Annotated in this window: 166 protein-coding genes, 2 tRNA genes, 2 other RNA genes and 1 pseudogene; 82 read left to right on the top strand and 89 right to left on the bottom strand. The window is 59.3% G+C overall.

Annotated elements, in window-relative coordinates; all coding sequences use genetic code 11:
* Nucleotides 1–398: 398 nt before the first annotated feature.
* Nucleotides 399–1,742, bottom strand: coding sequence for a 2-hydroxycarboxylate transporter family protein (locus ACJ8HT_RS12270; protein WP_016928018.1), 1,344 nt, complete (start codon nucleotides 1,740–1,742; stop codon nucleotides 399–401).
* Nucleotides 1,743–2,174: 432 nt separating this feature from the next.
* Here ACJ8HT_RS12270 and pckA point away from each other — a divergent pair, with 432 nt between their 5' ends.
* Nucleotides 2,175–3,794 carry a phosphoenolpyruvate carboxykinase (ATP) gene (gene pckA, locus ACJ8HT_RS12265; RefSeq protein WP_038882150.1) on the top strand — a complete coding sequence of 540 codons (1,620 nt, stop codon included), beginning with the start codon at nucleotides 2,175–2,177 and terminating at the stop codon, nucleotides 3,792–3,794.
* 46 nt (nucleotides 3,795–3,840) lie between these two features.
* On the opposite strand, the gene ACJ8HT_RS12260 is transcribed toward pckA, so the two are convergent.
* Nucleotides 3,841–4,485 (bottom strand): TetR/AcrR family transcriptional regulator, encoded by a 645-nt coding sequence (locus tag ACJ8HT_RS12260; protein ID WP_197651932.1) that lies wholly within the window; start codon nucleotides 4,483–4,485, stop codon nucleotides 3,841–3,843.
* Between the two features lie 93 nt (nucleotides 4,486–4,578).
* Between ACJ8HT_RS12260 and ACJ8HT_RS12255 the strand changes: the two genes are divergently transcribed.
* From ACJ8HT_RS12255 to ACJ8HT_RS12235, 5 genes are all read left to right on the top strand, one after another.
* Nucleotides 4,579–5,277 (top strand): DAPG hydrolase family protein, encoded by a 699-nt coding sequence (locus tag ACJ8HT_RS12255; protein WP_049196250.1) that lies wholly within the window; start codon nucleotides 4,579–4,581, stop codon nucleotides 5,275–5,277.
* 83 nt (nucleotides 5,278–5,360) lie between these two features.
* Nucleotides 5,361–5,747 (top strand): GFA family protein, encoded by a 387-nt coding sequence (locus tag ACJ8HT_RS12250; RefSeq protein WP_084826349.1) that lies wholly within the window; start codon nucleotides 5,361–5,363, stop codon nucleotides 5,745–5,747.
* Nucleotides 5,748–5,837: 90 nt separating this feature from the next.
* Nucleotides 5,838–7,142 carry an MFS transporter gene (locus ACJ8HT_RS12245; protein ID WP_197651933.1) on the top strand — a complete coding sequence of 435 codons (1,305 nt, stop codon included), beginning with the start codon at nucleotides 5,838–5,840 and terminating at the stop codon, nucleotides 7,140–7,142.
* A gap of 168 nt (nucleotides 7,143–7,310) precedes the next feature.
* Nucleotides 7,311–8,570, top strand: a complete 1,260-nt coding sequence (locus ACJ8HT_RS12240) for an MFS transporter (protein WP_197651934.1) — start codon at nucleotides 7,311–7,313, stop codon at nucleotides 8,568–8,570.
* Nucleotides 8,567–10,009, top strand: a complete 1,443-nt coding sequence (locus ACJ8HT_RS12235; RefSeq protein ID WP_197651935.1) for a glycoside hydrolase family 32 protein — start codon at nucleotides 8,567–8,569, stop codon at nucleotides 10,007–10,009. Before ACJ8HT_RS12240 ends, ACJ8HT_RS12235 begins: the two co-directional genes overlap by 4 nt.
* A 41-nt stretch (nucleotides 10,010–10,050) precedes the next feature.
* Here the strand turns inward: ACJ8HT_RS12235 and ACJ8HT_RS12230 are convergent, their stop codons facing one another.
* The 3 genes from ACJ8HT_RS12230 to ACJ8HT_RS12220 all read right to left on the bottom strand — a co-directional run bounded on the left by ACJ8HT_RS12230 (nucleotide 10,051) and on the right by ACJ8HT_RS12220 (nucleotide 13,058).
* Nucleotides 10,051–11,052 carry a LacI family DNA-binding transcriptional regulator gene (locus ACJ8HT_RS12230; RefSeq protein WP_197651936.1) on the bottom strand — a complete coding sequence of 334 codons (1,002 nt, stop codon included), beginning with the start codon at nucleotides 11,050–11,052 and terminating at the stop codon, nucleotides 10,051–10,053.
* A gap of 72 nt (nucleotides 11,053–11,124) precedes the next feature.
* Nucleotides 11,125–11,688 (bottom strand): HutD/Ves family protein, encoded by a 564-nt coding sequence (locus tag ACJ8HT_RS12225; protein ID WP_197651937.1) that lies wholly within the window; start codon nucleotides 11,686–11,688, stop codon nucleotides 11,125–11,127.
* A complete protein-coding gene (locus ACJ8HT_RS12220; protein WP_197651938.1) occupies nucleotides 11,688–13,058 on the bottom strand; it encodes a formimidoylglutamate deiminase in 1,371 nt (456 codons plus the stop codon). Before ACJ8HT_RS12220 ends, ACJ8HT_RS12225 begins: the two co-directional genes overlap by 1 nt.
* A gap of 180 nt (nucleotides 13,059–13,238) precedes the next feature.
* Between ACJ8HT_RS12220 and hutC the strand changes: the two genes are divergently transcribed.
* From hutC to ACJ8HT_RS12200, 4 genes are all read left to right on the top strand, one after another.
* Nucleotides 13,239–13,994, top strand: a complete 756-nt coding sequence (gene hutC, locus ACJ8HT_RS12215) for a histidine utilization repressor (protein WP_033646346.1) — start codon at nucleotides 13,239–13,241, stop codon at nucleotides 13,992–13,994.
* A gap of 157 nt (nucleotides 13,995–14,151) precedes the next feature.
* On the top strand, nucleotides 14,152–15,375 hold the full coding sequence (gene hutI, locus ACJ8HT_RS12210; RefSeq protein ID WP_197651939.1) for an imidazolonepropionase: 1,224 nt from the start codon (nucleotides 14,152–14,154) through the stop codon (nucleotides 15,373–15,375).
* Nucleotides 15,372–16,175: an N-formylglutamate deformylase gene (gene hutG, locus ACJ8HT_RS12205; RefSeq protein ID WP_197651940.1), complete on the top strand. Its 804-nt coding sequence runs from the start codon at nucleotides 15,372–15,374 to the stop codon at nucleotides 16,173–16,175. The genes hutI and hutG overlap by 4 nt, the downstream gene beginning before the upstream one ends.
* 244 nt (nucleotides 16,176–16,419) lie before the next feature.
* Nucleotides 16,420–17,955, top strand: coding sequence for a serine hydrolase domain-containing protein (locus ACJ8HT_RS12200; protein WP_197651941.1), 1,536 nt, complete (start codon nucleotides 16,420–16,422; stop codon nucleotides 17,953–17,955).
* A 3-nt stretch (nucleotides 17,956–17,958) separates the two neighbouring features.
* On the opposite strand, the gene ACJ8HT_RS12195 is transcribed toward ACJ8HT_RS12200, so the two are convergent.
* Nucleotides 17,959–18,489 carry a chorismate mutase gene (locus ACJ8HT_RS12195; protein ID WP_197651942.1) on the bottom strand — a complete coding sequence of 177 codons (531 nt, stop codon included), beginning with the start codon at nucleotides 18,487–18,489 and terminating at the stop codon, nucleotides 17,959–17,961.
* A 114-nt stretch (nucleotides 18,490–18,603) separates the two neighbouring features.
* The gene (locus ACJ8HT_RS12190) at nucleotides 18,604–19,098 is read right to left on the bottom strand and encodes an anti-virulence regulator CigR family protein (RefSeq protein WP_049200367.1); all 495 of its coding nucleotides are present in this window, start codon (nucleotides 19,096–19,098) and stop codon (nucleotides 18,604–18,606) included.
* A gap of 441 nt (nucleotides 19,099–19,539) precedes the next feature.
* On the opposite strand from ACJ8HT_RS12190, the gene ACJ8HT_RS12185 reads away from it, so the two are divergent.
* Complete coding sequence (locus tag ACJ8HT_RS12185; RefSeq protein WP_025160261.1) at nucleotides 19,540–19,719, top strand: hypothetical protein; 180 nt, start codon at nucleotides 19,540–19,542, stop codon at nucleotides 19,717–19,719.
* A 54-nt stretch (nucleotides 19,720–19,773) separates the two neighbouring features.
* Here the strand turns inward: ACJ8HT_RS12185 and ACJ8HT_RS12180 are convergent, their stop codons facing one another.
* The 5 genes from ACJ8HT_RS12180 to ACJ8HT_RS12160 form a co-directional block, all read right to left on the bottom strand.
* Entirely contained in the window at nucleotides 19,774–20,655 is an 882-nt protein-coding gene (locus tag ACJ8HT_RS12180; RefSeq protein ID WP_025160262.1) for a nucleoside-specific channel-forming protein Tsx, read from the bottom strand.
* Between the two features lie 373 nt (nucleotides 20,656–21,028).
* Complete coding sequence (locus ACJ8HT_RS12175; RefSeq protein ID WP_049272745.1) at nucleotides 21,029–21,301, bottom strand: hypothetical protein; 273 nt, start codon at nucleotides 21,299–21,301, stop codon at nucleotides 21,029–21,031.
* Nucleotides 21,302–21,374: 73 nt separating this feature from the next.
* The gene (gene yddG / locus ACJ8HT_RS12170; RefSeq protein WP_049200366.1) at nucleotides 21,375–22,268 is read right to left on the bottom strand and encodes an aromatic amino acid DMT transporter YddG; all 894 of its coding nucleotides are present in this window, start codon (nucleotides 22,266–22,268) and stop codon (nucleotides 21,375–21,377) included.
* A 91-nt stretch (nucleotides 22,269–22,359) separates the two neighbouring features.
* On the bottom strand, nucleotides 22,360–23,730 hold the full coding sequence (locus tag ACJ8HT_RS12165; RefSeq protein ID WP_019454837.1) for an APC family permease: 1,371 nt from the start codon (nucleotides 23,728–23,730) through the stop codon (nucleotides 22,360–22,362).
* A gap of 308 nt (nucleotides 23,731–24,038) precedes the next feature.
* Nucleotides 24,039–25,457, bottom strand: a complete 1,419-nt coding sequence (locus tag ACJ8HT_RS12160) for a glutamine synthetase family protein (protein WP_197651943.1) — start codon at nucleotides 25,455–25,457, stop codon at nucleotides 24,039–24,041.
* A 219-nt stretch (nucleotides 25,458–25,676) separates the two neighbouring features.
* Here ACJ8HT_RS12160 and puuD point away from each other — a divergent pair, with 219 nt between their 5' ends.
* From puuD to ACJ8HT_RS12140, 4 genes are read left to right on the top strand one after another with little or no spacing between them, the layout of a single operon-like run.
* Complete coding sequence (puuD, locus tag ACJ8HT_RS12155; RefSeq protein WP_197651944.1) at nucleotides 25,677–26,438, top strand: gamma-glutamyl-gamma-aminobutyrate hydrolase; 762 nt, start codon at nucleotides 25,677–25,679, stop codon at nucleotides 26,436–26,438.
* Nucleotides 26,435–26,992 carry an HTH-type transcriptional regulator PuuR gene (gene puuR, locus ACJ8HT_RS12150; protein WP_197651945.1) on the top strand — a complete coding sequence of 186 codons (558 nt, stop codon included), beginning with the start codon at nucleotides 26,435–26,437 and terminating at the stop codon, nucleotides 26,990–26,992. The genes puuD and puuR overlap by 4 nt, the downstream gene beginning before the upstream one ends.
* 15 nt (nucleotides 26,993–27,007) lie before the next feature.
* The gene (gene puuC, locus ACJ8HT_RS12145) at nucleotides 27,008–28,504 is read left to right on the top strand and encodes an aldehyde dehydrogenase PuuC (RefSeq protein ID WP_060419310.1); all 1,497 of its coding nucleotides are present in this window, start codon (nucleotides 27,008–27,010) and stop codon (nucleotides 28,502–28,504) included.
* A gap of 11 nt (nucleotides 28,505–28,515) precedes the next feature.
* Nucleotides 28,516–29,796 (top strand): NAD(P)/FAD-dependent oxidoreductase, encoded by a 1,281-nt coding sequence (locus tag ACJ8HT_RS12140; protein WP_025302550.1) that lies wholly within the window; start codon nucleotides 28,516–28,518, stop codon nucleotides 29,794–29,796.
* A 43-nt stretch (nucleotides 29,797–29,839) separates the two neighbouring features.
* On the opposite strand, the gene ACJ8HT_RS12135 is transcribed toward ACJ8HT_RS12140, so the two are convergent.
* Nucleotides 29,840–30,595 (bottom strand): SDR family NAD(P)-dependent oxidoreductase, encoded by a 756-nt coding sequence (locus ACJ8HT_RS12135; protein ID WP_025302549.1) that lies wholly within the window; start codon nucleotides 30,593–30,595, stop codon nucleotides 29,840–29,842.
* Nucleotides 30,596–30,910: 315 nt separating this feature from the next.
* Nucleotides 30,911–31,339 carry a universal stress protein gene (locus ACJ8HT_RS12130; RefSeq protein ID WP_038877738.1) on the bottom strand — a complete coding sequence of 143 codons (429 nt, stop codon included), beginning with the start codon at nucleotides 31,337–31,339 and terminating at the stop codon, nucleotides 30,911–30,913.
* A 260-nt stretch (nucleotides 31,340–31,599) separates the two neighbouring features.
* Between ACJ8HT_RS12130 and ACJ8HT_RS12125 the strand changes: the two genes are divergently transcribed.
* A complete protein-coding gene (locus ACJ8HT_RS12125) occupies nucleotides 31,600–32,277 on the top strand; it encodes an isochorismatase family protein (protein ID WP_197651946.1) in 678 nt (225 codons plus the stop codon).
* A gap of 112 nt (nucleotides 32,278–32,389) precedes the next feature.
* The gene (locus tag ACJ8HT_RS12120) at nucleotides 32,390–33,007 is read left to right on the top strand and encodes a LysE family translocator (RefSeq protein ID WP_195873650.1); all 618 of its coding nucleotides are present in this window, start codon (nucleotides 32,390–32,392) and stop codon (nucleotides 33,005–33,007) included.
* Here the strand turns inward: ACJ8HT_RS12120 and ACJ8HT_RS12115 are convergent.
* The 3 genes from ACJ8HT_RS12115 to ACJ8HT_RS12105 form a co-directional block, all read right to left on the bottom strand.
* The gene (locus ACJ8HT_RS12115) at nucleotides 32,997–33,641 is read right to left on the bottom strand and encodes a Qnr family pentapeptide repeat protein (protein WP_004941261.1); all 645 of its coding nucleotides are present in this window, start codon (nucleotides 33,639–33,641) and stop codon (nucleotides 32,997–32,999) included. The two genes, ACJ8HT_RS12120 and ACJ8HT_RS12115, sit on opposite strands and share 11 nt — an antisense overlap.
* 44 nt (nucleotides 33,642–33,685) lie before the next feature.
* Nucleotides 33,686–34,780, bottom strand: coding sequence for an SMP-30/gluconolactonase/LRE family protein (locus ACJ8HT_RS12110; protein ID WP_244664453.1), 1,095 nt, complete (start codon nucleotides 34,778–34,780; stop codon nucleotides 33,686–33,688).
* Between the two features lie 152 nt (nucleotides 34,781–34,932).
* Nucleotides 34,933–35,142, bottom strand: a complete 210-nt coding sequence (locus ACJ8HT_RS12105) for a hypothetical protein (protein WP_004941260.1) — start codon at nucleotides 35,140–35,142, stop codon at nucleotides 34,933–34,935.
* A gap of 140 nt (nucleotides 35,143–35,282) precedes the next feature.
* On the opposite strand from ACJ8HT_RS12105, the gene ACJ8HT_RS12100 reads away from it, so the two are divergent.
* Entirely contained in the window at nucleotides 35,283–35,633 is a 351-nt protein-coding gene (locus tag ACJ8HT_RS12100) for a GFA family protein (RefSeq protein WP_049202725.1), read from the top strand.
* Nucleotides 35,634–35,645: 12 nt separating this feature from the next.
* On the opposite strand, the gene ACJ8HT_RS12095 is transcribed toward ACJ8HT_RS12100, so the two are convergent.
* Nucleotides 35,646–36,062 carry a DUF2000 domain-containing protein gene (locus ACJ8HT_RS12095; RefSeq protein WP_033638236.1) on the bottom strand — a complete coding sequence of 139 codons (417 nt, stop codon included), beginning with the start codon at nucleotides 36,060–36,062 and terminating at the stop codon, nucleotides 35,646–35,648.
* A 99-nt stretch (nucleotides 36,063–36,161) separates the two neighbouring features.
* Entirely contained in the window at nucleotides 36,162–36,620 is a 459-nt protein-coding gene (locus tag ACJ8HT_RS12090) for a hypothetical protein (protein ID WP_060660813.1), read from the bottom strand.
* A gap of 231 nt (nucleotides 36,621–36,851) precedes the next feature.
* Here ACJ8HT_RS12090 and ACJ8HT_RS12085 point away from each other — a divergent pair, with 231 nt between their 5' ends.
* On the top strand, nucleotides 36,852–38,060 hold the full coding sequence (locus ACJ8HT_RS12085) for an MFS transporter (protein ID WP_197651948.1): 1,209 nt from the start codon (nucleotides 36,852–36,854) through the stop codon (nucleotides 38,058–38,060).
* On the opposite strand, the gene ACJ8HT_RS12080 is transcribed toward ACJ8HT_RS12085, so the two are convergent.
* Nucleotides 38,035–38,937 (bottom strand): LysR family transcriptional regulator, encoded by a 903-nt coding sequence (locus ACJ8HT_RS12080; protein ID WP_197651949.1) that lies wholly within the window; start codon nucleotides 38,935–38,937, stop codon nucleotides 38,035–38,037. The genes ACJ8HT_RS12085 and ACJ8HT_RS12080 overlap by 26 nt on opposite strands.
* A gap of 122 nt (nucleotides 38,938–39,059) precedes the next feature.
* Here ACJ8HT_RS12080 and ACJ8HT_RS12075 point away from each other — a divergent pair, with 122 nt between their 5' ends.
* Both ACJ8HT_RS12075 and ACJ8HT_RS12070 read left to right on the top strand, forming a co-directional pair.
* The gene (locus tag ACJ8HT_RS12075) at nucleotides 39,060–39,800 is read left to right on the top strand and encodes an SDR family NAD(P)-dependent oxidoreductase (protein WP_197651950.1); all 741 of its coding nucleotides are present in this window, start codon (nucleotides 39,060–39,062) and stop codon (nucleotides 39,798–39,800) included.
* 17 nt (nucleotides 39,801–39,817) lie between these two features.
* Nucleotides 39,818–40,027 (top strand): tautomerase family protein, encoded by a 210-nt coding sequence (locus tag ACJ8HT_RS12070; RefSeq protein WP_060419326.1) that lies wholly within the window; start codon nucleotides 39,818–39,820, stop codon nucleotides 40,025–40,027.
* Nucleotides 40,028–40,111: 84 nt separating this feature from the next.
* Here ACJ8HT_RS12070 and ACJ8HT_RS12065 read toward each other — a convergent pair whose 3' ends face one another.
* Entirely contained in the window at nucleotides 40,112–40,249 is a 138-nt protein-coding gene (locus tag ACJ8HT_RS12065; RefSeq protein WP_175444106.1) for a hypothetical protein, read from the bottom strand.
* 294 nt (nucleotides 40,250–40,543) lie between these two features.
* Here ACJ8HT_RS12065 and ACJ8HT_RS12060 point away from each other — a divergent pair, with 294 nt between their 5' ends.
* Both ACJ8HT_RS12060 and ACJ8HT_RS12055 read left to right on the top strand, forming a co-directional pair.
* Entirely contained in the window at nucleotides 40,544–41,659 is a 1,116-nt protein-coding gene (locus ACJ8HT_RS12060; RefSeq protein WP_049202735.1) for an AI-2E family transporter, read from the top strand.
* A 92-nt stretch (nucleotides 41,660–41,751) separates the two neighbouring features.
* The gene (locus tag ACJ8HT_RS12055; RefSeq protein WP_033638232.1) at nucleotides 41,752–41,964 is read left to right on the top strand and encodes a hypothetical protein; all 213 of its coding nucleotides are present in this window, start codon (nucleotides 41,752–41,754) and stop codon (nucleotides 41,962–41,964) included.
* Here the strand turns inward: ACJ8HT_RS12055 and ACJ8HT_RS12050 are convergent.
* A complete protein-coding gene (locus ACJ8HT_RS12050; RefSeq protein WP_084826357.1) occupies nucleotides 41,961–42,380 on the bottom strand; it encodes a GNAT family N-acetyltransferase in 420 nt (139 codons plus the stop codon). The genes ACJ8HT_RS12055 and ACJ8HT_RS12050 overlap by 4 nt on opposite strands.
* A gap of 146 nt (nucleotides 42,381–42,526) precedes the next feature.
* Here ACJ8HT_RS12050 and ACJ8HT_RS12045 point away from each other — a divergent pair, with 146 nt between their 5' ends.
* Entirely contained in the window at nucleotides 42,527–42,817 is a 291-nt protein-coding gene (locus ACJ8HT_RS12045; RefSeq protein WP_195873648.1) for a hypothetical protein, read from the top strand.
* Nucleotides 42,818–42,846: 29 nt separating this feature from the next.
* Here the strand turns inward: ACJ8HT_RS12045 and ACJ8HT_RS12040 are convergent, their stop codons facing one another.
* Both ACJ8HT_RS12040 and tolA read right to left on the bottom strand, forming a co-directional pair.
* Nucleotides 42,847–43,749, bottom strand: a complete 903-nt coding sequence (locus tag ACJ8HT_RS12040; RefSeq protein ID WP_084826359.1) for an HNH endonuclease — start codon at nucleotides 43,747–43,749, stop codon at nucleotides 42,847–42,849.
* Between the two features lie 148 nt (nucleotides 43,750–43,897).
* Nucleotides 43,898–44,458: a cell envelope integrity protein TolA gene (gene tolA, locus ACJ8HT_RS12035; RefSeq protein ID WP_228286091.1), complete on the bottom strand. Its 561-nt coding sequence runs from the start codon at nucleotides 44,456–44,458 to the stop codon at nucleotides 43,898–43,900.
* Between the two features lie 243 nt (nucleotides 44,459–44,701).
* Here tolA and ACJ8HT_RS12030 point away from each other — a divergent pair, with 243 nt between their 5' ends.
* The 3 genes from ACJ8HT_RS12030 to uspF all read left to right on the top strand — a co-directional run bounded on the left by ACJ8HT_RS12030 (nucleotide 44,702) and on the right by uspF (nucleotide 45,847).
* Entirely contained in the window at nucleotides 44,702–44,935 is a 234-nt protein-coding gene (locus tag ACJ8HT_RS12030) for a YgdI/YgdR family lipoprotein (protein ID WP_038877765.1), read from the top strand.
* 12 nt (nucleotides 44,936–44,947) lie between these two features.
* A complete protein-coding gene (locus ACJ8HT_RS12025; protein WP_038877767.1) occupies nucleotides 44,948–45,175 on the top strand; it encodes a YgdI/YgdR family lipoprotein in 228 nt (75 codons plus the stop codon).
* Between the two features lie 216 nt (nucleotides 45,176–45,391).
* Nucleotides 45,392–45,847 (top strand): universal stress protein UspF, encoded by a 456-nt coding sequence (gene uspF, locus ACJ8HT_RS12020; RefSeq protein ID WP_060419331.1) that lies wholly within the window; start codon nucleotides 45,392–45,394, stop codon nucleotides 45,845–45,847.
* An 84-nt stretch (nucleotides 45,848–45,931) separates the two neighbouring features.
* Here the strand turns inward: uspF and icd are convergent, their stop codons facing one another.
* On the bottom strand, nucleotides 45,932–47,185 hold the full coding sequence (gene icd / locus ACJ8HT_RS12015; RefSeq protein ID WP_015377612.1) for an NADP-dependent isocitrate dehydrogenase: 1,254 nt from the start codon (nucleotides 47,183–47,185) through the stop codon (nucleotides 45,932–45,934).
* A 131-nt stretch (nucleotides 47,186–47,316) separates the two neighbouring features.
* On the opposite strand from icd, the gene rluE reads away from it, so the two are divergent.
* The 4 genes from rluE (at nucleotide 47,317) to mnmA (ending at nucleotide 49,972) form a co-directional block, all read left to right on the top strand.
* The gene (gene rluE, locus ACJ8HT_RS12010; protein WP_197651951.1) at nucleotides 47,317–47,943 is read left to right on the top strand and encodes a 23S rRNA pseudouridine(2457) synthase RluE; all 627 of its coding nucleotides are present in this window, start codon (nucleotides 47,317–47,319) and stop codon (nucleotides 47,941–47,943) included.
* A 22-nt stretch (nucleotides 47,944–47,965) separates the two neighbouring features.
* Nucleotides 47,966–48,304, top strand: coding sequence for a lysozyme inhibitor LprI family protein (locus ACJ8HT_RS12005; RefSeq protein WP_047727715.1), 339 nt, complete (start codon nucleotides 47,966–47,968; stop codon nucleotides 48,302–48,304).
* A 14-nt stretch (nucleotides 48,305–48,318) separates the two neighbouring features.
* Nucleotides 48,319–48,765 (top strand): NUDIX hydrolase, encoded by a 447-nt coding sequence (locus ACJ8HT_RS12000; RefSeq protein ID WP_025302526.1) that lies wholly within the window; start codon nucleotides 48,319–48,321, stop codon nucleotides 48,763–48,765.
* Nucleotides 48,766–48,871: 106 nt separating this feature from the next.
* Nucleotides 48,872–49,972: a tRNA 2-thiouridine(34) synthase MnmA gene (mnmA, locus tag ACJ8HT_RS11995; protein WP_197651952.1), complete on the top strand. Its 1,101-nt coding sequence runs from the start codon at nucleotides 48,872–48,874 to the stop codon at nucleotides 49,970–49,972.
* A 52-nt stretch (nucleotides 49,973–50,024) separates the two neighbouring features.
* Here mnmA and kup read toward each other — a convergent pair whose 3' ends face one another.
* A complete protein-coding gene (kup, locus tag ACJ8HT_RS11990) occupies nucleotides 50,025–51,893 on the bottom strand; it encodes a low affinity potassium transporter Kup (protein WP_049296670.1) in 1,869 nt (622 codons plus the stop codon).
* A 331-nt stretch (nucleotides 51,894–52,224) separates the two neighbouring features.
* Here kup and hflD point away from each other — a divergent pair, with 331 nt between their 5' ends.
* Nucleotides 52,225–52,851 carry a high frequency lysogenization protein HflD gene (hflD, locus tag ACJ8HT_RS11985; protein ID WP_100396293.1) on the top strand — a complete coding sequence of 209 codons (627 nt, stop codon included), beginning with the start codon at nucleotides 52,225–52,227 and terminating at the stop codon, nucleotides 52,849–52,851.
* A 22-nt stretch (nucleotides 52,852–52,873) separates the two neighbouring features.
* A complete protein-coding gene (gene purB / locus ACJ8HT_RS11980; RefSeq protein WP_033638215.1) occupies nucleotides 52,874–54,244 on the top strand; it encodes an adenylosuccinate lyase in 1,371 nt (456 codons plus the stop codon).
* 51 nt (nucleotides 54,245–54,295) lie between these two features.
* Here the strand turns inward: purB and ACJ8HT_RS11975 are convergent, their stop codons facing one another.
* From ACJ8HT_RS11975 to pdxR, 3 genes are all read right to left on the bottom strand, one after another.
* Nucleotides 54,296–55,000, bottom strand: a complete 705-nt coding sequence (locus ACJ8HT_RS11975) for a GNAT family N-acetyltransferase (protein WP_049273793.1) — start codon at nucleotides 54,998–55,000, stop codon at nucleotides 54,296–54,298.
* A 16-nt stretch (nucleotides 55,001–55,016) separates the two neighbouring features.
* Nucleotides 55,017–55,469, bottom strand: coding sequence for a GNAT family N-acetyltransferase (locus ACJ8HT_RS11970; protein WP_049202749.1), 453 nt, complete (start codon nucleotides 55,467–55,469; stop codon nucleotides 55,017–55,019).
* A 115-nt stretch (nucleotides 55,470–55,584) separates the two neighbouring features.
* Nucleotides 55,585–57,099, bottom strand: a complete 1,515-nt coding sequence (pdxR, locus tag ACJ8HT_RS11965) for a MocR-like pyridoxine biosynthesis transcription factor PdxR (RefSeq protein WP_197651953.1) — start codon at nucleotides 57,097–57,099, stop codon at nucleotides 55,585–55,587.
* Between the two features lie 135 nt (nucleotides 57,100–57,234).
* On the opposite strand from pdxR, the gene ACJ8HT_RS11960 reads away from it, so the two are divergent.
* Nucleotides 57,235–57,999 (top strand): GntR family transcriptional regulator, encoded by a 765-nt coding sequence (locus ACJ8HT_RS11960; RefSeq protein WP_194572122.1) that lies wholly within the window; start codon nucleotides 57,235–57,237, stop codon nucleotides 57,997–57,999.
* Between the two features lie 21 nt (nucleotides 58,000–58,020).
* On the opposite strand, the gene ACJ8HT_RS11955 is transcribed toward ACJ8HT_RS11960, so the two are convergent.
* The gene (locus ACJ8HT_RS11955; protein WP_197651954.1) at nucleotides 58,021–59,040 is read right to left on the bottom strand and encodes an ADP-ribosylglycohydrolase family protein; all 1,020 of its coding nucleotides are present in this window, start codon (nucleotides 59,038–59,040) and stop codon (nucleotides 58,021–58,023) included.
* A 377-nt stretch (nucleotides 59,041–59,417) separates the two neighbouring features.
* On the opposite strand from ACJ8HT_RS11955, the gene phoP reads away from it, so the two are divergent.
* From phoP to ACJ8HT_RS11940, 3 genes are all read left to right on the top strand, one after another.
* The gene (phoP, locus tag ACJ8HT_RS11950) at nucleotides 59,418–60,089 is read left to right on the top strand and encodes a two-component system response regulator PhoP (protein ID WP_025302513.1); all 672 of its coding nucleotides are present in this window, start codon (nucleotides 59,418–59,420) and stop codon (nucleotides 60,087–60,089) included.
* 5 nt (nucleotides 60,090–60,094) lie between these two features.
* The gene (gene phoQ, locus ACJ8HT_RS11945; protein ID WP_060440708.1) at nucleotides 60,095–61,552 is read left to right on the top strand and encodes a two-component system sensor histidine kinase PhoQ; all 1,458 of its coding nucleotides are present in this window, start codon (nucleotides 60,095–60,097) and stop codon (nucleotides 61,550–61,552) included.
* An 84-nt stretch (nucleotides 61,553–61,636) separates the two neighbouring features.
* Nucleotides 61,637–62,758, top strand: a complete 1,122-nt coding sequence (locus tag ACJ8HT_RS11940; protein ID WP_197651955.1) for a ribosomal protein uL16 3-hydroxylase — start codon at nucleotides 61,637–61,639, stop codon at nucleotides 62,756–62,758.
* 42 nt (nucleotides 62,759–62,800) lie between these two features.
* Here ACJ8HT_RS11940 and ACJ8HT_RS11935 read toward each other — a convergent pair whose 3' ends face one another.
* Together ACJ8HT_RS11935 and pepT are read right to left on the bottom strand one after the other, a co-directional pair.
* Entirely contained in the window at nucleotides 62,801–63,889 is a 1,089-nt protein-coding gene (locus ACJ8HT_RS11935; protein WP_197652340.1) for a malate/lactate/ureidoglycolate dehydrogenase, read from the bottom strand.
* A gap of 90 nt (nucleotides 63,890–63,979) precedes the next feature.
* Nucleotides 63,980–65,209, bottom strand: a complete 1,230-nt coding sequence (pepT, locus tag ACJ8HT_RS11930) for a peptidase T (RefSeq protein ID WP_004941154.1) — start codon at nucleotides 65,207–65,209, stop codon at nucleotides 63,980–63,982.
* A 57-nt stretch (nucleotides 65,210–65,266) separates the two neighbouring features.
* Here pepT and ACJ8HT_RS11925 point away from each other — a divergent pair, with 57 nt between their 5' ends.
* The 6 genes from ACJ8HT_RS11925 (at nucleotide 65,267) to ACJ8HT_RS11900 (ending at nucleotide 71,492) form a co-directional block, all read left to right on the top strand.
* Nucleotides 65,267–65,539: a hypothetical protein gene (locus ACJ8HT_RS11925; RefSeq protein ID WP_194572125.1), complete on the top strand. Its 273-nt coding sequence runs from the start codon at nucleotides 65,267–65,269 to the stop codon at nucleotides 65,537–65,539.
* Between the two features lie 25 nt (nucleotides 65,540–65,564).
* On the top strand, nucleotides 65,565–66,680 hold the full coding sequence (gene potA / locus ACJ8HT_RS11920; protein WP_060440168.1) for a spermidine/putrescine ABC transporter ATP-binding protein PotA: 1,116 nt from the start codon (nucleotides 65,565–65,567) through the stop codon (nucleotides 66,678–66,680).
* Nucleotides 66,664–67,524 carry a spermidine/putrescine ABC transporter permease PotB gene (gene potB, locus ACJ8HT_RS11915; RefSeq protein ID WP_197651956.1) on the top strand — a complete coding sequence of 287 codons (861 nt, stop codon included), beginning with the start codon at nucleotides 66,664–66,666 and terminating at the stop codon, nucleotides 67,522–67,524. Before potA ends, potB begins: the two co-directional genes overlap by 17 nt.
* The gene (gene potC, locus ACJ8HT_RS11910) at nucleotides 67,521–68,303 is read left to right on the top strand and encodes a spermidine/putrescine ABC transporter permease PotC (RefSeq protein ID WP_038877808.1); all 783 of its coding nucleotides are present in this window, start codon (nucleotides 67,521–67,523) and stop codon (nucleotides 68,301–68,303) included. Before potB ends, potC begins: the two co-directional genes overlap by 4 nt.
* A gap of 219 nt (nucleotides 68,304–68,522) precedes the next feature.
* Nucleotides 68,523–70,082, top strand: a complete 1,560-nt coding sequence (locus tag ACJ8HT_RS11905; RefSeq protein ID WP_195873646.1) for a PTS transporter subunit EIIC — start codon at nucleotides 68,523–68,525, stop codon at nucleotides 70,080–70,082.
* Between the two features lie 24 nt (nucleotides 70,083–70,106).
* On the top strand, nucleotides 70,107–71,492 hold the full coding sequence (locus ACJ8HT_RS11900) for a family 4 glycosyl hydrolase (RefSeq protein WP_197651957.1): 1,386 nt from the start codon (nucleotides 70,107–70,109) through the stop codon (nucleotides 71,490–71,492).
* A gap of 18 nt (nucleotides 71,493–71,510) precedes the next feature.
* Here the strand turns inward: ACJ8HT_RS11900 and ACJ8HT_RS11895 are convergent, their stop codons facing one another.
* A complete protein-coding gene (locus ACJ8HT_RS11895; protein ID WP_197651958.1) occupies nucleotides 71,511–72,221 on the bottom strand; it encodes a MurR/RpiR family transcriptional regulator in 711 nt (236 codons plus the stop codon).
* 238 nt (nucleotides 72,222–72,459) lie between these two features.
* Here ACJ8HT_RS11895 and potD point away from each other — a divergent pair, with 238 nt between their 5' ends.
* Complete coding sequence (gene potD, locus ACJ8HT_RS11890) at nucleotides 72,460–73,503, top strand: spermidine/putrescine ABC transporter substrate-binding protein PotD (protein WP_194571291.1); 1,044 nt, start codon at nucleotides 72,460–72,462, stop codon at nucleotides 73,501–73,503.
* A 48-nt stretch (nucleotides 73,504–73,551) separates the two neighbouring features.
* Here potD and cobB read toward each other — a convergent pair whose 3' ends face one another.
* The 6 genes from cobB to ACJ8HT_RS11860 form a co-directional block, all read right to left on the bottom strand.
* Entirely contained in the window at nucleotides 73,552–74,388 is an 837-nt protein-coding gene (gene cobB / locus ACJ8HT_RS11885; RefSeq protein WP_033633293.1) for a Sir2 family NAD+-dependent deacetylase, read from the bottom strand.
* A 91-nt stretch (nucleotides 74,389–74,479) separates the two neighbouring features.
* Nucleotides 74,480–75,397: an N-acetylglucosamine kinase gene (gene nagK / locus ACJ8HT_RS11880; protein ID WP_194571293.1), complete on the bottom strand. Its 918-nt coding sequence runs from the start codon at nucleotides 75,395–75,397 to the stop codon at nucleotides 74,480–74,482.
* Between the two features lie 53 nt (nucleotides 75,398–75,450).
* A complete protein-coding gene (lolE, locus tag ACJ8HT_RS11875; protein ID WP_025302503.1) occupies nucleotides 75,451–76,698 on the bottom strand; it encodes a lipoprotein-releasing ABC transporter permease subunit LolE in 1,248 nt (415 codons plus the stop codon).
* Nucleotides 76,698–77,402 (bottom strand): lipoprotein-releasing ABC transporter ATP-binding protein LolD, encoded by a 705-nt coding sequence (lolD, locus tag ACJ8HT_RS11870; protein ID WP_004941120.1) that lies wholly within the window; start codon nucleotides 77,400–77,402, stop codon nucleotides 76,698–76,700. Before lolD ends, lolE begins: the two co-directional genes overlap by 1 nt.
* Nucleotides 77,395–78,597 (bottom strand): lipoprotein-releasing ABC transporter permease subunit LolC, encoded by a 1,203-nt coding sequence (lolC, locus tag ACJ8HT_RS11865; protein WP_038877815.1) that lies wholly within the window; start codon nucleotides 78,595–78,597, stop codon nucleotides 77,395–77,397. Before lolC ends, lolD begins: the two co-directional genes overlap by 8 nt.
* Nucleotides 78,598–78,702: 105 nt before the next feature.
* Entirely contained in the window at nucleotides 78,703–79,344 is a 642-nt protein-coding gene (locus ACJ8HT_RS11860) for a helix-turn-helix transcriptional regulator (RefSeq protein ID WP_038877816.1), read from the bottom strand.
* 93 nt (nucleotides 79,345–79,437) lie between these two features.
* On the opposite strand from ACJ8HT_RS11860, the gene ACJ8HT_RS11855 reads away from it, so the two are divergent.
* Entirely contained in the window at nucleotides 79,438–80,421 is a 984-nt protein-coding gene (locus ACJ8HT_RS11855) for a threo-3-hydroxy-L-aspartate ammonia-lyase (protein ID WP_089185858.1), read from the top strand.
* A 152-nt stretch (nucleotides 80,422–80,573) separates the two neighbouring features.
* Nucleotides 80,574–84,047, top strand: coding sequence for a transcription-repair coupling factor (mfd, locus tag ACJ8HT_RS11850; RefSeq protein WP_197651959.1), 3,474 nt, complete (start codon nucleotides 80,574–80,576; stop codon nucleotides 84,045–84,047).
* Nucleotides 84,048–84,081: 34 nt separating this feature from the next.
* Here mfd and ACJ8HT_RS11845 read toward each other — a convergent pair whose 3' ends face one another.
* A complete protein-coding gene (locus ACJ8HT_RS11845; RefSeq protein ID WP_197651960.1) occupies nucleotides 84,082–85,182 on the bottom strand; it encodes a GGDEF domain-containing protein in 1,101 nt (366 codons plus the stop codon).
* 199 nt (nucleotides 85,183–85,381) lie between these two features.
* Between ACJ8HT_RS11845 and ACJ8HT_RS11840 the strand changes: the two genes are divergently transcribed.
* Together ACJ8HT_RS11840 and dauA are read left to right on the top strand one after the other, a co-directional pair.
* Nucleotides 85,382–85,867, top strand: coding sequence for a heme-degrading domain-containing protein (locus ACJ8HT_RS11840; RefSeq protein WP_047567963.1), 486 nt, complete (start codon nucleotides 85,382–85,384; stop codon nucleotides 85,865–85,867).
* A 232-nt stretch (nucleotides 85,868–86,099) separates the two neighbouring features.
* Nucleotides 86,100–87,788, top strand: a complete 1,689-nt coding sequence (dauA, locus tag ACJ8HT_RS11835; protein WP_060419372.1) for a C4-dicarboxylic acid transporter DauA — start codon at nucleotides 86,100–86,102, stop codon at nucleotides 87,786–87,788.
* A gap of 48 nt (nucleotides 87,789–87,836) precedes the next feature.
* Here the strand turns inward: dauA and kdsA are convergent, their stop codons facing one another.
* The 7 genes from kdsA to ACJ8HT_RS11800 form a co-directional block, all read right to left on the bottom strand.
* Nucleotides 87,837–88,691, bottom strand: coding sequence for a 3-deoxy-8-phosphooctulonate synthase (gene kdsA, locus ACJ8HT_RS11830; protein ID WP_038872048.1), 855 nt, complete (start codon nucleotides 88,689–88,691; stop codon nucleotides 87,837–87,839).
* A 58-nt stretch (nucleotides 88,692–88,749) separates the two neighbouring features.
* Nucleotides 88,750–89,559, bottom strand: a complete 810-nt coding sequence (gene sirB1 / locus ACJ8HT_RS11825) for an invasion regulator SirB1 (protein ID WP_004941083.1) — start codon at nucleotides 89,557–89,559, stop codon at nucleotides 88,750–88,752.
* On the bottom strand, nucleotides 89,556–89,954 hold the full coding sequence (locus ACJ8HT_RS11820) for a SirB2 family protein (protein ID WP_049274255.1): 399 nt from the start codon (nucleotides 89,952–89,954) through the stop codon (nucleotides 89,556–89,558). The genes sirB1 and ACJ8HT_RS11820 overlap by 4 nt, the downstream gene beginning before the upstream one ends.
* 44 nt (nucleotides 89,955–89,998) lie before the next feature.
* Nucleotides 89,999–90,832 carry a peptide chain release factor N(5)-glutamine methyltransferase gene (gene prmC, locus ACJ8HT_RS11815; protein WP_197651961.1) on the bottom strand — a complete coding sequence of 278 codons (834 nt, stop codon included), beginning with the start codon at nucleotides 90,830–90,832 and terminating at the stop codon, nucleotides 89,999–90,001.
* On the bottom strand, nucleotides 90,832–91,917 hold the full coding sequence (prfA, locus tag ACJ8HT_RS11810) for a peptide chain release factor 1 (RefSeq protein WP_033638166.1): 1,086 nt from the start codon (nucleotides 91,915–91,917) through the stop codon (nucleotides 90,832–90,834). Before prfA ends, prmC begins: the two co-directional genes overlap by 1 nt.
* A 31-nt stretch (nucleotides 91,918–91,948) precedes the next feature.
* Nucleotides 91,949–93,211, bottom strand: a complete 1,263-nt coding sequence (hemA, locus tag ACJ8HT_RS11805) for a glutamyl-tRNA reductase (protein ID WP_033638164.1) — start codon at nucleotides 93,209–93,211, stop codon at nucleotides 91,949–91,951.
* Nucleotides 93,212–93,537: 326 nt separating this feature from the next.
* A complete protein-coding gene (locus ACJ8HT_RS11800) occupies nucleotides 93,538–94,710 on the bottom strand; it encodes an acyltransferase family protein (RefSeq protein ID WP_197651962.1) in 1,173 nt (390 codons plus the stop codon).
* Between the two features lie 484 nt (nucleotides 94,711–95,194).
* Between ACJ8HT_RS11800 and lolB the strand changes: the two genes are divergently transcribed.
* The 3 genes from lolB to prs all read left to right on the top strand — a co-directional run bounded on the left by lolB (nucleotide 95,195) and on the right by prs (nucleotide 97,803).
* Entirely contained in the window at nucleotides 95,195–95,818 is a 624-nt protein-coding gene (gene lolB / locus ACJ8HT_RS11795) for a lipoprotein insertase outer membrane protein LolB (RefSeq protein ID WP_038872018.1), read from the top strand.
* Nucleotides 95,815–96,681 (top strand): 4-(cytidine 5'-diphospho)-2-C-methyl-D-erythritol kinase, encoded by an 867-nt coding sequence (ispE, locus tag ACJ8HT_RS11790; protein WP_197651963.1) that lies wholly within the window; start codon nucleotides 95,815–95,817, stop codon nucleotides 96,679–96,681. Before lolB ends, ispE begins: the two co-directional genes overlap by 4 nt.
* A gap of 174 nt (nucleotides 96,682–96,855) precedes the next feature.
* The gene (gene prs, locus ACJ8HT_RS11785) at nucleotides 96,856–97,803 is read left to right on the top strand and encodes a ribose-phosphate diphosphokinase (protein WP_004941061.1); all 948 of its coding nucleotides are present in this window, start codon (nucleotides 96,856–96,858) and stop codon (nucleotides 97,801–97,803) included.
* A 185-nt stretch (nucleotides 97,804–97,988) separates the two neighbouring features.
* Here prs and ychH read toward each other — a convergent pair whose 3' ends face one another.
* Nucleotides 97,989–98,267 (bottom strand): stress-induced protein YchH, encoded by a 279-nt coding sequence (gene ychH / locus ACJ8HT_RS11780; protein WP_004941056.1) that lies wholly within the window; start codon nucleotides 98,265–98,267, stop codon nucleotides 97,989–97,991.
* A 301-nt stretch (nucleotides 98,268–98,568) separates the two neighbouring features.
* Between ychH and pth the strand changes: the two genes are divergently transcribed.
* A complete protein-coding gene (gene pth, locus ACJ8HT_RS11775) occupies nucleotides 98,569–99,159 on the top strand; it encodes an aminoacyl-tRNA hydrolase (RefSeq protein WP_004941053.1) in 591 nt (196 codons plus the stop codon).
* Between the two features lie 37 nt (nucleotides 99,160–99,196).
* Here the strand turns inward: pth and ACJ8HT_RS11770 are convergent, their stop codons facing one another.
* A complete protein-coding gene (locus ACJ8HT_RS11770; RefSeq protein ID WP_197651964.1) occupies nucleotides 99,197–100,726 on the bottom strand; it encodes a SulP family inorganic anion transporter in 1,530 nt (509 codons plus the stop codon).
* Nucleotides 100,727–101,060: 334 nt separating this feature from the next.
* Between ACJ8HT_RS11770 and ychF the strand changes: the two genes are divergently transcribed.
* On the top strand, nucleotides 101,061–102,152 hold the full coding sequence (ychF, locus tag ACJ8HT_RS11765; protein ID WP_004941048.1) for a redox-regulated ATPase YchF: 1,092 nt from the start codon (nucleotides 101,061–101,063) through the stop codon (nucleotides 102,150–102,152).
* A gap of 128 nt (nucleotides 102,153–102,280) precedes the next feature.
* Here ychF and ACJ8HT_RS11760 read toward each other — a convergent pair whose 3' ends face one another.
* A complete protein-coding gene (locus ACJ8HT_RS11760; protein ID WP_197651965.1) occupies nucleotides 102,281–103,225 on the bottom strand; it encodes an amidohydrolase family protein in 945 nt (314 codons plus the stop codon).
* A gap of 181 nt (nucleotides 103,226–103,406) precedes the next feature.
* Here ACJ8HT_RS11760 and ACJ8HT_RS11755 point away from each other — a divergent pair, with 181 nt between their 5' ends.
* Nucleotides 103,407–104,288 (top strand): LysR family transcriptional regulator, encoded by an 882-nt coding sequence (locus tag ACJ8HT_RS11755; RefSeq protein ID WP_197651966.1) that lies wholly within the window; start codon nucleotides 103,407–103,409, stop codon nucleotides 104,286–104,288.
* A 114-nt stretch (nucleotides 104,289–104,402) separates the two neighbouring features.
* Here ACJ8HT_RS11755 and ACJ8HT_RS11750 read toward each other — a convergent pair whose 3' ends face one another.
* Complete coding sequence (locus ACJ8HT_RS11750) at nucleotides 104,403–104,828, bottom strand: tautomerase family protein (protein WP_107226940.1); 426 nt, start codon at nucleotides 104,826–104,828, stop codon at nucleotides 104,403–104,405.
* A 189-nt stretch (nucleotides 104,829–105,017) separates the two neighbouring features.
* On the opposite strand from ACJ8HT_RS11750, the gene ACJ8HT_RS11745 reads away from it, so the two are divergent.
* Nucleotides 105,018–105,488 (top strand): winged helix-turn-helix transcriptional regulator, encoded by a 471-nt coding sequence (locus ACJ8HT_RS11745; protein WP_350429766.1) that lies wholly within the window; start codon nucleotides 105,018–105,020, stop codon nucleotides 105,486–105,488.
* A gap of 6 nt (nucleotides 105,489–105,494) precedes the next feature.
* On the opposite strand, the gene ACJ8HT_RS11740 is transcribed toward ACJ8HT_RS11745, so the two are convergent.
* The gene (locus ACJ8HT_RS11740; RefSeq protein WP_350429765.1) at nucleotides 105,495–106,220 is read right to left on the bottom strand and encodes a helix-turn-helix transcriptional regulator; all 726 of its coding nucleotides are present in this window, start codon (nucleotides 106,218–106,220) and stop codon (nucleotides 105,495–105,497) included.
* Between the two features lie 333 nt (nucleotides 106,221–106,553).
* Here ACJ8HT_RS11740 and ACJ8HT_RS11735 point away from each other — a divergent pair, with 333 nt between their 5' ends.
* From ACJ8HT_RS11735 to ACJ8HT_RS11710, 6 genes are read left to right on the top strand one after another with little or no spacing between them, the layout of a single operon-like run.
* Complete coding sequence (locus ACJ8HT_RS11735) at nucleotides 106,554–107,087, top strand: fimbrial protein (protein WP_015377562.1); 534 nt, start codon at nucleotides 106,554–106,556, stop codon at nucleotides 107,085–107,087.
* A 59-nt stretch (nucleotides 107,088–107,146) separates the two neighbouring features.
* Entirely contained in the window at nucleotides 107,147–107,899 is a 753-nt protein-coding gene (locus ACJ8HT_RS11730) for a fimbrial biogenesis chaperone (protein ID WP_228286088.1), read from the top strand.
* 20 nt (nucleotides 107,900–107,919) lie between these two features.
* Complete coding sequence (locus tag ACJ8HT_RS11725; RefSeq protein WP_197651968.1) at nucleotides 107,920–110,460, top strand: fimbria/pilus outer membrane usher protein; 2,541 nt, start codon at nucleotides 107,920–107,922, stop codon at nucleotides 110,458–110,460.
* Nucleotides 110,461–110,488: 28 nt separating this feature from the next.
* Entirely contained in the window at nucleotides 110,489–111,829 is a 1,341-nt protein-coding gene (locus tag ACJ8HT_RS11720) for a fimbrial protein (protein WP_197651969.1), read from the top strand.
* Nucleotides 111,829–112,578, top strand: a complete 750-nt coding sequence (locus ACJ8HT_RS11715) for a fimbrial biogenesis chaperone (RefSeq protein ID WP_197651970.1) — start codon at nucleotides 111,829–111,831, stop codon at nucleotides 112,576–112,578. Before ACJ8HT_RS11720 ends, ACJ8HT_RS11715 begins: the two co-directional genes overlap by 1 nt.
* A 44-nt stretch (nucleotides 112,579–112,622) precedes the next feature.
* Nucleotides 112,623–113,489, top strand: a complete 867-nt coding sequence (locus ACJ8HT_RS11710) for a hypothetical protein (RefSeq protein WP_060419394.1) — start codon at nucleotides 112,623–112,625, stop codon at nucleotides 113,487–113,489.
* 6 nt (nucleotides 113,490–113,495) lie between these two features.
* Here the strand turns inward: ACJ8HT_RS11710 and ACJ8HT_RS11705 are convergent, their stop codons facing one another.
* From ACJ8HT_RS11705 to ACJ8HT_RS11695, 3 genes are read right to left on the bottom strand one after another with little or no spacing between them, the layout of a single operon-like run.
* Complete coding sequence (locus tag ACJ8HT_RS11705) at nucleotides 113,496–114,089, bottom strand: ATP-dependent Clp protease proteolytic subunit (RefSeq protein ID WP_197651971.1); 594 nt, start codon at nucleotides 114,087–114,089, stop codon at nucleotides 113,496–113,498.
* Between the two features lie 45 nt (nucleotides 114,090–114,134).
* A complete protein-coding gene (locus ACJ8HT_RS11700; protein ID WP_194570947.1) occupies nucleotides 114,135–114,464 on the bottom strand; it encodes an SRPBCC family protein in 330 nt (109 codons plus the stop codon).
* Nucleotides 114,461–114,775, bottom strand: coding sequence for an ArsR/SmtB family transcription factor (locus ACJ8HT_RS11695; RefSeq protein ID WP_047727753.1), 315 nt, complete (start codon nucleotides 114,773–114,775; stop codon nucleotides 114,461–114,463). Before ACJ8HT_RS11695 ends, ACJ8HT_RS11700 begins: the two co-directional genes overlap by 4 nt.
* Before the next feature lie 234 nt (nucleotides 114,776–115,009).
* On the opposite strand from ACJ8HT_RS11695, the gene ACJ8HT_RS11690 reads away from it, so the two are divergent.
* Entirely contained in the window at nucleotides 115,010–115,891 is an 882-nt protein-coding gene (locus ACJ8HT_RS11690; protein ID WP_195873635.1) for an MBL fold metallo-hydrolase, read from the top strand.
* Between the two features lie 42 nt (nucleotides 115,892–115,933).
* On the opposite strand, the gene ACJ8HT_RS11685 is transcribed toward ACJ8HT_RS11690, so the two are convergent.
* The 4 genes from ACJ8HT_RS11685 to ebgR form a co-directional block, all read right to left on the bottom strand.
* On the bottom strand, nucleotides 115,934–117,436 hold the full coding sequence (locus ACJ8HT_RS11685; protein WP_194572397.1) for an amino acid permease: 1,503 nt from the start codon (nucleotides 117,434–117,436) through the stop codon (nucleotides 115,934–115,936).
* A 58-nt stretch (nucleotides 117,437–117,494) separates the two neighbouring features.
* Nucleotides 117,495–117,947 (bottom strand): beta-galactosidase subunit beta, encoded by a 453-nt coding sequence (locus ACJ8HT_RS11680; RefSeq protein ID WP_049202531.1) that lies wholly within the window; start codon nucleotides 117,945–117,947, stop codon nucleotides 117,495–117,497.
* Complete coding sequence (gene ebgA, locus ACJ8HT_RS11675) at nucleotides 117,944–121,033, bottom strand: beta-galactosidase subunit alpha (RefSeq protein WP_197651972.1); 3,090 nt, start codon at nucleotides 121,031–121,033, stop codon at nucleotides 117,944–117,946. The genes ACJ8HT_RS11680 and ebgA overlap by 4 nt, the downstream gene beginning before the upstream one ends.
* Nucleotides 121,034–121,203: 170 nt before the next feature.
* Nucleotides 121,204–122,184, bottom strand: a complete 981-nt coding sequence (gene ebgR, locus ACJ8HT_RS11670) for a transcriptional regulator EbgR (RefSeq protein ID WP_049202529.1) — start codon at nucleotides 122,182–122,184, stop codon at nucleotides 121,204–121,206.
* A 336-nt stretch (nucleotides 122,185–122,520) separates the two neighbouring features.
* Here ebgR and ygjJ point away from each other — a divergent pair, with 336 nt between their 5' ends.
* Nucleotides 122,521–123,591 (top strand): protein YgjJ, encoded by a 1,071-nt coding sequence (ygjJ, locus tag ACJ8HT_RS11665; protein ID WP_197651973.1) that lies wholly within the window; start codon nucleotides 122,521–122,523, stop codon nucleotides 123,589–123,591.
* A gap of 17 nt (nucleotides 123,592–123,608) precedes the next feature.
* Nucleotides 123,609–125,984 (top strand): alpha-glucosidase, encoded by a 2,376-nt coding sequence (ygjK, locus tag ACJ8HT_RS11660; RefSeq protein ID WP_197651974.1) that lies wholly within the window; start codon nucleotides 123,609–123,611, stop codon nucleotides 125,982–125,984.
* Nucleotides 125,985–126,027: 43 nt separating this feature from the next.
* Here the strand turns inward: ygjK and ACJ8HT_RS11655 are convergent, their stop codons facing one another.
* Together ACJ8HT_RS11655 and ACJ8HT_RS11650 are read right to left on the bottom strand one after the other, a co-directional pair.
* Nucleotides 126,028–126,453 carry a universal stress protein gene (locus ACJ8HT_RS11655; RefSeq protein ID WP_197651975.1) on the bottom strand — a complete coding sequence of 142 codons (426 nt, stop codon included), beginning with the start codon at nucleotides 126,451–126,453 and terminating at the stop codon, nucleotides 126,028–126,030.
* 147 nt (nucleotides 126,454–126,600) lie between these two features.
* A complete protein-coding gene (locus tag ACJ8HT_RS11650; RefSeq protein ID WP_049202527.1) occupies nucleotides 126,601–127,119 on the bottom strand; it encodes a hypothetical protein in 519 nt (172 codons plus the stop codon).
* Nucleotides 127,120–127,355: 236 nt separating this feature from the next.
* Between ACJ8HT_RS11650 and metQ the strand changes: the two genes are divergently transcribed.
* Nucleotides 127,356–128,171, top strand: coding sequence for a methionine ABC transporter substrate-binding lipoprotein MetQ (gene metQ, locus ACJ8HT_RS11645; RefSeq protein WP_047727757.1), 816 nt, complete (start codon nucleotides 127,356–127,358; stop codon nucleotides 128,169–128,171).
* Between the two features lie 46 nt (nucleotides 128,172–128,217).
* Here metQ and ACJ8HT_RS11640 read toward each other — a convergent pair whose 3' ends face one another.
* From ACJ8HT_RS11640 to ACJ8HT_RS11620, 5 genes are all read right to left on the bottom strand, one after another.
* Nucleotides 128,218–128,982 carry an SDR family oxidoreductase gene (locus ACJ8HT_RS11640; RefSeq protein WP_049274233.1) on the bottom strand — a complete coding sequence of 255 codons (765 nt, stop codon included), beginning with the start codon at nucleotides 128,980–128,982 and terminating at the stop codon, nucleotides 128,218–128,220.
* 139 nt (nucleotides 128,983–129,121) lie between these two features.
* Nucleotides 129,122–130,042 (bottom strand): sugar ABC transporter substrate-binding protein, encoded by a 921-nt coding sequence (locus ACJ8HT_RS11635; protein ID WP_197651976.1) that lies wholly within the window; start codon nucleotides 130,040–130,042, stop codon nucleotides 129,122–129,124.
* A 63-nt stretch (nucleotides 130,043–130,105) separates the two neighbouring features.
* Nucleotides 130,106–131,146 carry an ABC transporter permease gene (locus ACJ8HT_RS11630; RefSeq protein ID WP_197651977.1) on the bottom strand — a complete coding sequence of 347 codons (1,041 nt, stop codon included), beginning with the start codon at nucleotides 131,144–131,146 and terminating at the stop codon, nucleotides 130,106–130,108.
* A gap of 15 nt (nucleotides 131,147–131,161) precedes the next feature.
* Nucleotides 131,162–132,646 carry a sugar ABC transporter ATP-binding protein gene (locus ACJ8HT_RS11625; protein ID WP_197651978.1) on the bottom strand — a complete coding sequence of 495 codons (1,485 nt, stop codon included), beginning with the start codon at nucleotides 132,644–132,646 and terminating at the stop codon, nucleotides 131,162–131,164.
* 75 nt (nucleotides 132,647–132,721) lie between these two features.
* The gene (locus ACJ8HT_RS11620) at nucleotides 132,722–133,651 is read right to left on the bottom strand and encodes a sugar ABC transporter substrate-binding protein (protein WP_197651979.1); all 930 of its coding nucleotides are present in this window, start codon (nucleotides 133,649–133,651) and stop codon (nucleotides 132,722–132,724) included.
* A 484-nt stretch (nucleotides 133,652–134,135) separates the two neighbouring features.
* On the opposite strand from ACJ8HT_RS11620, the gene ACJ8HT_RS11615 reads away from it, so the two are divergent.
* The 3 genes from ACJ8HT_RS11615 (at nucleotide 134,136) to dcuR (ending at nucleotide 137,429) form a co-directional block, all read left to right on the top strand.
* Nucleotides 134,136–134,978 carry a class I fructose-bisphosphate aldolase gene (locus tag ACJ8HT_RS11615; RefSeq protein ID WP_047727766.1) on the top strand — a complete coding sequence of 281 codons (843 nt, stop codon included), beginning with the start codon at nucleotides 134,136–134,138 and terminating at the stop codon, nucleotides 134,976–134,978.
* 125 nt (nucleotides 134,979–135,103) lie between these two features.
* On the top strand, nucleotides 135,104–136,717 hold the full coding sequence (locus ACJ8HT_RS11610) for a sensor histidine kinase (protein ID WP_164268211.1): 1,614 nt from the start codon (nucleotides 135,104–135,106) through the stop codon (nucleotides 136,715–136,717).
* The gene (gene dcuR, locus ACJ8HT_RS11605; protein ID WP_060419412.1) at nucleotides 136,710–137,429 is read left to right on the top strand and encodes a two-component system response regulator DcuR; all 720 of its coding nucleotides are present in this window, start codon (nucleotides 136,710–136,712) and stop codon (nucleotides 137,427–137,429) included. The genes ACJ8HT_RS11610 and dcuR overlap by 8 nt, the downstream gene beginning before the upstream one ends.
* 37 nt (nucleotides 137,430–137,466) lie before the next feature.
* Here dcuR and ACJ8HT_RS11600 read toward each other — a convergent pair whose 3' ends face one another.
* From ACJ8HT_RS11600 to fabV, 4 genes are all read right to left on the bottom strand, one after another.
* On the bottom strand, nucleotides 137,467–137,802 hold the full coding sequence (locus tag ACJ8HT_RS11600) for a hypothetical protein (RefSeq protein WP_060419415.1): 336 nt from the start codon (nucleotides 137,800–137,802) through the stop codon (nucleotides 137,467–137,469).
* Between the two features lie 43 nt (nucleotides 137,803–137,845).
* Nucleotides 137,846–138,151, bottom strand: a complete 306-nt coding sequence (locus tag ACJ8HT_RS11595; protein WP_197651980.1) for a hypothetical protein — start codon at nucleotides 138,149–138,151, stop codon at nucleotides 137,846–137,848.
* A gap of 171 nt (nucleotides 138,152–138,322) precedes the next feature.
* A complete protein-coding gene (locus tag ACJ8HT_RS11590; RefSeq protein WP_064291234.1) occupies nucleotides 138,323–138,541 on the bottom strand; it encodes a hypothetical protein in 219 nt (72 codons plus the stop codon).
* A gap of 226 nt (nucleotides 138,542–138,767) precedes the next feature.
* Complete coding sequence (fabV, locus tag ACJ8HT_RS11585; RefSeq protein WP_048322950.1) at nucleotides 138,768–139,967, bottom strand: enoyl-ACP reductase FabV; 1,200 nt, start codon at nucleotides 139,965–139,967, stop codon at nucleotides 138,768–138,770.
* A 286-nt stretch (nucleotides 139,968–140,253) separates the two neighbouring features.
* On the opposite strand from fabV, the gene ACJ8HT_RS11580 reads away from it, so the two are divergent.
* Nucleotides 140,254–140,556 (top strand): hypothetical protein, encoded by a 303-nt coding sequence (locus ACJ8HT_RS11580; protein WP_049202506.1) that lies wholly within the window; start codon nucleotides 140,254–140,256, stop codon nucleotides 140,554–140,556.
* A 50-nt stretch (nucleotides 140,557–140,606) separates the two neighbouring features.
* Here the strand turns inward: ACJ8HT_RS11580 and ACJ8HT_RS11575 are convergent, their stop codons facing one another.
* The 3 genes from ACJ8HT_RS11575 to ACJ8HT_RS11565 form a co-directional block, all read right to left on the bottom strand.
* Nucleotides 140,607–140,957 (bottom strand): DUF4377 domain-containing protein, encoded by a 351-nt coding sequence (locus tag ACJ8HT_RS11575; RefSeq protein ID WP_060419421.1) that lies wholly within the window; start codon nucleotides 140,955–140,957, stop codon nucleotides 140,607–140,609.
* Nucleotides 140,958–141,092: 135 nt separating this feature from the next.
* A complete protein-coding gene (locus ACJ8HT_RS11570; protein WP_197651981.1) occupies nucleotides 141,093–141,500 on the bottom strand; it encodes a hypothetical protein in 408 nt (135 codons plus the stop codon).
* Between the two features lie 412 nt (nucleotides 141,501–141,912).
* The gene (locus ACJ8HT_RS11565) at nucleotides 141,913–142,743 is read right to left on the bottom strand and encodes a GIY-YIG nuclease family protein (protein WP_197651982.1); all 831 of its coding nucleotides are present in this window, start codon (nucleotides 142,741–142,743) and stop codon (nucleotides 141,913–141,915) included.
* A gap of 1,195 nt (nucleotides 142,744–143,938) precedes the next feature.
* On the opposite strand from ACJ8HT_RS11565, the gene ACJ8HT_RS11560 reads away from it, so the two are divergent.
* The 4 genes and pseudogenes from ACJ8HT_RS11560 to ACJ8HT_RS11545 all read left to right on the top strand — a co-directional run.
* A complete protein-coding gene (locus tag ACJ8HT_RS11560; protein WP_197651983.1) occupies nucleotides 143,939–145,597 on the top strand; it encodes an AIPR family protein in 1,659 nt (552 codons plus the stop codon).
* Nucleotides 145,598–145,991: 394 nt separating this feature from the next.
* Nucleotides 145,992–146,228 (top strand): tyrosine-type recombinase/integrase, encoded by a 237-nt coding sequence (locus tag ACJ8HT_RS11555; RefSeq protein ID WP_350429763.1) that lies wholly within the window; start codon nucleotides 145,992–145,994, stop codon nucleotides 146,226–146,228.
* Between the two features lie 168 nt (nucleotides 146,229–146,396).
* Nucleotides 146,397–147,437 carry an IS481 family transposase gene (locus ACJ8HT_RS11550; RefSeq protein ID WP_197651984.1) on the top strand — a complete coding sequence of 347 codons (1,041 nt, stop codon included), beginning with the start codon at nucleotides 146,397–146,399 and terminating at the stop codon, nucleotides 147,435–147,437.
* Nucleotides 147,438–147,496: 59 nt separating this feature from the next.
* Nucleotides 147,497–147,667: pseudogene (locus ACJ8HT_RS11545) on the top strand (tyrosine-type recombinase/integrase); the annotation flags it as partial.
* Between the two features lie 234 nt (nucleotides 147,668–147,901).
* Here the strand turns inward: ACJ8HT_RS11545 and ACJ8HT_RS11540 are convergent.
* The 5 genes from ACJ8HT_RS11540 to ftnA all read right to left on the bottom strand — a co-directional run bounded on the left by ACJ8HT_RS11540 (nucleotide 147,902) and on the right by ftnA (nucleotide 152,315).
* Entirely contained in the window at nucleotides 147,902–149,221 is a 1,320-nt protein-coding gene (locus tag ACJ8HT_RS11540; protein ID WP_197651986.1) for a DUF6602 domain-containing protein, read from the bottom strand.
* Between the two features lie 571 nt (nucleotides 149,222–149,792).
* Nucleotides 149,793–150,134, bottom strand: coding sequence for a YebY family protein (locus ACJ8HT_RS11535; protein WP_025302452.1), 342 nt, complete (start codon nucleotides 150,132–150,134; stop codon nucleotides 149,793–149,795).
* A gap of 69 nt (nucleotides 150,135–150,203) precedes the next feature.
* A complete protein-coding gene (gene copD / locus ACJ8HT_RS11530) occupies nucleotides 150,204–151,085 on the bottom strand; it encodes a copper homeostasis membrane protein CopD (RefSeq protein ID WP_197651987.1) in 882 nt (293 codons plus the stop codon).
* Nucleotides 151,086–151,087: 2 nt separating this feature from the next.
* Nucleotides 151,088–151,504: a CopC domain-containing protein YobA gene (gene yobA, locus ACJ8HT_RS11525; protein WP_046686875.1), complete on the bottom strand. Its 417-nt coding sequence runs from the start codon at nucleotides 151,502–151,504 to the stop codon at nucleotides 151,088–151,090.
* A 292-nt stretch (nucleotides 151,505–151,796) separates the two neighbouring features.
* Nucleotides 151,797–152,315 carry a non-heme ferritin gene (gene ftnA / locus ACJ8HT_RS11520; protein ID WP_102984835.1) on the bottom strand — a complete coding sequence of 173 codons (519 nt, stop codon included), beginning with the start codon at nucleotides 152,313–152,315 and terminating at the stop codon, nucleotides 151,797–151,799.
* Nucleotides 152,316–152,659: 344 nt separating this feature from the next.
* On the opposite strand from ftnA, the gene ACJ8HT_RS11515 reads away from it, so the two are divergent.
* Nucleotides 152,660–152,890, top strand: coding sequence for a DNA polymerase III subunit theta (locus tag ACJ8HT_RS11515; protein WP_033638067.1), 231 nt, complete (start codon nucleotides 152,660–152,662; stop codon nucleotides 152,888–152,890).
* 33 nt (nucleotides 152,891–152,923) lie between these two features.
* Here the strand turns inward: ACJ8HT_RS11515 and pip are convergent, their stop codons facing one another.
* A complete protein-coding gene (gene pip / locus ACJ8HT_RS11510) occupies nucleotides 152,924–153,877 on the bottom strand; it encodes a prolyl aminopeptidase (RefSeq protein ID WP_197651988.1) in 954 nt (317 codons plus the stop codon).
* A gap of 194 nt (nucleotides 153,878–154,071) precedes the next feature.
* Entirely contained in the window at nucleotides 154,072–154,497 is a 426-nt protein-coding gene (dksA, locus tag ACJ8HT_RS11505) for an RNA polymerase-binding protein DksA (RefSeq protein ID WP_033653830.1), read from the bottom strand.
* 424 nt (nucleotides 154,498–154,921) lie between these two features.
* On the opposite strand from dksA, the gene exoX reads away from it, so the two are divergent.
* Nucleotides 154,922–155,590 (top strand): exodeoxyribonuclease X, encoded by a 669-nt coding sequence (exoX, locus tag ACJ8HT_RS11500; protein WP_004928833.1) that lies wholly within the window; start codon nucleotides 154,922–154,924, stop codon nucleotides 155,588–155,590.
* 37 nt (nucleotides 155,591–155,627) lie between these two features.
* Here the strand turns inward: exoX and ACJ8HT_RS11495 are convergent, their stop codons facing one another.
* From ACJ8HT_RS11495 to ACJ8HT_RS11470, 6 genes are all read right to left on the bottom strand, one after another.
* Nucleotides 155,628–157,661: a S9 family peptidase gene (locus ACJ8HT_RS11495; RefSeq protein WP_060419487.1), complete on the bottom strand. Its 2,034-nt coding sequence runs from the start codon at nucleotides 157,659–157,661 to the stop codon at nucleotides 155,628–155,630.
* 68 nt (nucleotides 157,662–157,729) lie between these two features.
* On the bottom strand, nucleotides 157,730–158,383 hold the full coding sequence (locus tag ACJ8HT_RS11490; protein WP_197651989.1) for a tellurite resistance TerB family protein: 654 nt from the start codon (nucleotides 158,381–158,383) through the stop codon (nucleotides 157,730–157,732).
* Nucleotides 158,384–158,541: 158 nt separating this feature from the next.
* On the bottom strand, nucleotides 158,542–159,120 hold the full coding sequence (locus ACJ8HT_RS11485; protein ID WP_038875853.1) for a TorD/DmsD family molecular chaperone: 579 nt from the start codon (nucleotides 159,118–159,120) through the stop codon (nucleotides 158,542–158,544).
* Between the two features lie 42 nt (nucleotides 159,121–159,162).
* The gene (locus ACJ8HT_RS11480; protein WP_049202798.1) at nucleotides 159,163–159,900 is read right to left on the bottom strand and encodes a phosphatase; all 738 of its coding nucleotides are present in this window, start codon (nucleotides 159,898–159,900) and stop codon (nucleotides 159,163–159,165) included.
* Between the two features lie 90 nt (nucleotides 159,901–159,990).
* Nucleotides 159,991–160,932, bottom strand: coding sequence for a glyoxylate/hydroxypyruvate reductase GhrA (ghrA, locus tag ACJ8HT_RS11475; protein WP_060419491.1), 942 nt, complete (start codon nucleotides 160,930–160,932; stop codon nucleotides 159,991–159,993).
* A 126-nt stretch (nucleotides 160,933–161,058) separates the two neighbouring features.
* Entirely contained in the window at nucleotides 161,059–162,525 is a 1,467-nt protein-coding gene (locus ACJ8HT_RS11470) for a peptide MFS transporter (RefSeq protein ID WP_084826394.1), read from the bottom strand.
* Nucleotides 162,526–162,972: 447 nt separating this feature from the next.
* On the opposite strand from ACJ8HT_RS11470, the gene ACJ8HT_RS11465 reads away from it, so the two are divergent.
* The 5 genes from ACJ8HT_RS11465 (at nucleotide 162,973) to ACJ8HT_RS11445 (ending at nucleotide 164,778) form a co-directional block, all read left to right on the top strand.
* Nucleotides 162,973–163,062: transfer RNA gene (locus ACJ8HT_RS11465), tRNA-Ser, on the top strand.
* Nucleotides 163,063–163,513: 451 nt separating this feature from the next.
* Nucleotides 163,514–163,603: transfer RNA gene (locus ACJ8HT_RS11460), tRNA-Ser, on the top strand.
* A gap of 47 nt (nucleotides 163,604–163,650) precedes the next feature.
* A non-coding RNA gene (locus tag ACJ8HT_RS11455) (RtT sRNA) lies at nucleotides 163,651–163,770 on the top strand.
* A 46-nt stretch (nucleotides 163,771–163,816) separates the two neighbouring features.
* Nucleotides 163,817–163,936: non-coding RNA, RtT sRNA (locus ACJ8HT_RS11450), on the top strand.
* A gap of 146 nt (nucleotides 163,937–164,082) precedes the next feature.
* A complete protein-coding gene (locus tag ACJ8HT_RS11445; RefSeq protein WP_197651990.1) occupies nucleotides 164,083–164,778 on the top strand; it encodes a hypothetical protein in 696 nt (231 codons plus the stop codon).
* Nucleotides 164,779–164,847: 69 nt separating this feature from the next.
* Here the strand turns inward: ACJ8HT_RS11445 and ACJ8HT_RS11440 are convergent, their stop codons facing one another.
* Nucleotides 164,848–165,204, bottom strand: coding sequence for a helix-turn-helix domain-containing protein (locus ACJ8HT_RS11440; RefSeq protein WP_004928813.1), 357 nt, complete (start codon nucleotides 165,202–165,204; stop codon nucleotides 164,848–164,850).
* Nucleotides 165,205–165,499: 295 nt separating this feature from the next.
* On the opposite strand from ACJ8HT_RS11440, the gene sdeA reads away from it, so the two are divergent.
* Nucleotides 165,500–166,687 carry a multidrug efflux RND transporter periplasmic adaptor subunit SdeA gene (gene sdeA / locus ACJ8HT_RS11435; RefSeq protein WP_197651991.1) on the top strand — a complete coding sequence of 396 codons (1,188 nt, stop codon included), beginning with the start codon at nucleotides 165,500–165,502 and terminating at the stop codon, nucleotides 166,685–166,687.
* A 24-nt stretch (nucleotides 166,688–166,711) separates the two neighbouring features.
* Nucleotides 166,712–169,855: a multidrug efflux RND transporter permease subunit SdeB gene (gene sdeB / locus ACJ8HT_RS11430; RefSeq protein ID WP_197651992.1), complete on the top strand. Its 3,144-nt coding sequence runs from the start codon at nucleotides 166,712–166,714 to the stop codon at nucleotides 169,853–169,855.
* Nucleotides 169,856–169,919: 64 nt separating this feature from the next.
* Here sdeB and ACJ8HT_RS11425 read toward each other — a convergent pair whose 3' ends face one another.
* Both ACJ8HT_RS11425 and ACJ8HT_RS11420 read right to left on the bottom strand, forming a co-directional pair.
* Nucleotides 169,920–170,399, bottom strand: a complete 480-nt coding sequence (locus ACJ8HT_RS11425) for an RrF2 family transcriptional regulator (RefSeq protein WP_015377469.1) — start codon at nucleotides 170,397–170,399, stop codon at nucleotides 169,920–169,922.
* A gap of 264 nt (nucleotides 170,400–170,663) precedes the next feature.
* A complete protein-coding gene (locus ACJ8HT_RS11420) occupies nucleotides 170,664–171,200 on the bottom strand; it encodes a glycine zipper 2TM domain-containing protein (RefSeq protein ID WP_168166356.1) in 537 nt (178 codons plus the stop codon).
* Nucleotides 171,201–171,336: the final 136 nt, after the last annotated feature.

Genomic DNA, 171,336 nt, shown 5'->3' with positions numbered 1-171,336 from the left:
ACAACCACGAAAGGACGCATTCATCATTAAATGACATGACTCCGGCTGAATTCATCCGAAGTCTCCGGAAAGACGAAGATCTCTGATTTAGCACTGCACTGATTTTGGGCCAAGGTCAATTGCCTGAACGGCAGCGGCCCGGTGTTGAATCAATACGGGGATATCGGTAATGCGGTGGCGCCTTCCCTCGGCACTCTGAATGAGAACGATAATCCCTTAAGAGAAAAGAATAGACACATTTTCGCCGAGTACAGAATTTTCTTAGATAAAGTACGACTATGCATTTGCGCCATACGAATGATTTTCAAGATAATCATCAGCATTATCACGATGAGCGGAAAAAACGCATAAAAAAACCGGGGCAATCCAACCCCGGCTATCCATAAGAAATTCTGGACTCAGACTAACCAACCGAGCAGCAGCGTCGCGCCAATGACCGTGGAAGCGCCGCCGATGCGCGTGGCGATTTGGGCGAATGGCATCAGCCCCATGCGGTTCGACGCCGACAGGATCGCCACGTCACCGGTGCCGCCCAGGCCGCTGTGACAACAGGTGACGATCGCCGCTTCCACCGGGAACATCTTCAGATAAGGCGCAATCAGGAAACTGACCAGTCCCATCGACAGCACCACCGAGCCGCAGACCACCACATAACCGACCGAGAACACCGCCACCACGCTTTCCAGCGGTACGTACAGCATGCCCAGACCGATCATCAGCGGCCACACCAGCGCCGTGGAGACGAACTTATAGAAACTGTGCGCGCCGGTTTCCATCGAGGCTGGGATCACCCGGCAGTACTTGCACAACACCGCGAACAGGATCATCAGCACCGGGCCGGGAATATGCACGATGTGTTCGAACAGGCCACCGACGATGAAGAAGGCGCAGATCACCAGCAGACCGCCGCCCATCAGTTGGAAATCGACGTTGCCGCTTTGCTCTTTGATGGCGAACATCGCGTTCTCCTGCGCCGAGCGGATCAGCATGCCGTCGCCGCTCAGGGCCTTGCGCTGCATGCCGATGCGAGCCAGCACCCCGGCGGTCACGATGGCGAAGATATTGCCCAGCACCGCCGCCGGCGCCAGCTGCGCGACGTAGACGTCCGGCGTCGAGCCCAGGATCGCCGAATAGGCCAACGACAGCGGTAAAATCCCCTCGCCGATGCCACCGCCGATGATCGGCACGATGATAAAGAAGAAGGTGTGATAGAAGGTAAAACCGAACAGCTTGCCCACCAGCAGCCCGGTGATCACCGCTGTGATCGTGCCCACTACCAACGGCACGAACATGCGAATCATCCCCTGGATCAGGATCACCCGATTCATGCCGAGAATGCTGCCGACTACCAGGCTGGCGATGACGAAATACAGCAGGTTGGCGTCTTTCATCAGCAAATGGACGGTGCCCATGACGTTAGGCTGGAAGACATTGAAATAGACCAGCACCGACGGCACCATCAAACACAGAATGGCCGGCCCGCCGATATCGCGCAGCACGGGAATGCTTTTTCCCAACTGCGCCAGCGCAAAGCCCAGCGTCATTATCACCGCCAGGCCGCCGATCATATTCTTCGGCAGGAAGTTGGCATAGGCGGAAATCGCCACGATCGCGCAAATCGTGATAAACAACGCGATCGGTACCGCACCGATATCTATTTGACGAAGTTGATTAATTAATCCTGAGGATTCGGACGATGCCGTATTTTTATCACAGGCCAGTTCTGCATTTATCTGTTTCATTATTCACCCTGCTGACAAGCGTACAGTACGGTTAGATTCACCTGGCGCAACGATCCTGCCATAGCCAAGCAAAAACAATTGATTACGAAAAATCCTATTGTGGATTTCGCTTTTTCTAATAAGAAATAAAACAGTAGACAGCTCTGACGATATGATAAAAAATAAAAATGCAAAACTAAATTACGCCGGCGGAATTCAATATTGTGACCCTCCGCCAAGGTTAGTTTTAATTAATTATCGTCAGCATTTTGTAATTAAAGTAATCGGGTTTAAATTCGCTGCTATGCTATAGGAGGGCGAAAAAGCCCCCTGCTTTATTAATAAAGAACCGGAAACGCATTAGCTGAATCCGGTCAGCTTGATCCGAACCTTAATCCTGCGCGCGGCACCGCACGGGAAAGAGGCATAATATGACTCATAAGGAAGTAGAATATGTCTTCACGCGCTGTTACCCCACAAACCCTCGCTCGCTACGGCATTCATCAGGCCGCCGACGTCGTCTATAACCCCAGCTATGAATTACTGTTCGCCGAAGAGACCCGCGCCGACCTGCCGCCGCTGGAACGCGGCACCCTCACCCAGCTGGGCGCGGTCAACGTCGCGACCGGTGAATTCACCGGCCGTTCGCCGAAGGACAAATACATCGTGCGCGACGACACCACGCGCGATACCGTCTGGTGGTCGGACAACGGCACCGGCAAGAACGACAACCAGCCGCTCTCCCCGGAAGTCTGGCAGCATCTGAAAACGCTGGTGGGCAACCAGCTCTCCGGCAAGCGTTTGTTCGTGGTGGACGCGTTCTGCGGCGCCAACGCCGACACGCGCCTGAAAGTGCGCTTCATCACCGAGGTGGCCTGGCAGGCGCACTTCGTGAAAAACATGTTTATTCGCCCGAGCGACGCCGAACTGGCAGACTTCGAGCCGGACTTCGTGGTGATGAACGGCGCCAAATGCACCAACCCGGACTGGCAGCAGCAAGGGCTGCATTCGGAGAACTTCGTCGCATTCAACCTGACGGAACGCATGCAGCTGATCGGCGGCACCTGGTACGGCGGCGAGATGAAGAAAGGCCTGTTCTCGATCATGAACTACCTGCTGCCGCTGAAGGGCATCGCCTCGATGCACTGCTCGGCCAACGTCGGCGAGCAAGGCGATGTGGCGGTGTTCTTCGGCCTGTCCGGCACCGGCAAAACCACCCTCTCCACCGATCCGAAGCGCCAGCTGATCGGCGATGACGAGCACGGCTGGGACGACGACGGCGTGTTCAACTTCGAAGGCGGCTGCTACGCCAAGACCATCAAGCTGTCGCCGCAGGCGGAGCCGGAAATCTATCAGGCGATCCGCCGCGATGCGCTGCTGGAAAACGTCACCGTGCTGGCCGACGGCAGCATCGACTTCGACGACGCCAGCAAAACCGAGAACACCCGCGTCTCCTATCCGATTTATCACATCGAGAACATCGTCAAACCGGTGTCCAAAGCCGGCCATGCGCGCAAGATCATCTTCCTGACCGCCGACGCCTTCGGCGTACTGCCGCCGGTATCGCGCCTGACGCCTGAGCAGACCCAGTACCACTTCCTGTCCGGCTTCACCGCCAAGCTGGCCGGCACCGAGCGCGGCATCACCGCGCCGACGCCGACCTTCTCCGCCTGCTTCGGCGCCGCGTTCCTGACGCTGCACCCAACGCAGTATGCCGAAGTGCTGGTGAAACGCATGGAGGCCGCCGGCGCCCAGGCTTACCTGGTCAACACCGGCTGGAACGGCAGCGGCAAACGTATCTCGATCAAAGACACGCGCGGCATCATCGACGCCATTCTAAATGGCGACATTGAGCAGGCCGAGACCTTCACGCTGCCGATCTTCGGGCTGGACGTGCCGACCGCGCTGCCGGGCGTCGATCCGTCGATTCTCGATCCACGCAAAACCTATGCCGACGAATCGCTGTGGCAGGAGAAGGCGCAGGATCTGGCGCAGCGCTTTATCGATAACTTCGCCAAATATACCGTCACCCCGGCGGGCGAAAAACTGGTGAACGCCGGGCCTAAACGGTAACGGCATTCCCCCGCTCAAGGGCCGATTCGTCGGCCCTTTTTTGTTTTCACACCTCTTCCAGCAAACCCGGCATCACCAGCGCCACCGCCGCCGCGATGCGCTCGTCGATCGCGCTGCCCGGCGGCAACAGCCCCAGCGTCATCTGCCGCAGCGGTTCGGCGATGGTCATCGCCAACAGCAGGTCGCTGGTTTGCGCCCAGTCGCGCTCACGCAGCCACCCGCACTGCTGCTGGCGCTGCAGCCAGTCCGCCACCGTCGCCCGGCCGCGCTGAATACCGTTGCGCTGGTAGCTGTCCAGCAGCCCCTCGCGCCCCGGAAATTCGCTTTGCAGCAGCCGGAACATGCCCACCGCTTCCGCACTCAGCACCTGCTGCGCGATGGCCTGCAGCCCTTTTTCCAACAGCGGCGCAACCGCCGCCCGCTGCCCGGCATCCTGGGCGAAGGCCGGCTGAAACGCCTCAGTCCAACCGCTTACCGCCTGCGCCACCAGTTCGTCGCGGTTGGCGGCAAAGCGATACAGGGTTTTTTTAGCCACCCCGGCGCGTTTCGCCACCGCATCCACCGTCGCCGCGGCATAGCCGCCGTCGATCAGCAGTGCCAACGTCGCCTGAACCAGCGCCGCGCGCAGCGCCGTTTCCGGCGTGGCCGGCCGGCCGCGAGCACGCAGCGGTTCTTCATTCGGGTTTGCCATATTTATTCCTCATAAGCGTTGACAGACTCAGCATAGCGGCATAGCCTTATTTTGGAAACACAATTCGTTTCCAAAATAAAAAAGGAACCCATTATGACACATCCTTCCCTGCTGGCGCCGTGGGGCGTTAACGATATCAACGAGTTGCTCAGGCCCGAACCGCTGCGGCTGGAGATGGGACTGAGCCGCAGCGCCGACGGCCTGCTGACCGTCGCGGTTCGCACCGACCTGCACGGCTGCAAAGGGCGCATGCTGGACTGGTGGTTCACCTTCTTCGAAACGACTCAGCATATCAACTGGTGGCACCCGCACGATCACGTCGAACACCGCGGCTGGGATCGCCACTGGAAAAAGGGGGAAAGCTACGTCGGCGCCAGTATCGAAGCGGTCGAGTGGCTGGCGGAGCTGCCGCCGGTCGCGGCGCGCCTCAAGTTTCACGCCGCCGAGGACTTCTTCTCGCCGCAGCCGCTGCGCCAGGCGCGCGACGCGCAGGCGCTCTCCGCCGCCGTTTGCGCGCGCATCGGCTTCGGTGACCAGGTGGCGCTGGATGACAACGGCGATCCCTGCGACGGCGAGATGCTGCACCTGGTGCGCGACACGCCCTATGGCTGCGTGCTGCGCAGCCGCTTCCTGCTGGGCAAAGCCTGCGCCAACGCCCACGACGAGCTGCCGGACGATATCGGCTTTAACCTGATGCGCCACTGCTACAACGAGTTCAGCTATCTGGCGCAGTTCCTGCCGTCGCTGTACTACGCCGAAAACGGCCGCGAACCGGCGCCGTTGCTCTGGTAATGCGTCAGCGGGGACCTGTTAATTTTTCGCGATGCCGCTATAGTGATTTTCATCGCCATTCCCGCGTTTATGACGGAGAACTCATGGAAAACCCCAGCTATAGCGGCGGCTGCCTGTGCGGGCATATTCGCTTTCAGGCACGCGGCCTGCCTGGCAATCCGCACAGCTGTTCCTGCGATTTTTGCCGCCGCCACTCCGGCGCGCCGACGCTCTGTTGGGTCGAATTTCCGCGTCAGGCCATCGAGTGGAACGGCCCGGGTGGCATGCCGGCCCTATACCGTTCTTCACCCTATTCCAGCCGCGCCTTTTGCCCACGCTGCGGCAGCACGCTGGGGGCGATCGACGACGAGCCGACGGTGGCACTGGCCACCGGCAGCTTCGATCGGGCCGATCTGCCGGAGCTGCGCCCGACCTCACATGCGTTCGCCGATGTTTGCCCCGAATGGTGGCGTATCGACGGCATGCGCTGAACGCCTCACAGTTCCCGCTAAAATCAATTGATTGTTTTGTCGTATAAATTTAGAACTGACGAACAATAATTCAAAAGTATGGGAACGGGGATGAATCAACAGACTCTCGACGCGCGCCGCTCGCGTCAGGCGTTGCTGGCCGGCTCGGTCGGCAACTTTATCGAATGGTATGAGTTCGGGGTGTACGGGTTCCTGGCCACCGTTATCGCCGCCAATTTTTTCACGCTGCAGGGTGAAAACGAAATCACCAGCCTGATCCTCACCTACGCCGCCTTCGCGCTGGCGTTTTTCTGTCGGCCGATCGGCGCGGTGATCTTCGGCCGCATCGGCGATCGCATCGGCCGTCGCCCGACGCTGATTGCGGTTCTGCTGTTGATGACGCTGGCCACCGCGCTGATCGGCGTCATGCCAACCTATACCTCGATCGGCGTCGCCGCCCCGCTGCTGCTGACGCTGCTGCGCATGTTTCAGGGGCTATTCGCCGGCGGCGAATTCGGCGGTGCCGTGTCGCTGATGACCGAGTTCGCCCCGAAGGGCAAGCGTGGGCTGTTCGGCGCCTGGCAGTCGCTGACCGTCGCGCTCGGCCTGCTGGCCGGCGCTGGGCTGGTGGCGCTGCTGGCCGCGCTGCTCAGCGTGCAGCAGCTGCATGACTGGGGCTGGCGCATTCCCTTCCTGCTGGCGCTGCCGATGGGCGCCGTGGCGCTGTGGCTGCGGCTCAAGCTCGAGGAAACGCCCACGTTCACCCAGGCGCAGCAACATGCGGAACACGCCGCCGCGCCGACGGAAGCGAAGCTGGGCGGCGTGGTGAAAACCATTCTGATCGGCATCGGCCGCATGATGGGCTGGTCGGCCGCCGGCTATACCTTCCTAGTGGTGATGCCTTCCTATTTGCAAACTTCATTGCACGCCACCTTCCAGCAGGCGCTGGTGGCGACGGTGCTGGCCAACGTCGGCTTCGCCCTGACCATTCTGCCGGCGGGCATCATCAGCGACAAACTGGGGCGTAAAACGGTGATGCTGACGGCGGTGGCGGCGGTGATCCTGTTCACCTTCCCGCTGCTGCACCTGTTGCAGGATGCGCAGAGTTCACTGTGGGCCAAAGGGCTGGCGGTCATGATCGCCGGCGCCGTGGTCGGCCTGCTGGCCGGCCCCGGCCCGGCGATGCTGGCGGAGATGTTCCCGACCCGGGTGCGCTATACCGGCTTGGGGCTGGCTTACTCGCTGTCCAATGCGGTGTTTTCCGGCTCGGCCGGGCTGATTATCACCGGCCTCATCAAACAGACCGGTAATATCGACATTCCCGCCTACTACGTGGTCGCCACCTCGGTGGTCAGCCTGTTTGCGCTGATGACGCTGCGCCGCGACGACCATCTGCGCTCGCTGAACGAACGTTAATCCTCCGGGGGCACATCGCCCCCTTGCCAACTCGTGACCTCGATCACAACGCCAAAGTGTTAACGTTAACTTTTGTGATTAACATCGCACGCGTGATATCTGCTGGCTTCATCCCTTTGCGAGTTAACGTTAACAATAGAGCTAACTTCACTCACCGGGGCCCTACCCATGAACCGCGAAACTAAAAAATATTACGTGCTGCTCAGCGGCCTGCTGTTCTTCTTTTTCTTCACCTGGTCTTCCAGCTTTTCGCTGATCTCACTGTGGCTGAATCAGAAGATCGGCCTGAAAGGCGCCGAGACCGGCCTGATCTTCTCCGCTATCTCGTTGGTGGCGCTGTGCGCACAGCCACTGTACGGGTTTATTCAGGACAAACTTGGGCTGCGCAAGCACCTGCTGCAGTTTCTCGGCGTGATGCTGCTGCTGACCGGCCCGTTCTTTATCTACGTTTACGCCCCGCTGCTGGCCAGCAGCCTGCCGCTCGGCGCGCTGGTCGGCGGGGTATTTATCGGCGCCACCTTCTTCGCCGGCATCGGCGCGCTGGAATCTTATACCGAGCGAGTCAGCCGCATCAGCGGTTTCGAATTCGGCCGCGCCCGCATGTGGGGATCGCTCGGCTGGGCCTGCGCCACCTTTTTGGCCGGTTTTATCTTCAATATCGATCCGAACATCAATTTCTGGCTGGCCTCCGCCGCCGCCGTGGTATTCCTGTTGCTACTCAGCCAGGTTCGCGAGCTGAAGCCGAACGCCATGGCCGGCCTGGCGTTCGGCAAACCGGAAAATCTGCGGCTGCAGGATGCGCTGGCGCTGCTGCGTATGCCGGGCTTCTGGGCGCTGGTGGTGTTTGTGCTCGGTATCAGCGTGTACAACGTTTTCGATCAGCAATTTTCGGTCTACTTCGCCTCGCAGTTCGCTTCTCGCGAACAGGGCAACGAGATGTACGGCTTCCTCAACTCGCTGCAGGTCTTCCTCGAAGCCGGCGGCATGTTCCTGGCGCCGCTGCTGGTGAACCGCATCGGCGCCAAACAGGGGCTGCTGCTGGCCGGTGGCGTGATGGCGCTGCGCATGTTCGGCTCAGGCTTGGTCAGCGGCGCATTGATGATCTCCGCCATGAAACTGCTGCACGCCGTAGAGTTGCCGATCCTGCTGATCGCTATCTTCAAATACATCGCCAGCCGCTTCGACAGTCGCCTCTCCTCAACGCTTTACCTGGTGGGCTTTCAGTTCATCACCCAGGTGATGGCCAGCTTCCTGTCGCCGCTGGCGGGCTACGGTTATGACCGCATCGGCTTTGCCGACACCTATCTGCTGATGGGGTGCGCGGTCGCCGCCACGACGCTTGTCTCCTGTTTCCTGCTGCGCGGCGAACGTTCCGCCAGCGCAGCCCCCTTTCAATCCGCCATTAAATCAAGTGAGTCTGTCCAATGAACACTGCCTTAGCTCAAGCCGACCATGCGGTCGAAGCCCTGCGCGCAGAACGCCGAGACGAATACTACCCGCAGTTCCATCTCGCGCCGCCCGCCGGCTGGATCAACGATCCCAACGGCCTGATCTGTATTGACGGCGTCTATCATGCCTTCTTCCAGCATCACCCCTATAGCGAGCACTGGGGCCCCATGCACTGGGGGCACGCGACCAGCCGCGATCTGATCCGCTGGCAGCACCAGCCTATCGCCCTGGCACCCGATGCGCCCTATGACAAAGACGGTTGCTTTTCCGGCTGTGCCGTGGATGACAACGGCGTGCTGACGCTGATTTACACCGGCCACGTGTGGCTGGGCGAGCCCGGCGACGACAGCCAGGTGCGGGAAGTGCAATGTCTCGCCACCAGCGAAGATGGCATACGCTTCGTCAAGCATGGGCCGGTGCTGGCCGCGCCGGACGGCATTCAGCATTTCCGCGATCCGAAAGTCTGGCGCGAGAGCGGCGAATGGTGGCTGGTGGTCGGTGCCAAAGAAAACGGCCTGGGCCAGGTGCGCCTGTACCGTTCTGCAGATCTGCGCGCCTGGCGCTTCGATCGGGTGCTGGCCGGCGCGCAGGCGGCGCATCAAGGGTATATGTGGGAATGCCCGGATTTCTTCCCGCTGGGGGAACAACACCTGTTGTTGTTCTCACCGCAGGGACTGGCGGCACAGGGCTACCGCTACCGCAATCGCTTCCAGAGCGGCTATCTGCTCGGCCACTGGCGGCCAGACAGCGACTTTAGGGTGACCCAACCCTTCTGCGAGCTGGATGCCGGCCACGATTTCTATGCACCGCAGACCTTCACCGCCGCCGACGGCCGTCGGCTGCTGTTTGCCTGGATGGATATGTGGGAATCCCCAATGCCCAGCAAAGCGCACCGTTGGGCCGGTGCCCTCACCCTACCGCGTGAGCTGACGCTGGCCGCCGACGGCAGCGTCCTCATGAACCCGGCGCGTGAACTGACGGCGCTGCGCCGAGAATCGCACACCTTTTTGGCACAGACGCTGACCAATCAGCATCTGCCGCTGGCGGACGACGTGCAGGAACTCACCCTGACGTTGAGACCGGCCGACAACGACGCCGAGCGTTACGGGCTGGTCATCGGGAGTGCGGCGCGGCTGTTCGTCGACAATCAGGCGCACCGGCTGGTGCTGGAACGTTTTCATGAAAACCCCGCCCTGTGCACCTGCCGCAGCGTGCCGCTGCCAGAAGGTGACAGCCTGTCGCTACGGATCTTCATTGACCGCTCATCGCTGGAGATCTTCGTCAATCAGGGGCAGGCCTGCCTGACCAGCCGAATTTATCCGACGGCGGGCGATCGCCGCCTCAGCCTGTTCGCCGAAGGCGGCCGGGCACAGTTTGAGCCCATCACGGGATGGCAGTTGGCAAGCCTCTGGGGATAATGGGAATGAGCACCGGGCGCGCAGCGACGCACCCGGTGCGCTTACAGCGAACCACGCTCCAACAGCGGGCAAGGCACTTTCACCGTCTCACACTGCTCCCGCTGCTCAATCACATGCAGCGCCGCAAGGCGGCCCAGCTCGTAATGCGGCAGCTGCACCGTCGTCAATGCCGGCAGGAACAGCTCGCCGGTGCCGACCATATTGTCGTAACCCAGCACCGCTACCTGTTGCGGTATCCGCCATCCTTGCGCCAGCAATACCTGATACACCAGAAAGGCTATCCGATCGTTCCCGCACACCACGACATCGCAATCGCGCCTTCCTGCAGAGAAATGCCGCTCCAGCAGCGCGACGCAGTCGCGATAGCTTTGGTCGCCGCCGCTCAGATCGAGATGATACTGCCGCAGCTGTTCAACATCGCGCCCCGCTTCGCGCCAGGCGCGTTCCAGACCGCGACGGCGCAGGCCCGCCGCCAGCGTATCCGCCGGTAAATGAATGCACAGTGGCGCGCGATAGCCTTTGGCGATCAGCGCGCGCGTGGCGTCATACTGCCCTTGCTCGTCATCAGGAATGTAGCTGGCGATCGAATGCGCCGGGCTGACGCAGTTAGCCAGCACCAGCTTTTTGTCCAGCAATTTGGCCGGCAATGTCACCTCGCGCAGCCCCATCGTGGTGAAGATCACCCCATCCGGACGATGCGCCAGCAGCAGATCGACGGTCTGTTCGGCGTTGTCGTCGGCAAACAGGTTGACGACGAAGCTGTTCCAGCCTCGCTCGCGCGCGGTTTTCTCAATCGACAGGATCATTTCCACCGAGAACGGCGTCGTGGCGGTGTCCAGCGCCAGCACGCCGAGCGTCTGCACGCGATTTCCGTCACCGCGAATACGCCGCGCCGACAGATCCGGCACGTAGTCCAACTGGTCGATAGCCTGTTTGACGCGGCGGTAGGTTTCCGGCCGCAGCTTGCCGGGTTCATTGATGGCGCGGGACACCGTCATCAACGAGACTCCGGCAAGTTTTGCGACGTCTTTCAGCGAAGCCATGCGCCCTTCTTTATGATGATTAATGGGAAAAAGTGAATAATCCCATAACCGGGCGCAGGACTCTACTCTGCGTTAGCAGGCTGTGATGTTCGCCCACAGGAGAGCGCCGTTGGCCGTCAGCGGCGCCACTTCACCGCCCGCCGCCTGCGCCGCCCACCAGACGCCCTCGCGCGCCCGCAGTTCGCCGCCCCCCGGCAGCGACCAGACCCCGCTCAGCACATACAGCACGCCCGCCTGGTGGGATGGCAGGGTGACGGGCGCCGTGCTGCGCCGCACCTCGGCCGCCTGTCGGCCACGGCGCGTCATGATGTTGAAATCCTGACTGGCGCCGCCCAGCAGCGTCGCTTCCAGCGCCACGTCGCCGGAGAACGCGAACGGTTCCCCGACGTGAGCCAATTGATGGTCGATATGCCCGGCGCTGAACAGCCGCACGCCGTCGCCTTCCAGCAAAGTGATCGAGCGGTCGATGCCCGTAAAGGCGGAAAACGGCCCGTCCTGCGCGATGGTAGCGATGCTGGCGCGCCAGTCAAAATCCTGCGCGCCCGGGGGCCAGCTGACGATTTCACGGGTTTCCCCACCGCCGTTGCGCCACGGGCTGACCGGCAGCGCGGCGAAGCTAAAACGGGTCAGGCTCATTACGCCTCCTGCTGAAAGGTTTTCAACACCTGCAGGAACTCGGCGCTGCTCTGCTGCTGCAGCGCGTGCCGCCCCTGCTCGATCACCTGCCGGCCGCCGACGAACACGTCGCGAATTTGCTCTTTGCCGCCGGCGAACAGCCAGCGGTTGAGGATCGAGGCGTCCAGCGCCGCCGCCAGATACGGGTCGTCGCCGTCCAGCACCAGCCAGTCGGCGCGATAGCCGCTCTGCAACCGGCCGATCGGCGCGCCGCACGCCTGCGCGCCGCCCTGCAGCGCCTGCAGGTACAGCACATCGCCCACCGCCGACTGTTCCGGCGTCGTCAGACGGTTGCGGCGCTGATCGCGCAGCCGCTGGCCGTATTCGAACCAGCGCAGCTCTTCCACCACGTTGAGCGAAACGTGGCTGTCGGAACCGATGCCCCAGCGCCCCTGCTGCTGCAGGTAAGCGTCGCCGGGGAAAATGCCGTCGCCGAGGTTGGCTTCGGTGGTCAGGCACAGGCCGGCCACCGCGCGGCTACGCACCAGCGCTTCCAGCTCATCGCGATCCAGATGGGTGGCATGCACCAGACACCAGCGCTGATCGACCGGCAGATGGTCATACAGCCAGGCCACCGGGCGCTGCCCGCTCCACGCCAGGCAGTCGTTCACCTCTTTTTGCTGCTCGGCGATATGAATATGCACCGGCAAAGTGCGATCCGACGCGGCCAAAATCTGCTGCATCTGGCCCAGCTCCACCGCACGCAGCGAATGGAAGCACAGCCCCTGATTCTGCAACGGACGATCCGCCAGCTGGCGGGCAATCACCTGCTGCTGGTGCAGATAGCTTTCGGTATCCTGGATAAAACGTTTCTGCCCCGGCTGCGCCGGTTGCGCGCCGAAACCGGCATAGCTGTACAGCACCGGCAGCATCGTCATGCCGATGCCGGCCTGATGCGCGGCCTCGCTGAGGCGGCCGGTCATTTCACCGCGATCGGCGTAAGGCTTACCGTCGGCGTCGTGATGCAGGTAGTGGAATTCGGCCACCTGGGTGTATCCGCCCTTGAGCATTTCGATATACAGTTGACGGGCGATCACCTCCACCTGCTCCGGCGTCAGGCGCTGCACCAGGCGGTACATCAGATCGCGCCAGGTCCAGAAGCTGTCCTGCGGGTTACCCGCCACTTCCGCCAGCCCGGCCATCGCGCGCTGGAAAGCGTGGGAGTGCAGGTTCGGCATGCCCGGCACCGCGTCGCCGTGCAGCCGGATGCAGCCTTGCGGTTCAGCGTCGGCGGTAACTTGAGTCAGATAACCTTGCGCATCGACGTCCAGCCGGACGTTATGCGCCCAGCCCTCAGGGAGCAAAGCGCGTGGGGCAAAATAAGCAGGCATGGCAGTATTCCACTGTTGGTGTAACGGCGAATGAGGCGCGGCGATGGCGCGCATTCAGGAATTTTTGGCGGTCACCGGCAAGTTTCTGGCGCGACGGCCACTAGTTGTATATACATATACATACGCCGACATCAACAGTAAACTGGTGTTATTATTTTTTTATTTGACGAGGTTAACGTCGTGGCTGAACAACAGACCGTGTTACAACTGGCGGCTGCAATGAGCGATGCCCCCGCCCCGATCTACCAACGGGTCAAACAGGCGATCGTGAATCAAATCCGTGCGGGGCATTGGCAACCGCACCAGCGCGTGCCCTCCGAAAGTGAACTGGTGGCGGAACTGGGCGTCAGCCGCATGACCATCAACCGCGCGCTGCGCGAGCTGACCAGCGAAGGTTTTTTGATTCGCATGCAGGGCGTCGGCACCTTCGTCGCCGAAGCCAAAGCGCATACCGCGCTGCTGGAAGTGCACAACATCGCCGATGAGATCGCCGCGCGCGGCCATCGCCACAGCAGCAAGATCCTCGAGCTGAAGGCCCGAGCGGCCAGCGAAGAAGAAGCGACGGCGCTGGGCATTCAACCCGGCCAACGGCTGTTCTACTCGCAGATCGTGCATTACGAAAACGATGTGCCGGTGCAGGTGGAAGACCGCTGCGTCAACCCGCTGGTGGCGCCGGATTACCTGAAGCAGGATTTCGACCGCGTCACGCCTTACACCTATCTGACGCAGGCCGCGCCGCTGACCGCCGGCGAACACATCGTCGAAGCGGTGATCCCCACCCGGCGCGAGCGCGAGCTGCTGCAGCTGGAAGACCACGAACCCGGCCTGCTGATTCATCGCCGCACCTGGTCCGGCAAAACCGTGGTGACCTCGGCCCGGCTGCTGTACCCCGGCAGCCGTTATCAACTGTTCGGCCGCTTCACCAGCGAAGTCTGATTCCCGGCGGGCGCCCCCTGCGCCCGCATCTCCGCTGTCGATCACATCCTGATAACAAAATCTCTTCCGCCTCTTGTGACATCCCGGTGAATGCGTTAGGTTGTTTTTAATTGTATATACAACCATGTGGGAGCTGCGGCTCCGGCGGAGGAAAGCAATGACGTCTGAGATTCACTGTGACAGCCTGTGGCACGGCGCCGATATCGTCACCATGCGCGACGGCAACTATCACACCCTGACCGACGGCGCGATCGCCGTACGCGACGGCAAGATCGTCTGGATTGGCGAACATGCGGCGCTGCCGCCCGGCCTGATCGCGGACGAAACGGTGAAATTCGACGGCGGCATCATTACCCCCGGCTTTGTTGACTGCCACACGCACCTGGTGTTCGGCGGCAACCGCAGCGGCGAGTTCGAACAGCGGTTGAACGGCGTGAGCTACGCCGACATTGCCGCGCAGGGCGGCGGCATCATTTCCACCGTGAAAGCCACCCGCGAGGCCGACGAGGCGCTGCTGCTGGAGCAGGCGCTGTTCCGCCTGCGGCCGCTGCTGGCGGAAGGCGTCACCTGCGTGGAGATCAAATCCGGTTACGGCCTCAGCCCGGAGAGCGAACTGAAGATGCTGCGGGTGGCGCGCAAGTTGGACGAGCTGCTGCCGGTCGAGGTGAAAACCACCTGTCTGGCGGCCCATGCGCTGCCGCCGGAATACGCCAACCGCGCCGACGACTACATCAATCTGGTCTGCGATACCATCATTCCGCAGGCGGCCGCCGCCGGGCTGGCGGATGCGGTTGACGCCTTCTGCGAACATCTGGCGTTCTCACCGGCGCAGGTGGAGCGAGTCTTCGCCGCCGCCGAGGCCGCCGGGCTGCCGGTCAAGCTGCACGCCGAGCAGCTCTCCGCCCTCGGAGGCAGCACGCTGGCGGCACGCCATCACGCGCTCTCCGCCGACCATCTCGAATACGCTACCGAACAAGATGCCCGCGCCATGGGCGATGCCGGCACCGTGGCGGTGCTGCTACCCGGCGCCTATTACCTGCTGCGCGAAACCCAGTGCCCGCCGGTAGAGCTGTTCCGCAAGCACCACGTGGCGATGGCGATCGCCAGCGACGCCAACCCCGGTACCTCGCCGGCGCTGTCGCTGCGCCTGATGATCAACATGGCCTGCACGCTGTTTCGCCTGACGCCGGAAGAAGCGCTGGCGGGCGTTACCACCCACGCCGCCAAAGCGCTGGGGCTGCAACACAGCCACGGCACGCTGGAAACCGGCAAGGTGGCGGACTTCGTTCACTGGCCGCTGTCGCGGCCGGCGGAACTGGCTTATTGGTTGGGCGGCCAGCTGCCCTGTACGGTGATTTTCCGAGGAGAAGTACGTCAATGACCATTCGCGATCCTTTTAGCTTCCAGAGCGGCAGCCTGCCGCTGCTGATCAGCATCCCACACGCCGGCACGCAACTGACGCCGGCGGTCGAGGCCGGACTGACCGACGACGCCCGCCCGCTGCCCGATACCGACTGGCACATTCCGCAGCTGTACGACTTTGCCCGGGCGATGGGCGCCAGCGTGCTGGTCGGCAACTATTCGCGCTTCGTCATCGATCTGAACCGCCCGGCGGACGACAAACCGCTGTACACCACCGCCACCACCGGCCTGTATCCCGACGTGCTGTTCGACGGCCGCCCAAGCTTCCTGCCGGGTAAAGCGCCAACGGACGCAGAACGCGCCGGCTATCTGCAGCAGATTTGGCAACCTTACCATCAGCAGCTGCAAGACGAACTGGCACGCCTCAAAGCGCGGCACGGCTATGCGCTGCTGTTCGACGCACACTCCATCGCCTCGGTGATCCCACGGCTGTTCGACGGCCAGCTGCCGGATCTCAATCTCGGCACCAACGGCGGTGAAAGTTGCGCCCAGGCGCTGAGCGATCGGCTGGTCGCCTGCTGCGAGCAGCAACAGCAGTACACCCACGTACTGAACGGCCGCTTCAAGGGCGGTTACATCACCCGCGCCTACGGGCAGCCGCAGCAGCAACAGCATGCGATCCAGCTCGAACTGGCGCAGGTGAACTACATGTCCGAACAGTATCCTTACGCGTTCGAACCGCAGCGCGCCGCCTCGCTGCAGCGCCTGCTCAAGCAGATGATTGAAGGCCTGTTGGACAGCGCCGCCAGACTGAACTGATCCCTTTGCAGGCGCCGCCGGGCGCCTGTTTCTCCCCCTGCCTTTAATCGCAACGTCAGCCGCAATCTGCGCGCTATATCAAAGTTTCGCGTGATTCCCCACTGACTGGTCTAAACAGCGCACAAAACAGCGGCCGACGAAAAACGCACTGCGCCACAATCAGCCGAAAAGCCCGCGCTCATCGTCAGCGCCGGGTGGCGTGTGGCCGAGCTGGCCCGTTTCGAACCATCACTCTGGAGGCCCTATGTCTGTAACACCGTTAAACTGGCGCGCTGCCGGCGCCCTCGCCGAACAATTGCTGGCCGGCTGGCAACGGCGTGGCGAACCCGGCGGCGCCATCACCCTGTTTGACGCCGAACAACTCCGCGCCACCGCCTGCGCCGGCCTGGCCGATCTGGCGCAGAATACCCCCTTCACCGCCGACAGCGTGGTGCGCTACGCCTCAGTGACCAAACATATCTTCGCCGCGCTGGCGCTGAACGCTACCGAACGCGCCATTCGGCTCGATCAACGCTTGGGCGAACTGCTGCCCGCCCTGCAGCCCGCGCTGGCGGACGTCACCGTCGGGCAGGCGCTGGACATGACCGGCGGCTTGCCCGACGTGCGCGAAACGCTCGGCTTGCTCGGCATCTCGCTGCACGCCGTCAGCGAGGCGCAGCCGGTCCTGCAGTTTGTCGAGGGGCTGGAGAAGCTGAACTACGAAGCCGGCAGCGAGATCGCCTACAGCAATACCGGCTATCGGCTGCTGGAGGCGGCGCTGCGCAGCAAAGGGTATGACTTCGACCAACTGGTGCAACAGCACATCGCTCGGCCGCTGCAGGTGCAAATGCGGGCACCGGAAAGCTGGTTCGACGTGGTACCGGGATTGGTGCCGGGTTACTGGCGTGCGCCGCAGGGCTGGCAACACGCCAGCGCCGGCCTGCACCTTTCCGCCTCCGGCAGCCTGACCGGCAGCCTCAACGCCCTTACCCGCTGGCTGCAGACGCTGCTGGCCGACGAGGGCCCCGGCCAGGGCGTGCTGGCGCAACTTGGCGCCCCGCGCCGCCTCAATCAGGGGCAGCTCAGCGCCTATGGCCTGGGGCTGGCGCAAACCCCGCTGGGCCTCCGCCGCTTGCTCGGCCACGGCGGTTCCCACGCCGGTTACAAAACCTACTTCCTGTTGGCGCCCGATCGCCAGGTCGGCGTCGCGTTGGTCGCCAACCGCGAAGACTGCGACAGTTTCGGTATGGCTTTGCAGGTGATGGCGGCGCTGCTGGGCGAACCTTTGCCGCAGCGCAGCGCGGCGATCCCCGACGGCCTTTACGCCACGCTGGCCGAGCCGCACTGGCTGGAGGTCAAAGACGGCAACCTGGCCTATCTGGGCAGCGGCGAACCGCTGTATCAGGGCGAGGACGGGTACGCGGTGTCGCTGTCCGCCCATATGCCAATCAAATTGAAGTGGACGGGCGAAGCGGTCGAGGGCGAAGTCGGGCATGTGGCGCGCCGTTTTCTGCCGGTCACGGCCAACGGCGACTGCCTGAAGCATGTGCAGGGGCTGTGGTATCACCCGCACTATCGCACCGCCTTTGAAATTCGTGGCGATCGGGTGCATATCGGCGTCGGTCCGGCGGCGCAGACCGGTACGCTCAGCCCGCTCGGCCAGGGGCGCATGCTGGTGGAGTGCCAGGACGGCCCGTGGTTAAAACGCTTTTGCCTCTATTTCCGCGGTTACAACGTGGATCTCATCGCCAACCGCAGCCGGATGCTGACCTTCCGCCGCAGCACCGTCGGCCGCGACTGACGCTCAGCCTGCGCTGCCGGTTTTGACCGCCAGCAGCGCATTCGCCAGCCGCCGTTTGTCGGCGGCGCTGAGATTCACCTGATCCACGGATGCCATAAACGCCGCCCGATCCGCCTCGCCAAGCGGGCCGGCGCGCAGCCGCTCCGCCAGCCGTTGCAATATCTGGCTGCTCAACCGCGCAATCTGCGGGCGCACCTGAGCCAACGGGCGCGGCTGCCAACCGGTTTCCGGGCTCGCCAGCCAGTCGGCACGATAGCGATACTGAATCGCCTTGGCGGCGTCCATCTGCGCGGCGATGAAAGGCCGCACCGACGCGGGCTCAAGCCCCAAACGCCCCGCTTCCGCCTGCGCGCTGGCCAATACCTTCGCCTCCTGCGCCAGGTCTTCGATCGGCAAATGTTGCTGCGCCTTGTAACCGGCAACGTCCTTCATCAACGACAGCCGTTGGTTCACCAGTTCGCCGATAGCGGCAGCGCCGTCCGCCAACGCCGGAAAACTGGTCAAACAACAGGCAATCAATAACGCCCTGAACATGGCACCTCCCTTATGATGCAGTGAAAACGTCAGGGCTAAAGTTCACCACGTCAGCCCCGCGCTGGCAAATAAAAAGGCCCCGCCGCAGCGGGGCCCGATAACGCTCGACAGGCGTTAGTCGAACACGCCATTGATAACGGAAGCCACAATCGCGGTGCTGAGTGCGACCAGCACCAGATCGTCGCCGGCGATACGCCACTCATACCCCGGGTACTGCGGCAGCTCACGCAGCATAGAGCGCGGCACCACTTTTTTGGCGATGCCCGGCGGCAGCGGTTTACCGCGCGCCAGATTCTTGGCGATGCCCGGCGGCAAAGAACGGTAGCCGGTCAGGCCATAGTTGTGCGCCAGCGAACGGGCGCGATCGCGCGAGAGATTGACGGTGATCAGATTGTCGTCGTTGCGATAAACGCCGTTATCATAATGGTCTTTATTGCCTTTGTTACCGTGATTGCCGTTATTGCCATGGTTACCGTTATTGCCGCTGTTGCCATGGCCATTACCGTTGCCGTTACCATTGCCGCCCTTATCGGCCAGAGCCGGAGCGGATGACAACCCCAGCGACGCGATCAGCGCCAACACCGTGAGGGTCGTACGACGTTTGTTCATGTTGTGTATTCCTGCGTGGGTGACTCTATTGACTATAGCGGGCCTTTCCCGGACGAAGTATAAGGAAAACTCCGAGATGATGGCGCGCGAGACGGCAGACGCGCCAGAATCTTGTTTTAACGCAAAACGCCTCGAAAATGCCGATACTTACCTCAGATTTTTCTTGAAGAAAAATAAGCCTTACGCTAGCGTGGGAAGGTAACAAAAAAGAGTTAGCGTGCTCTTTTTCGTCGCACCTCAAATCTTATTCTTATCATCCATAATGATAATAGCGAACACTTCCCGCCTCTCCGTGCGGGATTCTTTTTCCCGCCGCAGTCGCCCTGATAAGGTGCTTTATGTTGAGATTTAGTTGCCAATAATTTACATTCGCTGTCTGAGAAACCTCAACCTCCCGCGGTGGCCAGGCTGGCAACGGGTGGGCGTTCAGGAGCAAAAGACGTGCAAATGACCCTCATGGAATACATCACTCGACACTTTAACGGCGATCTTCATCGTTACGCGCAGTCGGAAGGCGTCAGCCGTGAACAAATCATTAGTTGGATAAATAATGAATGTCACGTGATCAAAGGCAGGCTGTTTATGCCGGTGAAGCATCTCCCGGTCGAACAAGCCCAGTGATGACGAAAAAAAACCCCGCCAAGCGGGGTTTTCTGTTTCTGATAACACGGAAAATCAGAAGTTATAGCCGACCACGAGGTAATAACCCCAACCGGTAGACTTGATCGGGCCCTGCGGCGTGCCGATATCCGCGCCATCCTGCCACTGGCCGCCGTTATGGAAATAACGCGCCACGAAAGAATAGTGCCAGTGATCGTAGTTCAGCGCCAAAATATGGCTGGAGGCGATCGAGTTGCCGGTGCGCACCTGTTTGCCGGTGCCGTCAACCCAATGGCTGTCCTTGCCCAGATCGGAACCGAAGTCGAAGTTGGTGAAGCCGATGTAGCTCAGGTTGCCACCCCACACCTGGGTCAATGGCACGAAGTATTTCACCTTGAAGCGGTAACCGTCCCAGCTGTTCTCGTTGGCAGCCTGGTAGTTTTCCCACTGGTATTTGGCATAGATGTTCATCGACAGGCTCATCGGCAGGCCGGTGTCGATATCGGTGCCCAGACCCATGTACCAGGTGTTTTGACGGCCGTCGGCGTTGTGGCCCAGATCATAGATGTAGTTGTTGGCGAAGTACCACTCTTTGAACGGCCCGAAGCTCAGATCGGTGCCGGTCAGCTTGTCGATGGAGAAGCGCGGTTCAATCTCCATAAACAGCGGGGAGCCTTTGTTCCAGATGCCGCGATCCGGGGTGTTGCCCACGCCGAAGAACTTCGGCACGTCAACGTAACCGTAGAAATCGAACCAGTCTTTCTTGGCGAAGGCTTCGTATTCGAGATACACGTCGTTATTCAGCTGCGGCCCGAAGCGAGTGTGGTAGCTGCCCACCACGTTGACGCTCTGGTGCCACCAGTCGGAGACATATTGACTGTCTTTGCTATCAGCCATTGATGATGCACTGTAAGACGCTGCGAGCAGTACACCTGCTGCGAGAGCTATTTTTTTCATTTTATTACCACATACTTAAAGGGCCATTTCCTGCCCGTTTAGAAAAGATGACAATGAGTCTGCCGACACCTGGCGTTGTCTTCACACAGAAACTCGGATGACGCGCGCATTATAGAAACCACTGACTGTAAGAATCTGTGATCCAGTTACGCATTTCGCGAATAGGTAATCGATTGCGTTCACATTTGTCAAATTATGTTTCATGCAAATTCACATTCGCTGTGATTTTAGTCATGCACATCGATTTTTAGCGCAATTTTTAAGCCAACCGTCATCAGGGCGTCACCTGCCCATTATCGCGACGTGGAAAAGAAAAAGCCGACGCATGAACGCCGGCCTTCATCAAAATCAACAGAAAATACGCAAAGCGAAATCAGTTCACCGCCGGCACCGCCTTGGCGATGTTTTCCTGGCGGAACGCCACCTCCTCGCCGTTTTTCACCTCCCAGCTGGCGACCGGAATGTCGGTCTTGGGCGCCGCCGCAACGACCGAACCGTAAATCAGCTTGTCGTCGCGGCGCAAAATATAAACGTCGAGCTGATATTCATGCCGCAGATTCGCCGTGGTCAGGCGCACGGTATCGCCGCGTTCATAGTGATGCGCGTCGATTTCGGGTTGTTGAATAAATTGAATGTCGCTTCTCATCGTCGTCGTTCCTTCAGGCAACATGGCTAGTTAAATTCTAGTTCAACATTGCGCCGACGGCGGATAATTTCCGTTAATTTCCACGGGTTGCCCGCCAACAGATCAGCGAGCCGAGCGTCACCATCGCCACGCCCTGCCAGAAATTGGCGGTCAGCGAGGTGTGCAACACCAGCGCGGCGAACACCGCCGACAGCACCGGGGTAAAATAAGAGACGGTGGCCAGCAGCGTCATGTTGCCGTGCAGAATGCCGACGTTCCAGGCGGCATACCCCGCCCCCATCGCCACCCCGGCGCACAGCAGCGTCAGGGTCACGCCGAGGCTGAACTGCATGCCGCTTTCCGCGCTGAAGGCATACTTCAGCCACAGCGCCAGCGCGGTCAGCACGATGAACAGCACCACGCCGTTGCTGCCCTGGGCGATCTTCTTGGTCAGGTTGCAGTACAGCGCCCAGATCACCGCACCGCTGAACGCCAGCCCGTAGCTGAGCGGATTGCTGCGCACGTTGGCCAGCATTTGCGCCGGCGACCAGCCGCCCTCGCCGCTCATGATCCAGCCGATGCCGAACAGCGACAGCAGCAGCCCCGGCAGCAGCCACCATTTGGCCTTTTGCCCGTTGAGCGCCAACGCCATCAGCACGGTGAAACAGGGCCACAGGTAGTTGATCATGCCCACTTCTATCGCCTGCAGGCGGGTATTGGCGTAGCCGAGCGACAGCGACAGGCAGATCTCATAGCTGACGAACAGCAGGCTGCCGACGATGAGATAAGGCCGCGGAAAACTGCGCCATTTCGGCACGCCGAGCGCCACCAGCAAAAACACCGCGCTGACGCTGTAGATCATCGCCGCGCCGCCGATCGGCCCCAGCCCTTCACTGACGCTGCGGATCAGGCCGACGACGCTGCTCCACAGCACAATGGCCAATAAACCGAACAGCGTGGCGCGGGTACGCGAGGGCAAAGCGGGCATAAGGCGGATCCAATGGGTTATTTTTTATCAGGTTTTTCACTCTACTGCCGCACGCGCCAAAAAGAAAGGCGGGAAATTCCCGCCTGTGATTTTATTGCTGCGGCTGCCGCTCGAGCTGCGGCGGCGGCTGGCGAAAACGCCGGGTCAACCAGGCCAAATAGCCGAAGCCCAGCGTCGCCCAGATAAGTCCCATGGTCAGCGAGCTCTTCTCCAGGTTCAGCCACAGCACCCCCACCGTCAGCGCCCCCACCAGCGGCAGGAACAGGAAGTTGAAGCGATCCTTCCAGCTTTTGTTGCGCCCTTCGCGAATAAAGAAGTGGCTGATGACCGACAGGTTGACGAAGGTAAAGGCCACCAGCGCGCCAAAGTTAATCAACGCCGTGGCGGTCACCAGATCGAACGACAGCGCAGACAGCGCCACCAGCCCGACCATCAGCACGTTGAGCGCCGGCGTGCGCCATTTAGGATGGATGTAGCCGAAGAACTTCTCCGGGAACACGTTATCGCGCCCCATCACGTACAGCAGGCGCGACACGCTGGCGTGCGACGCCAGGCCGGAGGCCAGCGTGTTGATGAAGGTCACGCACAGGAAGATCGACTGGAACAGCTTGCCGCCGACGTACAGCGCGATCTCCGGCAGCGCGGCATCGGGCTGGTGGAAGCGTTGAATGGACGGGAAAAACAGCTGAATAAAGAACGACACGCTGATAAAGATCACCCCGCCGTACAGCGCGGTCAGGAAGATGGCGCGCGGGATCACCTTGGCGGCGTCGGGCGTCTCTTCGCACAGCGTGGTGACCGCATCGAAGCCGAGGAACGAGAAGCACAGGATAGTCGCGCCGGTAATGATCGGCAGCAGATGCGCATTCTCGCTGAGGAACGGCCGCAGGCTCCACACCGTGCCCATCCCCTCGCCGTTGTGCAGGCCGCGCACCACCAGGTAGATAAACACCAGAATGATCGCCACCTGCGCCAATACGAACAGGGTATTGAAGTTGGCCACCAGATTGACGCTTTTCAGGTTGATGGCGGTGATCAGGATAACGAAGCCCACCACCCACACCCAGGGCGGCACTTCCGGGAACAGCGCGGTGAGGTAAATCTTCGCCAGCAGCGTGTTGATCATCGGCAGGAACAGATAATCGAGCAACGATGACCACCCCACCAGAAAACCGACGTGCGGGTTGATCGCCTTCTGCGCATAGGTGTAGGCGGAGCCGGCGGTAGGAAACTGGCGCACCAGTTTGCCGTAGCTGATGGCTGTGAACAGCACGCCGGCCAGCGCCAGCAGATAGGAGGTCGGCACGTGGCCGTCGGTGAGACCCGAGACGATGCCGAAGGTATCGAACACCGTCATCGGCGTCAGATAGGCCAGGCCCATCATCACCACCTGCCACAGCTTGAGGGATTTGCGCAGCTGCGGTTTGCCCGCCGGGCCGCTGTCGATGGCTTTAATCGTCATGGCATTTCCCCTCTTGGTCCTCTGCTGTCAACCGTGCAACGTCATTCAGAGAGGCCGCGGGGAAACTGCTGCTCAGGCGGCGGGAAAAACGGGTTGGGATCACTGTCGGGCGGCCGGCGACCGGCCCGTAGGCACTGCGGCACAGGCAAACGTCTGCGCAGGGGAATGACTGAGTCATGATTATTTCCTCGTCGGCGTCCTGTACGCCGTGATAGAAGAAATTCTGTACCGCAGCGCGCAGCCTCACCGGCCACAGGAGAGCCGATGAAATGCGCCGGACGCGCGCGGTCGTCGCAGGGTGAGCGGGATCAGGCGTTTTTCAGCATCCACTCGATTTCGGTTTCGGTGATCAGGCGCTCGAACTGCACCAGCTCATCGGTTTTGCAGGCCAGGTAGACATGGCTGAAGCGTTCGCCCAGCAGTGCATTGAGCACCGGCTGATGTTCGAACTCGTACAGCGCGTCGCTCTTGCGAATCGGGAACGGCAGCCCGTCCTGCTCCAGCCCGTTGCCGGTCACCGGCTCAGGCAGCGGCAGCGCGCTTTCCAGGCCGTAGACGATGCCGGCCAGAATGGTCGCCATCACCAGATAAGGGTTGGCGTCGGCGCCCGCCACGCGATACTCCACGCGGTGGTTGTCGCGATCGCCGCAGGGAATGCGCAGCGCCACGGTGCGGTTGTTATGTCCCCAGGAGGCCTGGGTCGGCACGTACATGCCGGGCTGGAAGCGCCGGTAGGCGTTGACGTTCGGCGCCAGCAGCGCCATCGAAGACGGCATCAGGGCGATCATGCCCGCCAGCGCCTGTTTCAACAGCGCCGAGTCTTCGCCGTCGTCGTCGGCGAACACGTTGTTGCCCTGCGCATTCAGCATGCTGATGTGCACGTGCATGCCGCTGCCGGCGTGCTCCTCATACGGCTTGGCCATAAAGGTCGCCTGCATGTTGTGGTTCTCGGCCACCATGCGCACCAGCCGCTTCAGCGCCAGCGCGTGATCGCAGGCCTGCAGCACGTCGTCGGTATGGTGCAGGTTGACTTCGAACTGCCCCGGCGACGCCTCCGCCACCGCGCCGTCCGCCGGAATGCCCTGCAAACGCGCCAGTTCGTCGATCTCGCTCAGCACGTCGGCGAAATGGTTCAGGTTATCGACGGAATACACCTGGCTTTGGGTGTTGCGCTCTTGCGTGCCCGGCGCGCACGGCGGCTGCAGATAGCCCTCCGCGTCGCGTTGACGATCGATGAGATAGAACTCCAACTCTACCGCTACCACGGGGGAAAGCCCGCGCTGACGCAAACGCTGCCACACTCGGTTCAGCACATTGCGCGGTTCAACGTCAAAGGGAGTGCCATCTTCATCCAGCATGGTGAGCAGCACCTGCGCAATATATTGCGGATCCGCCGCCGACGGCGTCAGCGTGCCCGGCACCGGCACGCACACGTGATCCGGCTCGCCCAGTTCCTGCCCCAGCCCGGCCTCTTCGACGACGTTGCCGAGAATATCCATCGCAAATACCGACGCCGGGAAGTAACAGCCCTTCTCCAGCTTGCTCAGGCCGCCGACCGGGATACGCTTGCCGCGGAAGCTGCCGTTCAGATCGGTCAACAGTACGTCGACATGTTGGGTTAATGGATAACGTTCCAGGTACTTCTTCACTTCGCGCTGGAACGCGCTACTTCGTCTCTCTTCACTGTGCTGAACAAAGTTTTCCACTTCTACGATGTTGGTCTGCATGGTTCACCCGCCGTTTGTGTTTTGCTGTCGTCGATGTTTATTGACCGTCTTGTTCAATATAATGCCCACAAATGAAACGTAGATGAAACAAATTTGTTTTGCAAGTGTTACTTTTGGTTTGAATATTGCCCAATCGACTGCTAGATTTATAGAATATTGAACGAAATCGGCGGTGGAGAAGCTTATCGTTCATAATTTCGAACGTACCAAGGGGATAGCATGGACAATATATTTAACAGACCAGTCATCGGCGTCGTCATGTGCAGGTATAGGTTAAACGGGCACCTCACACAGACCTTGCAAGAAAAGTACCTGAATGCCGTTATCACCGCCGGCGGCTTGCCGATCGCCCTGCCGCACGCGCTGGCGGAGCCGGACATGCTGGCGGAACTGCTGCCGCGCCTCGACGGCATTTTGCTGCCGGGCAGCCCCAGTAATGTGCAGCCGCACCTTTATGGTGAAAACGGCGATGAGCCTGACGCCGATCCTGGCCGAGACGCGTTGAGCCTGGCGCTGATCCGCCAGGCGTTCGACAGGCGCATTCCCCTTTTCGCCATTTGCCGCGGCATGCAGGAGATGGTGGTCGCCACCCAAGGTACCCTACATCGCCGCCTGTACGAACTGCCCGAGCTGCAGGAACACCGTGAAGATCACGACCTGCCGCTGGAACAGCAATACGCCCCCGCCCACGAAGTCATCGTTCAGGAAGGGGGGCTGCTTTCGCAACTGATACCGGATTGCAACAGATTCTGGGTGAACTCGCTGCACGGCCAGGGCGCCAAAACCCTGGGCGAAAGCGTTCGCATCGAGGCGCACGCCGCCGACGGGCTGGTGGAGGCGATCAGCGTGCGCGATCAGCCTTTCGCGCTCGGCGTGCAGTGGCACCCGGAGTGGCACAGCGACGAGTACGCCCTGTCGCGCCTGTTGTTTGATGGTTTCATCACCGCCTGTCGGAACTATCAAAAGGAAAAACGCCCATGAGCGACGTCAGCTTGGCACCGGGAAAACGTCTGTCGCAGATCCGTCAACAATTAGGGTTGTCGCAGCGCCGGGTCGCCGAACTGTCTGGGTTAACCCACAGCGCCATCAGCACTATCGAGCAGGACAAGGTCAGCCCGGCCATCAGCACGCTGCAAAAGCTGCTGACGGTGTACGGTCTGTCGCTGTCGGCGTTTTTCGCCGAGCCGGAAAAACCGACGGAGCCGCAGATCGTGATCGGCAGTGACGATCTGATCGAAATCGGCAGCCAGGGCGTTTCGATGAAGCTTATCCATAACGGCGACCCGCACCGCACGCTGGCGATGATGATCGAGACCTACGAACCGGGCACCACCACCGGCGAGCGCATCAAGCATCAGGGGGAAGAGATCGGCACGCTGCTGGAGGGTGAAGTGGTGCTGCAGGTCAACGGCCAGAGCTATCACCTGTTGGCTGGGCAAAGCTACGCCATCAATACCGGCATCCCCCACAGTTTCAGCAACACGTCGGCGCGCATTTGCCGGATTATCAGCGCCCATACGCCGACGACATTCTGATCAACGGAGCCAGGCATGAACTTTCACCATTTGCAGTATTGGCAACAACGGGCGCAGGCCCTGAAGATTGAGCACCAGCTGTTTATCGACGGCCGCTACCAGCCGGCTGCCGCGGGGAAAAGTTTCGCCGTGGAAGATCCCGCCGGGCGCCGTGAGCTGGCGCAGGTCGCGCGCGGCGAAGCCGTCGACATCGATCGGGCGGTCAGCGCGGCGCGCGCCGCCTTTGAGCGTGGCGACTGGGCGCAAGCCGCCCCGACGCAGCGCAAGGCCACGCTGTTGCGCTTCGCCGAGCTGATGGAGCAGCATCACGAAGAGCTGGCGCTGCTGGAAACGCTGGACACCGGCAAGCCGATTCGCCACAGCCTGCGCGACGACGTGCCGGGCGCCATTCGCTGCATCCGCTGGTACGCCGAAGCGATCGATAAGGTGTACGGCGAAATCGCCCCCACCGGCCGCGATGCGCTGGCGCTGATCGAACGCGAGCCGATCGGCGTGGTCGGCGCCATCGTGCCCTGGAACTTTCCGCTGCTGCTGGCCTGCTGGAAACTCGGTCCGGCGCTGGCCGCCGGCAACAGCGTGGTGCTCAAACCCTCCGAAAAATCGCCGCTGAGCGCCATCCTGCTCGGCAAACTGGCGCAGCAGGCTGGGCTGCCGGACGGCGTGCTGAACGTGGTGCCCGGCTATGGCCACGACGCCGGCAAGGCGCTGGCGCTGCACCGCGACGTCGACGCCCTCACCTTCACCGGCTCCACGCTGGTGGCGAAGCAGCTGATGATTTACGCCGGCGAATCGAACATGAAACGCGTCTGGCTGGAGGCCGGCGGCAAGAGCGCCAATATCGTCTTCGCCGATTGCCCGGATCTGGATCAGGCCGCCCGCAGCGCCGCCGCCGGCATCTTCTATAATCAGGGGCAGGTGTGCATCGCCGGCACTCGCCTGCTGGTCGAAGCGAGCATTGAGCAAGAATTCCTGCAGGCGCTGCGCAAACACGCGGCGGCCTTCGTTCCCGGCGATCCGCTCGATCCCGCCACGGTGATGGGCACGCTGATCGACAGCGGCCACTGCGAAAAAGTGGCCGGCTATATCGATCGGGGGCTGAGCCAGGGCGCCGCGCTATTCCTCGACGGGCGCGACCATCCGCAGGGCGACCACGCAGGCTACCTGGGGCCGACCATCCTCACCCAGGTGAACAACGCCATGAGCGTGGCGCGCGATGAAATCTTCGGCCCGGTGCTGGCGGTGACCACCTTCGACGACGAGCAACAGGCGCTGCAGCTGGCCAACGACAGCGACTACGGCCTCGGCGCCGCGGTCTGGACCCGCGATCTGGCCCGTGCGCACCGCATGGCGCGCCAGCTGAAGGCCGGCACGGTGTTCGTCAACAACTACAACGACGGCGACATGACCGTACCGTTCGGCGGCTACAAGCAGAGCGGCAACGGCCGCGACAAATCGCTGCACGCGCTGGACAAATTCACCGAATTGAAAACCACCTGGATCTCGCTGGAATAAGGGCTTATCTCATGACTGAACACGTAAAAAGCTACTATGCGGCCACGGCCAACGCACATCAGCCCTATCCGCAACTGAATGAATCTATCGAATGCGACGTCTGCGTGATCGGCGGCGGCTATACCGGCCTCTCCTCCGCGCTGTTTCTGGTGGAGGCCGGCTATAACGTGGTGGTGCTGGAAGCGGCGCGCATCGGTTTCGGCGCCAGCGGCCGCAACGGCGGCCAGTTGGTCAACTCTTACAGCCGCGACATCGATGTGATTGAAGAGCGCTACGGCGCAGAAAGCGCCCGCCTGCTCGGCAGCATGATGTTTGAAGGCGCGGAGATCATCCGCAGCCGCATCAGCCGCTACGCCATCGACTGCGACTACCGCCCCGGCGGCATCTTCGCCGCGCTGAACAACAAGCAGTTCCATGCACTGATCGAGCAGAAACGCAACTGGGAACGCTACGGCAATACCCAGCTCGAGCTGCTCGATGCGGATCGGGTACGCCAGGAAGTTGCCAGCGATCGCTACGTCGGCGCGCTGCTCGATCACAGCGGCGGCCACATCCATCCGCTCAACCTGGCACTGGGCGAGGCCGAGGCGATTCGCCTACAGGGCGGGCGCATCTTCGAACAATCGGCGGTGACGAACATCCGCCACGGCGAACCGGCGCTCATCAGCACCGCCAACGGCCAGGTGAAGGCGCGTTTCGTCATCGTCGCCGGCAACGCCTATCTGGGCGACAAGCTGGAGCCGCGGCTGGCCAAGCGCAGCATGCCGTGCGGCACTCAGGTGGTGACCACCGAGCCGCTGGCGCCGGAGATCGCGCAGGCGCTGATCCCGCAGAACTACTGCGTGGAAGACTGTAACTACCTGCTGGATTACTACCGCATCACCGCCGATCATCGCCTGCTGTACGGCGGCGGCGTGGTGTACGGCGCGCGCGATCCGGACGACATCGACAACCTGATACGGCCAAAATTGCTGAAGACCTTCCCGCAGCTGAAAGGGGTGCGTATCGATTATCGCTGGACCGGCAACTTCCTGCTGACGCTGTCGCGCATGCCGCAGTTCGGCCGGCTGGAGAATAACGTGTACTACATGCAGGGCTACAGCGGCCACGGCGTGACCTGCACCCATCTGGCGGGCAAGCTGATCGCCGAGTTGATGCGCGGCGACGCCGAACGCTTCGACGCCTTCGCCAAGCTGCCGCACCTGCCGTTCTTCGGCGGGCGCAATCTGCAGATCCCGTTCACCGCCATCGGCGCGGCCTACTACACGCTGCGCGACCGCATCGGCGTCTAAAACAGCAGGCCCGGTCATCCTGACCGGGCCTGTGCGTTACCGCTTAAACGATCTTCGGCTGGCCGTCCGAGGCGGTCGCCCCGCCATCGACCGGGATGTTGGCGCCATTGATAAAGCTGGCGTCGTCGCTGGCCAGGAACGCCATCACCGCCGCCACTTCTTCCGGCTCCGCCGCGCGCCCCAGCGCGATGCGCTCATTGAACTTGTCACGGATCTCCTGTGGCCAACCGTTGGTCATGTTGGTTTTCACCAGGCTAGGGCAGACCGAGTTGATGCGCACGCCGTCACCGCCGTGGTCCAGCGCCATGGCGCGCGTCAGGTTGACCACCGCGCCTTTCGCCGCGCAGTAGTAGGCCGCGCCCCAGTCGCCGCCCAGGCCGGACACCGACGCGGTATTGACGATGCAGCCCTTGGTTTTCAGCAGGTGCGGCAAGGCGAATTTGGAGCAGAACACCACGCCGTCGATATCGACCCCGGCGATGCGGCGCCAGTCGTCGACGCTGGTTTCCAGCACGCTGCCCGCCACGTGTACGCCGGCATTGTTCAACAGGACGTCGATGCGGCCCAGTTTTTCCGCCACCTCATTCATCATTTTCTCAACCGCGACGTGATCGGACACGTCGATATGTACCGCCATCGCCCGGCCCTTCGGCAGCGAAGCGGCGACCTTATCTACCGCCTCTTTGGCCCAGTCGGCCAGCACCACGATGGCGCCTTCGGCGGAGAAACGCCGCGCCGCCGCTTCCCCCATACCATTGCCCGCACCGGTGATAACCACGACTTTATTGTCAAAACGCATGAGACCTCCTCCATGTGAACGTATTTATATAAGTCATACAAATCTCATTACCCCGAGGATAAGGCGCCCCTCCCCTGAGAGCCAGTCAAAACGTGCGGTTTATTAACCAAAAGGAGGTATGTCAGTGATTTCAATGCGCTGGATTAACCCTTATCGGATTTTGGCCAACATATTGATGGATAAAATAAAATTACGGTGAGTCACTATTTGTCTGGCGGATTGTCAGCGGGCGAGACTATTGCAGGTGTGCGGTTATGGCCGCACAGAGATAAACGATGTGAATGAAAAACGGCAGCCGCCCGCAGGCGGCCGCGACTATTTTTTCTCGATGGGGACAACCAGCAGATCGACGTTCAGTTCGTTGATCGCCTGGCGCGCCGAAGAGACCAGCCGGCTCCAGACGTCGTGATGGTGGCCGAAGATCACCAGGTCGAACCCTTTCTCTTTCGCCACCCGGTTCAGCTCTTCCGTCAACGCGCCGCGGCTGACGATCACCTCTTCGACCGGGTAGGACGACTGCCCTTTGATCGCATTGAGCATATTCTTCACCCGCTCCGAAAAGGTGCGATCGGTGTAGTTGTAATCGCCCACGCCCAGATCGACGTAATAACCGGCGCGGTGGATGTCGATATAGATCAGGGAAAGTTTGGCCTTGAGCGCGGCGGCCAGTCTGGCGCCTTTGCCCAGCAGGAACTCGGCGTCTTCGCTGAGATCCGTGGCGACAACGATATGCCGGTAAGCCATGATGGCGGCCCTCCTCGTCAACTCCGTAATCCGTAAACAGGATGGCGCTCCTTGCCGCATGTTTCTCATGCATCTTAAGTTTAGCCCAGCGCGGGTTCACTCGCCTGCCGCACCGTCGTTCCATCTGTGAAACGATGCATCCCGCCTGCACGGTCTACCGGATTTTTCTCCCCTCCCTACACTGTAGGCAAGTGCTGAGTTTCAGCCTTATCAATCAAAGAAGATACCCACTGACCTTACGACGAGAAAAGGAAAACACCATGAGCACTCCAGCCAACTTCAACGGCCAGCGTCCTGTTATTGATGCCAATGACGCGGTCATGCTCCTGATCGACCACCAGAGCGGCCTGTTCCAAACCGTCGCCGACATGCCGATGACCGAACTGCGCGCCCGCGCCGCCGCCCTGGCCAGCATCGCCACCCTCAGCAAACTGCCGGTGATCACCACCGCCTCGGTGCCGCAGGGCCCGAACGGCCCGCTGATCCCGGAAATTCACAAAAATGCGCCGCACGCGCAATACGTCGCCCGCAAAGGGGAAATCAACGCCTGGGACAACCCGGACTTCGTGGCGGCGGTCAAAGCCACCGGCCGCAAAACCTTGATCATCGCCGGCACCATCACCAGCGTCTGCATGGCTTTCCCGTCCATCAGCGCGGTGGCCGAAGGCTATAAAGTATTCGCGGTGATCGACGCCTCCGGCACCTACTCGAAAATGGCGCAGGAAATCACCCTGGCGCGCGTGGTACAGGCCGGCGTGGTGCCGATCGACACCGCCGGCGTGGCCTCCGAGCTGCAGGGCAGCTGGAACCGCGCCGACGCTCAGCAGTGGGCCGAGGTCTACACCAACATCTTCCCGGCCTATCAGCTGCTGATCGAGAGCTACCTCAAGGCGCAGGACGTAGTGAAAAACAACGAACTGCTGGACTCGCAGCGCTAAAGCGGGAGAGGACGATTCGCCCCGGCCAGCGTCGGGGCGATCAATCGAGTAGATTCTGTGCAGGATTCGTTATAAAACTAACGACACTCTTTCTTGTGACAGGCAATCTTCCATGGTCGATATGTCCGCCGTGCTTGCCGTTTTCACCGTGTATATTGTCGGCGTGGTGATCCCCGGCCCCAATTTTGTCGCCGTCGCCCACAAAGCCGTTTCCGCACGCCGGGCCGAGGCTTTTGCCTTGGTGGCCGGCATCGTGCTGGTCAATCTGTTCTGGGCGAGCAGCGCCCTGCTGGGCATCGGCGTGGTTTTCGCCCTGTTCCCCTGGTTGGCACTGGCGGTAAAAGTGGCCGGCGCCGGCTATTTAATGTGGTTCGGCTATCGGCTTATCGCCCAGGCGGCGCCTTCTTCAGGCCCCCCAACGGCCACCGGGAAAAGCGGTTTTCGTGCCGCCTTTTTGCAGGGCATCGCCACCAACATCGCCAATCCCAAATCCATTGCGTTTTACGCCGCCGTCTTCTCGTCAGCGGCGCCCGCCCATGTTTCTACGCCGACCTTTCTCGCCATGCTGCTGGAAGTCGCGGTGATAGCCAGCTTGTGGTACGGGCTGGTGGCCCTGGTGCTGTCACACGCCCCTGTCGCCGGCGCCTACCGCCGCAGCAAGGCTTGGATCGATCGCGCCTGCGGCACGTTGATCATCGCGCTGGGACTGCGGCAGTTGCTCAGCCGATAATCGCGATCCCCAGCCGCTCCAGCAGTTGAGCGGCCTGGTGGCTGTCCATTTTGACGCCCTGCAGATCGGTGGTGCGCAAATCCAACTCACCCAGTTCCGCGTTGCTCAAATCGCACTGGGTGACGTCGGCGGCGCGCCAGTCGAATCCGGAGAACTCGCCGCCGGACAGATCGGAGCCGCTGAAGCTGGCGCCGAGCACCTGTGCGCCATGCCAGCGGTTTTCCCACAGCTCGCATTTCTCCAGCACCACCTTGGCGAAGTTGGCGTAGCTCAGGTTGCTTTTGGTGATATAGGCGCTGCAAAACCAGGTGCGGCTGGTGATCATGTTCATAAAGCTGGCGCCGCGAAAATCGGCGCCCTGCGCGCGGCACTCGCGGATCTCCAGCCCCAGGGCGCTGGCGTGGCGGAAGTCGGCCATCGACAAATCGCAGCTTCTGAAGCTGGCGTCTTTCAGTATCGCGCGGCTGAAATTGCCGCCCTGTCGGCTGTCGCGATCGTAAAACTGGCAGCCGATAAACTCGGTGCCGGTCAGATCGGCGCCCGAAAAATCGCACAGCATAAAGCTGCCGTTTTCAATCTTCTCGCCGGTAAAGCGGTTACGGTCGATCTTTTCACCCTTCAACATCAGACTCATCGCAGCGCACCTGTTTATTTATACAGTCAGTGCGGCATTTAATCCTATTCCGGCTGGGTTGGCAACCGTCGCCGATCGGCGGGCCTCCGCTCTAACGCCACCCTGACGATGCTGAACGTCCTGGTTCTCTCCGCCTGAGCGACGTCGGCAAACAAACGGGGGTAACGCGAGTTGACGACCCACACCTCGCCATCGCGCAGCGCGGCGCCGGTCGGCCCATCCAATTCCGAAGGCGTGGCGACCGCCGTGATATGCGCGCTGGCCCAGCCGTCGTTCGAGGAGAGCAGCGTTACGTCGCCGGACATGCTCCCCTTTGCCCCCGGAAAAGACTGTACGATCACCAATTCATGGGCGTTTTTGAGCCGCAGCCCGTCCGGCCCTTTCAGCCGCTGCGGCAGCCTGATTTCACTTATCGCAGGCGCGTTACCCAACGTCACCTTCCACAGCAGCCCTCGGGTGTAGTCCGCCGCAATCAGATAGCCATCCGGGTGATACACGATGCCGTTGAGATAAGGCTGCGTGCCCTGCGCAGCGGCGGGAACCTCGGCCGGCATCAAACGCGCTGAGCGCACCAGAATCGATACCTGGCGCGTTGCCCGGTCGACCTTGTAAATCTGCGGCTGGAAGCTGTCGGTCACGTAGATATTGCCCTGCGCGTCGAGCGCCAGATCGTTGGCCAGCGTCGGCCCACGGCTTAACGATGAGAGATCGTACGTCTGCTGCAGCGCGCCGGTATCGAGGTTGAACTCCAGCACCTGCGCCACGCGATTGCGCGTACCGGGCGCAGAGTTGAGGGAGACCCCCACGTCTTCGTTGCACACCAGCACCCGATTACGCTCGGCGTCCACCAGCATGCCGGAGGTAGTGATGAGCCCCTTACCGGTGGAAAACCGCCGATAGCGGCCATCCGGGTAGACCAGGCCAAGCTGCCCACCGCGCAGGGAGGAGACCAGGAACGCACCGGCGCGCGGGTTCCAGGCGATACCCTCTGGATAAGCGCCGGCGGCATCCGGCGAGAATTCGATACGCTGCACGGCCTGCGCCTGCATGACGCCGCTGAGAAGCAGCGCGACGCCGGCCAACCGGGTGACGCGCCGGTGGCGCTGTAATAAGAAAGAAAAGAGGCTGAAGCGGAACATGAACATGACCCTGATAAGGATTCGGATCGCTAGAGTAGGATCGCGTCGCTCACGGCACCAGCCGGGAAAAAGGCAATGCGCCACTAAAAAAATCGCAGCAATCAGCGCAAAAAAAACCGCCCGGTGTGGGCGGTTGAGGTGACGGCGAATCGTTACTTCAGGGCTTCCTGAATGGCGTCGGCCATCGGGCCGATGTGCTTCTCCGCCGCCTTCAGCTGGAAGTCTACGCCGTTGCCGTCGTTGGTATCCGACAGCGTGGCCTTGATCAATTCCAGCGCCGCCTGCACCGCCACCAGCCGTTTGTGCTGTTCGTCCGTGACCGGTTCGGCGCCCATATTGGCCGGATAATAGTGTTCTAACATCGCGATCTCCTTTTGATGACGTTAAGCTCTAACCTACCAGAAAACCGCGCATTTACTAAGGAAACCGGGCCCTGCGCGGCCGAGTGGCGATAAATTGCACTATACTGGGCAAACACCCCTCCTGCTACAGGATCATCGCCATGTCATTCCAGGGAAGCTGCCACTGCGGCGCCGTCACCTTCTCCGTGGACGCCGAACTGCCCACCGAAGCCCTCAGCTGCAACTGTTCCATTTGCCGCCGCAAAGGGCTGCTGCTGTCTTTCTTCCCCATCAGCGCCTTCACGCTCAACAGCGGCCAGGACCAGCTCAGCACCTACACCTTCAATCACCACAAGATCCGCCATCAGTTCTGCCGAGTCTGCGGTGCCCAACCCTTCGCCTACGGCACTGCGCCGGACGGCGCCGCGATGTGCGCCGTCAACCTGCGCTGCGTGCCTGACGTTGCGCTCGATGCATTGCAGATCCACAGTTACGACGGCGCCAGCGTCTGAGATCCCGCGTTTTCAGCGGTAGACGGAAAATTTCTTGGTCAGCGGCTTAAGCTGTTCGGCGTCGCCGTAGAGCGCCACCGCCACGAAATCCAGCTGCTCGTAAGGGGTGTTGGCGGTGTCAGCGATCTGCTGTTCGGCGGAGTGCGACAGCATGGTGGTGGTGAAGAAGTTGGACAACACGCCCTCTTCCTTGCACTTCAGAATCAGGTTGCTGAGCTGGCTGCTGTTCTTGGCCTGCAGGATCACGATCGGATAGTGGCTCATGTTGGCGCTGACGCCGTCGAGGCTGCTCGGGTAGTGGTGAAACTCGCGCTGCTCGATCAGATCGGTGATGCCCGCCGTCAGGTGGCAGGAAGCGTTAAACAGCGTGGCCGGTTCGTGATTGCGGTTGAGGATGATATAAAATTTTTTCTCGTTGTCGCTGTACATGCTCTTCTCCTTGAATAGGCAGCCAGTTTTACCCAACCTGCGCATGGTTTCAAGGCGTGATAAGGGGCCGCGTCCGGCCCCCGTGACAACGCAACCGACTCAGACGGCGCCTTCACCCGGGCCGAGCGGCTGCGCCACCTGATGCAGCACGGTGATGTTCTGCAAAAGCGTGCCGCCGTCGATCGGCTTCATCTGGCCGTCGCGATCTTTATAGTGCGTCGGCTTGGCGCCGTGGAAGAACAGCCCGGCGTTGACCTGCACGCCCAGATAGCCTGCGCTGGCCGGCAGGCGCTGCACGTCGGTCCAGGGATTGGAAACCGGCACGTACTGGAAGCCCTCGCCCGTCTTGGCGTACAGCGGGCGCAGCAGCGTGACAAAGGCCATCATCGGCGACAGCGCGTCTTTAAAGATCTGCACCGGCCGATCGACCGTCATCAAGAAACCCTGCGGCTGCTCCTCGACCGTGTCGAGGCTCAGGCTGCTGCTGATATCATCACCCCGGCCGCCATAGCTCCATTCAATGGCCGGCGCCCCACTCTCGTTCATCATCTCTGACATACACTGCTCCTTATAAAATGAATACCACACGCCTGCTGCGTGTCGGAACAGTAAACCGCTGAAGGGAGGCGAGCGTCCACGCAGGGCGGCACGCTGGCAAACCAAACAACGAAGGCGCGCAATCCATAAAGCTCGAAATGAATAATTTCTCCGCGTGATAGCGCAGCATTTGAACGACCTCAGCCGTTGCAAGAGCACATAGTGATGGCGTTACCGCCACTGGAGAGTGTTATGACCGCGATTAAACCGGACGCCATCGACCGCGTTCTTCCCGCCACCACACCCTGGTTAGCCGTCGTCAACGTGCTGTTCGCCGGCATCGCCGCGGCGCTGCACGTGGGCAAGGCCACCATCGCGCTGCCGGCGCTGCAGGCCGAGTTCGGCCGTTCGCTCGAGGCGCTGAGCTGGGTGATTTCGGCCTTTCCCTTCGTCGGCGTGTTCGGCGGCATCGCCGCCGGGCTGTTGGTGCGCCGCTGGGGTGACCGGCGCCTGCTGGCGCTTGGGCTGCTGATCATCAGCGCCGCCAGCTTTACCGGCGCCACGCTGCACGACTTCGGCGGGTTGATCGTCAGCCGCTTTGTCGAAGGCCTCGGCTTCGTGATCGTGGTGGTCGCCTCGCCGGCGGTGCTGAACCGCCTCGTCGCCCCAGCGCAGCGCAGCCTGGTGTTCGGCATCTGGAGCACCTTCATGCCGGCGGGCATCGCCATTTCACTGTTTTTCGGCCCCCATCTCGCCGACTGGCAACAGAGTTGGCAGGCCGGTGCGGCGCTGACGCTGCTGGCCGCCCTGCTGCTGCCGTTGACCACCTCCCGGCGCGCCACCGAGGCGCACGTTCCGCCGTTACAGCTGCGGCAAGCGCTGGGCGCGATGCTGCGGGCACGCCGGCCGCTGTTGCTGGCGCTGATGTTCACCACTTACAACCTGCAGTTTTTCTCGGTGATGACCTTCCTGCCGATCTTCCTGATGCAACGCATCGGCCTGTCGCTGGCGGCCGCCGGCGGCATCAGCGCGGCGGCGGTGGCTGCGAACATCATCGGCAACCTCGCCGCCGGCGTACTACTGTCACGCGGTCTGTCCGCCAGAACGCTGCTCGCGGCCACCAGCCTGATCATAGGCATCTTCGGCATCGGCATTTTCCTGCCGATGACGCCCAACGGCCTGCTGATCCCGCTGTGTTTCCTGTTCTGCGCCATCGCCGGCATGCTGCCCGCCACCATTCTGGCCGCCACGCCGGCGGCGACGCCGGAACCGACGCTGCTGCCGCTGAGCCTGGGGCTGGTGATGCAGGGGAACTATCTCGGCCAGGTGATCGGCCCGGTCGCGCTAAGCGCCATCGTGGCCGCGGCCGGTTGGGCGGCCCCGGCGTGGCTGGTGCTGGCGGCGGCGGTGTCAGGGGCGCTGTTGGCGCTGGCGGCTAATCTTCCGTCAGAAAATCGATGAATTTCCGCACTTTAAGCGGAACATAACGCGCATAGGGATAAAGCAGAATGAAGGGGCGTGAGGCGCCGGCGTAATCTTTCAGCACCTCCACCAACGCCCCGCTTCTCAGCTCTTGTTCGACGCTAAAGCGATAAACCTGCATCAACCCGGCACCATTTTTCACCAGCGTCAGCGTGGCGAGATAATCTTCCTGGCAGAGCCAACGCCCGCGGGTTTCCACTTTGCTATTTTCGCCCTGCACGTTAAAGGCCCAGGAGGTTTTCCTGCCGGTGCTGGGCAACGCATACTGAATGCAGTCGTGCTGGGCCAAATCCGCCGGCGTAAGCGGCGCAGGATGGCGCTGCAAATAGCCCGGTGACGCCACTACGATGAGTTCGGCCTCCTCCAATCGCCGCGATACCAGGCCTGAATCGTTCAGTTCGCTGCCACGAATGGCAACGTCGAATTTATCTTCGGAAAAGTCGATATTTTGATTACTGACGTGCAGATTCAGCGTGAGTTCGGGATAGCGCTGCGCAAACTCGGGCAGGCGCGGCAACAACCTAAAATGTGCGTATAGCGTCGGTACGCTGATGCTGAGCGTGCCGACCGGTTTCTGCCGCTCGCCTGAAATTTTCGCTTCGGCCTCGATCAGTTGGCTCAGCGCCCTGCGACACTCCAGGTAATAACTTTGGCCGGCATCCGTGACGCGCATCTGGCGCGTCGTGCGGATAAACAGCTTCGCCTGCAACCGCGCCTCCAGGCGCGCAACGGAACGGCTGACCGCCGCAGGCGTTATCCCGGCGGCATTGGCCGCGGCGGTGAAACTGCCGGTCTCGACGGTCAGGCAAAACAGCTCGATGCTGCCCACTTGGACATCGTCAAAATGACGTTGCATATCTATCCCTGCCAATTCATTACATAAAGTATAAATTAAAGTTCTTTTCCCCTCATTTTTCAATTCAAAGGTATGGATTACCGTTCACCTAGACTAAATCACAGCCCTGTCGAGGAGGGGACATGAACAAGGTAAAAACGGTCATTGTAACGGGGGCATCGAGCGGATTGGGCTTTGCCATTGCGCAAGCCTATCTGGCACGCGGTTATCAGGTTGTCGCAAACGCCCGTTCGCTTGAACGGCTGCAAACGGCGGCGGACCAACTCGGCCATCAGGCCAATCTGCTGCTGGTGCCGGGAGACATTGCGCTGCCGGAAACCGCCGAACGGTTGTTCAGCATGGCGACACAAAGGTTTGGCCGGGTGGATATTCTCATCAATAACGCCGGCATATTTATCGCCAAGCCGATCGCCGACTATTCGCCGGAGGATGTCGAGGCCATGGTGGCAACCAACCTGAAAGGCTTCTTCTACCCAGCGCAGGCCGCCGCGCGGCATATGCAACAATTCGGCGGTGGCCATATCGTCGCCATCACCGCGTCGATCGCCATGCAGCCCAACAGTAAAGTGCCCGCCTTGCTGCCGGTGCTGATCAAAGGCGGCCTGAATCAGGCCGTACGCGAACTGGCGTTGGAGTTGGCGCCGCATAACGTGATGGTCAACGCCGTGGCGCCAGGCATCATCGCCACGCCGATGCACCAGTACGATGAGCAGAACCTGGCTCAGATGCGGCAACTGGCGCCAACCGGCCGCATAGGTCAACCTCAGGATATCGTCAACGCGGTGCTGTACCTGGCCGATTCCCATTTTGTCACCGGCACCGCGATCGCGGTGGACGGCGGCGCAACCGCCGGGGTCTGGTGACCCCATGGAGCAATGATATGCCATACATCAACATTAAAGTGACCGATGAAGAGATCAGCGCCGAGCAAAAACGATGGCTGATCGAGGGGGCCACCGCGCTGCTGGAACAGGTGCTGAATAAACCGCGCCACACCACCTTCGTGGTGATTGACGAGGTGCCTACCGACAACTGGGGCGTCGGCGGAGAGAGCGTAACCACCCTGCGCGCCAAAGAACGGCGCGGATAACGGATGATTCATTATGTGAATGTATTGTCGTAGGGTACAGCGGCTAATTATCGTTATCGGGTCTGCATAGCTAGAGCAACCGCGCTATCGCGAAGGATAAGGCCAGTGATGATCAAGGCCCGATAATGACAAGGCGCCGGTCGCGGCAAGATAAACCAGTACGCCGGCGAAAACGATCAGCAGTGCTTTTTCTATAACGGCAAGTCGTTTGTGTTCAGTCATTTGCATACTCCTACGTGATATCGGGCGAACGGCCGCCCTCATCAACACTAGGAAAGCCTGGCTCAGGCGACAAGCGCGGCTCACAAAATGAAACACAATCGATAAATTTTGTTAATTATTTAGCCCTCTTTCTTTTCTCGCGCCGCCGCCTGTCCACCGTACGGCGCCCACCTTGCCCTTAATAACCCTATGGAATACGCCACTAAAAATCCCCTACCGGTTAAGCAAAGGTGATGATAGTGTTGTTTTCATTCAGTTCATCTATGCTGAAAATTCATCTTTTGAGGGACGACTATGATGTCTAAAGGCATTTCCAAGGGATTCTTTATTCTGATCCTGTTTATCGTCACCGCCGCCTTTCTTGATGTGCTGGGGCCTTACTACTCCTCGGTGCTGTGGGCAATTATTCTGGCGGTGATTTTCCATCCGGTGAAAAAGAAGCTGAAGCAGTACGTTGGCGAACGCAACGGCGTGGTATCGCTGCTGACGGTGGCGCTGATCTGCCTGATCGTGTTCACGCCGTTGGCGATCATCGCCTCGTCGCTGGCGATGGAATTCAACGTGATCTACACCAAGCTGCAGACCAACAACAGCCAATTGCCGACCATGCTGGCGGACTTTATGCGCCACCTGCCCGGCTGGGCGCAGCGCTTCCTGGCGGAGCATAACCTCAACAGCGCCGCCGAGATCCAAAAGCAGCTTTCCGAGGTGGCGCTCAAGGGCGGGCAATACCTGGCGGGCAGCGTGTTCCTGATCGGCAAGGGCACCTTCAACTTCGTCGTCGGCTTCGGCGTGATGCTCTACCTGCTGTTCTTCCTGCTGAAAGACGGCCCCTACCTGGTGAACCTGGCGCTCGAAGCGCTGCCGCTCTCCCAGCACGTGAAGCACCACCTGTTCGTGAAGTTCGCCGCCGTCTCCCGCGCCACCGTCAAGGGCACGGTGGTGGTCGCCGTGGTGCAAGGCGCGCTCGGCGGGCTGGCGTTTTACTTTACCGGCATCGACGGCAGCCTGCTGTGGGGCGCGCTGATGGCGTTCCTGTCGATCATTCCGGCCGTGGGCTCCGCCATCATCTGGGTGCCGGCGGTGATCTACTTCTTCGCCACCGGCATGCTGTGGAAAGCCATTTTCCTGGTGGTGTTCTTCGTGGTGGTGATCGGCCTGGTGGACAATATCCTGCGCCCACTGCTGGTGGGCAAAGACACCAAAATGCCGGACTACCTGATCCTGATCTCCACCCTGGGCGGCATGGAGATCTACGGCATCAACGGCTTCGTCATCGGCCCCTTGATCGCCGCGCTGTTCATCGCCTGCTGGAACATTCTGTCCGGCCGCGACAGCGAGGAGAACATCGAAGAGATCGACGAAGAATTCATCGAGGAAGGCAAAAACCATCCCGACGCGGCGGAGTAACCCTCTCGCAGCGAATCACGCCGGGGCCCAATTGGGCCCCTTTTTTGTCTGTGGTATCCTTGCCGTGCTTACAAGGAAGAACGGGTTTCGTTATGCTTATTTTTTACGCCACGCTGGCTATCGCCTTCACTCTGCTGTGCCTGATGGCCTTTCTCTATTGCGCTTATCAGCTGTCGAAGCACGGCGACGTCAAGTTTTTGGCCTCGCTTTCCGTGCTGCTCTTCGCGCTGCTGGCCTTCTATGCCGCTTATGGCTACGTCAGCACCTGGCTGCAACAGCAGGCGGTCGATGTCCGGCTGTATTAGCGCGCCTGGATAAAAAAGACCTGCTCCGGATCGCCGTCATCGAGATTGTCAATCTGGCCGCTGGCGACAAACCCGGCGTTCAGCAGCAGCCGCTGCATCGGCAGGTTGGAGCGATTGGTGGAGGTGAACAGCTTCGGGTGCCGACAGTGAGACTTCAACGCGGCAATCAGCACCAGCCCGACGCCCCGGCGGCGATAGCGCTCGCCAACCATCAGCATCTCGATAAAGCCGCAGCCGAAGAAGTGATAGTGCAGCACGCCGTAGCCCATCGCCATGCCGTGTTCCTCGGCAAGATAACAGATGCCCTGCCCGCACCAGGCGCGGATCTGCGCCGCGCGTTGTGGCTCGTCTTCGGCAGCGCTGTCGAGGGCGATCAGGGCTGCGGCATCGGTTTCAGTGGCAAGACGAACAGGCATGTTTACCCCCTCATGTTTATGGGTAGCGGCGACACCGCTTCAACGAAACGGCAACCGAAGCGGGATAATTTTTACATCCCCGCCGAATTTTGTAATCCTATTATAGAGTTACTAGAACCCACGCCAAGGAAGGAAAGCATTTCCCAATGAGAATACCGCAAATCTCCGCCGCCCTGCTGTTTACCCTGCTGCTGACGGGCTGCCAGTTCCACAAAACCGTGTTCCCGCCGCCGTATATCGGCACCCCGCAAGAGATCAGCACCTACGAAGTGAAAGGGCTGACGTTCGTCACCACCGTCACCTTCAGCGGCCTGTTCGCCGAAGATCTGGTGCGCGAATACGCACAGAAACATCACTACCGCTATTACGTGGTAACGATACGCAGCAACGGTTTTAAAGATCGAGCCGAGCGCGTGAGCGCGATGATGTATCGGTAGGAGCGCCGGCCCTGATTTGCAAACCTGCATCAGGGCTCTACTTCAAACCCCCATCTCGCTCGATGCCGCCGCAGGTAAGCTCTGTTCTTTTCAGACAACCCGCTAATGTTGGCGTCCAACGGGATCCTTAGCTCGCATAACAAACCGCTCATCGTCCGTGAATACAGCAAACGTCCATCATCGGCAAAACTGATCATGCCGCGATCGAACAGCTTGTCCAGATTGGGGATTAACGGCAGACCATTGTGCGGATCCACTTTTTCTTCTGAGGTCGCAATCGACCAGGCAACGATGTGAGAGGCAATGAGAATAGACGGCTCCGCAATCCCCGTGACGGCGCACCGGTTTCCCCACCGCTTAAACATTTTATCGCGATAGGGGCCATGCCCAATCCGCGCCTGAATCACCGTTGCTTGCTCACCACCGATCTCTTTGGTGATTTCGACGGTATCCGCATGGAAGTTGATAGAGAGATTTTCCGAGATAAAACTGGCGATCAACGCGGCTGCCGGTGCGGGGATCTCGCACATATAGTTTTCGGTGCATCCGCCTGTCTTATTAAAAACGCGCGGAAGGCAAGTCGGGTTGTGCATGCGCATGAACGCCTGATTAAAAAGGGAAACATCAATAGGTAGTTCAAGACGCGTCAGTTCCAAATCGACTTGGGTACCCGCAATATGCCGCGGTCCCGCGACCCGATGCTCAGGCCGCGGTGCAGAGTAAGCATCGCGTACCGCTGTCGCCACGCCGATAATCTTCCTACCCTTGTGGCAAAAAATCAGGTCACCCTCTTTGACTTTTTTGACCGTTTCCCACCCGGCAGGCTTAAACATGTGCCCAGTCTTATTTATTCCATATTGCGGCGCCCACAGAAATTCGCCCTTCAAAACTTCCGCGACGCTGCCACCGATGTTGACCCAGAAAAAACGCATTGCCACTCTTTTATAATCAGGGGTTTTAACGTTTATCGTCACCATTCATCAATGGCTTTAGTGATTTTCACCCATTAACGCAGAGTGACGGCAATAAAAAATCCCGGCCTTGACCGGGATAGCGTTGCACAGAAACAGCGTTGCTTATTCACTGAGGGCGAAATTCCAACGTGCTGCTTTTGACCGCTTCGTAAACCGCAGCTGTTGGCGGTTTAGGCAGACGCGCATTGACGATTGCCTTGATCGCGGCCTGGCAAAGTTCAGGTTCCCCTTGATCAACCCGAACGCTGATCAGCAGACCATCCGGCGCCAGCTTGATGCTCAATGTACAACTTCTGCCTGAGTAGGCTTCAGCATCTTTCAAATGGCTTTGAATCGCGGCCTGCAACTGGGCGATATAGCGTTCTTTCTCTTTTCCCGGCGCCGGCGTCTTTGGGGCGCCAAGGTTGGCGAAAAGATCATCGACCTCTTTATTCACCGGATCGTTTTGGCTGGGGGCAGTACTCTTGGCACACCCCGTTAACGTCAGCGCGGTCATCGCCGCCAATAGTATCGCGATGCCGGTTTTGTAGCCTGAATGCGTTATTTTCATATCCCTGTCCTTTTGGATGATTATCAGCCGCATCAACGTTGTATTCGAAAAAATCCCCGGTGAATACTTATACAGAATTAACGCCAAACCACCAGAGACATTGTTAGTATCAAGCATCGGTATGCGGAGTATCTTGGGCCGATGGTGACATGAAGCCATAGCGCACTCGCCGGGCAGTACGTCTGCGAACCCTGACCTATTGATAACTTTGTTATCCGAACGATCAATCACCCCATCAATAAATTAAGAAATTCTTAATTTTTTATCGCATTAAAAGCGTTTCAACGCTAACAATCTAGAGATTCTGCCTATACTTACTTTCCTGCTATTAAATTCATTTAAGTAACCAGGATGGTAAGTATGAAAAGTAAACGACTCTTTGCCGCGCTTCTTACTGCGACTACGGTGATGTTCATAGCGGGCTGCGCTTCCAATCAGGCGATCAAAACAACGGATGGCAAGACCATTGTCACCGACGGCAAGCCTCAGGTCGATAAAGATACCGGGTTAGTCTCCTATCGAAATGCAGAAACGGGCAAAACGGAACAGATCAATCGAGACCAGATTGCAAACATGAGTGAGTTGGATAACTAAAAGGAGCTACAAATGAAAAAAACGCTTGTTCTTCCCGCGATCGCCCTGGTTGCCATCGCCGCACTGTCAGGCTGCACACGCACCAGCTACGCCATCCATACCCACGACGGTCGAACGCTCATCAGTGATGGTAAGCCGAAAGAAACCGCTGCCGGGTTGATCGGTTATACCGACGCCAATGGCGTTAAACAGCAAATCAACAAGACGGAAGTCAAAGAGGTTTCAGAGATCCCGCATTAAGATTTCGATAACCTTAGCCAGCTAAAACCAAGGGAGCCAATGGCTCCCTTTCTACTCAAAAAACCGGCGTACTTGCCTGCATTTAACGATAACGCCGATAAACACCTGACATTTAGCGGCAACGTTCTCAGGTTTGCCATAGGGATCTCTCCTTTCCCTGCATCAAGCAGCTATAATCCAAAAAGTGGAGTTTTTTGATAACGATAAGGAGGGAGTATGTATAAAACTATCTTGGTTCCCGTGGATATTACCGAGCCGGAATTAACACAGCAGGTCATCCCGCATGTCAACGCGCTCGCCAGGCTCGAAGACTCCCACGTCCATTTCCTGGCGGTGATCCCTTCGCGCGCCACCTACGCCGCTTTCGGCTTTGCCGCCACGGCGGCGATAGAAACCAAAGACGAAACCATTGCGCTAGCGACCGAGGGGCTGGCAAAAGCAGCAAAACAATTCAGCGTGCCTGAAGATAGAGTGACCACGCACGTTGCCGTCGGCGATCCTAAAGATCAGATCCTGGAACTCGCTGATGCGCTTAACGCGGAGATTATCGTGATGGGTTCCAACCGCCCTTCTGCGATCACTTACCTCCTCGGCTCCAATGCCACCGCCGTCGTCCGCCACGCCAATTGCCCGGTGCTGGTCGTACGTGAATCGGCTAACGCCGCTCGCTGAGCCTGTCCGATATCTCACTCGCATTTGAACAATAAAAAAACGGGAGCCCTAAGGCTCCCGCTCTCATTCAAGCGCTGAACACACTTACATGTGTTTAACGATAGCGTCGCCAAACTCTGAACATTTCAGCAGTTTAGCGCCTTCCATCAGGCGTTCGAAGTCATAGGTCACGGTCTTGGCAGCGATTGCGCCTTCCATGCCCTTAACAATCAGGTCAGCCGCTTCGAACCAGCCCATGTGACGCAGCATCATCTCTGCGGACAGAATGATGGAGCCTGGGTTCACTTTGTCCTGGCCGGCGTACTTCGGCGCGGTGCCGTGAGTCGCTTCGAACAGCGCGCAGTCGGAGCCGATGTTGGCGCCCGGCGCGATGCCGATGCCGCCGACCTGAGCCGCCAGGGCGTCGGAGATGTAGTCGCCGTTCAGGTTCATACAGGCGATTACGTCGTATTCCGCCGGGCGCAGCAGGATCTGCTGCAGGAAGGCGTCGGCGATCACGTCTTTAACCACGATCTCTTTGCCGGTGTTCGGGTTCTTGATCTTCAGCCATGGGCCGCCGTCGATCAGCTCGCCGCCGAACTCTTCGCGCGCCAGCTCATAGCCCCAATCCTTGAAGGCACCTTCGGTGAACTTCATGATGTTGCCTTTGTGAACCAGGGTCACAGAGTCACGGTCGTTGGTGATGGCGTATTCGATCGCCGCACGCACCAGACGCTTGGTCCCTTCTTCGGAGCATGGCTTCACGCCGATACCGCACTGCTCTGGGAAGCGGATTTTCTTCACGCCCATTTCGTCGCGCAGGAATTTGATCACTTTGTCCGCTTCGGCGGAGCCGGCTTTCCACTCGATGCCGGCGTAGATGTCTTCGGCGTTTTCGCGGAAGATCACCATGTCGGTCAGCTCAGGCTGTTTCACCGGGCTTGGGGTGCCCTGGTAGTAACGCACCGGGCGCAGGCACACGTACAGGTCCAGCTGCTGGCGCAGGGCCACGTTCAGAGAACGAATGCCGCCGCCGACCGGGGTGGTCAGGGGGCCTTTGATGGCGACGCGGTAGTCGCGGATCAGGTCCAGAGTTTCGTCCGGCAGCCACACGTCTTTACCGTAAACGTGGGTAGATTTTTCGCCGGTGTAGATTTCCATCCAGGAGATTTTACGTTCGCCGTGGTAAGCCTTTTTAACGGCCGCATCAACCACGTGGATCATGGCAGGAGTCACGTCAACGCCGATGCCGTCGCCTTCGATGAACGGGATGATCGGGTTATGAGGAACAACCAGTTTACCCTGGGCGTCAACCGTGATTTTTTTACCTTCTGCCGGAACAACTACTTTGCTTTCCATCAACCTCTCCTTCAAGCGCAATTTTGTTAATGCTTTGTAAGATGCGTGTAGATACTACTTGAATATTCGGTCCGCGCCAATCCGAAACGGATTCGGTTATAATGCGCTTATCATCCGTAATCTCAACTGTTATGAAAAAATTCTCTGTTAGAAATCACAACGTTAAACGATTCAGCAAGCCGAATGCCGCCAAACCCGCCGCGCCGAAAGAGCCGCGCCGAATTGTGTTATTCAACAAGCCCTTCGACGTGTTGCCGCAGTTCACCGACGAAGCCGGCCGCGCCACGCTGAAAGCGTACATCCCCTTCCCCGACGTTTACGCCGCCGGGCGCCTGGATCGCGACAGCGAAGGGCTGCTGGTGCTGACCAACGACGGCCAGCTGCAGGCGCAGCTCACCCAGCCGGGGAAGCGCACCGGCAAAATCTATTATGTGCAGGTCGAGGGCGCGCCGCAGGAGAGCGATCTGGCGCCATTGCGCAGCGGCGTCACGCTGAAAGACGGCCCCACGCTGCCCGCCGGGGTGGAGCTGGTGGCCGAGCCGCAGTGGCTGTGGCCGCGCAACCCACCGATCCGCGAACGTAAATCCATCCCCACCAGCTGGCTGAAAATCACCCTGTATGAAGGGCGAAACCGCCAGGTGCGTCGCATGACGGCGCATATCGGGTTCCCTACCCTGCGCCTGATTCGCTACAGTATGGGTAATCTTTCGCTGGGTTCACTGCAGCCTGGTGAATGGAAAAGCATCGATTCCCTGTAGACCGATAACTGATGGAGGCGCCATGAAATACACGCCGATCGCGCTGCTGCTCGCCGCTCTGGCGGCCCCGTTCGCCGCCCAGGCCGCCAGCTTCGACTGCGCCAAGGCGGCAAACCGCGATGAGCAAGCCATCTGCGCCAACCGCACGCTAAACGATCTGGACGTGCAAATGGCCACCAAATACCAATTCCTGCGCGGCCTGTTCGCCATGGGCGCGCGCGGCGCGATGCAGGACAGCCAGCAGGCCTGGCTGGCAAAACGCCAGCGGTGCGGCGGCGATACCGCCTGCCTGCTGCAAAGCTACCGCACCCGCATCGCCGAGCTGGACGACATCTACCGGCGTATCGACAAACCGCTGTAAGGAAAGGAGAGCGCATGTTCAAACCGCACGTCACCGTGGCCTGCGTAGTGCACGCCGCCGGCAAATTTTTGGTGGTCGAAGAGACCATCAACGGCAAAGCGCTGTGGAATCAGCCGGCCGGCCACCTGGAGGCCGACGAGACGCTGGTGCAGGCTGCCGAGCGCGAGCTGTGGGAAGAGACCGGCATCCGCGCCACGCCGCAGGCGTTCCTGCGCCTGCACCAGTGGATCGCGCCGGATCGCACGCCGTTCCTGCGTTTTTGCTTCGTTATCGAGCTGGAGCAGCCGCTGCCGACCGAGCCGCACGACAGCGACATCGATCGCTGCCTGTGGCTGAGCGCCGACGAGATTCTGCAGGCGCCCAACCTGCGTTCCGCGCTGGTAGCGGAGAGCATTCGCAGCTACCAGCAGCCGGAGCGCTACCCGCTGTCGCTGGTCGGCAGCTTCGCCTGGCCGTTTTAAGGGCGCCGGGCAGCACAAGATGAACAGTGCGCCGGCGCGGCCAACGTGGTAAAATCCTGCGCTTGTTTTTATCAGCACGGTTCGTGTTCAAGTTCGTGAGATCCCCATGTCAGACAACAGCCAGAAAAAAGTAATCGTCGGTATGTCCGGCGGCGTCGACTCTTCCGTTACCGCCTATCTGTTACAGCAACAGGGCTATCAGGTCGCTGGGCTGTTCATGAAGAACTGGGAAGAAGACGACGACGAAGAGTACTGCTCCGCCGCGACCGATCTGGCCGACGCGCAAGCGGTCTGCGACAAGCTGGGCATCGAACTGCACACGGTGAACTTTGCGGCGGAATACTGGGACAACGTGTTTGAGCTGTTCCTGGAAGAGTACAAGGCCGGCCGCACGCCGAACCCGGATATCCTGTGCAATAAAGAGATCAAATTCAAAGCCTTCCTGGAGTTCGCCGCCGAAGATCTGGGGGCCGATTTTATCGCCACCGGCCACTACGTGCGCCGCCAGGACGTGGACGGCAAGAGCCGCCTGCTGCGCGGCGTCGACGGCAACAAAGATCAGAGCTACTTCCTCTACACCCTGAGCCACGAGCAGGTGGCGCAAAGCCTGTTCCCGGTCGGGGAGCTGGAGAAGCCGGAGGTGCGCCGCATCGCCGAGCAACTGGAGCTGGTCACCGCCAAGAAGAAAGATTCTACCGGCATCTGCTTTATCGGCGAGCGCAAGTTCCGCGACTTCCTCGGCCGCTACCTGCCGGCCCAGCCGGGCCCGATCGTCAGCGTTGACGGCCAGACCGTCGGCGAACACCAGGGCCTGATGTATCACACCCTGGGCCAGCGCAAAGGGCTGGGCATCGGCGGCCTGAAAGACAGCAGCGAAGATCCGTGGTACGTGGTCGATAAAGACGTGGCCAACAACGTGCTGGTCGTCGCGCAGGGGCACGATCACCCGCGCCTGATGTCCGTCGGCCTTATCGCGCAGCAGCTGCACTGGGTGGATCGCCTGCCGCTGAGCGGCCCGTTCCGCTGCACGGTGAAGACCCGCTATCGCCAGCAGGATATCCCTTGCACCGTGACCCCGCTCGACGATGAACGCATCGAAGTGCGTTTCGACGAACCGGTCTCCGCCGTCACCCCCGGCCAGTCGGCGGTGTTCTACCAGGGCGAAGTCTGCCTCGGCGGCGGCATCATCGAACAGCGCCTGGCGTAATTCGCCTGGCCGCCCAAGAAAAACGCTGCGTTTACCGCAGCTTTTTTTTTATTCAAAATTCCACCTGCGCCCCCAGTTCGATCACCCTGTTCGGCGGGATTTCGAACAGGTCCGGCGCCCGTAGCGCGTTGCGCTGCAACAGCTGGAACACCTTGCCGCGAATGCGCAAATACCAGGGCCGCTTGCCCAGCACCAGCGTATCGCGCGACATGAAGAACGAGGTCTCGTTCATGGTGAAGCTCATCCCTTCCAGCCCACAACGATAAAGGATGTCCGTCACGTTGGGCGTTTCGCGCCAGCCGTAGCTCGCCACCACCCGCCAAAAGCTCGCCGACAGCTGTTCGATCGCCACCCGCTGCACGTTGTGCACGTACGGCATGTCGGTGGTGACGATGGTCAGCAGCACCACGCGCTCATGCAGCACCTTGTTGTGCTTCAGGTTGTGCAACAGCACCAGCGGCACCGCGTGCGGCGTGCGCTCCATAAACACGGCGGTGCCCGGCACCCGCTTCGGCGGCGCCTTCTCCAGCGATTCGATCAGCGCGGTCAGCCCCTCCTGATTATCGCGCAGCCGGCGGATCAGGCGCGAACGCTCGGTCTTCCAGGTCAGCATGATCAGCAGAATGGTCAGCCCGAGCGCCACCGGCAGCCAGCCGCCGGTCGCCAGTTTGATCAGGTTGGCGCCAAACAGCGGCACGTCGATGCACAGCATGATAACCAGCATCAGCCCGCCCAGATAGCGCGGCCAGCCCCAGTTTTTCACCGCCACGATGCTCAGCAAAATCGACGACAGCAGCATGGTGCCGGTCACCACGATGCCGTAAGCCGAGGCCAGGTTGCTGGAGTGTTTGAAGCTGATGATCACGATCAGCACCGCCGCGAACAGCAGCCAGTTCACCACCGGAATGTAAATCTGCCCGGACTCCTGATCGGAGGTATAAATGATGCGCATCGGCGGCAGGTAGCCCAGCCGCACCGCCTGGCGCGTCAGCGAGAACACGCCGGAGATCACCGCCTGCGAGGCGATGACCGTCGCCAGCGTGGCGATCACCAGCAGCGGGATCAGCGCCCAGGTCGGCGCCAGCAGGAAGAACGGGTTGTTGATCGCCGCCGGGTTGGCCAGCAGCAGCGCCCCCTGGCCGAAGTAGTTCAGCACCAGCGACGGCGCCACCAGGGTAAACCACGCAAGGCGGATCGGTTTTTTACCGAAGTGGCCCATATCGGCGTACAGCGCTTCGGCGCCGGTCACCGACAGCACCACCATGCCCAGCGCAAAGAACGATACCGCCTTGTACTCGAGGAAAAAATTCACCGCCCAGTAAGGGTTCAACGCCCGCAGCACGCCGGGGTGATGCAAAATGCCGCCGATGCCCAGCAGCGCCAATGTCAGGAACCAGATCACCATCGCCGGCGCGAACAGCTTGCCGACGCTGCCGGTGCCGTGTTTTTGGATCGCAAACAGCGCGGTCAGCACCAGCAGCGAGAGCGGCACGATAAAGCGGTCTAGCTCGGGGGCGATAATCTGCAGCCCCTCGATGGCCGAGAGCACCGAAATGGCCGGGGTGATCACCCCGTCGCCATAAAAGAAGCTGCCGCCCACCAGCCCGATCAGCACCGCCGCCGGCACCCAGCGCGCATCCAGGTTGCGGATCGCCAGCGACATCAGCGTCAGGATCCCCCCCTCGCCGTCGTTGTCGGCGCGCATCACGAAACAAATGTATTTAATTGACACCACCAGCGTCAGCAGCCAGAAGATCAGCGACAGAAAGCCGTAGATCGAGGCCGGCGTCATGGTGATGCCCTCCTCTGCCGTCAGGCATTCGCGCAGGGTGTACAGCGGGCTGGTGCCGATATCGCCGTACACCACGCCGATGGCCGCCAGCGTCACCGCCGGCAGCGGCTGCTTGTTTTTTACGTGCATATAAAGGTCTTTATTTGAGGGCTCACGTTGGCAGTATAGATGCAGCCGCCGCACTTTATTTGCCGCCGCAACAATATGTTCGCGTCGCCACGCCGGCGATTTTCGCCGCCTATTTGCACAGTTCTGCGCCGCACGGCGCCTCCGCCTCGTTACGGGCGTATTAGACGCTGGGTTTACCCTCGATTTTGTGGCATGATCCGCGGCATTCGTTGTCATCGTTGTTACAGCCACGCCCGATCGTTCCCGTTCGCGGCCGCCGCCGTTACCCTGGCGATACACACAACCTTATGCAGTAAGCCATGTACCGTTCACCGCGTTTACAGGAGTCATCGTGGCGAAGAATTATTATGACATCACGCTGGCCATGGCGGGTATCAGCCAGGCGGCGCGTTTGGTTCAGCAGTTGGCCCATGAAGGGCAATGTAACCGCGAAGCCTTTCAAACCTCGCTGAAAAGCCTGCTGCAGATGGACCCGCCCTCCACGCTGGCGGTGTTCGGCGGTGAAGAACGCAATTTGCTGGTCGGCCTCGAAACCCTGATGGGCGTACTTAACGCCAACAACAAAGGGCCGGGTGCGGAACTGACCCGCTACACCATCAGCCTGATGGTGCTGGAGCGCAAGCTCAACGCCAACAAACCGGCGATGAACACGCTCGGCGAACGCCTCGGCCAGCTCGAGCGCCAGCTGGCGCACTTCGATCTTGAGTCGGACACCATTATCAGCGCGCTGGCCGGCATTTACGTCGACGTGGTCAGCCCGCTAGGGCCGCGCATCCAGGTGACCGGTTCGCCGGCAATCTTGCAGAACCCGCAGGTGCAGGCCAAGGTTCGCGCCACGCTGCTGGCCGGCATTCGCGCCGCCGTGCTGTGGCAGCAGGTCGGCGGCAGCCGCCTGCAGTTAATGTTTTCCCGTAATCGTCTGTTCAAACAGGCGCAAAATATCGTTGCTCATTGTTAATCGATCCCAGGAGTTGCTACCGATGGAATTATCCTCACTGACCGCCGTTTCCCCCGTTGATGGACGCTACGGTGATAAAGTCAGCGCACTGCGCCCCATTTTCAGCGAATACGGTCTGCTGAAATTCCGCGTACAGGTTGAAGTACGTTGGCTGCAAAAACTGGCGGCCTGCGCAGAAATCAAGGAAGTTCCCGCTTTTGACGCCGACGCAAACGCTTTCCTCGACAAAATCGTCGCGGAATTCAATGAAGAAGACGCTCAGCGCATCAAAACCATCGAGCGCACCACCAACCACGACGTGAAAGCGGTCGAGTATTTCCTGAAGGAAAAAGTGGCGGCGGTGCCTGCGCTGCACGCGGTGTCCGAATTCATCCACTTCGCCTGCACCTCCGAAGACATCAACAACCTGTCGCACGCGCTGATGCTGCAAAGCGCCCGTCAGGACGTGGTGCTGCCTTACTGGCGCAAGATCATCGACGCGCTGAAAGGGCTGGCGCTGGAATACCGCGATATCCCGCTGCTGTCGCGCACCCACGGCCAGCCGGCGACCCCGTCGACCGTCGGTAAAGAGTTCGCCAACGTGGCTTACCGCATGGAGCGCCAGTACCGTCAGCTGGAGCGCGTGGAGATCATGGGTAAAATCAACGGCGCGGTCGGCAACTATAACGCCCACATCGTCGCTTACCCGGAAGTGGACTGGCACCAGTTCAGCGAGGCGTTCGTGACCTCGCTCGGCATCACCTGGAACCCGTACACCACCCAGATCGAGCCGCATGACTACATCGCCGAGCTGTTCGACTGCGTAGCGCGTTTCAACACCATCCTGATCGACTTCGACCGCGACATCTGGGGCTACATCGCCCTGAACCACTTCAAGCAGAAGACCATCGCCGGCGAAATCGGCTCTTCCACCATGCCGCACAAGGTCAACCCGATCGACTTCGAAAACTCCGAAGGCAACCTGGGCCTGGCCAACGCCGTGCTGGGCCACCTGGCGGGCAAACTGCCGGTGTCCCGCTGGCAGCGCGACCTGACCGACTCCACCGTGCTGCGTAACCTGGGCGTGGGCCTGGGCTACGCGCTGATCGCCTATCAGGCCACCCTGAAAGGCATCAGCAAGCTGGAAGTGAACCAGGCGCACCTGCTGGACGAACTGGATCACAACTGGGAAGTGCTGGCCGAACCGATCCAGACCGTGATGCGCCGCTACGGCATCGAGAAGCCTTACGAGAAGCTGAAAGAGCTGACCCGCGGCAAGCGCGTGGACGCTGCCGGCATGCAGGCGTTCATCGATGGCCTGGCGCTGCCGGAAGAAGAGAAAACCCGTCTGAAGGCGATGACCCCGGCCAACTACATCGGCCGCGCCACCACCATGGTCGACGAGCTGAAGTAAGCGCTTTAGCCTGACAACGACAAGGCGGCCCTCGGGCCGCCTTTTTCTTTGCTATTCGCCGCGCAACACCTGCAGCCTGGCTATCTGCCGCCCCTGCGCATCGAAGTTGTCCGCGCTCAGCCAGCGCGCCAGCGCCTGCCGCACCGCAGGCCAGCGATCGGCGGTGATGGCGAACCAGTCGGTATCCCGGCTGCGCCCCTTGACGATCACCGCGAAGCGGAAGTTACCCTCGTAGCGAAAACCGAAGCGCAGCGCGGCCTGGCGCGACGGCGCATTATGGCTGTCGCACTTCCACTCGCAGCGGCGGTAACCCAGCGTGTCGAAGGCGTAACGCAGCAGCAGCGCGATGGCTTCGGTGGCGCTGGAGCGCTGTTTCATCAACGGCGACCAGCTGACGTGGCCGATCTCCAGCACGCCGTTGGCCTCGTCGATGCGCATCAGCGCCACCGTGCCCACCGGCGCGTCGCTGGCGGCGTCGAACACCGTCAGATTGACCAGCGCCGGGTTGGCCTGCAGCGTCTCCAGATGTTGCAGCATCGCCGCCGGCGTATCGGGCCGTTCGATAGACAGATAGGTCCAGTCGCGGCCGTCCGGCGCCAGTTGAAACGCCTCGAACAGCGCAGCGTAATCCCGCTGCGGCTCGAGCGGCGCCAGCGAGCAGAAACGCCCGCCGAGCGTCGCGCCGCCCGGGCGGCGAGCCGGCTGCCAATCCGGCATCGGTTCCCCGACCGGCTGACCATAACGATTCATTGCCATAAACGCCCTCCTGCGATTAACGGGAATAAACGATAAACGAGCTTCTTCTGCCGATTTTGTCGTACAGCGAGCGCGCCGGCGCGTTGTACTCCTGGGTCATCCAGTAGACCCGATCGCTGCCGCGCGTCTCTGCCAAACGGTATGCCTGTTCGAACAGCTTTTCCGACACCTTGTGGCCGCGCGCCTGCGGCGACACATAGAGATCTTCGATATAACAATAGCCGACCGCGCTCCAGGTGGACGGGTGGAACACCAGGTTCATCAGCCCCAGCAGCCGGCCCTCGGCATCCTCTGCCACCAGCCCGTACACCTGTTCATCCTGCCCCAGGCGTTCGAAGGTGCGATCGGTCACCTGCGGCGCCACGTCGGCGCGGTAAAAATCGAGATAGCCCTGCCACAGCGCCAGCCATTGCGCTTTGTCGTCGCCATTGATTCTGCGGATAGTCACTTCAGGGTTGGATAGGTTCATAGCGCCTCACGGAGTAAGATATTATTTCCATTAGGGAAATAATCGGATAGCGGCAGAATACACCGCGCGGCGGCGGTGCAATACGGACCAATCAAAAACGCAGAGCAGACCAATTTTAACCGTCGCCTGCCACCGGCAGCACGCTGAACACCTGCGCCAGCGTCGTGATAAAGCGCACGATCTCATCCGGCGTATAGGCCGAGAAGCCGAGCACCAACGCCCCGCGCTGCGGCGTGCCGGTGTAGAAGTCCGCCAGGCCGTACAGCCGAATCCCCCGTTCGGCGGCGGCCGCCACCAGCCGCCGCTCCGTCGCCGCATCCGCCAACGGGCAAACCAGCTGCAGCCCGCCCTGCGGCAGCGCCGGGCGCGTCCAGGCCGCCAGGTGACGATGCACCGCGTCGTACAGCGCGTCCAGCCGCGCCTTGTACAGCGTGCGCATATTACGCAGATGCTCGGCGTAGCCGCCCTCGTGCAGGAAGTGGAACAGCGTCATCTGCGCCAGCGCCGACGTGTAGCCGTCCTGAAACTGCCTGGCGGCGACCAATGGCCGCACCAGCTGCGGCGGCGCGATCATGAAACCGATGCGCAGCCCCGGAAACAGCGTCTTGCTGAAGGTGCCGAGGTACAGCGTGCGCCCGCCGCCGTCCAACCCCTGCAGCGCCGCCTTGGTTTGCCGGTCGTAGTTGAACTCGGCGTCGTAATCATCTTCGATGATCCAGGCTCGCTGCCGCTGCGCCCACTGCAACAGCGCCAGCCGCCGATCGAGGCTCAGCGAATACCCCAGCGGATAGTGATGGGACGGCGTGATATAAACGCCCCGTCCGCCGCCCGAGGCCTGCATCAGCTGCCCGACATCCAGCCCCTGCCCGTCGATGCCGATCGGCCGCGCCTGCAGCCCCGCCGACTGCACCAGCTTTTTCGCCCCCTGGTAACCCGGCTCTTCGACGAACACCGCATCGCCGGGATCGAACAGCACCTGGGTACACAGCGCCAGCGCCTGCTGAGAGCTGGTCACTACGATCACCTGCTCCGCCGTCGCCTTGACGCCCCGCTCCCGCTGCAGGTAGTGCGCGATCTCCGCGCGCAGCTCCGGCAACCCTTGCGGATCGGCATACCCCAACAGCCGCTCGCCGTGCTGCCGCAGCGCCTGCTTCTCCCGCTGCAGCCACTGGTCGATGGGAAACGCCCGCAGATCCGCCAGCGAAGGCGTCAGCGAAGCCTGGCGGCTGGTGTGCGGCGTATGGCTGACCGCCAGCAACGCCCGGCCGCGGTCGCTCAGCTCGCGCTCCGCCAGCCGCGCTTCTTGCTCCGTCGCCGTCGCCAGCAGTTCGCGGCCGAGCAGCGTGTCGCAGCGATAGCGCACAAAGCTGCCGCGCCCCACCGTTCGGCTGATGAACCCTTCCGCCTCCAGCCGAGCGTAGGTCTGTTCCACCGTGTCGCGCGCCACCGCCAGCCGGGCCGCCAATGCACGGCTTGGCGGCAGCTTCGTCCGCCAGGGCAGTTCTCCGGCGGCAATCAGTTGCAACAGGGCCTGATGCAGCGCAGAACGCCGGGTCAGGCCTTGCCGGCGCTGCTGCGCGAAGGCGGACAGGATCGCCGCGTCGTCCGCGTGTCTTGGGATGTCGCTCATGGGGGGATTTCTCCTGGCTCTGGGGCCGATGCACTACTCTACCTCATTTCACCCCGGCGGCGGCGGCAGTTGCACTGCCCGGCGAAATCCCCTTAAATAAGCCATCGCATTGCGGCTACAGGACTTCCGTCGGCTATGAGCAAGGAGACCAACCAGCGTCTGCTGGACAAACTGCAGCAGGATCTGGCCAGTGCGGGCGCGATGCCGCTGTATTTGCGCTTCAACGCCTCGGTGCGCCAGGCCATCGAACAGGGGTTGCTGAATTCGGGGGATTTTTTGCCCAGCGAGCGCCTGTTCACCGAACGGCTCGGCATCTCACGCATTACGGTGCGCAAAGCGCTGGCCTGCCTCGAGCAGGACGGTATCATCGGCCGTTCGCGCGGTTACGGCACCTTTATCCAACCGCAACGGCCCGAGCCGAAGCTGTTCTATTCATTGGCAGACGTCAAAGGATTCTCGCGCGAGGTGATACAGCAAGGGCGCCGGCCGGACACTCAATGGATCAGCCGCGAACGGATGGCCGCCGGCGCTGAGCTGGCTGAAAAGCTCCAGCTGGCGGCCGGTACGCCGATCTACAAACTCAAACGCATTCACTTGATCGATCGGCGGCCAATGTCAGTGGCGGTGTCCTACGTGGTGGTGACGGCAATTGCCAACGTCGACGAGATCGGCATTTCGCTGTACGACTACTTCCGGCGCAATAAGGTTGAGATGGGATCGCTGCGCAGCCAGGTCAGCGCGGCGATGGCCGACGACGATATCCGTCAGGCGCTGCGGCTCTCGGAACCGATGCCGCTGCTGATCGTGCGCCAGACGCTGTTCGACCACCATAAAAAGCCGATCGAATACAGCGAAAGCTTCTGCCGCAGCGACATGTACGAATTTACCAGCGAAAGCTGATCCGTTGCGTCACGCGGTCGCTTACGCCTCGCCCTGTTGGCGGCGGCGAAAACGCGCGAACGCCCGAACGTAAGCCTCGATATCCAGCGGATTCACCCGTTTTAACTCCGCCAGCAACCCAGGTTCGATCGCTTCTGCGCCGTGCAGCGCGCCGCAAATCGCGGTGGCCATCGCGCCGATGGTGTCGGTGTCGCCGCCCAGGTTAGCGCACAGCACGGCGCACCGGGTAGGATCGGTTTGCGACAGCTGCACCATCGCCAGCGCCGCGGGCACCGACTCGATGGTGCTCACCCCGGCGCCGATCAGCTGATACACCCGTTCGGAGGCCTGCTCGGTGTCAGCGGCTTCATCCACCACCTGAAACGCCAGTTCGATGCGCGCCGCCAGCGAAGGGCTGAACGTCGTCTCTTGCCGGCGCTGGGCATACTCCGCCACCTCCGGCAACGCCAGGCGAATCGAGGCCCAGTCCGCCCCCTCCACCGCCCGCGCGACGGCCCAGGCGATCGCCACGGCACCGGCGACGGCGATGTCGGATTTGTGCGTCGGGCTGGAAGCCAGCCACACCTGCTGGCAGAAATCCTCCAGCGGCGCGGAAGGCAGCACGCAGCCCAAAGGCGAAATGCGCATCGCCGCACCGTTGGTGATGCCGTTGTTTTCCAACTCGGCGATCGGCGTGCCCGCTTTCTGCTCGCTCAGCGCCAGTTTGGAACTGGGGCCGAGAATGTTCTTGTTGAAAGCGTCAAAACCGTCCACCCAGCGGATCACGTTGCGGGCAATCAGTTCCGGCACCACCTCGCCTTCTGCTTCCAGCAACGCATCGGCCAACGCCAATGCCATCGCGGTATCGTCGGTATATTGCCCGGCCTTGAAGTAGCAGGCGGCGGTGTTCTCCTTCGGCCCATCGAGAAAACCGTCTATCCAGCCGAAGTGGCGCTTAACCCGCTCGCGCGGCCACAGCTCGGCAGGCATGCCGAGCGCGTCGCCCAGCATCTGTCCGTAAAGTGCGCCCGCTATGCGTTCTGCCTGGGTTAACTGCTTCATCCGTCGCTCCTGAAAAGTGTGCCGATACATCAATAATACCTTATTAGTACCTTTAAAGCTTTTCAAGCGATCCGATTCACCCTTCCGCCTGCCGGCAATGCCCACCGCGTTTAAGGTGCGTTTAACGTTGCCCCGCCGCTGTTTATCCGACGTTTATCAGAGCTTGCCGATAATGTCGGCGAACAAATTGATAACGCTTATTTTAATACATTGCTTCGGCTCTCTTGCAGGCCGAGCGGGTTATACCTACCATAACCTCAGCATTTTTTGCCAAAATGGTTCAGGTGGCCGCGTTATCCCCTGACACGCCGCAGAGCGTGTTCCCTTTTATCGCGTGGGTGACAGGACGTTCACCCGCATAGTCACAGGAGTTCGCCATGCGAGTACTGGTTGTTGAAGATAATGGTTTGCTGCGCCACCACCTTTCCGTTCAGATGCGCGAGATGGGCCATCAGGTCGACGCGGCCGAAGACGCCAAGGAAGCCGATTACTTCCTGCAGGAACACGCGCCGGATATCGCCATCGTCGATCTCGGCCTGCCGGGTGAAGACGGCCTGAGCCTGATCCGCCGCTGGCGCGCACACCAGACCAAGCTGCCGATCCTGGTGCTGACCGCCCGTGAAAGCTGGCAGGACAAAGTGGCGGTGCTGGAAGCCGGCGCCGACGACTATGTCACCAAGCCGTTCCACCTGGAAGAAGTGATCGCCCGCATGCAGGCGCTGATGCGCCGCAACAGCGGCCTGGCTTCGCAGGTGATCGTGCTGCCGCCGTTCCAGATCGATCTGTCGCGCCGCGAACTGAGCGTTAACGATCGGCAAATCAAGCTGACCGCTTTTGAATACACCATCATCGAAACCCTGATCCGCAACGCCGGCAAGGTGGTGAGCAAGGATTCGTTGATGCTGCAACTCTACCCGGACGCCGAACTGCGCGAAAGCCACACCATCGACGTGCTGATGGGCCGCTTGCGTAAAAAGGTGCAGGCGGAATACCCGCATGAAGTGATCACCACGGTACGTGGCCAGGGCTATCGTTTTGACGCGAAGTGAACATGATGTTCAACAAGAATAAAAAACCGTTTTCGCTGCGCGCTCGCTTCCTGATGGCGACCGCCGGGGTGATCCTGGCGCTGTCGCTCTCTTACGGTTTGGTGGCGGTCGTCGGCTACATCGTCAGCTTCGACAAGACCGCCTTCCGCCTGCTGCGCGGCGAGAGCAACCTGTTCTTCAGCCTGGCGCAGTGGAAAGACAACAAGCTCACCATCGCCATTCCCCCCGATATCGATCTCAACTTCCCGACGCTGGTGTTTATCTACGACGATAAAGGCAACCTGCTGTGGAGCCAGCGCAAAGTGCCTGAACTGGAGAAGCTGATCAACAAGGAGTGGCTGGAGGAGTCCGGCTTCTACGAAATCGACACCGACACCCGCGTCAGTAGCGAAGTGCTGGGGGACAACCCCAAAGCGCAAAACCAGCTGAAAGATTACGACGATACCGATCAGAACGCGTTGACCCACTCGGTGGCGGTCAACACCTATGCCGCCACGCCTCGGCTGCCGGCGCTGACCATCGTGGTGGTCGACAGCATTCCGCAGGAGCTGCAGCGATCCGACGTAGTGTGGGAGTGGTTCAGCTACGTGCTGTTGGCCAACCTGCTGCTGGTGGTGCCGCTGCTGTGGCTAGCGGCCTACTGGAGCCTGCGGCCGATCAAGGCGCTGGTCACTCAGGTGGGCGAGCTGGAGAACGGCGAGCGCGATCAGCTCGACGAAAATCCGCCCAGCGAGCTGCGCGGGCTGGTGCGCAATCTGAACATTCTGGTGCGCAACGAGCGCCAGCGTTACACCAAGTATCGCACCACCCTGTCAGATCTGACCCACAGCCTGAAAACACCCCTGGCGGTGCTGCAAAGTACCCTGCGTTCACTGCGCAGCGGTAAACAGACCACGATCGAAGAAGCCGAGCCGATCATGCTGGATCAGATCGGGCGCATCTCACAGCAGATCGGTTACTACCTGCACCGGGCCAGCATCAACTCCGGCCAGACGGTGCTGACGCGCGAGATCCACTCGGTGCCGGCGCTGCTCGACAGCCTGGTGGTGGCGCTGAACAAGGTTTATCAGCGCAAAGGGGTGGTGATCACGCTGGACATCTCGCCGGAGGTGACCTTTATGGGCGAGAAGAACGACTTTATGGAAGTGATGGGTAACGTGTTGGAAAACGCCTGCAAATACTGCCTGGAGTTCGTTGAGATCACCTCGCTGCACTCCGAGAAAAACCTCACCATCGTCATCGACGACGACGGCCCGGGGATCCCGGAAAGCAAGCGCCAGCTGATCTTCCAGCGCGGCCAGCGGGTGGATACCCTGCGCCCCGGCCAGGGCCTGGGTTTGTCGGTGGCGGCGGAGATCATCGAGCAGTACGACGGCGAAATCGTCATCAGCGACAGCCCGCTCGGCGGCGCGCGCATGCAGGTCACCTTCGCCCGCCAGCACGACACCCACCACAACGAGTAAATTATGCCTCTGCGGCCCCGATCCACGGGGCCAAACTTCCGTTATAATCGCACTCAGGCTCACTCCTCTCTCCTGGAATAGAACATGGATTATCAATTAGACCTGGACTGGAACGATTTTTTGCAACGTTATTGGCAAAAGCGTCCGGTGATTCTGAAGCGCGGCTTCAAAAACTTTATCGATCCGATCTCCCCGGATGAGCTGGCCGGGCTGGCGATGGAAAACGAAGTGGACAGCCGCCTGGTCAGCCACCAGGACGGCCGTTGGCAGGTTGCGCACGGCCCCTTCGAGAGCTTCGACCACCTGAGCGAAAACAACTGGTCGCTGCTGGTGCAGGCGGTGGACCACTGGCATGAGCCTTCCGCAGCGCTGATGCGCCCGTTCCGCCAGCTGCCGGACTGGCGGATGGATGACCTGATGATCTCCTTCTCGGTACCGGGCGGCGGCGTCGGCCCGCACCTCGATCAGTACGACGTGTTCATCATTCAGGGCACCGGCCGCCGCCGCTGGTGCGTCGGGGAAAAAACGCCGCTGAAACAGCACTGCCCGCATCCGGATCTGCTGCAGGTAGAGCCGTTCGACGCCATCATCGACGAAGAGATGGAGCCGGGCGACATTCTCTACATTCCGCCGGGCTTCCCGCACGAAGGCTACGCGCTGGAAAACGCGCTCAACTACTCGGTGGGCTTCCGCGCGCCGAACGGCCGTGAGCTGGTGAGCGGCTTCGCCGACTACGTGCTGGCGCGCGAGCTGGGCAGCAAGCGCTACGGCGATCCGGACGTTAAACTGCGCGAACACCCGGCGGAGATCCTGCCGCAGGAAGTGGACGCCTTACGGCAGATGATGCTGGATCTGGTGCAACAGCCGGAACACTTCCAGCACTGGTTCGGCGAGTTCATCTCCCAGTCGCGCCACGAGCTGGATCTGGCGCCGCCGGAGCCACCATATCAGGCCGGGGAAATCTACGAGCTGCTGCAACAGGGTGAAGCGCTGCAGCGCCTGGGTGGGTTGCGCGTGCTGCGCGTCGGCGATCGCTGCTTCGTCAACGGCGAGCTGATCGACACCGACCAGCTGCCGGCCGCAGACGCCCTGTGCCAAAACTTCAGCGTCGACGCCGCCCTGCTCGGCGACGCGGTGGACGATCCGTCGTTCCTGGCGCTGCTGACCGCGCTGGTCAACAGCGGGTATTGGTACTTTAACGACTGATTGCCGTCACGCGAACAAGCCACCCTGCCGGGTGGCTTTTTTTTATGCCTGCCGCGCCTGCGCGCGGTAATCCGCCAGTTCCTCCGCCGCCATGCCCGCCTGCTCCGCCGCCGCGCCAATCTGCCGCCAGGTATTGGCATCGATCGGGATCCCCTGCTCCAGCCGAGCCACGCGGTTGGCCTCTTCCCACTCTCCCGGGACGGCGATCGGCTGTTCGCCGCTCGGCGGCGAAGCTTTCACCCAGCCGATAAAGGCTTCGGCTTCGGCCTGCATTTGCGGGGCGTCGAAGGCCTGAGGATCGAGGATCAGGGTCGTCATGCAGTTGAAAATGGCGTCGCTGTCGGCTTTCAGCGTGGCGTCGTGGGTGGTGCGGCCGCCGGAGAGCGCGCCGCCGAGGATTTCGCACATCGCCGCCAGCGCATAGCCTTTGTGCAAGCCGAACGGCAGCAGCGAACCGAACGGCGCTTCGTGCATCACTTTCGGTTCGGTGGTCGGCTGCCCGTGTTCGTCGATCAGATAGCCCGGCGCCACCGACAGCCCTTTGTTATAGGCCACCCGGGTCTTGCCGAAGGCGATGCCGCTGGTGGCAAAATCCAACAGCAGCGGCGTGCGGCCCGGCCGCGGGAAAATGGCGCAGAACGGGTTGGTGCCGAAGCGACGATCGCTGCCGCCGAACGGCGCCACCATCGGATCGCCCACCACGTTGACGAAGTGAATCGAAATGAAACCGGCGCGGGCACACTGCTCCGCCCAATGGCCGATACGGCCGATATGGTGCGCATTGTGCAGCGCTACCGCCGCCAGGCCCAGCTTGCCGGCGCGTTCAATGCCCAGCGCCATTGCTTCGCTGGCCACCACCTGACCGAAACCGCGCGCACCGTCGAGCGTCAGCACCGCGCCGGCGTCGCGCACCACTTCGGCATGCTGATTGAGCTGTAATTGCCCCTGCGCCAACGACGCCATGTAGCTGGGGATCATGCCGACGCCGTGCGAGTCGTGCCCGGCCAGATTGGCCTGCACCAGATGATCGGCCACCAGTTCGGCTTCACGCGCCGTGCTGCCGGCCTGGCGCCAAATCGCCTGAACGAACTGCGCCAAATGCGGGCTGGCGATACGGTATTCGGTGCTCATCATGCGGTCCTTATGCGTGGGAAATGGGCTTCCACACTATGAGCAACGCCTTGTTACGGCAAGCGATTATGCCGATCGCAAGCGTCTTGTTTACCGCGCACGCTCGGCGGCCAGCGCCGCGATGCGCATGATCACCGCCACCGCTTGTTCCATGCCTTCCAGGGTCACGAATTCGTGCTTGCCATGGTAGTTGTAGCCGCCGGTGAACAGGTTCGGGCACGGCAGGCCGCGGAACGACAGCTGCGCGCCGTCGGTGCCGCCGCGGATCGGCTTCATCACCGGTTCGATGTCGCAGTCGCGCATCGCCTGCTGCGCCAGCGCAATCACATGCGGGTGCTCCGCCACCTGTTCGCGCATGTTGTAATAGCTGTCTTCGATGCTCACTTCGATATAGCAATCGCGCGGCAAGCCTTTGCCGACCTCGCGGGCGATGTCCACCATCTTGCGCTTGCGCGCTTCAAACCCCTCGCGCTCGAAGTCACGCAGGATATAGTGCATTTCGGCGCGCTCTACGCTGCCCTTGATGCTGCTGAGGTGATAAAAGCCCTGGTAGCCTTCGGTGGTCTCCGGCGCTTCGTCCGCCGGCAGCGCCTGATGAATGCGGGTGGCCAGCGACAGCGCGTTGACCATCACGCCCTTGGCGCTGCCGGGGTGCACGCTGTTGCCGAGGATTTTGATCGTCACCGAGGCGGCGTTGAAGTTCTCGCACTCGAGCTCGCCGACGCCGCCGCCGTCCACGGTGTAAGCCCATTCGGCATTGAAGGCCGCCACGTCGAACAGCTGCGCCCCCTTGCCCACCTCCTCGTCCGGGGTGAAGGCCACGCGGATGTCGCCGTGCGGGATTTTGCGCGCGCGCAGGCGCACCATGGCGGTGAGGATCTCGGCGATGCCGGCCTTGTCGTCGGCGCCCAGCAGCGTTTTGCCGTCGGTGGTGATCAGGGTCTGCCCCAGCATCTGGTGCAGGATCGGGAACATCACCGGCGACAGCACTTCATCGCCGATGCCGAGCGCAATGTCGCCGCCGCGATAGTTCTCGACGATCTGCGGATTGACGTGTTTGCCGCTGAAATCCGGCGAGGTATCCAGATGGGCGATAAAACCGACCGCCGGCACCGGCCAGGCGACGTTGCCCGGCCAGGTGCCCATCACGCAGCCGTGTTCGCTGAGCGACACCCGCTCGAAGCCGAGCGCGATCATTTCCTGCTGCAACGCGCGCGCCAGCTTCAACTGCCCGTCGGTGCTCGGCACATGCTTTACGTTCGCTTTGGACTGGGTGTCGAAAGAGACGTAGTTGAAAAAGCGGTCAAGTAATTTGTCCATGGTAGCGGCCCCTCAGAATATCGCGTTTCATTATGCGGAACCGATCAGGATCAAATATTGCGTCAGGTCATTTTTAACCAGAATTCGCCAATATCATTAATCTTTGTGATGATTTCTGAGGGTAATAACACTGTCATCACAGGGTCATTTGTCGCTATCATGATGAAAAACACGGCATCTGGGCCGGATCGGCTTTCAATTCCGGCATTCAGCGTCTATCATGCGCGCTCGAAAAATTTCCATTGGCGCAACTGGTTTGAGCTTCATTTGAACAGCGGGCATTCCGCAAGCTCCGGCAGTCTTTTCCAGTTGCGGTTCTATCTGCATTAGCCCACGGGATAGAGTAATACGATAAATGACTGAGACATCCTCTCTGACTCCCCTTGTTGAACTGCATGCCCTGAGCAAAGCGTTCGATGGCAAAACCATCATTGCCGATCTCGAACTGGCGATTAACCACGGCGAATTCCTTACCATTCTCGGCCCCTCCGGCTGTGGCAAAACCACGGTGCTGCGCCTGATCGCCGGTCTGGAAGACGCCGACCGGGGCCGCATCGTGCTCGACGGCCAGGACATCACCGCCATTCCGGCCGAACACCGCCACGTCAACACCGTGTTTCAGAGCTATGCCCTGTTTCCGCACATGTCGGTGTTCGACAACGTCGCCTTCGGCCTGCGCATGCAAAAGGTGCCGGCGGCGGAACTGACGCCGCGCGTCGAAGAGGCGCTGCGCATGGTGCAGCTGGACGCGTTCGCCCAGCGGCGGCCGGGCCAGCTCTCCGGCGGCCAACAGCAGCGCGTGGCCATCGCCCGCGCAGTGGTCAACAAGCCGAAGGTGCTGCTGCTGGACGAATCGTTGTCGGCGCTGGACTACAAGCTGCGCAAACAGATGCAGAACGAGCTGAAGGCGCTGCAGCGCAAGCTGGGCATCACCTTCGTGTTCGTCACCCACGATCAGGAAGAAGCGCTGACCATGTCGGATCGCATCGTGGTGATGCGCGAAGGCCGCATCGAGCAGGACGGCACGCCGCGTGAGATCTACGAAGAGCCGAAGAACCTGTTCGTCGCCAGCTTTATCGGCGAGATCAACATCTTCGACGCGGTGGTCTTGCAGCGCCTCGATGCGCAGCGGGTGCGCGCCAACGTCGAAGGCCGCGAGTGCGACATCTACGCCGATCTGCCGGTGGAGCCGGGCCAAAAGCTGAAGGTGCTGCTGCGCCCGGAGGATCTGCGGGTAGAAGAAGTGAACGACAGCGCGCAGCACGACGGGCTGATCGGCTACGTGCGCGAGCGCAACTACAAAGGCATGACGCTGGAGTCGGTGGTTGAGCTGGAGAGCGGTAAAACGGTGATGGTCAGCGAGTTCTTCAATGAAGACGATCCGGACGTCGACCACTCGCTCAACCAGAAGATGGCGGTGACCTGGGTTGAAAGCTGGGAGGTGGTGCTGGCCGATGAAGAAATCGCGTAAAGTCTTCCAGAATGTGGTGATCGTCGGCGTCGTCGCCTGGCTGCTGCTGTTCGTGTTCATGCCGAACCTGATGATCATCGCCACCAGCTTCCTGACCCGCGACGACGCCAACCTGGTGCAGATGGTGTTCACGCTGGATAACTATCGGCGCTTGTTCGATCCGCTCTACGCCCAGGTGCTTCTGCACTCGCTGAACATGGCGCTGATCGCCACCCTGTGCTGCCTGGCGATCGGCTACCCGTTCGCCTTTATCCTGGCTCGCCTGCCGCAGAAGATGCGGCCGCTGCTGCTGTTTCTGCTGATCGTGCCCTTCTGGACCAACTCGCTGATCCGCATCTACGGCCTGAAGCTGTTTCTTAGCACACGTGGCTATCTCAACGACGCGCTGCTGTGGATCGGCGTCATCGATAAGCCGCTGCGCATCATGTACACCTCAGAAGCGGTGATCCTCGGCCTGGTGTATATCCTGCTGCCGTTTATGGTGATGCCGCTCTATTCCAGCATCGAAAAACTCGATAAGTCCTGCCTGGAGGCGGCGCGCGATCTCGGCGCCAGCAAGCTGCAGACCTTTATTCGCATCATCGTGCCGCTGACCATGCCGGGCATTATCGCCGGCTGCCTGCTGGTGGTGCTGCCGGCGATGGGACTGTTCTTCGTCGCCGATCTGATGGGCGGCGCCAAGAATCTGCTGATCGGCAACGTGATTAAAAGCCAGTTCCTCAATATCCGCGACTGGCCGTTCGGCGCGGCCACCAGCATCTGCCTGACGCTGGTGATGGGGCTGTTGCTGTTGATCTATTACCGGGTCGCCCGCCTGCTGAACAAGAAGGAGGATCTGGCATGATCGGACGTCTGCTGCGCGGCGGCTTTATGACGCTGGTATACGCTTACCTGTATATCCCGATCGTCATCCTGATCGTCAACTCCTTCAACGCCTCGCGCTTCGGCATCAGCTGGCAAGGAGCCACCACCAAGTGGTACAGCACGCTGCTCAACAACGACAGCCTGCTGCAGGCCGCAGGCCATTCGCTGACCATGGCGGTGCTCTCCGCCACCTTCGCCACGCTGATCGGCTCGCTGACCGCGGTGGCGCTGTACCGCTACCGCTTCCGCGGCAAGCCGTTCGTCGGCGGCATGCTGTTCGTGGTGATGATGTCGCCGGACATCGTGATGGCCATCTCGTTGCTGGTGCTGTTCATGCTGCTCGGCATTTCGCTCGGCTTCTGGTCGCTGCTGTTCTCGCACATCACCTTCTGCCTGCCGTTCGTGGTGGTGACCGTCTACGCGCGCCTGAAGGGGTTCGATGTGAAGATGCTGGAAGCCGCGCGCGATCTCGGCGCAAGCGAGCTCACCATTCTGCGCAAGATCATCCTGCCGCTGGCGATGCCGGCGGTGGCGGCCGGCTGGCTGCTGAGCTTCACCCTGTCGATGGACGACGTGGTCGTCTCCTCCTTCGTCACCGGGCCAAGCTACGAAATCTTGCCGCTGAAGATCTATTCGATGGTGAAAGTCGGCGTCTCACCGGAGGTCAACGCGCTGGCCACCATTTTGCTGCTGCTGTCGCTGGTGCTGGTGATCGCCAGCCAGTGGGTGATGCGCGATCGCTCGCCCAAGGCCGAATAACCCTTCCCGCCGGGCGCTGCGGCGCCCGGTTGTGACCCCCTTCACAATCGGCACCGGTTGTCATCCGCTGACCATCGGTGCCTATTTCCGCCTCGCCGATTGCGGCGGCGAAAACTTCCCCCTATAACTGAACCCAGGCAAGGTGCCTTATTTTTTCTCGCTTCCAGGGAGTTTATTCAGCAACGTCGTCATCCATTAAAATATAAAAAAGGAACTGCCATGAAAGGTATTATCGATAATATCTTAAGCAAGCTGCAGCTTTTCTCCAAAGCCATGATGGGGCCGATATTTTTCCTGCCGGTGATCGGTCTGATTCTGGCGCTCAGTTCTATTCTCACCAACGCGACATTAATCAATGAACATTCCACCGTCTTCTCTATCGGTAAAATGATCGGCGATACCTTCTGGCCGTTATTCGGCAACCTCGGGCTGATTTTCTGCATCGGCATTACCTACGGCCTGGCCAAAGACAAGAAAAGCGAAGCGGCACTGGTCGCGGTGATGTGCTTTATCATGTTCCTCGGTGCCAATTCGTCCTACCTGCAGCTCAGCGGCCACGTCGCGGCCAAGATCAACGGCGAATATTACGGCACCGGGCAGACGGAACTGCTGGGCTTTACCGTGGTGGATATGGGCATTTTTCTCGGTCTTATCCTCGGCGTCACCCTCGCCTGGGTGCACAACCGCCTGTGCAACGTCGAACTCAACGGCGTGTTCTCGGTCTATGGCGGCGCCAAGCTGGTGCTGATCGCCATGACGCCGATCATCATGCTGTACGCCGTCGCCTTCAGCTACCTGTGGCCGGCCATCTCGCAGGGATTGATCGCGCTAACCGGCTTTATGAAAAGCTCAGGCTCACTCGGAGTCTTCGTCTACGGCTTCTTCGAGAAATTCCTGATCCCCACCGGGCTGCACCACTTTATCTGGTCACCGTTCCAGCTCACCAGCATCGGCGGCTCGATCGTGCAAGACGGGCAGACCGTCTCCGGCTCACAGGCGATTTTCCTGGCCTATATGCGCGACCCGAACATCTCGCCGCTGATGAACGAAGCGCTGCGTTTTTCGCAGCAGGGTATGGTGACCATCTTCGGCCTGTCGGGGGCGGCATTGGCTTTCTATCACACCGCCAAGCCGGAAAAGAAGATGCTGGCCAAGGCGATTCTCATCCCGGCCATCACCACCTCAATTCTGGTCGGTATCACCGAGCCGATAGAGTTCACTTTCCTGTTTATTTCTCCGCTGCTGTGGGTGATCCACGCCGTGCTGACCGCGTTGTCGCAGGTGGCCTGCAACCTGTTCCAGGTGCGCCCTTGGGGCGCCAGCGGGCTGGTCGAGTTCCTGGCCTACAACCTGCCGCTACCGGTCTCACTCACCCGTTGGCCGCTATATGTGGTCATTGGTCTGGTTCAGTTCGCAGTGTATTACCTGGTGTTTAAAACGCTGGTGCTGAAACTCAATCTGAAAACGCCGGGCCGTGAAGATGACCAAGACGTCAAACTCTATTCCAAACAGGATTACCAGAACCGCAAGAATACCCCGGACGAACTAAGTGGCATCATTATTCGCGCGCTGGGTGGCAAGGAGAACATTATTTCCGTCGACCACTGCTTTACCCGGCTACGGGTGGAATTAAAGGATATGGCGCGAGTGGATGAAGCCGCGTTGAAAAGCACCGGAGCCAAAGGCGTGGTGAAGAATCGCCGTGAAGTGCAGGTTATTTACGGCGTCACGGTCGGCAAGGTCAAAAATCAGGTAGAGAAATATTTAGCGGCACTCTAACGCATTATTAATGGGAGATATCGAATGAAATTAACCGTTCTTGGCGGCGGCGGCGTGCGTTCCCCGTTCCTCGCCAAATCCATCGCCTATAACGCCCACCGCATCGGCATTACCGAAGTGGTGTTTATGGATACCGATGAGCGCCATCTGGCGATCTACGGCGCCCTCGCGCAGGGCGTGTTCCAGCGCATTCGCGGCGACATTGCTTTCAACCTCAGCAGCGATCCGCGCCAGGCGCTGACCGGCGCCGACTACATCATCACCACCCTGCGCATCGGCGGCGAGGAAGGCCGCATTCATGACGAGCGCATCGCGCTCAATCACCAGCTGCTCGGGCAAGAAACCACCGGCGCCGGCGGCTTCGCCATGGCGATGCGCTCGATTCCGGCGATCCTTGACTATTGCCGCCTGATCGAGCAGGTTTCCTCACCGAACGCGGTCTTGTTCAACTTCACCAACCCTTCCGGCATGGTGACCGAGGCGATCATCAAATCCGGCTTCCAACGCCGGGTCTACGGCATCTGCGACGCCCCCAGCGAGTTTATCCGCGAACTGGCCAAACTGCTGGGCTGCCGCGAAGACGAACTGAGCGTCGACTGCTTCGGCCTCAACCACCTTTCCTGGTTCCGCAATGCGCGCGTCAACGGCGAACCGGTCACAGACCGGTTGCTGGCGGATCCGCGCCTGTATCGCGAGACCTGCATGAAGTACTTCTCGCCGGAGCTGGTGGCGCTGTCGGACAACCTGATGCTCAACGAGTATCTCTATTATTACTACTACCGTGAGCAGGCGATCGCCGCCATCGTCGCGGGCGGCGAGACCCGAGGCGAACAAATCGCGGCGATCAACCGCCAAATGCTGTCAGAGTTGGGTGAGCTGGACATCCCCCGCCAGTTGGAACACGCCTTCTCTGTCTACTTCAGCCATTACCTGCAGCGCGAAAACTCGTACATGCAGCGTGAGTCCAACCAGGACAAGGTGAAAACGCGCGCGATGCTAACGCTGCAGCAATTTATCGAACAGCCTGACAGCGGCGGTTATGCCGGGGTGGCGATCGATATTCTGGAGGCAGTCAACAGCGGCCGACAAAAACGCGTGGTGGTATCGATGCAAAACCGCGACACGCTCGATTTTCTGCACCCGGAAGACGTGATCGAAATCAGCTGCGAATTGAGCAGCGCCGGCATTCAGCCGGTCAAAATGCGCGATATTCCCGACACCCAAAAGAACCTGATTTCGCAGGTGAAAGAGTACGAGCGCCTGGCGGTGGCGGCGATTTTGATCGGCAATCGCCAACTGGCCATCAAAGCGTTGATGGTGCACCCGCTGGTCAACTCCTATTCGCTGGCTAAAACGCTGGTGGAGGAGTATCTGCAGGCCCACCGCCAGTATGCCGAGCATTGGCACTAAAACGGCGCGACGCAGCCGTCAGCGGCTGCGTCGCTCAAACCAGGCGGTGATCACATTCTCGAATCCCAACAGGCAGTGGCCGAAAAACGGGTTGGGATAGTAGATATCGTGATCGTATTTTTGCCGATCTTCAAACAGAAAGGTCATATCGGCCTGCTGCGCCAGCGGACTATTCCCGTCGCCGCAAAATGCCGCCAACAGGATGCGGTTGCGCTTCACCGCCTCCCCCCAGTTCAGCGCCGAACCGCTGTTGCCCGACTTTGAAATCACGATCACCATATCGAAACGAAAGCGTGTCTCCCGATCAAGAATATCGAAATCCGGCCACAGCGACAGGTAACTGTCGACGCCCAACGTCATAAACTTGTTGTACATGTACTGCGCGACCAGCTGCGAGAAACCGCTGCCGTGGATCAGGATTTTTCCGCTATCGAGCAGATCAAGAAACTGCGTCTGCTGGGCCGGCGGCGCCGCCGACGTAGCGCATTCCGCCTGGTAGGCTGGTGCCATCGCCAGGTTGAATTTGATGAAATAGACCAGTTCGAGATAGCCGCGAAAGCCCAGCTTTTTAGCCAGTCGCACCAGCGTTGAGGGGGAACTGTAGCAGCGTGCGGACACCACGCGGATACCGTCGTCGATGCAGGCGTCCGGGTTGTCGAGAATGCAGTGCAAAATCGTCATATCCGTCTTGCTGAGCTCTGCCTGGCTGAAGATCTGTTTGAAGTTCATTGCCGCCCTCGTTTATTCGCCAAAATTATTGTTTCGCACGCGCTTCACCGCCTGTCCAGTGTGAGACAATTAAATTGTGATGCGCTTTAGGTCGCCAAACCCCTTGATTTGCCAGCGGGATAACCGCCTTTACCCACCCCGCCCCGGCCCCTATAATGGCCCCTTTCTGGGGTATGGCGCGGCCGCCAAACGGTTTGCCCATACGGGTTCAGCTCACTACTGCTGAAGGATACGCTGCATGAAAAAGTGGTCACATCTGCTCGCAGCCGGGATGATGGCGCTGAGTATCTGCTCTGCAAACGCCTCTGACGGCAAAACGCTGTATTTCTATAACTGGACTGAATACGTTCCGCCGGGGCTGCTGGAGCAGTTCACCAAGGAAACCGGCATCAAGGTGATCTATTCCACCTATGAATCCAACGAAAGCATGTACGCCAAGCTGAAGACCTATAAAGACGGCGCGTACGATCTGGTGGTGCCTTCCACCTACTTCATCGCCAAGATGAGCAAGGAAGGTATGCTGCAAAAGATCGACAAGAGCAAGCTCAGCCACTTCAAGGATCTCGATCCTGCCCTGCTGAACAAGCCGTTCGATCCTAACAACGACTATTCCATTCCTTACATCTGGGGCGCTACCGCTATCGGCGTCAACAGCGACGCGCAGGATCCCTCTACCGTTACCGCCTGGGCCGATCTGTGGCAGCCGCAGTACAAAGGCCGCCTGCTGCTGACCGACGACGCGCGCGAAGTGTTCCAGATGGCGCTGCTCAAGCTGGGCTATTCCGGCAACACCACCAACCCGAAAGAGATCGAAGCCGCCTATCACGAACTGCAGAAATTGATGCCAAACGTGCTGGCCTTCAACTCCGACAACCCGGGCAACCCGTTTATGGAGGGGGAAGTCAACGTCGGCATGGTGTGGAACGGTTCGGCCTTCGTGGCGCGCCAGGCCGGCACGCCGCTGGAGATCGTCTGGCCGAAGGAAGGCGGGATCTTCTGGATGGACAGCCTGGCCATTCCGGCCAACGCGCGCAACGTCGAGGGAGCGCTGAAGCTGATCGACTTCCTGCTGCGGCCGGAAATCGCGGTGCAGGTGGCGGAAACCATCGGTTACCCGACGCCGAACCTGGCGGCGAAGAAGCTGCTGTCGCCGGAGATCGCCAACGACAAGTCACTCTACCCGGATAAGGCGGTGATTGAGCACGGCGAGTGGCAAAACGACGTCGGCGACGCCAGCACGCTGTACGAAAGCTACTTCCAAAAGCTGAAAGCCGGGCGCTAACACGCCCCGCCATCCCATCAGGGCGCGCAGTGCGCCCTGATGCCTTTCTCAGGGTCTGTCGGCCCGCGCCACCTTGCCCACCAGGAACTTGTGCACAAAACGCGGCACCACTTCGCTGGCCAGGCCATAGTGTTTCTCGTCGAACTGGCTCTCCACCTGGCTCGGCTCCAGGTTCAGTTCCATGGCGTAGGCGCCGCCCAGCCGCGCCTCATGCACGAAGCCGGCCGCCGGATAGACGTGGCCGGAGGTGCCGATGGCGACGAAGAAATCGGCCTTGCTCAGCGCCTGATAAATATCGTCCATGCCCAGCGGCATCTCGCCGAACCACACCACGTGCGGCCGTAGCGGCGCCGGGAACTGGCAGCAGTGGCAACGGTCATCAACGCTGAGATCGCCGGGCCATTCGAACACCTGGCCCGACTGGGTGCAACGCACCTTCAGCAATTCGCCGTGCATGTGCAGCACCCGCTTGCTGCCGGCGCGCTCATGCAGGTTATCGATGTTTTGCGTGACCAGCAGGAAGTTGTCCCCCAGCCACTCTTCCAGATCCGCCAGCGCGCGGTGCGCGGCGTTCGGGGCGATCTCCTCCGTCTGCAGCTGACGGCGGCGTTCGTTGTAAAACGCCTGCACCAGCGCCGGATCGCGCTGAAAACCTTCCGGTGTGGCGACGTCCTCCACCCGGTGCTCTTCCCACAACCCATCCGCGGCACGGAAGGTGCGAATGCCAGATTCGGCCGAAATGCCGGCCCCGGTCAACACCACCACAAACGGCTTTTTCAGCTCGGCCGCCGCCATGGTGTCACGGTGAAAAATGCGTGAACGAAAGCGCTGATGCAGCACATGCTTACTCTTGCGAAACTGACACAGCCGATGGCGAGTGTACATTAACTCTCTCCTTACTTTTCCCTGTTTACCCTTCTTACTGGACGTTACGGCGTTGTTGGCTGCATACATTCACGCCCGGCCTCAACGCCCATTACGTTGGGCGCGCCAAATTGAGGAACGCCGCGCCGCGCACGCCGCCGGCGTCGCCATAGCGCGCCTTCTCGATGCGCGGCAGCCTGGCCACCCGCAGCAGGTGCGCCGGCAGCCGCTGCGGCAACGCCTGGTAAATGGCGTCGAAGTTCGACAGCCCACCGCCGATCACCACCAGGTGCGGATCCAGCACCGTCAGCAGGTTGCCCAGGCAGATTGCCAGCACGTCCATAAAGCGGTCAACGTGAGCCACCGCCTGCGGTTCACCCGCCTGATAATGCGCAATGATTTCGGTAGCGGGCAAGTGCCGGCCATAGAAATGGGCGTACATCCATTCGAAACCGCGGCCCGATATGTAGTTTTCAATGCAACCCTGGTGGCCGCACCCGCAGGCAACGCGAGGCACATCACGTCCCAGTACCTCTAGCGCGTCAACCGGCAGGCGCAAATGACCGAACTCGCCGGCAATATAGTTACGCCCAGGCACCGTCTTGCCGTCGACGATCAGGCCGCCGCCTACGCCGGTACCTAGAATGATGCCCAGCACCGTCGGGTAGCGGCGAAACTCGTCGTCCCAGGCCTCCGACAGCGCAAAGCAGTTAGCGTCGTTATCGACCCGCACCTCGCGCCCGATCAGCGCCGCCAGATCGCGCGGCAGCGGTCGCCCCATCGCCGCCGGCACATTGGCGGTAAACAGCGTGCCGTCGTCGTCGTTGGGCAGGCCCGGGATGCCGATGCCGACGCTGCCGCGCCGGCCGCAAACTGCATCCGCCTCAAGGGTCAGATCGCACAGCGTGGCCAGCAGCTGCCGGTAATCTTCACGCGGCGTCGGCACCCGCTTTTGCCAAATACGCTGCAGGTTGTCGTCGAATACCCCCAGCTCAATCTTGGTGCCGCCCATATCGAAACCGTAGTACATAACCCATCCCCAGGCTAAAAAAACGGGGCGGCATCGCTGCCTCCCCGTGGGTTTTATTGTCCGCTCAGCACCCGCGCCGGATCGATGCGGCTGGCGCGCCTGGCTGGATACCAACTGGCCAACAGGCTCAGCACGATGGCGGTCGCCAGCACGATCAGTACATCCAGCCAGTGCAGCTCGGAAGGCAGGAAGTCGATGAAGTAGATATCGCCCGACAGGAAGGAGTGGCCGACCAGTTTTTCGATGCCCCGGATGATGTTGGTCAGCTGCAACGAGGCGATCACCCCGATCACCACGCCGCTCAGGCTGCCCAGCAGCCCGGCCAGCAGCCCATACCAGATGAAGATGGCGCGGATAAAGCCGTCTTTGGCCCCCAGGGTGCGCAACACCGCGATGTCGGCGCTTTTGTCTTTCACCGCCATCACCAGCGTGGAGACAATGTTGAAGCAGGCCACGCCGATCACCAGCACCATCGCCAGGTACATAATGGCGCGGATCATCTGGATATCGCGATACATGTAGCCGTACTTGCCGATCCAGCTTTTGATGTAGATATAAGAATTAGTCACTTCGCCGGCGTCGCGCACCAGTTTATTGGCGGCGAACACGTCGTTCATCTTGAGGGCGATGCCCGTGACGCTGTCACCCATGTCGAGATACTGCTGCGCGTCGGCCAGCGGCACCAGTGCCAGGCTGTGATCGAGCTGGCCGCTGAGCTGCAAAATGCCGGTCACGTGCAGGCGAATGCGCTTCGGCTGCAGCAGCTTCATTTCCGGGTCGCTGTTGGGGATCATCACAGTCACATAGGCGCCCTGCTTGACGCCCAGCGCGTCGGCCACGCCCTTGCCGAGGATCACCTGCTGCTCGCCGGGCTTGAAGTTGGCCCAGGCGTCGCCCTGCACATACTGCGGCAGCGCGCTCAGTCGGCTCTCCTGCTGCGGATCAACGCCTTTGACTTCCACCGCGCGCAGCTGCGCGCCGTTCTCCATCAGGCCGGTAAAGTTGATGTACGGCGCGGCAGCCACAATGCCCGGCACCTTTTCCACTCGCTGCAGAATCGACGGCCAGCCGCTGAACGGCTGATTGACCGGCTCGAGTTCGCCGTGCGGCACCACCGCCAGAATGCGGTTCTTCAGCTCGCGCTCAAAGCCGTTCATCGCGCTCAGGCCGACGATCAGCACCGCTACCCCCAGCGCGATGCCGATGGTGGAGATGACCGAGATCAGCGACACCATGCCGCCGCGTTTACGGCCGCGGCTGAAACGCAGGGCCGTCAGGAAGGACAGTGAGGCTCCCGCCATTACTCGGCCCCCATCAGGGTCAGCTGCGCCTGCAGGTGACCGTCGGCCATTTCCAGCTGGCGGCTCAGGCGCTTGGCCAGCTGCAGATCGTGTGTCACCACCAGAAAAGCGGTGCCCTGACGCACGTTCAGCTCGCCCAGCAGATCGAAGATGCTGTCCGCGGTGCGTTTGTCCAGGTTACCGGTCGGTTCGTCCGCCAGTACCAGCGCCGGATTGTTGACCAGCGCGCGCGCGATCGCCACGCGCTGACGCTCGCCGCCGGAGAGCTCGGACGGGCGGTGCTTGCTGCGTTTTTCCAGCCCGACCGCCGCCAGCATCTCCCGCGCCTTCTCCTGCGCCTGCGCCGGCTTGGCACCGCCGATCAGCAGCGGCATAGCGGCGTTTTCCAGCGCGGTGAAGTCCGGCAGCAGATGGTGGAACTGATAGATGAAGCCCAGCTGGCGGTTGCGCAGCTCGGCCTTGGCCGCCGAAGACATGGCGTTCAGCGATTCGCCCTTGAAGATCACCTCGCCGGAGGTCGGTGAGTCCAACCCGCCCAGCAGGTGCAACAGGGTACTCTTGCCGGAACCCGAGCTGCCGACGATCGCCATCATCTCGCCCTGCTGCATGGCAAAACTGACATTGCGCAGCACGTCGGTGTGCAGATTGCCTTCCTGATAGGTCTTGCACAGGTTGTCACACTGCAGCAAAAGATGGTTACTCATAACGTAAAGCCTCAGCGGGTTGTACGGCGGCAGCGCGCCATGAAGGATAAAGCGTGGACAACAAGGAAACCGCCATCGCCACCACGGCGATGATCGTCACCTGCAACGGATCAACCGCCACCGGCAGCGAAGCGCCGTCGATCAAGGCGCCGAGGATCGGCATCAGGTTATTCAGGTTGGTGGCCAGCAGCACGCCGAGCAGCGTGCCGAGCAGCGAACCGATGATGCCAGCGCTGGCGCCCTGCACCATAAACACCGACATGATCTGGCGGCGAGTCAGCCCCTGGGTCTGCAGAATGGCGACCTCGCCCTGCTTTTCCATCACCAGCAGGCCGAGCGACGTAATGATGTTAAACGCCGCCACCGCCACGATCAGGCTGAGCAGCAGCCCCATCATGTTTTTCTCCATGCGCACCGCCTGGAACAGTTCGCCCTTGCGATCGCGCCAGTCTTTCCAGACCGTGCCCGCCGGCAGCGCCTGTTGGCTGAGAGTATCGACCGCCAGCGGCTGCTGCAGGAACAGGCGCCAGCCGGTGATGTTGCCGGCCGGGTAGCGCATCAGGCGCGAAGCGTCCTGTTGGTTGACCAGCAGCTGATAGCCGTCCACCTCGCTGTTGGCGTGGAAGGTGCCGATAAGGGTGAACAGGCGCTGGCTGGGTATGCGGCCCATCGGTGTGAACTGGCTGGCGCTCGGCACCATCACGCGCAGCGAATCGCCGCGCTTGACGCCGAGTTGCCCCGCCAGCTGTTCGCCGATGATGATGTTGTATTGGCCCGGCTGCAACTGTTGCTGCTTGACGTTGACCAGATACGGGGTCAGCGGATCGGCTTCGTCGGGATTGACGCCGAGCATCACCCCGACCGCCACGCTGCGGGCGCTTTGCAGCACCACGTCACCGGTGGTCAGCGGTGCGACGCGCGTGACGCCCTGCAGCTTCTGCACCTCGGAGGCCGGCAGCTGCTGCGGGTTGACCGATCCTTGCGGACTGGTAACCAACGCCTGCGGCATCAGGCCGAGGATGTTGTTCTCCAGATCCTTTTCGAAACCGTTCATCACCGACAGCACGGTGACCAACGCCATCACCCCCAGCGTAATGCCGATGGTGGAAAGCCAGGAAACAAACCGCCCGAAGCGGTCTGAGGCTCGCCCGCGCATGTAGCGCAGGCCAATGAATAACGCGACAGGTTGATACATGAAATCCGTTTGATAGCCGTGGCTTAAGCAAAGTGATCATGGATAATAAAGGCTCTCCCTCGTTTAGGGAACACCCGGCGGCCTTTTATTGCGCCGGGCGGCCCCTCATCCGGCGTCTCGCTTGAGCAGGTTATAGACCGACACCCGCGAGATGCCGAGCGCTTCGGCCACCATGGTGGCCGCGCCGCGCAGTTGCAAATACCCTTGCTGCTTCAGCTGTTGCACCACCTGAAACCGCTGTTCGGAAGACAAAGCGCGCGGCTGGGTGGCATGCGACGCGGCGAACGCGTTGATCGCCGCGGCGATGTCCGACAGCGAGCGTGCACTCTCCGCCGCCTGCGGCGCGGCGCTTTGCACCACCGCCGTCAGCTGCTGCAGGATAGCGGTGACGCTGTTGAAGATAGACACATCCAGATTGAGGCAAATTGCCGCCACAAAGCGGCCCTGGCTATTGCGCAGGCCGATCGAGGTGCTCTTGGCCGGGCGCCCGTCCGGAAACACGCTGGCGTAGTTCTGCACCACGTCTGGAAACTCCGGCGACGCGATGCGCTCCAGCCCCATTTCCGTCGCGGCGTCGCCGATGCGGCGGTTGGATAGATTGTTGGCGATGGCGACAATGGCGCGATCGGGCTGGGTCAGATCGTGCAGCACCACTTCGCAACCGGGCGCGAACATCACGCCCAACGCCTGAACAATTTTTTCCGCTTCGCGCAGCAACAGCGCATTTTCCTGCCTGAGATCGCTCATTAAGTTAACCATTTGACAATAACTTTACAAAGAGTAAATTAAAAATCCACACCAAGCAATGTATCGTCCATCACTTACCTGTGCGAGGTCGCCATGAGTTCAGTCCCACGCTGCATCACCGCCACCGATATTGCCACCGCCGCCGACGTTATCGCCGGGCATGCCCTGCGCACGCCGGTCATGACTTCGCGCCAGGCCGACCAGATCGCCGGCGCGCAGCTGTTCTTCAAGTGCGAGAATTTTCAGCGCATCGGCGCCTTCAAATTTCGCGGCGCCTATAACGCCATCGCGCAACTCAGCGCAGAGCAGCGTCGGGCCGGGGTAATCGCCTTTTCATCCGGCAACCACGCACAGGCGATGGCGCTGGCGGCGCGCGAATTGGGCGTTAGCGCCACCATCGTAATGCCCCATGACGCCCCTGCGGCCAAGCTGGCGGCGACGCGCGGCTACGGCGCCAACGTGGTCATCTATCAGCGCCACAGCGAAGATCGTGAAGAAATCACCCGACGCCTGGCCGCAGAGCGGGGCCTGACGCTGGTGCCACCGTACGATTATCCGCAGGTGATCGCCGGCCAGGGCACCGCCGCCAAGGAGCTGTTTGAAGAGACCGGGCCATTGGATCTGCTGTTGGTGTGCACCGGCGGCGGCGGCCTGCTGGCCGGCAGCGCGGTAGCGGCGCATCACTGGTCGCCGGGCTGCCGCGTGTTCGGCGTCGAGCCCGAAGCCGGCAACGACGTTCAGCAAGCCTTTCAGCGCGGTGAACCGGTGCACATCCCGGTGCCGAAAACCATTGCCGACGGCGCGCAGACCCAACAGGTCGGGCAGCTGACCTTCCCGATCATTCAGGCCTATGTCGAAGGCATTCTGACGGTCAGCGACGCCCAGCTGTGTCGGCAAATGCGCTTCTTTATGGAGCGGATGAAAATGGTGGTTGAGCCGACCGGCTGCCTGGCGGCCGCGGCGGCGATGAACGGCCTGCTCGATCTGCACGGTAAAAAGGTCGGCGTTATCGTCAGCGGCGGCAACCTTGACGTCGACAAGATTGCGCACTATCTCGCCCTGGCCGGCGAAAATTAACGCGGCGCATCGGTTAAATAACAGGCGGAACATCAGGGTATAGCGCTTTTTGCTGTGTCAGTTTGGCGGCCGCTGGGCTACTATAAACAGCATAAAGGCGCTGGGTTATCCGTGCCGGAACGCCCTCTAACACATTGATTAAAGATACCTGAATGAGCACTTCCGATAGCCGTAACCGTTCCTCATCCCCCCGTTATTCTCTGCCCGATCGCGCGGGCGATCTGCGCCAGCTGGGGCAACTGACCGGCGCGGCCTGCGCCGTGGAGTGCGCCGAGATCGTCGAACGCCACCCTGGCCCGGTGATGCTGATCGCGCCGGACATGCAAAACGCCCTGCGGCTGCGCGACGAGATCCAGCAGTTCACCGACCAGATGGTGACCACGCTGTCCGACTGGGAAACCCTGCCGTACGACAGCTTCTCGCCGCATCAGGAAATCATCTCGGATCGTTTGTCGAGCCTGTATCACCTGCCGACCATGGCGCGCGGCGTGATTATTCTGCCGGTCAACACCCTGATGCAGCGCGTCTGCCCGCACGAGTTCCTGCACGGCCACGCGCTGGTGATGAAGAAAGGCCAGCGCCTGTCGCGCGACAAGCTGCGCGCGCAGCTGGAACAGGCCGGTTACCGCAGCGTCGATCAGGTGATGGAGCACGGCGAATTCGCCACCCGCGGCGCGTTGCTCGATCTTTACCCGATGGGCAGCGATGAGCCTTACCGCATCGACTTCTTCGATGACGAAATCGACAGCCTGCGCATCTTCGACGTCGATACCCAGCGCACGTTGAGCGAAGTCGAGGCCATCAATCTGTTGCCGGCCCACGAGTTCCCCACCGACAAAAACGCCATCGAGCTGTTTCGCAGCCAGTGGCGCGAGCAGTTTGAGGTGCGCCGCGACGCCGAGCACATCTATCAGCAGGTCAGCAAAAGCGCCTGGCCGGCCGGCATCGAATACTGGCAGCCGCTGTTCTTCAGCCAGCCGCTGCCGTCGCTGTTCAGCTACCTGCCGGCCAATACGCTGATCGTCAACACCGGCGATCTGGAGGGCGCCGCCGAGCGCTTCTGGCAGGACGTCAACCAGCGTTACGAAAGCCGCCGCGTCGATCCGATGCGCCCGCTGCTGGCGCCGGATACGCTGTGGCTGCGCGTCGACGCGCTGTTCGGCGAGCTGAAGGCCTGGCCGCGCATCGCGCTGAAAACCGATGAGCTGCCGGCCAAGGCCGGCAATACCAATCTGGACTACCATGCCCTGCCCGATCTGGCGGTGCAAGCGCAGCATAAATCCCCGCTGGATAACCTACGGCGCTTTATCGAAGGCTTCGACGGCAGCGTGATTTTCTCCGTCGAGAGCGAGGGGCGGCGTGAAACGCTGCAGGATCTGCTCGGCCGCATCAAGCTGGCGCCGGCGCTGATTCAGCGCCTCGATCAGGCGGAAACGGCGGGCCGTTACATGATGGTCGGTGCCGCCGAACACGGCTTCCTCGACGGCCTGCGCCAGCGGGCGCTGATCTGCGAAAGCGATCTGCTCGGCGAGCGCGTCAGCCGCCGCCGGCAGGACAACCGGCGCACCATCAATACCGATACCCTGATCCGCAACCTGGCGGAGCTGCATCCCGGCCAGCCGGTGGTGCATCTGGAGCACGGCGTCGGCCGCTACGTCGGCCTGACCACGCTGGAGGCCGGCGGCATCAAGGCCGAGTACCTGATCCTCTCCTACGCCGGTGAGGACAAGCTGTACGTGCCGGTTTCTTCGCTGCATCTGATCAGCCGCTACGCCGGCGGCGCGGACGAAAACGCCCCGCTGCACAAGCTGGGCGGCGACGCCTGGACGCGCGCGCGGCAGAAAGCGGCCGAGCGCGTGCGCGACGTGGCGGCGGAGCTGCTGGATATCTACGCCCAGCGCGCCGCCAAGGCCGGTTTCGCCTTCAAACACAATCGCGAACAGTATCAGCTGTTCTGCCAGAGCTTCCCGTTCGAAACCACGCCGGATCAGGAACAGGCGATCAACGCGGTGCTGAGCGACATGTGCCAGCCGCTGGCGATGGACCGCCTGGTGTGCGGCGACGTCGGCTTCGGCAAAACCGAAGTGGCGATGCGCGCCGCCTTCCTGGCGGTGGAAAACGGCAAGCAGGTGGCGGTGCTGGTGCCGACCACCCTGCTGGCGCAGCAGCACTTCGACAACTTCCGCGATCGCTTTGCCACCTGGCCGATCCGCATCGAAATGATGTCGCGCTTCCGCAGCGCCAAAGAGCAGCAGCAGGTGCTGGACGACGCGGCCGAAGGCAAAGTGGACATCATCATCGGCACCCACAAGCTGTTGCAGAGCGATCTACGCTGGAAAGACCTGGGGCTGCTGATCGTCGATGAAGAACACCGCTTCGGCGTGCGCCATAAAGAACGCATCAAGGCGATGCGCGCCGACGTCGATATCCTGACGCTGACCGCCACGCCGATCCCGCGTACCCTGAACATGGCGATGAGCGGCATGCGCGATCTGTCGATCATCGCCACCCCGCCGGCGCGACGGCTGGCGGTGAAGACCTTCGTGCGCGAATACGACAGCCTGGTGGTGCGCGAGGCGATCCTGCGCGAAGTGCTGCGCGGCGGCCAGGTTTACTACCTCTACAACGACGTGGAAAACATCGAGAAAGCGGCGCAGCGCCTGGCGGAACTGGTGCCGGAAGCGCGCATCGCCATCGGCCACGGCCAGATGCGCGAACGCGATCTGGAACGGGTGATGAACGATTTCCACCACCAGCGCTTCAACGTGCTGGTGTGTACCACCATCATCGAGACCGGCATCGATATCCCCAGCGCCAACACCATCATCATCGAGCGCGCCGATCGCTTCGGCCTGGCGCAGCTGCACCAGCTGCGCGGCCGCGTCGGGCGTTCGCACCACCAGGCTTACGCCTATCTGCTGACGCCGAACCCGAAAGCCATGGGCACCGACGCCCATAAACGGCTCGAAGCCATCGCATCGCTGGAAGATCTCGGCGCCGGTTTCGCGCTGGCGACCCACGATCTCGAGATCCGCGGCGCCGGCGAACTGCTGGGCGAAGACCAGAGCGGCCAGATGACCACCGTCGGTTTCTCGCTCTACATGGAGCTGTTGGAAAGCGCCGTCGATGCGTTGAAAAACGGCCGCGAACCGTCGCTGGAAGATCTCACCAGCAGCCAGACCGAGGTGGAACTGCGCATGCCGGCGCTGCTGCCGGAAGATTTCATTCCCGACGTCAATACCCGTCTGTCGCTGTACAAGCGTATCGCCAGCGCGAAGAGCGACGGCGAGCTGGATGAGCTGAAAGTCGAGCTGATCGACCGCTTCGGCCAGTTGCCAGACGCGGCGCGCAACCTGTTGCAGTGCGCGGCGCTGCGCCTGCATGCGCAAAAACTGGGCATCAAACGCATCGAGAGCAACGAGCGCGGCGGCTTTATCGAGTTCGGCGACAACAACCGCGTCGATCCCGGTTATCTGATCGGCTTGTTGCAAGGCAATCCGCAGGTTTACCGCCTGGACGGCCCGAGCAAGCTGAAGTTCACGCTCGATTTGGCCGACCGCCAGAAACGCCTGACGTTCACCGAAGAACTGCTGGACGCCTTCCGCGAACACACGCTGGCGACCTGAGCCAAGGCCTCCCGCCGGCGCGGCGGGAGGCGGCTTATTCGCGCGAGAAACCGGCGCCCAGCGGCGCCAGCTGCATCACGCGGCTGGCCACCACCCGATTTTTACCGCTGCGCTTCGCCTCATATAACGCTTCGTCGGTCATGGCGATCGCCTTGTCCAGCGTCATGCCGGGCAGATACAGCGACACGCCGATCGACAGCGTGATGTGCGCTTCATCGTGGGCATTCAGCAAAAACGTCGAGCTCTCCACCGCGCTGCGAATGCGCTCCGCCACCCCACCGATAACCAGCGGATCGTAACTGGCGGTGATCACCATAAACTCCTCGCCGCCGTAACGCCCGACGAAGTCCTCGTTGCGCACGCTGTTTTGCAGCAGCCGGCCAACGCTGGCCAGCAGCACGTCGCCGGCCGGGTGGCCGTAGGTGTCATTGATCTTTTTGAAGTCATCCAGATCGAGGATCATCAGCCCGCACGGGCGGCGTTCGGCGCGCTGCAGCATCAGGTGGTAATCGACGCTGGCGCGGTTGTTGATATGGGTCAGGCTGTCGGTCGTGGCGCGGGCGCGCATCGTGAAGTAGGCGTAGATATGGCGCTCTTTGAAATTCAGCGCATGGTAGCAAATCGCCAGGCAGAGCGCGGAAACCGCCTGGTACAGCAACACATCCAGCCACAGCCCGCTCATGTCCACCAGCAGCCACACCACCGCGATGCGATACAGCGCGATGGCGCCGATCGTCAGGTAAAACACCCAGTGGGATTTCTTCAGCCACACGCGCGACAGCAGCAACGGCACCAGGATTGAGGCGATAAACAGGTTATCGACGGTGAAACCGCCGGTCAGCGCCATGGCGAACAAAAAGCTCACCAGCCCACTGATGCCGCCGCCGAAAAAAGTCACCAGGATCATCGGAATCATCGAAAAACTGTAGTGCACCTTATCGGTCAGCTCCAGCCGGTCCTGGCTTAAATACAGCACCGCCACCCCGGCCAACAGGCCGAATACGACGCGCTTCCACAGCGCAGAGCGATAGGAGAACGGCGCATTTTTACTGAGAACGAAATAGCTTACCGACAGCGTGGCGTAGGTGATGCAGGCGTCGCTGTAAATGGCGGGAATGGACGCAATGTAGGTCATAAATAGTCAGCGGCTCCTCGGGATCGCCAGGGGTTGATATGCAGACGTTGAATAACGCATCCCTGTCGTCTCCGCTTCGGCGGCGGCTATTTTACACAGTCTATTAATAGAGTAGCAGTTCTATCTTATCGCCAAGCCGTCTATCTCACGATGCGCGCTTCAGGCTACTCTGTGCTTTGTGTTATCGGGGGAGAACCGCATGAATATCGACGATGAACTGCAGGCGCTCAGCGAACAGGAAGCGACGCTGGCCTTTACCCATTTTGACGCCGCCACCGCCTGGGAGCTGGGCGCGGCGCTGAAAACCGCCGCCGAGCGGCGCGGCCTGAGCATCGCCATCGAGATCCAACTGGCCGGGCAGACGCTGTTTTATTACGCCATGCCGGGCGCCACGCCGGACATCGCCGACTGGGTGCGGCGCAAGCGCAATCTGGTGAATCATTTTCACAAAAGCTCTTACGCCATCGGCCTGCGCCTGCAGCAGCGGCAAACGTCGCTGGAAGAGCGCTACGGGCTGAGCGTGCGCGACTATTCGGTGCACGGCGGCGCCTTCCCGCTCACTCTGACCGGCCTCGGCTGCGTCGGCAGCATCAGCATTTCCGGCGCGCCGCAGAAGGAAGATCACCAGCTGCTGGTAAGCACTTTAGCCCACTTTCTCGGCTTATCCCTGCCCGCGCTCCACTAGCCGTTAAAACCTTGATTATTCCTTTCCTTTTCAGCCGCAGAATCTGCGGCTGACTTATCTGTTATCCGCATTTAGCGCCAAACAAAAGGGCGACTCTCTGATTTCCTGCGCCAAATTGACACAGGTCTGGTAATCCGCTGAACAAAAGGCGTATGGTATCTGTCACGTGACAAGACGGACCTCATCGGGCCCGCCATTCCTTTCACTTTTGAAGATTTGGTACGCACCGTAGATGAAAACGCATGAAATAAACAAAATTCGCCCCTTCAGCGCGCTGATAGACGCCTGCTGGCGGGAACCTTATAGCCTGGCGCGGTTGCTGAAAGACGCTATCGCCGGGGTGACGGTCGGTATTATCGCCATCCCGCTGGCGATGGCGCTGGCGATCGCCAGCGGCGTGCCGCCGCAGTACGGCCTGTATACCGCCGCCATCGCCGGGATCGTCATCGCCGTCAGCGGCGGTTCGCGCTACAGCGTCTCCGGCCCCACCGCCGCCTTCGTGGTGATCCTGTATCCGGTTTCGCAGCAGTTCGGATTGGCCGGCCTGCTGGTCGCCACGCTGATCTCCGGGGTGTTTCTGCTGCTGATGGGGCTGGCGCGCTTTGGCCGGCTGATCGAGTACATTCCGCTGCCGGTGACGCTCGGCTTTACCTCCGGTATCGCCATCACCATCGCCACCATGCAGATCAAGGACTTCTTCGGCCTGCAGCTGGCGCACACGCCAGAAAATTACGTCGGCAAGCTGTACGCCCTGCTGCAGGCGCTGCCAACGCTGGATTTCGGCGATACCCTGATCGGCGCGGTGACGCTCCTGATCCTGATCTTCTGGCCCAAGCTCGGCCTGCGGGTGCCGGGCCACCTGCCGGCGCTGCTGGCGGGCACCGCGCTGATGGGGCTGCTGGCGCTGTTTGACCACCCGGTGGCGACCATCGGCTCGCGCTTCAGCTACCTGCTGGCCGACGGCAGCAGCGGCCAGGGCATCCCGCCGATCCTGCCGCAGCTGCTGCTGCCCTGGGATCTGCCGGGCGGCGGCGGGCAGCCGTTCACCCTGAGCTGGCAAACCGTTTCCGCCCTGCTGCCGGCGGCGTTTTCGATGGCGATGCTCGGCGCGATCGAATCGCTGCTGTGCGCCGTGGTGCTCGACGGCATGACCGGCAAGAAGCACAACTCGAACAGCGAGCTGATCGGCCAGGGTGCGGGTAACATCATCGCGCCGTTCTTCGGCGGCATTACCGCCACCGCCGCGATTGCCCGTTCGGCGGCCAACGTGCGCGCCGGCGCCACTTCGCCGGTCTCCGCCATCATCCACGCGTTGCTGGTACTGTTGGCGCTGCTGGTATTGGCACCGTGGCTCTCTTACCTGCCGCTGGCGGCGATGGCGGCGCTGCTGCTGATGGTCGCCTGGAACATGAGCGAGGCGCACAAGGTGATTTATCTGCTGCGCCGGGCGCCGAAGGACGACATTCTGGTGCTGCTGCTGTGCATGTCGCTGACGGTGCTGTTCGATATGGTGATCGCCATTACCGTGGGCATCGTGCTGGCGTCGCTGCTGTTTATGCGCCGCATCGCCCGCATGACGCGGCTGAGTGAGCTGAGCGCCGGCGACGGCCGCCTGGTGCTCCGGGTGAACGGCCCGCTGTTCTTCGCCGCCGCCGAGCGCATCTTTACCGAACTGCTGGCGCGCAGCGAAGGCTACCGCACGATCGTGCTGCAATGGGATGCGGTGCCGGTGCTCGATGCCGGCGGCCTGAGCGCCCTGCGGCGCTTTATCGACGTGCTGCCGGCAGACAAAAAGCTGGTGATCACCGACGTGCCGTTCCAGCCGCTGAAAACCCTGGCGCGTGCGCGGGTGCAGCCGATCGAGGGCCGCCTGCAGTTCTACCCGACGCTGCCGGAAGCGCTGGCGGCCACCGGCGCCTAAACGTAAAAAAGCCCGACGAGTCGGGCTTTTTTTTATGGCGACGAGCGCTTAGTTGCTGGTATCCAGCTCCGGGAAGCTCTTCACCAGATCGTCGATGGCTTTCATCTGCGCCAGGAACGGCTCCAGCTTGTCCAACGGCAGCGCGGACGGGCCGTCGCACTTGGCGTTTTTCGGATCCGGGTGCGCTTCGAGGAACAAGCCGGCCAGGCCAACCGCCATACCGGCGCGCGCCAGCTCGGCCACCTGAGCGCGGCGGCCGCCGGACGCGGCGCCGAACGGATCGCGGGTCTGCAGCGCGTGGGTCACGTCGAAGATCACCGGATGGCCGCCGGTCACGTTCTTCATCACGTTGATGCCCAGCATGTCGACCACCAGGTTGTCATAGCCAAAGTTGCTGCCGCGATCGCACAGGATCACCTGGTCGTTGCCGCCCTCTTTGAACTTGTCGACGATGTTGCCCATCTGCCCCGGGCTGACGAACTGCGGCTTCTTGACGTTGATCACCGCGCCGGTTTTCGCCATCGCTTCCACCAGATCGGTCTGACGCGCCAGGAAGGCCGGCAGCTGGATCACATCAACCACTTCGGAAACCGGCTGCGCCTGCGCCGCTTCATGCACGTCGGTGATGATTTTCACGCCGAAGGTTTTTTTCAGCTCTTCGAAGATCTTCATCCCTTCTTCCAGGCCCGGACCGCGGTACGAGTGGATGGAAGAACGGTTGGCCTTGTCGAAAGAGGCTTTGAATACGTAAGGGATGCCCAGTTTTTGCGTCACGGTGACGTAGTGTTCGCAGATGCTCATCGCCAGATCGCGCGATTCCAGCACGTTCATACCGCCAAACAGCACAAACGGCAGATCGTTTGCTACGTCGATATCGCCAATGCTAACCACTTTCTGTTTCATGCTTTCGCCTTTGTTAAGGTTGTAACCGTCGCCTTGCAAACTGCACGGAGTCATTGAATTAATGCAGCGTCACCTGTTTCGGCTCAATCGAGTGGATCTGTACTTTGATCACTTCGCTGACCGGGTCTTCAGGACACTGCTCGACAAAATAGTTGAGGTCGGAAATCGCGATATGGTTGCACTCCAGCTGGGCGTAAATCAGCCCGCGGTCGCGGATCTCGTACGGGTCTTCCGGATCGAAACACAGCACCGTTTCGCTGGTGCGCAGCGCCATTTCCAGCTGCTTTTCTTCCATCAGGGCGGCCTTCAGCGTATCGAGCATCTTGCGCACCACCATGATGTTCTCCGACTCGTCGAGGTCGTCGTCTTCCAGCTCGGCGCCCAACCCCAGGTTACCCTTGATCCACACTTCCAGCTGATGCTCGCTCAGGGTTTCGCCGTTCAGCGGGTTGATCAGCCACAGCTCTTCGTCCAGCCAGTCGGCGCGCAGGATCAGCTGAGTAGGGAAAATCACCGGCAGCAGCGGCAGATCCAGCGCGTTGGCGATGTGCAGGAAGATGGTGCCCAGCGAGACCGGCGTGCCTTGCCGCCCTTCCAGCACCTTATCCAGCCAGATGGCGTCCGACAGGCGGTACACGCCGCTGGCGCCGCCAAATCCCCAGGTCTTGTAAAACAGTTCGATGAGCGCATCCAATTGCTGCTCCTGAGTGATATCGGTCGGCACCACAGCGCGCGCTTCGTCCACCAGCTGTTGCAGCTTGCGCTCCACGTCGGCGGCCGGGAAATCGCGCCGCACCGACTGCGACACCAGGATCACCCCTTCGCTCAGCGGCGAGGTGTTAAATTCAAAATCAGCAATGCTACTCATAGGTATCCCATCAGAAACGGTATTTTCGTCGTGGCAAGTTTAATTATCAGGTACAGGCAGCCCAACGCCAGCGCGAACGCCACGGTTCGCAGCCGTTGACTTTTGGTCTTCTTGCCCAATGCGACGTAGCCAAGCAGGATATAGATAATAACGCCAAACAGCTTCTCGGTCAGCCATGAGTCCATACCCAGCAACGGATAAAACCCGAACGTCACCACCAGCGCGATGCCGCTGACGAACAGCAGCGTGTCGTTCAGGTGCGGCGCTACCTTGACCCAGCGGCGGTCCATGATCGGCGAGCGGCGCCACTGCCAAAAGAAACGCAGCACAAACAAGGTAATGCTGATGGCGACCGTCAGCAAATGGAAATGTTTCAACGCGGTGTATGCAGTCATGATGCTCCCTTAAATGGCTCGGGCGTCGTTATTATCAGAGGCGCTTATCCCGGCCATTGGCCGAGCGTCACGCGGTCGTTGTCGCCGTAATCGCGGTGGGTGGCGACAGCGGAAAATCCGGCGGCCTGCAGCAGCGCGCGCACGCTCTCGCCCTGCTGCCAGCCATGTTCCAACAGCAGCCAGCCCTGGGGCTGCAAATGGTGCGGCGCCTGGCGCACGATGGCGGCCAGATCCGCCAACCCCTGATCGGCGGCGACCAGCGCGCTGCCGGGTTCGAAGCGCACGTCGCCCTGCGACAAATGCGGATCGGCGGCGTCGATATAGGGCGGATTGCTGGCGATCAGCGCGAAGCGCTGCCCCGCTACGGGCGCAAACCAGCTGCCCTGTAAAAATCGGACATTGTCGATCTTCAGCTTGTGCGCATTGTGCTGCGCCAGCGCGACCGCCTCCGGCTGCACATCGACGCCGATTGCCGAGCAATCCGGGCGCTCGCTGGCCAGCGCCAGCGCGATAGCGCCGGTGCCGGTACCGAGATCGAGGAAGTGGCAAGGCTGCGGCGGCAGACGCGCCAGCGCCAGTTCCACCAGGCATTCGGTATCCGGGCGCGGGATTAGCGTTGCGGGCGAAACCGACAGCGGCAGCGACCAAAACTCGCGCTCGCCCACCAGATAGGCCACCGGCTCACCGCGTTCACGGCGCGCCAGCAGCGTCTCCAGCTGCTGTTGCTGCGACGGCGTCAGCAGGGTTTCACCAAACGCCATCAGGAAGGTTCTGGCCTTGCCGGTCACGAAACCCAACAGGATTTCCGCATCGCGCCGGGCGCTGTCGCTGTGGGTCAAACGCGCGGCGGCGGCTTTCAGCCAGTGTTGATAGTCCATCACTCTTGCTCGGCGGACAACGCAGCCAGCTGGTCGGCCTGATACTCTTGCACGATCGGTTGGATCAGCATGTCCAGTTTGCCTTCCATCACCTCGTCCAGGCGGTAGAGCGTCAGGTTGATGCGGTGGTCGGTCACCCGCCCCTGCGGGAAGTTGTAGGTACGGTTACGGTCAGAACGGTCGCCGCTGCCCAGCAGGTTGCGGCGAGTGGACGCCTCGGCTTGCTGGCGCTTGGCCATCTCGGCGGCGCGAATGCGCGCGCCCAGCACCGACATCGCCTTGGCTTTGTTTTTGTGCTGTGAACGTTCGTCCTGGCACTCCACCACGATCCCGGTCGGCAGGTGGGTGATGCGGATTGCCGAGTCGGTGGTGTTAACGTGCTGACCACCGGCGCCGGAGGAACGGAAGGTGTCGATTTTCAGATCGCCCGGGTTGATGTCCGGCAGCTCGGCTTCCGGCACTTCCGGCATCACCGCCACGGTGCAGGCGGAGGTGTGGATGCGCCCCTGGGATTCGGTTTCCGGCACGCGCTGCACGCGGTGGCCGCCGGATTCAAACTTCAGCTGGCCGTACACGCCGTCGCCGGAGACTTTGGCGATCACTTCCTTGAAACCACCGTGCTCGCCTTCGTTGGCGCTCATCACTTCGACGCGCCAGCGGCGGCTTTCCGCATAGCGGCTGTACATGCGGAACAGATCGCCGGCGAAGATCGCCGCCTCATCGCCGCCGGTGCCGGCGCGCACTTCGAGGAAGCAGCTGCGCTCATCGTCCGGATCTTTCGGCAGCAGCAACACCTGCAGCTGCTGTTCCAGCTCTTCGCTGGCCGCCCGCGCCTGTTTCAGCTCTTCCTGCGCCATCTCGCGCATTTCCGGATCGTCCAGCATCATTTCCGCCGTCTCCAGATCCTCCTGCACCTGACGCCATTCCAGGAAGCAGCGGCTGACGTCGGTCAGCTGCGCGTATTCTCGCGACAGCGCGCGGAACCGGTCTTGGTCGGCGATAACGCCGGCATCGCCGAGCAGCGCCTGCACTTCTTCATGGCGCTCTTGTAACGCTTCCAGTTTGGCAACAATAGAAGGCTTCATGCGTGGTAATAAACCCTGTTAATAGAGAAAACTAATGCTGATCCAGCCCGAGGCTGTCGCGTAATAACTGCAACCGCTCCACGTCGCCGTCGCCGGCGGCCTGCTGGAGGGATTTGGTGGGGGCATGAATAAGACGGTTGGTCAGTTTATGGGCCAGCTCGTGAATAACCTGCTCCACGTTGGCGCCCTGCGCGATGGCGGCCAGCGCTTTGGCCTCCATCTCTGCGCGAATTTGGTCGGCCTGCGAACGATAGTCGCGGATGGTTTCGACCGCACCCTGCGAGCGCAGCCAGGCCATGAAGTTGGTGCTTTCCTGCTGCACGATCGACTCCGCCTGCACCGCCGCCGCTTTGCGCTGCGCCAGGTTGCTTTGAATGATGGCGTGCAGATCGTCCACGCTGTAGAGATAGGCGTTGGCCAGTTTGCCGACTTCCGGTTCGATGTCGCGCGGTACGGCGATATCCACCAGCAGCATCGGCTGGTTGCGGCGCGCCTTCAGCGCGCGCTCCACCATCCCCTTACCGATGATCGGCAGCGGGCTGGCGGTGGAACTGATGATGATGTCGGCGTCCGCCAGGCGTTCGTCGATCTCCGGCAGGGTGATCACCTCCGCGCCGACCTCGTCCGCCAGCAGCTGGGCGCGTTCGCGGGTGCGGTTGGCGATGATCATGTGCCGCACTTTGTGTTCGCGCAGGTGGCGCGCCACCAGCTCGATGGTTTCACCGGCGCCCACCAGCAAGACGTTGAGATCGGCCAGCGATTCGAAGATCTGGCGCGCCAGGGTACAGGCGGCAAAAGCCACGGAGACCGCGCTGGCACCGATGTCGGTTTCGGTACGCACGCGCTTGGCGACGGAGAAGGATTTCTGGAACAGACGCTCCAGCTCGCCGGACAGCGACTGGCCGCGTTGCGACTCGGCGAAGGCCTTTTTGACCTGCCCGAGGATCTGCGGTTCGCCCAGCACCAATGAGTCCAACCCGCTGGCCACCCGCATCAAATGGCTGACCGCGTCGTTGCCCTGATGCCAGTACAGGCTTTTCTTCACCTCTTCCGGGCGCAGGTTGTGGTAGGCGCACAGCCAGGCGACCAGCTGCTCGTGCATGTGTTCCTGCTGCTCTACGCTGAGGTACAGCTCGGTGCGGTTGCAGGTGGACAACACGACGCCGCCCTGCACCAACGGTTGTTGGAGCAAGCTGGTCAGCGCCTCATCGATGGACTCTGGCGAGAAGGTCACCCTTTCACGCAGAGAAACCGGAGCGGTTTTGTGATTTATACCTAACGCCAGCAGAGTCATTGCTTCGAGTAATACTTCTATTGGTACGGGTTCTCGTTGAACGGCATTCTACTTGATGCGCGTGATCAATAAAAGTAACAACCGCATCTTCCGTTCAATCGTTGCTATCAATGAAATCAATCAATGAAAATTAATAAATTCATAACGTTGTAAAAATAGCGGACACTTTATGTTCACTGCTCGCAAGAGGACGTCGCGCGAATCGTTGACAGAACGGCATGTCATAGCAAAATTATGAACTAAAAACTCCGCTGTGCGGGATTAAAAATGCGTTCGACCGGACGGCTGTCGAGCTCTCAGCAGAGCGGCCCGACGCACGTCGTGAATTACTCCGTTCTCCTGATCATCCGCAGCCCGGTGATTTTATTGTACACGCGCTTCGAGAAGCTGATGGAAAAATCATCTACCGGCACAACAAACCGCGCTAACAACACAGTACTAATCAGAGAAATGGCCGATACAGTCAACATGCTGACAACAGACGTCGTGGCCAAATCACGAGTTAAATAGATTGTAAGCATGATCACCGGAATATGAATGACATAAATAGGGAAAGAAAGTTTCCCCAGATAAACCAACAGATTATTCTCCAAAGCCCGGCTAATTAAATTACTAGTGAGCACACCATAAACAATCATTATGCCAGAAATAAAATTGAAGAGTAGATATGAACGTCCTTTAACCACATTGGTTAACCAACGATAACTTTCACTATCGCTATGAATCCCAGCCAAATACAGCCCAACAATAACCAAAATAGCACCCAGCAGATTATTTTTGTAATTTACATCAAACGCTGAATAAACAAACCCGCAAAAGAAACAAACCATACTTAAAGCAATGAGAGTACTAAACGGTAAGATTGCTATTGATAAAACGAAAAAAACAGCAAGTGACAAAACTTTACTTCTTTTGAAAAGCACACAGGCGACATAGACAAATAATGAATCAATCAACTCAATTTTCATAGTCCATAACACAGGATTATATATGTGCCCACTCCAAACAGGGGGGCCGATAAAAGCGCCTATAGCACCATATGAAAAGGCGTCAAACAACGATGAACGCTTGATGAAGAATGGCTCAAGCCAGTCGGATGCACCAGGAATCCGTTGGTCGCCAGCAGAAATAAAAAACAATACAATAAACATCAACACACATGAGAAAATGGCTGGAATTGCCAGCCTGAAATACCGCGTAAATGATGTTACGCAGTAATATTCATTACTTCTTTTTTCAATACCCCGAGATAAAACGATCCCGCTCATGACAAAAAACACAAAAACGGCAGATGTTCCAGAGTAGAGAAAACCGAAAACCGAATGGTGAAGAAATTTTTGAACAGGAAAACCTTCCGGAATACTTCCCCCAGAGAAGTTATGCAGATATAAAAAATAAATCAATGACAAGTGAGAAAGCACAACCACCAGACTGGCAATCCCCCTTACCGAATCAAGACACGTGAGCTTGGACCCTTGTTTTGAAGTCGATACTTCCACAGTAAATTCCTAATAAACAAATTAGGAATATTAGTAGCAACTCTAAGCATCACCATCTCGCAAAGTTGAATAACATATTGAAAACATTTAGTTGAAATGCCACCTTGACATTTCACCAGAGCGAAAATAAAAAAAATAAAACAATCAGTTAAGATTCATTACTCGTCAAAACGAAGGAAAAGAAGCACATGAGCACCTAAGGTATTTCCTAATAATAATCCCACTATTTCAGAATTAACTCAGGTTTCAGCTTAAGGGATGAGCAAAAACCAATGTTTGCACTGCTATGCATCGGTAAGTTACAGAGCCCCAAAAACGACCCAACACTCTGAATATTGAAGGTGAAAATTAGCGAGAACCCCGACTGCTGTGCCATTATTCATGACATGCTATTATTGACGCGCCGCCGCCGCCCCGTTAGCGTGAGCGCTGAATCCGGGTTTCGTCGCGCATGCCCGCAAGGACAAAAGGACAAGAGAAAGTTATGCCAATACGCAAAGTTAGTTTGCTCCGTCTGATCCCGCTGGCCAGCCTGGTGCTGGCCGCCTGTACCACCACCAAGCCGACCGGCCCGGCCACCAGCCCGACGTCTCCGCAGTGGCGCGCCCATGAGCAGGCGGTGCAGCAGCTCAGCACCTATCAGACCCGCGGCTCCTTCGCCTACTTGTCTGATCAGAAAAAAGTCTACGCCCGCTTCTTCTGGCAGCAGTTCTCGCCGGAGCGCTACCGTCTGCTGTTGACCAACCCGCTGGGCAGCACGGAAATGGATCTCAACGTGCAGAAAAACGTGGTGCAGCTGACCGACAACCAGGGCAAACGCTACGTCAGCGACAACCCGGAAGAGATGATCCGCAAGCTGACCGGCATGGCGATCCCGCTGAACAACCTGCGCCAGTGGATGCTCGGCCTGCCGGGCGAAGCCAACGATTTTGCGCTGGATGACCAATATCGCCTGAGCAAGCTGACTTACCAGCAAGGCGGCCAGACCTGGAAAGTGGATTACCAGGGCTACAGCAACGAGGTGCAGCCGACGCTGCCGAACCGCCTGGAACTGCAGCAGGGCGAGCAGCGCATCAAGCTGAAAATGGATAACTGGACGCTCAAATGATTCGCCAGTGGCCCTCCCCCGCGAAACTCAACCTGTTTTTGTACATCACCGGCCGTCGTGAAGACGGCTATCACCTGCTGCAGACGCTGTTTCAGTTCTTGGACTACGGCGACACCCTGACCATTGACCCACGCCAGGACGACCGCATTCATCTGCTGACGCCGGTCGATGGTGTGCCGGACGAACAGAACCTGATCGTGCGCGCCGCCCGCTTGCTGCAGCGCTATTGCGATGAACACGGCCTGCAGACCGCACCGCGCGGCGCCGACATCAGCATCGACAAGCGCCTGCCGATGGGCGGCGGCTTGGGCGGCGGCTCCTCCAACGCCGCCACCGTGCTGGTGGCGCTCAACGAACTGTGGCGCTGCGGTCTTGGCGACGACCAACTGGCAGCGCTGGGGCTCAGCCTCGGCGCCGACGTGCCGGTGTTCGTGCGTGGCCATGCCGCCTTCGCCGAAGGCATCGGCGAGCGCCTGCAGCCGGCCAAGCCGCAGGAAAAGTGGTATCTGGTGGCGCATCCCGGCGTCGGCATCCCGACGCCGGTTATCTTCGGCGACCCCGAATTGAAAAGAGACACCCCGGTTCGCTCCTTAAGTGAGCTGTTGCAGGCGCCGTACGCAAATGATTGCGAACCGATCGCAAGAAAACGTTTTCGCGAGGTTGAACAGCTTCTTTCATGGCTGTTAGAATACGCCCCGTCACGCCTGACTGGCACAGGTGCTTGTGTGTTTGCTGAATTCGACACAGAAATCGCCGCCCGTCAGGTGTTAAATCAAGCCCCGGAGTGGTTGTGTGGTTTTGTAGCGCGCGGCGTTAACGTCTCCCCACTACATCGCATTCGTTCCGGGCGGTTTGAGTCGTAGCTCAACGTTTCGCTGCGCAGGGTCATGCACACCTGGCCCTGTTATCCCTGCGCTGCCTGCGGTCTCAATTTTAGTTTTACATACCCGTATGTATATTGCGCCGGCGTCGCCGACTGCCCCTTGGCGATGTCGTATGACAATATCTTCTCTGGACGCAAGCCTGAGGTTCTTCTCGTGCCTGATATGAAGCTTTTTGCTGGTAACGCCACCCCGGAACTAGCACAACGTATTGCCAACCGTTTGTACACCAGCCTTGGTGACGCCGCTGTAGGTCGTTTTAGCGACGGCGAAGTGAGCGTGCAAATCAACGAAAATGTACGCGGCGGTGATATTTTCATCATCCAGTCCACCTGTGCCCCGACCAACGACAACCTGATGGAACTGGTTGTGATGGTCGACGCCCTGCGTCGCGCCTCCGCAGGTCGTATTACCGCCGTTATCCCTTACTTCGGCTATGCCCGCCAGGATCGCCGCGTGCGTTCCGCGCGTGTGCCAATCACCGCCAAGGTAGTTGCCGATTTCCTCTCCAGCGTAGGGGTTGACCGCGTTCTGACGGTGGATCTGCATGCTGAGCAGATTCAAGGCTTCTTCGACGTACCGGTAGACAACGTGTTCGGCAGCCCGATCCTGCTGGAAGACATGTTGCAGCAGAACCTGGAAAACCCGATCGTGGTTTCTCCGGACATCGGCGGCGTAGTGCGTGCCCGTGCTATAGCTAAACTGCTGAACGACACCGACATGGCCATCATTGACAAACGCCGCCCGCGCGCGAACGTTTCTCAGGTGATGCACATCATCGGTGACGTGGCAGGCCGTGACTGCGTGCTGGTCGACGACATGATCGACACCGGCGGTACCTTGTGTAAAGCGGCTGAAGCGTTGAAAGAACGCGGTGCCAAGCGCGTATTTGCCTACGCGACGCACCCGATCTTCTCCGGCAACGCCGTGGACAACATCAAGAACTCGGTGATTGATGAAGTGATCGTCTGCGACACCATTCCGCTGTCGCCGGAAATCAAGGCACTGAAAAACGTTCGTACTCTGACCTTGTCCGGCATGCTGGCTGAAGCCATCCGCCGCATCAGCAACGAAGAGTCGATCTCTGCAATGTTCGAGCATTGATTCGTCGTCTTTCCGGTGCAGCGCCCACCGTGCCGGAAAGATAACGAGCCCGAAAGCAGAAAAAGAAAAACCCGTTGGTGCGCAAGCAACAACGGGTTTTCTACTCGTAGTCCAACATGACCTCAAACCTTAATGCACGGCAGATTTTCCCTTGCCCTGCTCTTGCTTCCCTTCTGATTTTTTAATCAATGCGACGAACGATGTTGGTCGTTGCGGCACCGTTTATCAAAGTGTTTTACCCACCAGTAGCGATCCGCCACCTGCTCGCGGCCGCCGATACGCGCGCCCACCAGCCACAACAGCGCGCCGACGAAGATACTCATGATGGCGCCGTGGGCGAAAAACTGCGGTAAATTGAACTGTGATACTTCAGCAATAATGGAGTATCCGACGCCACCGATCATCACGACCAGGCCCAGCCCCATAAAAAAGTTGCCCACTCTGTCCGCGCTTCTACGTTTCATATGCCACCTCCATGATTGCCATGTGCCAACCGGGATAACGCTGCAACTTGTTAACCCACTTTGATAAGTTAAGTATAGCCCTTGCCGCGGCAAGGGGATTGCGGAGGCGATCACAAATGGTAAAGAATTATTGACACTTCTTAACACGCCGCTGAAAATTAGCGGACAAATTGAATTATTCAGCTAATGAATCATTCGTCTTTCTTTCCGAAGGCGATGGCAGAGATCGGATTTTGTCATTCGCCGCCCCGACAGGTAGACTAAGACTCTTTCCATTACCCTGATCATAGCGAATCTCCCAGTGAGCAGTATTAAATTGATAGTCGGCTTGGCCAACCCGGGTGCGGAATACGCCCAGACGCGCCACAACGCCGGCGCATGGTACGTCGACCTGCTGGCCCAGCGCCACAATCAACAGTTGAAAGAAGAGAGCAAATTCTTCGGCTACACCGCCCGTTTGAACCTGGCGGGTAACGATGTGCGCCTGCTGGTGCCGACCACCTTCATGAACCTGAGCGGCAAAGCGGTGCTGGCGATGGCCAACTTCTACCGCATCGAACCGAACGAGATCCTGGTAGCGCACGACGAGCTGGATCTGCCGCCCGGCGTGGCCAAAATCAAGCTCGGTGGCGGCAACGGCGGCCACAACGGCCTGAAAGACATCCAGAACAAGTTCGGCAACAACCCGAACTTCTACCGCCTGCGCATCGGTATCGGCCATCCGGGCGACAAGAACAAGGTGGTGGGCTTCGTGCTCGGCAAACCGCCGGCCAGCGAGCAAAAGATGATTGACGAAGCGATCGACGAGTCGCTGCGCTGCACCGAGATGCTGATGAAGGACGGGCTGGAAAAAACCGTTCAGCGCCTGCACAGCTTCAAGGCACAGGCCTGAACCTTGCCGCAGCGGGCGCCCTGCCCGCTGCCTGCTTTTAGCCGCGCGGGTTGAAGGTTTCCTCGCCCACGCGGCGGTCATCGGCGGTGAACCCCTCTTCCGCCACGTAATACTGCGGATCGTCCAGCTCATGGCTGCAGAACGGCCCTGCGCGCTTGAGCAAACGCACGCAGTCGCCGCTCAGGTGACGTAGCCGAATGCTTTTTCCCGCCGCCAGGTAACGTGCCGTCAGCTTATCTATAGCCTCTACGCCGCTGGAATCCATCACCCGGGTGCCGGCAAAGTCCAGCACCACGCTCTGCGGATCGCTCTGCGGGTCGAACAGCTCGGCGAAAGCGGCGGCTGAACCGAAGAACAGCGGGCCATCGAGCTGATACACCGCCACCTCGCTCGTCACCTGGCGCTGGCGCACGCGGATGCGCGCCTGCTGCCAGGCGAACACCAGCGCCGAGATAATAACTCCGCTGATCACCGCCACCGCCAGATCGGTAAAGATGGTGATCAGCGTGACCGCGACCATCACCAGTGCGTCCGCCTTCGGCATGCGGCGCAAACGGCGCAGCGAGCTCCACTCGAAGGTGTTGTAACACACCACCAGCATCACCCCGGCCAGCGCCGCCACCGGCAGCAGGCCGATATAGCGCGACAGGCTGACCACGAACAGAATCAGCAGGATGGCGCCCACCGTGCCGGAGAGGCGCCCGCGCCCGCCCGAGGTAAAGTTGATGATCGACTGACCGATCATTGCGCAGCCGGCGAAGCAGCCGAACAGGCCGCATACCGCATTACCGGCGCCCTGCGCGATGCTCTCGCGGTTGCCGTTCCCCTTCTTGCCGCCCATTTCATCCAGCACCGTCATGGTCAGCAGCGATTCAATCAAACCGACCAGGGCGATCACCACCGCATAGGGCAACACCACCCGCACCATCTCCAGGGTGAACGGCGCCGTCGGCAGGCTAAAGTGCGGCAGCGCGCCGGAAATGTCCGCCAGATCGCCCACCCGCAGCGTGTGCAGATTGAGGCCGATCGCCAACGCCGAGACCACCAGCAGCGCCGCCAGCGAAGACGGAATGGCTTTGGTCAGGCGCGGGAACAGCACCACCACCGCAATCGCCAGCGCTACCAGGCCGTACATCAGCGGCCCCTGCCCGGCGATCATCTTCAGCTGCGCCAGCATGATGACGATCGCCAGACCGTTGACGAAGCCGTGGATCGCCGGCAGCGGCACCAGACGAATGAATTTGCCCAGCCGGAAGACGCCAATCAGGATTTGGATCCCCCCGGCAAACAGCGTGGCCCACAACACGTAGCCCATGCCGTACTGCGCCGCCAGGCTCATCAGCACCACCACAATGGAGCCGGCGGCGCCGGAAACCATGCCCGGCTTGCCGCCAAACAGCGCCGTGACCAGGCCGATGATAAACGCGGTATGTAAACCGACGATCGGAGAAAGACCGGCGACCAGCGAAAAGCCGACCGCCTCGGGGATCATCGAAACCGCCACCACAAAGCCCGCCAGGACTTCATTTTTAACGTCCGCGATCCTGACGTTACTCAGATTAAACATGCATTATTCACTTATGACAGATGACATCATCTCCCCGCGTAGCGGGTATGGGGAGCCGCAAGGGGCGGCAGACTGCAGGCGGGCACAACTCAGGGTGGCGTAGGCAAGAAATACATCCGGCGCGTTTCCTGTCGGTTAATCGGAACGGCCAGTATGGGTAAATGTGATCCAAATCTCAAATAAAAACCGGCCGCGGGCGCTGGGCTCGCCCCGGCCAAACAAGTCTGATCGAGATAAACGCCCATTACGTGTATAATGGCGGCATTATTTTGCCCTTTATGCAGTCGATTAAACCTAACCGGCTGATAGTTAAGATATTTAAGGTGATTACAACATGGGATTCAAATGCGGTATCGTCGGCCTGCCTAACGTAGGCAAATCCACCCTGTTCAACGCGTTGACCAAAGCGGGCATTGAAGCAGCCAACTTCCCGTTCTGCACCATTGAACCGAACACCGGTGTGGTGCCGATGCCCGATCCGCGTCTGGATAAGCTGGCCGAGATCGTCAAGCCGCAGCGCATTCTGCCAACCACCATGGAATTCGTCGACATCGCCGGCCTGGTGAAAGGCGCGTCCAAGGGTGAAGGCCTGGGCAACCAGTTCCTGACCAACATCCGCGAAACCGAAGCCATCGGCCACGTGGTGCGCTGCTTCGAAAACGACAACATCATTCACGTCAACAACAAGGTCGATCCGGCCGAAGACATCGACGTCATCAACACCGAGCTGGCGCTGTCTGACCTGGACACCTGTGAGCGCGCCATCCACCGCGTGCAGAAGAAAGCCAAAGGCGGCGACAAAGACGCCAAGGCCGAGCTGGCGGCGCTGGAGAAATGCCTGCCGCACCTGGAAAACGCCGGCATGCTGCGCGCGCTGGATCTGACTGCAGAAGACAAAGCGGCGATCAAATACCTGAGCTTCCTGACCCTGAAGCCGACCATGTACATCGCCAACGTTAACGAAGACGGCTTCGAGAACAACCCGTACCTGGACACCGTGCGTAAAATCGCCGATGCCGAAGGCTCCGTGGTAGTTGCCGTGTGCGCCGCTGTGGAATCCGATATCGCCGAGCTGGAAGACGAAGAGCGCGACGAGTTCATGGCCGAGCTGGGCCTGGAAGAGCCGGGCCTGAACCGCGTGATCCGCGCCGGTTATGAGCTGCTGAACCTGCAGACCTACTTCACCGCCGGCGTGAAAGAAGTGCGCGCCTGGACCATCCCGGTCGGCGCCACCGCCCCGCAGGCGGCCGGCAAGATCCACACCGACTTCGAGAAAGGCTTTATCCGCGCGCAAACCATCGCCTTTGACGACTTCATCACCTACAAGGGTGAACAAGGCGCCAAAGAAGCCGGCAAAATGCGTTCCGAAGGTAAAGATTACATCGTCAAAGACGGCGACGTAATGAACTTCCTGTTCAACGTCTAACCCCTTCCCCGCAGCGTATTTCTCCGCTGCCGGAAACGGAAAAATCCACGCTTCGGCGTGGATTTTTTATTTTAGGGAGGGAACGTGCCAGCGCTTAAAGCAATGCGGCATCATCCCAGCAGAAACCTTTATTTATTTAACCGCGGGAAAAGCGCGAGACCGTTATTCCGATTGAAGTTTACTTTCTGCGCATCGGTCAGGTTTGTCTCGGCGTCGAGAATATGATTAAACTTAGCGGCGACGGGCTCAGGCGCATAAGGATAATCGCTGCCGAACAGAATATTATTATGATTCGCAAACGCCAGTAGGCTGGAGAATGCATTAGGGCCGGAAGACAATGCGGTATCAAAATAAAAGCGCTTAAATTTACCGTCCAATTCCTGAGCTGACGGCCCATTTGGATTAAGTGACTCTGCCAGCAATGTAAAACGCAAAACGGCATAAGGCAAGAAACCGCCGGCATGCGAAAGAATAATTTTCACGTTAGGATAATTATCCATAACGCCGTTCAACACCATATGGACGGCATTGCGTGTGGTATCAAACGGATAATCAACCAAGGGGCCAGGAACGCCATCCAGCAAATCCATGATGGGATGACCAGGGTGAATGAAAACAACGGCAGAGCGTTGGTTAAGCGCCGCCCAAAGCGGAGCCCACTTTTTATCACCTAAATAGACCCCTTCATAGTTGGTTAATAACACCACGCCATCGGCTTTCAGCACATCCAGTGCATACTCAACTTCACGCACCGCCCCCTCAACGTCCGGCAACGGCACGGTCGCGAAGTGACCAAACCGCGTGGGGTATTTCGCCACCAGATCCGCCGTATATTCATTGACTTTCCTGGCCATATCGCGGCGAGCCTGACCTTCCCAGCCAACCACGCTTGGCGCGGTTAACGATAGGACGCTGGTCGCTATTTGCTGTTTGTCCATATAGCGAAGATGGTCGTCCGCCGTCCATTTGGGCAAGGTCCAGCCGGACGGATCGCCGCCGTGGCTCGGCAGCGCGCTGCCCCAAAAGGGCGGGACCAAGTGAGTATGAACGTCGATTCTGGCTAATGAATTCATTTAGCGCCTCCACTATGCATATATTTTATCGTTGAAATATATAGCAACACGTTGAGTGTTGTTGACTAGCCCGCACTTCAGAAATAACCTACACTTTAACGCGAGCTCTATTAGAGGGTATTTTCATGGAAACCATATATCCAATTCATTTTTTTGAACGACTGATACAGGAATCTAATCCATGAATTTTCGCCATGTCCAGGCATTCCTGGCCCTCGTTGAAGAAAAACATTTTGGCAAAGCGGCCAAGCGCATTCATATTACGCAGTCGGCTTTCAGCATGCAGATAAAAGCGCTGGAAGAAGAGATTGGCGCACCACTCTTTATTCGCAACAACCGTAATGTCGAACTCACTGAGGTGGGAGAGGTATTTTTAAAAAACGCACCGGATATTTATGAGAAAATAAAAAGTACGCTTGACGAAACCAAAGCGGCGGCGAAACGTGAGAATGGCAATGTGCGCATCGGATTTGTCGGCAATGCCGTGGCGGCAGGATTAGTCACCGCCGATATTCATCGATTTAAAGCAGAGCACCCCGGCGTTAACTTCCGCGCCAAAGAGCTGTCATACTGGAAACAAATCGATGAGATCGTCAACGGAAATATCGACGTCAGCTACTGCCCCAATCTGGATCTCAATATCCCACCGGAGCTCGGCTTTATACCCATAAAAAAATTTGACTGGGTCGTCGTGATTCAGGAAGACTCCGATCTGGCGAAAAAAGAGGCCTTGAAAAAGGAAGACCTCTCTGGGCGAGACTTTATCATTTACTCGGAAAACAGCGGAGACGATGGCCAGCTTCGTATCCTGAACGCCATTATTGAAGAAGACATCAAGGTAGCCTATCGGTTAGACAGCACATTAAGCGTGCTCGGCATGGTGGCCTCCGGCCTTGGCATCGCCATCGTTCCCTCTTCGCTATCCTCAATCAAACTGCCCAACATCACCTACAGGCCGATCCCCGCCGTCGATAACGCAACTGAGGTTTTTTTCATCTATCGTAAGGATGAAAAATCCGCCATCGTTAATGCATTCATATCAGATGTACAACACAGCCTATGATGCCTGCCGGGTTACCTTCGCAGCCCCCATGCGGTGATGCCGGTTTTGTTTAAGCGAAGATAAAAAACCGGCGCTCATCGTCGCTTTTAAGCATCGGGCATTCCGTCAGCGCCGCTACCCCTCCCACACCGAAGGCCGGTTCTCGCTGCGCCACTTCTCCCCCGCCGCCGTCCCCGGCACCGGGGGCTTCAAGCCTTCGATAGTCCACAGCGAGAACGGCGTTTCGTCCACGTGCAGCTCCCAGCGCAGCCCGCGCGCGGCGAGGTAGGGTTGCAGGATGCGGGTGCAGGCCGCCAGGAATTGCTGCTGCTCCGCGTCGTTGTCCATGGCGCGGGCGATATGGTCGATGGTCACCCGCACGAAGTCATCGGCCGGTTCGCCGCCGAGATAGGCCGCGCCGGGCGGCAGCGCGTGGAAGAAGACGTTGACGTAGAAGCGCGGTAAAAAGTCTTGGTACAGGGCGGTGACCTTCTGCGCAAGCGCGCGTTTATCGGCGGCGCTGAAGGCCGGTTCAGGGTGGTAAATCTGCCACAGTGGCATCGCGTTCTCTCCTCGGTAAAGCTGCGGGGTATCGACAATCGTTCTGGCCGGCAGCCGGTGTCAAACGAAACTCTAATAATAAGAGTAATAACTCCAATCATTGAAGTGATCAAGCCGAGGCGATAAAATTATCGGCAATCAGACGGAAAGCAGAGGTAAAGCAACGTGAAAGCAAAAGGGTTTGAGGGCATGACGTGTTCGGTGGCCCACGTGCTGTCGGCATTGGGCGATCGCTGGGGCGCGATCCTCATGCGCGATCTGTTGCTGGGGCTCTCGCGCTATGACGATCTGCGCCAATCGACCGGCATCACCAACAACACGTTGGCCGATCGGCTCAAGGCGCTGGAAGGCAGCGGCCTTATCGAAAAGCGGCAATACCAGACGCGCCCCGATCGCTACGAGTATCTGCCGACGGAGAAGGGAAAAGATCTCGGGCTGCTGGTGATGGCGATGATCCAGATTGGCGACAAGTGGAACCTGTCCGAGCTGGCCGGGCCGCCGCTGCGCGTGGTCGACCGTGCGACTGGCCACCCCGCCACCCTGCGCGTGGTCGATGCCGCGACCGGCGAATCGCTGCCGCCGAAAAACCTGGCGCTGGCCGCCGGGCCCGGCGCCGATGAGATCACGCGATGGCGGCTGGCCGTCGGCAAAACCCGCTAACGGTGGCTACAACAGCGCAATCATCTTCAGCAGTTCGACCCGATTGCGGATGCCGAACTTTTTGCCAGCGTTATTGAGGTGCGAATAAACGGTTTTCGGGTGCAGGTTAAGCCGCCGCGCGGTCAAGCGGATATCTTCGGTGCGGGCGGTTTCACACAGCACCGCCGCCTCGCCAGGCGTGATCGCCGCCGCCCGATGCCGGTTCACCACGTGCCGTTCACCTTCCTCCTCACGGCAGACCAGCGCCGCGCAGGTTTCCCGCACCACCTGCAGCGCTTCCCGTTTGTGCAAAATCGCATCCGGCTGCGCCGCAGCGATAAACGCCAGAATCAGCGGTGAAGTCTTATCGACGAAGAACAGTATCCGGACGTCTTTATATTCACTGCGTGAATATTTAATGAATTTTAAATACGCCTCGAACCGGTAAATCTCCTGGGGAAACTCCATAATAATTAAATCAGGCGCCGGGCTTATATTTTTAATGATATTCATATTGGGTGAGGATAAGGTTATCACTCCACCGCCCAATAATGTTTTCATGCCCAGCCGGCACAGCGGTGAACCATCGATATAAATCACTCTCACTTTAATTCTCCTTATCAGCATGGACGCATGCTTCCACACCTCAGGCGGCTTGTCGCTGCTCTTTTTTGGGGTAATTTGCCTGCAAAGCACACCGATATAAAACATCTTGATAACATGTTTTTCAAATAACCATTCAACCGCCAGCACGTTGATTAATACGCAAAAAAGGCATGAATGTTTCAAATTATTTCAACCACAAAAACTGGCGATCCAATAAAATCGCAACGCAATGATATAGATCTATTTTCTATTTTGTATGATATAAGCACAAATGAAAAAAAATGTAACAGCAGACCTTCTCGTCTTATTGCCTTATTCAAAATACCTATAGGGAAAATTCTTAGTTTGTTAGGATGAAAATCCATGTTTGCCGATGCGTTTAAAAAACAATTGCGCAACATGATTAACCCACAACCGCACGTCAGTAATTTATTACTGTCAGGAAAGCTTTTCTCTAAAGTAAATTAAAGGGCATTTCACATGAATGTTAAATTAGTCGCATTATCCATGCTGGCTCTCTCCGGCGCCTGTGCGGCCGCTTCGTCCAATACGGTGCAATTTAAAGGCGAAGTCAGCACGCAAACCTGCTCGGTGAATATTAACGGCAACCAATCCAACCCGGTCGTTCTGCTGCCGACCGTCGCCGCCAGCAAACTCGCCACCAAAGGCGCCACCGCCGGCGACACCACCTTCACCGTCAACGTGACCGGCTGTGCGGCCGCAACCAGCGATACGGCGATCAAAACCGTGCTGGCGGGCAACAACCCGACCACCAACGGTAACCTGGGCAACGCGGGCGATGCGGCCAAGGTGTCCATTCAACTGCTGGACAGCGACGCCACCACACCGTTGTCATTCGCCAGCGGTTCGACCGTCACCACGTCGGCGATGACGCTGGCGAAAGACGCCACCTCCACCTCGCAGAACCTGGTGGCCCGCTACTACGCGGAAGACACCGGCGTGGCGGCCGGTTCAGTGATCGCCACCGCACAATTCGCCATTAGCTACAAATAAGCCGGCGTCAGGCGCCGTACCTGTTGATGCCAGCGCCGCCCTTCGCCGGGTGGCGCTGAATGACTCGCTCCCTTTATCGGTTCACGTTTATGCCGCAGATAACCCGCACCGCCCGTCGATGGGCCGCCCTGTCGCTTTGCCTGATGAGTTTTGCCGCTACCCACGCGTCGGCCAGCGTGACGCTGCTCGGCAACCGCGTGATCTACCCCGCCGAGGCGCGGGAAAAAACGCTGCAGTTCACCAACGACGACGGCACCCCGGCGCTGATGCAGATCTGGCTCGACATCAATAACCCCAAATCCACGCCGCAAAACGCCGATGCGCCCTTTGTCGCCTCGCCGCAAATCTTCCGCATGAATCCGCACAGCGGGCAAATGGTGCGACTGTCGTTCGTCGGCCAGCCGCTGCCGCGCGATCGCGAATCGCTGTTCTACCTCAACTTCCTGCAGGTGCCCGCCGTGCGCCAGACGGACAGCGACAAGAACAAACTGCTGCTGGTGGTCACCAATCGGCTGAAGGTGTTCTATCGCCCCGCCGGGCTGGCCGGCGACGCCAACCACGTCATCGATCGGCTCAGCCTGCGCCAGGCCGGCAACGCGCTGCGCGTCGACAACCCGACCGGCTACTACGTCAACGTCAGCCAGGCCGCGATCCTGAGCGGCGCGAAGCGCATCGCCATCCCGCAGGCGGACCTGATCCCGCCGTTTTCACAGGCCAGTTGGCCGGTGAACGGGGAGGTGCGGCAGATCGCACTGCGCGTCATCAATGACTATGGGGTGGAAATCACACGCACCCTGAACGTCGCGCGCTGACACCAGACAGGGAGGTTTTCATGTTCGATGTCCGCAAGGCGACGCCGCTGCCCGCATGCTGGTGTTGCGCGCTGCTGGCGCTGCCGCTGGGCTGCGCCGCTGCCGACGGCTATACCTTCGATCCCGCGCTGCTGCGCGGCAGCGTGCTGAGCAACAGCGCCCTGAGCCAGTTCAACCAGCAGGACGCCGTCGCTCCCGGCAGCTATCAGATCGATCTGTACCTCAACGGCCAATTTCTCGAGCGCGACCAAATTCGCTTCGTGCGCGCAGGCAAGCAGGTGCTGCCCTGTTTCGATCGGCCGCAGCTGACGCGCTTCGGGCTGAAAAATCCGCCGGCGGCCGCCGAAGCGGAATGCCTGCTGCCCGGTCGGGATCTCAAGGACATCGCGGTGAACGCCGATATTTCGCGGCTGCGGCTGGATCTCAGCATTCCGCAGGCGCTGTTGAACGGCCAGCCACGCGGCAGCGTCAACCCCGCCAGTCTGGACAGCGGCGAATCGATGGCCTTCGTCAATTACAACCTCAACCAGTACCACGTCAGCTACCGACAGGGGCAAACTCGCGATCTCGACTCGACCTACGCCAACCTGAACGGCGGGTTCAACCTCGGGCTATGGCGCTACCGCCAGCAGTCCAGCTACCGCTACGATCGGGAGTTCGGCGGCCACCTGGACACCAGCCGCCGCTACGTGCAGCGCGCGATCTTGCCCTGGCGCAGCGAAATGCTGTTGGGCGAAGGCTTTACCGACGGGCACTTCTTCTCCGGCCTGGGCTTTCGCGGCATTCAGCTCAGTTCGGACGACCGCATGCTGCCGGATTCCCAGCGCGGCTATGCGCCGGTGGTGCGCGGCGTGGCAAAAAGCAACGCGCGCGTGACGGTGCTGCAGGGCAAAAGCACGCTGTATGAAACCACCGTCGCGCCGGGGCCGTTCGCCATCAACGATCTGTACGCCACCAACTACGCTGGCGATCTCACCGTGGTGGTGACGGAAGCCGACGGCAGCGTCAGCACCTTCACCGTGCCGTTCGCCGCGGTGCCGGAATCCATCCGCCCCGGCCAGTCGCGCTACTCCGCGATCGTCGGCCGTTCCCGCTACGTCGGCGACAACGATCTGTTCAGCGAAGTGACCTGGCAGCACGGCCTGACCAACGCCCTGACCTTCAACCTCGGCAACCAAATGGCGGACGGCTACCAGGCGATGATGCTGGGCGGGGTATACAGCAGCTGGCTGGGCGCTTTCGGCATGGATACCACCTATTCCCACGCCAGCCTGCCGGACGGCGGCGCCTCCGGCTGGATGCTGCACCTCTCTTACAGCCGAACCTTCAGCCCGACGGATACCACGCTATCCATCGCCGGCTACCGCTACTCTACCGAGGGCTTTCGCGATCTCAGCGACGTGCTCGGCGTGCGGCGCGCCGCCGTCACCGGCCAAAACTGGCAGTCCGACTCCTACCGCCAGCGTTCGCGTTTCGAAGTCGCCGTCAATCAGGGGATGGGGGCGTTCGGCAGCCTGACGATGTCCGGCTCGACTCAGGACTACCGCGATCAGCGCGGCCGCGACAATCAGCTCCAGCTGGGCTGGGGAAAAACCTTCGGCAACGGCGTGGCACTTAACCTCTCCGTCACCCGCACCCGCAGCCTGGGCTACAGCAACGGCGACTACCGCGGCTACGGGCCGCTGGATAACGTCTACAGCGCGCCGCTGGCGCAGAACACGCAGACCGTCACCGCCCTGTCGCTGAGCTTCCCGCTCGGCCGTTCGTCATCCGCCCCCAGCGTCTCGCTGCTGGCCAACCACAGCCAGGGCCAGGGCCAGGGGGGCAACTATCAGGCTGCGCTGTCGGGCAGCGTCGGCGACAAACAGCCGGTCAGCTACGGCCTGAACTTCACCACCGACGACGATCGCCAACAAAGTATCTGGGGCGGCAACCTGCAAACCCGTCTGCCTTACGCCAACGTCACCGGCTCGTTCTCCACCGCGCGCCAGTACCGACAAGGCTCCCTGTCGCTGCAGGGGGCGGTGGTGGCGCACCGCGGCGGCGTGACATTAGGGCCGTATGTCGGCGACACCTTCGCCCTGATTGAGGCACCCGGCGCCAGCGGCGCACGGGTGATGGACGGCCAGGGCGCGCGCGTCGATCGCTTCGGCTACGCCCTGGCGCCGTCGCTGGTGCCCTATCACTACAACACCGTCGCGCTGAACCCCGAGGGCATGAACGACAAAGCGGAACTGGAAGACAGCCAGCGGCGCGTGGCTCCTTATGCCGGAGCCACGGTGCGCCTGCACTTCAACACCGTGCGCGGCCAGGCGCTGCTGATCACCGCGCAGCGGCCCGATAACACGCCGATCCCGATGGGCGCCAACGTGTTGGACAACGCGGGCAACAACGTAGGCATGGTCGGCCAGGCCAATCAGGTGTATCTGCGCAGCGATAAGCGCGCCGGGGAACTGATGCTGAACTGGGGCGACGCCCCCGGCCAGCAGTGCACGCTGCATTATCGCCTGCCCGCCGGGGAAGACGGCCCGATTCAACGGCTCAGCGCCCCGTGCCGCTAGCCCGTTAAACTTATTTTCAGGAGAGACGATGAAACGCATTTTTTACCCGATTGCCGCCCTGGCGCTGCTCGCCCTGTCGCTGTTCGGTGCACCCGCCGCGCTGGCGCAATGCACCCGGGTTTCTCCCGCGATCGATTCCGGTTGCGATCCCTGCGGGGTGGGCACGGCGCTGGGCCGGGTTAACCTGACCAGCACTTACCTGCAGCCCGTCGGCACGCCGCTGGGCACCAGCGTGTTCGATCTTACGTCCGGCACGCGCTATCCCGATCCCAACAAGGTGTTGTATGAATGCGACGCCGGCGACGCGGGGCAGATCTATGAAGTCTTCGCCACCAACGGCGACGATCGCGTCGGTGGCTATTACGATCTGGGTGCCCAGGACGGTAACCCCAACTACTACGCCACCTACTTCCCCTACGTCGGCATCCGCCTGACCCATCTGGATTCCGGTAAGGTTTTTACCCGCTACTGGCAGTCGGCGCCGATTACCCGCTACGCCACCGTCGGCAGCAAAATTCAGATCCGGGTGAAAGACTTCAGCGCCATCCGTGCCGATTTGATCCGCATCAGCTCGCTGCCGGGCGCGGGCGCCAGCAACTACTGCGGCTACAGCGCCGGCAACCCGCTGGTGGGCATGGCCTCGACCACCGGCAATTCGAACTATACCTGCACGCAGCCGAACGGCTATGTCACCTTTCAGGGGCCCGGCATCGCCTCGGATCCTATCGGCAGCGACTCCGCCACCAACTACGCCACCTGGGGCACCGGGCGCTGGAACGCGATGGGCATGGGCACCGCACCGATCTCCTCATTGACCTATACCGCCACATGCGTGGCGCGCAACGTCACGCCGCTGGTGATCCTGCCGACCATATCCGTCAGCCAGTTGACCGCCGGGCAAACCTCACAGGCGCAGTTCACCATCAATATCGAATGCGACAACGCCGCCGTGTCCGGCGTCAGCAGCAACAATACCGCCCTCGGCCTGCAGGTGCCGTATGAAAGCTACGTCGCGGCGCAGCAGCTCGGGCTGGTCAGCGCCAACGGCGGCGTGAGCTACCTGCTCTCCAGCGGCTACGGCACCGACAGCAGCGTCGCCACCGGCGTGGGCATCGCACTCGCCAACGCCGGCAACGGCGCGCCGATGAACTTCGTCGGCTGGGCGCGCTGCAGCACCGGGCAATGCCCGCAAGGTAATGACGCCGGCTGGTACCCGGTGCTCAACGGCGCCAGCGGCGGCGGCAGCACCGCGGCAGGGTTTACCCACTACACCACCCAGCTCACCGCCACGCTCGCCCGGCTGCCCGGGCAAACCGTCACCGCCGGCAAAGTGGACGCCAGGGCCTACGTCTGGGTTAAGGTGCAATGATGAGAAAGAAATATCTGACGATGTGGTGCGCCCTGCTGCTGGCGCTGGCGACCATGGGCGCGCAGGCGGGCATCATCGCCTCCGCCACCCGGGTGATTTTCCGCGAGGGCGACACGGAAAAAACCCTGATGCTGCTCAACACCAACGGCTATCCGATCGTGGCGCAAACCTGGGTCGATAACGGCGACGTCAACGCCGCCCCCGAGCTGTCGCGCGCGCCGTTTGTCACCCTGCCCAGCGTATTCGCCCTGCCGCCTTCGGCGCTGAAAGGGCTGCGGATCCTGTTTGCCGGCGCGGCCCTGCCCACCGACAGGGAGTCGGTGTTCTGGCTTAACCTGTATGAGATCCCGCCCAACCGGCCGACCACGCCGCCGCTGGCGTCGCGCGTGACGCTGGCGATGAACACGCAGATGAAAATCTTCTACCGCCCCAAAGCGCTAAAGGGAAACGCCGAAAACGCGGCCGAGGCCGTCTCGTTCTCGCTGCAAAAATCGCCGGGCGGCTATCTGCTGCGCTGCCACAACCGGTCGGCGTTTTATCTCTCCTTCGCCCGCATCGCCGTGCATACCGACAGGCGTGATTACCCGGTGCGACAAGAAAGCGACATGATGACCGCGCCGTTCAGCATGCGAGATTATCACCTCGACGGCGTTGCGGCGCCGACACTTCCTTCACAGATCACCGTTCAGGCCACCCTCATCAACGACCAGGGCCAACAGATCGTCAAGTCATACACAGCAAACCCATAACGATAAAAAGCAGCACATTTTTTAAGTACAGGAAATAGGGAAAAATGAGTCTAAGCAGATTCCAGCTACAGTTTCACCTGGAGAAACAGGCCAACAACATCAGGCAGTCACCGGGATTTCACGCCGCCATCGTCAAACACGGGGAGTTGTTGAAAGAGACCTACAAGAAACATCCGCTGTTTTACAAAATCATCTTCAGGAACAGCCGGTTCATCATTTGTTCCACCATCCTGTCCATTTACTACCACCAGCCCGCCGCCGGGCTGAAAGACATCAAAGCCTTTTTTAAAGGAAAGAACATGATCAGCGAGAACTCCCTGGACTCCTTTCTGTTCTTTCTGCGGGTCGGCCGCCGGCTGGAGGTCAAACCCTGCGAACATGACAAACGCCAGCTGCGCTATAAGCCTACGCCGCACGCGCTGGCGGAAACCCAGGCGCTGATCGCCTCCATGGCGCGGCCCTATCAGGCGCTGGCGCCACAGATGCCCATCGCGGCGCTGCTGGCGGCGCCCGACTTTCTGCCCACCTTTTTCGCCGCCTACGGGCAGCTGATGCTCAAGGAGATCTACCTGATCGATCTGGTGCCGCAATCCGGGCTGTTTATCAGCAAGGACGCCGGCCACATGGTGCTACTGATGCTGCATATCGAAAGCATCCGGCAGGACTCCCCCTTTCTGCTGCTCTCCTCGGCGAAAATCGCCAAGTCGTGCTCCGTCTCACGCGCGCACGTCAATCGCATCCTGCAGGCGGCGGAAAAATCGGGCCTGCTGACCACCACCAATAACGTAGTGATCGAACTCAACAGCTCGTTCTTTATCATGGCAGAGCGCTATTTCAGCCTCTATTTCGCGATGGTCGAATTCGGGCTTGAACGGGTTTGGCACACGCCGCAGGCCGCCGAGCCTCGCTGAGCCGTTTTACCGCTCCCGCAGCACCTTATCGATCAGCCCCCAGGCCGCCGCTTCGTCGGCGGTCATGAAACGATCGCGATCCAGCGCCTGCTCCACCGCCTCATCACTCAGGCCACAATGTTGGGCGTACAGCCGAATCACTCGCTCTTTGGTGCGCTTCATCTCTTCGGCGTGGATCAAGATGTCGGAGGCCTGCCCCTGAAAGCCGCCCAGCGGCTGGTGCACGTGCAGGCTGGCGTTCGGCAGAGCCATTCGGTGCCCCGGTTCGCCGGCCATCAGCAGGAACGAACCCATCGAACGCGCGGTACCCATGCACAGGGTATGAACCGGCGCACGCAGATACTGCATGGTGTCGTAAATCGCCAGCCCGCTGGTGATCGCCCCGCCCGGCGAGTTGATGTACAGGTGGACCGGTTTTTCCGGGTTTTCTGCCTCCAGAAACAGCAGCTGGGCGCACAGCATTTCAGCCACGTCGTCGTTGACTTCGCCGTTGAGGAACACGATCCGATCGCGCAGCAGGCGCGAATAAATATCAAAGGAGCGTTCTCCCCGGCTGGTCTGTTCCACCACCATCGGGACGAGCATCATCTTCTCACGCATCGGTGAACTCCTGGGTTGGCAACAAAGGGAAGTGTGTTTAACGCGTCAGGCGGCGCGCATCATCGTCGTCGGGCCGTCGTTGGCGGCGTCAAGCTGGTGAATAATCCGCAGCAGGCTGCCGCCGCCGGCATCCGGCACAATCTGCAGCGTCACCACGCTTTCGCGGAACGGCGGTTGGTCGTCACGCAGGCGGTAGCTCACCGCCTCGCCCGGCGTGGTGGCCAGCGGCTCGGCCTGCGCCAGGTCGCCCGTCGGCAGCCACTGCTCGCGCAGCTCGGGAATGCTGAGCGCCCGCCACACTTTTTCCGGCGGCGCATCGAGCGAATATTCCAACACCAGCCGATCGTGCGGCGGCTGCTCAGCCCGTTTGTTCATTGATCCATGTCCTTCAGTAAGGTTTGCAGCGCGTCGATGCGCGCCGGCCACCAGGCGCGATACTTCGCCAGCCACTGGGCGATCTGCGCCAGCCCGTCCGGGTCAACCTGATAATTGACGCAGCGCCCCTGCTTCGCCTCGCGCACCAGCCCGGCATTGCGCAGCACCGCCAGGTGTTGCGACATTGCCGACTGGCTGATGGGCAGCCCTTCGCGCAGCGCGCTGGCGTTCATGCTGCCGGCGGCGAGTTTGTCGAAGATGGTGCGGCGGGTCGGATCGGCCAACGCTTTGAAGATGTCATTTTCATTCATGTAAAAACATTAGTACCTACTTATTTATTGCGCAAGTTTTCGGCGTTGCGCATGCGGTAAAAACTGCAGGCCGGCTGTCCACTCCCTTGGTGAAGTCAATAAGTGAGCAGTACCTCGGCGTTGCTAAAATGTTGCGAATTTGTATATACAAGTATTGACACCCCAGCACAGCTGTATCATTTTCAAACAACCACTGCTGAGTGCCCTCTTTCTGAAAACTGTCAAGGAGCGATAATGACTGAAAAAAAACAGGCCTGCACATTACCGGTTAGCGTACAACTGCTAGGCACCGGTGGCCCACGTCCGGATCCGCAGCGGGCGGGGCCAGCGGCCATCGTCAAGATAGGTGATGAAACACTGCTGTTTGATGTCGGCCGAGGCGTTACCGTGCAAATGGTCCGGGCCGGGGTTGCGCTAGAGTCGTTGAAAGACGTATTTATCACTCACCATCACTTCGATCATATCGGCGATCTGTATGACGTAGTGCTCAGCACCTGGATCCACGGTCGCCGTCACGCCATCACCTTCTACGGCCCGCCGGATACCAAGCGCATCATGAATGCCTTGCTGACACAGGTATATGATAAAGATATCGAATGGCGCTCCGATGGCGAACCCACTCACGGCGGTTGGTCAGAGATCAAGGTCCACGACGTCGCGACCGGGTTAGTGGCCGAAACGGAAAACTGGCAGGTCTATGCCGAATCGGTCATACACGGACACGGCTTGGATGTCTCGCGCGCCTTTCTCAAGCGTTGGATCTGTTATGGCTATCGCGTAGAGACACAGGGTAAGACGATCGCTATCAGCGGCGATACGGTGGACTGTGCGGGCCTGCGCCGATTGGCCCAGGATGCCGACGTACTGGTGCAATGCTGTTACCTGGCCAACGAAGAAATCACCAACGAACACTTCCGCAAACTGGCCCGCCATACTCTGGCGTGCGGCGATACCGTCGGCAAGATAGCCGCCGCCTGTAATGTCGGCACCTTGGTGCTCACGCATCACCGTCCGCGCGATGATAACGGCATGATTGAACAACTGCGGCAGGAAGTGAGCCAGGACTTTAAGGGCCGGATAATTATTGCCAACGATCTGGACGAGGTGACGCTTTAAAACTGGCGCTCCCCGACTATCCCGTGGGAGCGCCTTTGACATTTATCCCCCTTTGCCGCCAAGCGGCTGCGGCGGCGCAAACGCAGTGGCCTCGGTCCCCTCCTGCGCTTCCAGCGCGAGGCGCGCCAGCGGCATGTCTTCGTGGTAGCGCGCCTCGGCGTTCAGGGTCTTCGAGTAGCGGTTGTACTTCCACCAGGCGTATCCCAGGAACACCACCAACCCACCGACGTTATAGAACACGATGGTCATGATGCTGGCGCCGGTCGGGAACGTCGAGGCAAAGAAACCAACGGTGAAGATGGCGATCAGCACGCTGACAATGGCGATGCCCTGCAGGCGCGAGCCCATTTTGAAATCGCGCGCCACCCGGTCGTACTTCAGCCGCAGATTCAGGTAGGCCAACATGATGAACAGCGGTGGCAGCATCGAGGCGGCGGCGGTCATGTTGATCAGCGTGTTCATCAAGTCCTGCACGCTGCTGGAACCCAGCGTCGGTATCAGCATCAGCGGGATGACGATGAAGAACTGGATCCAGGCCGCGCGCGTCGGCACGCCGTGCCGGTTCAGGCGAATAGTTTTCTCGCCGAAAATGCCCTTCGGGATCTCGGTGAAGAAAATCTTCACCGGCGCCGCCGTCCACATCAGCAGAGAACCGAACATGGCGGTGAAGGAAACAATGCCGACAAAGCGGTTCATCAGCACCGTCGGCAGGCCGAAGTGCGCCGACAGCCCTTCGAACACCTGTACCGTACCGCCGGTAAAGTGCAGATCGGTGCGGTGCACGAATACGTTAATCAGCAGCGAAGACACCGAATACAGCACGCCGATGAACAGCCCGGAAACGATGATCACCTTCACGAAGGCGCGGCTGCCGCCTTTCACATCGTTCACGTACACCGCCACGGACTCCGCCCCGCCCGCCGCCTGGAAGATCCAGGCGGTAATGCCGAGGAACGCCCAGTTGAAGTTCGGCGTCATCGCCTGCACGTTGATCGGATCGGCCGGCTCAATGCCGCCCAGCACCGCCGCGCCCGCCAGAACGATGTAGGAAAACGTCAGCAGCAGCATCAGCGATGAAGTGACGGAGGTCATCGGCCCCAGCAGTTTTGCGCCGCTGTTGGAGATGTAGGTCGAGAAGGCGAACAGGAAGATGCTGATGATCGCCGTGGTCAGCGGGGTAAACACGTAGTCATAGCCTAAAAACGCGTAAGAAGCGTAGGCGATGACGCGCGGCAGCAGCGCGGTGAAAAAGAACAGGTTCACGAACCAATAGGTGTAGGCGGTGATAAACGCCCAGCGCCCGCCGAGCGCGCTTTTCACCCAGGCATAAACGCCGGCCTCGGAGTTGCGGTTGAGCGAGACGAACTCGGCGATGATCAGACAAAAGGGAATGAAGTAAATGATCGTCGCCACCAGGAACACCGGCGACGAGGCGATGCCGAGCTGAATATTGTTGTTAATCACGTTGTTGAAACTGAACACTGCCGCAAACGTCATCGACAGCAGGCCAAACTTGCCGATGGTGTTTCTGTTCGACGCAGCCATAGAGATTCTCCGAATGGTGTAGGGGACTTCGGTTTGTTGTTATCGATCGGCGAGCGCGCTATTTATTGACGAAATAGCTGTCTTCCACCGTCACTTTTAAAATGACTTTTTTTACCTTGCCGCTTTCTGCGAAGCGGTGAGCCTGGTGGTTTTCGAAGATCACCACGTTGCCTTTGCCGACCCGGCGCCTCTCGCCTTCGCCGCTGAAAAACTCGCGGTCGGTTTCATCCTGATAGGGCGCCACCGTCGTCAGCGCCCGTTTGTCGGCAACCTCGACGGTTTCTTCCCCGTCGAGGTAATAGTGCACGTCGAAGTAACGGCGGTTGCCCTCCAACCAGCCGTGCTGGCGGCCGGCGCCGACGCTCAGCCGATACGTCAGCGAGTCGCCGATCGAATGGCACACGTTTGGGCTGATGCGATCGACATTGGCGATCGCTTCCATGCAGCGCAGCCACTTCTTGCCGCTGTGATAAATGCGCTGGAACTCCGCCAGGGATTCGAGAATGATCATGCGTTTTCCTCCGCAGACTGCGGGTGGTGGTGAGCGGGCGCGAAGTCATAATCGGCGAGCGCGGCGCCCTGCGTTTGCCGCCCGTCGAACGGCACCAGCGTGAAGCCGTAGCTGAACGGCGCCAGATAGACCCGGTGGGTATCCAGCACTTCGGAGCCCCAGGAGTTGGAGCCGAGGCCGAGGATCTGGTCGTCCAGGTTCAGCGTCAGGCAGTCGCTCGGCTCCAACTCGTTGATGTGTTGGGCCTGGTGCAGCATCTCGGCGCTGTAAGGCCACAGGCTGAAGTTGATCGGCCGCCGCGGTTGGATGAAGATCCCCTTGCCCGCCGCGTCCTGCAGGCTCAGCCAGCGCACGTCCTGCCGGTTGCCGTTGTCCTGCGGAAACGGATAGTGTTCGAACAGCGCCTCGGCGCGCTGCCGGTAGCGGCCGATGAGGTTGGCCCGGCAGCTGTCGCGGTAGTTCTCGCCCGGCCCGCGGCCGTAGTATTCCACCTGCTCGAAGCGGCGACTGATGCCGAAATCGAGACCGATTTTCGGGATAATCTGCCGGAAATCGCCATAAGGCTCACCGGACAGATCCAGGCTGACGTAGCCCTGCGGGGAGATGCGCCAGCGGTAGGTGCAGCGCATGCCGAAGTCGAACACCGGCGGCGCAATCAGGCTGTGCACCTCGAGCAGCAGATCTTCGCCCTGCCATTGCCGGCTGAGGCGGCGGAAGTGCTGCTGCATGATGGGGAAATGTTGCGGCAGCCAAATCCCCTCATATTCCTGTTTATGGTTATCGATCACCGGTTTGAAGAAGGTGATGCGCGGCGCGCGCCCCACCATTTCTTCATCGTCTACCCGCCACGACAGCAGTTCGCCGCTCAGCAGCGAGAACACCAGCTGGAACCGGCCGCCGCTGACGAGCAGCTGATGATGTTCCTCGCGGCATTGCAGCGCCGGCGCATCGGCCAGCGGTGGAGCCGGTAGCCGCGTCGCCGCCTGGCGCAGATGCTGGTAATGCCCCAGCCGCTGGCCGCTCTCGCTGTAGCGGGTGGCGCTGTCTTTATGCACCGCTACGTCGATCAGCGTTTCCCCCTGCCCCAGCGCCAACACCGGCAGATGCATGTCTTCGCTCTCGCCCGGCTGCAGATGCGGCAGCTTGAATTCGTAACTTGCCACCTGGCGGCCGTCGGTCTTGACGCTGACCTTCAGCGTGATGTCCGCCAGCGAACTGAACCAATAGCGGTTTTTCACCCGCAGCACGTCACCCGCACCCTCTTCCGCCGTCACCTCCACCGGGCACAGCACCTGCTGGTATTCCCGCAGGCCGGGGCCGGGGCGCTGGTCTGGGTAAATCAGGCCGTCCATGCAGAAGTTGTAGTTGTTCGGGTAGTCGCCGTAATCACCGCCGTACTGGTAGCGCTCGCGCCCCTGCTCGTCGTGGCTCAGCAGCCCGTGATCGCACCACTCCCAGATGTAGTGCCCCTGCAAACTGGCGTGACGGTTGAACACCGACTGGTATTCGAACAGCCCGCCGGGGCCATTGCCCATCGCGTGGGCGTACTCGCACAGGATGCGCGGTTTGGGGTGCGGGTATTCGCCGAAGGCGTTCATCATCGCCACGCGGGAATACATGGTGCTGATCACGTCGGTCACTTCGGCGTCGCGATCTTCTTCATAGTGGATCAGACGGGTCGGATCGAGCGCTTTGCAGCGCCGGGCCATGGCGCGAATGTTGCAGCCGTAGCCGGACTCGTTGCCCAGCGACCAGATGATGATCGACGGGTGGTTTTTCTGCGCCGCCACGTGGCGCTCGATGCGCTCGACGTAGGCCTGCTCCCAGCGCGGATCGTCGGTGATGCGGCTCAGATCGCCGACGTTGGCGAAGCCGTGGCTTTCCAAATCGGTCTCCGCCATCACGAACAGGCCATAGAGATCGCACAGCTCGTAAAAGCGCGGATCGTTGGGGTAATGGGCGGTGCGCACCGAGTTGATGTTGTGCTGCTTCATCAGCACGATGTCGCGCTCCACCCGCGCCATATCGACGGCGCGCCCTTTGCGGTGATCGTGATCGTGGCGGTTGACGCCGTGCAGCTTGAGGTAGCGCCCGTTGACGTACATCAGCCCGTCGCGCACCGCGATTTCGCGGAAACCCACCCGCTGCGGCACCACGCCCAGCAGGTTGCCGGCGCCGTCATACAGGCTGAGCAACAGCTGATACAGATAGGGATTTTCCGCATTCCACTGCTGCGGTCGGCTAACCGGCAGTTCGAAACGGCAGCTCAGCGCCTGCTCGATGCGCAGATCGTCGCGCCACTGCTCCGCCACGCAGCAATCGCCGTCGAACAGCTGCGCCTGCAGGCGGCAGCCCTCGGCGGCCTGCACACCGAGATGGCGCAGCTCGGCATCGATCGCCAACTGCGCGTCGCAATAGCGCTCATCAAAGGTGGTGACCAGTGTCAGGTCGTGAAGGTGAGTGGCGCTCTGGCCGATCAGATAGACATCGCGGAAGATGCCGGCCATCCACCACATGTCCTGATCTTCGATGTAGGTGGAATCGGCCCACTGCATCACCCGCACCGACAGCAGGTTCTCACCCTGCCGCACATAGGGGCTGATGTCGAACTCGGCGCACAGCCGGCTGCCCTTGCTGAAGCCGACATAGTCGCCGTTAACGTACACCTCGAAGTAGGTTTCCACGCCGTCGAATTTGATCAGCACCTGCTGATCTTGCCAGCCGGCGTCGAGCGTAAAGGGGCGCTGATAGGCTCCGGTGGGGTTGTTGGTCGGCACGTAAGGCACGTCGATCGGGAACGGGAAGCCCTCGTCGGTGTACTGCAGATGGCCGTGCCCTTCCAGCTGCCACATGCCCGGCACCGCCATATCGCCCCAGTCGTTCATCGGCTCCCGGTAAAACGCCGCCGGCACCTGCGCCGGGTGCTCGAAGAAGCGAAAACGCCAGCGGCCGCTCAGCAGCTGGAAGCGCCGGCTGGCGTTGCGATCGAAGCTCAGCGCCTGCCCGGCGTCCGCGTAGCTGAAGAAGCTCGCGCGCGGCGCCAACCGGTGCTCCGACTGTTTTTCAATGTTTTCCCAATTATTCACGTCACGTCTCCCGACACCTGTGCAATGCGGAAACGATAGTAAATATTTAGTAAAAACTACAGTTGATATTTACCAAATGACGACAGGATCACAATAAATCTCAAATGCCTTTTTTTATCATGACGTTAATTTTGGGCGCCAACGCAACGCCCCGCCGAGGCGGGGGCCGGTCAGGCGACGGTGGTGTCGCGCAGCTGCAGCGAGCTGGGAACGAAGATCGATAGCGGGACGGCGCGCTCATCGCGCAGCCGCTCCGCCAGCAGGTTGACGGCCTGTGCGCCCATGGTTTCCGAAGGGATGCGCACCGTGGACAAGGCGGGGAAAATAAAGCGGGCGGTGGGAATGTCGTTGACGCTGATCAGCGCGATCTGCCCCGGTACCTGAATGCCGTGTTCGTGCAGCGCGCGCAGCACGCCGATCGCGATCGAATCGGTCGCCACCAGCAGCGCCGGCGGATAGCCATTCTTGCTCTGCAACATCGCTTTGGCGCACTGGTAGCCCGACTGGCTGCTGAAATCACCGTGGTAAATGTCCTGCGCTCGCACCACGTTTTGCTGCCGGCCATACTCGACGAAAGCCTGCTCGCGCTGGTCGATGCCGGCCGGATCGTCGCGCCCGCCGATAAAGCCGATGCGCTGATAGCCGCGGCCGATGAAGTAGTCGATCACCTTGCGGCTGATCTTGTACAGGTCGACATTGACGCAGTCGAACCGCTCATCCTCCACCACGCCGTCGATGAATACGACCGGCGTTTCCTGCTGCCTGAGCTGCTCATACAGCGCGGGCTGTGGCCGGCCGATCACCAGCAGGCCGTCGGCCGCCGGCAGTGCCTTGTCGCCGTTGAAGTCATATCCGGCGCTCAGCGCCACGCCCAGCTTTTCGCACTGCGTTTCGATGCCGTAGCGCATCGCCAGGTAATAGGGATCGTTGATCTCCACGCCCTGCGTATAGGTGAACAGCGCGGCGAAATGCAGGCGTTGCCCGCTTTGCCGTTTGGAAGGCGCGACCTTGTATTCGAGGCGCTCCGCCGCTTCCAGGATCTTCTGGCGGGTTTGCGCCTTCACGCTCAGGGTGGGGTCGTCATTCAACACGCGCGAAACGGTGGCGACGGACACATTAGCGGCTTCAGCAATTTCCTTCAGTGTGGCCATAGAGTCCCAATGCACAGACGAAAAACGGTAGCTTAATCGGATAGCGCCACGACGTACAGCGCCGCCCGCCTCCTCTCCTTCCCAGACCGGGCCAGCGCACGCTCATGCCAGCCGTTGCCGGGCGCCTGCAGCGAAAGATACCCATTTCGCCCGCTGTGATCAAGTTAACGCTTTACTGATTTAAGCGTATTTTTTACTAAATATTTTACTAATATACCTGCCGTTTACCGCCCCATGAGGGCGGACTTTTTCTCTTCTCCCAGGGAGCCGGGAGCGACCTCGCGTGAGCCGCCGCTCGGCTGACGTTCCGATCCATCCAACACCAGGCTATGCCCCATGAAATCACTAAGCCATCACGCCCTGTTGCCCTTGTTGCTGCTCGTTAATGCGCCCGCCTGGGCGGCGCAGGAACCGGTGACCCCGGCGGAGCGCAATCAGCTCCCGCCGCCGCCGCTACCCGATAGCACCGCGACCGCCCTGCGTTTTTACGGCGAGCTCGGCATCGGCGGCAGCGTCTATTTGAACGGCGAACATCAGCATAAATACAGCGACGGCACCTATATCGAAGGTGGCCTGGAGATCAAACGGGGCCACTGGTTCGGCCTGATTTACGGCGAAGGCTGGACCGTGCAGGCGGACAGCCAGGGCCACGCCTGGACGCCGGACCACAGCTGGGGCGGCTTCGAGGGGGGGTTGAACCGCTTTTACGGCGGTTACCGCACCGACGACGGCACCGAGATGATGCTCAGCGTGCGCAACGATTCGTCGCTCGACGATTTGCAATGGTGGGGCGACTTCACGCCGGAGTATGGCTACGTGATCCCCAACACCCGCGATCTCAGCTACGCCGCCAAACTGCAAAACCTGACCGGGCGCTTTCGCTACAGCGTGACGGCGGCCCCGGAAAGCCGCATCGACGAGAGCAAGGCACTGCTGCACTTCGGTAAATACGACCGCTATTCCGACAAATATACCTACCGGGCGATGGTCAACGGCTACACCCAGTACGACCTGCAGGACAATCTGACGCTGCTGACCGGCCTGGAAGTGACCGACGGGCTGGGGCAGCTGTTTCTGCTGGGGCTGCGCGGCAAGCACCTGGCCGGCCGCGTCTGGCACCACACCGGCAAAGGCGACAGCGGCGGCCATCCCGGCAGCGAATCGGGCCTGATGCTCAGCGCGATGACGGAAACCGCCAAAGGGCTATATCTCTCCAGCGCCTACAGCTACGCCCGCCACCGGTTTGATAGCGCGGCGGACACCGCCACCTCATACGCCCAGTTTGGCGTCTGGTACGAATACGCCGGCGGCAAACTGGCCACCGCGCTGGACAGCAAATTCTTCATGCGCAACGACAGCACCGGTGCCAGCAACTCGGTGTTTCTGATGCAATATTTCTATTGGTAACCGTTGAGGCTCCTACGATGAACATGACTCCCCTGACCCCGCTGGCCACCGCCCTCATCCTCGCATGGGCGCTGACGGGCTGTGCGCCGAAAACGCCCGACGCCGACGCCCCGTTGGCCGAGCGCTATAAAAACGTCATCGACCGCCGCGGCGCGCCGCACTTTATGCTCGATTACGATTTCGACGATCACCAGCGCTTCAATCCGTTCTTCGATCTCGGCGCCTGGCACGGCCACCTGTTGCCGAGCGGACCGGAAGGCATGGGCGGTTTCCCCGGCCCGGCGCTGCTGACCGAAGAGTACATCAACTTTATGGCCAACAATTTCGATCGGCTCAGCGTCTATCGAGACGGTAAACCGGTGCATTTCACCATGATGGCCTACAGCCTGCCCGGCGCCCTGGTGCAGCGGCTCAGCGCGCCGGGCGTGACCGTCAACCTGACGCTGCGCTTCGCCGCCGCACGCACCTCGCTGCTGGAAACCCAAATCCTGACCGACACGCCGCTGGAGCTGGTGTGGGACGGTGAATTGCTGGAGCGCTACGCGGCCAAAGAGCAAAAACCGCAGCCGCCGGCGACCCTCGAGCAGGCGTTTCCGGACTACACGCGCCGCATTGTGCCGACCGCTGACGGCCTGCGCGTCACCTTCGGCAAGGTGCGCGCGCCGTCGCAGCTGATGACCTCGGGCCAGTCCGAGTATCAGATCCACAAATCGCTGCCGCAGCGCACCACCGTCGACGGCCACCGCTTCCGCGCCACGGCGCGCATCGCCGGTTCCACCACCCTGTACACCACCTACTCGCACCTGCTCACCGCCGAAGAGGCACAGCGCGAACAGCGTGCTATCGCCGATATCCTCGCTCACCCGCAGCGCTATATGGCCGCGTCGGCCCAGCGCTGGGAACGCTATCTCGCCACTGGGCTCAGCAACCCGCACGCCACGCCGGAACAAACCCGCGTGGCGGTCAAAGCGATGGAAACGCTGAACGGCAACTGGCGCGGCGCAGCCGGGGCGATGAAGTTCGACTCGGTCACCCCGTCGGTGACCGGGCGCTGGTTCTCCGGCAACCAAACCTGGCCGTGGGACACCTGGAAACAGGCCTACGCCATGGCGCACTTCAACCCGGACGTGGCCAAGGACAACATTCGCGCAGTATTCGCCTTCCAGATCCGGCCGGGCGACACCCTGCGCCCGTGGGACGCCGGTTTTCTGCCCGACCTTATAGCCTACAACCCCAGCCCGGAGCGCGGCGGCAACGGCAGCAACTGGAACGAGCGCAACACCAAGCCGAGCCTGGCGGCCTGGGCGGTGATGGCGGTGTATCGCGTCACCGGCGATAAGGACTGGCTGGCGGAGATGTACCCGAAGCTGGTGGCCTACCATGACTGGTGGCTGCGCAACCGCGATCACAACGGCAACGGCGTGCCGGAGTACGGCGCCACCCGCGACAAAGCGCACAATACCCCCGACGGGCGCATGTTGTTCACCGTCAAACGCGGGCAGCGCGAGCAAACGCTGGCCGGCCTCGACAATTACGATCGCATCGTGCGCGAGGGGCAGTACGACAGCATCGAGATCCCGGCGCAGACCGCCGCCTCCTGGGAGTCGGGCCGCGACGACGCGGCGGTATTCGGCTTTATCGATCCGGATCAATTGGCGCGCTACGTGGCGCAGGGCGGCAAACGCGAAGACTGGCAGGTAAAATTCGCCGAAAACCGCGCGCCGGACGGTACGCTGCTCGGCTACTCGCTGCTGCAGGAGTCGGTGGATCAGGCCAGCTATATGTACAGCGACAACCGCTATCTGGCGGAGATGGCCGATATTCTGGGCCGCGGTGCCGAGGCCGCTGCCTTCCGCGCCAAAGCCGACCGGCTGGCGGCCTACATCAACACCTGCATGTTCGACAAGCAGAGCGGTTTCTTCTATGACATCCGCATCGAAAGCCGGCCGTTGGCCAACGGCTGCGCCGGCAAACCGATCGTCGAACGCGGCAAAGGGCCGGAAGGCTGGTCGCCGCTGTTCAACGGCGCCGCCAGCCAACCGCACGCCGATGCGGTGGTCAGGGTGATGAAGGATCCGCGCGAGTTCAATACCTACGTGCCGCTCGGCACCGCGGCGCTGACCAATCCGGCGTTCGGTGCGGACATCTACTGGCGCGGCCGCGTGTGGGTCGATCAGCTGTATTTCGGCCTCAAGAGCATGGAGCGCTACGGCTATCGCGACGATGCGGTGGCGATGGCGCAGGCCTTCTTCCGCCACGCCGACGGCCTGGTCGCCGACGGGCCGATCCGCGAGAACTACAACCCGCTCACCGGCAAGCAGCAAGGCGCGCCGAACTTCTCCTGGAGCGCGGCGCACCTGTACATGCTGTATAACGACTTCTTCACGCAATAAGCCGCAGCGGCCACCGCCATCGTTGCCCGGCGGTGGCCCGCGTTTATGAGCGGATCGGGATCACCAGCACGTCGATATTCAGCTGGTTGATGGCATTGCGGGTGGAAGAAAACAGGTTGCTCCACAGATCGTGGTGATGGCCGAACACCAGCAGATCGATGTTCTTATCCACGACTGCCGTACGCAGTTCGTCGACTAAGCCGCCGCGCCCGATAATCACCTCCGCGATCGGGTAATTGACGTTTTGCGTGGTGGGCTCCAGCTCTTTGCGGATCTTCTCTTCGAACGGCACGCCGTCATAGCTGCGCTCCGAAAAGCCGATCGCCGCGTGGTAGGTGTCGTAGTGAACGTCCACATAGATCAGTGAGAGTTTGGCCTGCAGCGCCTCCGCCAGCAGCGCCCCCTTTTCGACCAGCCGTTTGCCGTCATCGCTCAGATCGGTGGCGATGACAATATGGTGGTAACACATAGCGCCTCCTGTCATGGACTCGGTAGAGCCGAGGCTCCGATATCACGCCGGGGTCATATCGTTATGGTTAATTTTAGTTCAGAAATGGCGCGTATGACGGGTGGCGACGCGGTCGGAAAGCCCCGTTGCCGGGGCTGAAGGCAAAAATTACTTCTCGCGCTGCGCCTCAAACCAGACGTTGCACAGCGACAGGATCAGCGTGTTGGCGTCTTTCACCAGCACGTTATCGCCGGGCACCCCATCGGTGCCCTGATCGGTGATGCCTTTGATGGCGGTATCCGCGTGCTGAATGGCCACGCGTTCGACCGACGGCGTGCTGATGCCCAGCATCGGGAAATCGATGTAGGAGCTGCTGCCGGAATTGTCCTCGACAAACTCCTGCGCTTCTACGGTGCTGACGGTGGCCCCTTCGCTTTTCAGCGCAGTGCCGTTCCAGCTGAACGCATCCGCTTTGTAGCTGATTTTGCCGCCGATCAGGCTCTGCGCCTGCTGTTGATCCCAGCAGCCGGTGGTCTGGGTCGGCACAATTTTACTGACGCGCCAGTTGCCCAGCAGCTGTTTGGGGATCGGCCCGGTATCGCTCTCCGCCGCCCGAACCTGAGTCGCCGAGACGCAGGCCAACACCACCAGCGGCAGCAGCGCCTTGCTCCAAGTGTTCAATCGCATTGTCTTTTCCTTCGTTTCAGTACCCAGTCTGCCCTCACGGGCCAACGGCTATCATAATAAGCCCGCCGATTCGCCGTCAAAACAATCCGCACCGCGCCAGGCGGCGGCCGCTCATAGCTAATCGCTATGAGTCATAGTGAATCAGTATTTTGTTTTAGCCCAGCGATTACCTACAGTCACTGCCACTATTCTGCCCGCCAAAATTAGCAGGCAATGTTGACAAGGACCCTGGGAAAATGACATTTACGCTGAAAAACCTCACCCTGGCGCTGGCCGCCGCCGGCACGCTGCTGCTGACCGCCTGTGGCCCGACGGCACAGGACGATCACCACATCAAGGTCGGCATCAGCGCCGGTATCGATCAGTCGCTGTGGGCGGTGGTGCAAAAGGTCGCCAAGCAGAAATACGATCTGGACGTGGAGGTGGTGACCTTCAACGACTACGTGCTGCCGAACGAAGCGCTGAACAACGGCGATCTGGACGTCAACGCCTTCCAGCACAAGCCGTATCTGGACAAGCAGATGCAGGAGCGCGGCTACAAGCTGGCGGCGGTGGGCAACACCTTCGTCTACCCGATCGCCGGCTATTCGAAGAAGATAACCGCACTCAGCCAGCTGCCGGACGGCGCGCAGGTGGCGGTGCCGAACGATCCGACCAACCTGGGCCGCTCGCTGCTGCTGTTGCAAAAACAGGGGCTGATCACCCTGAAAGAGGGCGTCGGCCTGCTGCCGACCGCGCTGGACATCGTCGGCAACCCGAAAAAGCTGAAGATCGTCGAGATTGAAGCGCCGCAGCTGCCGCGCGCGCTGGACGATCAGAAAGTGACGCTGGCGATCATCAACACCAACTATTCCAGCCAGATCGGCCTGTCGCCGGCCAAGGACGGGCTGTTTGTCGAAGACAAAAACTCCCCGTACGTCAACATCTTCGCCAGCCGCATCGACAACAAAGACAGCGAGAAAGTGAAGGATCTGGTCAAGGCCTATCAGACCGACGAAGTGGCGGCCAGCGCCGCCGACATCTACAAGGGCGACGCCGTCAAAGGCTGGTAACCCTCCCCCGCATGCCCGTGGCGCCCGGCCACGGGCGATGGCAACCTCAGCCGCGCTGGATGGACACGCCGCCGTCCACCAGCATCGCGGTGCCGGTAACGAATGAGGAAGCGTCAGACGCCAGATACAGCGCCGCCTGCGCGATCTCCTCCGGCATCGCCAGCCGCTTCAGCGCGTGCAGATCGGCCACCTGCGCCAACGCCTCCGGGGTATTGCTCATCTGCCGGCCCATCGCCGTATCGGTGCCGCCCGGCAGCAGCGCGTTCACCCGAATGCCGCGCCCGCCGAACTCCACCGCCAGCGCCTGCGTCAGGCCGATCAGCCCCGACTTGCCGGCCGCATAGGCCGCCGTGCCGGGAAACGCCGCGGTATGGCCGACGAAGGTGGAGGTGAAAATCACCGAGCCCGCGCCACGCGCCAGCATGGCGGGGATTTGATATTTGGCGCCGTAGTAGGCGCTGGACAAGTTGGTTTCCAGCACCTCGCGCCATTCTGGCGCGGTGAGCGCCAGCGACGGCCCCAGTGGCCCCAGCGTGCCGGCGTTGTTGAAGGCGATATCCAGCCCGCCGAATTCGTCGACCGCCGTCGCCGTCAGCCGTTCGGCGAAGGCTTCATCGCGCACGTCGCCCGCCACCGCGAGCGCCCGGCCGCCCTCGCGCCGAATGTCCTCCACCAGCTCCGCCAACAGCCGCTCGCGCCGCGCCCCCAACACCAGCGCAGCCCCCTGGCGGGCGAACAGCAGCGCCGCCGCCCTGCCGATCCCCGAACTGGCGCCGCCGATCACCGCCACCTTGCCGTTCAATGCGTTCATCGCTCATCCTCACGCGGTTTAAAGATCCTCAGTGTGAAGCAAGATCCCGCGCCGCGCTGGCCGCAAGCGGACATGTAACTGACGCCAATAAAAAAGGCGCTGCAAGCAGCGCCCCGGCAACGCGGATCTGACGGTTAACTCACGGCCTGGCCGCATACTTCTGCATCGTGGCCGGCGTCACCAGCTCGAACGGGATCCAGTAATACGGCTCGAGCTTTTCACCGTTGATCATGCGCTGCGCCACATCGACCGAGGCTTTGCCCTGCCCGACCGCGTCCTGGAACACCGTGACCTGCATCTTGCCGGAGGCCAGCGCCTTGAGGCCGTCCGGCGTGGCGTCGATGCCGCCGATCAGCACTTTCTTGTCCGCCTTGCCCGCCTGCTGCAGCGCCATGATTGCGCCGATCGCCATCTCGTCGTTGTTGGCGGCGACGATGTCGATCGCTTCGCCGTTGGTCAGCCAGTTCATCATCAGGTCCATACCTTCACTGCGTGAATAGTTGGCGCTCTGCTTCTGCACCACCTTCATTTTCGGGTACTTGCTCACCACCTGCTCCACGTCTTTGGTGCGCTGCAGCGCGCCGGCGTCGGTCAGGTTGCCGATCATCACCGCCACGTTGCCCTGATAGCCGGCCAGCCGCGCCAGCTCTTCCATCTGCAGCGTGCCGGATTCCCGCTCGTCGGAGCCGACGAACACCACGCCCTGCGGCAGTTTGGCGTCGCCCGGCGTGCGGTTCACGTACACCAGCGGCACGCCGGCGGCCTGCACCATTTTGGTCATCACCGGCGTGCTGGCCGAGTTGACCGGATCGACGATAATCGCGTCCACCCCGGCGCTGATAAAGCTCTGCACCTGATCGGTCTGGCGGCCGACGTCGCCGCGCGCGTCCTCAAACTGCACGGTGATGCCGCGCGCCTTGGCCTCCTTGTCGATCGCCTGGCGGATGATGGTGAGGAAGTTCTGGTCGAAATAGGCCATCGACACGCCGATGGTTTGCGCCCATGCCGGGGTAGACGCGCACAGCGCCACCGCCAGCCACAACACTTTCAGGTAATTCATGATGTGTCCCCCGGTAAAAAAACGCCGCCGGCCAACCCTGGCGCCGGCGGCAATTCACGGCAATCAGTGTTTTTTACGGTTGCGCCGCATGTCGATCGACACGGCGGCGACGATAATCACGCCTTTGATGATGTCCTGAATGTAAGAATCGACGCCGATAAAGGTGAAGCCGCTTTTGATCAGGCCGAGGATCACCGCGCCGATCAGCGTGCCGGTGATGCGCCCGACGCCGCCCATCAGGCTGCTGCCGCCGATCACCGCCGCGGCGATGGCGTCCAGCTCGTAGGACATCCCCATGCTCGACTGGCCGCTGCTGACGCGCGCCGCCAGCACCACGCCCGCCAACCCCGCCAGGCCGCCGGCGATGGTGTAAACCGTCACCAGGTACTTATTGACGTTGATGCCGGAAACCCGCGCCGAGGTCATGTTGCCGCCGATGGCGTAGATGTATTTGCCGTAGCGGGTGTGCTTGAGTGCGATATGGAAGATCACCGCAATCACCAGGAAGATGATCACCGGCATCGCGCCCTGGCCGATTGACGTGAAGCCGTCCGACAGGAAGCTGACCGGGTTGCCCTTGGTGTAGTACTGCGCCAGGCCGCGCGCCGACACCATCATCCCCAGCGTAGCGATAAACGGCGGAATGCCGGTGCGGGTGATCAGGAAGCCGTTGATAAAGCCGCAGACGATGCCCACCCCGATCCCCGCGCCGATCGGGATCGCCGCCGGCAGATCGAACAGCCCCGGATACATCGGCGAGATGCTGTCCGAGGTCTGCGCCAGGCTGGCCGCCACTACCGCAGTCAGCGCAATCAGCGAGCCGGAGGAGAGATCGATGCCGGTGGTGATGATCACCTGGGTGACGCCCACCGCGATGATGCCGATGATCGCCACCTGCAGCACGATCAGCAGCAGGCGGTTCGGGTTCAGCAGGAATGACTGATCGCGCATGTACCAGCCGAGGATTTCGAAGATCAGCGCGATGCCGATCATCACGATGAAGATACCGGTATCCTTCGGCATTTTGCCGCTCAGCCCGGAGAACAGTGTTCCCTTGCCCGTTGAATCGGCGGAGAGCGGCTTCTCAATCTTTACGTTACTCATGATGTTCACCCTTCGTTATTCTGAGGCCAGCGCCAGGATCTTCTCCTGGTCCGCGTCGTCTTTGTCCAAAATGCCGGTGATGCGGCCGCCGTGCATCACCATCACCCGGTCGCTCATGCCGAGGATCTCCGGCAGCTCGGAGGAAACCAGAATGATGGCGACGCCGCGGTTGGCCAGCTCGCTGATCAGGCGGTAAATTTCCGCTTTCGCCCCCACGTCGATACCGCGCGTCGGTTCATCGAGGATCAGGATTTTCGGCTGCGCCAGCAGCCAGCGCGCGATTAAGACCTTCTGCTGGTTGCCGCCGCTGAGGTTATTGATGATCTGATCCATGGTCGGCGTTTTGATGTTGAGCTTTTTAATCTGATCCATGCAGTCTTTGGCCATCTGCACGTGGCTGACCAAACCGTTCTTGCCGATGTATTCCGACAGGTTGACGATGCTCATGTTCTCGACCACCGACAGCACCAGAAACAGGCCGGATTTCTTGCGGTCTTCGGTGAGGAACGCCAGCCCGCTCTCGATCGCCTTCGCCGGGGAATCCACTTTTACCGCCTGGCCTTCGATAAAGATCTCGCCGCCGTCCGCCGGGTGCATGCCGAACAGGCTCTCCATCACTTCGCTGCGCCCGGCGCCCACCAGCCCGGCAACGCCGAGGATCTCGCCGCGCTTGACGCTAAACGATACGTCATGGAACCAGCCGCTGCGGCGCAGCCCCGCCACCCGCAGCACTTCCTCGCCGATATTGTTGTTGAATTTGGGGAACATCTGCGTCAGTTCGCGCCCCACCATCATGGTGATCAGCGACTGTTTGGTCAGGTTTTCGGTTTTGTCGCAGGCGATGAAGGTGCCATCGCGGAAAATGCTCACTTCGTCGGTGATGGCGAAGATCTCATCCATCTTGTGGCTGATATAGATGATGCCTTTGCCTTGCTCGCGCAGTTCGCGGATGATGGCGAACAGGTGCACCACTTCGCCTTCGGTCAGCGCCGAGGTCGGTTCATCCATGATCAGCACGTCGGCGTTGTAGGATACCGCCTTGGCAATCTCCACCATCTGTTGGTTGGCGATGCTCAGCTCGCCCACCAGCGTCTCCGGCTGCAGTTTGATGTTCAGCCGCGCCAGCAGTTCGCGGGTCTGTTCGTTCAGCTGTTCGTGGTTGACGAACCCCAGCCGCGCCGGTTCGCGCCCCAGCCAGATGTTTTCCGCCACCGTCATGTAGGGCACCAGGTTCAGCTCCTGGTGAATCATGGAAATACCCGAATGCAGCGCCTGCAGCGTATCGCTGAAGGTGACCGGCCGGCCTTTGATTTTGATCGAGCCTTCGTCCGGGTGGTAGATGCCGATCAGGCATTTCATCAGCGTCGATTTGCCCGCGCCGTTTTCCCCCATCAGCGCGTGCACGCTGCCGGGTTTGATTTTAATCGAGACCTTATCCAGCGCTTTGACGCCGGGGAACTGCTTGCTGATGCCTTCGGCCTCAAGAACATAAGGGTACATACCGCTTACCTCCGCACTGACCCACGTTTTCCGCCGCGCTCGCTCCACACCGGCGCCCGCGGCGGGCTTCAAGGCTTATTTCTTGTTTTTATCGGCGAATTGCTGGTAATTGGCCTGGGTGATCAGCTGGTAAGGGATCAGCACGTTGCTTTCCACTTTCTCGCCTTTCACCAGTTGAACGGCGGTCTGCACCGCGCCTTCGCCCTGGCCTTTGGCGTCCTGGAACACGCTCAACGCCAGATCGCCCTTCTTGATGAACTCCAGCGCGTCCGGCGTGCCGTCAACGCCGGCCACCAGCACGCCGGATTTCTTGGCCTGCTTCAGCGCCAAAATAGCGCCGATGGCCATTTCGTCGTTGTTGGAGGCGATGGCGTCTATCTGCTGGCCGGACAAAATCCAGTCGGTGGTAACGTCCACCGCCTCTTTGCGGAAGAACTTGGCGGTTTGCTTGTCGACTATTTTGATGCCGGGATAGTTGGCCGCCACCTCTTCCACGCCGCGGGTGCGGTCGCGCGTGGCTTCGCTCGACAGCTCGCCCATCAGGATCATCACGTTGCCCTTGCCGTTCATCAGCTTGGCCAGCGCCTCCATCTGCAGCTTGCCGGCTAGCTTGGAGTCGGAGCCGACGTAGGCCATGCCGGCCGGCATCGCCACTTCCGGCTTGCGGTTGACGAACACCAGCGGGATCTTGGCCTTCTCGGCCAGCTTGATCATCGGCTTGACGCCCTGGGTATCCACCGGGTTGAGGATGATGGCGTCGACGCCCTGGCTGACGAAGTTTTCGATTTGTTGAATTTGCTGCGCGATGTCGCCTTTGGCGTCTTCGAACTGGCCGCTGACGTTACCGTCGGCCTTCATTTTGTTTTGCATCGACTGGCGCAGAATGGTGAGGAAGTTGTCATCGAAGTAAGCCATGGAAACGCCGATCTTGATGTCTTTCGCCAACACGCTGGCCGGCAGCATGCACATCAGTACCGAGGCGGCGATCAGTTTCTTCAGCTTCATGTTCGTTACCCTTTAATCGTTAGAATGAAGAGGTCTGTTGGTTGACAGCTAATGAAAAATATTTTTTACATTCAAACAACAATACGGTCGGTGTTATCCCTTTGATACGGCGAATTTACCGCGTTATCGCCGTATAAAGGTCGTTGGAAAAATGGTGATCAATATCTCAAAACAGATTAAAAACAACCAATTGAAATAAACCCCTGGCACAACAAACGGCACCTTCAGCACGTTTTTAAATGTTTATTTCATAATTTAGATTATTGAAACTTTTTAACCTAAACAAGCGAAACATGCATTTTGGAATGGCTTATTAACAAAAACATGACACGGATCTAACAAATGAAATGAAAGCCGCCGGCGAGCGTTCCTCTTTCGTGCGCCGGCAAAAACTGCGAGCGGCCACGCAGTTTGCGGTTTCCGCGTTTCCCGACCATCCTTACTCGGCAATAATGGACATATCCCTATCTCAGGAGGACCTGACATGCAGCTCAGCAGTAAGGTGCGGATGAACCGCCTGTTCAACAACGGCAAGTGCCTGGATGTGGCGATCGATCACGGCATCGCCAACGAACCGGATTTCTTGATCGGCCTGGAAGATATCGAACGGGTGATGGGCAACCTGATCGCCGCGCGCCCCGACGCCATTCAGGTCAACTACGGCCAGGCGGATCTGCTGCAGCGCGCGCCGCAGCGCGAAAAACCGGCGCTGGTGATGCGCACCGACGTCGGTAACGCCTATAACGCCGCGCGCCACCGCGAAATGTGGGCGGTGCTGCACAACCCGGAGGCGCCGATCCTCGCGGCGCTGCAAATGGACGCCGCCGCGGTGGTGGTCAATCTGTATATGATCCCGGATGAGCCCGGCATTTTCCGCCAGTGCGTGGAAAACATCGGCCGCCTGCGCCACGCCTGCGATCAATACGCCATGCCGCTGATGATCGAACCGCTGGTGATGGCCCCGGCCGGCCAGGGCGCCGCCTACGGCTCGCTCGGCGACGTGGAGAAGATCGTGCCGCTGGTGCGGCTGGCGCGCGAGCTGGGCGCCGACATCATCAAGGCCGACCCGACCGAACGGGTGGAAGACTTCCACCGCGTGGTGGAAGCGGCGCGCTGCCCGACGCTGGTGCGCGGCGGCGGCAAGGGGGAGCTGGGGCCGGTGCTGGAGAAATCCGCCGCGCTGATGGCCCAGGGCGCCTCCGGCATGGTTTACGGCCGCAACGTCTATCAACACAGCAATCCGTCGCAGGTGGTGCGCGCGTTGATGGCAATCATCCATCAGGGCGCCAGCGGCCAACAGGCGCTGGAGATCTACCACCAGCAGTGACCCGCTTTTGTAACTAAAATAAGCCCCCCGCTCCCCGGCAGCATGCTATAACCTGCTGCCGGTAACTGCAGCTTGCCTCATTCCTCGCTAGAATACGCCGTGATATCGCCATTCGGAGAACCGCCATGCCAAAACAACGGGTGCCGCTCAAGCTGAGCACCTCCATCACGCTGATGGTGTCCGCCATCATCGCTTCGGTGCTGCTGGTGGTGTTCGCGCTGTTTTTCGTGCAGATGAGCCGCGAGGGGCAAGATCAGCTGCAGCAGAAAGCCATCGCCGTCGCCAATACGCTGGCGCTCTCCAGCACGGTGGTTGACGGCCTGCAGCGGCGCGACCAAAGCGGCACCATTCAGCGCTTCGCCGAGCAGGTGCGCCATCAAAACGAGCTGCTGTTCGTGGTGGTGGTGGATATGCAGGGTATCCGCTATTCGCACCCCAAACCCTGGCTGATCGGCCAGCATTTTATCGGCGACGATCTGGCGCCCGCGCTGCAAGGCAACGTCAACAGCGCCATCAACCGCGGCACGCTGGCCCCGGCGCTGCGGGTGTTCGTGCCGGTGTATGACGCGCAGAAACAGCAAATCGGCGTAGTGGCGCTCGGCATCGCACTGGATACCGTGCAGCGGGTGGTGGCGGAGAGCCGCTGGATCATCTATTGGACCATCGCCTTCGCCGCGCTGGTCGGCAGTCTGGGCACCTTCTTCCTGGTCTCCGCGCTCAAGCGCATCATGCTGGGTTTCGAGCCTTACGAAATCTCCAACCTGTTCGAACAGCGCAACGCCATGCTGCAATCGATTAAAGAAGGCGTGATCGCGGTCGATAATGAATCCCGCATTACCATCGTCAACGACGAGGCCAAGCGCCTGCTGCGCCAAAGCGGCCCGGTGGAAAATCTGCTGCTGGAAGCCGCCAGCAAGCATTGGCCGGCGCAGCTGCATCTGGCGGAGGTGCTGGCCAGCGGCAAACCGCTGCGCGATCGGCAGATCAGCTTCAACGGCAGCGAACTGCTGACCAATACCGTCCCGGTGATCGTCAACGGCCAGGTGACCGGCGCCATCGCCACCTTCCGCGACAAGACCGAGGTCAGCCGCCTGCTGCAGCGCCTGAGCGGCATGGCGCACTACGCCGATGCGCTGCGGGTGCAGTCGCACGAATTTATGAACAAGCTGCACGTGATACTCGGCATGCTGCACATGAAGGCCTACCAGCAGTTGGAAAACTACATCATCAATACCGCCAGCAACTATCAGGAAGAGATCGGCGCGCTGCTGCGCAAGATTCACTCGCCGGAAGTGGCGGGCTTTTTCATCGGCAAGATCAGCCGCGCCCACGAAGCCGGCGTTGAGCTGACCATCGAGGAAACCAGCCTGCTGCCGGAAACCGACGACGCGGAAACCACCCATGTGCTGATCAGCGTGCTCGGCAACCTGATCGAAAACGCCATCGACGCCATCGACGGCGTTGAGGGCCACGAGATCGGCCTGAGCTTCCATCATCACGACGATCAATTACACTGTATCGTCAGCGACGACGGCCCCGGCATCGATCCGGCGATCGGCGCGCGCATCTTCGAACACGGATTTTCTACCAAGGGAACGGGACGCGGCATTGGCCTGGCGCTGATCCGCAGCCATCTGGAGAAACTGGGCGGCAGCATCGATTTCGAATCCGAACCGGGCGAGCTGACCCAATTTTTCGTGCACCTTCCCTATCAGGCCAAGAGCAGAGCCCATGATTAACGTACTGATTGTCGACGACGACCCGATGGTGGCGGAGCTGAACAAATACTACCTGAGCCAGGTCAGCGGTTTTCACTGCCAGGCGACGGTCGCCACCCTGAACCAGGCGCGCGCCCTGCTGGCCGATGCCGACGTCAGCATCGATCTGGTGCTGCTGGATATCTACATGCAGCAGGAGAACGGGCTGGATCTGCTGCCCGGCCTGCGCGAACTCGGCGAGAAGACGGATGTGATCATCATCTCCTCCGCCAGCGACGTGAACACGGTGCAAAAGGCGCTGCACTACGGCGTGGTGGATTATCTGATCAAACCGTTCCAGTTCAGCCGCTTCAAGGAGGCGCTGAGCCACTACCGGCAGCAGTCGCAGATTCTGGCGCAGCGCGAGTTTTCGCAGGCCGACGTCGACAGCCTGCTGCGCCGCCAGCCCGGCGGCCAGGAGAGCAAGAAGCTGCCGAAGGGACTGACCAGCATTACCCTGAGCACGGTGTGCGAGTGGATCGAACAGCAGCATGACAGCGAATTCTCCACCGACAACCTGGCCAACGCCATCGGCATTTCGCGGGTGTCCTGCCGCAAGTACCTCATCTATCTGGCGGAGAGCGGCATTCTCGGCACCCGTATTCTGTACGGCGCCACCGGCCGCCCGGTCTATCTGTATCAGCTGAAACCGGACGCGATCGCCATGCTGAAAGAGCATTGCCGCCCGGCCTAAACGACGCCGGGCGCTGATGGCGCCCGGACGGTTAATGTTAGAAGCTGTGCATGTAACACTTCGCCTCGCGGTGAGGATCTTTCGAGTGTCTCCGCAGGCAGCGCTGCTTTTTCTCCTGCTGTTCCAGGTGATGCTGCTGCCGTTTGGCGCTCTCTGCCGCCTCGCGCTGCTGTTCGCGCGCAATCGCCTGCTCGTTGGCCAGCGTCAGATTATCGACATTCCACACCTTGTGGCGCAATGCGTCGCGCTTTTTCTGATACTCCTCGGTGACCTTGCTGTCCTTCGGCGCCGCCGCATGGTATTCCAAATCCACCCGCGCCTGCGCGAAGCTGGCGCAACACAAGGCCGCGCCGGCCAACACTATCCTTTTCATTAATGATTCCTTTTACATCGTTTTACTCTGCGCGCACGCCGGCTCAACAACCGTTCGGCGATGCCGGCGGCTTTTCCTCTGAACGGGGCGCGCGCTGCCCGCCGGTGACGGGCGCTTTGCCGGGCTCGATACCGCACTCCGCCAGCCGCGCCAGCTCTTCCGCATCGCGCTCTGCCGGCGGCGCTTCCTCGTTCATTTCCTGCCGCAGATCCTGCGCCAGCGCTTTCAGCCGCTTTTGAAACAGCACCGGCGACACGCCTTCACATTGCCTGTCGTAGCGCGCCGCGCCGGCGCTTTGGCTTAGCGGCAGCAACAGCAAGAGAAAGATCGCGGCCATGTCCTTCGCCATGGGCAACTCCTTTGATTACACCGAAATAAACCGGCAGTTCCCTATAAGGAAAACGAATTGTCTGCTAACGCAATAAATGGTCGGGCCACGGCAGAATAACGTAGGAAAGGTAAACCCTTCGACAATATCGGCAGAATGCGCGCATTAATTTGGCTGAATATATTTAGCGGCTTAACGATCGAATATTTTCGACCCATCGAAGGTGCCGCCAATGCCGACATTTCCTTCGTGCAATACCGAGGAGGCGGACTCGCCCGCCATGATGCGCTGCCGCTGCTCCCGCGTGGCGGGCTGCGGCTGAGACCAGTCTGGGGACGTCGACGTCGGCTGAATCGCGCTGCAAGCGCTCAACAACAATAACGATGCCGGGGCCCAATAACGCCATGTCATAGTTTTCTCCTTAAAGGAAATAAAATACCCGCAGCCGGCGGCAAGGGTAAATAAAAAAATGACTTTCTTTAGTTTAATAACCGCCGTTATTTCAACGCCGCCCGCCGATGTTAATCACCTGGTTAACCTATTAACCTGAAATAAACATTTTCGCTTAGCCACCCGATAATTCGCAGGCAATAAAAAAGGCCGGACTAACCCGACCTTGTTTGACCGTTCGACGCGCTTAGACCAGCTCGATCACATCGAAGTTGGCTTCGCCGCTCAGATCGGCGTCGTAGTCAACGCCCTGCAGACCAAAGCCGAACAGGCGCAGGAATTCCGCCTTGTAGCCCTGATAATCGGTCAGTTCGTTGATGTTGTTGTCGTTCAGCTGCTGCCAGATTTCACGGCAGGTCTCCTGCACGGCGTCGCGCAGTTCCCAGTCATCCAGACGCAGACGGTGTTTCTCGTCGGTATCCGGCGCCGCACCGCTGTACAGCTTGGTGGCGAACAGACGCTGGATCTGCTCGATGCAGCCTTCGTGAATGCCCTGCTCCTTCATGATCTTGAACACGATGGAGATATACAGCGGCATTACCGGAATGGCGGAGGAAGCCTGAGTCACCACCGACTTGAGCACCGCAACGTAAGCCGCGCCGCCTTTGGCCTGCAGCTTCTGGTTGATGGCGTGTGCCGCGCGATCCAGATCTTCTTTCGCTTTGCCCAGCGTACCGTGCCAGTAGATTGGCCAGGTCAGATCGGTACCGATGTAGGAGTAAGCGACAGACTGCGCGTTATCCGCCAGCACGCCCGCTTCGTCCAGCGCGTCCATCCACAGCTGCCAGTCCTGGCCGCCCATCACCTTCACGGTGTCGGCGATTTCTTGCTCGTTGGCCGGCTCGACCACGGCTTCAACCAGCACGTCTTTGTTGGTGTCCAGCGCGACGGATTTGTACGGCTCGCCGATCGGCTTCAGTGCGGAACGCACCACTTCGCCGGTTTCCGGCATCTTACGCACCGGCGAAGCCAGCGAGTAAACCACCAGGTCAACCTGACCCAGGTCTTTTTTGATCAGATCGATCACGGTCTGACGGCACTCGTTGGAGAATGCGTCGCCGTTGATGCTTTTCGCGTACAGGCCTTCTTCTTTAGCTGCCTTGTCGAAACCGGCGGAGTTGTACCAACCGGCGGAACCGGTTTTGCCTTCGCTGCCAGGCTTCTCGAAAAATACGCCGATGGTGGCCGCACCGCTGCCGAAAGCGGCATTGATGCGCGAGGCCAGACCGTAACCGGTGGATGCACCAATGACCAGCACCTTTTTAGGCCCGTTTTTCAGTTCGCCGCGCGACTTAACGTAGGCGATTTGCTCACGGACGTTGGCTTCACAGCCTGCCGGGTGAGCGGTGGTGCAGATAAAACCACGAATTTTAGGTTTGATAATCATAGTAATTTTTTCTTGGTAGCTAAAAACCGAAGGACAATATACCTGATTTTCTCGATATACTTAAGAAAGTGCGAAAACAAGCGCAGTGAACAGACCAGTTTAGTCGAGGGATCAGGGTTGCCCAACTCCGCATCGTGATGCCTCCACGCGCCACGCTTCGCACCCTCAGCGCGTTCAAGCCTTCCCTCTTCAAATCAGCAAAAGTTGATCATGCTTCTGGCGTTGCGTTATGGTGTGGCTGTTTTTCGGTCGAATATCAGGGAAGATAAAATCACCAGGAACAGTAATGGAACCGACTTTATATTATATTCTTTCAACTCTCGCTGCCGCGGCCTGTCTGGCCGTGAAATACGGCTTCAGACCGCCTCTGGGTTCCAAGGGTTATGTCGTTCTGGTTACGATATGCTTTTTAATCCTTTGCTGGCAATTTACCCTTTTTGCCAACGGCAACGCGATGTTTATTGCTGACTCTGAAACATGGGCCAAAGAAAATTGGCCTCTACGCTACTGTGCGTTGGGGTTTGCTCTTGCACATGCCTTCGCCACTTTCGAATCCTCCAGAAGAAAGAAAAAAGACAAACTTTCCTGAAGACGTCACCACCAAATGAAACGCCATTTGGTGGTGACAAGGTAGATCCATTACGCCTTGTTCTTTTCCATCTGCTCAATCAGCGTATAGCGCAGCGATGAAGCATCGGCCGGCACGTTCTCCACCGGAGTAACAAGCACTTTCAGCCGATACTGATAGCCCGGTTCGAAGGTGAAACCCTCGATACCGGTATAGAACAACTCCCACGGCTGCTGCGCGGAACGGCGCACCTGCATGCACTTCATCGGGCCGACGCCCACGCAGTCCACCAGCGCGCTGTTCACCAGCAACACCTCCGTTTGGCCGCCTTTCTCGTTCGCGGGCTGATTCATCGAGGTTCCCTCCTGGCTGCAGCCGGCCAGCGCGGCCAACGCAACAAATAACAACGCTTTAATTTTCAATGTACTGCACCAATAGTCATGTAGGTCAGGCGATCCTAACAAATTGACTGGATGAATTGAACCTCGCTTCGTATCGCAGGAGCGACATTATTCGTGCGCGTTTATTCTCCAAACTCATGCATTACAGGACAGAGGTCATGACGGTACGCTGTCATTTTTATCATCGGCTTCAATGAGAAAACCGGCGGTGCGAATCGCCGCCCTCACCTGCCTGGCGTCCATCACCGCCGTTTTCACATAGCCAAAAAAGGCTACCCGCGTGCCAGGCAAACGGATTGGCGTCGCCAGTTGGGCACTGAGTTCACGATTGCGCTGCGCCATCAGCTCGGCACGCGCCCGCCAAAACGCGGCGGGGTCGGTTGGGATTTCAGTCTCGGTTTCGAACAGCGACGCCAATTCGCTGAGCGCCTCCCACTCCGCCAGCAGGGCGGCAACCATTTCAGGGTTGGCCATCTGCCCCCAGTCAGAGGGTAAAACCCCCTCACGCCACGCCTCGAGATAGCCGGGCAACGCCCTCTTCAACTGGTTCAACCGATCGTTCAACACAGGCTTCCTTTTACAACGCCTAATACTTTGATATTCCCCATAATGCCACTCTCATTTAACCGGTGATGGGAGCAATGACCGGAGCTTATCAGCGCCATAAATGATGTAATGACTTTTGGTGCGGCTAAATTAGCGATATGTGCGGGTGGGGAATAAGGATGGAGATCGGGTTGGTGGCTATGACTCGAAAAGAGGAGCGGGGATTGTTGGTGGTGCCTTAAATAGAATTTCCTTATAAATCAATCACAAAAAAAAGACCGAATACGATCGAGGTAAGTTAAAATACAATTAACTAAATCAATTGCATTGATAAACAGGATTCGATGATTGCAAAGTGACCATATGGTTTTGTATGTCATCATTATTTAGAAATGATTAATCAATTCACACACATTGGTTTATATTTTCATTAATCGTGCGGAAAGTTTAAATTCAGCTCATCACTCAACTTTCTTATCCGATCAACTACTATTGGCATTGGCCTTAACTCATAACAATCCAGTATCTCTGATACATGCTTTGGTGAGAAAAATTTAGCTTTATAGTTTTTCATTACATCTGACTTCTTGGCTCCAGATCTTGTTAGCAGCAAGGAATAAACCTCTATTGCTGAATCAGTTGAAAGTGAGAATCGGCTATCTACTTTTGAGAATGCTTTGGCGATCCCCTCCCAAATTTTTATTTCTCGCTCTGGGGTTCTATCTTTTCTAAATTCATCCATCCATTCAGATAGTGAATCAGAAAATATATGCCCTAATATTCTATACACTATAGAAACTCTTCTTTCTTGGTCATCGGTTAAAGTTGAAAAGAACATACTCTGTGTATAAACATCTTCAATATTGATCCAATAATAAGGCCTCTCACTTTGTAATTCTGAACTATCAAGCATGTCTGGAATGTATACAGGATTATCAATTGACATGCCGTGCTCAATGTTAATATTATTACAAATTTCCAGGATGATATCCTTACCAACATCTAATGGAATGCAGAAAAACTCTCTTCTATTACTGATCCTATACGCTTTCAGATTGTGGTGTATGATTTTCTCTGCCCTTTTATAGTCAATCACTTCGCATGCAAAGACGACATCGAAAGGCTCTGGTACACCGGTCGCACCATTATAAATTTGGAGAGCTCTTTCTGAAGGATTATTCTTAGTGAATCCAATTTTAAAAATATTCTTCTGAAATGAATCATTTTTAAGTATATATACATAACCAGAAAAATTAGTCAAAACTGTTCTCCATGTTCACAACACAACGGCTAACACAAATTCAAAAAAAATAAGGCAGCGATTAACCCAGCACTTTGAATAACTTCTCATATTTACAACCCCGGGAATCATCGCCATTATTATTCCGGTTATTTTTTCAATGCTCTCTTGCAATGCTGCCTTATGATAAAATTCAGGTCCAGCTTCATCTTAATGATATCGTCCAGCGGAGACATCTTCAACCTTTGAATGAAAATCACCCAAACACTCCCCTAGATACAAGTTGTCTCGTTAAGGCCCTTTGGATTTAGGTATTCCAAGAATCGAATTTTCCCATCGTTGGACAAAAAAGCCACTTTGTCGAGTTGGCCTAACAAAAGTGATGCATTTTCGCCTAGAATGCTACCAACGTTTGGGGCCGAATTTTCTCCAAAAAAGACAATGCCATAGCCGGAAAGCATTGACACTATAGATAAATTAAAGCCTGGTCTCAAAATATAATAAGACATAATTCCTCCTGTTCTAGAAGAGATAATTTAATCACATCTAAGAAAGAAAATCGTATCCTTTCAGGACACAGGAACCGACTTTGAGCCATTTTTATTGGTGCCCAGCACAACAGACTAAAACAGCCAATTAATGAGAATGTATGCGAATGAAATAAATTCATTAAAATAGAGTCTTGACAAGGTTTCTGAAAGCGCTCAATACAACACTGTACATACATTCAGTATTGTCTAGAGGCAGCGATGGAATCGCTTGAAGAACAAAAACAAACCTTAATACGCGTTCGACTCATAGCTGGGCTTGCTCTCATAGTTCCGTGACGCGTATCTGATTTGAGGCTGGTTAAGTGAGGTATTACCAGACAAAGGCTACGACGGGATGTTCATAACACTGACAGATACAGATAAACAATAGTTCACTAGCCACTTTAGTATGCATGAGTATGCATGTCTATGCTGCATGGAACTGCATGATCCAAAAAAGCTCTAAACCCGCCTGGCGCGCCAGTGATGGCACACCTTTGTACTTGTAAAACGCCAACATGACCTCCCCCTCTGTAAAAAGCAGGCAGGCGTGGCTATGATTGCGAGCGCCACAGTTAGAGATTGATCCGACCACATCATTGTTGATACAGTAACAAGATCATTATTCGTGCCACTTAATAGCTAATAGAGTTTTTAAAAAATTAAAGTGATAAAAAAGAGGGGTTATGGCAAATTTAATAGATTGGAGCACTTTAGATCATAAAGTAAAAGCTTACCTCGATATTGAAAATGGCATTGATACACGCCAGAAAGCTTTTCCTATACTTATGGTTGCAACATTATTAAACATTTCGGATGAAGAGGCTGAAGACTCAATAACAGATGGGGCAAAAGATCGTGGCGTAGATGCTGTTTTTATTGACGACAGAGATGGTAGGAATTCTATACATTTTTTCCAGTTCAAATACGCAGACAACTTCGAAAACACAAAAAAAAACTTTCCTAGTGCAGAAATAGATAAGCTAGTTTCTTTTTTTGAGAATTTATTAGATTTAGATAAAACATTGGAAAAAAGTTGCAACCCTATCCTCTGGAATAAAATAAAAGAAGTTTGGGATGCATTAAATAAGCCAAACCCTTCTATTGAAGTGCATTTTTGTGGCAATACTTTACCAATGCAAATCGATGAGAAGGAGCGGGCAGACGCGTCCCTAGGAAAATATAAATACTTCAATGTACATCATCATAGTTTAGATTCGATTGTTGACTATTTCGTTGACAAAAAACACATACCAATAAATGATAACATTCAGATTATCGACAAAGATTATTTTGATAGAACAGATGGTAGTATACGAGGTCTTATTTGCACTGTAGAAGCAAATGAAATAGTAAGGTTAATCACTGACAAAGAGCATGATAAAAAAGTCAGGGAAGATATTTTTAATGACAATGTTCGTGTTTATTTGAGTAGAACAAATAAAATAAACAGAAAAATAATCGAAACAGCTCTATCTGAGCAAAATTCACTGTTTTGGTATTTAAACAATGGTATCACAATAACATGTGACTCATTCTCTTATTTGAAGGGGAAGCGTGCACCAACAGTTGAGCTTGAGAATATTCAAATAGTCAATGGAGGGCAAACATCCAACGCTTTATTTGAAGCTAGTCAGACGGAACCGGAAAAACTTGACGATGTGTTAATCCTTGTTCGCATCATAGAAACCAAATCGCAACCAGTTAGCTTGGCTGTTGCTGAGTCAACTAATAGTCAGACACCAATTAAAACACGCGACCTTCGCTCAAATGACGATATACAGAAAAAATTGGAAGAAGCATTTGAAGGAATGGGATTGTTCTATGAAAGAAAAAGTGGCCAACACACAAATCAACTAGTTCATTTAAGAATTGATGCTCTAAGTGCTGGGCAAGCACATTTAGCATTTAACTTAGACTTACCAGAGGTAGCTAAAAAAGATAGAGGTAGGATTTTTTCTGATCTTTATGATCAAGTGTTTACAGACGAATTACAGCCGGATGATTTACTAGCCGCAGTACGTGTTCTAGATGCAATTGAAACTAGAAAGAAAAAAATTCAATCCTCGATTCGTAAAATGGAGGATTTTGACGCTAGTGAGATGTTCTTGATTGATGGAGCATACCATGTTCTTTTTGCTATAGGTCAAATATGTGAGATTAAAAAAATTTCTAGGCAGGATAGTGCTCAAGCAATCAAATTAATCCCGTCAGCAATCAAATACATATCAGAAGTTATAACTAAAGAACAGGAGGAAGATCCTGGTTTTTCATTCAACCGTTTCTTTAAAGATGCAAAAACAAAAACTAAAATCGCATTGCAAGTACAGATATCTGAGAATTAACAGTTAAAGTTATTTAAAATAAGCCTCATGTAGAACATAAGGCTTATTAATACATTATAATATTTAATTCCTTTTATCGCCCAAGCTATAGGGAATGAATTAAATAGCCCCTAACCATTCATTTATTTTCTGTATTTACCGTTACTGTGGAATCAGCTCGTTACGAACAAACACCTCGCTCACCCCTTTCACATTACCGAACCCGTCGCAGTTCTCCACACAATACACATCAGTTTCGGTAGTAACTGCGAGCAAGCTTTTTCTCGCTAGGTATTCAACGAATTAAAACACCTAGGAGGAATGGTCGTTGCCGAACCAGTTGGAGAATATCAGGGAGTTCGAACAACCAGAAAAGGAAATGGCGTAGCTAAACAATGAGAAGGTAAAGGCCCTGATGAATGCCTGCCATATTCATGGCAATCCTGAACTTACACTAATCGTGAGAATATGCTTATCAACGGGCGCAAGGTGGAATGAGGCTGCTAAATTAAAGCCTTCACAGTTATCAAAATATAAAGTCACTTACACGAACACAAAGGGGAGGAAGAACAGGAGCGTGCCGATTTCAAAGGAACTGTATGAAGACCTGATCGCGATGGACGGAAAAGAATTTGATCCATGTTATAAGTAATTCTATCGAATGTTGAGACTGGTGAACATTACGCTTCCTGAGGGGCAAATGACGCATGTTCTAAGGTGTATTAGTCGCGACTTGATCTGACATATGACCTTGAAAGGTTGAGAGTTACCGGTTTTGATATGGGTGTCGAATCCTTATACAAAACACAAGGTAACTCTCATGTTTCATACTACCAATCCCGTCATCAAACACAAAGCCGGTTTGCTCAATCTGGCTGAAGAACTCAGCAATGTCTCGAAAGCCTGCAAAATCATGGGCGTTTCACGTGACACGTTTTACCGTTATCGCGAACTGGCCGATGAAGGCGGTGTGGACGCGCTGATTAACCGCAGCCGACGCGCTCCCAATCTCAAAAATCGTACTGACGATGCAACTGAACAGGCCGTTGTTGATTATGCTGTTGCATTCCCTGCTCATGGACAGCACCGAACCAGCAATAAGTTGCGTAAACAGGGTGTTTTTATCTCAGGCAGTGGTGTCCGGTCTGTCTGGCTGCGCCACAACCTTGAGAACTTTAAAAAACGTCTGAAAGCGCTGGAAGAAAAAGTGGCCCGTGAGGGTATCGAACTGACCGACAACCAGATAGCAGCACTGGAGCGTAAAGCTAGTGATGATGAGGCTTGCGGCCAGATTGAAACCGCACATCCCGGCTATCTGGGTTCACAGGATACGTTCTACGTGGGCAACCTGAAAGGTGTCGGACGTATTTACCAGCAGACGTTCGTCGATACGTTCTCAAAGGTAGCTCACTGCAAGCTGTATGTCACCAAAACACCCATTACAGCAGCTGATTTACTGAATGATCGTGTGCTGCCGTTTTATGAGTCTCAGGAACTACCGATGCTGAGGATACTGACCGACAGAGGAACAGAATACTGCGGCAAAGTGGAGCAGCACGATTACCTGCTCTATCTGGCGATAAATGATATCGACCACACGAAAACCAAAGCAATGTCACCGCAGACCAACGGCATCTGTGAGCGGTTCCATAAAACGATCCTGAACGAATTTTATCAGGTGACGTTCCGTAAAAAGCTGTATGGCGATCTGGGCACGTTACAAACGGATCTTGATGAATGGCTGGCTTACTATAATAATGAGCGAACTCATCAGGGAAAAATGTGCTGTGGGCGGACGCCGATGAAAACGTTACTTGATGGAAAGCGCATCTGGGCTGAGAAAAATTTAAGCCAGATGTAATCTGACAGATACCTGTATAAATAACCGGTAACTGTCAGATCAGGTCTGAGCTAATATATCTAAGGCACACATTCGCTAGCCATTTCATGATGGGCGGCGGAAACATCATTGTTTTGCAGCGCATCCTGGGGCACTCGGATATCAGGGTAACAATGCGATACGCCCACTTCGCCCCAGATTATTTGGAAGATGTTTTAATGTTAAATCCGCTAGCCAATCTTAGTCATTAGAGTGACGGAGCTAAAACCAGTTAAATATATAATACGTGGTTAGCATTAGTGGACATGTACTAAATATACACCCAACATTCTCATTCAACTCACCTTAACAATATATTCTGAGCAATTACTCTGATATTTAATAAAGTAAAATATCAGAGCATTAATTAAAAACAGATACTATTAAAATCAAGGAGCTTGATATAAAAACGTTTCAAATCCATTCTAAAACAATAACAAATAGATTTAAAAAATAACTATTTTTATGTATTTTTTTTCATATCCATTGATGTCACACCAACTATTTAGCCTGTCCTCGTCCGTGCTCAAATAGGAGAAACCATTATCTAAGGAAAGAACCAATGTTACCTGATTAATGGGCTTTATGACACCTTCACAAACAGTAAAACATTGAGTTTGCGCTAGTTTTAAAAACTCAGAATCTAAATCAACATTATATTTCTCAAGATAATAATTAATATTATCTTGAGATGCTTCAAACGCCCCACCATATGCAGCCAATAAATTTATAATAGATATTTGGGTATCAGTTAATTTTATCGGCTCCCATAAATTATCATCACCTCTTGCTAACTCTTTCTCACTTAACTCAACAGTCTTATATAACCAACCAGCTCTTTCAGGTGTTGCTTTTGGGGTCGCAATTAACATGGGTGCGACATTATTCATATATATGCCATCATCCCATGGCATTTTTATTTTGAAGTAATTGGATATTTTAGACCAAACCAATTCTAAAATCACTTCTATTGAATTAAATCGAGTTGAACCACAAGTAACCCAACTACAATTCTCACCAATAAAAACAAATGGATTCCCCCCACCCTTAATAATGCAATACTCATTAGACGTAATTAGAGATGGGAGTGATGGAACTCCATAGCCTTTACTGCCACTCACAAACTCATCTTCTAACAAATCTAGAAATGCTGAACGTATTCCAAACTCCGTTTTATATCCACCATAGCCATGGATAATTGTTATTGGTGCAATCATCTCTTGAACTAAAACATAAAAAAGCAAGCCATCCTCTTTGGGAATGTCATTAATTTCATAGTAATGATTGGGAGCTTCCCTACCTGTTATTTGTTCAAAGTGCTTTCTGGCATCTTCAATTTCCGGGATGTAATTTTCGTGCTCTATCTTATTTTCAAAATGTTCTGAGAAAGCTTTACGTATAACTGATAAGTGTTTTATCGCATCGCTCATATCAGCTTTAGTCAAAGTTTTTTTAACTTCAAATATACAAAGAACCTGTTCTATTTCATAGATAAACTTTCCTGTCCTACCATAACTTACTCCATCACCACACACTAACATGCAATCAATTTGTACTTGTAGCATACTCCCACCAACGGAGATGAAGCCACTCACAACATTAAGTTCCAAATCTGGCGGTAATACATAATCTTTAGCCAACCCATCTCTTGTTATGGCTTCATAACCGTCACCTAATGTCGGCATATGAAACATTGGAATTTGAGATAAAACTTTAGTTTCATATTCAATAAAACATTTTAATAAATCAGAGGATCTTTTTAACAATTTATATCACCTTTTTTTATTTTCAGGATTTATAGTAACACTAGATGATTAAATGATGTTTTAAAATTAAAGTCTATGATTAATATCACGTTACCAAAAAAGTTTACTTGCCTGTTCAATTCTACATCCATTAACGCCAAAGGAACAAAGGGTATATAGATGTCAGTATAAAGATACTCAACGAGTCATTTGAAAAACTAACTGCCAGATACTCTCATAAGAGTGACCATAAAGTGACTACACAGGTGGAAAAAGGGTGCAGCACGGTAGAATAGGAGGCGTGGTAAGTGGTTGTTTTTCTTGTAAGTCACTGTTTTTTTTTAAATGATAAACAAAAAAAGACCGAATACGATTCCTATATTCGGTCTAGGGAAATGGCTCTTGGGAGAGAGCCGTGCGCTAAAAGTTGGCATTTAATGCAGGGCTTGTTCAGCCGTGCACTTTAAGAGTAGCCTACCGCGCCAGTTTTGCCAGCCGCCCGGCGGCCGCGTGATAGTTTCGTGACGAAATAACTATGCGGCAAATGCGCATCAATCCGCGCACCTTGGGCAAGACGTTGGCAAACAAGCGGTTAGTCAGCGCACAGCTTCTCGGCGCGTTCGATAAACGGCGCCAGGCTCATTTTTTTCCCCGGTTCGGCAGGGTCGTCCAGCAGGAGCACCTCCAGCGGTTGCGCGCGCTGATGGCCCTTCTTCACCTGCTGCTCCGCTGCGTCGTTGAGCGGGTATTGCATCAGAGTGCTGTTGTTGAGCACGAACAGCGCGCCGCCGCTGCGGCACTGCAGCGTCACTTCTTCCTTGGTGAACGCCCACTGTTTGCCGTATTCCAGTTTGGTGATGTTCACCAGTTTGTCTGCCGCCAGCGCGCCGGTCGCGGTTGCCAGCAGCGTAATGCCGAGTAATACCGATTTCATGTGTTGGCCTTAAGGTTGCTATTCACGTCGATTTTCCCGCAGCTTGCCCGGTTGCGGCAAGCCGAAATGTCAAACCGGCGCATAGGTTGCAAATAAACTGACCAGCAGCAGCACCGCCCCCCCCAGCCCGACTTCGAGCCAGCAGGCAAGCACCACGCCGCGCTGCGCCAGCGCCGGCACGCGGCTCATTGCCGGCACGATGGCGTAGCGATTGGCCAGCGCCACCATCACCATCAGCGCCACCAGCGCGGTTTTGATCAGCAGCAGGCGCTGATAAGGCGAGCCGAGGTTGAGCGGCCAACCGCCGAGAATAATCAGGCTGTTGACGATGCCGGTGACGATCACCGCCGCCACCGCCAGGTGCCCCCAGCGCGAGAAACGGATCAGCGTGGTGATGGCGTCGCTGCGCCACTGCGGCGGCTGCAGGTAGCGCAGGCAAACCAGCAGCGGCGCCAGGCAGCCGAACCAGTAGCCGGCGGCCAGCAGGTGCACCGCATGGTTGGCCCGGTGCAGCACGCCCAGCGTGCCTTCGTGCATCGCCGCGTGGCCGATGAACGCCAGGCTGACCAGCAGCAGCGCCGAACACAGCGCCAACGCCTGCGCGCGCGGCCTTTCCGGCAGCAGCAGGCTCAGGATCGCCAGCAGCGACAGGCCCAGATGCCAGCGCCACACTTCGCCGAAGGTGGTACCGAGCACCGCCCACCAAACCTCCAGCAGCCAGGCGTCTTCCCAACCGTCGCCCATTTGCCCGGCCTGAATGGCCAGCAGCGCCACGGCGGAAAGCCCGGCAATCCAGGTGCCGGCAAGCAGCAGCGGGCGCACATCGCGGGAGAGGATCGGGGAGAGGCGCTGCGGTGACAATAAGGCGGTGAACAGACTGATGCCGAACATCAGCATCACCGCCGCAAAGTGCACCAAGCGACACAGAACGAACAGGGTCGCCAGACTCACGATCAGTTTACGGTGAAGCTGTACTGGCCTTTGGTTTTATGCCCGTCGACCGACACCACATGCCAGCTGACGTTGTATTTGCCCGCACTCAGTTCGCCTTCGATCGGCACATTGACCTGGGTGTTGTTGTTCGGATCGAGCTGCAGCTTGCCGGTTTTCACCACGGCGTTGTCCGGGCCGGTGATTTTCACGCCGCTGAAGTTCGGCTCGATGCCTTCGGAGAAGCTGAGGGTCAGCGCCTTCGGCGCCGGGCTGACGCTGGCGTCGGCCTTCGGCGTTTCCACTTTCAGATGGGCGTGTGCCAGCGCTTGCTGCGAAGACAGGCCGACGAACAGGACGAAAACGGTGGAAAGCAGGCGACAGGAGGAACGAATTTTACCGATCACAGTGGTATCCCTTAACAGTATAAAGAGGGTCATAAGGGTTAAGGCCACAGCCAAGGCGATGTATCAGCGGCCCCAACCCACCGCAAGTGATTGCGCCACGGGTAAACAGAAAAACGGGTTGTATCGGCTAACCCGCTGTTTTGACTCTACCATCCCTGTAGCGTATCGCGGTAAATCATAACGACCACGCTGCGGCAAGTCGAGCGCATCACTGGCATTTTGCGATCCGGCAGCACGTATCGCCGCATAACCGCGATAAACGCAAGGTAAAAAAAACCGCGCGTCAGGCTCGCCCGCGCGCGGTTTTTCGGTGTTCTGATGCGGATTAAGCCTGGCCGTTGCCGCCCTGGCCCATCGCGCCCATTTTCTTCAGATCTTTGTCGATGAAGAACAGGCCTTTGCCGCTGGTGCCCACCAGCGCCAGCTTATCCAGCACGGATTTGAACAGTTTCTCTTCTTCGTGCTGCTCCGCCACGTACCACTGCAGGAAATTGAAGGTGGAGTAATCGTGTGCGGTCATAGCGGCGTGCGCCAGTTCGTTGATCTGACGGGTGATCAGCTGTTCGTGTTCGTAGGTCTGCTGGAACACGTCCGCCAGCGATTCGAACGACACCGGCGGCGCGGCGATGGTGCCCAGCAGCGGCAGAGAGCCGGTGTCGCTCAGGTAGTCGAACAGACGTTGCATATGCTGCATCTCTTCCTGAGAGTGCTCTTTAAGAAATGCGGCGGCGCCTTCAAAGCCTTTATCGCTGCACCATGCGCTCATCTGCAAGTACAGGTTGGCGGAGTAGAACTCCAGATTCAGTTGCTCATTCAGCTTTTGAGTCATTTCTTGCGTCAGCATAATGATTCCTTTTATTTTGCAGGTCATGAATTTAATTTCCGCGCATTATGCCCTGCTGCCGTAAAAATAAAAACACCTTATTTACACTCAAATCACATTAATTATAAAAATCATATATATCAATGAATTAAAATATCAACACCACATTGAGAATTAACATGATAATTATTTTCATCTTTTATTTTAATCAAAAAGCGAATCATTCTTATTTAAAAGAATAAATAGATTGCATTACTCCCGGACAAATATCGCCCGCAGCAGCGGCGCAACGGGCTTGCCAAGCGCCGCCGGGTGGATTACCTTCTGCGCAGGTTCAAAGCGGCAAAGTAAGTAAGGAGCATAGCGTGGGTTACAATCTGGCCGAGCTGTCTAAAGAAGAGATGGACCGGGTGAACGTGGATCTCGCCGCCTCAGGCGTGGCGTACAAAGAGCGCTACAACATGCCGGTGATCCCGGAAGTGGTGGAGCGTGAGCAGCCGGAAGCGCTGCGCGACTATTTTCGCGAGCGCGTGGCGCACTACCGCGCGGAATCCCACAGGTTTTCGCGCCTGCCGTACGAGCCGAAGGTCAAATAACAAAAAACCCGCCGTAACGGCGGGTTTTTTACGTCACTTGCCGGCGAACCGGTCGGTGGCGATCATCAGCTGGTGCAAGATGCCCGGCTCATCAAACGAATGCCCCGCCCCTTCCACGATATGCAACTCCGCTTCCGGCCAGGCCTTAGCCAGATCCCAGGCGTTCTGCACCTGGCAGGCCATGTCATAGCGGCCGTGGACGATCACCGCCGGAATATGGCGGATTAGCGGCACGTTGCGCAGCAGCTGGTCATCGCTCTCCAGGAAGCCCAGGTGGGTGAAATAGTGGTTTTCAATGCGGGCGAATGCCAGGGCGAAATCATCCTCGCCGAACGAAGCGGATTCGCGGCTCGGCAACAGCGTCACCGTCTCCCCTTCCCACACGCTCCACAGCTTGGCCGCTTCGAGCTGCACCTGCGGATCGGTCGAGGTCAGCCGCTGCCGGTAGGCGGCGATCACGTCTTTACGCTCTTCATCCGACAGAATGGACAGCACGCGCGCCCATTTGTCCGGGAAGAAGCGTGACGCGCCGTCCTGGTAATACCAATGCAGTTCCTGCTTACGCAGGGTGAAGATGCCGCGCAGCACCATTTCACTGACGCGTTCCGGGTGGGTCTGCGCATAGGCGAGCGCCAGCGTCGATCCCCAGGAACCGCCAAACACCAGCCATTGATCGACGCCGGCCATTTCGCGCAGCCGCTCGATATCAGCCACCAAATGCCAGGTGGTGTTGTTGTCCAGGCTGGCGTGCGGACGGGAGCGGCCACAGCCCCGCTGATCGAACAGCAGCACCTTGTAGCGTTCCGGATCGAACAGCTGACGATGATGCGGGGAGATGCCGCCGCCCGGCCCGCCGTGAATGAAGACCGCCGGTTTACCGTTCGGGTTGCCGCTCAGCTCCCAGTAGATCCGGTGGCCATCCCCAGTGTCCAGCCAACCGCTGTCGTATGCTGCTAACGGCGGGTACAAACCTCGTAATTGTTCCATGGCGCTTTCCGTCTCTCTGTGAGTCATGCTTTCATCAAAGCGGAAGCCGCCCGGCAGGTCAACGGTAAAACCCGAAAACTCGAACGCGCGCCGAGAACTCAGCGCGCGTTTGCTCAAAATCACAACGACCTGCCTGCAAAATGCCCACAGGTCCGATCGGTTGAGGGGCACATTCGCTCCCCGGCGGGGCTCAATTAGCCACCTTTGCGCATATGCGGCTCACGCATCTCCTGTGCAGTTTTCGCCTCGATGCTCAGCTCCGCCGTCGGGCGCAGCAGCAGGCGCGCCAGCCCGATAGGTTCGCCGGTTTCCCGACAGTAGCCGTACTCGCCGTTCTGCAATCGCGCCAGCGCCGCATCGATTTTCGGCAGCAGGCGGCTTTCGCGATCCAACTGGCGGAACAGCAGGCGCAGATCCTCTTCGCGCGCCGCCTTGTCGGCTTCATCGCCCGTCGCTTCGCCGCCGTCGATCTCTTTTTTCAGCTCATCGATGTGCAGCAGCAACTTTTGCCGCTCGTCCTGCAACAGTTGGCGGAAAAACGCCCGTTGAACCGAGTTCATATAATCAGAATCCGGCATGGCCAGCAGTTGCTGCGCATCCGGTAACGTCATGACTGTCATTGCGCTCTCCCAACACCAAAAGTGTAACATTATAACATAATATTTATTTTTAGCACCCGGTCATCCAAAAACAAAATTTCATGCACAAACAGCCGGTTAACCTAAACCTGCACTTTGCCGCTTGCATCCTCTTGGCTTTAGGCGGTTAATGGCTGAGCAAGCCACCCAATCATAGGTAACGAGAGGCCATCATGAGTAAGGGAATGGATAGCAAAAAGAATGCGAAGAAGAAGCCGTTGAAAACCCCAGCTGAGAAACGTGCGGAGAAACGCGCCAAAAAAGCGCATCCGTCTGGTGAGTAAGCGTCCTTCCATCCGTCATTAAACCCGCCAAGGCGGGTTTTTTATTGCCTGTAGCGAGGGGGCGGTTGGCACGGCCGCCTGTGCCGGTTAAGCTGAGGGCTGACGGCAACGCGGAGGAAAACATGACGTTACGCGTAATAGATACCGAGACCTGCGGGCTGGACGGCGGCGTGGTGGAAGTGGCCTCCCTCGATCTGCTCGACGGTCAATTGACCAACCCGATGAGCGATCTGGTCAGCCCGGATCGCCCCATCAGCCTCGACGCGATGGCGATTCATCACATCACCGAGCAAATGGTGGAAGGCAAACCTCGCATCGCGGTGGCAATCGGCCGCTATCAGGGCAGCCCTTACTACGTGGCGCACAACGCCGCTTTCGATCGCGGCGTACTGCCGGAGATGAACGGCGCCTGGATCTGTACCCTCAAGCTGGCGCGCACGCTGTATCCGGACATCAAGTACGGCAACCAATATCTGCGCTACGCGCTGAACCTGGACGTGCAGCTACCGGCAGACGCCACGCTGTATCCGCACCGCGCGCTGTATGACTGCTATGTCACCGCCGCGCTGCTGCAACGCATCATCAAGGATTCGGGCTGGACGCCGGAGCAAATGGTGCAGATCACCGAACAACCGGTGCTGCTGAAGAAGTTCAAATTCGGCAAGTATCGCGGGCAGGAGATCGATCGCATCGCCCAGGAAGATCCCGGCTATCTGCGCTGGATGCTGAAATCCATCGACGATCTGAGCCCGGACATGAAGCACACGCTGAAATACTATCTGATTGGCTAACACGGCGGGCGGCACAGAGGCTGCCCGCCGAATACCGTTACTCCGCCAGCGCCAGAATGAAGGCGTACTCCAGCGCAATATCCTCATAGGCCTTGAAGCGCCCGGACTTGCCGCCGTGGCCGGCATCCATGTCGGTATACAGCAGCAGCTGCCGATCGTCGGTTTTCAGCTCGCGCAGCTTGGCCACCCACTTGGCCGGCTCCCAATACTGCACCTGCGAATCGTGCAGGCCGGTGGTCACCAGCAGATGCGGGTATGCCTGCGCCTTCACCTGATCGTACGGGCTGTACTGCTTGATGTAGTCGTAATAGGCCTGCTCGTTCGGGTTGCCCCACTCGTCGTATTCGCCGGTGGTCAGCGGGATCGACTCGTCCAACATGGTGGTCACCACGTCGACGAACGGCACCTGCGCCACCACGCCGTGGAACAGCTGCGGCGCCTGGTTGATCACCGCCCCCATCAGCAGGCCGCCGGCGCTGCCGCCCATGGCGAACACCCGCTTGCCGTCGCCGTATCCCTGGGCGACCAGCGTTTCGGTCACGTCGATAAAATCGTTGAAGGTGTTCTGCTTGTTGAACAGCTTGCCGTCTTCATACCACAGCTGCCCCAGCTCGCCGCCGCCGCGAATGTGCGCCAGCACGAATACGAAGCCGCGATCGAGCAGGCTCAGGCGGCTGGCGCTGAACGCCGGATCCATGCTGCTGCCGTAGGAGCCGTAGCCGTACACCATCAGCGGGTTGGCGCCGCGCTGGAAGCGGTCCTGGCGATACACCAGCGAGACCGGCACCTCGACACCGTCGCGCGCCTTCACCCACACCCGCTCGCTGCGGTAATTTTCCGGCGTGAAGTTCTTCACTTCCTGCTGTTTGAGCATCGTCCGCTCGCCGCTGTCCATGTTCAGCTCGTACAGCGTGGTCGGGGTGGTCATCGACGAATAGCCGTAGCGCAGCAGCGCGGTCTCCGGATCCGGGTTATACGCCAGCCAGGTGGTGTAAGTCGGATCGTCGAAGGCGATGCGCTTCTCTTCGCCAGTCTGCCAGTGGATCTGGCGCAGCAGCGTCAGGCCGGCGCTGCGCTCCTCCACCACCAGCCAGTCGCGGAACAGGCTGAAGCCCTCCAGCATCACGTCGGCGCGCGGGGCGATCAGCGTCTGCCACTGCGCTTCGTCCGCCTGTTCGCTTTGGTACAGGCCGAAGTTCTTGCCGTCCTTGTTGGAGCGGATGTAGAAATGCTGGTGATAGTGATCGATGGCGTACTCATGATCCTTGCGGCGCGGCACGAACAGCTGCGGCTTGGCGTCCGCACGATCGGCATCCAGCAGCAGGATCTCCGAGGTGGTGGTGCTGCTCAGGTGGATCAGGATAAAGCGCTCGGAGGTGGTCTTCTCCAGCCCGACGTAGAAAGTATCGTCCCGCTCTTCGTAAATCAGCTCGTCCTGCTGCGGATCGCTGCCCACCACGTGGCGATAGACCTGATACGGCAACAGCGTCTTGGCGTGCTTGCGCACGTAGTACACCGTCGAGGAGTCGTTGGCCCACTCGAAGCTGCCGGAGGTGTTCTCCAGCACTTCGTCCGCCCAGCTGCCGTCGGCCAGGTTCTTGAAGCGAATGTCATACTGGCGGCGCGACAGGAAATCCTCCGCCACCCCCAGCCGCTGGTTGTCGGGGCTGACGTCCAGCCCGCCCAGGGTGTAAAACTCGTGGTTCTCGGCGCGCTGGTTGCCGTCGATAAGCACCTCCCAGTGCTCGCTCTCGGCCTGCGGCTGGCGCACGGAAATCGCGTATTCGTTGCCCGGCTCATAGCGCGTCTGATAGCGATAGCCGTGGCGCACGTATGGCACCGAATGTTCCTGCTGCGGGATGCGCGCCACCATCTCTTCGTACAGGGTTTCGCGCAGCGCCTGCTGCGGTTTCAGCATCGCATCGGTGTAGGCGTTCTCCGCCTGCAGGTAGTCCAGCACCTGGCGGTCTGCGCGCTCGTCGTCGCGCAGCCAGTAATAGTCATCCACGCGCGTGTCGCCGTGGATGGTGATGGGATAAGGGCGTTTTTCCGCTTTCGGTGGGGTCATCATTGCTAAATCATCCGCTTACATAGATTGCGGCAAGAGTGACACGATTCCCCCCGGCTTGCCAAGCGGCGCTATGCCAGCCCGCGTTTTTTCTCGTTGACGTCGCTCTCGATGCCCTGCTTGACGTCCGCCGGGATCTTCAGCGCCTGCGCCAGCGCATCGAGGTAGCCGCGCTCCATAAAGTGGTCGACGTCGATCACCAGGCAGCTCAGATAGTAAACCTCCAGCGCCTCGTCTTCGTTTTGCACGCTGCGGGCGATCAATTCCGGGTTGAGCGGCTGATCGAGCGCTTCCTGCACCCAGCTCTGCGCCTCCTCCCCCACCTGCAGCTGCGCCAGGCTGTGATCGATGGCGCGCTGCTCGTCGGCATCGATATGGCCGTCGCTCTTGGCGGCGAACACCAGCGCCTGCACCAGGCGTTTGGCGCGCAGATCCACCGGGGTGGTTTGCAAACCGAACTGCGGTTCGCCCTGATGGGTCTCCTTCACCCGCTGCTTGTACTTGTTCCACAACACCGCGCCCACCGCCGCGCTGCCGCCGACAATCAGCGCATTCTTGCCGAACTTGCCCACCAGCTTGCGTGAGGATTTGTTGGCCAACAGCACGCCGACCAGGCCGCCCAGCGCCGTGGGCGCCAGCAGCTTGCCGATGCCTTCTGCTCCGCCCATCGCGCCGGCCTTCTGCCCGATCAACGTTTGAATCTGCTGCATCCAGTTACTTTTCATCATCTACCCCTTGCGTGAAAAAGCGCGGCGCGCAGGCGCGGCCGAACCGACGGTAAACCGCCAGATTAGGGGATCTTTTGTCAATTTACGTCTGGGGGATGCAAACCTGTGTGTAGCGGATCGGCGGGCCGGGAGTCCCGCCGGGATAAGCTGCGGCGTTACGCTTCTTCGTCGCCCGCTTCGTCGTCCTGCTCGTACTCCGCCAGCTCGTCGCGCATCGCCTGGATGGCGTCGCGGGTCATCAGCGCCAGCGTGCGGTAGAAAGCGGTGGTGGCGTGCGCTTCCACTTTGCCGAGGAAGCGGCCGCACCATGGCAGCAGGAACTCGTCGAACAGGGCGATCTGCGCCTGCGCTTCATCTTCCTGCGACTGATCTTCCAGCCAGGACGCTGCCAGCAGCAGCTGGCCGAAATGGTCGGCCGGCGCCTCCGCCAGCGGCATGCCGCGCTGCTGCAGGAAGGTGCGCACTTCCGCCTCGCTGGCGCCTTCGACGTAGTCGGAGCGGAACGGCGACACGCTGCATTCGCTGCCGACGAACATCGCGTTGAAATCAGTCGCCAGCTGGTTGACGTCGCAGCCCTGCTGCAGGCGCTTCAACAGGTCATCCTGCTCCAGCGGCCAGTGCTGCTGCAGCTTGCCCTCTTTGATCAGCGCGAACAGCGGCACCAGCAGCGGATCCTGCGGCTGACGGTAGAACAGCGTACCCAGCACGCGGCAGACAATGGAAAACTCATTCATGATAATGCCTTATACAATACGGAAAATTTTGCCGGGACGATGTCACAAATCGGCCAATTCCGCAATCGCCGGCTTGCCGCGCCGCTCGAGAAAGTCCAGCAACCGGCGCGGGCTAACGTTGAGAATGCGCTCCTGCGGGAAGCCCACCTCTTCGATAATGCGCTCGCAGTGCTCAAAGTTACCCAGCGAAAAGGCGACGTGCGAATCCGAGCCCAGCGCCAGCCAGCCGCCGGCATCGCGCACCGCGGCGGCGATCGCCCGGCAGTTGGCCTCGCTGCCCTTGCGGGAATGGGTGAACGACGAGTTATTCAGCTCCAGCGCCACCTCGTATTTGGCCGCCGCCGCCGCGACGGCGGGAATGTCGATCGGGTAGCGCGGGTTGCCGGGGTGGCTGATGATATGCACGTCCCCCTGCGCCATTGCGGCGATCATCGCTTCAGTATTGGACGCTTTATCCTGCGGCGCAAACACCGGCTCATGGAAACCGGCGATGATCACGTCGGTGGCGGTCAACATCGGGCCGGTGCAGTCGATGTCGCCCTGCAGGTTTTTGATGTTGGCTTCGATGCCGCGCAAAATGCCCACGCCGTTCACCAGGCGCGGCCACACGTGCATGTTCATAAAGTGCCAGTAGTGAGGCGCATCGGCCATGTCCGGGCCGTGATCGGTGATAGCGAACAGCTTGATGCCCTTCTGCTGGGCTTCGGCGATGTAATCGTGCAGCGTGCTGTAGGCGTGGGTGCTGGCGACGGTGTGCATATGCAAATCAACGGGGTACATTGTTTCTCCTTCCAGAGGGCCCGCCCGCAAAGGTACGGGCAGGCGCGATGACGATAACAGCTTATCAGTTACCGAACGGCGGCTGAAGGATCAGTAACCCCGCTGCCTGTCGACCACGCCGGCCGGGGCATGCCCCGCCTCCAGCGCGCGGATGTTGGCGGCGATCTGATCCATCGCCTGCTGCGGCAACGTGATGGCAGCAATATGCGGGGTAATGGTGACACGCGGATGACGCCAGAACGGATGATCCTGCGGCAGCGGCTCGCGGGCGAACACGTCCAGCGTGGCAGCGGCCAGTTGCCCCTGCTCCAGCGCCGCCAGCAGATCGGCCTCCACCAGATGCGCGCCGCGCGCAATGTTGATGAGATAGGCGCCCGTGCTCAACTGCGCGAACAGCTCGCGGTTGAGGATGCCGACGGTCTCCGGCGTATTGGGCAGCAGGTTGATCACCAATTTGACGCCGTCGAGGAAGGCCGCGCGCTGCGCCTCCCCGGCGAAGCTTTGCACGCCATCGATCTGTTTGGCGCTGCGGCTCCAGCAGCGCACGCTAAAGCCAAACTCGGTCAGCTTGCGCGCCACGCTCTGCCCCAGCACGCCGGCGCCGAGGATGCCGATGGTAAAATCATCCAGCGAGTGCGGATCGAGCGGCTGCCACTCCTGCCGCTGCTGCAGCGCCTGATACTCGTCGAAACGGCGGAAATAGCGCAGCACATAGCTCAACGCATATTCCTGCATCTGCTGCGCCATGCCGGTATCCTCCAGCCGCAGCAGCGGCACGCCAGCGGGCAGCGTGCCGGGGTGTTTGCGCTCCTGATCGAGGATCGCGTCAACGCCGGCGCCGAGGGCGAACACCGCTTTCAGATCGCGGCGGTTGGCCAGCATTTCGTGCGGCGGGCGCCACACCAGCGCGTAATCGGCCGGCCGCTCGTCGCCACGCTGCCACTCGCGGATCTCGGCCTGCGGCAGGCGTTGCTTGATGCCGGCCAGCCATTCCTGGGCGTTAAACAAGGGGTGGTAATAAATGATGTTCATACTGCGGGCTCCCGTTTGTTTTTATTGGTTTTCCTCCAGCCTTCCGCGATTCGCCGCCGGATGCAAGCGTTAAAGCCCAAAATAAAAACAGCCCCGACCAGTGGGGCTGTTGTGCATGTTAGCGAATCAGGCGGCGGACGGGCCGTCGCGCCGGATAAGGCGCCGCAGCAGCGGAATTAAAATCAGCATCGCCACGCCGACGCCCGTCGCCCCCCAGCCCAGCGCGCTGAAGATTTCGCTGTAGCCGGGGTTGGTTTGCAGCGGCGTGCTGCCGCTGTTTTCCGGCATCAGGCCGGAGACGTAGCCCGCCAGCACCGAGGCGACGCCGGTCACCATCATCCAGCAGCCCATCATCACGCCCTGATAGCGCGGCGGCGCCAGCTTGCCGATCATGGCGTAGCCGATCGGCGAGATCATCAATTCACCGACGCTTTGCAGCACATAGCTGATAACGATCCATTTGAATGCCACCAGCCCGTCGCCGCCCGCCATGCTGATACCCAGCGGCAGCACCAGCATGCCCAAGCCGATGCAGAACAGCGATCCGGAGAACTGCAGCGGAATGTCGATGTTGCAACCGCGAGCGCGCAGGCGGTTGAACCACCAGGCCAGCAGCGGGCCGCCCACCACGATCACCAGCGTGTTGATGTTCTGGATCCACTGCGGCGCCACCTGAATGCCGTAAACGTTAAGGTTGATGTTGTGCTCGGAGAACAGCATCAGCCCCATCGGCGCCAGCTGGTACAGCGCCCAAAACACCAGCGAGCCCAGCGCCAGGATCAGATAGGCCGCCATTCTGCGGCGCTCATCGCGCGGATGGTGGCGCAGGGTCACCACGCACAGCATCAGGAAGATCAGCGCGCCGAGCACGATCACGAAGTGGCCGCTGAACTCGGCATGGGTCAGCATCACGCGAATAATCGGCACCAGCGCCACCAGCACCGCCAGCCCGACCAGCATGCGCCAACGGTATTGGCTGCGGGTGGCGTCGTACAGCGGGGTATTGAGATCCGCCAGAATGCGCCAGCGGCAGACGGCGACGATGATCGCCGCCGCGTTGCCCAGCGTGGCGAACAGGAACAGCGCGCGGTAGTTTTCCGTCAGTTGGAAATACCCGGCGACGGTAAAGCCGACGAAGAACCCGAGGTTCATACCGGCGTAGTTCCACAGGAACGCCGATTCGCGCCGATCATCGTCCGGCTTGAAACGCTGAGTAAGCATCATATTGATGCAGGTGACGTTAAGGCCGCTGCCGGTCAGGAACATCGCCAGCCCCCAGTACAACCCCCACACGCCCGCGACGGCAATCAGCGCGCAGCCGATCACCTGCAGCACCATGCCGAGCACGAACAGATTGCGGTTACTGAGGAATCGGCCGCCGAGGTAACCGCCGAACATGTGCAGGCCATAGTTGAAGGCGCCGAACACGCCCATCATGGCGTTGGCGCTGCTTTCGTTGAAGCCCAGCCGCTTGGTGGCGTACAGCACCAGCGTGGAGTAAAGCACGGCGAAGCCCAGCGTAGCGAAGATCTGGATGAAGAACAGCGCCCCCGCACCGGGGGGAATGGCATGGCGCGCTTGCGGCGCCGGCATGGCATCTGAAGGAGTCAAAACGAACCTCTACTGCATTATTATGTAATGAGTCTGTCCCTGTCTGCGATATCGCCGGCCTGTCACCCGGCAATCTGCACGGCGTCGTGATGTTCCTTGCCAAAAACGCCGCGCCGACATGATTCCATTTAGCGACACATCTGACTAATAATCCAGTATTAATGCATATAACAGCAAACAACCCAATCTCATTGGCGACATATTGAGCTATCTGTACAGAAAAAGGTCAAACAATCGTCTTTCATGGATTCCAACCGCTGCCTGCCCTGCCCGCCGACGGCCGCGAGTGGGAATATCGTTCGGTAAATCAGCAAATTGCTGCAAGTTTGGCTAAACAGTCATGAGAATGAAATAAGAGGGTTGACGCTGAGATCAGATTCTCCTACATTAGCGCCCGTCGACAGCGCAACGCGTTTTCGACAACAAAACGGTGAGGTGTCTGAGTGGCTGAAGGAGCACGCCTGGAAAGTGTGTATACGCGAAAGTGTATCGAGGGTTCGAACCCCTCTCTCACCGCCAAATTTAAAAAGAAAGCCTGGATTCGCGTCCAGGCTTTTTTTTGCATGGTGCACCGCCGAGAGGGGCGAGAAGCCTCGACAGGGTTCGACAAAACGCCTGCGTTTTGGACCGCCAACGGCGGCCCGCAGGGTGAGCGCAGCGAATCAAGCCCTCTCTCACCGCCAAATTTAAAAAGAAAGCCTGGATTCGCGTCCAGGCTTTTTTTGCATGGTGCACTGCGCATCTCCCCCCCTCTGCGACCGCGATTCTCATTTCCGCCGGTTATCCACGAACCTCACCGCTGATTTTCTCGCCCATTCATGACATCTGCCCTGCCGTTCGCCGCAGTTTTCAGCAAAGTGCGCACGGCTTGAGCGGACAAACAAAAACACAGAAATTATTCTTGACCGGATTGGCCCCACTCCCTATAGTAGCGCCCCGTTGCAGCGATGATTTCGCAACAAAAAAATATGGTGAGGTGTCCGAGTGGCTGAAGGAGCACGCCTGGAAAGTGTGTATACGCGAAAGTGTATCGAGGGTTCGAATCCCTCCCTCACCGCCATATTCTAACGAGAAAGCCTGAGCGAAAGTTCAGGCTTTTTTGTATGCATAGCGCACTGACAGGGAGGGTGAGAACCCTCGACAGGGTTCGACAAAACGCCCGCGTTTTGGACCGCCAACGGCGGCCCGCAGGGTGAGCGCAGCGAATCTATCCCTCCCTCACCGCCATATTCTACGAAGAAGCCTGAACTCACGTTCAGGCTTTTTTGTATGCATAGCGCACCGACCGGGAGGGTAAGAACCCTCGACAGGGTTCGACAAAACGCCTGCGTTTTGGACCGCCAACGGCGGCCCGCAGGGTGAGCGCAGCGAATCTATCCCTCCCTCACCGCCATATTCTAACGAGAAAGCCTGAGCGAAAGTTCGGGCTTTTTTGTATGCATAACGCACCGACCGGGAGGGAGCCCCTCGACAGCGGCATAAGCTGTCGACCATAATGCCCTCATAAAGATAGGCCAATGCGTAATGCAAGGGAGAAACGTGGCGCGTAAGAAGAAAGGCAATGCCCCGCGGCCAAAGACAGGCCCCGTTAAAGAAAAATCGAATAACCGTTTAGCGAAAGTATCGGCATTTTTGGTAGGCTCGGGGATTCTCGTGGCGATATTGGGCGCCGCCTATCAGTACTTCGCCGGCAGCGTTTCATTAGCTTTCGTTCAATCCGTCGGAAGAGCCTATGAGTTCCAACTGACAAACGACACGCCTTCGGATCGTACCGTAAAATCCTTCCGCATCGTTCCCCCCGACGTCCAGCAAGTGATCTACAAAGTCACCGAGGATGTGTATGCCACCCGCGACGAAAAAGGGCAGATTACCTTGCCGGGCGGCAACCAGAGCTATGTTCCCGCCGCAGAATTTAAAGAGCTTGATGGCCAGCGCCTATCCGCGAACTCCTCATTCAAGTTTCGCGTGCCGCCGCTTTCAAATCGCACCTGGATGGCGCCGGAGGCGGCCATCGTCGATATTCGTTATGAAATCGACTCATCGAACCCTGTACTTGCCGCTATTGAAGGCATATTTGACGTCCTTGGTTTCCACTCCCGCCAGCATACCGTTCGCTACCTGGTCATTGAAAACTACTGGACGCCTTCTCGTTCAAACTCTCTCAACGAGGCGATTCGCATATTCTGCCGCGACAGCGACACGGTGGTGAAGTCAGGCAGTTGCGACAACTTTTGAATCGCCACGGGTAGAGACAAAAAAGCCCGAACGCAAATTCAGGCTTTTTTATCCCCACTGCCCAACCGCTCAGTGGTGCGTGCGCCCCATGGACGCCGGCTGCGCCAACGCGCGGCGCCAGTCGCCCGGCGTTTGGCCAAACTGGCGTTTGAAGCTGCGGTTGAATGACTGCTGTGAGTCAAAGCCGAGCGAAATCGCCACGCTGACGATAGGCTCGCCGCTGTTGGCCAGGCGCTCCGCCGACACTTTCAGTTTTTGCATGCGGATATACTCCCCCAGCGCGTAGCCGGTCTGGCGTTTGAACATGCGCTGCAGATGCCATTTGGAATAGCCCGCGCGGTCCGCCACGGTGTTGATATCCAGTTTCTCTTCCAGATTGTTGTCGATCCACGCCTTCAAATCGGTAATAAAGCCCGTAGTGTTCATGCTGATGCTCCCATCATTCGGCAGGGTCACCCTCTGCCCGATGCACATACGTTGCAACAGTTTCGCTTTAAATGCAATTTTTATTATTGCATTTACCGGAAAGCCGCCACTATACTCCACCCAATTAATGTAACCGATATTGATACATTAATGTGACACCAATGTGTTTCAAAACCTAACGCTGCGCCGCTGCTGGGCGCAGCCGCCCCCTCGCCGCACGCCGGCGCGGGGGCGAATCCCGGAGAACAGGGCCGGGTATGGGGCCTGACCGCGCTTACTTATCGGAATAAAAATAATGGCAAATCAACCAAACTCATCGTTCAACGCCGGCGGCCGCACGCGCGCCGTCGCTCTGGGCCAGCGGCTCTCCGGGGTGGCGCTGTTGGCCGCCCTGCTCGCCGGGTGCGACAACAGCGTCGCGCACAACGCCCCGCCACCGCCGCCGGTGGTCAGCGCCGCCAGCGTGGTGGTCAAGCCCATCAGCCAATGGGATGCCTTCAACGGCCGGGTCGAGGCGGTGCAAAGCGTGCAGCTGCGCCCACGGGTCTCCGGCTACATCGAGCGGGTCAACTACACCGAAGGCGACGAGGTGAAGAAAGGCCAGGTGCTGTTCACCATCGACGATCGTACCTACCGCGCCGCGCGCGAACAGGCGCAGGCCGAGCTGGTGCGGGCACGCAACCAGGCCGCCCTGGCGCGCAGCGAATCCTCGCGCACCGAGAAACTGATCGGCACTCAGGCCATCTCTCAGGAAGTCTGGGAGCAGCGCCGGTCGTCCGCCGCGCAGGCGCAAAGCAACGTGCTGGCGGCGCAGGCCCAGCTCGACATGGCGCAGCTGAATCTCGACTTTACCCGCGTTACCGCGCCGATTGACGGGCGCGCCAGCCGCGCAATGATCACCGCCGGCAACCTGGTCACCGCCGGCGACAGCGCCAGCGTGCTGACGACGCTGGTGTCGCTCGACAAGGTCTACGTCTATTTCGACGTGGATGAAGCCACCTTCCTGCGCTATCAGCAGCAGGGCCGGCACGATGCGCGCTTGCCGGTGAAGGTCGGCCTGGTGGGCGAAGACGGCACCCCGCATCAGGGGCTGGTGGATTTCACCGATAACCAGCTGAACGCCGGGACCGGCACCATCCGCATGCGCGCCCTGCTCGACAACCGCGAGCGCCGCTTCACGCCGGGGCTGTTCGCCCGGGTACAGATGCCCGGCAGCGCCGAGTTCAACGCCATGCTGATCGACGATAAAGCGGTGATGACCGACCAAAACCGCAAGTTCGTTTACATCGTCGATAAAGACGGCAAGGCACAGCGCCGCGACATCGACGTGGGCCGCATGGCCGAAGGATTGCGCATCGTGCAGAAAGGGTTGGCAAACGGCGATCGGGTGATCGTCGACGGCATGCAGAAAGTGTTTATGCCGGGCATGCCGGTCGACGCGAAAGCCGTCGCCATGAACCCTATCGCCCCCGCACTTAACTAAGCTCCCAGCAGAGACTTCTGACCCATGGACTTTTCCCGTTTTTTCATCGACCGGCCGATCTTTGCCGCGGTGCTGTCGATCCTGATTTTTGTCGCCGGAGCGATCGCCATCCCGCTGCTGCCGATCAGCGAGTACCCAGACGTGGTGCCGCCCAGCGTGCAGGTGCGCGCCGAATACCCGGGCGCCAACCCGAAAGAGATCGCTGAAACGGTGGCCACACCGCTGGAAGAAGCGATCAACGGCGTCGAAAACATGATGTACATGAAATCGGTCGCCGGTTCCGACGGCGTGCTGGTGACCACCGTCACCTTCCGCCCCGGCACCGATCCCGATCAGGCGCAGGTACAGGTGCAAAACCGCGTGGCGCAGGCCGAAGCGCGCCTGCCGGAAGACGTGCGCCGCCAGGGCATCACCACTCAGAAGCAGTCCCCGGCGCTGACGCTGGTGGTGCATCTGGTCTCGCCTTCCGGCAAGTACGATTCACTGTACCTGCGTAACTACGCCACCCTGAAGGTCAAGGATGAGCTCGCCCGTCTGCCGGGCGTCGGCCAGGTGCAGATCTTCGGCGCCGGTGAGTACGCGATGCGCATTTGGCTCGATCCGAACAAGGTCGCCGCGCGTGGCCTGACCGCCTCCGACGTGGTGAGCGCCATGCAGGAGCAAAACGTGCAGGTCTCCGCCGGCCAGCTCGGCGCGGAGCCGATGCCGACGCGCAGCGACTATCTGCTGTCGATCAACGCCCAGGGCCGCCTGCAAACCGAAGAAGAGTTCGGCAACATCATCCTCAAGAGCGGCGACAACGGCGAGATCGTACGGCTGCGCGACGTGGCGCGCATCGAAATGGGCTCCGGCAGCTACGCGCTGCGCGCCCAGCTCAATAACAAGGATGCGGTTGGTATCGGTATCTTCCAGTCGCCGGGCGCCAACGCCATCGAGCTGTCGGACGCAGTGCGCGGCAAGATGGCCGAGCTGGCGACCCGCTTCCCGGACGGCATGAGCTGGAAATCGCCTTACGATCCGACGGTGTTCGTGCGCGATTCGATCCGCGCGGTGGTGGATACCCTGCTGGAAGCGGTGATCCTGGTGGTGCTGGTGGTCATTCTGTTCCTGCAGACCTGGCGCGCCTCGATCATTCCGCTGCTAGCGGTCCCGATCTCCGTGGTCGGCACCTTTGCCGCGCTGTATATGCTGGGCTTCTCGCTCAATACCCTCAGCCTGTTCGGGCTGGTGCTGGCGATCGGCATCGTAGTGGATGACGCCATCGTGGTGGTGGAAAACGTCGAGCGCAATATCGAAGAGGGGCTGTCGCCGCTGGCGGCGGCGCACCAGGCGATGCGCGAGGTCTCCGGCCCGATCATCGCCATCGCCGTGGTGCTGTGTGCGGTGTTCGTGCCGATGGCGTTCCTCTCCGGCGTTACTGGCCAGTTCTACAAGCAGTTCGCCGTCACCATCGCCATCTCGACGGTGATCTCCGCCATCAACTCGCTGACCCTGTCGCCGGCGCTGGCGGCGCGCTTGCTTAAACCGCACGGCGCGCCGAAAGATCTGCCGTCACGCCTGATTGACCGGCTGTTCGGCTGGCTGTTCCGGCCGTTCAACCGCTTCTTCGCCAGCGGCTCGCAACGCTATCAGCGCGGCGTGTCCCGCGTGCTGGGCCGGCGCGGCGCGATGTTCGTCGTCTATCTGCTGCTGCTGGCCGCCGCCGGCGTGATGTTCAAGACCGTACCCGGCGGCTTTATCCCGACGCAGGACAAGCTGTACCTGATCGGCGGCGTTAAGATGCCAGAAGGCGCCTCGCTGGAGCGCACCGATGCAGTGATCCGCAAGATGAGCGCCATCGGCCTGAGCGTGGACGGCGTCACCGATGCGGTGGCCTTCCCCGGCCTGAATGCGCTGCAGTTCACCAATACGCCGAATACCGGCACGGTGTTCTTCGCGCTGGAGTCGTTGAGCACCCGTACCCGCACCGCGGCGCAGATCAACGCCGAGATCAACGCGCGCATTTCACAGATTCAGGAAGGCTTCGCCTTCTCAATCATGCCGCCGCCGATCCTCGGCATTGGCCAGGGCTCCGGCTATTCGCTGTACGTGCAGGATCGCGCGGGCCTGGGCTACGGTGCGTTGCAGACGGCGATCAACACCATGTCCGGCGCCATTATGCAAACGCCGGGGATGGGGTTCCCGATCTCCTCGTATCAGGCCAACGTGCCGCAGCTGGACGCCAAAATCGATCGCGACAAGGCCAAGGCGCAAGGGGTACCGCTTAATGCGCTGTTCAGCACGCTGCAGACCTACCTCGGTTCGTCTTACATCAACGACTTCAACCGCTACGGCCGCACCTGGAAGGTGATGGCGCAGGCCGACGGCCAGTTCCGCGACAGCGTGGAGGACATCGCCAACCTGCGCACCCGCAACGACAAGGGCGAAATGGTGCCGATCGGCAGTATGGTCAGCATCGGTACCACCTACGGCCCGGATCCGGTGATCCGTTATAACGGCTTCCCGGCGGCGGATCTGATCGGCGACGCCGATCCGCGCGTGCTCTCCTCTACCCAGGCGATGGGCGCGCTGACGCAGATGGCCGGCAAGCTGCTGCCGAACGGCATGAACATCCAGTGGACCGATCTGAGCTACCAACAATCGACCCAGGGCAACGCCGCGCTGGTGGTGTTCCCGGTAGCAGTACTGCTGGCGTTCCTCGCGCTAGCGGCGCTGTATGAGAGCTGGACGCTGCCGCTGGCGGTGATCCTGATCGTGCCAATGACCATGCTGTCGGCGCTGTTCGGGGTGTGGCTGACCGGCGGCGACAACAACGTGTTCGTGCAGGTCGGGTTGGTCGTTCTGATGGGGCTGGCCTGCAAGAACGCCATTCTGATCGTCGAGTTCGCCCGCGAACTGGAAATGCAGGGCAAAGGCATCGTCGAGGCGGCGCTGGAGGCCTGTCGCCTGCGGTTGCGGCCGATCGTGATGACCTCCATCGCCTTCATCGCCGGCACCATCCCGCTGATCCTCGGTCACGGCGCCGGCGCCGAGGTGCGTGGCGTCACCGGCATCACGGTGTTCTCCGGCATGTTGGGGGTCACCCTGTTCGGGCTGTTCCTGACGCCGGTGTTCTACGTCACCCTGCGCCGCCTGGTGGCACGCAAAGCGCAGCCGCAGACGGCGTAATCATCGTCTTAACATGCAAAAAGGTCGGGCATTGCCCGACCTTTTTTATGCATGCGATCCGCGATTATTTACCGGCGGCTTCGGCCTCTTGCTCGGCGGCGTATTCCGCGCAGGCGCGCTTGTCGCCCCGCTCCAGTTCGGCCAGCGAATCGGCCACGGTGTGGCGCGCCAGCACCGCAAGCGAAGCCTGCTCGGCCTCGTTCACCACCGATTTGAAATACCAGCAGGCGTTGGCGCTCACCAGGCAGCGGGCCGGCACTTCAGGGCGGGAAGCCCAGATGCGCTTGTCGTCGATCACCGCCAGATAGATGTCCCGAAGGGTGATCTCTTCCGCCGGGCGGCCAAGGTGGATAGAGCCGTTTCGGCCCAGGGTGGAAACGATGATGCCATCTTTGGTCAGCGGGACCATCAGTTTGCGGATAAAGCTGGGGTTGGCTTCCAGAGCGGCGGCGAGGGTGGCGCTCGTCGAACGCATGCCCTGCTTCTCAGCTACGGCGACGCTAAGGACCATTTGCAACGCTGTCGGAAAGCGAAAATCTAACATGTCGTTATCTCTGCGAGACGAAATACTCGGGTTTTACCGGTGCGGCGATTGGCGCCGAACACACCGCTTAATTGCACAATAATATAACAAACGCGGGGGCTTTTTTGAAGTTTTGCCCAGTGATATCGCACGCAGACATTAGAACGATCGCAAATTTTTGGGCAGGTAGAAAACAGAAACCCGCGTCAATGTTAACGCCGCTCGCTTAACCGGGTTAAACGATCAGAACTAACACTGCCCGCGGGCTTAATTCGAATGTGGCGATCAGGCTCTGTTCAGCACCAGCTGGCCGTTTTTATCCAACGGGATTTGCGTGCCCGGATCGTGATCCATGCGGATCTTGCCCTGCTGATTACCGATCTTGTAGGTCACGTCATAACCCAGCATTTTCTGAGACTTGTCGTAGACCGTTTTGCAACGCTGCTGAACGCTGGTGCTGACGTCGTTGTTTTGCATCGCCCCTTGCACCTGGTTGCCGGCGTAGCCGCCGCCCAGCGCGCCGACCACGGTCGCCACGTCGCGCCCGCGACCGCCGCCGAACTGGTGGCCGATCACGCCGCCCGCCACTGCGCCCAGCACAGAACCGGCGATGCGGTTTTCATCCTGCACCGGCGCACGGTGCGTAACGGTGACGTTGCGGCATTCCTGACGCGGCGTTTTGATGGTTTCTTTAATCGGCGTTGCGGCGAGCACCTGCGCGTACTGCGGACCGGCAGAAAAGACGTCCAGGCTGGCTACCGCAGCAATCCCCAGAGCGGCAGCGATACCAATCCCAACACCGGCTAACATTGACTTGTTCACAGGAAACCTCCTGAAAGTGTTACCACGCATTTTGTCCGGGGTCTGTGACCGGCTGCACCGCGCTTATTATTTTGCGCATGGGCGGCTTGCGGTATCCCGGTTTACGGCGTGCGCGACGCGCCGTCTGTAAACGAGG

The sequence above is a fragment of the Serratia sp. CY44782 genome, from assembly GCF_052168715.1.
GTDB classification, from domain to species: domain Bacteria; phylum Pseudomonadota; class Gammaproteobacteria; order Enterobacterales; family Enterobacteriaceae; genus Serratia; species Serratia nevei.
The sequence above is the reverse complement of the archived record's forward strand: the minus strand, read 5'-3'. Positions and strand labels throughout refer to the sequence as shown.

What these genes read in the sequence shown, in the direction of transcription:
- ACJ8HT_RS12270 (WP_016928018.1), bottom strand. Translation starts at nt 1,742, where the DNA reads ATGAAACAGATAAATGCAGAACTGGCCTGTGATAAAAATACGGCATCG.
- pckA (WP_038882150.1), top strand. Translation starts at nt 2,175, where the DNA reads ATGTCTTCACGCGCTGTTACCCCACAAACCCTCGCTCGCTACGGCATT.
- ACJ8HT_RS12260 (WP_197651932.1), bottom strand. Translation starts at nt 4,485, where the DNA reads ATGGCAAACCCGAATGAAGAACCGCTGCGTGCTCGCGGCCGGCCGGCC.
- ACJ8HT_RS12255 (WP_049196250.1), top strand. Translation starts at nt 4,579, where the DNA reads ATGACACATCCTTCCCTGCTGGCGCCGTGGGGCGTTAACGATATCAAC.
- ACJ8HT_RS12250 (WP_084826349.1), top strand. Translation starts at nt 5,361, where the DNA reads ATGGAAAACCCCAGCTATAGCGGCGGCTGCCTGTGCGGGCATATTCGC.
- ACJ8HT_RS12245 (WP_197651933.1), top strand. Translation starts at nt 5,838, where the DNA reads ATGAATCAACAGACTCTCGACGCGCGCCGCTCGCGTCAGGCGTTGCTG.
- ACJ8HT_RS12240 (WP_197651934.1), top strand. Translation starts at nt 7,311, where the DNA reads ATGAACCGCGAAACTAAAAAATATTACGTGCTGCTCAGCGGCCTGCTG.
- ACJ8HT_RS12235 (WP_197651935.1), top strand. Translation starts at nt 8,567, where the DNA reads ATGAACACTGCCTTAGCTCAAGCCGACCATGCGGTCGAAGCCCTGCGC.
- ACJ8HT_RS12230 (WP_197651936.1), bottom strand. Translation starts at nt 11,052, where the DNA reads ATGGCTTCGCTGAAAGACGTCGCAAAACTTGCCGGAGTCTCGTTGATG.
- ACJ8HT_RS12225 (WP_197651937.1), bottom strand. Translation starts at nt 11,688, where the DNA reads ATGAGCCTGACCCGTTTTAGCTTCGCCGCGCTGCCGGTCAGCCCGTGG.
- ACJ8HT_RS12220 (WP_197651938.1), bottom strand. Translation starts at nt 13,058, where the DNA reads ATGCCTGCTTATTTTGCCCCACGCGCTTTGCTCCCTGAGGGCTGGGCG.
- hutI (WP_197651939.1), top strand. Translation starts at nt 14,152, where the DNA reads ATGACGTCTGAGATTCACTGTGACAGCCTGTGGCACGGCGCCGATATC.
- hutG (WP_197651940.1), top strand. Translation starts at nt 15,372, where the DNA reads ATGACCATTCGCGATCCTTTTAGCTTCCAGAGCGGCAGCCTGCCGCTG.
- ACJ8HT_RS12200 (WP_197651941.1), top strand. Translation starts at nt 16,420, where the DNA reads ATGTCTGTAACACCGTTAAACTGGCGCGCTGCCGGCGCCCTCGCCGAA.
- ACJ8HT_RS12195 (WP_197651942.1), bottom strand. Translation starts at nt 18,489, where the DNA reads ATGTTCAGGGCGTTATTGATTGCCTGTTGTTTGACCAGTTTTCCGGCG.
- ACJ8HT_RS12190 (WP_049200367.1), bottom strand. Translation starts at nt 19,098, where the DNA reads ATGAACAAACGTCGTACGACCCTCACGGTGTTGGCGCTGATCGCGTCG.
- ACJ8HT_RS12180 (WP_025160262.1), bottom strand. Translation starts at nt 20,655, where the DNA reads ATGAAAAAAATAGCTCTCGCAGCAGGTGTACTGCTCGCAGCGTCTTAC.
- ACJ8HT_RS12175 (WP_049272745.1), bottom strand. Translation starts at nt 21,301, where the DNA reads ATGAGAAGCGACATTCAATTTATTCAACAACCCGAAATCGACGCGCAT.
- yddG (WP_049200366.1), bottom strand. Translation starts at nt 22,268, where the DNA reads ATGCCCGCTTTGCCCTCGCGTACCCGCGCCACGCTGTTCGGTTTATTG.
- ACJ8HT_RS12165 (WP_019454837.1), bottom strand. Translation starts at nt 23,730, where the DNA reads ATGACGATTAAAGCCATCGACAGCGGCCCGGCGGGCAAACCGCAGCTG.
- ACJ8HT_RS12160 (WP_197651943.1), bottom strand. Translation starts at nt 25,457, where the DNA reads ATGCAGACCAACATCGTAGAAGTGGAAAACTTTGTTCAGCACAGTGAA.
- puuD (WP_197651944.1), top strand. Translation starts at nt 25,677, where the DNA reads ATGGACAATATATTTAACAGACCAGTCATCGGCGTCGTCATGTGCAGG.
- puuR (WP_197651945.1), top strand. Translation starts at nt 26,435, where the DNA reads ATGAGCGACGTCAGCTTGGCACCGGGAAAACGTCTGTCGCAGATCCGT.
- puuC (WP_060419310.1), top strand. Translation starts at nt 27,008, where the DNA reads ATGAACTTTCACCATTTGCAGTATTGGCAACAACGGGCGCAGGCCCTG.
- ACJ8HT_RS12140 (WP_025302550.1), top strand. Translation starts at nt 28,516, where the DNA reads ATGACTGAACACGTAAAAAGCTACTATGCGGCCACGGCCAACGCACAT.
- ACJ8HT_RS12135 (WP_025302549.1), bottom strand. Translation starts at nt 30,595, where the DNA reads ATGCGTTTTGACAATAAAGTCGTGGTTATCACCGGTGCGGGCAATGGT.
- ACJ8HT_RS12130 (WP_038877738.1), bottom strand. Translation starts at nt 31,339, where the DNA reads ATGGCTTACCGGCATATCGTTGTCGCCACGGATCTCAGCGAAGACGCC.
- ACJ8HT_RS12125 (WP_197651946.1), top strand. Translation starts at nt 31,600, where the DNA reads ATGAGCACTCCAGCCAACTTCAACGGCCAGCGTCCTGTTATTGATGCC.
- ACJ8HT_RS12120 (WP_195873650.1), top strand. Translation starts at nt 32,390, where the DNA reads ATGGTCGATATGTCCGCCGTGCTTGCCGTTTTCACCGTGTATATTGTC.
- ACJ8HT_RS12115 (WP_004941261.1), bottom strand. Translation starts at nt 33,641, where the DNA reads ATGAGTCTGATGTTGAAGGGTGAAAAGATCGACCGTAACCGCTTTACC.
- ACJ8HT_RS12110 (WP_244664453.1), bottom strand. Translation starts at nt 34,780, where the DNA reads ATGTTCCGCTTCAGCCTCTTTTCTTTCTTATTACAGCGCCACCGGCGC.
- ACJ8HT_RS12105 (WP_004941260.1), bottom strand. Translation starts at nt 35,142, where the DNA reads ATGTTAGAACACTATTATCCGGCCAATATGGGCGCCGAACCGGTCACG.
- ACJ8HT_RS12100 (WP_049202725.1), top strand. Translation starts at nt 35,283, where the DNA reads ATGTCATTCCAGGGAAGCTGCCACTGCGGCGCCGTCACCTTCTCCGTG.
- ACJ8HT_RS12095 (WP_033638236.1), bottom strand. Translation starts at nt 36,062, where the DNA reads ATGTACAGCGACAACGAGAAAAAATTTTATATCATCCTCAACCGCAAT.
- ACJ8HT_RS12090 (WP_060660813.1), bottom strand. Translation starts at nt 36,620, where the DNA reads ATGTCAGAGATGATGAACGAGAGTGGGGCGCCGGCCATTGAATGGAGC.
- ACJ8HT_RS12085 (WP_197651948.1), top strand. Translation starts at nt 36,852, where the DNA reads ATGACCGCGATTAAACCGGACGCCATCGACCGCGTTCTTCCCGCCACC.
- ACJ8HT_RS12080 (WP_197651949.1), bottom strand. Translation starts at nt 38,937, where the DNA reads ATGCAACGTCATTTTGACGATGTCCAAGTGGGCAGCATCGAGCTGTTT.
- ACJ8HT_RS12075 (WP_197651950.1), top strand. Translation starts at nt 39,060, where the DNA reads ATGAACAAGGTAAAAACGGTCATTGTAACGGGGGCATCGAGCGGATTG.
- ACJ8HT_RS12070 (WP_060419326.1), top strand. Translation starts at nt 39,818, where the DNA reads ATGCCATACATCAACATTAAAGTGACCGATGAAGAGATCAGCGCCGAG.
- ACJ8HT_RS12065 (WP_175444106.1), bottom strand. Translation starts at nt 40,249, where the DNA reads ATGACTGAACACAAACGACTTGCCGTTATAGAAAAAGCACTGCTGATC.
- ACJ8HT_RS12060 (WP_049202735.1), top strand. Translation starts at nt 40,544, where the DNA reads ATGATGTCTAAAGGCATTTCCAAGGGATTCTTTATTCTGATCCTGTTT.
- ACJ8HT_RS12055 (WP_033638232.1), top strand. Translation starts at nt 41,752, where the DNA reads ATGCTTATTTTTTACGCCACGCTGGCTATCGCCTTCACTCTGCTGTGC.
- ACJ8HT_RS12050 (WP_084826357.1), bottom strand. Translation starts at nt 42,380, where the DNA reads ATGCCTGTTCGTCTTGCCACTGAAACCGATGCCGCAGCCCTGATCGCC.
- ACJ8HT_RS12045 (WP_195873648.1), top strand. Translation starts at nt 42,527, where the DNA reads ATGAGAATACCGCAAATCTCCGCCGCCCTGCTGTTTACCCTGCTGCTG.
- ACJ8HT_RS12040 (WP_084826359.1), bottom strand. Translation starts at nt 43,749, where the DNA reads ATGCGTTTTTTCTGGGTCAACATCGGTGGCAGCGTCGCGGAAGTTTTG.
- tolA (WP_228286091.1), bottom strand. Translation starts at nt 44,458, where the DNA reads ATGCTTGATACTAACAATGTCTCTGGTGGTTTGGCGTTAATTCTGTAT.
- ACJ8HT_RS12030 (WP_038877765.1), top strand. Translation starts at nt 44,702, where the DNA reads ATGAAAAGTAAACGACTCTTTGCCGCGCTTCTTACTGCGACTACGGTG.
- ACJ8HT_RS12025 (WP_038877767.1), top strand. Translation starts at nt 44,948, where the DNA reads ATGAAAAAAACGCTTGTTCTTCCCGCGATCGCCCTGGTTGCCATCGCC.
- uspF (WP_060419331.1), top strand. Translation starts at nt 45,392, where the DNA reads ATGTATAAAACTATCTTGGTTCCCGTGGATATTACCGAGCCGGAATTA.
- icd (WP_015377612.1), bottom strand. Translation starts at nt 47,185, where the DNA reads ATGGAAAGCAAAGTAGTTGTTCCGGCAGAAGGTAAAAAAATCACGGTT.
- rluE (WP_197651951.1), top strand. Translation starts at nt 47,317, where the DNA reads ATGAAAAAATTCTCTGTTAGAAATCACAACGTTAAACGATTCAGCAAG.
- ACJ8HT_RS12005 (WP_047727715.1), top strand. Translation starts at nt 47,966, where the DNA reads ATGAAATACACGCCGATCGCGCTGCTGCTCGCCGCTCTGGCGGCCCCG.
- ACJ8HT_RS12000 (WP_025302526.1), top strand. Translation starts at nt 48,319, where the DNA reads ATGTTCAAACCGCACGTCACCGTGGCCTGCGTAGTGCACGCCGCCGGC.
- mnmA (WP_197651952.1), top strand. Translation starts at nt 48,872, where the DNA reads ATGTCAGACAACAGCCAGAAAAAAGTAATCGTCGGTATGTCCGGCGGC.
- kup (WP_049296670.1), bottom strand. Translation starts at nt 51,893, where the DNA reads ATGCACGTAAAAAACAAGCAGCCGCTGCCGGCGGTGACGCTGGCGGCC.
- purB (WP_033638215.1), top strand. Translation starts at nt 52,874, where the DNA reads ATGGAATTATCCTCACTGACCGCCGTTTCCCCCGTTGATGGACGCTAC.
- ACJ8HT_RS11975 (WP_049273793.1), bottom strand. Translation starts at nt 55,000, where the DNA reads ATGGCAATGAATCGTTATGGTCAGCCGGTCGGGGAACCGATGCCGGAT.
- ACJ8HT_RS11970 (WP_049202749.1), bottom strand. Translation starts at nt 55,469, where the DNA reads ATGAACCTATCCAACCCTGAAGTGACTATCCGCAGAATCAATGGCGAC.
- pdxR (WP_197651953.1), bottom strand. Translation starts at nt 57,099, where the DNA reads ATGAGCGACATCCCAAGACACGCGGACGACGCGGCGATCCTGTCCGCC.
- ACJ8HT_RS11960 (WP_194572122.1), top strand. Translation starts at nt 57,235, where the DNA reads ATGAGCAAGGAGACCAACCAGCGTCTGCTGGACAAACTGCAGCAGGAT.
- ACJ8HT_RS11955 (WP_197651954.1), bottom strand. Translation starts at nt 59,040, where the DNA reads ATGAAGCAGTTAACCCAGGCAGAACGCATAGCGGGCGCACTTTACGGA.
- phoP (WP_025302513.1), top strand. Translation starts at nt 59,418, where the DNA reads ATGCGAGTACTGGTTGTTGAAGATAATGGTTTGCTGCGCCACCACCTT.
- phoQ (WP_060440708.1), top strand. Translation starts at nt 60,095, where the DNA reads ATGTTCAACAAGAATAAAAAACCGTTTTCGCTGCGCGCTCGCTTCCTG.
- ACJ8HT_RS11940 (WP_197651955.1), top strand. Translation starts at nt 61,637, where the DNA reads ATGGATTATCAATTAGACCTGGACTGGAACGATTTTTTGCAACGTTAT.
- ACJ8HT_RS11935 (WP_197652340.1), bottom strand. Translation starts at nt 63,889, where the DNA reads ATGAGCACCGAATACCGTATCGCCAGCCCGCATTTGGCGCAGTTCGTT.
- pepT (WP_004941154.1), bottom strand. Translation starts at nt 65,209, where the DNA reads ATGGACAAATTACTTGACCGCTTTTTCAACTACGTCTCTTTCGACACC.
- potA (WP_060440168.1), top strand. Translation starts at nt 65,565, where the DNA reads ATGACTGAGACATCCTCTCTGACTCCCCTTGTTGAACTGCATGCCCTG.
- potB (WP_197651956.1), top strand. Translation starts at nt 66,664, where the DNA reads ATGAAGAAATCGCGTAAAGTCTTCCAGAATGTGGTGATCGTCGGCGTC.
- potC (WP_038877808.1), top strand. Translation starts at nt 67,521, where the DNA reads ATGATCGGACGTCTGCTGCGCGGCGGCTTTATGACGCTGGTATACGCT.
- ACJ8HT_RS11905 (WP_195873646.1), top strand. Translation starts at nt 68,523, where the DNA reads ATGAAAGGTATTATCGATAATATCTTAAGCAAGCTGCAGCTTTTCTCC.
- ACJ8HT_RS11900 (WP_197651957.1), top strand. Translation starts at nt 70,107, where the DNA reads ATGAAATTAACCGTTCTTGGCGGCGGCGGCGTGCGTTCCCCGTTCCTC.
- ACJ8HT_RS11895 (WP_197651958.1), bottom strand. Translation starts at nt 72,221, where the DNA reads ATGAACTTCAAACAGATCTTCAGCCAGGCAGAGCTCAGCAAGACGGAT.
- potD (WP_194571291.1), top strand. Translation starts at nt 72,460, where the DNA reads ATGAAAAAGTGGTCACATCTGCTCGCAGCCGGGATGATGGCGCTGAGT.
- cobB (WP_033633293.1), bottom strand. Translation starts at nt 74,388, where the DNA reads ATGTACACTCGCCATCGGCTGTGTCAGTTTCGCAAGAGTAAGCATGTG.
- nagK (WP_194571293.1), bottom strand. Translation starts at nt 75,397, where the DNA reads ATGTACTACGGTTTCGATATGGGCGGCACCAAGATTGAGCTGGGGGTA.
- lolE (WP_025302503.1), bottom strand. Translation starts at nt 76,698, where the DNA reads ATGGCGGGAGCCTCACTGTCCTTCCTGACGGCCCTGCGTTTCAGCCGC.
- lolD (WP_004941120.1), bottom strand. Translation starts at nt 77,402, where the DNA reads ATGAGTAACCATCTTTTGCTGCAGTGTGACAACCTGTGCAAGACCTAT.
- lolC (WP_038877815.1), bottom strand. Translation starts at nt 78,597, where the DNA reads ATGTATCAACCTGTCGCGTTATTCATTGGCCTGCGCTACATGCGCGGG.
- ACJ8HT_RS11860 (WP_038877816.1), bottom strand. Translation starts at nt 79,344, where the DNA reads ATGAGCGATCTCAGGCAGGAAAATGCGCTGTTGCTGCGCGAAGCGGAA.
- ACJ8HT_RS11855 (WP_089185858.1), top strand. Translation starts at nt 79,438, where the DNA reads ATGAGTTCAGTCCCACGCTGCATCACCGCCACCGATATTGCCACCGCC.
- mfd (WP_197651959.1), top strand. Translation starts at nt 80,574, where the DNA reads ATGAGCACTTCCGATAGCCGTAACCGTTCCTCATCCCCCCGTTATTCT.
- ACJ8HT_RS11845 (WP_197651960.1), bottom strand. Translation starts at nt 85,182, where the DNA reads ATGACCTACATTGCGTCCATTCCCGCCATTTACAGCGACGCCTGCATC.
- ACJ8HT_RS11840 (WP_047567963.1), top strand. Translation starts at nt 85,382, where the DNA reads ATGAATATCGACGATGAACTGCAGGCGCTCAGCGAACAGGAAGCGACG.
- dauA (WP_060419372.1), top strand. Translation starts at nt 86,100, where the DNA reads ATGAAAACGCATGAAATAAACAAAATTCGCCCCTTCAGCGCGCTGATA.
- kdsA (WP_038872048.1), bottom strand. Translation starts at nt 88,691, where the DNA reads ATGAAACAGAAAGTGGTTAGCATTGGCGATATCGACGTAGCAAACGAT.
- sirB1 (WP_004941083.1), bottom strand. Translation starts at nt 89,559, where the DNA reads ATGAGTAGCATTGCTGATTTTGAATTTAACACCTCGCCGCTGAGCGAA.
- ACJ8HT_RS11820 (WP_049274255.1), bottom strand. Translation starts at nt 89,954, where the DNA reads ATGACTGCATACACCGCGTTGAAACATTTCCATTTGCTGACGGTCGCC.
- prmC (WP_197651961.1), bottom strand. Translation starts at nt 90,832, where the DNA reads ATGGACTATCAACACTGGCTGAAAGCCGCCGCCGCGCGTTTGACCCAC.
- prfA (WP_033638166.1), bottom strand. Translation starts at nt 91,917, where the DNA reads ATGAAGCCTTCTATTGTTGCCAAACTGGAAGCGTTACAAGAGCGCCAT.
- hemA (WP_033638164.1), bottom strand. Translation starts at nt 93,211, where the DNA reads ATGACTCTGCTGGCGTTAGGTATAAATCACAAAACCGCTCCGGTTTCT.
- lolB (WP_038872018.1), top strand. Translation starts at nt 95,195, where the DNA reads ATGCCAATACGCAAAGTTAGTTTGCTCCGTCTGATCCCGCTGGCCAGC.
- ispE (WP_197651963.1), top strand. Translation starts at nt 95,815, where the DNA reads ATGATTCGCCAGTGGCCCTCCCCCGCGAAACTCAACCTGTTTTTGTAC.
- ychH (WP_004941056.1), bottom strand. Translation starts at nt 98,267, where the DNA reads ATGAAACGTAGAAGCGCGGACAGAGTGGGCAACTTTTTTATGGGGCTG.
- ACJ8HT_RS11770 (WP_197651964.1), bottom strand. Translation starts at nt 100,726, where the DNA reads ATGTTTAATCTGAGTAACGTCAGGATCGCGGACGTTAAAAATGAAGTC.
- ychF (WP_004941048.1), top strand. Translation starts at nt 101,061, where the DNA reads ATGGGATTCAAATGCGGTATCGTCGGCCTGCCTAACGTAGGCAAATCC.
- ACJ8HT_RS11760 (WP_197651965.1), bottom strand. Translation starts at nt 103,225, where the DNA reads ATGAATTCATTAGCCAGAATCGACGTTCATACTCACTTGGTCCCGCCC.
- ACJ8HT_RS11755 (WP_197651966.1), top strand. Translation starts at nt 103,407, where the DNA reads ATGAATTTTCGCCATGTCCAGGCATTCCTGGCCCTCGTTGAAGAAAAA.
- ACJ8HT_RS11750 (WP_107226940.1), bottom strand. Translation starts at nt 104,828, where the DNA reads ATGCCACTGTGGCAGATTTACCACCCTGAACCGGCCTTCAGCGCCGCC.
- ACJ8HT_RS11745 (WP_350429766.1), top strand. Translation starts at nt 105,018, where the DNA reads ATGACGTGTTCGGTGGCCCACGTGCTGTCGGCATTGGGCGATCGCTGG.
- ACJ8HT_RS11735 (WP_015377562.1), top strand. Translation starts at nt 106,554, where the DNA reads ATGAATGTTAAATTAGTCGCATTATCCATGCTGGCTCTCTCCGGCGCC.
- ACJ8HT_RS11730 (WP_228286088.1), top strand. Translation starts at nt 107,147, where the DNA reads ATGACTCGCTCCCTTTATCGGTTCACGTTTATGCCGCAGATAACCCGC.
- ACJ8HT_RS11725 (WP_197651968.1), top strand. Translation starts at nt 107,920, where the DNA reads ATGTTCGATGTCCGCAAGGCGACGCCGCTGCCCGCATGCTGGTGTTGC.
- ACJ8HT_RS11720 (WP_197651969.1), top strand. Translation starts at nt 110,489, where the DNA reads ATGAAACGCATTTTTTACCCGATTGCCGCCCTGGCGCTGCTCGCCCTG.
- ACJ8HT_RS11715 (WP_197651970.1), top strand. Translation starts at nt 111,829, where the DNA reads ATGAGAAAGAAATATCTGACGATGTGGTGCGCCCTGCTGCTGGCGCTG.
- ACJ8HT_RS11710 (WP_060419394.1), top strand. Translation starts at nt 112,623, where the DNA reads ATGAGTCTAAGCAGATTCCAGCTACAGTTTCACCTGGAGAAACAGGCC.
- ACJ8HT_RS11705 (WP_197651971.1), bottom strand. Translation starts at nt 114,089, where the DNA reads ATGCGTGAGAAGATGATGCTCGTCCCGATGGTGGTGGAACAGACCAGC.
- ACJ8HT_RS11700 (WP_194570947.1), bottom strand. Translation starts at nt 114,464, where the DNA reads ATGAACAAACGGGCTGAGCAGCCGCCGCACGATCGGCTGGTGTTGGAA.
- ACJ8HT_RS11695 (WP_047727753.1), bottom strand. Translation starts at nt 114,775, where the DNA reads ATGAATGAAAATGACATCTTCAAAGCGTTGGCCGATCCGACCCGCCGC.
- ACJ8HT_RS11690 (WP_195873635.1), top strand. Translation starts at nt 115,010, where the DNA reads ATGACTGAAAAAAAACAGGCCTGCACATTACCGGTTAGCGTACAACTG.
- ACJ8HT_RS11685 (WP_194572397.1), bottom strand. Translation starts at nt 117,436, where the DNA reads ATGGCTGCGTCGAACAGAAACACCATCGGCAAGTTTGGCCTGCTGTCG.
- ACJ8HT_RS11680 (WP_049202531.1), bottom strand. Translation starts at nt 117,947, where the DNA reads ATGATCATTCTCGAATCCCTGGCGGAGTTCCAGCGCATTTATCACAGC.
- ebgR (WP_049202529.1), bottom strand. Translation starts at nt 122,184, where the DNA reads ATGGCCACACTGAAGGAAATTGCTGAAGCCGCTAATGTGTCCGTCGCC.
- ygjJ (WP_197651973.1), top strand. Translation starts at nt 122,521, where the DNA reads ATGAAATCACTAAGCCATCACGCCCTGTTGCCCTTGTTGCTGCTCGTT.
- ygjK (WP_197651974.1), top strand. Translation starts at nt 123,609, where the DNA reads ATGAACATGACTCCCCTGACCCCGCTGGCCACCGCCCTCATCCTCGCA.
- ACJ8HT_RS11655 (WP_197651975.1), bottom strand. Translation starts at nt 126,453, where the DNA reads ATGTGTTACCACCATATTGTCATCGCCACCGATCTGAGCGATGACGGC.
- ACJ8HT_RS11650 (WP_049202527.1), bottom strand. Translation starts at nt 127,119, where the DNA reads ATGCGATTGAACACTTGGAGCAAGGCGCTGCTGCCGCTGGTGGTGTTG.
- metQ (WP_047727757.1), top strand. Translation starts at nt 127,356, where the DNA reads ATGACATTTACGCTGAAAAACCTCACCCTGGCGCTGGCCGCCGCCGGC.
- ACJ8HT_RS11640 (WP_049274233.1), bottom strand. Translation starts at nt 128,982, where the DNA reads ATGAACGCATTGAACGGCAAGGTGGCGGTGATCGGCGGCGCCAGTTCG.
- ACJ8HT_RS11635 (WP_197651976.1), bottom strand. Translation starts at nt 130,042, where the DNA reads ATGAATTACCTGAAAGTGTTGTGGCTGGCGGTGGCGCTGTGCGCGTCT.
- ACJ8HT_RS11630 (WP_197651977.1), bottom strand. Translation starts at nt 131,146, where the DNA reads ATGAGTAACGTAAAGATTGAGAAGCCGCTCTCCGCCGATTCAACGGGC.
- ACJ8HT_RS11625 (WP_197651978.1), bottom strand. Translation starts at nt 132,646, where the DNA reads ATGTACCCTTATGTTCTTGAGGCCGAAGGCATCAGCAAGCAGTTCCCC.
- ACJ8HT_RS11620 (WP_197651979.1), bottom strand. Translation starts at nt 133,651, where the DNA reads ATGAAGCTGAAGAAACTGATCGCCGCCTCGGTACTGATGTGCATGCTG.
- ACJ8HT_RS11615 (WP_047727766.1), top strand. Translation starts at nt 134,136, where the DNA reads ATGCAGCTCAGCAGTAAGGTGCGGATGAACCGCCTGTTCAACAACGGC.
- ACJ8HT_RS11610 (WP_164268211.1), top strand. Translation starts at nt 135,104, where the DNA reads ATGCCAAAACAACGGGTGCCGCTCAAGCTGAGCACCTCCATCACGCTG.
- dcuR (WP_060419412.1), top strand. Translation starts at nt 136,710, where the DNA reads ATGATTAACGTACTGATTGTCGACGACGACCCGATGGTGGCGGAGCTG.
- ACJ8HT_RS11600 (WP_060419415.1), bottom strand. Translation starts at nt 137,802, where the DNA reads ATGAAAAGGATAGTGTTGGCCGGCGCGGCCTTGTGTTGCGCCAGCTTC.
- ACJ8HT_RS11595 (WP_197651980.1), bottom strand. Translation starts at nt 138,151, where the DNA reads ATGGCGAAGGACATGGCCGCGATCTTTCTCTTGCTGTTGCTGCCGCTA.
- ACJ8HT_RS11590 (WP_064291234.1), bottom strand. Translation starts at nt 138,541, where the DNA reads ATGACATGGCGTTATTGGGCCCCGGCATCGTTATTGTTGTTGAGCGCT.
- fabV (WP_048322950.1), bottom strand. Translation starts at nt 139,967, where the DNA reads ATGATTATCAAACCTAAAATTCGTGGTTTTATCTGCACCACCGCTCAC.
- ACJ8HT_RS11580 (WP_049202506.1), top strand. Translation starts at nt 140,254, where the DNA reads ATGGAACCGACTTTATATTATATTCTTTCAACTCTCGCTGCCGCGGCC.
- ACJ8HT_RS11560 (WP_197651983.1), top strand. Translation starts at nt 143,939, where the DNA reads ATGGCAAATTTAATAGATTGGAGCACTTTAGATCATAAAGTAAAAGCT.
- ACJ8HT_RS11555 (WP_350429763.1), top strand. Translation starts at nt 145,992, where the DNA reads ATGAATGCCTGCCATATTCATGGCAATCCTGAACTTACACTAATCGTG.
- ACJ8HT_RS11550 (WP_197651984.1), top strand. Translation starts at nt 146,397, where the DNA reads ATGTTTCATACTACCAATCCCGTCATCAAACACAAAGCCGGTTTGCTC.
- ACJ8HT_RS11535 (WP_025302452.1), bottom strand. Translation starts at nt 150,134, where the DNA reads ATGAAATCGGTATTACTCGGCATTACGCTGCTGGCAACCGCGACCGGC.
- yobA (WP_046686875.1), bottom strand. Translation starts at nt 151,504, where the DNA reads ATGACCCTCTTTATACTGTTAAGGGATACCACTGTGATCGGTAAAATT.
- ftnA (WP_102984835.1), bottom strand. Translation starts at nt 152,315, where the DNA reads ATGCTGACGCAAGAAATGACTCAAAAGCTGAATGAGCAACTGAATCTG.
- pip (WP_197651988.1), bottom strand. Translation starts at nt 153,877, where the DNA reads ATGGAACAATTACGAGGTTTGTACCCGCCGTTAGCAGCATACGACAGC.
- dksA (WP_033653830.1), bottom strand. Translation starts at nt 154,497, where the DNA reads ATGACAGTCATGACGTTACCGGATGCGCAGCAACTGCTGGCCATGCCG.
- exoX (WP_004928833.1), top strand. Translation starts at nt 154,922, where the DNA reads ATGACGTTACGCGTAATAGATACCGAGACCTGCGGGCTGGACGGCGGC.
- ACJ8HT_RS11495 (WP_060419487.1), bottom strand. Translation starts at nt 157,661, where the DNA reads ATGATGACCCCACCGAAAGCGGAAAAACGCCCTTATCCCATCACCATC.
- ACJ8HT_RS11490 (WP_197651989.1), bottom strand. Translation starts at nt 158,383, where the DNA reads ATGAAAAGTAACTGGATGCAGCAGATTCAAACGTTGATCGGGCAGAAG.
- ACJ8HT_RS11485 (WP_038875853.1), bottom strand. Translation starts at nt 159,120, where the DNA reads ATGAATGAGTTTTCCATTGTCTGCCGCGTGCTGGGTACGCTGTTCTAC.
- ACJ8HT_RS11480 (WP_049202798.1), bottom strand. Translation starts at nt 159,900, where the DNA reads ATGTACCCCGTTGATTTGCATATGCACACCGTCGCCAGCACCCACGCC.
- ghrA (WP_060419491.1), bottom strand. Translation starts at nt 160,932, where the DNA reads ATGAACATCATTTATTACCACCCCTTGTTTAACGCCCAGGAATGGCTG.
- ACJ8HT_RS11470 (WP_084826394.1), bottom strand. Translation starts at nt 162,525, where the DNA reads ATGCCGGCGCCGCAAGCGCGCCATGCCATTCCCCCCGGTGCGGGGGCG.
- ACJ8HT_RS11440 (WP_004928813.1), bottom strand. Translation starts at nt 165,204, where the DNA reads ATGAACACTACGGGCTTTATTACCGATTTGAAGGCGTGGATCGACAAC.
- sdeA (WP_197651991.1), top strand. Translation starts at nt 165,500, where the DNA reads ATGGCAAATCAACCAAACTCATCGTTCAACGCCGGCGGCCGCACGCGC.
- sdeB (WP_197651992.1), top strand. Translation starts at nt 166,712, where the DNA reads ATGGACTTTTCCCGTTTTTTCATCGACCGGCCGATCTTTGCCGCGGTG.
- ACJ8HT_RS11425 (WP_015377469.1), bottom strand. Translation starts at nt 170,399, where the DNA reads ATGTTAGATTTTCGCTTTCCGACAGCGTTGCAAATGGTCCTTAGCGTC.